This is a genomic window from Agrococcus casei LMG 22410 (genome assembly GCF_900163565.1).
GTDB lineage: Bacteria > Actinomycetota > Actinomycetes > Actinomycetales > Microbacteriaceae > Agrococcus > Agrococcus casei.
The window spans coordinates 226,461-389,534 of sequence record NZ_FUHU01000026.1 but is presented as its reverse complement, the minus strand read 5'-3'; the positions used below and the strand labels follow the sequence as shown (position 1 = coordinate 389,534).

The 163,074-nt window shown below is 66.3% G+C and carries 161 protein-coding genes, 5 tRNA genes and 1 other RNA gene (2 of these 167 running past the window's edge); 56 read left to right on the top strand and 111 right to left on the bottom strand.

Annotated features, from left to right (window positions below; genetic code table 11):
* Window positions 1-262, top strand: a 262-nt coding sequence (locus tag CZ674_RS06875; protein ID WP_143244668.1) for an integrase core domain-containing protein, incomplete at its 5' end; no start/stop codon positions are given.
* 1,619 nt (window positions 263-1,881) lie between these two features.
* Here the strand turns inward: CZ674_RS06875 and CZ674_RS06870 are convergent.
* A tRNA-Ile gene (locus CZ674_RS06870) sits at window positions 1,882-1,955 on the bottom strand.
* A 58-nt stretch (window positions 1,956-2,013) separates the two neighbouring features.
* Here CZ674_RS06870 and CZ674_RS06865 point away from each other — a divergent pair.
* Together CZ674_RS06865 and CZ674_RS06860 are read left to right on the top strand one after the other, a co-directional pair.
* Window positions 2,014-2,856 (top strand): DUF1684 domain-containing protein, encoded by an 843-nt coding sequence (locus CZ674_RS06865; RefSeq protein WP_159456920.1) that lies wholly within the window; start codon window positions 2,014-2,016, stop codon window positions 2,854-2,856.
* An 89-nt stretch (window positions 2,857-2,945) separates the two neighbouring features.
* Window positions 2,946-3,425 carry a DUF3145 family protein gene (locus tag CZ674_RS06860; RefSeq protein ID WP_234988470.1) on the top strand — a complete coding sequence of 160 codons (480 nt, stop codon included), beginning with the start codon at window positions 2,946-2,948 and terminating at the stop codon, window positions 3,423-3,425.
* 20 nt (window positions 3,426-3,445) lie between these two features.
* On the opposite strand, the gene CZ674_RS06855 is transcribed toward CZ674_RS06860, so the two are convergent.
* From CZ674_RS06855 to aceE, 6 genes are read right to left on the bottom strand one after another with little or no spacing between them, the layout of a single operon-like run.
* Window positions 3,446-4,684, bottom strand: a complete 1,239-nt coding sequence (locus CZ674_RS06855) for a beta-ketoacyl-[acyl-carrier-protein] synthase family protein (protein WP_086991769.1) — start codon at window positions 4,682-4,684, stop codon at window positions 3,446-3,448.
* Between the two features lie 54 nt (window positions 4,685-4,738).
* A complete protein-coding gene (locus tag CZ674_RS06850; RefSeq protein ID WP_086991768.1) occupies window positions 4,739-4,990 on the bottom strand; it encodes an acyl carrier protein in 252 nt (83 codons plus the stop codon).
* A 36-nt stretch (window positions 4,991-5,026) separates the two neighbouring features.
* The gene (locus tag CZ674_RS06845) at window positions 5,027-6,028 is read right to left on the bottom strand and encodes a beta-ketoacyl-ACP synthase III (protein ID WP_086991767.1); all 1,002 of its coding nucleotides are present in this window, start codon (window positions 6,026-6,028) and stop codon (window positions 5,027-5,029) included.
* Window positions 6,025-6,945, bottom strand: a complete 921-nt coding sequence (locus CZ674_RS06840) for an ACP S-malonyltransferase (protein ID WP_086991766.1) — start codon at window positions 6,943-6,945, stop codon at window positions 6,025-6,027. Before CZ674_RS06840 ends, CZ674_RS06845 begins: the two co-directional genes overlap by 4 nt.
* A gap of 60 nt (window positions 6,946-7,005) precedes the next feature.
* Window positions 7,006-8,172, bottom strand: a complete 1,167-nt coding sequence (locus tag CZ674_RS06835) for a PucR family transcriptional regulator (RefSeq protein ID WP_086991799.1) — start codon at window positions 8,170-8,172, stop codon at window positions 7,006-7,008.
* A gap of 4 nt (window positions 8,173-8,176) precedes the next feature.
* The gene (gene aceE, locus CZ674_RS06830) at window positions 8,177-10,897 is read right to left on the bottom strand and encodes a pyruvate dehydrogenase (acetyl-transferring), homodimeric type (protein WP_086991765.1); all 2,721 of its coding nucleotides are present in this window, start codon (window positions 10,895-10,897) and stop codon (window positions 8,177-8,179) included.
* 112 nt (window positions 10,898-11,009) lie between these two features.
* Between aceE and CZ674_RS06825 the strand changes: the two genes are divergently transcribed.
* Window positions 11,010-11,474 (top strand): peroxiredoxin, encoded by a 465-nt coding sequence (locus CZ674_RS06825; RefSeq protein WP_086991764.1) that lies wholly within the window; start codon window positions 11,010-11,012, stop codon window positions 11,472-11,474.
* Here CZ674_RS06825 and CZ674_RS06820 read toward each other — a convergent pair.
* The gene (locus tag CZ674_RS06820; protein WP_143244667.1) at window positions 11,471-12,394 is read right to left on the bottom strand and encodes a hypothetical protein; all 924 of its coding nucleotides are present in this window, start codon (window positions 12,392-12,394) and stop codon (window positions 11,471-11,473) included. The two genes, CZ674_RS06825 and CZ674_RS06820, sit on opposite strands and share 4 nt — an antisense overlap.
* A 104-nt stretch (window positions 12,395-12,498) precedes the next feature.
* On the opposite strand from CZ674_RS06820, the gene CZ674_RS06815 reads away from it, so the two are divergent.
* Window positions 12,499-12,591: transfer RNA gene (locus tag CZ674_RS06815), tRNA-Val, on the top strand.
* Window positions 12,592-12,673: 82 nt separating this feature from the next.
* A tRNA-Val gene (locus CZ674_RS06810) sits at window positions 12,674-12,750 on the top strand.
* Window positions 12,751-12,763: 13 nt separating this feature from the next.
* On the opposite strand, the gene CZ674_RS06805 is transcribed toward CZ674_RS06810, so the two are convergent.
* Complete coding sequence (locus CZ674_RS06805; protein ID WP_086991762.1) at window positions 12,764-13,168, bottom strand: hypothetical protein; 405 nt, start codon at window positions 13,166-13,168, stop codon at window positions 12,764-12,766.
* A 43-nt stretch (window positions 13,169-13,211) separates the two neighbouring features.
* Complete coding sequence (locus CZ674_RS06800; RefSeq protein ID WP_159456919.1) at window positions 13,212-13,808, bottom strand: TetR/AcrR family transcriptional regulator; 597 nt, start codon at window positions 13,806-13,808, stop codon at window positions 13,212-13,214.
* A gap of 107 nt (window positions 13,809-13,915) precedes the next feature.
* Between CZ674_RS06800 and CZ674_RS06795 the strand changes: the two genes are divergently transcribed.
* Both CZ674_RS06795 and CZ674_RS06790 read left to right on the top strand, forming a co-directional pair.
* The gene (locus tag CZ674_RS06795; RefSeq protein WP_086991760.1) at window positions 13,916-14,770 is read left to right on the top strand and encodes a hypothetical protein; all 855 of its coding nucleotides are present in this window, start codon (window positions 13,916-13,918) and stop codon (window positions 14,768-14,770) included.
* Window positions 14,767-15,588 carry a MerR family transcriptional regulator gene (locus tag CZ674_RS06790; protein ID WP_086991759.1) on the top strand — a complete coding sequence of 274 codons (822 nt, stop codon included), beginning with the start codon at window positions 14,767-14,769 and terminating at the stop codon, window positions 15,586-15,588. Before CZ674_RS06795 ends, CZ674_RS06790 begins: the two co-directional genes overlap by 4 nt.
* 38 nt (window positions 15,589-15,626) lie before the next feature.
* Here the strand turns inward: CZ674_RS06790 and CZ674_RS06785 are convergent, their stop codons facing one another.
* Window positions 15,627-16,025: a VOC family protein gene (locus CZ674_RS06785; protein ID WP_086991758.1), complete on the bottom strand. Its 399-nt coding sequence runs from the start codon at window positions 16,023-16,025 to the stop codon at window positions 15,627-15,629.
* Between the two features lie 97 nt (window positions 16,026-16,122).
* Between CZ674_RS06785 and CZ674_RS06780 the strand changes: the two genes are divergently transcribed.
* On the top strand, window positions 16,123-17,100 hold the full coding sequence (locus tag CZ674_RS06780; RefSeq protein ID WP_086991757.1) for a helix-turn-helix transcriptional regulator: 978 nt from the start codon (window positions 16,123-16,125) through the stop codon (window positions 17,098-17,100).
* A 38-nt stretch (window positions 17,101-17,138) separates the two neighbouring features.
* The gene (locus CZ674_RS06775) at window positions 17,139-17,663 is read left to right on the top strand and encodes a DnaJ family domain-containing protein (RefSeq protein WP_086991756.1); all 525 of its coding nucleotides are present in this window, start codon (window positions 17,139-17,141) and stop codon (window positions 17,661-17,663) included.
* A gap of 10 nt (window positions 17,664-17,673) precedes the next feature.
* On the opposite strand, the gene CZ674_RS06770 is transcribed toward CZ674_RS06775, so the two are convergent.
* Genes CZ674_RS06770 through CZ674_RS06750 form a run of 5 tightly spaced genes read right to left on the bottom strand, consistent with a single transcriptional unit; the run spans window position 17,674 to window position 20,836 of the window.
* Window positions 17,674-18,519, bottom strand: a complete 846-nt coding sequence (locus CZ674_RS06770) for a DNA-3-methyladenine glycosylase family protein (protein ID WP_086991755.1) — start codon at window positions 18,517-18,519, stop codon at window positions 17,674-17,676.
* Complete coding sequence (locus tag CZ674_RS06765) at window positions 18,519-19,118, bottom strand: DNA-3-methyladenine glycosylase I (protein ID WP_086991754.1); 600 nt, start codon at window positions 19,116-19,118, stop codon at window positions 18,519-18,521. The genes CZ674_RS06770 and CZ674_RS06765 overlap by 1 nt, the downstream gene beginning before the upstream one ends.
* Before the next feature lie 17 nt (window positions 19,119-19,135).
* On the bottom strand, window positions 19,136-19,762 hold the full coding sequence (locus CZ674_RS06760) for a methylated-DNA--[protein]-cysteine S-methyltransferase (RefSeq protein WP_086991753.1): 627 nt from the start codon (window positions 19,760-19,762) through the stop codon (window positions 19,136-19,138).
* A complete protein-coding gene (locus CZ674_RS06755) occupies window positions 19,759-20,277 on the bottom strand; it encodes an RNA polymerase sigma factor (RefSeq protein WP_086991752.1) in 519 nt (172 codons plus the stop codon). The genes CZ674_RS06760 and CZ674_RS06755 overlap by 4 nt, the downstream gene beginning before the upstream one ends.
* A gap of 55 nt (window positions 20,278-20,332) precedes the next feature.
* Window positions 20,333-20,836, bottom strand: a complete 504-nt coding sequence (locus tag CZ674_RS06750; RefSeq protein ID WP_086991751.1) for an ArsR/SmtB family transcription factor — start codon at window positions 20,834-20,836, stop codon at window positions 20,333-20,335.
* Window positions 20,837-20,890: 54 nt separating this feature from the next.
* Between CZ674_RS06750 and CZ674_RS06745 the strand changes: the two genes are divergently transcribed.
* Window positions 20,891-22,174: an MFS transporter gene (locus tag CZ674_RS06745; protein ID WP_086991750.1), complete on the top strand. Its 1,284-nt coding sequence runs from the start codon at window positions 20,891-20,893 to the stop codon at window positions 22,172-22,174.
* A complete protein-coding gene (locus CZ674_RS06740; protein ID WP_086991749.1) occupies window positions 22,171-22,872 on the top strand; it encodes an SDR family oxidoreductase in 702 nt (233 codons plus the stop codon). The genes CZ674_RS06745 and CZ674_RS06740 overlap by 4 nt, the downstream gene beginning before the upstream one ends.
* A 3-nt stretch (window positions 22,873-22,875) precedes the next feature.
* Here CZ674_RS06740 and CZ674_RS06735 read toward each other — a convergent pair whose 3' ends face one another.
* Genes CZ674_RS06735 through CZ674_RS06725 form a run of 3 tightly spaced genes read right to left on the bottom strand, consistent with a single transcriptional unit; the run spans window position 22,876 to window position 26,100 of the window.
* A complete protein-coding gene (locus tag CZ674_RS06735; RefSeq protein ID WP_086991748.1) occupies window positions 22,876-23,892 on the bottom strand; it encodes a zinc-binding dehydrogenase in 1,017 nt (338 codons plus the stop codon).
* 23 nt (window positions 23,893-23,915) lie between these two features.
* Entirely contained in the window at window positions 23,916-24,683 is a 768-nt protein-coding gene (locus tag CZ674_RS06730; RefSeq protein WP_086991747.1) for an SDR family oxidoreductase, read from the bottom strand.
* Between the two features lie 19 nt (window positions 24,684-24,702).
* Window positions 24,703-26,100, bottom strand: coding sequence for a GntP family permease (locus CZ674_RS06725; RefSeq protein ID WP_086991746.1), 1,398 nt, complete (start codon window positions 26,098-26,100; stop codon window positions 24,703-24,705).
* A gap of 177 nt (window positions 26,101-26,277) precedes the next feature.
* Between CZ674_RS06725 and CZ674_RS06720 the strand changes: the two genes are divergently transcribed.
* On the top strand, window positions 26,278-26,946 hold the full coding sequence (locus tag CZ674_RS06720) for a FadR/GntR family transcriptional regulator (RefSeq protein WP_234988469.1): 669 nt from the start codon (window positions 26,278-26,280) through the stop codon (window positions 26,944-26,946).
* Here CZ674_RS06720 and CZ674_RS06715 read toward each other — a convergent pair.
* Together CZ674_RS06715 and CZ674_RS06710 are read right to left on the bottom strand one after the other, a co-directional pair.
* Window positions 26,943-28,361 carry a gluconokinase gene (locus CZ674_RS06715; protein ID WP_086991744.1) on the bottom strand — a complete coding sequence of 473 codons (1,419 nt, stop codon included), beginning with the start codon at window positions 28,359-28,361 and terminating at the stop codon, window positions 26,943-26,945. The two genes, CZ674_RS06720 and CZ674_RS06715, sit on opposite strands and share 4 nt — an antisense overlap.
* 122 nt (window positions 28,362-28,483) lie before the next feature.
* Window positions 28,484-29,257, bottom strand: a complete 774-nt coding sequence (locus tag CZ674_RS06710; protein WP_086991743.1) for an ion transporter — start codon at window positions 29,255-29,257, stop codon at window positions 28,484-28,486.
* A gap of 84 nt (window positions 29,258-29,341) precedes the next feature.
* Between CZ674_RS06710 and CZ674_RS06705 the strand changes: the two genes are divergently transcribed.
* The 3 genes from CZ674_RS06705 to rnpB all read left to right on the top strand — a co-directional run bounded on the left by CZ674_RS06705 (window position 29,342) and on the right by rnpB (window position 31,306).
* Window positions 29,342-30,160, top strand: coding sequence for a Nif3-like dinuclear metal center hexameric protein (locus CZ674_RS06705; protein WP_086991742.1), 819 nt, complete (start codon window positions 29,342-29,344; stop codon window positions 30,158-30,160).
* Between the two features lie 49 nt (window positions 30,161-30,209).
* Complete coding sequence (locus CZ674_RS06700; protein ID WP_441352319.1) at window positions 30,210-30,947, top strand: zinc ribbon domain-containing protein; 738 nt, start codon at window positions 30,210-30,212, stop codon at window positions 30,945-30,947.
* Window positions 30,948-30,964: 17 nt separating this feature from the next.
* Window positions 30,965-31,306, top strand: an RNA gene (gene rnpB / locus CZ674_RS06695) — RNase P RNA component class A.
* A gap of 7 nt (window positions 31,307-31,313) precedes the next feature.
* Here rnpB and ppgK read toward each other — a convergent pair.
* Together ppgK and map are read right to left on the bottom strand one after the other, a co-directional pair.
* A complete protein-coding gene (gene ppgK, locus CZ674_RS06690; RefSeq protein WP_086991740.1) occupies window positions 31,314-32,114 on the bottom strand; it encodes a polyphosphate--glucose phosphotransferase in 801 nt (266 codons plus the stop codon).
* Window positions 32,107-33,018: a type I methionyl aminopeptidase gene (map, locus tag CZ674_RS06685; RefSeq protein ID WP_086991739.1), complete on the bottom strand. Its 912-nt coding sequence runs from the start codon at window positions 33,016-33,018 to the stop codon at window positions 32,107-32,109. The genes ppgK and map overlap by 8 nt, the downstream gene beginning before the upstream one ends.
* Before the next feature lie 32 nt (window positions 33,019-33,050).
* On the opposite strand from map, the gene CZ674_RS13990 reads away from it, so the two are divergent.
* Entirely contained in the window at window positions 33,051-33,227 is a 177-nt protein-coding gene (locus CZ674_RS13990) for an SPOR domain-containing protein (RefSeq protein WP_143244666.1), read from the top strand.
* Window positions 33,228-33,282: 55 nt separating this feature from the next.
* Here the strand turns inward: CZ674_RS13990 and qcrB are convergent, their stop codons facing one another.
* Genes qcrB through ctaE form a run of 4 tightly spaced genes read right to left on the bottom strand, consistent with a single transcriptional unit; the run spans window position 33,283 to window position 37,484 of the window.
* The gene (gene qcrB / locus CZ674_RS06680) at window positions 33,283-34,878 is read right to left on the bottom strand and encodes a cytochrome bc1 complex cytochrome b subunit (protein WP_086991738.1); all 1,596 of its coding nucleotides are present in this window, start codon (window positions 34,876-34,878) and stop codon (window positions 33,283-33,285) included.
* Window positions 34,875-35,990, bottom strand: coding sequence for a cytochrome bc1 complex Rieske iron-sulfur subunit (qcrA, locus tag CZ674_RS06675; RefSeq protein WP_086991737.1), 1,116 nt, complete (start codon window positions 35,988-35,990; stop codon window positions 34,875-34,877). The genes qcrB and qcrA overlap by 4 nt, the downstream gene beginning before the upstream one ends.
* A 56-nt stretch (window positions 35,991-36,046) precedes the next feature.
* A complete protein-coding gene (qcrC, locus tag CZ674_RS06670; protein ID WP_086991736.1) occupies window positions 36,047-36,847 on the bottom strand; it encodes a cytochrome bc1 complex diheme cytochrome c subunit in 801 nt (266 codons plus the stop codon).
* Window positions 36,848-36,863: 16 nt separating this feature from the next.
* Window positions 36,864-37,484: an aa3-type cytochrome oxidase subunit III gene (ctaE, locus tag CZ674_RS06665; RefSeq protein ID WP_086991735.1), complete on the bottom strand. Its 621-nt coding sequence runs from the start codon at window positions 37,482-37,484 to the stop codon at window positions 36,864-36,866.
* An 89-nt stretch (window positions 37,485-37,573) separates the two neighbouring features.
* Between ctaE and trpD the strand changes: the two genes are divergently transcribed.
* Together trpD and CZ674_RS06655 are read left to right on the top strand one after the other, a co-directional pair.
* On the top strand, window positions 37,574-38,632 hold the full coding sequence (trpD, locus tag CZ674_RS06660; RefSeq protein WP_086991734.1) for an anthranilate phosphoribosyltransferase: 1,059 nt from the start codon (window positions 37,574-37,576) through the stop codon (window positions 38,630-38,632).
* Window positions 38,605-39,561: a hypothetical protein gene (locus CZ674_RS06655; protein ID WP_086991733.1), complete on the top strand. Its 957-nt coding sequence runs from the start codon at window positions 38,605-38,607 to the stop codon at window positions 39,559-39,561. The genes trpD and CZ674_RS06655 overlap by 28 nt, the downstream gene beginning before the upstream one ends.
* Here the strand turns inward: CZ674_RS06655 and glpK are convergent.
* Both glpK and CZ674_RS06645 read right to left on the bottom strand, forming a co-directional pair.
* Complete coding sequence (gene glpK / locus CZ674_RS06650) at window positions 39,558-41,075, bottom strand: glycerol kinase GlpK (protein WP_086991732.1); 1,518 nt, start codon at window positions 41,073-41,075, stop codon at window positions 39,558-39,560. The two genes, CZ674_RS06655 and glpK, sit on opposite strands and share 4 nt — an antisense overlap.
* Before the next feature lie 19 nt (window positions 41,076-41,094).
* Window positions 41,095-41,790 carry an MIP/aquaporin family protein gene (locus CZ674_RS06645; protein ID WP_234988478.1) on the bottom strand — a complete coding sequence of 232 codons (696 nt, stop codon included), beginning with the start codon at window positions 41,788-41,790 and terminating at the stop codon, window positions 41,095-41,097.
* A gap of 211 nt (window positions 41,791-42,001) precedes the next feature.
* On the opposite strand from CZ674_RS06645, the gene dhaK reads away from it, so the two are divergent.
* From dhaK to dhaM, 3 genes are read left to right on the top strand one after another with little or no spacing between them, the layout of a single operon-like run.
* Window positions 42,002-43,006, top strand: coding sequence for a dihydroxyacetone kinase subunit DhaK (gene dhaK, locus CZ674_RS06640; protein ID WP_086991730.1), 1,005 nt, complete (start codon window positions 42,002-42,004; stop codon window positions 43,004-43,006).
* Window positions 43,006-43,626, top strand: a complete 621-nt coding sequence (dhaL, locus tag CZ674_RS06635) for a dihydroxyacetone kinase subunit DhaL (RefSeq protein ID WP_086991729.1) — start codon at window positions 43,006-43,008, stop codon at window positions 43,624-43,626. The genes dhaK and dhaL overlap by 1 nt, the downstream gene beginning before the upstream one ends.
* Window positions 43,623-44,330 (top strand): dihydroxyacetone kinase phosphoryl donor subunit DhaM, encoded by a 708-nt coding sequence (gene dhaM / locus CZ674_RS06630; protein WP_086991728.1) that lies wholly within the window; start codon window positions 43,623-43,625, stop codon window positions 44,328-44,330. The genes dhaL and dhaM overlap by 4 nt, the downstream gene beginning before the upstream one ends.
* A 3-nt stretch (window positions 44,331-44,333) precedes the next feature.
* Here the strand turns inward: dhaM and CZ674_RS06625 are convergent, their stop codons facing one another.
* Window positions 44,334-44,621 carry a GNAT family N-acetyltransferase gene (locus tag CZ674_RS06625; RefSeq protein WP_086991727.1) on the bottom strand — a complete coding sequence of 96 codons (288 nt, stop codon included), beginning with the start codon at window positions 44,619-44,621 and terminating at the stop codon, window positions 44,334-44,336.
* A 58-nt stretch (window positions 44,622-44,679) separates the two neighbouring features.
* Here CZ674_RS06625 and CZ674_RS06620 point away from each other — a divergent pair, with 58 nt between their 5' ends.
* The 5 genes from CZ674_RS06620 (at window position 44,680) to CZ674_RS06600 (ending at window position 48,513) form a co-directional block, all read left to right on the top strand.
* Window positions 44,680-45,594, top strand: a complete 915-nt coding sequence (locus CZ674_RS06620; protein WP_086991726.1) for a LysR substrate-binding domain-containing protein — start codon at window positions 44,680-44,682, stop codon at window positions 45,592-45,594.
* 92 nt (window positions 45,595-45,686) lie between these two features.
* Window positions 45,687-46,736 carry an LLM class flavin-dependent oxidoreductase gene (locus CZ674_RS06615; protein WP_086991725.1) on the top strand — a complete coding sequence of 350 codons (1,050 nt, stop codon included), beginning with the start codon at window positions 45,687-45,689 and terminating at the stop codon, window positions 46,734-46,736.
* A 21-nt stretch (window positions 46,737-46,757) separates the two neighbouring features.
* Window positions 46,758-47,834: a winged helix DNA-binding domain-containing protein gene (locus CZ674_RS06610; protein ID WP_086991724.1), complete on the top strand. Its 1,077-nt coding sequence runs from the start codon at window positions 46,758-46,760 to the stop codon at window positions 47,832-47,834.
* 6 nt (window positions 47,835-47,840) lie between these two features.
* The gene (locus tag CZ674_RS06605; protein WP_143244664.1) at window positions 47,841-48,029 is read left to right on the top strand and encodes a hypothetical protein; all 189 of its coding nucleotides are present in this window, start codon (window positions 47,841-47,843) and stop codon (window positions 48,027-48,029) included.
* A gap of 7 nt (window positions 48,030-48,036) precedes the next feature.
* Window positions 48,037-48,513 (top strand): SRPBCC domain-containing protein, encoded by a 477-nt coding sequence (locus CZ674_RS06600; protein WP_159456918.1) that lies wholly within the window; start codon window positions 48,037-48,039, stop codon window positions 48,511-48,513.
* Between the two features lie 46 nt (window positions 48,514-48,559).
* Here CZ674_RS06600 and CZ674_RS06595 read toward each other — a convergent pair whose 3' ends face one another.
* Window positions 48,560-49,084 (bottom strand): SRPBCC family protein, encoded by a 525-nt coding sequence (locus CZ674_RS06595; RefSeq protein WP_143244663.1) that lies wholly within the window; start codon window positions 49,082-49,084, stop codon window positions 48,560-48,562.
* Between the two features lie 152 nt (window positions 49,085-49,236).
* Here CZ674_RS06595 and CZ674_RS06590 point away from each other — a divergent pair, with 152 nt between their 5' ends.
* The gene (locus CZ674_RS06590) at window positions 49,237-50,094 is read left to right on the top strand and encodes a class I SAM-dependent methyltransferase (protein WP_086991720.1); all 858 of its coding nucleotides are present in this window, start codon (window positions 49,237-49,239) and stop codon (window positions 50,092-50,094) included.
* Window positions 50,095-50,251: 157 nt separating this feature from the next.
* Here the strand turns inward: CZ674_RS06590 and CZ674_RS06585 are convergent, their stop codons facing one another.
* From CZ674_RS06585 to CZ674_RS06570, 4 genes are read right to left on the bottom strand one after another with little or no spacing between them, the layout of a single operon-like run.
* On the bottom strand, window positions 50,252-52,606 hold the full coding sequence (locus CZ674_RS06585; RefSeq protein ID WP_086991719.1) for an ATP-binding cassette domain-containing protein: 2,355 nt from the start codon (window positions 52,604-52,606) through the stop codon (window positions 50,252-50,254).
* The gene (locus CZ674_RS06580) at window positions 52,606-52,809 is read right to left on the bottom strand and encodes an LPXTG cell wall anchor domain-containing protein (RefSeq protein WP_086991718.1); all 204 of its coding nucleotides are present in this window, start codon (window positions 52,807-52,809) and stop codon (window positions 52,606-52,608) included. The genes CZ674_RS06585 and CZ674_RS06580 overlap by 1 nt, the downstream gene beginning before the upstream one ends.
* Window positions 52,810-52,843: 34 nt before the next feature.
* Window positions 52,844-54,829, bottom strand: coding sequence for a S9 family peptidase (locus CZ674_RS06575; protein ID WP_086991717.1), 1,986 nt, complete (start codon window positions 54,827-54,829; stop codon window positions 52,844-52,846).
* Window positions 54,829-55,590, bottom strand: coding sequence for an SDR family oxidoreductase (locus CZ674_RS06570; protein ID WP_086991716.1), 762 nt, complete (start codon window positions 55,588-55,590; stop codon window positions 54,829-54,831). Before CZ674_RS06570 ends, CZ674_RS06575 begins: the two co-directional genes overlap by 1 nt.
* A gap of 89 nt (window positions 55,591-55,679) precedes the next feature.
* On the opposite strand from CZ674_RS06570, the gene CZ674_RS06565 reads away from it, so the two are divergent.
* Genes CZ674_RS06565 through CZ674_RS06555 form a run of 3 tightly spaced genes read left to right on the top strand, consistent with a single transcriptional unit; the run spans window position 55,680 to window position 58,290 of the window.
* A complete protein-coding gene (locus tag CZ674_RS06565; RefSeq protein WP_234988468.1) occupies window positions 55,680-56,138 on the top strand; it encodes an NfeD family protein in 459 nt (152 codons plus the stop codon).
* Window positions 56,139-56,174: 36 nt separating this feature from the next.
* On the top strand, window positions 56,175-57,509 hold the full coding sequence (locus CZ674_RS06560) for an SPFH domain-containing protein (RefSeq protein ID WP_086991715.1): 1,335 nt from the start codon (window positions 56,175-56,177) through the stop codon (window positions 57,507-57,509).
* A gap of 4 nt (window positions 57,510-57,513) precedes the next feature.
* On the top strand, window positions 57,514-58,290 hold the full coding sequence (locus CZ674_RS06555; RefSeq protein WP_086991714.1) for a glycerophosphodiester phosphodiesterase: 777 nt from the start codon (window positions 57,514-57,516) through the stop codon (window positions 58,288-58,290).
* Here CZ674_RS06555 and CZ674_RS06550 read toward each other — a convergent pair.
* The 9 genes from CZ674_RS06550 to CZ674_RS06510 are packed head-to-tail and all read right to left on the bottom strand — an operon-like array spanning window position 58,226 to window position 68,014.
* Window positions 58,226-58,972: a glycosyltransferase gene (locus tag CZ674_RS06550; RefSeq protein ID WP_086991713.1), complete on the bottom strand. Its 747-nt coding sequence runs from the start codon at window positions 58,970-58,972 to the stop codon at window positions 58,226-58,228. The genes CZ674_RS06555 and CZ674_RS06550 overlap by 65 nt on opposite strands.
* A complete protein-coding gene (gene lnt, locus CZ674_RS06545) occupies window positions 58,965-60,545 on the bottom strand; it encodes an apolipoprotein N-acyltransferase (protein ID WP_159456917.1) in 1,581 nt (526 codons plus the stop codon). The genes CZ674_RS06550 and lnt overlap by 8 nt, the downstream gene beginning before the upstream one ends.
* Window positions 60,542-62,944 carry a DEAD/DEAH box helicase gene (locus tag CZ674_RS06540; protein WP_086991711.1) on the bottom strand — a complete coding sequence of 801 codons (2,403 nt, stop codon included), beginning with the start codon at window positions 62,942-62,944 and terminating at the stop codon, window positions 60,542-60,544. The genes lnt and CZ674_RS06540 overlap by 4 nt, the downstream gene beginning before the upstream one ends.
* Window positions 62,941-63,750 carry a twin-arginine translocase subunit TatC gene (tatC, locus tag CZ674_RS06535; RefSeq protein ID WP_086991710.1) on the bottom strand — a complete coding sequence of 270 codons (810 nt, stop codon included), beginning with the start codon at window positions 63,748-63,750 and terminating at the stop codon, window positions 62,941-62,943. Before tatC ends, CZ674_RS06540 begins: the two co-directional genes overlap by 4 nt.
* 38 nt (window positions 63,751-63,788) lie before the next feature.
* Complete coding sequence (locus tag CZ674_RS06530; RefSeq protein WP_086991709.1) at window positions 63,789-64,034, bottom strand: twin-arginine translocase TatA/TatE family subunit; 246 nt, start codon at window positions 64,032-64,034, stop codon at window positions 63,789-63,791.
* 29 nt (window positions 64,035-64,063) lie between these two features.
* Window positions 64,064-64,984: a helix-turn-helix transcriptional regulator gene (locus tag CZ674_RS06525; RefSeq protein ID WP_086991708.1), complete on the bottom strand. Its 921-nt coding sequence runs from the start codon at window positions 64,982-64,984 to the stop codon at window positions 64,064-64,066.
* Window positions 64,977-65,984: a helix-turn-helix transcriptional regulator gene (locus CZ674_RS06520; protein WP_143244661.1), complete on the bottom strand. Its 1,008-nt coding sequence runs from the start codon at window positions 65,982-65,984 to the stop codon at window positions 64,977-64,979. Before CZ674_RS06520 ends, CZ674_RS06525 begins: the two co-directional genes overlap by 8 nt.
* A gap of 38 nt (window positions 65,985-66,022) precedes the next feature.
* Entirely contained in the window at window positions 66,023-67,018 is a 996-nt protein-coding gene (locus CZ674_RS06515; protein ID WP_086991706.1) for an FKBP-type peptidyl-prolyl cis-trans isomerase, read from the bottom strand.
* A 9-nt stretch (window positions 67,019-67,027) separates the two neighbouring features.
* Window positions 67,028-68,014 carry a tRNA (adenine-N1)-methyltransferase gene (locus CZ674_RS06510; protein ID WP_234988466.1) on the bottom strand — a complete coding sequence of 329 codons (987 nt, stop codon included), beginning with the start codon at window positions 68,012-68,014 and terminating at the stop codon, window positions 67,028-67,030.
* Between the two features lie 58 nt (window positions 68,015-68,072).
* On the opposite strand from CZ674_RS06510, the gene CZ674_RS06505 reads away from it, so the two are divergent.
* Window positions 68,073-69,026 (top strand): proteasome assembly chaperone family protein, encoded by a 954-nt coding sequence (locus tag CZ674_RS06505; protein WP_143244660.1) that lies wholly within the window; start codon window positions 68,073-68,075, stop codon window positions 69,024-69,026.
* A gap of 12 nt (window positions 69,027-69,038) precedes the next feature.
* Here the strand turns inward: CZ674_RS06505 and CZ674_RS06500 are convergent, their stop codons facing one another.
* The 4 genes from CZ674_RS06500 to CZ674_RS06485 all read right to left on the bottom strand — a co-directional run bounded on the left by CZ674_RS06500 (window position 69,039) and on the right by CZ674_RS06485 (window position 72,780).
* Window positions 69,039-70,253 carry a class I tRNA ligase family protein gene (locus CZ674_RS06500; RefSeq protein WP_086991703.1) on the bottom strand — a complete coding sequence of 405 codons (1,215 nt, stop codon included), beginning with the start codon at window positions 70,251-70,253 and terminating at the stop codon, window positions 69,039-69,041.
* A gap of 10 nt (window positions 70,254-70,263) precedes the next feature.
* Complete coding sequence (uppP, locus tag CZ674_RS06495; protein ID WP_086991702.1) at window positions 70,264-71,106, bottom strand: undecaprenyl-diphosphatase UppP; 843 nt, start codon at window positions 71,104-71,106, stop codon at window positions 70,264-70,266.
* A gap of 10 nt (window positions 71,107-71,116) precedes the next feature.
* Window positions 71,117-72,418: a M20/M25/M40 family metallo-hydrolase gene (locus tag CZ674_RS06490; RefSeq protein WP_086991797.1), complete on the bottom strand. Its 1,302-nt coding sequence runs from the start codon at window positions 72,416-72,418 to the stop codon at window positions 71,117-71,119.
* 276 nt (window positions 72,419-72,694) lie between these two features.
* A tRNA-Leu gene (locus CZ674_RS06485) sits at window positions 72,695-72,780 on the bottom strand.
* Window positions 72,781-72,974: 194 nt separating this feature from the next.
* Here CZ674_RS06485 and CZ674_RS06480 point away from each other — a divergent pair.
* Window positions 72,975-73,640: a hypothetical protein gene (locus CZ674_RS06480; protein ID WP_086991701.1), complete on the top strand. Its 666-nt coding sequence runs from the start codon at window positions 72,975-72,977 to the stop codon at window positions 73,638-73,640.
* A gap of 12 nt (window positions 73,641-73,652) precedes the next feature.
* Here the strand turns inward: CZ674_RS06480 and dinB are convergent, their stop codons facing one another.
* Window positions 73,653-74,915, bottom strand: a complete 1,263-nt coding sequence (gene dinB, locus CZ674_RS06475; protein WP_086991700.1) for a DNA polymerase IV — start codon at window positions 74,913-74,915, stop codon at window positions 73,653-73,655.
* Between the two features lie 38 nt (window positions 74,916-74,953).
* Here dinB and CZ674_RS06470 point away from each other — a divergent pair, with 38 nt between their 5' ends.
* Entirely contained in the window at window positions 74,954-75,739 is a 786-nt protein-coding gene (locus CZ674_RS06470; protein WP_086991796.1) for an SGNH/GDSL hydrolase family protein, read from the top strand.
* Here the strand turns inward: CZ674_RS06470 and CZ674_RS06465 are convergent.
* Both CZ674_RS06465 and CZ674_RS06460 read right to left on the bottom strand, forming a co-directional pair.
* Window positions 75,711-76,961 (bottom strand): D-alanyl-D-alanine carboxypeptidase family protein, encoded by a 1,251-nt coding sequence (locus CZ674_RS06465; RefSeq protein WP_086991699.1) that lies wholly within the window; start codon window positions 76,959-76,961, stop codon window positions 75,711-75,713. The genes CZ674_RS06470 and CZ674_RS06465 overlap by 29 nt on opposite strands.
* Window positions 76,954-77,781, bottom strand: coding sequence for a TrmH family RNA methyltransferase (locus CZ674_RS06460; RefSeq protein ID WP_086991698.1), 828 nt, complete (start codon window positions 77,779-77,781; stop codon window positions 76,954-76,956). The genes CZ674_RS06465 and CZ674_RS06460 overlap by 8 nt, the downstream gene beginning before the upstream one ends.
* A gap of 43 nt (window positions 77,782-77,824) precedes the next feature.
* Between CZ674_RS06460 and CZ674_RS06455 the strand changes: the two genes are divergently transcribed.
* On the top strand, window positions 77,825-78,643 hold the full coding sequence (locus CZ674_RS06455) for a Sir2 family NAD-dependent protein deacetylase (RefSeq protein WP_234988465.1): 819 nt from the start codon (window positions 77,825-77,827) through the stop codon (window positions 78,641-78,643).
* Here CZ674_RS06455 and CZ674_RS06450 read toward each other — a convergent pair.
* Together CZ674_RS06450 and CZ674_RS06445 are read right to left on the bottom strand one after the other, a co-directional pair.
* The gene (locus CZ674_RS06450) at window positions 78,612-79,697 is read right to left on the bottom strand and encodes a glycosyltransferase family 4 protein (protein ID WP_086991697.1); all 1,086 of its coding nucleotides are present in this window, start codon (window positions 79,695-79,697) and stop codon (window positions 78,612-78,614) included. The genes CZ674_RS06455 and CZ674_RS06450 overlap by 32 nt on opposite strands.
* Window positions 79,681-80,565 carry an alpha/beta fold hydrolase gene (locus tag CZ674_RS06445; protein WP_086991696.1) on the bottom strand — a complete coding sequence of 295 codons (885 nt, stop codon included), beginning with the start codon at window positions 80,563-80,565 and terminating at the stop codon, window positions 79,681-79,683. The genes CZ674_RS06450 and CZ674_RS06445 overlap by 17 nt, the downstream gene beginning before the upstream one ends.
* A 50-nt stretch (window positions 80,566-80,615) precedes the next feature.
* On the opposite strand from CZ674_RS06445, the gene CZ674_RS06440 reads away from it, so the two are divergent.
* Window positions 80,616-81,341: an exonuclease domain-containing protein gene (locus tag CZ674_RS06440; protein WP_086991695.1), complete on the top strand. Its 726-nt coding sequence runs from the start codon at window positions 80,616-80,618 to the stop codon at window positions 81,339-81,341.
* A 34-nt stretch (window positions 81,342-81,375) separates the two neighbouring features.
* Here CZ674_RS06440 and CZ674_RS06435 read toward each other — a convergent pair whose 3' ends face one another.
* From CZ674_RS06435 to glgA, 3 genes are all read right to left on the bottom strand, one after another.
* Complete coding sequence (locus tag CZ674_RS06435) at window positions 81,376-81,624, bottom strand: type B 50S ribosomal protein L31 (protein WP_086991694.1); 249 nt, start codon at window positions 81,622-81,624, stop codon at window positions 81,376-81,378.
* A 108-nt stretch (window positions 81,625-81,732) separates the two neighbouring features.
* Entirely contained in the window at window positions 81,733-82,518 is a 786-nt protein-coding gene (locus CZ674_RS06430; protein WP_086991693.1) for an ABC transporter ATP-binding protein, read from the bottom strand.
* A 10-nt stretch (window positions 82,519-82,528) separates the two neighbouring features.
* Complete coding sequence (gene glgA / locus CZ674_RS06425) at window positions 82,529-83,725, bottom strand: glycogen synthase (RefSeq protein WP_086991692.1); 1,197 nt, start codon at window positions 83,723-83,725, stop codon at window positions 82,529-82,531.
* 54 nt (window positions 83,726-83,779) lie between these two features.
* Here glgA and glgC point away from each other — a divergent pair, with 54 nt between their 5' ends.
* Both glgC and serB read left to right on the top strand, forming a co-directional pair.
* Window positions 83,780-85,009: a glucose-1-phosphate adenylyltransferase gene (glgC, locus tag CZ674_RS06420; protein WP_086991691.1), complete on the top strand. Its 1,230-nt coding sequence runs from the start codon at window positions 83,780-83,782 to the stop codon at window positions 85,007-85,009.
* Entirely contained in the window at window positions 85,006-85,644 is a 639-nt protein-coding gene (gene serB / locus CZ674_RS06415; protein ID WP_086991690.1) for a phosphoserine phosphatase SerB, read from the top strand. The genes glgC and serB overlap by 4 nt, the downstream gene beginning before the upstream one ends.
* Here serB and CZ674_RS06410 read toward each other — a convergent pair.
* Window positions 85,641-86,360 carry a beta-ketoacyl-ACP reductase gene (locus CZ674_RS06410; RefSeq protein WP_086991689.1) on the bottom strand — a complete coding sequence of 240 codons (720 nt, stop codon included), beginning with the start codon at window positions 86,358-86,360 and terminating at the stop codon, window positions 85,641-85,643. The genes serB and CZ674_RS06410 overlap by 4 nt on opposite strands.
* Window positions 86,361-86,399: 39 nt before the next feature.
* Here CZ674_RS06410 and CZ674_RS06405 point away from each other — a divergent pair, with 39 nt between their 5' ends.
* From CZ674_RS06405 to CZ674_RS06395, 3 genes are read left to right on the top strand one after another with little or no spacing between them, the layout of a single operon-like run.
* Window positions 86,400-86,669 carry a DUF3099 domain-containing protein gene (locus tag CZ674_RS06405; protein ID WP_159456916.1) on the top strand — a complete coding sequence of 90 codons (270 nt, stop codon included), beginning with the start codon at window positions 86,400-86,402 and terminating at the stop codon, window positions 86,667-86,669.
* A 2-nt stretch (window positions 86,670-86,671) separates the two neighbouring features.
* On the top strand, window positions 86,672-86,899 hold the full coding sequence (locus tag CZ674_RS06400) for a hypothetical protein (RefSeq protein ID WP_086991687.1): 228 nt from the start codon (window positions 86,672-86,674) through the stop codon (window positions 86,897-86,899).
* The gene (locus CZ674_RS06395; protein ID WP_086991686.1) at window positions 86,900-87,733 is read left to right on the top strand and encodes an SURF1 family cytochrome oxidase biogenesis protein; all 834 of its coding nucleotides are present in this window, start codon (window positions 86,900-86,902) and stop codon (window positions 87,731-87,733) included. It begins immediately after the preceding gene.
* On the opposite strand, the gene CZ674_RS06390 is transcribed toward CZ674_RS06395, so the two are convergent.
* The 7 genes from CZ674_RS06390 to sufB all read right to left on the bottom strand — a co-directional run bounded on the left by CZ674_RS06390 (window position 87,730) and on the right by sufB (window position 94,352).
* Window positions 87,730-88,395, bottom strand: coding sequence for a trimeric intracellular cation channel family protein (locus tag CZ674_RS06390; protein ID WP_086991685.1), 666 nt, complete (start codon window positions 88,393-88,395; stop codon window positions 87,730-87,732). The genes CZ674_RS06395 and CZ674_RS06390 overlap by 4 nt on opposite strands.
* A gap of 45 nt (window positions 88,396-88,440) precedes the next feature.
* A complete protein-coding gene (locus CZ674_RS06385; protein ID WP_407640217.1) occupies window positions 88,441-90,051 on the bottom strand; it encodes an ABC-F family ATP-binding cassette domain-containing protein in 1,611 nt (536 codons plus the stop codon).
* A gap of 236 nt (window positions 90,052-90,287) precedes the next feature.
* Window positions 90,288-90,620: a metal-sulfur cluster assembly factor gene (locus tag CZ674_RS06380; RefSeq protein ID WP_086991684.1), complete on the bottom strand. Its 333-nt coding sequence runs from the start codon at window positions 90,618-90,620 to the stop codon at window positions 90,288-90,290.
* A gap of 2 nt (window positions 90,621-90,622) precedes the next feature.
* Window positions 90,623-91,381 (bottom strand): Fe-S cluster assembly ATPase SufC, encoded by a 759-nt coding sequence (gene sufC, locus CZ674_RS06375; RefSeq protein ID WP_086991683.1) that lies wholly within the window; start codon window positions 91,379-91,381, stop codon window positions 90,623-90,625.
* Window positions 91,378-91,734: a non-heme iron oxygenase ferredoxin subunit gene (locus CZ674_RS06370; RefSeq protein WP_086991682.1), complete on the bottom strand. Its 357-nt coding sequence runs from the start codon at window positions 91,732-91,734 to the stop codon at window positions 91,378-91,380. The genes sufC and CZ674_RS06370 overlap by 4 nt, the downstream gene beginning before the upstream one ends.
* Window positions 91,731-92,933, bottom strand: coding sequence for a Fe-S cluster assembly protein SufD (sufD, locus tag CZ674_RS06365; RefSeq protein ID WP_086991681.1), 1,203 nt, complete (start codon window positions 92,931-92,933; stop codon window positions 91,731-91,733). Before sufD ends, CZ674_RS06370 begins: the two co-directional genes overlap by 4 nt.
* Complete coding sequence (gene sufB / locus CZ674_RS06360; protein WP_086991680.1) at window positions 92,934-94,352, bottom strand: Fe-S cluster assembly protein SufB; 1,419 nt, start codon at window positions 94,350-94,352, stop codon at window positions 92,934-92,936.
* A gap of 203 nt (window positions 94,353-94,555) precedes the next feature.
* Between sufB and CZ674_RS06355 the strand changes: the two genes are divergently transcribed.
* Window positions 94,556-95,419, top strand: a complete 864-nt coding sequence (locus CZ674_RS06355; RefSeq protein ID WP_159456915.1) for a COX15/CtaA family protein — start codon at window positions 94,556-94,558, stop codon at window positions 95,417-95,419.
* Complete coding sequence (locus tag CZ674_RS06350) at window positions 95,416-96,369, top strand: Ppx/GppA phosphatase family protein (RefSeq protein ID WP_086991678.1); 954 nt, start codon at window positions 95,416-95,418, stop codon at window positions 96,367-96,369. Before CZ674_RS06355 ends, CZ674_RS06350 begins: the two co-directional genes overlap by 4 nt.
* Window positions 96,370-96,391: 22 nt before the next feature.
* On the opposite strand, the gene CZ674_RS06345 is transcribed toward CZ674_RS06350, so the two are convergent.
* Window positions 96,392-97,306 (bottom strand): heme o synthase, encoded by a 915-nt coding sequence (locus CZ674_RS06345; RefSeq protein WP_086991677.1) that lies wholly within the window; start codon window positions 97,304-97,306, stop codon window positions 96,392-96,394.
* Window positions 97,307-97,454: 148 nt separating this feature from the next.
* Between CZ674_RS06345 and tkt the strand changes: the two genes are divergently transcribed.
* From tkt to pgl, 6 genes are read left to right on the top strand one after another with little or no spacing between them, the layout of a single operon-like run.
* A complete protein-coding gene (tkt, locus tag CZ674_RS06340; RefSeq protein ID WP_086991676.1) occupies window positions 97,455-99,557 on the top strand; it encodes a transketolase in 2,103 nt (700 codons plus the stop codon).
* Entirely contained in the window at window positions 99,558-100,679 is a 1,122-nt protein-coding gene (tal, locus tag CZ674_RS06335) for a transaldolase (protein WP_086991675.1), read from the top strand.
* Complete coding sequence (locus CZ674_RS06330; RefSeq protein ID WP_086991674.1) at window positions 100,676-102,280, top strand: glucose-6-phosphate isomerase; 1,605 nt, start codon at window positions 100,676-100,678, stop codon at window positions 102,278-102,280. Before tal ends, CZ674_RS06330 begins: the two co-directional genes overlap by 4 nt.
* Window positions 102,277-103,839, top strand: coding sequence for a glucose-6-phosphate dehydrogenase (gene zwf, locus CZ674_RS06325; RefSeq protein WP_234988464.1), 1,563 nt, complete (start codon window positions 102,277-102,279; stop codon window positions 103,837-103,839). The genes CZ674_RS06330 and zwf overlap by 4 nt, the downstream gene beginning before the upstream one ends.
* Window positions 103,836-104,786 (top strand): glucose-6-phosphate dehydrogenase assembly protein OpcA, encoded by a 951-nt coding sequence (locus tag CZ674_RS06320; protein WP_086991673.1) that lies wholly within the window; start codon window positions 103,836-103,838, stop codon window positions 104,784-104,786. Before zwf ends, CZ674_RS06320 begins: the two co-directional genes overlap by 4 nt.
* Window positions 104,783-105,496, top strand: a complete 714-nt coding sequence (pgl, locus tag CZ674_RS06315; protein ID WP_086991672.1) for a 6-phosphogluconolactonase — start codon at window positions 104,783-104,785, stop codon at window positions 105,494-105,496. Before CZ674_RS06320 ends, pgl begins: the two co-directional genes overlap by 4 nt.
* Window positions 105,497-105,515: 19 nt before the next feature.
* On the opposite strand, the gene CZ674_RS06310 is transcribed toward pgl, so the two are convergent.
* The 14 genes from CZ674_RS06310 to CZ674_RS06245 form a co-directional block, all read right to left on the bottom strand.
* Window positions 105,516-105,872, bottom strand: a complete 357-nt coding sequence (locus CZ674_RS06310; protein WP_086991671.1) for an RNA polymerase-binding protein RbpA — start codon at window positions 105,870-105,872, stop codon at window positions 105,516-105,518.
* Window positions 105,873-106,118, bottom strand: a complete 246-nt coding sequence (gene secG, locus CZ674_RS06305; RefSeq protein ID WP_086991670.1) for a preprotein translocase subunit SecG — start codon at window positions 106,116-106,118, stop codon at window positions 105,873-105,875. It lies immediately after the preceding gene.
* Window positions 106,119-106,170: 52 nt separating this feature from the next.
* The gene (tpiA, locus tag CZ674_RS06300) at window positions 106,171-106,953 is read right to left on the bottom strand and encodes a triose-phosphate isomerase (protein WP_086991669.1); all 783 of its coding nucleotides are present in this window, start codon (window positions 106,951-106,953) and stop codon (window positions 106,171-106,173) included.
* Window positions 106,947-108,158: a phosphoglycerate kinase gene (locus tag CZ674_RS06295; protein WP_086991668.1), complete on the bottom strand. Its 1,212-nt coding sequence runs from the start codon at window positions 108,156-108,158 to the stop codon at window positions 106,947-106,949. The genes tpiA and CZ674_RS06295 overlap by 7 nt, the downstream gene beginning before the upstream one ends.
* Before the next feature lie 2 nt (window positions 108,159-108,160).
* Entirely contained in the window at window positions 108,161-109,174 is a 1,014-nt protein-coding gene (gene gap, locus CZ674_RS06290) for a type I glyceraldehyde-3-phosphate dehydrogenase (protein ID WP_086991667.1), read from the bottom strand.
* Between the two features lie 87 nt (window positions 109,175-109,261).
* Entirely contained in the window at window positions 109,262-109,885 is a 624-nt protein-coding gene (locus CZ674_RS06285; RefSeq protein WP_086991666.1) for a superoxide dismutase, read from the bottom strand.
* A gap of 54 nt (window positions 109,886-109,939) precedes the next feature.
* A complete protein-coding gene (whiA, locus tag CZ674_RS06280) occupies window positions 109,940-110,917 on the bottom strand; it encodes a DNA-binding protein WhiA (RefSeq protein WP_086991665.1) in 978 nt (325 codons plus the stop codon).
* A 9-nt stretch (window positions 110,918-110,926) separates the two neighbouring features.
* On the bottom strand, window positions 110,927-111,790 hold the full coding sequence (rapZ, locus tag CZ674_RS06275; protein ID WP_086991664.1) for an RNase adapter RapZ: 864 nt from the start codon (window positions 111,788-111,790) through the stop codon (window positions 110,927-110,929).
* Window positions 111,787-113,715, bottom strand: a complete 1,929-nt coding sequence (uvrC, locus tag CZ674_RS06270) for an excinuclease ABC subunit UvrC (protein ID WP_086991663.1) — start codon at window positions 113,713-113,715, stop codon at window positions 111,787-111,789. The genes rapZ and uvrC overlap by 4 nt, the downstream gene beginning before the upstream one ends.
* Window positions 113,715-116,576, bottom strand: coding sequence for an excinuclease ABC subunit UvrA (gene uvrA, locus CZ674_RS06265; protein WP_234988463.1), 2,862 nt, complete (start codon window positions 116,574-116,576; stop codon window positions 113,715-113,717). Before uvrA ends, uvrC begins: the two co-directional genes overlap by 1 nt.
* Window positions 116,577-116,620: 44 nt before the next feature.
* Window positions 116,621-118,360 carry an acetyl/propionyl/methylcrotonyl-CoA carboxylase subunit alpha gene (locus tag CZ674_RS06260; RefSeq protein ID WP_086991662.1) on the bottom strand — a complete coding sequence of 580 codons (1,740 nt, stop codon included), beginning with the start codon at window positions 118,358-118,360 and terminating at the stop codon, window positions 116,621-116,623.
* Between the two features lie 14 nt (window positions 118,361-118,374).
* Window positions 118,375-119,943 (bottom strand): 5-oxoprolinase subunit B/C family protein, encoded by a 1,569-nt coding sequence (locus CZ674_RS06255; RefSeq protein WP_234988462.1) that lies wholly within the window; start codon window positions 119,941-119,943, stop codon window positions 118,375-118,377.
* On the bottom strand, window positions 119,940-120,701 hold the full coding sequence (locus CZ674_RS06250) for a LamB/YcsF family protein (RefSeq protein ID WP_086991661.1): 762 nt from the start codon (window positions 120,699-120,701) through the stop codon (window positions 119,940-119,942). Before CZ674_RS06250 ends, CZ674_RS06255 begins: the two co-directional genes overlap by 4 nt.
* A gap of 24 nt (window positions 120,702-120,725) precedes the next feature.
* Window positions 120,726-122,027, bottom strand: a complete 1,302-nt coding sequence (locus CZ674_RS06245; RefSeq protein WP_086991660.1) for an NRAMP family divalent metal transporter — start codon at window positions 122,025-122,027, stop codon at window positions 120,726-120,728.
* 134 nt (window positions 122,028-122,161) lie between these two features.
* On the opposite strand from CZ674_RS06245, the gene CZ674_RS06240 reads away from it, so the two are divergent.
* Entirely contained in the window at window positions 122,162-122,803 is a 642-nt protein-coding gene (locus tag CZ674_RS06240) for a GntR family transcriptional regulator (protein WP_086991659.1), read from the top strand.
* Window positions 122,804-122,845: 42 nt separating this feature from the next.
* On the opposite strand, the gene uvrB is transcribed toward CZ674_RS06240, so the two are convergent.
* The 3 genes from uvrB to coaE are packed head-to-tail and all read right to left on the bottom strand — an operon-like array spanning window position 122,846 to window position 127,012.
* Window positions 122,846-124,900, bottom strand: coding sequence for an excinuclease ABC subunit UvrB (gene uvrB / locus CZ674_RS06235; protein WP_086991658.1), 2,055 nt, complete (start codon window positions 124,898-124,900; stop codon window positions 122,846-122,848).
* Window positions 124,901-124,920: 20 nt separating this feature from the next.
* Complete coding sequence (locus tag CZ674_RS06230; RefSeq protein ID WP_086991657.1) at window positions 124,921-126,366, bottom strand: serine hydrolase domain-containing protein; 1,446 nt, start codon at window positions 126,364-126,366, stop codon at window positions 124,921-124,923.
* Between the two features lie 43 nt (window positions 126,367-126,409).
* On the bottom strand, window positions 126,410-127,012 hold the full coding sequence (coaE, locus tag CZ674_RS06225) for a dephospho-CoA kinase (RefSeq protein WP_086991656.1): 603 nt from the start codon (window positions 127,010-127,012) through the stop codon (window positions 126,410-126,412).
* A 27-nt stretch (window positions 127,013-127,039) separates the two neighbouring features.
* Between coaE and CZ674_RS06220 the strand changes: the two genes are divergently transcribed.
* Both CZ674_RS06220 and CZ674_RS06215 read left to right on the top strand, forming a co-directional pair.
* A complete protein-coding gene (locus CZ674_RS06220; RefSeq protein ID WP_086991655.1) occupies window positions 127,040-127,654 on the top strand; it encodes a DUF4126 domain-containing protein in 615 nt (204 codons plus the stop codon).
* Complete coding sequence (locus CZ674_RS06215; protein ID WP_143244659.1) at window positions 127,651-128,613, top strand: phosphotransferase enzyme family protein; 963 nt, start codon at window positions 127,651-127,653, stop codon at window positions 128,611-128,613. The genes CZ674_RS06220 and CZ674_RS06215 overlap by 4 nt, the downstream gene beginning before the upstream one ends.
* Here the strand turns inward: CZ674_RS06215 and CZ674_RS06210 are convergent.
* The 4 genes from CZ674_RS06210 to polA all read right to left on the bottom strand — a co-directional run bounded on the left by CZ674_RS06210 (window position 128,585) and on the right by polA (window position 135,470).
* The gene (locus CZ674_RS06210) at window positions 128,585-129,475 is read right to left on the bottom strand and encodes a serine hydrolase domain-containing protein (protein ID WP_086991653.1); all 891 of its coding nucleotides are present in this window, start codon (window positions 129,473-129,475) and stop codon (window positions 128,585-128,587) included. The genes CZ674_RS06215 and CZ674_RS06210 overlap by 29 nt on opposite strands.
* A 70-nt stretch (window positions 129,476-129,545) precedes the next feature.
* Window positions 129,546-130,994 carry a 30S ribosomal protein S1 gene (rpsA, locus tag CZ674_RS06205; RefSeq protein ID WP_086991652.1) on the bottom strand — a complete coding sequence of 483 codons (1,449 nt, stop codon included), beginning with the start codon at window positions 130,992-130,994 and terminating at the stop codon, window positions 129,546-129,548.
* A 121-nt stretch (window positions 130,995-131,115) separates the two neighbouring features.
* A complete protein-coding gene (locus CZ674_RS06200; RefSeq protein ID WP_086991651.1) occupies window positions 131,116-132,786 on the bottom strand; it encodes a DUF885 domain-containing protein in 1,671 nt (556 codons plus the stop codon).
* A 20-nt stretch (window positions 132,787-132,806) separates the two neighbouring features.
* A complete protein-coding gene (gene polA, locus CZ674_RS06195; protein WP_234988461.1) occupies window positions 132,807-135,470 on the bottom strand; it encodes a DNA polymerase I in 2,664 nt (887 codons plus the stop codon).
* Between the two features lie 32 nt (window positions 135,471-135,502).
* Between polA and CZ674_RS06190 the strand changes: the two genes are divergently transcribed.
* A complete protein-coding gene (locus CZ674_RS06190) occupies window positions 135,503-135,922 on the top strand; it encodes a PaaI family thioesterase (RefSeq protein ID WP_086991650.1) in 420 nt (139 codons plus the stop codon).
* Between the two features lie 3 nt (window positions 135,923-135,925).
* On the opposite strand, the gene CZ674_RS06185 is transcribed toward CZ674_RS06190, so the two are convergent.
* Window positions 135,926-136,552 carry an ANTAR domain-containing response regulator gene (locus tag CZ674_RS06185; protein WP_086991649.1) on the bottom strand — a complete coding sequence of 209 codons (627 nt, stop codon included), beginning with the start codon at window positions 136,550-136,552 and terminating at the stop codon, window positions 135,926-135,928.
* A 41-nt stretch (window positions 136,553-136,593) separates the two neighbouring features.
* Between CZ674_RS06185 and CZ674_RS06180 the strand changes: the two genes are divergently transcribed.
* The 3 genes from CZ674_RS06180 (at window position 136,594) to mtnN (ending at window position 137,837) form a co-directional block, all read left to right on the top strand.
* A tRNA-Leu gene (locus CZ674_RS06180) sits at window positions 136,594-136,676 on the top strand.
* Between the two features lies 1 nt (window position 136,677).
* Window positions 136,678-137,151: an S-ribosylhomocysteine lyase gene (locus CZ674_RS06175; RefSeq protein ID WP_086991648.1), complete on the top strand. Its 474-nt coding sequence runs from the start codon at window positions 136,678-136,680 to the stop codon at window positions 137,149-137,151.
* Window positions 137,148-137,837, top strand: a complete 690-nt coding sequence (gene mtnN, locus CZ674_RS06170) for a 5'-methylthioadenosine/S-adenosylhomocysteine nucleosidase (RefSeq protein ID WP_234988460.1) — start codon at window positions 137,148-137,150, stop codon at window positions 137,835-137,837. The genes CZ674_RS06175 and mtnN overlap by 4 nt, the downstream gene beginning before the upstream one ends.
* 10 nt (window positions 137,838-137,847) lie before the next feature.
* Here the strand turns inward: mtnN and pyk are convergent, their stop codons facing one another.
* A complete protein-coding gene (gene pyk / locus CZ674_RS06165) occupies window positions 137,848-139,368 on the bottom strand; it encodes a pyruvate kinase (RefSeq protein ID WP_268802387.1) in 1,521 nt (506 codons plus the stop codon).
* Window positions 139,369-139,401: 33 nt separating this feature from the next.
* Window positions 139,402-140,850, bottom strand: coding sequence for a glutamate synthase subunit beta (locus tag CZ674_RS06160; RefSeq protein ID WP_086991646.1), 1,449 nt, complete (start codon window positions 140,848-140,850; stop codon window positions 139,402-139,404).
* Window positions 140,843-145,390 carry a glutamate synthase large subunit gene (gene gltB / locus CZ674_RS06155; protein WP_086991645.1) on the bottom strand — a complete coding sequence of 1,516 codons (4,548 nt, stop codon included), beginning with the start codon at window positions 145,388-145,390 and terminating at the stop codon, window positions 140,843-140,845. Before gltB ends, CZ674_RS06160 begins: the two co-directional genes overlap by 8 nt.
* 62 nt (window positions 145,391-145,452) lie before the next feature.
* Window positions 145,453-146,442, bottom strand: coding sequence for a prolipoprotein diacylglyceryl transferase (gene lgt / locus CZ674_RS06150; protein WP_086991644.1), 990 nt, complete (start codon window positions 146,440-146,442; stop codon window positions 145,453-145,455).
* Window positions 146,443-146,451: 9 nt separating this feature from the next.
* Window positions 146,452-147,273, bottom strand: coding sequence for a tryptophan synthase subunit alpha (gene trpA, locus CZ674_RS06145; RefSeq protein WP_200810049.1), 822 nt, complete (start codon window positions 147,271-147,273; stop codon window positions 146,452-146,454).
* The gene (gene trpB / locus CZ674_RS06140) at window positions 147,263-148,483 is read right to left on the bottom strand and encodes a tryptophan synthase subunit beta (RefSeq protein ID WP_086991642.1); all 1,221 of its coding nucleotides are present in this window, start codon (window positions 148,481-148,483) and stop codon (window positions 147,263-147,265) included. The genes trpA and trpB overlap by 11 nt, the downstream gene beginning before the upstream one ends.
* On the bottom strand, window positions 148,480-149,274 hold the full coding sequence (gene trpC / locus CZ674_RS06135) for an indole-3-glycerol phosphate synthase TrpC (protein WP_327078617.1): 795 nt from the start codon (window positions 149,272-149,274) through the stop codon (window positions 148,480-148,482). Before trpC ends, trpB begins: the two co-directional genes overlap by 4 nt.
* Window positions 149,271-149,546 (bottom strand): DUF6704 family protein, encoded by a 276-nt coding sequence (locus CZ674_RS06130; protein WP_407640216.1) that lies wholly within the window; start codon window positions 149,544-149,546, stop codon window positions 149,271-149,273. The genes trpC and CZ674_RS06130 overlap by 4 nt, the downstream gene beginning before the upstream one ends.
* 35 nt (window positions 149,547-149,581) lie before the next feature.
* Window positions 149,582-150,154 carry a Trp biosynthesis-associated membrane protein gene (locus tag CZ674_RS06125; protein ID WP_086991640.1) on the bottom strand — a complete coding sequence of 191 codons (573 nt, stop codon included), beginning with the start codon at window positions 150,152-150,154 and terminating at the stop codon, window positions 149,582-149,584.
* Window positions 150,154-151,671, bottom strand: coding sequence for a chorismate-binding protein (locus CZ674_RS06120; protein ID WP_086991639.1), 1,518 nt, complete (start codon window positions 151,669-151,671; stop codon window positions 150,154-150,156). The genes CZ674_RS06125 and CZ674_RS06120 overlap by 1 nt, the downstream gene beginning before the upstream one ends.
* Window positions 151,668-152,012, bottom strand: coding sequence for a phosphoribosyl-AMP cyclohydrolase (gene hisI, locus CZ674_RS06115; protein WP_086991638.1), 345 nt, complete (start codon window positions 152,010-152,012; stop codon window positions 151,668-151,670). Before hisI ends, CZ674_RS06120 begins: the two co-directional genes overlap by 4 nt.
* On the bottom strand, window positions 152,009-152,776 hold the full coding sequence (gene hisF / locus CZ674_RS06110) for an imidazole glycerol phosphate synthase subunit HisF (RefSeq protein ID WP_086991637.1): 768 nt from the start codon (window positions 152,774-152,776) through the stop codon (window positions 152,009-152,011). The genes hisI and hisF overlap by 4 nt, the downstream gene beginning before the upstream one ends.
* Entirely contained in the window at window positions 152,773-153,612 is an 840-nt protein-coding gene (gene hisG, locus CZ674_RS06105) for an ATP phosphoribosyltransferase (protein ID WP_086991636.1), read from the bottom strand. Before hisG ends, hisF begins: the two co-directional genes overlap by 4 nt.
* A gap of 17 nt (window positions 153,613-153,629) precedes the next feature.
* Window positions 153,630-153,893, bottom strand: coding sequence for a phosphoribosyl-ATP diphosphatase (locus tag CZ674_RS06100; protein ID WP_086991635.1), 264 nt, complete (start codon window positions 153,891-153,893; stop codon window positions 153,630-153,632).
* A gap of 4 nt (window positions 153,894-153,897) precedes the next feature.
* Window positions 153,898-154,539 (bottom strand): ribulose-phosphate 3-epimerase, encoded by a 642-nt coding sequence (gene rpe / locus CZ674_RS06095; protein ID WP_086991634.1) that lies wholly within the window; start codon window positions 154,537-154,539, stop codon window positions 153,898-153,900.
* Between the two features lie 13 nt (window positions 154,540-154,552).
* A complete protein-coding gene (locus tag CZ674_RS06090) occupies window positions 154,553-155,881 on the bottom strand; it encodes an RsmB/NOP family class I SAM-dependent RNA methyltransferase (protein ID WP_086991633.1) in 1,329 nt (442 codons plus the stop codon).
* The gene (locus tag CZ674_RS06085; RefSeq protein WP_086991632.1) at window positions 155,878-156,822 is read right to left on the bottom strand and encodes a methionyl-tRNA formyltransferase; all 945 of its coding nucleotides are present in this window, start codon (window positions 156,820-156,822) and stop codon (window positions 155,878-155,880) included. Before CZ674_RS06085 ends, CZ674_RS06090 begins: the two co-directional genes overlap by 4 nt.
* On the bottom strand, window positions 156,819-158,711 hold the full coding sequence (locus CZ674_RS06080; RefSeq protein ID WP_086991631.1) for a primosomal protein N' family DNA-binding protein: 1,893 nt from the start codon (window positions 158,709-158,711) through the stop codon (window positions 156,819-156,821). The genes CZ674_RS06085 and CZ674_RS06080 overlap by 4 nt, the downstream gene beginning before the upstream one ends.
* Before the next feature lies 1 nt (window position 158,712).
* On the bottom strand, window positions 158,713-159,900 hold the full coding sequence (gene metK / locus CZ674_RS06075; RefSeq protein WP_143244658.1) for a methionine adenosyltransferase: 1,188 nt from the start codon (window positions 159,898-159,900) through the stop codon (window positions 158,713-158,715).
* A complete protein-coding gene (coaBC, locus tag CZ674_RS06070) occupies window positions 159,897-161,084 on the bottom strand; it encodes a bifunctional phosphopantothenoylcysteine decarboxylase/phosphopantothenate--cysteine ligase CoaBC (RefSeq protein ID WP_086991629.1) in 1,188 nt (395 codons plus the stop codon). The genes metK and coaBC overlap by 4 nt, the downstream gene beginning before the upstream one ends.
* A gap of 6 nt (window positions 161,085-161,090) precedes the next feature.
* On the bottom strand, window positions 161,091-161,342 hold the full coding sequence (rpoZ, locus tag CZ674_RS06065; RefSeq protein ID WP_086991628.1) for a DNA-directed RNA polymerase subunit omega: 252 nt from the start codon (window positions 161,340-161,342) through the stop codon (window positions 161,091-161,093).
* A gap of 53 nt (window positions 161,343-161,395) precedes the next feature.
* A complete protein-coding gene (gmk, locus tag CZ674_RS06060; protein WP_086991627.1) occupies window positions 161,396-162,271 on the bottom strand; it encodes a guanylate kinase in 876 nt (291 codons plus the stop codon).
* On the bottom strand, window positions 162,268-163,074 hold the 3' portion of the coding sequence (gene pyrF / locus CZ674_RS06055) for an orotidine-5'-phosphate decarboxylase (protein WP_086991626.1). The gene runs 6 nt beyond the window's last position; only the last 807 of its 813 coding nucleotides appear in the window; the start codon falls outside the window, past its right edge; the stop codon is at window positions 162,268-162,270. The genes gmk and pyrF overlap by 4 nt, the downstream gene beginning before the upstream one ends.
* Window positions 163,064-163,074, bottom strand: partial view of a carbamoyl-phosphate synthase large subunit gene (gene carB, locus CZ674_RS06050; protein ID WP_086991625.1) — the 3' end only. It continues 3,286 nt past the right edge of the window; only the last 11 of its 3,297 coding nucleotides appear in the window; its start codon lies beyond the right edge, outside the window — the gene reads right to left on this strand; it ends in the stop codon at window positions 163,064-163,066. Before carB ends, pyrF begins: the two co-directional genes overlap by 17 nt.

Here is a 163,074-nt window from a genome sequence, read left to right as displayed (position 1 = left end):
CGCGAAGGAGCTGGGCGTGCGCCTGTCGGTGGGGCGCACCGGATCGTGCCACGACAACGCAGTCGCCGAGTCGTGGTTCTCGATGCTCAAGAACGAGATGTACTACCGGCAGCGATTCGCCACGAGACGCCACGCACGCTTCCACGTGATGCAGTACATCGAGGTGTTCTACAACCGGCAGCGACTCCACTCAAGCCTCGGCTACCGCACCCCCGCCGAAGCGCGATCCGACCACGACATTCAGACCGCAACCGCGGCCTGATCCACAAAGAGACCGTCTACAAAACTTGACACAGCCCAGCGGCCCCTACTCGCAATTTTGGTAGCCAAAGAGCTCTCACATCGTCCGGTATGCACCGCTCACGGAAACAGACACCAGGGCCCAGGTGCTATTCACAATAGAAACACCTGTGTTTGTCCCCGCGCTGAATGAGTTCGGCAATCCTGAACTCGCACCATCCCCGAGTCCGTACACTTCAGTCCCGTAGTTCAGCGTGCCCGTCTGGCGCATGCGGACGTTCACTGTGTAGTCAGAACCCACCGAATAAATCGTGACGTTGCCAGAAACGTTAGATTGGACTTTGGCCTGAGAGCCCACGAATCGGGGCTGCTGTAGGTTGGGTATAGTCGTATTGAATGAGCTGTAGGTCGTCCCAGCAAATGCGGGAGTAGCTACAAATGCGAGAGCGCTTGCTAGCAGCCCCGCCAACAGAATTCGTTTCCTACTTCTGGATTTCATTTCTCCGGCTTTCGTCATTGATAGTGCCTTCACTGCTTGATCATAGAGCTTTCATAGCGGGTGTTCAAGGGTAATTGAGTTATTCGCAACCTTCAGCGCTTCGGCTCGTGTCCTTCTGAGCTGCACCGAAACAAGCCCTCTCGACGACGGGCTGCTGCCCGCTGAGAGCGCACAAGTGATCACCGTGGTCGACGGTGGCACCATCGACGTGCAAACGACCGATGGAGGAAGCGCGCGCGCCTAATCGGCCTCGATACGCCCGAGTAAGACCCCAGAACCAAGCGGCGGTAGGGCTACAAACGCGAGAGAGCCCTCCCCAAAATTGGGGAGGGCTCTGGCCTATTAGGCCCCCGCGTCAACCGCCATGAAGACCAGCTTGACTACGACATACATGCCGTATGTCTCACCCATCCCCAAAGCTCTGAGCGACCTTTTCGAGTTTTCTTATCACTCACTTGGCCCTCCGTTCACTTGTCGAGACGCGGCCGACAAGGGAGGGGCCAACTTGGTATGTGCCTCTGGTGCTCTCGATCGCTCAGTGAGCTTGCGAGTTTCGCAGGAGCGACATAGACTTCCGGTAGTTGTACCTACGGGAGATCATGCTTCCCAAGCCAGCCACTCGGCACAGGCGAAACTCCCCCCAATCGTTGGCGCGATTGGGGTTTGTTTTTGCCTGGGACTTCGGCGCCGCGCGTTCACCTCCGTCTCTATCTATTCCCCCACGAGCCTGACGCGTTTTCCCGGGTTATGGGTGCTTCACCAACGCACCTAATGAAACTGGGCTTACGACGCGGGCCAGGGGAGTCGCGTAGCGCCAACCGACTGCCAAGCGGCCTCTTCCGATCTCGCTTGGCGGAGATGATGAGGATGTCTGCCAGCTCCTCTTCGGTGAGCAGTACTCCGGGAGGCAGTGTCGTGATGTCGATGCGGTCGCGGATGGCAGTGAGCGATGTCTGGGTCATGCACCACATGTCTGCGGCGAATCTGCCTTCATGGACACTTTCTGCGCGCTTAGCAGATTCAGTGCGCTCCATGCAACTCGGATCTGTGGACAAGTCGAGTTGGGACAGTAGTTGGGACGTTTTTGGTTGTCGACCACTCTGGCGCATCGGCTACTTGTCAGTGTTTTCAAGGGTTCTCGGTGGGGCGTGCGGGACTTGAACCCGCGACCCAAGGATTATGAGTCCTCTGCTCTAACCAGCTGAGCTAACGCCCCGTGTCGCACTCGGCAACTTTGCAATCTTATCTGAAGGCCGTGGCATATGATGTCGATCATGCCCGAAGCGCCCACAGAAGAAGCAGTTCAGAAGTTCACAGCATTCCGCGCACGTCGTGACGACAGCGTGAGAGGGCCGCAGGGGCCGCTTGCGCTCGCCCTCACCCACTGGGTGCTCGAGTCGCAGCAGATCGACGGCGTGCCCGGCGTCTGGGCTCAGTCAGAGACGAATGGCGGCCTCACAGTCACCGCAGCAGCAGCCGACGGCATCATCGTCGACGGACGAGAAGTCGATGGCACCGTAGAGGTCGCGAGCCGAGCGTCGATGGCCCCTTCGAGCGTGCATTTCGCGGATGGTCGCACGGCTTTCGTGATCGACAGCAGCGTCGTCGGCAAGCCCGGCGAGACCGAGTACGCACTTCGCGTCTGGGACGCCGAGCGTGCAGAGCACCTCGGCTTCACCGAGATCGCCGCCTTCGACTTCGATGCTGAATGGCAGCTCACCGGCACCTACGAACAGGTCGACGGGGGAGTCGCATTCGAGCACGGCCGCTCGCAGGGCGATCGCACCGACAGCGCCGTGACACCCGGCGTCGTGCGCTTCGAGCACGAGGGCCAGCAGTTCGAGTTGCTGGCGCTTCCCGACGGCGACACTCTGCAGATCGTCTTCGCCGACGCCACGACAGGCAGCGAGACCTACGGTGTGGGGCGCTTCCTCTACGCACGACCCGCCGCCGACGGCTCGGTCGAGCTCGACTTCAACCGGGCAGTCGTGCCTCCCTGCTCGTTCTCAGACCAGTTCAACTGCCCGCTTCCGCCGGCATCCAATCGCTTCCCGTTTGCTGTGACAGCTGGCGAGAAGAAGCCGATGTTTGCTGAAAGCGCCTCTGACGGGGCATAATCAAGGTAGCTCTTTCGATCGATGGGGAAGTCGAATCGAGAGGAGCGACCATGGCACTCAATGCCACAAATGCACACCATGCTCATGGCATGGTGACTATCCATGCCGCCCAGCGAGCCCTGCAGCTGCACCTCGAGTGGGCAGTCGGTCGTGCCCTCGGCGCCGCATCCGGGTTCTCCTTCGAGTGGGAGGCACAGCCTGCACAGGCGGGTTCCTTCCGCGCGACCAGCGCCTGGGACGGCTCGGTCGGAACCGGTGCGATCCTTGCGAGTGCGCTGCGTGAGTGGGAGATCCCGTTCGAAGTCACTGAGTCGTCGAACGACGGCCTCAGCGTGCACTACATGGCGACACCCGAGCTCGGCCTGTTCACAGGCACGACAGACAGGGGCGGCAGCATCGTCGTCGACGAGCACCGCATCCACCTCGCGTTCGCCAAGCACGCCGGCGACGCAGACGGCCTGGCGTCAGAGTTCGGCCGACTGCTTGGAGTTCCGTGGGACACCGAGCTCGAGCCCCTGCGGCACGCACAGGACCTCTCTCGCACGATCTGGATGGACCGCGCGGTCTGAGCCACGTGACGCGCTGAGCGTCAGTTCATGTTGCGCAGCGCGACGACGGCGTTGTGTCCGCCGAAGCCGAACGAGTTCGAGATCGCAACCTGCGGACCGTTGTCGAGCGCGATCGGCTGAGCTGAGATGCGCAGCGGAATCGCGGGATCCTGGTCGACCACGTTGATCGTCGGAGGCGCGGTTCGGTTCATGACTGCAAGCGCGGTGAACATCGCCTCGAGGGCGCCTGTTCCGCCCAGCAGGTGACCGGTCTGCGACTTCGTGGCAGAGACGGGGATCTCGTGCACGCGATCGCCGAACACCTTGTGCAGCGCTGTGTACTCGGCGATGTCGCCGACCGGTGTGCTCGTGGCGTGCGCGTTGATGTGCGTCACGTCGTCGGCGGATGCGCCAGCCTGCGCCAGCGCGAGCTCGACAGCGCGGATGGCGCCGCGACCCTCGGGGTCGTTGGCGGTGATGTGGTACGAGTCTGCAGTGACGCCGGCTCCGGCGACCTCTGCATAGATCTTTGCGCCGCGCGCACGTGCGTGCGACTCGGTCTCGAGCACGAGGCTGGCCGCACCCTCGCCCATGACGAAGCCGTCGCGGTCGACCGAATAGGGTCGCGAAGCGGTCTCGGGGGAGTCATTGCGGCGCGAGAGCGCCTGCATCGAGTTGAACGACGCGATGGTGATGGGGTGGATGGCTGATTCAGCACCGCCGGCGATGACGACATCGGCCAGACCGGCACGGAGGTGCTCGAAGCCATTCGCGAGCGACTCGGTGCTCGATGCGCAGGCCGACGCCACGGTGTGTGCGAAGGCGCGTGCCTCGAAGTGCATCGAGATCGCTGCTGCTGCCGCGTTGGGCATCAGCATCGGCACGGTCATCGGCATGACACGGCGCTCGCCCTTCTCGCGCAGGGTGTCCCATGCGTCGAGCAGAGTCCAGACGCCGCCGATGCCGGTTGCGTAGTCGACGCCGAGGCGCTCGGGCGCGACGTCGGGGGAGCCTGCGTCGGCCCAGGCCTCGATGGCCGAGACGACAGCGAACTGGCTGGCGATGTCAAGACGCTTCGCCTTGGGGCGCTCGAGCACTTCGCTCGGGCGGACCTTGGCCTCGGCAGCGAACTTGACCGTGAGGTCGAGCTCGTCGATCCAGTCGTGCTCGAGGCGATGCGTGCCGGAGTCGCCGCGGAGGAGGCCCTCCCACGATTCGGGCGCTGTGCCGCCGAGCGGCGATGAGGCGCCGATGCCGGTGATGACGATTTTCTCAGCCATGTTGCTCCTGGTGATTGCGAGTGCACGGTCAGTCAGACCGTGCACTCGAGGTCGCTACTGAGTCTGTGCACCAACGATGTAGTCGACTGCGTTCTTGACGGTCTTGAGGTTCTTGACCTCGTCGTCGGGGATCTTGACGTCGAAGCGCTCTTCAGCGTTGACGACGATGGTCATCATCGAGATCGAGTCGATGTCGAGGTCGTCAGTGAACGACTTCTCGAGCTGCACCGACTCAGTCGCGATGCCGGTCTCATCGTTGACGAGTTCTGCGAGGCCTGCGAGGACCTCTTCCTGGGTGAGTGCCATGGAATCTCCTTTGGTGTTGGTAGACAGAATGAAAGCCTAGGGCAAGCGGATAACTTGTGCGCCATAGACAAGCCCTGCGCCGAATCCGATCTGCAGCGAGAGGCCGCCCGAGAGTTCGGGGTGGTCTTCGAGCAGCTGATGGGTCGCAAGGGGTATTGAGGCGGCCGACGTGTTGCCGGTCGTCTCGATGTCGCGGGCGATCACGACCGAGTCGGGCAGCTTGAGCTGCTTCGCGAACTCGTCGATGATGCGCATGTTCGCCTGGTGCGGCACGAATGCGGCCAGGTCTTGGGGGCCGATTCCGGCCTTCTCGAGTGCCTCTCGGGCAACCTTCGCCATCTCCCAGACGGCCCAGCGGAACACCGTGGGGCCCTCCTGGCGCAGCGTCGGCCACGGTGCTCCGTTGTCGCGCATGTCGTAGAGCGAGTTGGTCATGTGGATGACGTCCCACTTCGAGCCGTCTGAGCCCCAGACGCTCTCGCTGACGCCGACCTCGTCGGATGCGCCCATGACTGCGGCTCCAGCACCGTCTCCGAGGAGGAAGCTGATCGAGCGGTCGGTGGGGTCGATGACCTCAGAGAGCTTCTCGGCACCGATCACGAGAACGTACTCTGCGGCACCCGACCGGATCAGCGCATCCGCCTGTGCGATGCCGTAGGTGTAGCCGGCACAGGCCGCACTGATGTCGAAGGCCGGCACGAGGTGTGCTCCGAGGCGCTCGCCCACGAGCGAGGCCAGGGAGGGCGTCTGCACGGGGTTCGAGATGGTCGAGATGATGATTGCGCCGAGCTGAGAGCCGTCGATGCCGGCCTTCTCGAGCGCTTCGCGGCCAGCCGTCTCGGCGAGCATGTCGATCGTCAGCTCCTTGGAGGCGCGCTTGCGAGACGTGATGCCCGTGCGCTGGCGGATCCACTCGTCAGAGGAGTCGATCGGGCCGACGAGGTCGTCGTTCACGACGTCGACGTCGCCGCGAGCCGCTCCGAACGCGAGGATGCGGCTGCCTTCGCGGTGTGCGGTGTTCTTCAGTGCTGTGCTCATTCGGTGTCTCCCTGCAGAAGATCTGCAGCCGCCTGCAGATCGTCCGGTGTCTTGAGTGCGGCCACCGGTGTGCCGCGCATGCCGCGCTTCGCCAGGCCCGTGAGAGCGCCGGCGGGTGCGAGTTCGATCATGCCTGTGATGCCGTCTTCGACGAATGTCTCCATCGACTTGTCCCAGCGGACGGGCGATGCGACCTGGCCGACGACGAGGTCGACGAACTCGTGACCGGTCTCTACCTTGGCGCCGTGGTGGTTGCTGTAGATCGGAATCTGCGGGTTGTCGACATCGAGCTCGCCCGCCGCCTCGCGCAGGGCGTCGACTGCAGGCTCCATGAAGTGCGTGTGGAATGCGCCTGCCGTCTGCAGCGCGATGACGCGCGACTTTGCGGGGGCGTCCGCAGCGAAGCTCTCGAGGGCCTCGCGGTCGCCGGCGACGACGATCTGGCCTCCGCCGTTGTAGTTCGCGGCACTGAGTCCGAGCTCTTCAAGCTTTGCCTCGAGCTCTTCCGGATCGGCTCCGATGACCGCTGCCATGCCAGTGGGCGTGAGAGCAGCAGCCTCAGCCATCGCTCGGCCGCGGATGCCGACGAGCTTCATGGCGTCTTCACGCGACAGGATGCCCGCCACATACATGGCGGTGAGCTCGCCGACAGAGTGCCCGGCGGTGGCCTTGCCGAACTGCTGGGCCTGCTGCACGAGTGCGTCGTAGGCGACGATGCCAGCCGCGACGATGAGCGGTTGCGCCACGCGAGTGTCTTTGATCGTCTCGGCGTCGGAGTTCGTGCCGTGTTCGATCAGATCGATGCCGGCTGCTTCGCCGAGCTCGCCGAGGGTCTCGCGAACGCCGTCGAGTTCGAGCCACGGTGCGAGGAAGCCCGGCGTCTGAGAGCCCTGTCCAGGGGCGGCAATGAGAATCACGTGTTCATCCTTTCAGGGTCTCCATGCGCAAGCGGGGATTCGACCCGGTGTGATCTTCGATCACTTCTGCTTGTCGCGGCGCATGACGCCGAGTATGAGTGCGGTGTGCAGAATGAGGGCCTGCCGAGCGTCGGTCGCGTCGAACCCGATGATGTCTGCGATGCGCTTGAGCCTGTAGCGGACGGTGTTCGGATGCACGCCAAGGCCGCGCGCGGTGGACTCGAGTGAGCGGCCGTTGTCGAGATACGCCCACAGCGTGTTCGTGAGGTCGGTCGAGTGGTCGGCCAGCGGTCGGTAGATGCGGCTGACCAGCGTCGCCTTCGCGAGCGAGTCTCCTGCAAGTGCGCGCTCTGGGAGCAGGTCGTCGGCTCCGACAGGGCGGGGTGCGCTTCGCCACGCCTTGGACACGGCGAGACCCGCAAGGGCCGCTTTTGCGCTGCGCGACGCATCCTGGACTGACGAGACCGTTGGTCCGTACACGACCGCACCCTCGCCGAAGTGCTCGTCGAGCTTGTCGGTGAGCTCTGCGAAGTCGAGCGATGTGCCGTCGGTCTCTGCGCCGCCTGCACGCTCGCCTGCGACCACGATGAGGCGTGATGCATGCTGGCCGATCAGTACATCTGCTCCGGCTCGGCGAGCAGCCCGCCGGATCATGTCGACGTCGAGCTGGCGGGGAGCGGCTCCGACGATGACCATGCAGTCGCTGTCGGTCTGCCATCCGAGCGCGGCTGCGCGTGAGGGCAGTTCGCTGTCGTGCTCGCCCGTGAGGATCGAGTCGACGACGAGTGCCTCGAGCCTGGCGTCCCAGAGCCCGCGAGACTCGGCTGCGCGGGCGTACACGTCTGCAGCTGCGAACGCGACGTCACGGGAGTACCGCAGGATCGGCTCGGTCATGCTGGGGTCTTGCCCGGCAATGCGGTTGTCGAAGACATTCACGACGGCTCTGACGATCTGCAGGGTCTGCTGCAGGCTGATCGATCGCATCAGCTCGCGGGGAGCCGAGGCGAACACGTCGGCCGCGATCCACGGCTGCGCCGTCGGGTCTTCGTGCCACTCGATGAACGACGCGACGCCCTGCTGGGCAACGCTCTCGACTGCGGCCTTTCGCGTCGCCGGCATCTTGCGATACCAGGGCAGCGAGCTGTTCAGCTCTTTCAGCACCGCTGCGGAGAGTTCCGCAGCGGTGCGTCGGAGCCAGCTGAGCTGTTGTGCCTTCTTGTGCACGATCGCGCTATGCGTCTCCGCCGGCGGTGCCCGATCGCCCGGCGTTCGGGTCGTGGAGGCTGTACTTGTCGATTGCCTCCTGCACCTTGCCGAGGGGGATCTTGCCCTGCCGTGCCAGCGCCTCGAGTGCGCGGACGACCATGGAGTGCGAGTCGATGTTGAAGAATCGACGCGCTGCGGCACGGGTGTCGCTGAATCCGAAGTCGTCGGCGCCGAGCGTGTAGTAGTCGCCCGGGACCCACTGGCGGATCTGGGCGGGAACCGCGTGCGTGTAGTCGGTGCTCGCGATGAACGGACCCTCGGAGTCGCCCAGCTTCTGGGTGATGTACGCGACCTGCGCAGGCTCCTGCGGGTGCAGGAAGTTGTGCTGGTCGGCCTTCAGCGCCTCGCGACGGAGCTCATTCCACGAGGTGACTGACCAGACGTCAGCCGAGATGCCCCAGTCGGTGCCGAGCAGCTCCTGGGCCTCGAGAGCCCAGGGGAGGCCGACGCCCGAAGCGAGCAGCTGCACCTTCGTGTCGTGGTGGTCGCTGGACGAGACGCGGTGGATGCCCTTGAGGATTCCCTCTACGTCGACGTCGTCGGGCTCTGCGGGCTGGCGCATCGGCTCGTTGTAGACCGTCAGGTAGTAGTAGATGTTCTCGGGGTCTTCGCCGTACATGCGGCGCAGGCCGTCCTGCACGATGTGCGCGATCTCGTAGCCGTAGGCGGGGTCGTACGTGACGACAGCCGGGTTCGTGGATGCGAGCAGCGGCGAGTGGCCGTCGGCGTGCTGGAGGCCCTCACCCGTGAGGGTGGTGCGTCCGGCGGTTGCGCCGACGAGGAATCCGCGAGTCATCTGGTCGGCAGCGGCCCACATGTGGTCGCCCGTGCGCTGGAATCCGAACATCGAGTAGAACACGTAGATCGGGATCAGCGGCTCGCCGTGTGTCGAGTACGACGTTCCGGCGGCGATGAACGCCGACATGGCGCCGGCCTCGTTGATGCCGACGTGCACGATCTGGCCGTCTGGCGCCTCGCGGTACTTCAGCAGCAGGTCGCGGTCGACCGAGGTGTAGTTCTGCCCGTGCGGGTTGTAGATCTTCGCGCTCGGGAAGAACGCGTCCATGCCGAACGTGCGTGCCTCGTCGGGAACGATCGGAACGATGCGCTCGCCGAAGCCCTTCTCGCGCAGCAGATCCTTGAGCAGGCGCACGAAGGCCATCGTCGTGGCGACTTCCTGCTTGCCGGAGCCCTTCTTCGGCAGATCGAAGGTCTTGTCAGCAGGCAGCGTCAGCTCTGTTGCCTTGGTGCGGCGCTCGGGAAGGTATCCGCCGAGCTTCTGTCGACGGTCGTGCATGTACTTCAGCACCTCGTCGTTCTCGTCGGGGCGGAAGTACGGCGGCTTGTACGGGTCTTCTTCGAGCTGCGCGTTGGTGATCGGCAGGTCGAGGTAGTCGCGGAAGCTCTTGAGGTCGTCGAGCGTGAGCTTTTTCATCTGGTGGGTCGCATTGCGGCCCTCGAAGTTCTTGCCGAGGCCGTAGCCCTTGACTGTTTTCGCGAGGATCACGGTGGGCTGACCCTTGTGCTCGGTGGCTGCCTTGTAGGCGGCGTAGATCTTCTTGTAGTCGTGGCCGCCGCGCTTGAGGTTCCAGACCTCGTCGTCGCTGAGGTGCTTGACCATCTCGCTTGTGCGCTCGTGGCGTCCGAAGAAATGCTCGCGAACGAACAGGCCTGACTCGGCCTTGTACGTCTGGTAGTCGCCGTCAGGCGTCTCATTCATGAGGCGCACGAGCGAGCCGTCGTGGTCGTCAGCAAGCAGGTGATCCCACTCGCGACCCCACACGACCTTGATGACGTTCCAGCCGGCGCCTCGGAAGAACGACTCGAGCTCCTGGATGATCTTGCCGTTGCCTCGCACGGGGCCGTCGAGACGCTGCAGGTTGCAGTTGACGACGAACGTCAGGTTGTCGAGGTTCTCATTGGCGGCCAGCTGCAGAGCGCCGCGCGACTCGACTTCGTCCATCTCGCCGTCGCCGAGGAAGGCCCAGACATGTGAGTCGTTGGTGTCTTTGATGCCGCGGTTCGAGATGTACTTGTTCGTCATCGCCTGGTAGATGGCGTTCTGCGGGCCGAGGCCCATCGAGACCGTCGGGAACTGCCAGAACTCGGGCATGAGGCGCGGGTGCGGGTAGCTGGGGAGCCCATTCGGAGCCTTGGACTTCTCCTGGCGGAATGCGTCGAGGTTGTCTTCGGTCAGGCGGCCCTCGAGGAAGGCACGGCCGTACATGCCGGGGGAGGCGTGGCCCTGGTAGAAGATCTGGTCGCCCCCGTCGGGGTGATCCTGGCCCTTGAAGAAGTGGTTGTGGCCCACTTCATAGAGGGATGCGCTCGATGCGTACGAAGAGATGTGTCCGCCGACTGCGATGTCGGGGTGCTGTGCGCGGTGCACGGTCACGGCGGCGTTCCAGCGGATCCAGCGGCGGAACGTGCGCTCCAGCGCCTCGTCACCGGGGAACTCGGGCTCATCTTCGGGAGCAATCGTGTTGATGTAGTCCGTGGTCGGAACCATGGGCACGCCGAGCTGCAGCTTCTTCGACTCCTGCAGCAGCGAGAGCATGATCTCGCGACCTCGCTGGGTGCCGTGAGCGTCGACGAGAGCCGAGAGCGACTCCTGCCATTCCGCTGTCTCTTCTGGATCTGCATCCACGTTGTTGGATGAGTACGGGTTCTGATCGTGGACAGCCACCGGTCACACTCCTGCCTAGGCTCCTGAGGGCACCGTCGATCGGACGATACTCTGATGTCCATTCCACTCTACTGCGCCAGCAAGTCGCGCAAGTCCCGAAAGGAAATCGCTCATGACCATTGCAGTCGGCAGCCAGGCTCCCGAGTTCACGCTCACGTCGCACACGGGCGAATCCGTGTCGCTGAGCGACTACAGAGGCAAGAAGAACGTGACGCTGGTCTTCTACCCAGCTGCCTTCACGGGTCGCTGCACTGGCGAGCTGTGCGAATTGCGCGACAACTTCTCGATGTTCACGGATGACGACGTCGAGCTGCTTGCCGTCTCGTGCGACCACGCGGGCTCGCTCGGGGCATTCGCCGAGCAGGAGGGCTTCGACTTCACGCTGCTGAGCGACTTCTGGCCGCACGGCGCGGTGTCGCAGTCCTACGGGGTATTCCTCGACGACAAGGGCGTTGCCACGCGTGCCACGGTGCTGATCGACCAGGACGGCGTCGTTCGCGACGCATTCGAGACGTCACCCGGTGAGTCACGCGATCTGGCCCGGTATCGCGAAGCTCTGGAGCGCATCCGCTCTTAGTCGATGTCGACGTGCGTCGCGACGCACCGGAACGACAGCTCCGTCTCGCCGGCGCCCTCGACTGCGGCGGCTTCGACGTCGTGGCAGAAGTCGGTGTAGCCCATCTCCTCGGCGATCGCCGGGCGGTCTTCTGACTCGGCGTCGTTGAGGCCGTCTGCGCGGACTTCGACTGAGACGTGCACGAGTTCGCCGGAGTCTGCATGCACTGAGCTGTTGACCTCGAAGGCGGCCGAGCCGTCGGCAGTGGGCAGCTGCTCATTCATTCCCTCGAGCGCGGCCGCCACGTCGATCGCGGCCTGCAGCACCAGCGACTCCTGTGCAGTGATGTTGCTTGCCGAGGTGAGCTCTCCGACCACGATGCTCGAGTAGTTCACATCTGCGGTGACCGATGCCGGCAGGTCTGCCGCGAGCAGGGCCTTCGCGTCGTCGACCGTGTCTGCGCCGCCGAACAGGGAGGTGCTCATGCCGTCGTCGCCGCCGAATGCACTCACGCGCCCCCACCCGTCGGTGAACGCCACGCTCAGCGCGTCGTGCGCATCAGTGGCCTCGAAGTCGCCTGCGAAGGTGAAGCTGACGCCGAGATCGGGAATGTCGAACATCAGCGACGGAAGCGGCTGGCTGTGCGTGGCCGCAACGTCGAGCAGCTCGTCGAGCAGTGCAGCGGCTCCGTCTTCTGACGCGCGAGGGGTGATCTCGACTTGGGCGTCGCGCGGCGGGATGTTGCTCGCGCGCTCCCACCCGTCGACAGCGGCGTCGTGCTGCACGACGATCTCGGATGCATCGAGGGTGTCGACGAGTGCCTGCTCGTAGTCGTCGGGGAAGCTGTCTTCAGTCGGCACTCCGAAGAGGGCGCAGCCGGATGCGGTGAGCACAGTGACTGCGGCGGCTGCGGCTGCGAGGGTGCGAGAGAGGTGGCGCATGAGGTCAGTGTATGAGTGCGGACTGGAAGGGAGTTGGCTGTCGTCTGCACGCATCCTGAGTGCGTCTTGTTTGTGCTGATTGTGTGTACGATGGTGTTTCTGTCGGGCCTATAGCTCAGTTGGTTAGAGCGCCACGTTTACACCGTGGATGTCTGGGCGGTGCCGACTGAGGACGCATCGCGTCCGACTCGGCGCCGGTCGTGGAGCGACCGCCATTGGCTGGCGTGGAGCGATCGAGTCTCTCGTGCCGAATTTCGTGTGTACGATGGTGTTTCTGTCGGGCCTATAGCTCAGTTGGTTAGAGCGCCACGTTTACACCGTGGATGTCGGGAGTTCGAGTCTCTCTGGGCCCACCATTCGGTCGCTGTTTCAGAGTCCGGCGGAGATGAGGCCAATGCCTGCGCCGACGACTCCGATCGTGAGCAGGATGCCTCCGGCACCGATGGCGTATCGCCATGCGTTGCGCTTCTGGGGGTCCTTGCCGATGACCGACAGGAAGAAGCCTGCCGGCATCACGATCGCAGCCCACAGCACGCCCGAGCCGATCGTCGCCGACCACGCGGGCACCCCGGGCTGAGCGGTGAGAATCTGCACCACGAGGCCGAGGATCACGAGAACGCCCGCGTGTGCGTGACCTGCCCGGAACGATGCACGCTGCAGTTCGTTGGTGGCGACATCTCCTGCCCGGACTCGAAGGAGGAACGTGCCGCCATAGGCGATGGCAACAACGGTGAGCAGTACGATGCCGCAGATCAGAAGAGTGCTGGTGGGCATGATTCAGCCTTTCGCGGTGGATGGAAATGGGACTGCAGGTGTTTCATGACTTGCTCCCGAAGAGCATCGCTTCGGCTTGCTCGGCGATCGCCAGGATGTTTTCGTGGTCAGCATGATCGGTCACGCCGGCACGCGAGAGAGCGCCGCTGTTGTGCAGGGTGACTATGCCGTGCATGAGACTCCAGGCGGCGACCGTGGCCGATGATGCGGCGCGCATCGCTTCGGGCGACTCGAGCCCACGAACACCGGCTTGCAGAATCGCCCATGTGCGTCCGCTCGCTTCCTGGAACTCCTCCGTCTGTTCGATGAGGTCCGTATCGAACATCACGACAAAATGCGCAGGGCGTTCGACGCCGAAGCGAACGTAGGCGAGGCCCACCTGGAGCAATCCCTCCGTCTGCGCCGCACTCAGGCGATCGGCAAGTTCGATGTATCCCTCGATCGCCAGAGCCGTGAGCAGGCCATTCCGTGAGCCGAAGACGTGGCCGATTGCCGTATGCGTCACTCCCAGCTCAGCGGCGATGCCGCGGATCGTGACAGAACCCGCGCCCCCGGCGTCGATGCGTTCTTGCGCACTGTCCAAGGCGGCCCGACGCAGATCGCCGTGGTGGTACGCATCCTTTGTTCCCGCTGCAGCCATAGAGGCATCTTTCCACATGAAAGTTTCCGATGGCATGGCCGGGTGCTGTTCGAGTCAGTGCCGGCAGGACTTGACTGCGACGCTGCGTCATAGTTGAAACTGGAAGCATGACGTCCAGACGCACGCGGCTGAGAACAGCACATCGCGCGCACGCCGCCCTCACTGTCGTCGTTGTCGCCACGCTGCTGGTGCTCAACCTTGCTGGAGTGCTCACCGGTGTCATGGCTTTGCGCCTGTTCCTGATCATCGAGGTGCCGCTGCTGCTCGTCTTGCTTGCGATCACCGTGTTGCGGTTCCGGCGGCTCAGACGCTCAGCCGATGCGCCACGGGCAGGATTGCTCGACCGGCTCGAAGTCGAAGAGCCGCTGCTGCGTCCCGCTGTCGCTGAGCTCAGGGCATTCTGCAGTCTCATCCTGGCCGTGCTGCGCAAGCGACAGGTTCCACGAGGATCCCAATGGTTCGGCTACACCAGAGGCTCCATGGCATTCCCAACGGTGATGATCGTGCTGAGCGTGGTCGAACTGGTGATCGTGCACATTCTTGTGCCGTGGGTCTGGCTGCAGGTCGTGCTGCTGGTGCTCGCCATCTGGGGCGTGCTCTTCCTCCTGGGGCTCATCGCGACCTGCGTGGTGCACCCGCACTTCGTCGCCGACGAGACCCTGCATCTGCGGTGGGGGCATCGAACCGTGCTCTCGGCGCCGCTGACCCGCATCGCATCGGTGGCGCCCCATGCCAACCACAAGCACACGCAGCCGCAGATCGAGGGCGAGAGCCTGATTCTCAGCCAGTTCCAGAGCACGAACGTGATCATCACGTTTGCTGAACCCGTCGCTGCTGCAGCGCCAGTGTCAAAGAAAGCGCTGCCCGATGACTTTCATGCGACAGAAGTGCTGCTGCATGTCGACGACTTGGATTCGTTTCTGCAGGCAGTTCGGCCGCTTTCTGACGAGGTGACGAGATGAGCGACGAGAGCATCGCAGCGGATGCCGCAATCGACGGTGACGCGGTGCTGCGCAGCCACGACGTGGCCGAGTTCGCAGGCACGACTCCACGCGCCTTGCGTCACTACCACCAGATCGGGCTGCTGTCAGAGGTGCCCCGCGACTCGAACGGCTACCGGCGCTACAGCGCCCGCGACCTCGTGAGAGTCCTGCGGATCCGACAGCTTGCAGCAGGCGGAGTGCCCTTGCGCAAGATCGGGACACTGCTCGACCAGGGCACCCAGAGCCAAGACAGCCTCCTGGCCGAACTCGATCGCGAGCTCAGGGCAGAAGTCGAGCGCATCGAAGCACAGCGCAAGGTTATGGCCGAGCTGCGGAGGCGCTTCGCCCAGACTGCACGATTCAACGGCGGGGAAGGCCCGTCTGTGACCCAGCAGTTCGATCAGGACGTCTGGACCTTGGTCACCGCAAGCGGCGACATCGATGCCGACACCGCTGCCTCGATTCAGGACGTGCTGCAGAGTGAGGCAGTCGCTGAGCGGATAGCCGCTTGGCATCCGGAGTTTGAGCGGCTCGAAGCGCAGGCGCACGTCGATGAAGCGAGTGCGGAACGGCTCGTCGGGCAGATGGTGAGCTTCGTCGAAACGGTCACGGAGGCGACGGGAATCACGCCGTTCGATGAAGCGAAACCGATCGCGGGGCTGATCGAGGGGATGCAGGATGACGCGTTCAGTCCTGCGCAGCAGCAAGTCTGGAGTCGTTTCCTCGCCGCCATGGAGACTCGATGGGGCGCCGGATCTGACTCAGCCGAAGGCGGCAGCGAACCAGCTTTCGAGTGACGTTGCCGATCGCGTCCACAGCTCCGTCGGGCCCGCCGTCACGCTTCGTGCTGTGCCGCCCAGTGTGGGCTCTGGATCAGGCCCACGAGGTTGTCGAATGGATCGCTGACTGATGCCGACCACCAGCCGTCGCCACGCTGCGTGACCGGATCGAATGTCGTCGCGCCAAGATCGAGAAGGCGCTTGACCGACGAATGGATGTCGTCGACGTGCATGCTGACGAGTGCACCGCCCGGCGCATCCAGCGAGGGTCGGAATCGCGCATCCATCAGAGCGAATTCGTCGTCATCATCACCGAAGCACCACTCGGCATACTGCGCTGGTGCATCAACGGGTCTCACGAAGTACGGCGGCGAATCAAAGACCCTCGTGTACCAGTCGATGGCTGCCGTCATGTCGTCGGCGACGAGGTTGAGGTTTGCGAGTCCGCGGAACATGATTTCTCCTTTGGTTGAAGGTGTGTGTCTTCTACACTGATTGCTGAAGTGATCATCTACTGATCACTTCAGAGAACTCGACCGGAAAGAGTTGCGGATGCGCGCGGATCGGCTCATTCAGGCACTGCTGCTGCTGCAGGGGCGGCAGGTGATCACTGCCGCCGAGCTGGCAAGAGAGCTAGAAGTGTCGGTGCCGACTGCGCGCCGCGATCTCGAGGCGCTGTCGATGGCTGGTGTGCCGGTGTATTCGACTCGGGGGAGAGGAGGTGGATGGCGACTCGTCGGCGGTGCCCGCACTGATCTCACGGGCCTGACCGAGACCGAGCTCACTTCACTCCTGATCGGCCTTGCGCAGAATGCGTCGAGGGAGCCCGAGCGTGTTGCGGCCATGCGCAAGCTGATGCGAGCCGCGCCTGCACCGTTTCGTGAGTCTGCGCAGCGAGTTGCTGATGCCACGGTGCTCGAAGGCTCGTGGGGAGAAGTGCGGCACGACACAGAGACAGCTGCAGTCGCCCAGCTGCAGCGGGCTGTCGCAAGTCGTCAACGAGTGCGAATGCAATACGCTGGCTCCCGCGGCGCAGTGTCAGCCGAGGTGGTGCCGCTGGTGTTGGGAAGCCGTGGTTCGCACTGGTATCTGCTTGCAGCTCCAGTTGTCGACGAAGGCCCGATTGCTGATGTCAGTCGAATGCGCACCTACAGGGTCGACCGTATTGAGCAGCTCGACAGTGACTCCCGCAGCGGTGTGGCGCCAGACGACTTCGACGCTCAGAGCGCGTGGGCACGCATGACTGCCCGCGTTGAGGGGCTGAGAGGAGCCGTGCACGCAACCGTTGCGGTGGAGCCGTGGGCAGTTCGCGCCGTGCTTGATCGGTTCGGCGAGCAGGCGAAGATGCTCGAAGTGTCGCCTCAGGCTGGGGGTCGTGCGGTCATGGAGGTGAGCGCTCAGCACGCAGAGGCGCTGGCGGAGCAGCTCGCCGGATGGACCTCGGCTCTCGAAGTGATTGAGCCACAGGAAGTTCGTGCCGCATTGTCTGCGCTCGGCCAGAGGATCATGTCGCAATACGCCAATGAATGACACCTCAGCGGCGTGAATGCATCGCGTAGGCTGGGTTCATGAGCCACGACGCTCGCGACCAGCCCGGCGGACCGCCAGATATTCGCGGCCACAGCGAGCTCGAGCGCTCAGCGATCATCGAGACCTCGATTCAGCAGGCGATCCGCCGAGGCGAGTTCGATGACCTTCCTGGCTCCGGCAAACCGCTCGAGGGTCTCGATGGCAAGAGCGATCCCGACTGGTGGATTCGTCGCAAGATCGAGAACGAGAACCTGACCGGACTCGGACCTCCTGCGCTGTCGCTGCGCGTTGAGAACGCCGAGCTTGACGACCGGCTCGACGGCATGAGTCGCGCAGAAGACGTGCGCGAAGCACTCGAGGACTTCAACAGGCGCGTGGTCAGCGCTCGCCGCCAGTTGCAGGGCGGCCCGCCGGTGGTGACGCCGACCCGCGAGGTCGCGACGGAGATCGCCGCCTGGCGCACCCGTCGCGCGGAGCGACAGGCTGCGGCCAAGGTCGAGCCGCCTCAGCCTGAGACGCCAGCCGAGCGTCCGCGTCGCCGGTGGTTCGGGCTGCGGCGATGAAGCATCACCGTCACGCTCCCATCGACCACAGCCGCACCGTCGCATAGCTTCGATACGGCGACCACGTCTGCAGGTGCGGATGATCGACGGTGAGGTCATGCGCGGCGAGCGCACGACGGAGGACGGCGTCTGAAGTCGGCAGCGCATCCGTGTCGTCGAGCGTGCGGATGCCGAGTGTCGACAGCGTCCAGGGGCCGATGCCGCGAACGGCTGCGAGCGTGCCGAGCGACTCGGCCCGACCTTCGCCGCGCTTCAGCGTGAATCCGTCGGCATAGAGACGCGACACGTCGTGCACCGTGGCCGCACGTGCTCGAGTCATGCGCAATGCGTCGCGCAGAGCCTCGAATTCGGTCTCGGCGAGCCTCTCGGGCGTGGGGAAGGCACGCAGACCGTCGACCGGCTCGCCAAAGGCGTCAACCAGCCGACCGAGAAAGATGCGGCCGGCCGCAAGCGTGACCTGCTGGCCGAGGATGATCGACACCACCGCTTCGAAGTCGTCGACGTAGCGCGTGATGCGGATGCCTGGGCGCTGCGAGACCTGCGGGGCCAGCACCGCAGACCCCGCGAGGTGCGCATCGATCTGCTCGATGTCGGCGTCGAGATCGAACCAGCGACGAATCAGCGGCGCGGCGGCATCAGGGAGGGGAGGCCCATCGGCTGCGGTCGCACGGACTCCGTCTGCATTGAGCCGCACCGTGACCGGAAGAGCCCGACCCTCGACGCGCATGACCCGTGTGTGACGCGCCTCATCAGGCTCTGCACGGTCGAGCCCATCTATCGCGTGGGTCGACAGCGAGTGCAGCGCGGCGGCACGATCCCATGGGCCGCGAGCAGCGACGAACAGCGGAGCCGCCATCAGTCGGACCAGACTCCCGATGTGCCTCGTCGGTGGCTGCCGATCAGGTGCGTGTCGACGATGCCCACTGCCTCCATGAGCGCGAACATGGTCGTCGGCCCCACGAACGCGAAGCCTTCGGCTCTCAGCGCCTTTGCGAGCGCCTTCGACTCGGGCGACTGGGTGGGGATCTCGTCGAGCAACACCGGCCGCGGGGTGTCGCCGGGCTGAAACGACCAGACGAAGGCCGCCAGGCCGCCCTTGTCGCGCATCCGCACTGTCGCCTGAGCATTCTGCATCGTTGCCCGAATCTTCGCTCTGTTGCGCACGATGCCTGCATCGGCCATGAGGCGATCGAAGTCGTCTTCGTCGAAGGCCGCCACCTCGTCTGGTGCGAAGCCTGCGAACGCCTCGCGAAAGGCGGGCCGCTTGCGCAGGATCGTCGCCCACGAGAGCCCCGACTGGAAGGCCTCGAGACTGAGCCGCTCGAACATGCCCTGCTCATCGCGCACCGGCATGCCCCACTCGGTGTCGTAGTACTCGCGCATGAGCGGGTCAGCGCTTGCCCACGCGGGCCGTGCGAGGCCGTCGTCGCCAAGAATCAGAGCAGCGTCAGTCATGGGCCGAGGCTACAGTCTCAGGCTGCCTGGCGCTCGAGGTCGAGCAGCGTGCGCTTGGCATCGGGACCGCCGAGGTAGCCGCCGATCGTGCCGTCGGTACGCAGCACGCGGTGACAGGGAACCACGATGGGCAGCGGGTTGGTGGCACACGCTGTGCCGACCGCGCGGACTGCGCCCGGGTTGCCCACGAGCTCGGCAACCTGCTTGTACGTCTGCGTCGAGCCGTAGGCGATCTGCGGCAGATGACGCTGCACCAGCTGCCTGAAGCCGGCTGAGAGTCGGTCGTCGAGCGGCAGATCGAATGCGTGACGAGAGCCGTCGAAATACGCGTCGATCTGCTGCGCGGCGACTTCGAGCTCTGTAGACGACCGCAGGACTGCCGGCCCGACCTTCGCCGCGACGTCGCTCAGCACGCTGTCGAAGCCCTCGATCTCGAAGGCGACGCGCACGATGCCCTTCGAGGTCGCAGCCACGAGAAGGCGGCCGACGGGCGAGTCGACCAGTCGGTAGACGACGTCGAGGCTGCCGGATGCGCGAGCATCGGCGACCAACCTGTCTTGCAGTCTCGAGAGCTCGCCAGATGATGGGTCGGTCAGCTCGCGAAGGGCCCTCTCGATCTTGCTGTCTTGCTCGTTCATCTTCATGCTCCGTCGTGGTCTCTGAATGCAGGGTGCCGCCTGAGGGACTGCAGCCCATCTGCGGCCGACCGCCTGGCGGCAGCGGCTGTGCCGCCCAGCAGCTCGGCGATGTCGTCGTAGGGGAGTGACCCTAGGTAGCGGTAGGCGATGGCCTTGCGCTGCTTCTCTGGCAGGTCGCCGACTGCGCTCCAGAGCTCGTGTCGCTCGGCCGAGCGCGCATCCGACTGCGACCGACCCTGCGACCCTGCAGCGGCCGGCGTCTCTGGCAGGTGCTCGACCGGCACAGCCTGACGAGCTCTGCGCCGCGTCACGTCGATGGCCTTGCGGTGTGCGATGCGCACCAGCCACGCCTCGACGTTGGTGCTCTCAGGCAGCTTCGGCCATGCCGGCATCGCTGAGAGAAACGTCTCTGACCATGCGTCGTCGGCATCTGCGTGCGGGCCGAGCACAGCGCGGCAGACGCGCAGCACGGTCGCCCCGTGCGCCTGGACTGCCGCTTCGAATGGTGTGTGCGTGTTCATCACCCTGCAGACGCGTCAGCGACCGAGAATGTGAGATGCGGCACCGGAATCTGCGTCAGTGCTCTGGTGCGGGCGGGTTCTGGTCGGGGTGCAGCGCGCTGAAGAACGAGTACGGTGCGCCGTCGGGGTCGGGGCCGCGGTCTTTGAACTCATTGAGCAGCTCGTACATGCGATTCTTGAACTCCTCTTTGTGCTCGTCGTTGAGCCGGAGTCCCATCCAGGTGGTCTTGAGGTCTTCTGGCTCGACGGTCTCGAGCTGCTGCAGGAACACCTCGACGAGCACGCGCGAGCCGCGGGGGAGCGGCGTGCGCCACGACAGACCCGTCGCCCTGTACGGCACCTCGCGAGCGCCCTTGGCGCCGGAGCGCTCTTCTTCTGGGGCGAGGAACCCAGTGCGCACGAGGGTTCGCACGTGATGCAGCATCGTGCCAGGATTGACGTCGAGCAGCTCGGCCAGCTCTTTGTTGGTTCTGGCCTCGAAGCCGCACAGTCGAAGCACGCGGAGTCGCAGTGGCGAGCTCAGTGCGCGTGCCGCTGCCTGCTGACGGTCATCGTTCATACAGCCATACTACGTTGATTGACGAGAGTCAATCACTACGGGACACTCATCGATATGACAACGAGACATGAACCTGAGGAAACCCAGGCGCGCCGATCGCTGTGGCGCGACGGAAATTTCCTGACGTTCTGGGGCGGGCAGACTCTTGCTCAGGCGGGCACGCAGATCACTGAGCTCGCCATTCCGGTGCTCGCTGTCGTGCTGCTGAACGCCACGGAGCTGCAGGTGGGGTTTCTCAATGCAGCGGCTGTCGCGGCCTTCCTGGTGGTGGGTCTGCCAGCCGGCGCGTGGATTGATCGCATGCGCAAGCGCCGAGTCATGATCACGGCCGACCTGGTGCGCGCCGTCGCTCTTTCGCTGCTGCCGCTGCTGTGGTGGCTCGACGTGCTCGCGATGTGGCAACTCTATGCCGTTGCGCTGGTGCTCGGCATCGCAACCGTGTTCTTCGACGTCTCGTATCAGAGCGTGATCCCGTCGCTGGTGCCCGGCAGGCAGATCGCAGAGGCGAACGGCAAGCTCGAGGCCACGCGCGAGCTCGCCAACATCGGCGGCCCCGCAGTCGGCGGCTGGCTCGTCGGAATCCTCACGGCACCGCTTGCGATACTCGCCACGGTCGGCACCTACCTCGTCTCAGCGGTCGCCCTGCTGCTCACGCGCGACACCGAGGAGCCGCGGGCAGGCGACGACAAGGCGCCGATCATGAAGGAGATCGGCGAGGGGCTCAGCTGGGTCTTCGGCAACCCGCTGCTGCGCCGCATCGTCGGCACCACGGCAGTCTCGAACCTCTTCAACACACTATCGTTCACGATGCTGCCCATCTTCCTGCTGCGAACCCTCGGGTTCTCGGTCGAGACGATGGGCGTGCTGCTCTCGCTCGGAGCGATAGGCGGCCTCGTCGGGGCAGTGGCAACGCCGCACATCGTGAAGCTGCTGGGCGAAGCCCGCTCGATTCCCGTCAGCGCCATCGTGCTCGCACTGGTCGCGGTGCTGCTGCCGCTGGCCGCGTCGTTCCCAGACGTCGCGTTTCCGCTGCTCGTCGCGCAGCTCTTCATCGGCAACGTCGCCATCCTCGCGTACAACATCACACAGGTGACCTTCCGCCAGCGGGTGACACCCAAGCGGCTGCTGGGCCGGATGAACGCATCCGTGCGCTTCTGCGTCTGGGGTGTCATGCCGATCGCGGCGCTCGCATCGGGCCTGCTGGCATCTGCGATCGGCGTCGTCGGCACAATGTGGGTCGGTGCTGCAGGCCAGCTGCTCGCAGCGCTGTTCGTCGTCACCGGCCCGTTCTGGAAGATGAGCGAGCTGCCCGACGCCGATGCCAGGATGGGTGCATGAGCACTGACAGCCAGACCACACGACCCGTTGCACTCGTCACCGGCGCCACGCGCGGCATCGGCCAGGCGATCGCGAAGGAGCTCGGCAGCGACCACCGCGTGCTGGTCGGCGGGCGCGACGAGGCGCTTGCGACCGAGATCGCTGCCAGCCTGCCGTCGGCCGAGGCCTGGGTGTGCGATCTGACCGATGGCGACGATGTCGCCGCAGCAATCGAGCGTGTGGGCCGCGTCGATGTCGTGATCCACTCGGCAGGCGTCGAAGGAAACGGTGCGATCGAGACGCTCGAGCGCCAGCAGTGGCGCGATGTGTTCGAGCTGAACGTCGTGGCGGTCGCCGACCTCACGCGCATGCTGCTGCCGAAGCTGCGCGAGGCCCGAGGCATGGTGCTTGCCATCAATTCGGGCTCCGGCTTCCATGCCGGCGCAGAGTGGGGCCTCTACTCGGCTTCGAAGTTCGCGCTGACGGCATTCACGGATGCGCTCCGCAAAGAAGAGGCGGGGCGAGTCCGAGTCGTCTCGGTGCATCCGGGGCGGGTCGACACTGCGATGCAGCAGCGCATCCAGGCGGGCAATGATGCCGGCTACAACCCGAACGACCACCTGCGCGTCGCAGACGTCGCGTTGGCCGTCGCAGCCGCAGTGAGGATGCCGCGCGGTGCCAATCTGAACACCGTCACGGTCAACCCCGACGCCGCCTGAGCGCTATTCGGGCCAGACGGTCGCGATGACCTTGCCGGAGGCCTCTGAGTCTCTGGCGACTGCGAACAGCTCTGCCGTGTTGCCGGCGTCGAACTCGTGCGTGATGACCAGCTCGATCTCGGGCCGCTTCGCGAGCAGGCTGATTGCGGCATCGATCTCGTCCTTGAAACGGAATGTGCCGTAGACCCGCAGCTCCTTCGAGATGAACGGCGCGAGGTTGACGGGCCGCGGCTCGTTCGGCACCATGCCGATCTGCACGACCGTTGCGGCCTTGCGGGCAGCGTGGAATGCGGTCGAGATCGACGGAGCGACGCCCGAGCACTCGAGCACGACGTCGAATGCGCCCTCGGGAACCTCGTCGGTCGCCACGTTGATCGCGGCTTCGGCGCCCATGCCGAGCGCACGCTGCAGCGGCCCTTCGAGCACGTCGGTGGCAGTGACGGATGCGGCGCCAGCGTCGAGCGCGGCGGCGATCGCAAGCAGGCCGATGGGGCCCGAGCCGGTCACGAGCACGCGAGCGCCCTTGATGGCGTCGCCCGCCTTCGCCACGCCGTGCATGGCGACCGCGAGCGGCTCGGCGAGCACCGCGGTGCGCACCGTCAGCGACTCAGGCAGCACGCGGATCATCGACCTGTCGACGACCAGCTGCTCGGCAAGAGCACCCTGCGTGTGCGGCCAGGTCGAGGCGCTTCCGAGGTACGACCCGTTCGGCCACAGGTGCGGATCGTCTTCGATGCCCGGCTGGCTGTCGCCGAAGCGCGCAGGGTGCACCGTGACGCCGGTGCCGGGAGCCCACTCGCCCTTCGGGTCGAAGTCGATGCGACCCGAGAGCTCGTGCCCGGGCACCAGCGGCTCCTGCACGACGAACGCGCCGTTCGCGCCTTCGAAGTAGTAGTGCAGGTCTGAGCCGCACACGCCCACGTAGTCGACGCGGATGCGCACCTCGTCTTCACGAGGCTCGGGTGTCGGCACGTCGCGAACCTCGACGGTCTGCTTCGCGGTGATGAATGCTGCGCGCATGGTGATGCCCTCCTGGCTCAGTGTCAGACGACCGCGGTCATGCCGCCGTCGACGAAGATGTTCTGCCCGGAGACGAAGCTCGACGCGTCTGAGGCGAGGAACAGCAGTGCTCCGTTGAGCTCTTCGAACGAGCCCCAGCGCTGTGCCGGCGTGCGGTTCACGAGCCACGAGTTGAACGCTTCGTCTTCGACGAGCGCGGTGTTCATCTCGGTCGCGAAGTAGCCGGGCGAGAGGGCGTTCACCTGCACGTTGAAGCGGGCCACATCGGCGGCCATGCCCTTCGTGAGCTGCGCGATGCCGCCCTTGGTCGCCGAGTACGGTGCGATCGTCTGGCGAGCCAGCAGCGACTGCACCGACGCGATGTTGACGATCTTGCCCGACTGGCGCTCGACCATGTGCGGCAGCACCGCGCGCGACACGTAGAACGCGCTCGAGAGGTTGGCAGCGACGATCTGGTCCCAGTCGTCGACGTCGAACTCGTGAATCGGGGCACGACGCTGCATGCCCGCGTTGTTGATCAGGATGTCGGGTGCACCCGCATCTGCGATCAGCCGGTCGATTCCTGCGCGAGTCGCCTGCGCATCCGTCACGTCGAAGACCACCGACCGAGCCGGCTGGCCCGAACGCTGCTCGGCCTCTGCCCGAACAGCCTCGACGGCCTGTTCGTCGCGACCGTGGACGACGACAGACGCACCGGCATCCGCGAGCGCGAGAGCCAGAGACTTGCCCAGCCCTCGTGACGAACCGGTCACGAGAGCCAGGCGGCCCGAGATGTCGAAGAGGCTGTTCATGGGTGACTCACTTTCGCAATCAGAACAACGAGGCGAGGCTGTAGACGACCAGCACCAGAAGGAATGCCGTGACCGACTGGATCGTCTGCTGCACCGTCCAGACCTTGAGCGTGGTCTTGACGTCCATGCCCATGAGCCTGCCGACGAGCCAGAAGCCCGAGTCGTTGACGTGGCCTGCGAAGACCGAGCCGGCTGCTGTCGCCAGCGTGATGGCTGCAATCTGCATCGGGTTGAAGTCGCCCGCGAGCACGGCCGGGCCGACGAGGCCTGCGGCAGTGACGAGCGCGACGGTTGCCGAGCCCTGTGCGACGCGGATGACGGCTGCGATGATGAATGCCGCGAAGATGACGGGCATGCCCCAGCTGTCGAGCGTCTCCGAGAGCGCCTCGCCGATGCCGGAGGTGCGGAGCACGGCACCGAACATGCCGCCGGCACCGGTGATAATGACGACGCTGGCGATCGGGCCGAGCGAGGAGTCGACGAGCTTCTCGACCGCGGTGCCCTTCTGGCCGCGACGCCAGCCGAGCACGAGCATTGCGACCACGACGGTGATGAGCAGCGCGATCGGGGAGTTGCCGATGAGGATCAGCGCCTGAGCCCAGCCCTGCGACGCGTCGACGAAGCCTGCGGCGTCGAGCGTCGTGAGCCCGGTGTTCAGGAAGATGAGGGCCATCGGAAGCAGGAGCAGCAGGATGATGGTCGAGACGCGCGGCGGGTTCTTCGGCTGGTCCTCGTCGACGCCCCCGAAGAGGGTCGGAACGGGCAGCACGAACTTGCGGCCGACGAACTTGCCCCAGAGGTGACCGGTCAGCAGCCAGGTGGGGATCGCGATGACGAGGCCGACGAGCAGGACGATGCCGATGTTCGCCTCGTACTCACCGGCTGCCGTGACGGGGCCGGGGTGCGGGGGCAGGAACACGTGCATGACCGAGAACGCAGCTGCTGCGGGGATTCCGTAGGCCAGCACGTTCTTGCCACCTGTGACGCGGTGCGCGACAGCGAAGATGATGGGGAGCATCATGACCAGGCCCGCGTCGAAGAACATCGGGAAGCCCATGATGAGCGATGCGATGCCGAGCGCGAACGGGGCGCGCTTCTCGCCGAAGAGGCGCACGAGGGCGTCAGCGAGTGCCTTCGCGCCGCCGGAATGCTCGACGAGCTTTCCGAGCATCGCACCGAAGCCGACGAGCAGCGCCACCGAGCCGATCGTCCCGGCGAAGCCGTCGACGAGCACTTCTGAGATGAACTGCGTCGGGATGCCCGTGGCGACAGCTGTCAGCAGCGACACGATCACAAGGGCGACGAACGCGTGCACCTTGAAGACGATGATGAGCAGCAGGATCGCCGCGATGGCTCCCGCCGCGATTCCGAGCAGCGGTGCAGCGCCCAGCGTCTGCTCCCAGGTTTCGAGTTCCATAACCGACATCTCCATTGACATTCAGCCAGGCACAGGCTTGCAGCCGCACCGGGTCTTAGGATTCAAAGTGTTCCGCTCGCTGCGGAATCACAGCTAGAATACATAAAGATCGTATCTTTGCGTACTAATCATCGTATTTATGAGGAGGGCGTCGTGGCTCGGGCATCCCATGGTTCAGTGCTGGATGATCTGGGCGTTCGCATTGCAAGCGGCGAGGTCGCGGCAGGCAGCGTTCTGACGCTCGCGCAGCTCGAAGAGCACTACGAGGTCTCGCGCACGGTGATCCGCGAGGCGGTGCGCGTGCTCGAGGCGAAGCAGATGCTGGTGTCGCGCCGCAGAGTGGGCGTCACGGTGCAGCAGCCCGAGCTCTGGAGCAACCTCGACGCGCAGCTCATCCGCTGGCGACTCGACGGGCCGCAGGCAGATCAGCAGATCGTCGCCCTGACCGAGCTCCGACTCGCCATCGAGCCCACAGCCGCGCGTCTGATGGCGAGGCATGCAGACCCACTCGAGCGAGCGCAGCTGCTGCAGCTTGCCGAGCAGCTGCAGCGGCTCGGCGATGCCGGCCAGGGTGACAGCGACGAGTATCTCGACGCAGACATCGAATTTCACAACCTGATCCTGACCGCGAGCAGAAACCCCCTCTTCTCGTCGATCAAAGAGACGGTCGCCGAGATGCTCACGGGTCGTCACTCGCACGGCCAGACGCCCGCGAACCCGTTCGAGGACGCGCTGGCGAATCATGTCGCAGCGGCACGGATGATCGCAGACGGTGACGAGGACGCCGCAGAGGCCGCCACTCGCCGGTATGTCGAGGCAGTGCTCTCAGAAGTCGCGGTCGACTAGGCGCGAGTCTGCTCGTACGCCGCGAGGTAGCGTTCGAATTCGACCCGCAGCTCGGCCGTGCGCTCGGGGTTCGGATGCACGATGCGCGGCTCGGTGTCCTGCAGGGCAGGCTGGTCGGGGCTTTCGCCGTTGGCCATCAGCGCCATCTTCACGGCGCCGACTGCTGAGGCGTGCTGCAGCGACGAGACGCGCATGGGCTGGCCGAACATGTCGACGGTCATCTGCAGCCAGAACGGCGACGACGTGACGCCGCCCGAGAGCATGATGCGCTCGGGGATGCCGTTGATCTCCTGCAGCACGAGGAAGCAGTGGTAGAGCGACGAGACGATGCCCGTGAGCACGCCCTGGTACATGTCGATGCGCGTGTGCTCTGGGCGCAGCTCGAGCAGGCCACCCTGGCGCTGATCCTGCCAGCCGGGGGAGCGCTCGCCGAACAGGAACGGCATGAACAGCGGCAGGCTCTTGCGATCGGCTGACAGCTGCGGCTCGATCTCGCTGAAATCCGTCGAGTGCCCGAACAGCAGATCCCGCGCCCAGTCGACGCAGTTGCCGCATCCGCTCGTCGCCGCACCGCTCAGCCAGCCGACCGGAGACCGGTAGGTCCAGGTGCTGAGCGACGGTGAGAACGAGGGCTCGGGCACCGAGTACCTGAGTGCGCCGCTGGTGCCCATCGAGAAGGTCATGTCGCCGTCGCCTCGGGCGTCTTCGCCGACCTGGTTGAGTCCGCCGTCGGGGCCGGGGATCGTCACCGGGATGCCCGCTCGAACACCGAGGTGCGCTGCGGCATCAGGGGTGAGCGGGGCAGTGGTCAGGCCGTCCACGAGCTCGGGCAGTGCGACATCGTCGATGCCGAGGACCTTCAGCACCTCGGCATCCCACTCGGGAGCATCGGTCGAGAGCAGGCCCGAGCCCGACGCGAGCGCGTGGCTGGTCTGCACTCGGCCCGTGAGGCGCGCGAAGTTCAGGCTGCCCTGGTCGAGTGCGATGGTGCCCTTCAGGTCGACGCCCTGGTCTTTGAGGTGACGCAGCTTGAAGGACGGGTAGATGGCGTTCACCATGCAGCCCGTGCGGCGGTAGTACCAGTCTTTGAATTCGGCGTCGCGGCGGTAGAGCGCGGCTGCCCCCTGTGCACCTGTGTACGGCCATTCGTAGACGGGCGTCACCGCCGAGAGATCGGGGCGGCGGAGCGTGAGACCGTGCCAGGTGCTCGAGAGGGCGATCGCGTCGATGTCGTGGCCGGCCGCCGCCTCGCGGCCGAGCGCCATGAGCTGTGTGAACACCGAGTCGCCGTCGCGCACTGCGTTCGATCCCTGTGTCTCAAATCGCCTGGTGAGCACCTGGACGTCCTGGGTTGCCGTGTCGAAGAGCATGGTCTTCGCAGACGTGGTGCTTGCCTCCAGCGCCAGGATGATCATGCGCGTCCCTTCGTCGGGTGCACTCTTCGTGCCGAGAATCGATGCAGAGCGCCCCCTGTGAGGAGCCGTTCGATCAATAATATGATCTTTTGAGGCAGGGCGCCACCGTCATGGGGCTGCGGTCACGAAGACGTCGAGGCTTTCGGCTGCTCGGGATCCTCGAGCCTGCCGCGCAGCAGCGCGAGCTCGTCGAGGATGCGCTGCTCGACGACGGTCGGCTGGGGATCCTCGAACTGCTGCTCCTGCATCGCCTGCGTCGTCACGGCGATGAAGAGGTTGAGGATCACGAACGTCGACACGACGCCGTAGAACATCATGAAGGTCCAGGCCCACGGCAGCTCGGCCTGCAGCGGATCGACGATCGTGCTCCAGCCGTCGCCGACCAGCAGCTTGAACAGCGACACCGTAGACCTGCCGAGGTCTGCGAAGTCGGGGGAGTAGGGGCCGAACAGCATCGTGCAGGCCACGATGAAGACGTACATGATGATGGCCAGCAGCCCGCCGATGGAGGCGATGCCCGGAATCGCGGTGATGAGCGCGTTGACCACCTTGCGGAGGCTGGGCACCGACGAGAGCAGTCGCAGCACCCGCAGCACCCTGAGCACGCGCAGCACCTGCAGTGCGCCGCCGGTCGGCAGGTATGACGAGATCACGATGAGCAGGTCGAACCAGTTCCAGCCGCCCTTGAAGAACTGCCAGCCGTACGCGTAGAGGCGCAGCAGGATCTCGACCGTGAAGATGCCGAGCACGACGGTGTCGAGCGCGACCAGCAGAGGGTTGTGCGTGAGCGAAGGGTAGGTCTGCACGCCGATGGCGATGGCATTGACGATGATGACCGTGATGATGGTCGCCTGGAACACGCGATGCTCGACGAGTGCCTGCGCTCGCGTGCGCATAGACCTGCTGTTCTGAGAGTTCACAGAGTTATTCAAGTGCACGTCTCATGTGGGACGCCTGTGAGTCCCGCCTAGAATGTAGCCATGACGACCCTCTCTGATGTACGCGCTGTCGTTGAAGACCTGTGGCCGGCCGATCGGGCAGAGGGTTGGGACGCCGTCGGGCTTGTTGCGGGGGATCCCTCGCAGCGCATCGAGCGCATCCTGCTCGCTGTCGATCCGGTGCTTGAGACCGCCGCCGAGGCTCGTGAGCTCAATGCTGACATGCTGCTGGTGCACCACCCGCTGCTGCTGCGCGGTGTCACCTCCGTCGCCGCAGACCGGCCCAAGGGGCGCATCGTCACCGACCTCATCGGCTCGGGCATCGCTCTCCTGGCCGCGCACACCAACGCAGACATCGTCGAGCGCGGCACGAGCGCCGAGCTTGCGCGGGCCATCGGGCTGACAGAGACGCGGCCGATCGTCGCGAACGGCGCAGACGAGAGCATCGGCCTCGGCCGCATCGGCACGCTGCCCGAGCCGACGACGCTCGGGGCGCTGGCCGCCAAGCTCGCACAGTCGCTGCCCTCGACCGCAACGGGCGTGCGAGGAGCCGGCGACTACACCGAGACCGTGCAGCGCATCGCCGTCTGCGGCGGCGCCGGCGACTCCCTGCTCGAGCATGAAGCCGTGCTCGAAGCCGATGCGTATGTGACTGCCGACCTCAGGCATCACCCCGCGAGCGAGGCGCGTGATCGTCACTCGATGGGCGCAGGCCCCGCGCTCATCGACCTGTCGCACTGGGCGAGCGAATGGCTCTGGCTGAATGCCGCGCGCGAGCAGCTCGCAGAACGGCTTCCTGGAGTCGAGATCACGGTCAGTGATCTTCGCACCGACCCCTGGGACTTCGCGCTGCCGCAGTAGCGCCGCACTACAGTTGTCGAATACGTCAAGAAGGAGATCACCCGTGGCGATGAAAGCATCACCGAACGACCAGAGAAGGCTTCTCGAGCTGCAGCTGATCGACTCGTCGATCGCACGAGCGCAGCGCGCGATCGCCAACCCTCCGCAGGCAGCCGAGATCGATTCGCTCTCCGACAGGCTCGTCGAACTCGACCGGGCCGTGCTCGATAGGCTCGGCAGCGCAGACGACATCACAGCGGTCATCAAGCGGCTCGAAGACGACGCGGGCGTCGTGGAGCAGCGCCGTGCACGCGATCAGCAGCGCCTCGACGGGGGCGCCGACGCGAAGACGGCACAGGCGCTGCAGCAGGAGCTGGCAACGCTCGGGCGACGTCGTGACGAGCTCGACGAGCAGCAGCTCGAGTCGATGGAGCAGCTCGAGGCAGCCCAGCAGGAGCTGGCGGATGCGCGAGCAGCAGCCGACGAGGTCCGCTCGCGTCGCGATGCACTCGTGTCGCAGCGCGACGCAGAGGCCGAAGTGGCGCGCACCGAGCTCGACGGCATCGATGCCGAGCGCAAGGCCGTGGCAGCGACTCTCCCGGGCGACCTGCTGGCCCTCTACGAGAAGATCAGGAGCCGCTACGGCTTCGGCGTGTCTGAGCTGCGGGGCAACCTGTCGGTTGCCGCCGGGGTCGAGCTCACCGCAGCCGAACTCGCAGAGGTGGGACGCGCATCCGACGACGACGTCGTGCAGTGCCCCACGAGCAGTGCGATTCTCGTGCGTCCGGCTGGCGGCATAGCGCTGTAGACTCGAACTTCAGCGAAATGGTCGGCCAGGCGGTCGCGTTGGCTTCGGCCTGCGAGGAACGTCCGGGCTCCGAAGAGCAGCGTGGTGGGTAACGCCCACCCGGGGCAACCCGCGAGAAAGTGCAACAGAAAGCAAGTCCACCGGCCTGGCCGGCAAGGAGTGAAACGGTGGTGTAAGAGACCACCAGCGTCGCGTGTGAGCGCGGCGGCTAGGCAAACCTCACGCGGAGCAAGACCAAGTAGGAAGACACTGAGGCGGCTCGTCTCGTCTTCGGGTTGGTTGCTAGAGCCGTGCGGCAACGCACGGCCCAGATAGATGACCGTCCACGACAGAACCCGGCGTATCGGCCGGCCATCTCGCTGCCTCTCAGGAGACCGCGTCGTGCGCGAGTGCCGCAGCCCCGATGATGCCCGCGTTGTTCTTCAGCGTCGCGATGGCGATCGGTGTCTCGATGTCGATGTGCGGCACGAACTTCTCGGGGCTCTTCGACACCCCGCCCGAGATCACGAACAGGCTCGGGCTGAACAGCACCTCGAGGTGGCGGTAGTAGTCGGTGAGCTCGCGGCCCCAGTCGACCCAGGCCAGGTCACGCCGCTCGCGTGCTCGCGCCGAGAGCAGCTTCTCTGCTGAATCGCCCTGGTGCCAGAGCAGGTGGCCCAGCTCGGAGTTGGGCTGCAGCACGCCGTTGTAGATGAATGCCGAGCCGATTCCGGTGCCGAGGGTCGTGACGAGCACAAGGCCGCCTTGATCCTTTGCCGCGCCGAAGCGCTGCTCGGCGACGCCAGCAGCGTCGGCGTCGTTCACGAAGGTGATGCCGCGCCCGAGGCGCTGCTCGAACAGCCGCTCTGCCTCAAGGCCGATCCACTGATGCGAGACATTGGCTGCGCTCATCGTGCGGCCGTTGCGGACGACCGCGGGGAAGGTCACGCCGACAGGAACCTCAGGGCTTCCGAGCTTCTGGATGAGGGACCACACCGCGTCGATGATGTCGTCGGGCTCGCCTCCCTCAGGAGTCGGCACCTTGATGCGCTTGCTCAGCAGTGTTCCGGACACAGCATCGACGAGCGCGGCCTTCACACCGGTTCCGCCAATGTCGACGCCGATCGCCTGTGCGCTGCTGGCCTGTGCACCGCTGGGCTGAGTCTCGCTGGACTGGGCTTCAGTCATTCTGGTCTCCTGACGGGGCGTTCTGCGCCGCGATCTCGGCGCTTGAGAGTGTGAGGACGTCGACGCCGCGTTCGGTCACGACCATGGTGTGCTCGAACTGTGCCGTGATCGACTTGTCGCGCGTCGTCACCGTCCAGCCGTCGTCCCACATGTCCCATGCGTGGGTTCCGAGCGTCAGCATGGGCTCGATGGTGAAGACCATGCCGGGCTCGATGAGGTCGTCGAAGCGCTCGGTGTCGTAGTGGGGGATGATGAGTCCCGAGTGAAAGCTGCGGCCCACGCCGTGGCCGGTGAAGTCGCGCACGACGCCGTAGCCGAACCGGTCGGCGTACTTCTCGATCGCGCGACCGATGATGTTGACGCGGCGCCCGGGCATCACTGCCTTCATGCCGCGGCGCAGCGACTCCCGTGTGCGCTCGACGAGCTGCTCGACGTCGTCGCTGAGCTCGCCCACTGCAAACGTGCGGTTGAGGTCGCCGTGCATGCCGTCGACGAATGCCGTGACGTCGACGTTCACGATGTCGCCTTCGTCAAGCACGGTGTCGTCGGGGATGCCGTGGCAGATGACCTCGTTGACGCTTGTGCACGACGCCTTCTGGAAGCCGCGGTAGCCGAGGGTCGACGGGTACGCACCGTTGCTGACCAGGTAGTCGTATGCGACCCGGTTGAGTGCTTCGGTCGTCACGCCGGGTCTGACGGCCTCGGCGACTGCATCGAGCGAGTCTGCGGCAATGCGTCCAGCCGTGCGGATGCGCTCGATCTCCTCGGCCGTGTAGACGTTGCCGCCGGTGTGCTTCGCAGGCGCCTTGCGACCGACGTACTCGGGCTTGGTGATGGCGGATGCGGGGGCGGGGTCGGCGTGCACGATTCCGGGAATCAGATGTCCGTCAGAGTTCTTTGGCATAGTGTCGAGTCTAGTTTCACTAGGAGGCAAACATGGCTGAGTACTGGTACAACATGCGAACCGGAGAGGTTGAGGAGGGGCGTCAGTCGCTTCCCGCAGACCTGGCCGGCCCGTTCGGCACTGCAGAGGAGGCTGCCGGCGCACCAGAGGTGATGCGTCGTCGGGCTGCGGAGTGGGCCGAGGAGGATGCTGCAGAAGAGAACGACTGACGCATCTGAGACGCGAAAGAGGGGGATCGAAATCGATCCCCCTCTTTCAGCGTGCTCAGTGGTCGTGCTTCGACTGCTCGAGTTCGCTCTTCGTCACAGGAGTGATGCGGTCCTCGAAGAACCAGCGTGAGAGCGAGCCGCGAATCTTCGTTCCTGCCGTGATGCGACCCGCAGAGTTCGGGCGCTCCTTGGTCGGCTCGTAGGCGTCGAAGCTGGTGAGGCGCCAGCGCTCGTACTCGTCGACGGGCTGGTGCACTTCGATGAACTCGCCGCCGGGCTTGCGCACGATGCGACCGGACTCGAAGCCGTGGAGGACCATCTCGCGGTCCTTCTTCTGGAGTCCGATGGCGATGCGCTTCGTCAGCCAGAACCCGATGATCGGGCCGAGGATGAGCAGAGCCTGCAGCACGTGGATCACGTAGAACACGTTGAGGCTGAAGTGCGTTGCCATGAGGTCGGACGAGGCGGCCGCCCACATCACCGCGTAGAAGATGATGCCTGCCGCGCCGATCGCTGTGCGCGTCGGGTTGTTGCGGGGGCGGTCAGCCATGTGGTGCTCGCGCTTGTCGCCGGTGATCCAGGCCTCGATGAACGGCCAGAAGGCGACGAGCACAAGGAACACGCCCATCACAGCCATGGGTGCGAGGATCGCGATGGTCAGCGTGTAGCCGAACAGCTCGACCTCCCAGCCCGGGGGAACGAGGCGCAGCGCGCCGTCAGCGAAGCCGATGTACCAGTCAGGCTGGGTTCCGGCCGAGACGGGGGACGGGTCGTAGGGGCCGTAGTTCCAGATCGGGTTGATCGTGACGAGCGAAGCGATCAGCATGATCGCACCGAACACCAGGAAGAAGAATCCTCCGGCCTTGGCGGCGAACACCGGCATGATGGGCGAGCCGACGACGTTGCCCTTGGTGCGGCCGGGGCCAGCGAACTGCGTGTGCTTGTTGATGATCAGCAGCAGCATGTGGAGGCCCAGGGATGCGATCAGGATCGCGGGCAGCAGCATGATGTGCAGAATGTACAGTCGCGGAACGATCGCCGTGCCCGGGAACAGTCCTCCGAAGAAGAAGTACGAGATCCAGGTGCCGATGAGCGGTATGCCCTTGACCATGCCGTTGATGATCGCGAGGCCGTTGCCCGAGAGCAGGTCGTCGGGGAGCGAGTAGCCAGTGAAGCCCTCAGCCATTGCGAGGATGAAGAGCAGGAAGCCGATGACCCAGTTGATCTCGCGGGGCTTGCGGTATGCGCCCGTGAAGAACACGCGCAGCATGTGCAGACCGATCGAGGCCACGAAGAGCAGCGCAGACCAGTGGTGCACCTGACGCATGAGCAGGCCGCCGCGGATGTCGAACGAGATGTCGAGCGCCGAGTGGTAGGCCACCGACATTCCGATGCCCTTGAGCGGCACGTACGAGCCCTCGTAGGGGACGTGCGTCATCGACGGGTCGAAGAAGAACGTCAGGAATGTGCCCGAGATCAGGATGGCGACGAATGAGTAGAGCGCAACCTCACCGAGCATGAACGACCAGTGGTCGGGGAAGATCTTTCGCCCGAGGAACGAGACGGCACCGGAGATGCTTGTGCGCTCGTCGAGGTAGTTCGATGCCTTCGACGTGAGGGACTGCTTGCGTGCAGCCTGTGTGGCAGTCATGCGCGGTCCTCCGTGTTCTGGCCGAGCACCTGAACGTGCTCATCGTTGTTGACGTGGTTCTGGCGCTCCCAGAACGACGGGCCGATCGGCTCGGTGAAGTCGCTCTGTGCGACGAGGTAGCCCTCGTCGTCGACAGCGATCGGCAGCTGCGGCAGCGGGCGGGCTGCCGGGCCGAAGATGACTGCCGCGTGGTTCGTCACGTCGAACGTCGACTGGTGGCAGGGGCACAGGAGGTGGTGCGTGTGCTGCTCGTACAGGGCAACGGGGCAGCCGACGTGCGTGCAGATCTTGGAGTACGCGACGATGCCGTCGTACGACCAGCCGCGGCGGCCTTCGACCTCGTTGAGGTCTTCGGCCGGAAGCCTCATGAGCAGGACGACCGCGAGGGCCTTCTGGTCGAGGTAGTCGTGCGCGTGGTTGTCCATGCCGAAGGGGATGACGTGGAACGCGGATCCGATGGTGACGTCGTCTGCCTTGATCGGGGTTCCGGTCGGGTCGAGGGCCAGGCGTGTGCCTGCCTCCCACATCGTGTGGGCGATGGCCTCGACGGCGTCTTCCTTGGGCGCGATGTCGCGGAACATGAACACGGCAGGCAGCGGAAAGAGTGCGAGTGCTGCGATCAGCGAGTTGCGGATCAGCGAGCGACGCGAGAATCCGGACTCCTCGTCGCCGAGCTTGAAGATCTCGACTGCGCGAGCGCGAGTCGCCTCGGTGCCACGAGTCAGGTGGCGGTCTTCAGCGATCTCTTCACCGCTCATGAGCTGGCGTGCCCAGTGGACTGCGCCGAAGCCGATGCCCAGGAGTCCGAGCGACAGCCCGAGACCGAGGAAGAGGTTGTTCAGCCGGACTGAGCCGAGGTCGCTCTCGGTGATGGGGAAGGCGAAGTACGCGACGATCGCGAACACTGAACCGACCATCGAGAGGAGGAACCAGCCGAAGACCTGTCGCTCGGCCCGCTTCTCCTTCTGCGGGTCGAGATCGGTCTGGCGTGGCTTGTGCGGCGGGAACCCTGGGTTCTCAAAGCCGTCATCGGTCACGACTGCGGAGCCGGTGTCGATCTTGTCGAGTGCGTCTCCGTGCGGAGTTGCATCGGCATTCTCATGCGCCGTCATGCTCGTCCTTTCGGTGTCAAGGGAGGTGAATCAGAAAATGGGCTGTGTGAGGGTTGTCAGTTCGGACGGGATGTCAGCCACACCGTGAGTGCGACGATTGATCCGAGGCCGAGCGTCCAGATGAAGAGGCCTTCTGAGACCGGGCCGAGTGACCCGAGGTCCCAACCGCCGACGCTGGGGCTCTCGTCGAGGTAGTGGAGGTACGCGATGACGTCGCGCTTCTCTTCAGGGCTGATGTTGTTGTCGTTGAACACGGGCATGTTCTGCGGGCCGGTGAGCATGGCCTCGTAGATGTGGGCGCCGTCGATGTCGTGCAGGTTCGGAGCGAACTTGCCCTCTGTGAGCGCACCGCCTGCGCCGGCGACGTTGTGGCACATGGCGCAGTTGATGCGGAAGAGCTCAGCGCCGTTGGCGATGTCGACGCCGGTTGCGCTCGTGTCGAGCCACTCCTCATCGGGCTTGTCGGGGCCAGCGCCGAGTGTCTGGATGTACTCGCCCATGGCGTCGGACTGCTCCTGCGTGAACTGCGGGTTGCGCTGGTCAGCCTGGGGTCCCTGGAAGGCGAGGGGCATGCGTCCGGTCATCACCTGGAAGTTGACGGATGCTGCGCCGACTCCGATGAGCGTGGGGCCGTTCTTGGTGCCGACTGCTTCGACGCCGTGGCAGGTCGCGCAGTTCGCCATGTAGAGGCGCTGACCGTCTTCGGCAGTGAGCTGCGACGCTGCGGGGGCAGGAGCTGATGCGTCTGCTGCCTCGCTGACGACTGTGTATCCGCCTCCGACAGCTGCGAGCCCGAGGATCAGGAGCGCTGCGCTTGCGAGAGGGTGCCTGCGGCCTCTGTTCTTTCGCTTAGCCAATGTGGTGTTCCTCTCGTTACCGGAACCAGTAGATGACAAAGTACAGACCGACCCAGACCACGTCGACGAAGTGCCAGTAGTAGGACACGACGTGGGCCGTCGTCTTCTCCTTCGCCGTGAGTCGCTTGACGGCATATGCGCGTCCGATCACGAACAGGAAGGCGAAGAGGCCGAGGGCGACGTGGATGCCGTGGAAGCCGGTGGTGATGAAGAAGCCAGCGCCGTAGGGGCTGGTTGCCATGGAGACGCCCTCAGACAGGAGGATGGCGTACTCGAAGACCTGCACCGAGATGAAGAAGGCGCCCATGAAGTAGGTGAGGTACAGCCACTCGATCATGCCCCACTTGGCGACGTTGAGGAGGCCGCCCGTGCGTCGCTTGCGTCCGTGCTCGCCGATGGCCGTGCCGATCTGGCAGGTGACTGACGACAGAACCAGGACGATCGTGTTGACCGTCGCCAGAGGCACGTTGAGCATCTCTGAGGTGGTCGCGAAGTGGTCGCCGGTTGCGGAGCGAAGCGTGAAGTAGATCGCGAACAGGCCTGCGAAGAACATGACTTCGCTGCCAAGCCAAACGATCGTGCCGACCGCAACGGTGTTGGGCCGCTTCACGAGCTGCTGGGGACTCGGGGTAGACATAGTGGTGCTGGACACGAATCCATCTTAGCCATACTCGGCGCACTCCGATGTTGCCTGACCTGCGTGGCGGGAAGTCGTAGGCTGAGTGCATGCAGGACTTGAATTCATGGCCCACCGTGCTCGAAACGCTGATCGCCGGAGACGACCTCTCGATCGGCCAGGCCGCGTGGGCGATGGAGCAGATCATGACCGGAGATGCGCCCGATTCGCACATCGGAGCACTCCTCGCGGCGCTTCGGGCCAAGGGCGAGTCGGTAGAAGAGCTGGTCGGGTTCCGTGATGCAGTCCTCACGCATGCGCTCGAGCTGCCGGGCGGCAGCGAGATGCTCGACATCGTCGGGACCGGCGGCGACCGTCTCAAGACCGTGAACATCTCGACGATGGCGTCGATCGTCGTCGCCGCATCCGGAGTTCCCGTGCTGAAGCACGGCAATCGCGCTGTGTCGTCGCTCACCGGCACGGGCGACGTGCTGCAGGTGCTCGGCCTCGTGCCCGAGAGCAGCGATCCGGCGGTCGTGCGCGCGATCTTCGACGAAGTCGGCATCTCCTTCGCGCACGCCGCGAGGTTCCACCCGGGCTTCGGCAATGTCGCAGCGCTTCGCAAGTCGCTCGGCATCCCGACCGTGTTCAACGTGCTCGGCCCGCTCGTGCATCCCTCCAGGCCCGAGGCCAGTGCACTTGGCGTCGCAGACAAGGCGATGATCGAGAAGTTCGTCGGCGTCTACGCGACTCGTGGAGCCACCGCCCTCGTGTTCCGCGGCGAAGACGGCCTCGACGAGGTGTCGACCACCGGATTCACCCAGATCTTCGAAGTGTTTCGCGGCGACGTCATCGAGTACTCGCTCGATGCCCGTGAGCTCGGCATCCCTCGCGCCAGCGTCGAAGACCTCCGCGGAGGCGACCCCGAGCACAACGCGAAGGTGCTCGAGGCCACGATGGCCGGCGAAGAAGGGCCGGTGCGCGACATCGTGCTGCTGAACGCCGCTGTCGGCCGAGCAGCCTGGCAGCTGCACACGAGCCAGGGGCAGACGGGGCGGCCGCTGCTGGAGCGGATCCGCGAGCAGCTCGAGATCGTGACCGAGGCGCTGGCGAGCGGCGCGGCGCAGAAGAAGCTGGATGCATGGCGCTCCGCGGTGCAGTCCCGCTAGGCACGCCCGCAAAGGGCGCGGGCACACGGCTCACCCGCTCGGCGGTGGCGCCGTGGAAGATCGTCGAGCTCGCCTGGGGCGGCGCTCGTCATCGTTCGCTGCTGCTCTACGCGATCTTCATCTCAGGCGTGTTCGCGGGGTTCGCGCTGCCGTCGATGGTCACGCAGCCGCCCGACTTCCTGACGCTCCAGTCGCTGCGCTACCTGTCGTGCGTGCTCTTCGCAGCCGGGGTGCTCGCAGCTCCGACGAATGCGCACAACCGCGCTCTGGCGCTGTTCGCGCTGCTGGCGTTCACCCTCATGATCCAACCGCGCTCGCTCATCGCTGCCGGCGAGCTCGGCTTCCAGGTGACCTACGGGATGCAGGATGCGCTGCGCTTCGCAAGCGTCGGCGCGCTCATGGCCTACTGGCTGACGCTTCGCATGCGGCATCCGATCTCGTGCATCATCACGATGGGCCTGTACTCGATCGTCTGCGGACTGCACTTTCTGTTCGGCTCGACGCTCATCCGCTCTCTCGCAGTGCCCTCGGGGCTGGGCGAGTCCGATGTGAGCCATGACGAGGCGTACATCTGGTCGGTGACGCTGGTGCTGACGGTGCCGATGCTCTTCTTCTGCGCGTGGATCGACTCGTACGTTCGCAGTGCGGTTCCGCTGTACGGCATCGAGTACAAGAGTCGGATGCACGACCTCGACCCGAAGGCCGACACCCGGTACCTGCAGGGGTGGGTGGCGTTCTGGCTGTTCATCGACGTATGGGCCGTAGAACGAGCAAGCAGAGTGCTTCGCACACCAGCCGCACTGAAGGGCGACCGTGAATGGTATGCGCGCACTCTGCTTGCGATCTCCAGCACACGTCTTGTGATCGTGATGCTGGTGGCCGTCTCGCTGACGATTGTGCTCGTCAACCAGACGTACCGTCCGTTCTAGCTGTTGTCGACGTCGTCATCGACCCAGTCGAAGGTCTTCGTGACTGCCTTCTTCCAGTTGCGGTAGGTGCGGTCACGCTCCTCTTCGTCCATCTGGGGCTCCCAGCGCTTGTCTTCCTGCCAGTTCTTGCGCAGGTCGTCGAGGTCCTTCCAGTAGCCGACGGCGAGTCCGGCCGCGTATGCGGCACCGAGAGCCGTCGTCTCAGCGACGACGGGCTTGACGACGGGCACGCGCAGCAGGTCAGCCTGGAACTGCATGAGCGTGTCGTTGGCCGTCATGCCGCCGTCGACCTTGAGCTCGGTCAGGTCGACGCCGGAGTCGGCGTTGACGGCGTCGAGCACCTCGGTCGACTGGAAGGCGGTCGCCTCGAGGGCGGCCCGTGCGATGTGCCCCTTGTTGACATAGCGGGTCATGCCGACGAGCGCACCGCGGGCGTCGGGACGCCAGTACGGTGCGAAGAGGCCAGAGAACGCAGGCACGAAGTACGCGCCTCCGTTGTCTTCGACCGACTTCGCCAGGTCTTCGACCTGCGCTGCGTCTGAGAACAGGCCGAGGTTGTCGCGAAGCCACTGCACCAGCGAGCCGGTGACGGCGATCGAGCCCTCGAGCGCGTAGTTGGTCGGCTGGTCGCCGAGCTTGTACGCGACCGTGGTGAGCAGGCCGTTCTCGGAGGCGACAATCTCTTCACCGGTGTTGAAGATCATGAAGTTTCCGGTGCCGTAGGTGTTCTTCGCCTCGCCGCGGTCGAACGCGACCTGGCCGAAGGTGGCAGCCTGCTGGTCACCGAGGATGCCTGCGATAGGCGTCTCGCGAAGCAGCGACTCGCCAGCCGCGTGGCCGTAGATCTCAGACGAGGAGCGGATCTCGGGCAGCATCGACTTCGGAACGCCGAAGTCCTTCAGGATCTCGTCGTCCCATTCGAGCGACTCGAGGTCCATGAACAGGGTGCGCGAGGCGTTCGTGACGTCGGTCGCGTGCACGCCGCCGTTGACGCCGCCGGTCAGGTTCCAGAGCACCCACGTGTCGGTGGTTCCGAACAGCAGGTCTCCGGCTTCAGCCTTCTCGCGAGCTCCGTCGACGTTGTCGAGGATCCAGATGATCTTCGTGCCGGCGAAGTAGGTTGCGAGCGGAAGCCCGACCTTCTTCTTGTAGCGGTCGGTGTCGCCGTCTGCGAGGCGGTCGACGATCTTCTGCGTGCGGGTGTCCTGCCAGACGATGGCGTTGTAGACCGGCTCGCCCGTGTTCTTGTCCCAGACGACCGTGGTCTCACGCTGGTTGGTGATGCCGATCGCCTTGATGTTGTGGCGTGTGATGTTCGCCTTCGAGAGTGCCTGGCCGATCACCTCGCGGGTGTTGTTCCAGATCTCCTTGGGGTCGTGCTCGACCCAGCCGGCGTGGGGCATGATCTGCTCATGCTCCATCTGTCCGGTCGAGACGATCTTGCCTTCGTGATCGAACACGATGGCGCGCGATGACGTCGTTCCCTGGTCGATTGCGATGATGTAGTCGTTCATTGTTCTGTTACTCCTTCAGCTATGCAGCGGCGATGAGCAGGACAGGGGCGAGGACACCGGCGAGGGCGCCTCCGAGGAGGGGGCCGAACACCGGCACCCACGAGTATGACCAGTCGCTCGAGCCCTTGCCCTTGATGGGCAGGATCGCGTGTGCGATGCGGGGGCCGAGGTCACGGGCGGGGTTGATGGCGTATCCGGTGGGGCCACCGAGCGATGCACCGATCGAGATCACGATGAGGGCCACGGCGAGACCGGTGAAGGTCGACACCTCGTTGCCTGCGAGGCCGAACGAGAGAATTGCGAACACCAGGACGAAGGTCGCGATGACCTCAGTGACGAAGTTGAGACCGTAGTTGCGGATCTCGGGGCCGGTCGAGAAGATGCCGAGCTTCTTGCCCGGGTCTTCTTCTGCGTCGATGTGGTCCTTGTAGACCACCCACATGAGCGTGGCACCGATGAAGGCGCCGAGCATCTGTCCGACGAGCGAGACGGCGTATGCGCCCCAGGGGATCGTCGCGCCCTCCATCAGGCCGTTGACGATCAGACCGAGCGTGACTGCCGGGTTGATCTGCGCGCCCGAGTAGACCGAGACGAGCACACCGGTGAAGACTGCAAGACCCCAACCGAAGTTGATCAGAAGCCAGCCGCCTCCGTTGCCCTTCGTTCCTTTGAGGATCGCGTTGGCGACAACGCCGCCACCGAGCAGCAGGAGCATCGCTGTTCCCACCGTCTCGGAGATGAATACGAGACCAAGATTGTCCACGTTGACCTTCTTTCTTGAGTGAGAGGGTTGCTCCCACTGTGCTAGGTAGTCACTCAGCATAGGACGAATCGTTTTCAGCTGAGGAGATTTCTCGCAATGCGTGTCAAACGAGTCGCGTCTGCCTTAGATTGGAGTTCAGCAATCGAGCTCGGGAGGGGTTTCCATGAAGAAGCTGATCAATGACCCAGAGGATGTCGTCCGCGAGAGCGTGCAGGGCTTCGGCCACGCGCACGACGACATCTTGACAGTGTTTGAAGAGCCGCCGTTCGTGATCGCACGCAAGGATGCGCCGGTTGCCGGAAAAGTCGCTCTCGTCTCGGGCGGAGGCTCGGGTCACGAGCCGCTGCACGGCGGATTCGTCGGCCGCGGCATGCTCGACGCCGCGGTGCCGGGGCCCGTCTTCACATCGCCGACTCCCGACCCGATTCTCGCAGCGACCAAGGCCGTCGACTCGGGCGCCGGCGTCGTGCACATCGTGAAGAACTACACCGGCGACGTGCTGAACTTCGAGACCGCAGCCGACTTGGCGCTGGCCGAGGGCATCGAGGTTGAGACGGTGCTGGTCGACGATGACGTCGCAGTCAAGGACTCCCTGTACACAGCCGGTCGTCGCGGTGTCGCCGGCACGATGCTGGTCGAGAAGATCGCCGGAGCCGCAGCCGAGCGAGGAGACGACCTCGCTGCCGTCGCCGAGATCGGTCGACGCGTCAACGCGAACACCCGCTCCATGGGCCTGGCGCTGGCGCCCTGCACCGTGCCGCACGCCGGCGAGCCGAGCTTCACGCTTGATGAGACAGAGGTCGAGATCGGCATCGGCATCCACGGCGAGCCGGGTCGAGAGCGCATCGCAATCGAGAGCGCCGACGCCCTGACCGATCGACTGCTCGAGCCGATCCTCGAAGACCTGCCCATCGCATCCGGCGATGACGTGCTCGTGCTCGTCAACGGCATGGGCGGCACTCCGCAGTCCGAGCTCTACATCGTCTACCGTCGTGTCGCCGAGGTGCTCGCAGAGCGCGGCATCAGCGTCACGCGCAAGATCGTGGGCAACTACGTGACGAGCCTCGAGATGCAGGGCGCGTCGGTGACGCTGCTCAAGCTCGATGCTGAGATGACCGAGCTCTACGACGCACCTGTGCACACTGCTGCGCTTCGGTGGGGACTCTGATGGCGGGCGTGCTCGACACCGCGGCGACGGTCAGCTGGATCCGTGCGATCGGAGCCGTCATCGCCGAGCAGGAGCAGCACCTGACGACGCTTGACCGAACGATCGGCGACGGCGACCACGGGGCTAATATGCGACGCGGCTTCGCTGCGGTCACCGAGAAGCTCGACGGCGAGTTCGCCGACCCGGAAGAGGTGCTGAAGACGGTGGCGACAACGCTGATCTCGACCGTCGGCGGCGCGAGCGGACCGCTCTACGGCACGGCGTTCCTGAAGGGTTCGATGGCCGTGAAGGGCCGGGCCGAGCTTGACGGCGCTGGCGTCGCCGCGTTCATCCGGGGCGCGGCCGACGGCGTCAAGGCGCGCGGCAAGGCTGAGGCGGGCGACAAGACCATGGTCGACGCGTGGCTGCCGGCAGCCGAGGCTGCCGAGGCAGCGGCCGCGGACGGGGCGGATGCGCAGGCAGTGCTGAGCGCGGCGGCTGCGGCTGCGCGCAAGGGCGCGGAGGAGACCGAGCCGATCGTTGCCAGAAAGGGCAGGGCGAGCTACCTGGGGGAGCGGGCCATCGGGCATCGTGACCCGGGCGCCGAGTCGACGGCGTTCATCCTGGGGGCAGCCGAGTGAGTGTCGAGCTGATCATCGTCTCGCACTCGTCGAAGCTGGCTGAAGGAGTCGTCGAGCTCGCACAGCAGATGGCCGAGGACGTTCGCCTGCACGCCGTGGGCGGCACGGACGAGGGCGGCATCGGCACGAGCTTCGACCGCGTGCAGCAGGCGGTCGAAGCCAGCGGCGACGCCGTCGTGCTGTGCGACCTCGGCAGCGCGGTCATGACCGCCGAGTCGGTCATTGACTTTCTCGACGACGATGCTCGTGCGCGCATCCGTCTTGCTGATGCTCCGCTCGTCGAGGGTGCTGTCGCCGCGGCAGTCGCAGCGCAGTCCGGTGGGTCGCTCGACGAGGTGCTGGCAGCGGCCGAGTCTGCCGCAGGCAGCGCCGAAGAGTCTGCCGCAGGCGGCAGCGATGAGCCTGCGACGGTCGTGTCGGCGGAGGCCGATGCGGCGGCTGCGGATGCCGGAACCGTCACTGCGACCGTCGTGCTGGTCAACGAGAGCGGTCTGCACGCACGGCCCGCGAGTGCGCTGACGAAGCTTGCGGCGACCTTCGATGCTGAGGTGAAGGTTAACGGCGTGAACGCCAAGTCGCTGCTGAGCATCATGGCGCTGGGGCTCGCCAAGGGCGCCGAGGTGGTCTATGAGGCAGACGGAGCGGATGCGCGAGCGGCGATCGAGGCGCTCGTCGCACTCACCGAAGAGGGCTTCGGCGAGTAGTCGCTAGACCCTGACGACGTGGGGCTTCCACTTCTCGTCTTCGACCTTCTTGACGACGAACGAGCAGATGGGCTGGATCTTGAGCCCGTCGTCGACGGTCGCCTGCAGCGCGAAGTCGACGAGCTGTGAGCCGAGCCCTCGGCCGCCGAACTCGTCGGCGACGTGGGTGCTGGTGAACGATCGAACGCCATCGGCGTCGATGTAGGCGGCTGTGCCGGCAAGCTTGCCGTCGACCGTGATCTCGAACCGGTCGTGGGCGGGGGCGTGCTGAACCTCGATGTTCTCACTCATAGCCACAGGATAGTACGGACATCCTCGCAAGGCTATAACTGTGCGTTATAGTTTCGGCATGCAGCTCGATCCCAAGCGATTGCTCATCTTTCGCACAGTAGCCCGTGAAGGAAGCGTCTCCGGCGCGGCGCGCGCCCTCGGATGGACGCAGCCGGCCGTGAGTCAGCACCTTCGTGCCCTCGAGAACGAGATCGGCATGCCCGTCATGCTGCGCAGCGCATCCGGTGTGACGCTCAATGAAGCAGGGGGGCGGCTGCTCCGATACGCCGATTCGATCGCGGGAGCACTGCAGTCAGCCGAGAGCGACCTGGAGGAGCTTGCCTCGGGCGGCGGCACTGTGCGCGTCGCTGCGTTCCCTTCGGCGATGGCCGACCTTGTTCCGGCTGCGATCGCCGAAGTCGCCGAGGCTTCGCCGAGCATTCGCGTGCGCGTGACCGAGCTCGAACCGCCCGAGGCGATCGCTGCGACGCTCGCCAACGACGCCGACATCGCTGTCGTGTTCGAGTATGAGGATGCAGCCGACGACGTCGCCCTCGCGACAACCGTGCTCGGCTACGACACGAGCTTCGTGATCGTTCCCTCCGATCACGAGCATGCCGACCGCGGGCGGGCGCAGCTCGACGACTTCGCGGCCGACTCCTGGGTTGCGGGCTGTGTCAGGTGCAGTGCGCACCTGCAGGCGATGGCCAAGGCGAGCGGCTTCACTCCGAACGTCGTGCACGAGACCGACGACTTCCACGCCGCGCAGTCGCTGGTCGCCAGAACCGGCTCTGTGACGCTCTTGCCGGGCATGGCCATGCGCGCCTACCAGCGCCCCGACGTCGCCGCGATCGCCGTCGAGGGCGACCGCGGCCGTCGGCTGGTGCTTCGCTACCGGCAGGGTGCAGAGCTCGTGCCTGCTGTGAAGCAGGTGCTGAGTGCACTCGAGTCATCGATCGTCGCGACCCTGCCGGGCGACACTTCGGGCCTCTGAAGCGTCGGGAATAGACCCGCTTTCACAGCGTTGCCTTTGTTGTTAAAGTTTTAAGCAACAAGACCCGCAAGGGCTGACGCAGGGGAGTGGCCATGACCGCAGAGCACGCAGGGATCGAGCTCGGTCTCGACTCGTTCGGAGACCTCACGTCGAACGCCGACGGCTCGCGCCGCTCGTCGGCCGAGGTCATCCGCGACCATATCGAGCACGCGCGCATCGCAGATGCAGCAGGCGTCGACGCGATCAGCTTCGGTGAGCACCACCGCGACGACTTCGCGATCTCGGCTCCTGACATGGTGCTGGCCGGCGCATCCGGCGTGACGGAGCGCATCAAGCTCGGCACCGCTGTCACGGTGCTGTCGAGCGATGACCCGATTCGCGTCATCGAGCGCTTCAACACCCTCGATGCCATGTCGAACGGGCGTGCCGAGATCACGGTCGGGCGCGGCTCGTTCACCGAGTCGTTCCCGCTGTTCGGCTTCAAGCTCGCAGACTACGAGATGCTGTTCGAAGAGAAGTTCGACATGTTCGCGAAGCTGCTCGATCGGCCAGAGACTTTCTCGTGGCAGGGCACCCACCGCGCACCGGTGCAGGACGGTGTCATCATGCCGAAGAGCGAGCAGCGGCTCGGCGCCTGGGTCGGCGTCGGCGGCTCGCCGCAGAGCGTCGTGCGATCCGTGACGCACCGGGTTCCGATGATGCTGGCGATCATCGGCGGATCCGCTGAGCGATTCATGCCGTTCGTCGGCCTGTACCGCAAGGCGCAGGAGGAGATCGGTGTGCCCGCCATGCCGCTCGGCGTGCACTCGCCCGGACACATCGCCGAGACCGACGCCGAGGCTCGCGAGCAGGTGCGCGACTCGTGGATCGAGAACCGCAATCGCATCGGAGCAGAGCGCGGATGGGCGCAGGCGCGTCCTGAGGAGTTCGACGGCGAGGTCGAGCACGGGGCCCTGTATGTCGGCTCGCCCGAGACGGTGGCGACTAAGATCGCCGACACCGTGCTGAAGCTCGGCCTCGACCGATTCGACCTCAAATACAGCAACGGGCCCGTACAGGACGAACACCTGCGACGCTCGGTTGAGCTGTACGGCACCGAAGTGATTCCGCGGGTGCGAGAATTGGTCGCCAAATCGCGCTAGATTCTCGATACATTGGCGAGTATGGCTGATACCCCGCTTGCCCTGTCTCGAATCGTTGCTCACGGACTGACTCGGCCCGGCGGCACCGTGCGCGAGGTCGTGCAGGCGCAGCTTGCCATGCAGGGGCAGGATCTGCCCGGCGTCATCGCGTCGATCGCGCTGCGCACCGGGGGAGCGGTGCAGGATGTGCTCGACGCGTTCGACCGTGGCGAGATCGTGCGCGCGTACCCTATGCGCGGAACCGTGTTCGCGATGGCTGCAGAGGATGCTCTGTGGGTGGGGGAACTGTGCAACGCTGCGCAGGTGCGTGCTCAGATCAAGCGTCGTGCCGCACTCGGCCTCAGCGACGGGTCGTTTGACATCGGCCGCCTCATTCTCGAGCGGGTCGCGTTCGAGGGTGTTCCGCGGGCCGAGCTGTTCGCCGAGTGGCAGAACGCGGGCATCGAGACCTCCGGCGGCCGCGGCTATCACATGCTCAGCCACTTCGTGCAGATCGGGGTGGCCAGCTACGGAAGCTGGAACGGGTCCGACAACAACGTGCATCTGGCGGAAGAGTGGCTGCCTGAGGGCTCCGGGCTGGAAGGTCGATTCAACGGGGACCGTGTGGCTGCCGCCACCGAGCTGCTGGGGCGGTACTTTGCCTCGCATGGGCCTGCGAGCATCCGCGATGCCGCATGGTGGACCAAGCTGCCGCTCAAGCTCCTTCGGGAGGCCGCAGAGGGTCTGGGTGATTCAATCGAACGCGTCGAGACCGACGGCGAGACGCTGTACCAGCGGGCTGGCCTGGCCGACGAGATCGCGGAGGAGGGCAAGATTGCTCGAGAGCCGCGTTTGATTCCCGGATTCGATGAGCTCATGCTCGGGTATCCCGACCGCTCGTACATGGCGGGCGAGGAGCACCTCGACAAACTCGCTCCTGGCAACAACGGCGTGTTCAAGCCGACGGCGATCGCCGGCGGTGCCGTGCAGGGCACATGGAAGCGCGCAGGTCGTCCTGGCAAGCGATCATTTGTGCTTGCGCCGTGGCGGGCGGTCTCAGACACGCGGATGCGCGGATTCGAGCGGGCGTTCGCGGCGTTCCCGTTTGCGAGCGAATGAAGGAGCATGATGGCGACGTTTGAGATCAATCGGTCACTGCGAGGCGCGGAGGCGTTCAAGGCGACGGTCGAGGCTGCGAAGTACAAGCAGGAAGGCGACTACTTCGTCTTCTACGCGGATGCCTCAGGCACGAAGAAAGTGCTGACCGTGAAGGCCGAAGTCGTCGTCACGATCGACACGGCCACGGATCGGTAGACCCGCTGTGCCAGACGACTTGGTGCTCGAGCGCTGGTTCGATGCTGGAGCTGACGCTGTGTGGTCGCACCTGACAGACGTCACACGGCTGGACGAGTGGCTCGGGCATCCGCTCGAGAGTGCACCTGCGGTCGGGGGAGTCATGTCGATCGACCACGGTGGCGGGTACATCTGCACGTCGGTCATCGAGAATTGCGATACTGAGCAAAGGTCGCTGATCGTGAGTTGGAGCTTTCCTGACGAGCCGCAGACCCGTGTGAGCGTGCAGGTGGCGTCAATGGGCTCGTGTGCACAGAGCCGGTTGACGCTGCGACATGCAGGCCTGGGGGACTTGCGCGACGAGTACGCGCACGGCTGGGCAACGCATCTGGCGTACTTCGAGGCGTCGTTGGGAGGGCTGCCACTCGACTTGGCTGAGTTCTGGAGCGTGCACGCAGCGTTGGCGGCGTCAGTGACGGAAGTTCGCGCCGGCGATGCGGGATGAGCGGGCTGCTCGAGGGGAGAGGCCGGGTGCGCTTCTGGTGCTGTGTTCAGTGTTCCTGCCGGACGCTGATGCGTTCGAGCAGCTCCAGGCTGTCGTTCATCGACTGCAGCACAGAGTTGGAACCGTGGATCCAAGCTCCGCCGTCGCGCAGGGTTCGGCGCAGATCCTCCGGCAGTGCGCTGAAGTCGAATGTCTCGGTGACGACAGTGGTGTTGCCGTCCTCTGGCGTCAGGGTGTATCCCCAGCTGTAGCCCGCAGGAATGCCGACGTTGGCGGGCTCGTTGCCCTTGGCACGCGAAGTGTCGCCAGGAGCAGGTTGCCAGGATATGCGCCGGCCCGGCTCAAACTCGACGACATGGTTGATCATCAGGTAGTCGTCGCCGAGACGATGCATCTGCATGGTGAACGTGTCGCCCACCTTCGTGATGAGCTGGTCGACGAGGGTGCCTCGGAGCATATTGGAGCCATCGATGTCCACGTGACGCCGTGGAGTTGCCAAGATGCTGAAAATGATGCTCGCCGGTGCTGCAATGCGGCGTGTGGCTTTGATTGCGTTGCTCGCTTCTGTCACAGTCCGGTCCTTTCTGTCGCTCGCACCAGCAGTTCATCCTGTCAGACGATGAGGGGAGGGCTGGGGCTCGCGCGGTGGGCCGGCAGGAAACGTGACCTGACATAATGTGCATTATCGGCGTTTTGTCGATCTGCCAGAAGTAGTGTTGCACCATGGATGATCTTGAGCCGCGCCACGTCGACATCGACTGGTCTGACGCACGCGCTGCGAACCAGCTGAACTGGAACGATCGAGCGTCGCTGCACGAGGAAGCGTATGGCATCGAACGCTATGCGAATGACCGTGAGCTGATCTCTGGCGTCGTTCGCGAAGATGCTCCCGTGCTGTCGCAGCATCTGAATGCTGGGCTCTCTAGTCTCGACCTGCTGCACCTGCAGTGTCACATCGGAACAGACACGATTTCGCTGGCACGTCTCGGAGCGCGTGTCACCGGCCTCGACTTCTCGCCCGCTTCGCTAGAGGTGGCCAAGCGTCTCGCTATTGAAGCTGACATAACGGCTGACTGGGTTGAGGCTGACGTGCTGGACGCCCGCCAGGCCGTCTCGGGCGACTTTGATGTCGTCTACACGAGCATCGGCACGATCATCTGGCTCCCCGATCTTGATCGCTGGGCGCAGCAGATTGCTGCACTGCTTCGAACTAATGGAGTATTCTTCATTCGAGACGGGCATCCGATGATGTACGCGCTCGACGAAGAGGCGCCCGACCTGACGCTGCGCTGGGGCTACTTCCCCACCGGTCAGGCTCAGACGTGGGACGACGAGACTACATACGCGGGCGACGGAAAAGTCGAGCACACCAGAACCTACGAATGGCCGCATCCGATCTCGGAGATCATCACGGCGCTGCTTCGCGCGGGGCTCGTCATCGAGCGCCTCGATGAAGGGCAGACGCTCCCCTGGCGATTCTCGCCGCGCATGGTCGAGCTCGAGGACGGCGACTTCGCCTGGCCAGACTCCGAGCGCAGCATCGTGCCCTGCACGTTCACGATCGTGGCACGCAAGCCCTGACTGAACTCCAAAAGGAGATCAGAATTGCCGGAGCTGTTTGAAAGGGAGGTGAATCCCCCGAATATCGCCAATGGGAGCTGTAGGGGCTCTCATTGGAGGTCTCAGCTCCTTTTCGGGTCGCACGGTCAAAACTGAACTCCCTTTGGAGTTCAGCTCGCTACTGGCCCACGTACTTGGCGAGGTGCTGGCTCGTCAGTGTGCGCGCATCCGCCACGAGCTCAGCAGGCGACCCCGTGAAGATCACGCGTCCGCCGTCGTGCCCGGCGCCCGGGCCCATGTCGATGACCCAGTCGGCGTGTGCCATGACCGCCTGATGATGCTCGATCACGATGACCGTCTTACCGCTGTCGACCAGCCGGTCGAGCAGCTCGAGCAGCCCGCGGACGTCGGCGAGATGCAGCCCGGTCGTCGGCTCATCGAGCACGAACACGCCGCCCTTGTCACCCATGTGCGTCGCAAGCTTGAGCCGCTGCCGCTCTCCGCCTGACAGCGTCGTGAGGGGCTGGCCGATCGTCAGATACCCGAGCCCCACATCGCGCAGGTGCGTCAGGATGCGCGCGGCAGCCGGGATCTTCGAATCTGCGGACGAGTAGAACTCAAGGGCGTCGTCGACCGAGAGCGACAGCACCTCGTCGATGCTGCGGCCGCTGAACGTGAAGTCGAGCACCTCGGCGAGGAACCGGCGGCCGTCGCAGACCGTGCACGTCGTCGACACTCCCCTGGCGATGGCGTAGTCGCTGTAGATGACGCCGGCACCCTTGCAGTTTGGACAGGCGCCCTCGGAGTTCGGGCTGAACAGGGCGGGCTTCACGTCGTTGGCCTTGGCGAACGCCTTGCGGATGTGATCGAGCAGCCCCGTGTACGTCGACGGGTTCGAGCGCCGAGACCCCTTGATCGCGCCCTGGTCGACGAACACGACGTCGTCATGATGGGCAAGTGAGCTGTTGATCAGCGAGCTCTTGCCGCTGCCGGCGACTCCGGTCACGGCCGTGAGCACACCGAGGGGCACATCGACGTCGACCTGCTGCAGGTTGTTCGTGGCTGCTCCGCGAATCTCGATCGCCGACGACCACGGGCGCACCTCGCGCTTCAGCTGCACACGAGTGTCGAGGTGGCGGCCGGTTGCGGTGTCGCTCGCGCGCAGCGCCTCGACGGTGCCCTCGAAGGTGACGGTGCCGCCGGCGGATCCCGGCCCCGGCCCGATGTCGACCACGTGGTCGGCAATGGCGATCGTCTCGGGTTTGTGCTCGACGACGAGCACGGTGTTGCCCTTGTCGCGCAGCTCTTCGAGCAGCGCGTTCATCTTGTCGATGTCGTGCGGGTGCAGCCCGGTGGTCGGCTCGTCGAAGACGTAGGTCACGTCGGTCAGCGCCGAGCCCAAGTGACGCACCATCTTGGTTCGCTGCGCCTCGCCGCCGCTGAGGGTTCCGCTCGCACGGTCGAGGGCGAGATAGCCCAGGCCGATGCCCACGAACGAGTCGAGCAGCTCCTGCAGCGGGGCGAGCAGGCCCGCGGCTGACGGCTCGTCGAGCTCGCGCACCCATTCGGCCAGGTCTGACACCTGCATGGCGCACAGGTCGGCGATGCTCCTGCCGTCGATCTTCGATGACCTGGCCAGATCGCTCAGGCGCGTGCCATCGCACGCCGGGCACTGCTGGAACGCCACCGCACGGTCGACGAAGGCGCGGATGTGCTTCTGCATCGACTCGCGGTCCTTCTGCAGAAACGATTTCTGGATCTTCGGCACGAGACCCTCGTAGGTGATGTTCATGCCGTTGAACTTCACTTTGGTCGGCTCTTTGTGCAGCAGGTCGTGACGCTCCTGCTCGCTGTAGTCGCGAATCCGCTTGTCTGGGTCGAAGAATCCCGACTCGACGATCATCTTCTCGTTCCAGCCGCCCGGGTTGTATCCCGGAATCGAGAATGCGCCCTCTGCCAGAGACTTCTCGTCGTCGAACAGCTGCGTCAGATCGAGGTCGGAGACTTCGCCCATGCCTTCGCACTCGGGGCACATACCGCCGATGATCTCGAAGTCGCGGCGCTCCTTCGTGCCCTTTTTCTCGCCGGTGGCGATGGTCACAGCCCCTGCGCCGCTGACCGAGGCGACGTTGAACGAGAACGCCTGCGACCCTCCGACATGCGGATGCCCGAGTCGAGAGAACAGGATGCGCAGCATCGCGTTCGCGTCAGTGACGGTTCCGACGGTCGAGCGCGAGTTCGCGCCGAGCCGCTCCTGGTCGACGATGATCGCGGTCGTCAGGCCCTCGAGCCGGTCGACGTCTGGCCTGCCCAGCGCAGGCATGAAGCCCTGCAGGAACGCGCTGTAGGTCTCGTTGATCATCCGCTGCGACTCGGTCGCGATCGTGCCGAACACGAGCGAGCTCTTACCCGACCCCGACACACCGGTGAACACCGTGAGGCGCCGCTTCGGAAGGTCGAGAGAGACGTCTTTCAGGTTGTTCTCGCGAGCCCCGATGACGCGGATGCGGTCGTGCTGGTCAGCAGGATGCATCAGCGGTCGTCGGTGCCGCCGTCGGTGTCGGCCTCATCGTTGGGTGAGCCGTGGCTCATCGCCTCGCGGCTGCTCTCGGTGGAGTCGGCTCGCTTGCGCCTGCCCACGAAGAACAGCGCTGCGCCCGCCACTACGACGAGCACGGCAATCAGAATGAACACCCACGACGCGATGTCGGTCGCTGCCTCCGGAAGAATCGTCATGGCCAAAGCCTAGTGTCTGCCGGTGCCCTGTGCGCTACCTCTCGCCGGCAACAGGAAGCCTGCGATCCCACCAGTCCATCACGTGCGCGAACCGCTCGACGCGGTGCCTCGGCTGGCCGCCGCGTGTCAGCTCGTGGTTCTCGCCGGGGAACACCAGCAGCTCGGCGTCGACGCCGTTGCGCCGCAGGGCCGCGTAGTACCGCTGGGCCTGTTCGAGCGGGCATCGGAAGTCGAGCTCGGAGTGCACGACGAGGGTCGGCGTGCGCACCTGGTCGACAACCGCCATAGGCGACTGCGTCAGCGTGTGCTCGGCGTCGTAGCCCGTGTACTCCTCGCTGAAGAACGAGCCGATGTCGCTCGTGCCGATGAACGCTGCCGGGTCGAGGTAGCCGCGCTCGACGAGTGCCGCGGTGAAGCGGTGGTCGTGTGCGATCGTCCACGCGGTCAGGTATCCGCCGTACGAGCCGCCCATGACGCCCATGCGCTGGCCGTCGAGCTCGGGATGAGCCTGCAGCGCGCCTTCGAGGAAGTCGAGCACGTCGGTGAGGTCGACCGTGCCCATCGCCTCCTTGATGGCTGCTCCGTGCTCGCGGCCGTAGCCGCTGGAGCCGCGGGGGTTGCACTGCACGACCGCGTAGCCGGCTTCGACCGCGATCTGCGCCTCGTCGAACACGTGCACGCCGTACTGCGCGAACGGGCCGCCGTGGATGTTGAGCAGCACCGGGTGCGGCCCGGGGCCCTCAGGAACCCACACCCACCCGTGCACCGAGCCGCCGTCGCGGTTGGCGATGTCGTGCTCGGTGGGGCTGACGAGACCTGTGGCCTGCAGCGCGGCGCCGAAGTCGGTGAGGGGCGACCATGCGCCGTCTGCGACGAGGCCGAGCTCGCCGTATGACGTCGGCGTCTGTGCCGAGGCAACGATCGTGTCGCCTGCGACGGCCGCCGAGGTGATCTCCTGATCCGAGTCGGTCAGCGTCTCGACGCTGTCGCGGGTCACGCGAACGAGCTGCACGCGGCCGCGAGTGCGACGCAGGGCGAGCACGCCGCCGTCGATCGCGACGAGACGCGAGCCCGGGTCGCCGAAGTCGTGCGTGTCGGGGTCGGTCAGCAGTCGAGCGGTGCCGTCTTCAACGACGTACACGCTGGTGGACTGTGCGACGAAGTCACGGCCGCTCTCCCCGACCGTGCTGGCGAGCAGCCACACCGAGCCGTCAGTCTCGATCGCTCCGCCGATGCTGAGGTTCGCGTCGACTCCGACGAGGTCGCGAGGCTCAGCCCCTGGCGCGTCGGCGTCGATGACGACGAGTGAGGCGCGAAGGTCGTCGTCGCGCGACTCGTGGCGGTCGGTGATCGCGAGGATGCCTGCTGCTGACCAGTCGCAGAGCGCGTAGTCGACGGAACCGCGGGTGAGCTGCACCGCAGTGTCGAGGCTGACCTCGTCGGGCGTCGAGCCGTCAGGCCTGGGTGCCGACTCGGCTGCGGGCGCAGCGCTGAGCACAGCATCGAGGTCGAGCTGCTGCACGAACACATGGGTGTGCGCGTCGTCGACATACCCGAGTCCGTTGCCGAGGTAGCGTATCGTCGTGATGTGCCGCGGCGACTGCGCCTCGGGGCCGAGGCCCTTGACCGAGTCGCCCCTCCCCTGCTCGCTGATGCGAACCTGCAGCGCGAGGCGGGTGCCGTCGGCCGAGAGGCGGAACGACTGCACGCCGTGCTTCACGTGCGTGACCTGTGCGGCTTCGCCTCCTGCCAGTGGCAGTGCGAACACCTGCTGCTTGCCGTCGGCTTCGCGCAGGAAGAGCACCGAGGACTCGTCGCGCGACAGCGCCGGTGCCGAGTCGCCGAGGCCCCGGGTCAGCGGCGTGCGCGATCCGTCAGCGAGGTCGACCCGCCACAGGCGGCTGAGTGACTTGTTGGCGTCGAGAGACGGATGCGCGGCTGCGACGATCGCGACGCTCGCGTCCGCAGGCACCGCCGGTGCCGACAGCGCAACCAGGTGCTCGATGTCTTCGGCGCGCATCAGACTGCGAACCCGGAGACGTCGCCGACGAGTCGGGTGTTCTCAGCCGGCACCGGCTCGACGGCGGCGCGGGCGACCTCTGCGGCGAACTCGGAGACGTTGTAGAGCTTGCCGGCCGACTCGCGGCGGGACTCGATCGCGCCGGGACGAGCGCGTTCGAGCAGCGTCGCAGTGATCGTTCCCTCGATCATGTCGCCGGAGACGACGACGAACTCGATGCCGCGCTCTGCGAGCTGCGGGATCATCGCGCGGAGGGCGTCTTCGCCGGCCCGCTTCGTCTTGGCGACCTGCTCGTATTCGGGCATCGTCGGCGTCGTGTTGATGAAGTGCGCCTGGTGGCTCGTGACGTAGACGACCCGTGCTCCGTCGCGCAGCGCGGGCAGCGCAGCTGTCAGGAGCGACACCTGGGCGTCGCGGTTGAGTCGCATCGCGTAGTCCTCGCCGAGGCCGGCCTCCATGCCGCCCGAAGCGTTCATGACCAGGATGTCGAGCTCGCCGAGCTGCTCGCGAACCGTCGCGAACATCGCGTCGACGCTCGCCGCATCCGTCAGATCTCCCTGCACCGTGACGGCTTCGACGCCGTGCTCGCGTGCGGCAGCCGCCACTTTCTCTGCTCGCGGCGCCTTCTGCCGGTAGTTGATGACGACGTTCGCGCCTGCTTCAGCGAGGTATCCGACAGTGTCTGCGCCGATGCCGCGGCTGGAGCCGGTCACGAGTGCGTTCTTGCCTGCGAGTGTTCCGGGTTCGAGTACGTGGGTCACGTGAAGTCCTTTCGTGCTGCGACGAGCCTACTCTGCACGAGATTCGCTGCCGTTGCTTGTTAGACTGCAGTCAGGCCGAAGGAGATTGTGTGGACGTCTGGACATGGGCATGGGTTGTTTGGCTCGTCATCGCGCTTGTTTTCCTGATCATCGAGATGCTCACTCTTGAGTTCACGTTCCTGATGCTCGGTCTCGGCTCCGTCGGAGGGCTGCTCTCGTCGCTCACCGGACTTCCATGGTGGGCACAGGTCATCATCGCCGGAGCAGTGGCGTGTCTGCTGCTGTTCTTGGTGCGCCCGGTGCTGCTCAAGCGGCTCCACGACTCCAGTGATCCGGTGAAGCTCAACGTCGCAGGCCTCGTCGGCATGCAGGGCGAAGTCACCAAGCCGTTCAGCCGCGGCCGCGGCCGCGTGCGCCTCACCAACGGCGACGACTGGTCGGCGCGCCTCTCCCCCAACACTCAGCCCCGCGACCCCGATGTCGGCGAGCGCGTCGTCGTCACCGCCATCGAAGGCGCAACGGCTGTCATCATCCCCACGCAGCGTTAGAACCAGAACGTCAAGGCCCTCAGAAAGGACCAACCAATGAACGATCCAGGCTCATTCTTCGGAGTGGCGATCGGCGGCATCGTGCTGCTGCTCTTCGTCATCTTCATCCTCGTCGCGATCTTCAGGGCGATTCGCATCGTCAAGCAGGGATACACCGGCATCGTCGAGCGATTCGGCAAGTTCCACAAAGTGCTCGAGCCCGGCCTGAACTTCCTCGTGCCCTTCATCGACCGCGAGGCCTACTCGATCGACATGCGCGAGCAGGTGCGCTCGTTCCCGCCGCAGCCCGTGATCACCGAGGACAACCTCGTGGTCTCGATCGACACCGTCGTCTACTTCCAGGTCACCGAGCCCCGCTCGGCAACCTATGAGATCGCAAACTACCTCGCCGCCGTCGAGCAGCTCACCACCACGACGCTGCGAAACGTCGTCGGTGGCATGAACCTCGAGGCAGCGCTCACCAGCCGTGACACGATCAACAGCCGCCTGCGCGGCGAGCTCGACCAGGCCACCGGCAAGTGGGGCCTGCGAGTCAGCCGTGTCGAGCTGAAGGCGATCGACCCGCCCGTCTCGATCCAGGACTCCATGGAGAAGCAGATGCGCGCAGAGCGTGACCGTCGTGCTGCCATTCTGACCGCAGAGGGCTCGAAGCAGTCGCAGATCCTCGAGGCAGAGGGCCTCCGCCAGTCCGAGATCCTCCGCGCCGAGGGTGAAGCAAAGGCCCAGGTGCTTCGCGCCAAGGGTGACGCCGAGGCACAGATCCTGCTGGCCAAGGGTGAGTCGCAGGCCATCGAGCGCGTGTTCGAGGCCATCCACGCCGGTGACGCCGACAACAAGCTGCTGGCCTACCAGTACCTGCAGACGCTGCCGAAGCTGGCAGAGGGCGACGCCAACAAGCTCTGGATCATCCCGTCAGAGCTCACCGACGCCCTGCAGCAGATCGGAACCGGATTCTTCGAGGGCAAGGCAGAGGTGCCCTACAAGCGCACCCGTGTCGAGCGCAGCGATCGCGAAGAGAAGTCGATCCTCGACGAGAACTTCGAATCCGACTCCGTGAACGACGTCGAGGTGCCCTCCATCGCAGACACGCTGCGCTCGAGCGGCATCGACCCGAAGGACGCCGGAGCCGAGCAGACAATCAGCTCTGACACCTCACTCGCAGACGAGACGCCCGGCGCCGGCTACGAAGACGCCGTGCAGACGGTCCGCGAGGAGATGCCGGGCCGCGACCCGCAGGCTGCAAGCGAGCAGGTCACCGGCGACGCCATCCCGAGCGGCGAAGAGATCGACCCGCAGCTTCCCGACAGTGCCGCATACCCCGACACTGACCAGGGCGGCTTCAACCAGCAGAACCCCGACCAGAACAGGTAAGCCGATGCGCCAGGGATTCCTCCCGGCACAGCTTCCGCCACCTCGAGCGCTGGCCCATCGCGGGCTGGCGCTCGAGGCGCCTGAGAACTCGATGGTGGCCTTCGCCGCTGCTGTGGCCGAGGGTGCCGACTACCTCGAGACAGATGTGCACGCCTCGCGTGACGGCATCGCTGTCGTGTCGCACGACCCCACGCTCGAGCGCACAGCAGGACTCGACGTCGAGGTGCGCAGCTTCCTCTGGAGTGAGCTGCGGGATGTCGACCTGGGCGACGACCAGACGATCCCGCGCCTTGATGACGTGCTGCGGGCCTTCCCCGACACGCGCTTCAACATCGACTTGAAGTCTGACGACGTCGTCGAGCCTGCCGTGCACGCCGTTCGGTCAGCCGGCGCCGTCGACAGGGTCCTGCTGACGAGCTTCGACGAAGGACGCCGCCGACGTGCAGCCGCTCTGCTTCCTGGGGTGGCGACCAGCGCATCCCGCTCCACCGTGATCCGTGCGATCATCGCGTCGCTGCTCGGCTCGTCAGCGCTCATGCGCTTTGTGCTGCGCAATGTCGTCGCGCTGCAGGTGCCGCTGCGTCACGGACCGATCAAGGTGCTGACGCCCCGCATGATCCGACTCGTGCACAAGGCGGGCAGAGAGGTGCACGTCTGGACGATCAACGACGCCCGAGTCATGCACAAGCTGCTCGACTCAGGCGTTGACGGCATCGTCACCGATCGGATTGACCGCGCTCTCGAGGTTTTGCGCGAACGCCGCGCACACCCCAGCGCGTGACTTTGGCGCCGGCGCTCAGCACGTCGCCCATCCGCATCTTCGACTTGCCGATCGAGCGCTCGACGTAGTCGATCGGAAGCTCGGCGATGCGACCGCCCGCCTGCGCGACGCGCGTGACCATCTCGATCTGGAACGCGTACGCCTCAGAGCGGATGCGGTCGAGCGGCAGGCTGCGCAGGATCGACACCGAGTAGACGCGGGTGGCGCTTGTGAGGTCACGCACGCTGGTGCCCAGCAGCGATCGCGAGTAGAGATTGCCCACCCACGAGCTCGCCCTGCGGCGCCCGGCCATGTTGCGCACATCGGCTCCGGGAACCCAGCGCGAGCCGATCACCAGGTCGAGCGACTCCGACTGCGCGGCCTGCAGGAGGTCGTTGAGGGTGCCGAGGTCATACGAGCCGTCGGCGTCGACGGTCACGACGTGCTTGTACGTCTTCGCATCGATTGCGTGGCGGAAGGCGTGCAGGATCGCAGAGGCGAATCCGCGCTCCTGACGGTGCACGACAGAGACAGAAGCGTCGTCTGCGGCCAGCTTGTCGGCGAGCTGGCTCGTGCCGTCGCTCGAGGCATCATCGATGATCAGCACGTCTGCGTGCGGGATCTGCTGGCGCACACGCCCCACGGTGCGGGCGAGGTTGTCGACCTCGTTGAGCGTGGGCATCACCACGAGGATGTCAGACACTTCGGTTTCCCCTCTTCGGGTTCAGGATCATTGCGGTCAGCAGAGTCAGCAGACCCAGAATCGGAAGGGCCCAGTCGACGATGCTACCGAATCGGGCCGCCGGAGTGATGGTGCTCGAGGTGGGAAGGTCATGCGACATGACGCCAGGCTCATACTGCGGCAGCTGCTCGACGACCGTGCCGTCGGGCAGGATCATCGCGCTGGTGCCCACCGTCGAGATGTTGACGGTCGAGCGGCCGAGCTCCTGCGCGCGCATCTGGGCGATCGCGAGCTGCTGCACGTTCTCTGCGCTGCCCTCGCCGAAGTCGGCGTTGTTCGTGGGCGCCAGGATGATCTGCGCGCCGTGCTCGGTGACCATCTCGCGCATGAGCGCGTCGTCGATGATGTCGAAGCAGATCGCGACGCCTGCCGTGAAGCCCGGTGTGTCGAAGGCGTTGGGCATCGTCGGATCGGTCGAGTAGTCGCGCGGGATCAGCTCGAGGAATCCCATCGCGTCGAGGATCGGCTCGAAGAAGTCGCGTGCCGGCAGGTACTCGGCGAACGGCACCGGGTGTCGCTTGTGATAGACGTCGATGGGCCCGCCGTCGGGCTCCCAGAGGATCGCGGAGTTGTAGTACTCCTCGCTCGTGCCGGTCACGGCGCCCACGACGACAGGGGCATCGGCGTCGTCCGCGATGTCAGAGATGAGCGCGCTTGCGCGGGGATCCTGCTGGGGATTGAACTCCCCCGCATTCTCTGGCAGAACCACAAGGTCGTAGCTGCCTTCGAGCTGCTGAGCTGCTTCGTAGTGCTCCTCGATGATCTGCCCCTGCGTGTACGGAGCGAGCAGGCCGGCCTCGCTGGCGCCCTGGACAGCCCCGATCCGCAGGGAGTCGTCGAGCTGCACCGGATACGCGGGCACGGCGACCAGTGCGATTGCGGCGACTGCACCGACGGTGATGCGCCTGCGCGCCTCCATGCGCCGCTGCACGATGAGCTGCACGACGAGGGCGGCAAGCCACATCAGCAGGAACGACAGGCCGGACACGCCGGTCCAGCTGACCGCGTCGCCCACGATGGTGCCCGACTGCGTGAATGCGAGACGACCCCACGAGAATCCGCCCCACGGCACGGTCGCGCTCAGCGTCTCGCGCATGACCATGATCGCGGCGACCGCGAACGGCACCCCGAGCAGCTGCCAGCCGCGTGACAGGCGCTGCTCGAGCACGCGATAGGCGAAGGCGATGCCCATGGCGCCGAGGGCGCGCCAGATGGTCATGAAGAGTCCGAGGGCGATCAGCGGCACAGGGCCCAGGTAGACCGTGACCCAGCTGATGTGCACGAACCAGAAGGCAGCGCCGCTGACGGCGCCGACGAGCAGCGCTGCCTTGAGCGTGCGGCCGCGCAGCGCCCAGAGCTCGCCGATCGTGGCCACGAGCACGAGCGGCCACCAGCCCAGCGGCTGGAACGCGGTCGTCAGCAGCAGGCCGGACGCCGCTGCGACTGCCAGGGCTGCCGGCAGCGGAAGCGGCTTGTCGAAGCGGAATCGCCGCTTGCTCGTCACGCCTGAGCGTGTGGTGCTGCGCTCGATCACGACGCCGCCCCTCCGTCTGTCACGACGCCGCGGTAGAGCGAGTCGGATGCGGCTCTCGCCGTCTTCGCAAGGGTCGGCTTGGCCACACTCGAGAGCTGGTCGAGCACATCGATCGTCTGCTTCACCCAGCGCACGAAGTCGCCTGCCGCCAGGTCGAGGTCGTCGAGGACGGTCTCGAGCGGGTAGCCCCGAGACCACCGGTGCACGCCCTGCGCGATGCCGGTCTGGGGCTCGATCGAGCCCGGCAGGCCATGCGCTCGTTCGAGCTCGTCGAGATTCGCCCAGAGATCTTGCATGCTCGCGAGTGCGGCTGGGAAGCCGCCCTTCGGCAGGTGCCGGTCGGCGAGCATGCCGTCGTCCCGACGAGCTTCGAAGACGAGTGTCGACACGAGCGCTGCGAGTTCGGCTGCGTCGAGGCCCGTCCAGATGCCGTGCCGGAGGGATTCTGCGACCAGCAGGTCGCGCTCGCCGTAGATGCGGCTGAGACGCTCGCCGTGCTCTGTGACGCGCACGGTGCCGTCGGCGTCTTCGATGTAGTGCAGCCCGAGCAGGATCTCGCTGATGCGGTCGAAGCGCTCGGCGATCTGACCTGTGCGACGTCGGATCTGACGCTCGGACTTCTCGATCTGACGCCGGAGCTTCCAGTAGCGCTCGCCCCATCGGGCGTGCTTCTCGCGGTCGGGGCAGTGCGCGCACGGGTGCGACTTCAGCTTCTTCCGAAGGGACTTCAGGCGCTGCTGGATCCGCTCGTGGTCGCTGCGGCTGATGCCCTTGCGTGCGCCCTGCTTCTCGAGGTCGCTCGACTCGCGGCGCATGGATGCGTACTCGCGGAAGTCTCCGAGCTCGCAGGTGATCGACTCCTCGTAGCCGGCGAGCGACTGCCGCTGGTCCTGCACGCCGGCAGCGAGCGACACGACCGAGCGGTCGGCCTGGAACTGCGCGAAGCTGGTCTCGAGCACGTCGCGCGTGCCGTCGACGCCGAGCCGGTCGATGAGGTTGACGGCCATGTTGTACGTCGGCTTGAAGGCTGAGTTCAGCGGATACGAGCGCCGGGTGGCGAGAGAGGCGATCTCCTCGGGAGTCGTCTCGCCCGTCCAGGCTATGACCGCGTGCCCCTGGGTGTCGATGCCGCGTCTTCCGGCGCGGCCGGTCAGCTGGGTGTACTCCCCCGGCGTGATGCGCACGCGAGCCTGGCCGTTGAACTTCTCGAGCTGTTCAAGTACGACAGACCTGGCCGGCATGTTGATGCCCAGCGCAAGGGTCTCGGTCGCGAAGACGACTTTGATCAGGCGTCGCTGGAACAGCACCTCGACGACCTCTTTGAAGGCGGGGAGCATGCCGGCGTGGTGGGCGGCGACTCCGCGCTCGAGCCCTTCGCGCCACTCCCAGTAGCCGAGCACCGCGAGGTCTTCGTCAGGAAGGGCCTCGGTGCGCTCGTCGATGACGGCACGGATCTCAGCGCGATCCTCAGCAGTGGTGAGGCGGATGTCGAAGTCGAGCACCTGCTTGACCGCGGCGTCGCATCCGGCCCTTGAGAAGATGAACCAGATCGCAGGAAGGAGCTGCGCATCGTGCAGCAGCTTGACGGTGCGTGCCCGGTCGACCCGGCGATTCTGGCGCCTGGCGTGACCGCCTCGTCCGCGGTCGTCACGGCTTCTGCGGCTGCGGGAGTTGCGACCGCCGCGACGATGGCCGCTGTCGTATCCGCTCGATGAGCCGGCCACCGCATCCGTCAGCTCCCGGCTCGGCCGGTTCTGCCGCTCGGCCGCCGACGACTCGAACAGCTCGATGAGCCGGCCGCCGACGAGCACGTGCGAGTCGAGCGGAACGGGCCTGATCTCGGAGACGATCACACGCGTGTTGCCGCGCACCGCTTCGATCCAGTCGCCGAACTCCTCGGCGTTCGACACCGTCGCCGACAGCGACACGAGCCGCACGTGCTTGGGCAGGTGGATGATCACCTCTTCCCAGACGGGGCCGCGGAATCGGTCGCCGAGGAAGTGCACTTCGTCGAGCACGACGTATTCGAGGTCGCGCAGATCGCGGCCCTCGTAGAGCATGTTGCGCAGCACCTCGGTCGTCATGACCACGAGGCGTGCGTCGCCGTTGATCGAGACGTCGCCAGTCAGGAGGCCGACGTCGGCCGCGCCGTAGCGCTGCTGCAGCTCGCGGAACTTCTGGTTCGAGAGGGCCTTCATCGGCGTCGTGTAGAAGACCCTGCCGCTCGGAGCCTCCATCGTGCGATACATCGCGAACTCAGCCACGACGGTCTTGCCGGCGCCGGTCGGAGCCGCGACCAGCACTGAATGCTCGCGATCGAGCCATTCGCACGACTCCCGCTGGAACGGGTCGAGCGGAAAGCTCAGCGTCTTCTCGAAGGCATCGACCGCAACGGTCATGCGTCAGCCTGCTCGGCAGGGTCAGCCTGGCTCGCGGCCTGCGCCTCTTCTGCCCGTTCGGCTTCGTATGCCGCGTCTTCCTTTGCGCGCTTGCGGGCCCGACGCCGGTCATTCAGATACGCGATGCCTGCCGCCAGGAAGTAGAGGGCGAGGATCGGAACGCCGAGGATCACCATCGACATGATCTCGCCTGCCGGGGTCATCATGGCCGCGAACAGGGCGATCAGGATGACCGCCCAGCGCCAGGCCTTGATGATCGACTTGGCAGACAGGAAGTCGGCGAAGTTCAGCATGACGAGAACGACCGGCATGAGGAATGCCGCGCCGACGGCCAGGACGAGCTTCAGCGAGAACGAGAAGTACTCCTGTGCGCCGAGGAACTGCGTCGTCACGTCGGGCGCGAAGCCGACGAAGATCAGGATGATGCGCGGCAGGACGAACCAGCCGGTGGCGCAGCCCAGCAGGAACAGCGGGATGCTCGAGATGATGAAGCCCAGCAGATAGCGACGCTCGCGCTTCTTGAGGCCCGGGATGAAGAATGCGATGGTCTCGTAGAGCCAGATCGGGCTCGCGGCGACGATGCCGATGACGAAGCCGATCATCATCTTCAGGTTGAACGACTCCGTGACCTTCGTGATGTTGAGGTTGACGGTGTAGCCGCGCTCGCTCAGCTCGTCGAGCGGGCGTGCGAGGAGTTCGAGGATGTAGTCAGCAACGAAGAAGCCAGCGATCGCGAACACGCAGATGGCGAGCAACGCTATGGTCACTCGATTGCGCAGTTCTTTCAGGTGCGCTGCAAAGCCCATCCGGGCTTCGGGATTAGCGCGCGATCGACGCGCCACGTCTACTTCTGGTCAGCGCGGGACTGCGAGCTGGACGAGTCTGTGGAGTCGGTCGAGTCGCTCTCACTGTTCACGACGTCGGCTCCGCTGCCGTCTTTGTCGTCAGTCTTGACTTCTTTCTTGAGGATGCTGATCGACTGGCCGATGCCCTTGGCGAGCTGCGGCAGTCGGGTGGCACCGAAGACCAGAAGCACGATGAGGAGAATGATCCACCAGTGTGCTGCGAGGTTTCCTGCGAATCCGCCCATTGCGTCCGTTCCTTCCGGTTTCGGCCAGTCTAACGCATTGCGCTTGCGACCATGGAGGTGAGTCGCGCGACAGCGGACTCGGGCGCGATGACGCGCGCTCCCCCGCCCGTGGCCATGACGGCGCGGAGCACGGTCTCGAGGTTCCACACCGGAATGCTCAGTCGAGTCATGCCTGTTGTCGATACCTCAGCGTCGGGGACGAACGCCTGCAGCTGACGCGCGGAGACTGCGTCGGCTTCGACCTCGACCGACTCGATGGCCGCCTCCTGCTCGACTCTGATGAACCGCGCATCCGATGGAGCCCCGAAGATCTGGAGATCGGATGCCCGATCGAGTCTGAAAGTGCGCTCAGCCATGCGGTCGAGGTCGTAGGCCTGCACGAGGATGCGCTCGTCGTCTGCGATGACGATGCGGTCGGGGCGGATGTGCCGCTGCTCGGCTTCGGCAGAAGGCTTTCGGTAGCTGAACGAGAGGCACGCGCCCTCGCGGATGGCCGATCGCACGAGCCGCAGCTCGTCGCTGACCGGAAGCCCCTGCACCGCCATGGTCAGGTCGCCGCGGCCCATCGTGACGTCGCGGATCTTCGTGATCAGCTTTTCGATCCGCACGGCCTGGTCGGGCAGCGCACGGACCAGCATCTGCAGCCCTGTGATGATCACCGCCGCCTCGCGCGCCGTCAGCTTGACGGTGGCGTCCTGGAGCGCGGGGATGTCGCGCATCTCGATCAGGTCGTCGTCTTCGAAGGCGTCCCAGTTGAAGTCGAAGAACGTGGGGTCTCCGAGATCCTGCGGGAGGCCCGTCATGAAGATCCACTTCATGGTCTCGCGGATCCACTTCTCGCTGGACTCGAAGTGCGCTGCGGCTTCGGCGACGCTCACGATGCCTTCTGCCTTGCAGTAGTGCACGAGCGCGAACGCGGCTGTGACCCGTTCGTTGAGACTCTTATTCATCGCCGGCTCCTTCGTGCGTCACCGGCGCACCCGAGTGCATCGAGGCGATGCGCTGCAGGCGCTCGGCAACGGCGTCTCGCAGGCGCTCCGGCTCGAGGACGGTGACGTCGTTCGCGTAGCCCGTGAGCTCGTCTGCGAGCAGCTCGAGATCGGAGTAGTGCACGCTGAGCCGCGGGCCGTCTGCCGTGGTCGACTCACGACGGCGCAGCCGCATGTCGGCGTCGCTGCCGGGAACGACGGAGACGACGGCGGTCTGCTGCTGCCAGAGCTCGCGCAGATCGGCGAGTGCACTGTCGGCCGCTCCGACCGGCCGATCGAAGGCAGGCTCGTCGGCGTCGGGGTTCTCGATGACGATGTCGGAGAGGATGCGGCGCAGTAGGAACGTTCGCGGCGCCTCAGCCCACAGATCGCGCCCCGTGAACAGCCACCTGCCGTCGAAGTACACGACCGCCCACGCCTCGACGCGGCGCTCGCGTGCCTGCGACGAACCCGGTCGCTGGTAGTCGAATCGAACGACCTTCTGCGCGTCGCACGCATCTCGCAGCGCGCGCAGCGCCGGATCGATCGCGCGACCGGTCGCAGAGACGGGCGCCGACGTCATGCCCGAGAACTCGGGGTTGGCCCGCATCTTGATCTCGGCCATGCGCGAGTCGCTGTCTGTCGCCTCGCCCTGCCAGTACCGCAGCGCCGACGCGATCAGGAATCGCTCGTCGGAGTCGAACGACATCGCCTCGAGCGGCGCGATTGCCGAAGGGTCGATGCGGTAGCGCGTCTCCTTGTTGTCGATCTCGCCGTGCGGCAGAACAGTCTGGATCGTGAGCCCCGACTGTCGCAGCGCCTTCTTGTCGCGTTCGAACTTGCGATCGGTCGCGCTCTGCCGCTTAAGGTCGGGATCGTAGCCGTGGATGCGCGTGTAGAGCTCGTGCTTCGTCAGCCCCGTCTGCGTGTTGACGAGGGCGAGGAAGAGCGCCATATGGCGCTGCAGATGCTCGTTGGCCACGGTGCCCCCTTGAATCGGCTGCTGCCCTTGCTGGGAGCCTAGACCTTGCCGAGGATATCGACGACGAAGACGAGCGTGTCTTCAGGACCGATCATGGGCGGCATGTTCGGCGAGTTGCCGTAGCCCTGCTCCGGCGGCACCGAGATGATCACCTGGCTGCCGACGGGCTGGCCGACGAGGCCGTTGTAGAAGCCGTCGATGACCTGGCCCTGCTGCATCGGGAAGACGACCGGCTGGCTGCCTGCCGCATCCGGAGCCGCATTGGGCTTCGCCGTGTTCCAGCTCGAGTCGAAGACCTCGCGGGTGTCCCAGTTGACGCCCGTGTACTGCACGAGGATGCTGTCGCCGGCGGCGACCGTCTCGCCGTTGCCCTTGATGGTCTGCGCGACCGTCAGCTCTTCTGGCGGCGTGTTGTTCTTGAACGTGAGGCCCGGCTGGCCCAGCTCGGTCACCGTCACGCCGGGAAGCTCGGGATGCGCGGGCTGCGGGAGTCCCTCGGCGCGGCCTGCGAAGACGTCCATGACGTCGTAGGTGATGACGACGGCGTCAGTGGGAGCGAGCTGCGAGCCTGCGAACGAGCTGCCCTCGCCCAGTGCGTCGAGCACAGTCGTGACTGCGACGATGCGCGAGCCGGGAGCTGCGCAGAGTGCTGCCGACTCGAGTGCGCGACCGTCTTCTGCGCTGCCGACGCTCAGGCCGAACGGTGCGCCGCCCTGCTGCGACGAGAACACGACCTCGCCGGTCGTGCCGTCCTGCACCGTGACATGCGCGATCGCCGAGTCGCCGACGCCGGCGCGCTTGCCCTCGCCGGCTTCTGCGAAGACGACGGAGGGCTCGTCGGCCGGAAGCGGCCCGTCGAACTCAGCTGAGACGGCTTCGCCGAACTCTCCGGAGAGCTCGACCTGCGAAGCGCCCTGGCCGGGCAGGAAGGCCGGCATGCAGCCGTCGACGGATTCGGGGGCAGCCGTGCACGCCGTGAGCGCGGCGCCGCTCAGCGCGAGCATGGCCGCAGCGGCAATTGGGCGAAGTCGCAATGTTGCTCCTTAGAGATCGTTCGTGTCGAGTTTAGTGCCCTGCAGGTCCTGTGCCTGCTGCTGGGCATCGCGTGCCACTCGTCGGAGTCGCTTGTCGCTGGGATTGCGGTCGCCGACGGCGCCGGGAGTCCAGACCTCGATGTCTTCGTCATCGAACTCGGTCTTGCCCGCACGCCGCTTGAAGTCGGGAACTGTCACACCGTCGGCCACGCGCCGCGCGGTCATCAGGAAGCCCGTGTGCGCGACCATGCGGTGGTCGGGTCGCACTGCGAGACCGTCGACGTGCCAGCCGCGCACGAGCGTCTCGTTCGAGACCGGCGCCGTGAACGAGCCGTGCGAGCGGATGGCCTCGACCGTGCGCGAGAGCTGCGGAACGGTCGCGACGTAGCAGAGGATGAGCCCGCCGGGCTTGAGTGCACGGGCCGCCTCTTCGATGCATTCCCACGGGGCGAGCATGTCGAGCAGGATGCGGTCAGCGGCACCGGGCTCGACGGCCAGGGGCAGCTCCTCCTGGAGGTCGCCGAGCCTGATCTCCCAGTTCGGGGTCTCGCCGAAGTAGCCGCGCACGTTGGCCTCGGCGATGTCGCGGAACTCGGCACGGCGCTCGAACGAGACGAGCCTGCCGGTTCCGGCGAGTGCTCGCAGCAGGAACAGCGAGAGCGCACCCGAGCCGACACCTGCTTCGACGACCGTGAGACCCGGGTGGATGTCGCCGAAGGCGACGATCTGCGCCGAGTCCTTCGGGTAGATGATCGCGGCGCCCCTGGGCATCGACATGATGTAGTCGTTCAGCAGCGGCCGGATGACGAGATGGTCGCGGCCGCCGATCTGCACGACGCTGCCGTCGGGAAGGCCGACGAGGTCAGCGTGCCAGATGGCGCCGTGCTGCGTGCTGAACTGGCCGCCTTCGCCGAGCACGATCGTGTTGATGCGGCGCTTCGGGCCGGTGATCTGCACGGCATCGCCATAGCTGAGGAGAGGAGTAGGGGAAGTCACCGGCTTCATCCTAGAGCGTAGACTGGACCGACGCCTGATCGAACCGGAGAGGAAGCCAGTGACGGGACCGATGCGAGGGAAGATCCTGCTGGTCGCCTTCGAAGGATGGACCGACGCAGGAGACGCCGCCAGCGAGGCACTGCGCCTCGTGATCCGCGAAGCAGAGCTCGAGCCGATCGACTCCATCCCCACTGAGCAGTTTCACGACTACACCTTCGTGCGGCCCATCGTGCGCCGCAACGACGAGGGCAAGCGAACGCTGGCGTGGCCCGAGACGCTGTTCCTCGCGCCGACGAAGCCCTCCAAGCAGGCCTCGATCGCAGAGGACGCCGGGTTCGACATGGTCGACAGCGTCGACGGCAGCCTGTACGCGCTCCTCGGCATCGAGCCGAACCGCAACTGGACGCTCTTCACGCAGACGGTCATCGACCTCGTGCAGCGCTACGACATCGACTCGATCGTGTTCCTCGGCTCGATGCTGGCCGACGTGCCGCACACGCGCTCGACTCCCGTGCACGTCACGAGTGACGACGCCGCCCTTCGCGAGCTGCTCGACGTCGCCCGCAGCGAGTACGAGGGCCCGGCTGGCATCATGACGATGATCAGCATGGAGGCCGCAGAGGTCGACATCCCCTCCGTGAGCATCTGGGCGAGCGTGCCGCACTACGTGCACTCGGCGCCCGTGCCCAAGGCGACCGTCGCGCTGCTCGACAGGCTCGGCGAGATCATCGACTACGCTCCCCCGCTCGGAGACCTCCCCGAAGAGGTGCGCGAGTGGGAGTCGGGTGTCAGCGAGTTCGCCAGCCAGGATGAAGAGATGCGCGCCTACATCGACATGCTCGAAGAGCGCCGCGACACCGTCGACTCCCCCAAGGCCTCCGGCGAGGCGCTCGCGAAGGAGTTCGAGCGGTTCCTGCAGCAGCGCCGCGACAGCGACGCGCAGGCCGACCAGGCCGAGGGCGATGCATCGTCGGATGACGACACGCCTCCTGAGGACGCCCCGCCGGTCTAGCCGGCTCGGGGGTCAGCGCAGGTCGATGCCGAGCAGCGCGTCGATGGCGTCGACCGCGAGGCTGTCTGCGCGGAAGCTCGCAACTGCATGATCGACCGCTTGGATGGCGGCTGGCGTGTTGAGGTCGTCGCCGAGGGTCACCCGCAGCCAGTCCATCACGGTGTCGCCGTCGGTGTAGCCCTCGTTCGAGGGCGCCAGGCGTGCCCACTCGCGCCACCTGGCCAGGCGCTCCTGCGCGTCGACGAGCTCTGCATCCGTCCACTCCCAGTCTTCGTGCCAGGCATGGCCGAGCAGCGCGAGCCTGATTGCGGCCGGGTCGACGCCGTCGCTGAGCAGCTCTGACACCTTGACGAGGTTGCCGAGCGACTTCGACATCTTGGCGCCCTCGTAGGCGACGGCACCCGCGCAGAGTCGCGCGTCGCTGAACGGCTGGCCGAGCGCGTGCGCGTGCTGCGCCTGGAACTCCTGGTGCGGAAACTTGAGGTCGATGCCGCCGAGCGTCGCCGTGAACGGCAGGCCGAGCGTGTCGCGCGCGATGACTGTGCACTCGATGTGCCAGCCGGGTCGGCCTTCGCCGAGCACCGTCGACCATGACGGCTCGCCGTCGACCGGCCCGTGCCACAGCTTCGGGTCGAGGGGGTCGCGCTTGCCGGCTCGGTCGGGGTCTCCGCCGCGCTCTGCAGAGAGCGCCAGCATCGTCTCGCGGTCGGTCTGGCTGAGCGCGCCGAGTTCGTCGGATGCGCGGCTGTCGAAGTACACGTCGCCGTCGAGACGATAGGCGGCGCCGGTCTCGAGCAGCTTCGCCACTGCTTCGGCGGCGGGCTGGATGTGGTCGGTGACGGCCACCCACGAGTCGGGAGGCAGGATGCGCAGCGCCGACATGTCGTCGCGGAACAGCTCGTGCTGCGAGGCGGCGAGCTCGCGCCAGTCGACGCCGTCGCGCTTGGCCCGCTCGAGCAGCGGGTCGTCGACGTCGGTCGAGTTCATGGCGGTGACGACCTCGAGGCCGGCGTCGCGCCAGACGCGCTGCAGGGTGTCTGCCACGAGGTAGGTGAACGCGTGCCCGATGTGCGTCGCGTCGTATGGCGTGATGCCGCACGAGTACAGCGATGCGCGGTCGCCGCCTGCGGGCAGCTGCACCTTCTCGAGTCGGCTGTCGTCGAAGATTCGGGGGCGCTCTGCGTGCCCGGGCAGGGTGGGTACGGGGGCTGGGTTCCAGGTCTTCACTGGCTCCAGCCTAGCTGCCGGCGAGGGGCTCGATGACTCCGGCGCTGAGCGCGATGATGATGATCACGCCGAGCACCAGACGCCATACGACGAACGGTGTGAACGAGTGGCGTCTGACCCAAGCCATGAACTGGCGGATGGTCACGAGCGCGATCACGAATGCGACCAGCGTGGCGACCGCCGTCTGGCCCATCGAGAAGACTTCGGCGCCCGGGTTCTGGATCGCCTGCAGCAGCTCGTAGAAGCCTGCTCCGAACACAGCCGGAACCGCGATCAGGAAGGCGAACTCGCTGGATGCCGTTCGTGTGTAGCCGAGGCCGCGCGCCATGGTCGTCGTTGCGCCCGAGCGCGACACGCCCGGAACCAGCGCGAGCATCTGCGCGAGGCCGATCCAGATCGCATCGATGGGACGCAGGTTCTCCATCGTGCGCTCCTTGCGGCCCCAGCGGTCTGCGATCCACAGGAGGATGCCGAAGAAGATCAGCGTGAATGCGGTGAACCACAGGCTGCGCAGCGAACCGCGGATCAGATCCTGGAAGAGATAGCCGGCCGCGCCGATCGGAATGGTCGCGAGGATGACGAACCAGCCCATCCGCACATCCGCGTCGCCCTTCTCGACACTCGGACCCCACTGCTTGAACCACTTGCGGATGATGCGCACGATCATCGGCCAGAAGTAGATGAGCACGGCGAGCTCGGTGCCGATCTGCGTGATCGCAGTGAAGGTGGCGCCCGGGTCTCGGCCGTCCATGAACACGAGGCCGAAGAGGCGGATGTGCGCGCTCGACGAAACGGGCAGGAACTCGGTGAGACCCTGGACGATGCCGAGCAGGATCGCGTGAAGCCAGTCCAAGGTTCTTCTTTCAGTAGGTCAGCAGCAGGTCGGTCAGGACGTCGGTGCCGAAGTCGATCGCCTCCAGCGAGACTCGCTCGTCGACGCCATGGAACATGGCGGCGAAGTCGAGGTCTGCAGGAAGCTTCAGCGGAGCGAATCCGTAGCCCCGGATGCCCAGCTCAGCAAGTGATTTGTTGTCAGTGCCGCCAGAAAGCATATACGGCAGGACTGTCGCCTCGGGGTCGTGGCGTCCGAGGGCGCCAACCATTGCCTCGACGAGCTCGCCCTCGAAGGGGTGGTCGAGGCCCTTGTCGTCGAAGATCGTCTCGATCTCGATGTCGGGGCCGACGATCTCCTGGATGCGCGTCCGGGTTGCGTCCTCGTGGCCCGGCAGCGGGCGCACGTCGACACGGGCGCTGGCGACGCGCGGAATGACGTTGTGCTTGTAGCCGGCGTCGAGCATCGTCGGGTTCGCGGTGCTGCGGAGACTCGAGAGCAGGAACCTTGATGCGGTGCCTGCCGATGCCGCGAGCTCTTCTGCCTTCGAGTCGTCGTAGTCGACGCCCTGCAGGTCTGCGAGGCCCTGGAGGAGCGCGCGCGTGGTGTCGCTCAGGTGCATGTCGAACTCGCTCTCGCCCAGCGCGTGGACTGCACGCGAGAGCTTCGTGATCGCGTTGTCGCGCATCACCTGCGAGCCGTGGGCTGCCGTGCCGGAAGCCGTCAGCTTGATCCACTGCATGGCCTTCTCGGCAGTCTGCAGCAGGTAGGCGCGCTTGCCGGCGACCTCGACCGAGTAGCCTCCGACCTCGCTGATGGCTTCGGTTGCCCCCTCGAACACCTCGGGGTGGTTCTTGACCATCCAGCCTGCGCCGAAGACGCCGCCGGCCTCCTCGTCGGCGAAGAATGCCAGGATCAGGCCGCGGCGCGGACGCTTGCCCGCGCGCAGGATGTCGGCGACCGACTGCATGATCATGGCGTCCATGTTCTTCATGTCGACGGCGCCGCGACCCCAGAGCAGGCCGTCGCGGATCTCGCCGGCGAACGGGTCGACGCTCCACTCGCTCGCGTCTGCAGGAACGACATCGAGATGACCGTGCACGACGAGCTTCGGCAGCGAGGGGTCTGCTCCCTCGACCTCTGCGATGACGGATGTGCGGCCGGGAGCCGACTCGTAGATGCGCGGGGTCAGGCCCAGGTCAGACAGGAAGGCGACCACGTACTCGGCGGCTTCGGTCTCGCCGTTCGAGCGGCCCTCGCCGTAGTTCGACGTGTCGATGCGGATCAGGTCGCGAGCCAGAACGGCCGTCGGTGAGAGGTCAGGAATCTGCATGGTCACAGGCTACCGTCAGTGGCGCTTCACCCTGTTGATGCGTGGCAGTGCCAGCAAGACTCGAGCCGGGCATCCGTGCACGAGAAGCCGCAGAATCTGCGGCTTCTCGTGCACGGACCCGCAGATTGCGGCTTCTGGTGCACGGGCTGCTGAGGAAAGGCCGTGACGTCAGCAGCTCTTTCCACGAAAACACAAATCCGGAGTCCACTCTGGTCCCGCCCAATCCACGAAAAACCAAAGGCCGTGACGTCAGTCACGGCCTTTGGTTTTTCCCTGTGCGCGAAGGGGGACTTGAACCCCCACGCCCTAATACGGGCACTAGCACCTCAAGCTAGCGCGTCTGCCAATTCCGCCATCCGCGCAGGTAATGATTCGCAATGCGAACCGAGAGACAACACTAGCACGGGTTTGACGCCGCCGCCGACACTCCCCCGCGTGCCCCGCATCCGATTCGTGAGAAGACGGTGAGAGTCCGGCAACACTGGCTCGCAGAACGCGAAACACGGCCAGCATCGTCACAGACTTGTTCGAACGCAGGATGACAGGAGCAGCGGGAATGACGAAAGCCAAGGTTCGAGACGGACGCTCCGTGACAGGAGTGTTCCTCGTTGCCCTGCTGGCCATCGACGCGCTGCTCATCGCGGTGCACTTCGCGTTCGCGCTGCTGGGAGTCGGCGAGTACATCGACCTCAGTCTGGCTGCCAGCGGAGGCTTCGCCGAGCGGGTGCTGCAGGGCAAATGGCTCGTGCTCGCTGTCATGTTCCTCGCCATTGCGGCACTGTGGCGAAACTGGCGCCCGCTCCCCTACGCGTTCCTCTCGTTCTACTTCTGGGGCGCCGACATGACCGATCTTCCGGTGCACTTCGGGCGCTGGCTGCGCGATGTGATCGGAGGCCCGCTCGCCGAGCCGGAGCTGTTCGGGGTTCCGATGATCGAAGTGCTCAGCACCTCGATGCATCTGCTGATGTTCGCGCTGTTCTTCATTCCGGCAGTGGTCGCCTGGCGTCGCGCCACGCCCCGCGAGCTGCCGATGATGCGACAGATGGCCTTCGCGATCATCGCGCTCGGGGTCTTCGGCATCGCCTTCGACGTGTTCTCGGCGTCGGTGCTGTCAGACGGCCTCAAGCACAGCTTCGGCGACTTCGTGGAAGACGGCGGCGAGCTCGTCATCGGCAGCTTCATGCTGTGGATAGCCGCGAAGGAGCTGTTCCGCCGCGGCTGAGCGGCTGCTGCCTCAGGAGTCGCCGCGACCGAAGTCCTCGCGCTTGCGTCCGAGCCTGAGGGCGCTTGCGGGGCGAACGGCATCAGACCCGAACCGCTCCTGGAGCCGGTCGACCGCGCGTTCCGCTGCCGACCATCCGGGGTCCTCTGTGAAGTCCTCGTCGTCGAACAGCGTGTCGCCGCCGTCGCCGGGTTCTCCGAGCGAGCTCGCCTGCACGCCCAGCAGGCGCACGGGAGGCTGCGGCCCCATCGCATCGAGCAGAGCCCACGCGGTCTCGGTGATCTGACGGGTGACATCAGTGGCGCGCGGCAGCGTCTTCGAGCGCGAGAGCGTCGTGAAGTCGTCGTAGCGAACCCTGATGGTCACCGTTCTGCCCGCAAGCCCGGCTGCACGCAGACGCTTGCCGACTCCCCCGGCGAGTCGCGCCAGCTCGCTGCGCAGCCCGACGGGATCGGTCACGGAGTCTCGGAACGTGTGGTCGTGGCCGATCGACTTCTCGCGCTCGCGCTCAGCGACTCCAGAGCGCTCGTCGCGGCCCCACGCCAGCTCGTGCAGCCGTGCCCCGCCCGCACTGCCGATCCACTGCTGCAGGCGCTCCAGCGGCGTCTCAGCGATGTCCTGCACCGTGCGCAGCCCGTAGCGCGACAGCTTCTTCTCGGTTGCCGGCCCCACACCCCACATCGCCGAGATGGGCTGCGGGTGCAGAAACCGGGTGATCTCGCTCGGCGGAATCACGAGCAGTCCGTCGGGCTTCGCGCGCATGGAGGCGAGCTTTGCGATGAAGCGGTTCGAGGATGCACCGATCGAGGCGACGAGGCCGGTCTCGTCGTGCACGCGGCGGCGGATGCCTGTGGCGATGTCGAAGGGTCGCCCCAGCAGCTTGGCCGCGCCCGCCACGAAGACGAACGCCTCGTCGATGCCCAGCTGCTCGACTTCGGGCGAGACGTCGTGCAGGACCCCCATGACCTGCTTCGAGAGTCGACGGTAGAGATCGAAGTCGCCGTCGATGATGACCGCCTGGGGGCACAGCTGCTTGGCCCTCGCCATCGGCATGGCCGAGTGCACGCCGTAGCGCCTGGCCTCATAGGTCGCAGCAGTCACGACCGAGCGCGTCGTGTCGTGGCCGATCACGACCGGCAGCTCCCGCAGATGCGGCTTGTCGAGCAGCGAGGCGCTCGCGAAGAACGCATCGAGGTCGACGTGCAGCACCGTGGCGCCTCTGTCGTCGACATCAGGCGTCGAGACGAGGCGGTCGGTGCCGTCCTGCTTGCTCATGAGACCAGCTTTCCAGCATCGCTGACAGAATGGGACGCATGCAGCATCCCTGGACCAGATATGTGTCGATAGGCGATTCGTTCGCAGAGGGCGTTGGAGACGAGGAGCCCAGCCTTCCGAACGGGGTTCGAGGCTGGTCCGACCGAGTGGCCGAAGAGCTCTCGAAGTCGGTCGACGGGTTCGCCTACGCGAATCTCGCGATTCGCGGCCGGCTGCTCGAGCAGATCCGTGTCGAGCAGGCTGAGGCGGCGCTCGCGCTGAAGCCCGACCTCATCTCGGTCTCTGCTGGCGGCAACAACATGCTGCGACCGGGCGCCGGGCCGGACTCTGTCGCAGCAGACCTCGAGTCGCTCGTGCAGATGCTCGGGCGTGACGGAGCGACCGTCTTGTTCTTCAACGGCCCCGACATCGGCAAGACGCCCGTGCTGCGGCAGATCAGGGGTCGGGTCGGCATCTACAACTCGAACCTCGCGGGCATCGCCACGCGCAACGAGGCGGTGGTTGTCGACCTGTGGAATGCCAAGCACCTGCAGGAGCCGCACATGTGGGCGCCGGATCGGCTGCACTTCTCACCCGTCGGGCATCACGAGATCGCCATGCTGGTGCTCGACTCGCTCGGCGTCGACCACTCGCTCGCGCACCTCGAGCCCGAGCCGCTCCCCCACAAGTCGTGGCGCTCGGCACGTGCCGACGACATCACCTGGGCCAGGCAGCACCTGGGCCCATGGGTCGTGCGACGCCTCACCGGCAAGTCGTCCGGCGATCTGCTGTCGCCGAAGCGGCCGGATGCGGTGCCTATCCGAACAGACCAGCGACCCAGCTGATCGCCATCTGCGGGTGGAGCAGACGGTAGAGGAAGTCGGGCGGCGGGATGACGCCGTCGGTCTTGACCTCGACGCTCGTGGTCGTGCCGAAGCTCGAGACCGTGAGGTTGCCGGGCGACGCTGACAGGGTGCCCGGCTCGACCTCCTGCAGCAGCACAGCGGCGGGCACTTCGATGCCCTTCCAGGTGACGGCGGTGAGGTCTTCCGCCGTCGATGCGGTGATGACCCGGTCGCTCCAGTCGGCCTGGTACTCGCCGACGACGGTGCCCTCAGGCAGCACGACCTGCTCGCGGAACCCGCTGTAGGCCTGATCGAGCAGGCTCAGCGAGGCCGTCGATACCGAGGCGGTGCCGGTGACGCCGACGACGACCGAGACGACGGGAACCTGGGTTCCGGCCACCTCGCGCTCTGCGAACAGCATCAGGTTCGAGCCGCTGGCGAACAGCGAGCCGGTCTTGCCGCCGGTGACGCCGTCTTCGCCGAGCAGCGGGTTGGAGTTGGCGGCCCAGCTGCCGAAGACCTGGATGCGCTCGACCCCGAGCAGCTCTCGGAGCGTCTCGTTGTCGTATGCGATGCGCGCGAGCCTCGCCATGTCGCCCGCGGTGGCGACGGAGTCTGCGCTGATGCCGACCGGGTCGACGACCGTCATGCTCTCGAGGCCCTGCTCGCTGATCCAGCTCGCGGCCGCCTCGACGAATGCCTCCTGGCTGCCGAAGCCCCAGTTGGCGAGCGAGAGGGCGGCGTTGCCGCTCGAGATGACGAGCATGCGCTCCATGAGCTCGCGCTGGCTCAGCTCGGCGCCAGCCCGCACATCGGTGAGGGATCCCTGCTCGGCGACCATGTCCCAGTAGTACTGGAGGTCGGTCTCGCCCATCGTGATCGTGGCACCGTCGGAGCCGGGCTCCATCGGGTGCTCCTCGAGCAGCACGAGCGCGGTGACGATCTTCGCGATGCTCGCCATGGGCAGCGGCTGGTCGTCGCCGGTCGACTCGATGGCGTCGTCGTGTCCGATGATGGCGACTGCTCCGGCGTCGGTGCCTCGCGGCAGCGCGAGCGGCTCGCCCTCTTCGCTGACGCCCGTGATGTCGTCCTTCGGCTGGGCGGCGACGCTCGGAGGCGACGCGAGCATGCTCGCCACCGCGTACAGCACGAGCACGAACAGCACGAGCACCACGGTTCCGGCGATTGCGGGATGCACTCCCCTGCGGTCAGATTCAGCCATGATCGGGTTCAGCCTCCTGCATCGAATTCCTCACTGCCCATGTTGCCACCGCTGACGCCGCTGCGACGTTCAGCGAGTCGACTCCGTGCATCATCGGGATGACCACCGTCGCATCGCATGCCGACAGCGCCTTGCGGTCGAGTCCGTGGCCTTCGCTGCCGAGCACGAGCGCAACGGGGCCGTCGGCTGCGAAGTCGGTCAGGCTGACGGCGTCGTCGGCCAGTGCGAGGCCGGCGATCGTGAAGCCGGCGTCGTGCAGGGCCTCCCGCGCGTCATGCAGCGAGCCGATGCGCGTCCATGGCACTTGCAGCACGGTTCCCATGCTGACGCGCACGCTGCGACGGTAGAGCGGGTCGGCGCTGCGGTCGGTGATGAGCACGGCGTCTGCGCCGAGACCGGCCACCGACCTGAAGATCGCACCGACGTTGGTGTGGTCGACGACTCCGTCGATGATGATGACGAGCCTGCACCCGGCAATGATGTCGGCCGGGTCAGCCATGGGCGGCCGGTGCATCGCCGCGAGAGCGCCGCGGTGCAGGTGGAAGCCGGTGATCGTCTCGAGCATCTGCTCGTCGGCGACGTAGATCGGAATGTCGTGATCGGCGACGAGGGGCTCGATCTGCGGCAGCCATCGCTCGCTGACGAGCACGCTTCGAGGTTCGATCCCGTTCTCGAGGGCGCGGGCCAGGACGTTCTTCGATTCGGCAATGAACACGCCGCGCTCAGGCTCCTGTTTTCGCCGGAGTGCGACGTCGGTCAGGTTCGTGTAGTCGTCGAACTCGGCGTCCTCGATGGACTTGACCGCAACTGTGTATCCCATGATCCCCCGTCCTCTCGAGTCTAGTTGTCCGTAGGATGAGCACGTGATCGACACGTCGCCCGAGGGTCTCGTCGCAATGCTCCGCGGCAAGCGGTTCATCGTGCTCACCGGAGCCGGGGTCTCGACCGAGAGCGGCCTTCCCGACTACCGCGGCGAGGGCGCGCCGCAGCGCACTCCGATGACCATCGAGCGCTTTCTCGAGTCAGAGGATGCGCGCGAGCGCTACTGGACAGGAGCCCATCTCGGCTGGCGGCTCTTCAGCGAGGTCGTGCCCAACGAGGCGCATCTCGCTGTCGGCCGCATGCAGCGGGCCGGCCTCGTGACCTCCGTCGTGACGCAGAACGTCGACGAGCTCCATGAAGCGGGAGGCGCATCCGATGTCATCCACTTGCACGGCAGGCTGAGCACGGTGCGGTGCCTCCGCAGCGGACACGTCTTCGACCGCACCCTTGTCGCACGCTGGATCGACGAGCTGAACCCCTGGATCGAGCAGCCTGACGCGGTCGCGCTGAACCCCGACGGCGACGTGACGCCGGTCGGCGATGATCGGATGCGCGTGCCGGCGTGCCCAGACTGCGGCGGCATCCTGAAGCCCGATGTGGTGTTCTTCGGCGAGCTCGTGCCGAAGCCAGTCTTCGCCAGGGCGCAGACCGCTGTCGACCAGGCCGAGGCAGTGCTCGTCGCGGGCTCGTCGCTCGCGGTCAACTCGGCCGTTCGCGTGCTGAACGCGGCTCGCAGACGCGATCTTCCGGTCGCGATCGTCAACCGCGGACCGACCAGGTGGGATGCGCGGGCCGACGTTCGCGTCGAGGGCGCGGCTGGCGAGGTGCTCAGCGAGCTCGCCGACGCGCTGATCGCGTAGCGACCTCGCGCAGAAAGCCGTGCAGCTCGGCTGCGGAGCGCTCCCACGAGAATCGCTCTGCCTGTGCAGCAGCTGCCTTCGAGCGCTCTGCCCACACCTCCGGCCGCTCGAGCTCGCGCACCCGCGCGGCGAACTCCTCCGGAGCGTCGGGGTCGGCGTACAGCCCGGCCTCGCCCGCCACCTCGTGGAAGATACCGATGTCGCTCACGACGACGGGCACGCCGAGCGCCATCGACTCGAGCAGCGGAATGCCGAAGCCCTCGTCGCGCGACGCGGTGACGAGCGCCGTCGACTGCCGCAGCAGCTCGGCGTAGTCGTCATCCGAGATGCCGTTGTGGAACACGATGCGCGCAACCGGCGCTGCATCCTGCAGCCGCCGGCGATCGTCGTCGCTGATGCGTGCGGCGAGGTGCAGCTCGTAGTCGGGCAGCTCGCGCATGGCCCGCACCAGGGTCTCGACGTTCTTGTAGGGCATGAACGACCCCATGTAGACCAAGCGCCTGCCGGCGGGCTCCTGGACCGTCACAGGAGCTCCCAGCGGCGCAGAGGCATTCGGCACCACGTGGATCGGGCGCACGTCGAGCCGGTGCTCGGTCATGAGCCGGCGCGTGGCGTCGGAGATGGTGACGACCGCATCCGCTCCCCGCAGCAGCATCCGCTGCGGCCACATCGCCTTGTGGTAGATGCGCCAGAGCAGCCTGACGAACCCGGGCAGATCGCGCGGCGGCTCGGGATGGCGGTAGTAGATCAGATCGTGCACCGTCGTGACCACAGGCCAGGCGCGGCCGATCGTGCCGATGGTCTGCATGGGCGAGAACAGCACATCGGCTGGCACGCTACGCAGCCGCCAGCCCGTCAGCGGCTCGAGCACGCCGACTTCGCTCGGCCCCACGACATGCGGCAGCTGCGGCAGATGCTCGAGCTGCCGCTCGTCTCGCACGAGCATCGTGACGTCGACACGCTCTGCCAGAGCCTTCGCCAGCTCGATCGAGAAGCGCGAGATGCCGTCGCGCGCGCCGTCCTTCACATAGCGGCAGTCAAAGAGCACGCGCACGCAGCCACCTCCTGATCGCACCGGCAGCCGGAGCGGGCTGCTCGTAGTGCACGAGATGGCCGGTGCCGCGCAGCACCGTCAGCTGCGCATCCGAGAACATGCCGCGCAGCTCGTGCTGACGGCTGATGGGCGTGATGTCATCGCGGTCCGCAGCGATGAGCAGCGTCGGCACGTCGACGTCAGCCGCGTACTGCGACACATCGTGCGAGACGGATGCGCGAAAGGCCCCCAGTAGGCTCTTGCGGTCCGCAAAGCTCGAGAAGTGCTGGTCATGCTGATCGTGAATCCAGCGGCGCATGTCGCGCTCGCGGCTCTTCGCCATGAACACGCTCATGCCCCGCACGATCGGAGGTGCTGCGAGAAGCTGCACGCCGAGCGGCTCGGGCAGGGCTGCCGAGAGCCGGTAGTAGCCGATGGCTGCGAGCGAGGCGAAGCGCTTGGGGCCCTCGAGCGCCGGTGCGCCGATCGGGTTGATGAGCACGATCCCGGGCGCCTCGAGCCCGTCTGCCGCGGCGTGCGCGGTCACGATCGAGCCGAAGGAGTGCCCCACGACGGGTCGGCCAGGGGCCTCGGCGGTGACGAATGCCCGCAGCCAGTCGGCGTACGCCTCGATGCCGGCATCCTCACCAGGAGCGGCGGATGCGCCGAACCCCGGCAGGTCTGGAATCAGCACGCGATAGGCAGGCAGATGCGCCGCGATGGTCTCGAGTCCGTGGTGGTCGCCGCGAAACCCGTGCACGAAGACGAGGGCCGGAGCCTCAGGGCTGCCGTAGGCGAACCACCTTGTATCGACGCCGGCGTATGTGCCCTCGTGCTCGGCGATCGGGGTGCGGTCGAGGAGGTTCTGGAACGGTGAGACGGCAGGCACCCTGCAAGCCTACGGCCACATTGTCTTCGGTTGCGGTTACGTTGGTACGTATGAGAGAAACCTCTTCCGACAGTGTCGCCGAGCCCAACGAGGCCCCCTGGTCAGCCCGGCTTGCCGTGTTCGACCTCGAGACCACGGGTGTGAACCCGCGCACAGACCGCATCGTGACAGCGTTCGTGGGCGAGCTGAACCTCGCCGGCGAGCTGACGCACTCACGCGAGTGGCTGGTCAACCCCGGCATCGACATCCCCGAGCGTGCGTCAGAGGTGCACGGCATCTCGACCGATAAGGCTCGGGCAGAGGGCATGGACTCCAAAGAGGCGGTGCACCAGATCTCGAGCCTGCTGGGCAGGCTCTTCGGTGCGGGCGTGCCCGTCGCAGCGTTCAACGCGGCCTACGACTTCACCCTCCTGGCGCACGAGGTCGACCGGCACGGGCTCGCGCCGCTCGACCCGACGCTCGTCATCGACCCGCTGGTGATCGACAAGCAGGTCGACCGCTACCGCAAGGGCAAGCGAACGCTCGGCGTGGTGGCGTCGCACTACGGAGCGACGCTCGATGACTGGCACGCTGCCTCTGCAGACGCGATCGCGGCGGGCCACATCGCCCAGGCGATCGGTCGCGCGCACCAGGATGTGCGCGTGCCGGCGCACCAGCTGCACGAGCTGCAGAAGACGTGGGCGCGCGAGCAGGCCGAGAGCTTTGCCGACTACATGCGCAAGAGCCGCGACCCTGACTTCAAGGCAGAAAGCGGATGGCCCGTCCGCGACCGATAGGTGCGAACGGGCCAGCGCGACTGGCGGGGCTGAATCAGCCGCCGAAGCCCTTGTAGCGGTTCTTGAACTTCTCGACGCGACCGGCGGAGTCCATGATGCGCTGCTTGCCCGTGTAGAACGGGTGCGAAGCGGACGAGATCTCAACGTCGATGACGGGGTAGGTCGCACCGTCGAGCTCGATCGTCTTGTCGCTCTTGGCAGTCGAACGCGTCAGGAACGTCTCGCCGCTGGCGAGGTCGCGGAACACGATGTCGTTGTATGCGGGGTGGATGTCAGTCTTCATGGAAGTCCTCGTATGCGGATGTTGTGAGAAAAGTCTTGCGGTGGGCGCCAAGAGGCGTCATGCACCAACGATCCACCCTATCAGCTTCAGGGCGGTGCTGCCACCGTCTCAGTCTGCGGCGCGTGCCGTGTAGCGGTCGCCCGAGCTCGAGACCTCGAGCGATCGGCCGAACGCCTCGCTGAGCTTCTCGTTCGTGATCGTCTCGCCGATCGGACCGGCGTGCACGGCCTTTCCGTCGGCCAGGAGCATCGCGTGGGTGAAGCCCGGCGGGATCTCCTCGACATGGTGCGTGACCATGACGATGGCAGGGGCCAGCGGGCTCTTCGCGTACTCGGTCAGCGAGTAGAGCAGGTCTTCGCGGGCTCCGAGGTCGAGGCTGCCGGCCGGCTCGTCGAGCAGCATGAGCTCGGGGTCGGTCATGACTGCGCGGGCGACCTGCACGCGCTTCTGCTCGCCGTCGGAGAGGGTTCCGAACGTGCGAGCAGCCAGGGCTTCGAGATCCCAGGCCTCGATGACCTCGCGCGCACGGTCGTGGTCGACCTTGTCGTACTCCTCGCGCCAGCGGCCGGTCACGGCGTAGGCGGCGGTCAGGATGGCGTTGTCGACCGTCTCGTAGGGAGGAATGCGGCGCGCGAGGTTGGTCGCGCTGAAGCCGATTCTGGTTCGCAGGTCGAACACGTTGACGCGCCCGAGACGCTCGCCCAGCACATCCGCCTCGCCCTTCGTGGGGTGCAGCATGGCTGCCGCAAGCTGCAGGATCGTCGACTTGCCTGCGCCATTCGGGCCCAGGATCACCCAGCGCTCGGATTCGTCGACGCGCCACGTGAGACCGTCGATGATTGCTCGTCCGTTTCGGACAACAGAGACGTCATTGAATTCGAGCACATGCACCATGGGAATCAGCCTAGCCGCGACGCGAGTTGATGACGGACTGGTAGACGGCGCGTGTCTGGTCTGCGATGCGCTCCCAGGTGAACTCTGCCTCTGCTCGTGCTCGTCCGGCCTCGCCGTACGCTGCGGCCCGCTTGGGGTCGGTGACCACTTCTGTCAGGGTCCGAGCGAGGTCGTCGACGAACCGCTCGGGGTCGACAGGCGTGCCGGTGCCGTCGGTGACCTGGTCGATGGGCACGATTCGGCCGGTGACGCCGTCGGCGACGACCTCGGGGATTCCGCCGGTGCCGGAGCCGACGACCGCTGTGCCGCACGCCATGGCCTCGAGGTTGACGATCCCGAGGGGCTCGTACACGCTCGGGCATACGAACACGGTCGAGTGGCTCAGCAGCGTCTGCAGGTCGCGCCTGGGCAGCATGTCCTCGATCCAGACGACGCCGTCGCGGGATGCGCGGAGGCCGTCGACGAGCGATCGCACCTCGTTCATGATCTCGGGGGTGTCGGGGGCGCCCGCGCAGAGCACCAGCTGCACGTCGGCGGGCAGCAGCGCTGCTGCCCTGAGCAGATACGGCAGGCCCTTCTGGCGCGTGATGCGGCCGACGAAGATCACGGCAGGGCGCTCGGGGTCGAGGCCCAGCTCGCGGGCTCGCTCGGGGTCGTCCACGCGGTGCCACGAGTCAAGGTCGATGCCGTTGTGGATCGTCACCACGCGCTCGGGGTCAAGCTCTGGGTAGACGCGCAGGATGTCGGAGCGCATGCCGTTCGATACGGCGATGACGCGGTCTGCCTGCAGGTACGCGGTGCGCTCGATGTCGCTCGAGACGCGGTAGCCGCCGCCGAGCTGCTCGGCCTTCCACGGGCGAAGCGGCTCGAGCGAGTGCGCCGTGATGACGTGGCCGACGCCGTGCAGCTGCGATGCCCTGCGCCCCGCCTCGTTCGCGTACCAGGTGTGCGAGTGCACGAGGTCGGTTCCAGCGGCCCCCGCAGCCATCTGCAGGTCGATCGAGAGCGTCTGCAGCGTCGGGTCGGCCTCTGCGAGCTCAGCAGCGGGTCTGTACGCGGTGACCCCCTGCTCGTCGCGATCGCCGCCGAATGCATGCACTCGCACATCCGTCGACTCGCGCAGCGCCTTCACGAGCTCTGCCGCATGCACCCCCGCCCCTCCGTAGATCTCGGGCGGGTACTCCTTGGTCAGAATGTCAACGCGCATGCGATCAGCGTACTTCGGTAGCGCCGAGGGAGGTAAGCCCAATAGTGTTGGAGCATGGACAAGAAGGTCTTCGGGATCGTCCTCGCAGGCGGTGAGGGCAAGCGTCTGATGCCCCTCACAGCTGATCGAGCCAAGCCAGCCGTGCCGTTCGGAGGGTCGTATCGTCTGATCGACTTCGCCCTCTCGAACCTCATCAACTCCGACCTTCGGCAGATCGTGGTGCTGACGCAGTACAAGTCGCACTCGCTCGACCGCCACGTCTCGCAGGTGTGGCGCATGTCGAACATGCTCGGGGCCTACGTCGCTTCGGTGCCTGCTCAGCAGCGCCGGGGCAAGCACTGGTTCCACGGCTCGGCAGACGCGATCTTCCAGAGCCTCAACCTCATCACCGACGAGAAGCCCGACATCGTGGTCGTCGTCGGAGCTGACCACGTCTACCGCATGGACTTCCGCGACATGATCGAGGCCCACATCGCCTCGGGCGCCCGTGCCACTGTCGCCGGCATCCGCCAGCCGATCGAGCTGGCGCCCCAGTTCGGCGTCATCGAGGTGGGAGAAGGCGGACGCATCGACGCATTCCGCGAGAAGCCCACCGATCCCAAGCCGCTCGCCGACTCCCCCGACGAGGTGCTCGCCTCGATGGGCAACTACGTCTTCGACGCAGACGCGCTGGTCGAAGCGGTCACGAGAGACAGCGAGACCGACTCGAAGCACGACATGGGCGGCGACATCGTGCCCTGGTTCGTCGACCGCGGCGAGGCGCACGTCTACGACCTGAGCGACAACGATGTTCCGGGCGCGACCGATCGCGACAAGTACTACTGGCGCGACGTCGGAACCCTCGAGTCATACTTCGACGCCAACATGGACCTCATCTCTCCCCTGCCGATCTTCAACCTCTACAACCGCGACTGGCCGATCTTCGAGCAGCGCGTCAACATCCCGCCGGCGAAGTTCACGAGGGATGTGCACGGCAGGCAGTCGAGCGTCATCGACTCGATCGTCGACGCGGGGGCCGTGATCGCAGGCGCCTCGATCGTGCACTCGGTCGTCTCGAGCTGGGTGCGAGTCGCATCAGGGGCGAGCGTGCAGGACTCGATCCTGTTCGACCAGGTCGTCGTCGGCGAGGGCGCGATGGTGCGCCGTGCGATCATCGACAAAGAGGTGCGGATTCCGCCCGGTGTGCACATCGGGGTCAATCACGACGCAGACCGCGCTCGCGGCTTCTTCGTCTCGGAGTCCGGAATCGTCGTCGTCCCCAAGGGCATGGAGATCACTGCATGACAGCACAGTTCCTCATCGTGACCGATGTCGACTCGACACTGATCCGCGATGAGGTGATCGAGCTGATCGCTGATTCCCTCGGAGCCGAAGCGCGCGCGCACGTCGCCGACGTCACTGAGCGCGCCATGCGGGGCGAGCTCGACTTCTCGCAGTCGCTCGCCGAGCGTCTGCTGGTGCTCGAGGGCGTGCCCGTGAGCGTCTTCGACGATGTGCTCGCGTCGATCACGGTGACCGACGGCGTCGAGGAGTTCGTCAGCGAGGTGCACGAGCGCGGCGGCGTCATCGCAGCGGTCTCGGGCGGATTCCACGAGATCCTCGACCCGCTCGCCGCACGGCTCAGCATCGATCACACGCGTGCAAACAGGCTCGGAGTGACGGATGGGCAGCTCACGGGCAGGTCGGTCGGTCCGGTCATCGACGGGGCCGCCAAGCGCGACACCCTCGAGTCGCTTCGCATGAACCTCGGCATCGACGCACAGCGCACGATGGCCGTCGGCGACGGCGCGAACGACATGCTGATGGTCGAGGCTGCCGGCGTCGGCGTCGCGTTCTGCGCGAAGCCGGTGCTGCGAGAGGCAGCGGATGTGGTGATCGAGCAGCCCGACTTCAGGCTGCTGCTGCCGCACCTGCCCTAGTGGCCCATCCCGAGTCCGCCGTCGACGGGGATCACCGCGCCCGAGATGTAGGCGGCCTCGTCTGAGGCGACCCAGCGCACGACTCGCGCGACCTCTTCTGGCGATGCGAACCTGGCCGCGGGGATCTGCGACTTGTACTGCTTCTGCGTCTCCTCCGGCAGCTCGGCCGTCATGTCGGTCTCGATGAATCCGGGTGCGACGACGTTTGCGGTGATGCCACGGGCTCCGAGCTCGCGCGTGATCGACCGCGCCATGCCGACGAGTCCTGCCTTCGATGCGGCGTAGTTGACCTGACCCGCGCCTCCGATCTGGCCGACGACCGACGAGATCAGCACGATGCGGCCATACTTCGCGCGCAGCATGCCCTTGTTGGCGCGCTTCACGACTCGGAAGGCGCCCGTGAGGTTGGTGTCGACGACGTCTGAGAAGTCTTCGTCGCTCATGCGCATGAGCAGGGTGTCGCGGGTGATGCCCGCATTGGCGACGACGACCTCGACCGGGCCGAGCTTCTCTTCGATCTCGGTGAATGCAGCATCGACCGAAGCGGTGTCGGTCACGTCTGCGCGAACGGTCAGCGTCCCCTCGGGGCCTTCGGCGCTGCGAGCCGTCACGGCGACCCTGTGGCCGGCGGCGACGAACTCCGACGCGATCGAGCGGCCGATGCCGCGGTTTCCGCCGGTGACGAGTACGGTGCGTGTGGTGATCTCGGTGGTCATCCCTCGATGCTACCGAGATGCACGGGAGTAGACTTGCACATGGCCATGAACGACGAGACTCCATCCATCACCGACCTGCCGGAATCCGGCGAGGCCGACCTGAATAAGCGCATGAGGGTCTATCTGTTCATCATGGCGATTCGAGTCGCGGCGTTCCTTCTGGTGCTCGTTGTGCCAGGCTGGTGGAAGGTGCTGCCGGCGGTCGTCGCGGTGTTCAGCTCGTGGTTCGCAGTGATCATCGCCAATGCCGCTGGCATGTTCTCGGGACGCAGTTCGAAATCCGAGCGCCCCATGAAGGAGATCTCTTGACGATGCTGGGGTTCGGCTCCACGCCGACGTATCCGCAGTGCTCGAAGACCGCATGCCGTGAAGAGGCGAAGTGGGTCGTGAACTGGCGCAATCCGAAGATCCACGACGCCGATCGCATCAAGCAGTGGGCCGCGTGCGACGACCACCGAGACGAGCTGTACGACTTCGTGGCCGCTCGCGACTTTCCTGTCAGCATCACGCCGTTCGGCATCGAAGTGAGCGAGATCTGAGTGCTGCGCAACCTTGCTACCTCGCGTTGGCTGGGATACCTGGCTCTGCTGCTCGTCTACGTCACCATCTGCGGATTCCTGTGCTGGTGGCAGTGGAACAGGCGTGACGAGGCGCAGACCGCGATCGCACGCCTCGACGCCAACTGGTCGGCTCCTTCGTCGCCGGTCGACGAGGCGCTCCCCCAGCCCTATGGCTTCGACCCTGATCAGCAGTGGCAGCGGGTCGAGCTCGAGGGCGAGTATCTCGTCGACGATGCCCTCCTGATGCGCGGAAGGCTGCGCGACGGCAACGTCGGCTTCCAGCAGGTCGTGCCGTTCCTCACGGATAACGGCACGGTGTTCTACATCGACCGCGGATGGGTGCCGGTGGGAGCAGAAGGCGCCGAGCTGCCTGAGTCCGTGCCCGACATCCCGACCGGCCAGATCTCGCTGCTTGCGAGGCTGCGCCCCAACGAGGGCGACATCGGCAAGGGCGCTCCCGAGGGCCAGATCGCGAGCGTCGACCTCGAACGGCTCGCGAACCGGCACAGTCAGACTGTCTACACGGGCGCCTACGGGCTGCTCGAGAGCGAAGACGGCGTCGTGCCCGGCGACGTTGCACCACATGACCGTCCGCTGCTCGACGAAGGCCCCCACCTCTCGTACTCGCTGCAGTGGATCATGTTCGCGCTCGTCGGCATCGTCGGCTTCGGCTACGCCCTGCGCACCGACACACGCAACATGCAGGGGCTCCCCCAGGCGCCGAAGCGCAGGTCTGTCGATGACGACGAAGAAGACGCGCTGCTCGACGAGGTCGAGACCGAATTCGCCGAGCAGGCCGAGGCTTCTCGCTAGTCGCGTCTTCCGCCGTCGACCACGTTGAGCGTCTGCGTCTTCAGCGACGGCGCTCGCCAGCCGAGGACTTCGCTGATGAGCCGTGTCGTGAACACCCCGAGGACGACGAGCGCGCTGATCCACCACGCTGAGACGTCGAATGCCGCGAGGGTCGCGATGGCGGCTGCTCCGAGGAGGGCGGGCGTCAGGTAGAGCTTCGAGTCGCGCTGGAACACGACCGGGATGTCGTTGGCGATGAGGTCTCGGATGACGCCGCCGCCGACCCCGGTCAGCAGCCCCACGACAGCAGAGCCCACAGGGTTCACGCCCAGCAGATGCGCCTTCATGGTGCCGTTCACGACGAAGATGGCGAGCCCGAGGGCATCGAAGACGAGCATGGCGCGGCGCAGCCGATGCACGATCCGGTACAGCACGAACACCACAAGGGCCGTGCCGATCGTCACCAGCAGCATCCACCAGCTCTCCAGGGCCGCGACCGGCGTCGCGCCGATCAGCACATCGCGCGTCATGCCGCCGCCGAGGCCCGTGACCGAAGCCAGCGCCATCATGCCGATGACGTCCATGCGCTTCGCGGCAGCCAACAGCGCGCCGGACGCCGCAAACGCGATCAGGCCGACGACCTCAAAGGACAGCGCGACCTGCGTGAAGATCTCTGGTTGCACGCCGCTCCCCTGTCGTGTCGGCGCCGCACGGATGCGCGGCTGGGGCTAGTCGAGCCCTACAAGATCAAGATACTCGCGCGAGTAGTGGTCTTCGGTGCCCTCGGGCATGATGAGCACGCGCTCGGGGCTGAGCGCCTCGACGGCGCCCTCGTCGTGCGACACGAGCACGACAGCGCCCTCGTACTCAGCCAGCGCGCCGAGGATCTGCTCGCGCGAGGCCGGGTCGAGGTTGTTCGTCGGCTCATCGAGCAGCAGCACGTTGGCGCTCGAGACGACGAGCATCGCGAGCGACAGCCTGGTCTTCTCGCCTCCCGAGAGCACGCCGGCCGGCTTCGACGTGTCGTCGCCCGTGAACAGGAACGAGCCGAGCACCCTTCGCGCCTCAGAGGACGAGATCTCGTCAGACGACGACATCATGTTCTCGAGCACCGAGCGGTTGACGTCGAGCGTCTCGTGCTCCTGGGCGTAGTAGCCGATGCGAAGTCCGTACCCGCGGTCGATGCCGCCGGTGTCGGGTTCGGATGCTCCAGCGAGAATGCGCAGGAGCGTCGTCTTTCCGGCACCGTTGAGCCCCAGCACGACGACCTTCGATCCGCGGTCGATGGCGAGGTCGACAGCCGTGAAGATCTCGAGCGACCCGTACGACTTCGAGAGGTTGTGCGCCATGAGCGGCGTCTTGCCGCAGGGCGAGGGCTTCGGGAAGCGGATCTTCGCGACGCGGTCGCTGACAAGATCTGCCTCGACGCCGTCCATCATGCGCTCGGCACGGCGCAGCATATTCTTTGCCGCGACCGCCTTGGTCGCCTTCGCGCCCATCTTCGCAGCCTGCATCTGCAGCTGGCCTGCTGCGCGCTCGGCGTTCGTGCGCTCACGCTTGCGACGCTCGGCGTCGACCTCGCGCTGGCGCTGGTAGTTCTTCCACGACATGTTGTAGATGTCGATGATCTGCCGGTTCGCGTCGAGGTAGAAGACGCGGTTCACGGTGTCGCCGATGAGCTCGACGTCGTGCGAGATGATCAGGAGCCCGCCCGCATAGCCCTGCAGGAACTCGCGCAGCCAGACGACGCTGTCGGCGTCGAGGTGGTTGGTCGGCTCATCGAGCAGCATCGTCTCAGCGCCGGAGAACAGGATGCGCGCCAGTTCGATGCGACGGCGCTGGCCTCCTGAGAGGGTCGACAGCGGCTGCTCGAGGATCCGCTCGGGCAGCTTCAGGTTCGAGGCGATCGACTCGCCTTCTGCCTCGGCCGCATAGCCTCCGAGTGCGAGGAAGCGGTCTTCATGCCGCGTGTAGTCACGCATCGCCGCTTCGCCGTCTGCACCGCCGAGAGCCATGCGATCGGTTGCGTCGCGCATCCGTGCACGAAGTGTGCCGAGTCCGCGGGCATCGAGGATGCGCGCGCGAGCAGTCTGCTCGGGATCGCCGGATCGCGGGTCCTGGGGAAGATAGCCGACCTCGCCCTTGCGTGTGATCTCGCCGTGGGCGGTGTGGCCGTCGCGGTCGTCGGAGACACCGGCCAGGACCTTCGTCATCGTGGTCTTGCCGGCGCCGTTGCGCCCGACCAGACCGATCTTGTCGCCCTTGGCGATCCTGAACGAGACGTCGCTCATGAGGGTTCGAGCTCCGACGGACAGGTCGAAGCCTTGTACTTCAATCACGACATACCTCTCTCATTGCTGCCCGGATCGGGCAAGCTGCCTCTGCTTCAGGCACAGCCGCCTATCCTATCGCGTGCCCAAGCACGAAAGTTGCGAATAACGCACCGCTTTGATGGTCAAAGTGGTGCGTTATTCGCAACTTTCTGACGAAGTCAGATGGAGAAACCCAATTCGCTCGCTCAGGGCTCGCGACGGCTTTGGGTGAGTCGCTGTCGCGACCCATCGATCTGACTCCGTCAGATCGAGAACCCCAAAGCCCTCATCATCTCACGACCGTCTTCTGTGATCCGCTCGGGACCCCACGGCGGCATCCACACCCAGTTAATGCGGAACGCATCGACGACACCGTCGAGATTCTCGGCGATCTCAGCCTCGATCACGTCGGTCAGGGGGCAGCCGGCGCTGGTGAGCGTCATCGAGATCACAAGTGCGTTCTCGTCTTCGTCCCAGGCCAGGTCGTAGATCAGGCCGAGGTCGACGATGTTCACATCGAGCTCAGGGTCGACCACATCCTTCAGAGCCTCGATGCACTCGTCGAACTTGGCGTCGTCGAGTTCTTTCAGAGCCATGATCAGACTCCGGCCTTGAGGAAGCGGTCGTAGCCCTCGTCCTCGAGACGCACTGCGAGGTCCTTGCCGCCGCGCTCGGCGACGCGGCCGTCAACGAAGACGTGCACGAAGTCGGGCTCGATGTAGCGCAGGATGCGCGTGTAGTGCGTGATCAGCAGCACGCCGAGGTCGTTGGCCTCGTGCACGCGGTTGACACCCTCGGAGACGACGCGGAGCGCGTCGACGTCGAGGCCGGAGTCGGTCTCGTCGAGCACAGCGAAGCTGGGCTTGAGAAGCTCCATCTGGAGGATCTCGTTGCGCTTCTTCTCGCCGCCCGAGAAGCCCTCGTTGACGTTGCGCTCCTGGAATGCAGGGTCCATGCGCAGCGCGTCCATGGCCTCGCGCACGTCGCCGACCCACTGACGGATCTTCGGAGCTTCGCCCGACACTGCGGTCTTGGCAGTGCGGAGGAAGTTCGAGACGGTCACGCCGGGGATCTCGACCGGGTACTGCATCGCAAGGAAGAGTCCGGCCTTCGCGCGCTCGTCGACAGACATCTCGAGCACGTCTTCGCCGTCGAGGGTGATGGTTCCGCCCGTGACGTTGTAGCGGGGGTGACCCGCGATCGCGTAGGCCAGCGTCGACTTTCCGGAGCCGTTGGGGCCCATGATCGCGTGGATCTCGCCCGACTTGATCGTCAGGTCGACACCCTTCAGGATCTCCTTCTCGCCGGCGTCGGTGTCAATGGAGACCTTCAAGTCCTTGATCTCGAGAACACTCATGAGACTTCCTTTCTCGCGGCATCGCCGCTCACATCAATGGGGTTGTGCACGTCGATCATCACGTCGTCTCCGTCGACGCGCACAGGGAATACAGGAACCGGCTCGAACGCCGGCAGATTCTCGGGCTTGCCCGTGAACATGTTGAATCGCGACCCGTGTGCCCAGCACTCAAGCGAATCGCCTTCGATGAATCCCTCTGACAGAGAGATCTCACCGTGGGTGCAGGTGTCGCCGAGCGCATGGATCTCGCCTGCCGAGTCGCGCACGAGGGAGACGGGGACGCCGTCCACCTCGACACGAATCGGATCGGTCAGGCTGATCTCGCTCGTCGACGCCACACGGACTTCGCTCATGCCCCAGCCTTCGCCGCGGGTGCCAGCGATGCTCCTGCAGCCAGCTCCTCCTGGATCAGCGCTTCGATGCGGGTCTCGATCTCGTCGATGCCGATCTTCTGCACGATCTCCATGAGGAATCCGACGACGACGAGGCGACGGGCCTCGTCCTCGGGGATGCCGCGGCTGCGGAGGTAGAACAGCTGCTCGTCGTCGAAGCGTCCGGTCGCGGATGCGTGGCCGGCTCCTTCGATGTTGCCGTTCTTGATCTCGAGGTTCGGGATCGAGTCTGCGCGGGTTCCGTCAGTCAGCACGAGGTTCTGGTTCTTCTCGTAGCTGTCGGTGCCGTTCGCGCCCTCGCCGATCAGCACATCGCCGATCCAGACGTAGCGTGCGCCCTTGCCCTGCAGAGCACCCTTGTAGAGCACGTTTCCGGTCGTGTTCTCACCCTCGTGGAACATGAAGACCTGGCTCTCCATGTGCTGGCCGGAGTCAGCGAACGCGAGGCCGTACATCTCGGTCTCGCTGCCTGTTCCGTGGAGTCGGACCGACGGATTGACGCGAACCGCGCCTCCGCCGAACGACACGACCATGTGCTTCAGGTACGCGTCGCTGTCGACACGGGCCTGGTGCGCCGAGGCGTGCACGGTGTCGTCTTCCCAGTCCTGGACCGAGATGAAGTTCAGGCGTGCGCCGTCGCGGACGATGATCTCGACGTTCTGCGCGTACGCTGCCGAGCCGGTGTGGTGCAGCACGACCGTCGACTGCGACCCGGGAAGGGCCTCGACGATGATGTGCGCGTTCGCGTGGATGTCGGCGCCGAGTCCTTCGAGGCGAGCCACGAGGGGCTCGCCGATGGACTTGCCCTCGGGAATCTGGATGTGCAGGGCGTTCGAGCACTGCTTCCAGGCGATTGCGGCGGGAAGGTCTTCGGGAGTGAAGACCTCGCCGCGCACGGCTGCCTCGTGCCCGGTCGACTCGACCAGCACGCCGGCTGCATCGATTGCCTCGACGCCGTAGCGGATGCCGTCGTGTCCGATGTTCTCGGTCGCCTCGTCGACGAGCAGCGGTGCAAGGCGCTTCAGGTCGCTGTGCTTCCAGTTGACCTCGCGGCCGGTCGGCGTCTCGAAGTCGGCCGGCTCGAACGAGCTGGGACGCTCAGAGCGGGTCTGAATCGGAACGAACTTCTCTTCGCTTCGAACGTTCTCAGTAGTCGTCATCTAGCCGACCGATCCTTCCATGTTCATTTCGATGAGCTTGTTGAGCTCAAGCGCGTACTCCATGGGCAGCTCACGAGCGATCGGCTCGATGAAGCCGCGCACGATCATCGCCATTGCCTCGGTCTCGGAGAGTCCGCGGCTCATGAGGTAGAAGAGCTGCTGCTCTGAGACCTTCGAGACGGTCGCCTCGTGGCCGAGCACGACGTCGTCGACACGGATGTCGATTGCCGGGTAGGTGTCGGAGCGCGACTCGAGGTCGACCAGCAGAGCGTCGCAGATGACGGAGTTCGCCGAGTGGTGTGCGTTCGCCTCGATGCGGATCTCGCCGCGGTAGCCGGCTCGGCCGCCTCCTCGGGCGATCGACTTGGAGGTGATCGACGACGTCGTGTAGGGCGCCATGTGCACCATCTTCGCGCCGGCGTCCTGGTGCTGGCCGGGGCCTGCGAAGGCAACCGACAGCGTCTCGCCCTTGGCGCGCTCGCCGGTCAGGAAGATCGACGGGTACTTCATGGTGACCTTCGAGCCGATGTTGCCGTCGACCCACTCCATGGTCGCGCCCTCTTCTGCGATGGCGCGCTTCGTCACGAGGTTGTACACGTTGTTCGACCAGTTCTGAATCGTCGTGTAGCGAACGCGTGCGTTCTTCTTCGCGATGATCTCGACGACTGCCGAGTGCAGCGAGTCGGACTTGTAGATCGGAGCCGTGCAGCCCTCGATGTAGTGCACGTACGAGCCCTCGTCGGCGATGATGAGCGTGCGCTCGAACTGCCCCATGTTCTCGGTGTTGATGCGGAAGTACGCCTGCAGCGGGATCTCTACGTGCACGCCCGGCGGCACGTAGACGAAGGATCCGCCTGACCACACAGCGGTGTTCAGGGCGGAGAACTTGTTGTCTGCAGCCGGGATCACCGTGCCGAAGTACTCCTCGAAGAACTCGGGGTGCTCCTTGAGCGCGGTGTCGGTGTCCATGAAGATGACACCCTGCGCCTCGAGATCCTCCTGGATCTGGTGGTAGACGACCTCGGACTCGTACTGGGCTGCGACGCCCGCGACGAGACGCTGGCGCTCAGCCTCGGGGATGCCGAGACGGTCGTAGGTCTCGCGGATCTCAGCGGGAAGGTCTTCCCAGGTCTGAGCCTGGCGCTCGGTGGAGCGCACGAAGTACTTGATGTTGTCGAAGTCGATGCCTGACAGGTCAGCACCCCACTCCGGCATGGGCTTGCGGTAGAAGTGCTTCAGTGCCTTGAGGCGCGTCTGCAGCATCCAGTCGTCTTCGCTCTTGAGCTCGGAGATCTCTTTCACGACCTGCTCACTCAAGCCTCGCTTCGCGATGGCTCCGGCCTCGTCTTTGTCGTGCCAGCCGAATTCATACTGCCCGAGGCTTTCAAGCTCTGGGCGGTCAATCAGGACGTCGCTCATGGTTCCCCTCTCGTCTCGCGATCTGCCGTGGCGCGCGAGGGCGCTTCTGGGACGTGATTCGTCAGATACTGTGAATAACGAAACCGAAGCGCTTCGATCGCGCGCTCGACTGAGAGATCGCACTCCCTACAGCCTAGCGTCTGGAACGCCGCATGCCCATTGAAACGAGGTCCATCGTGTCGGAAGTTCGCCAATCGCGAACCTTGAGAGCAGTCAGCGTCGCAACGCTGGCCAGCCAGATTCTGATCGTGCTGACCGGAGGGCTCGTTCGACTCACCGAAAGCGGCCTCGGATGCACCGATTGGCCGCACTGCACGCCCGACTCGTTCTTCCCCGTTCCGGAGCACGGAATCCACGGCTTCATCGAGTACGCGAACAGGCTCCTGGGTGCGGTCGTGATCGGCATCTCGATCTGGATGCTCGTGCTGGCGATTCGCAAAGCCAAGTCGGCAGGCGGCCGCGAGATCCTCACGCTCGCTGCGCTCGTGTTCTTCCTCTCGGCAGCCCAGGGCATCATCGGAGCCGTCGTCGTCTGGCTCGAGCTGCGTCCCGACACCGTCGGCATTCACTTCATGCTGAGCGTCGTGCTCGTTGCGCTGTCCACCATGCTCGTGTGGCGCGTGTTCCGCGGTCCGCGCGGCCCCAAGGTCGCCACGGCGCCCCAGTTCGTGCTCACCCACGGTGCGACAGCGCTCTTCGCGATCGTCATCGTCATGGGAACCCTGACGACCGGCGCCGGCCCCCACGCGGGCGACGGAGGGGCCGTCCGCAACGGCCTCAACCCTGAACTTCTGCAGCACTTCCACGCGTGGCCGAGCTACGCGCTGCTGCTGGTGACGCTGGCACTGCTCGTCGTCGCAGTCCGGAAGGGGCCGCGCATCCATCTCTTCAGCGTCCTCGGGCTCCTGGCCGCTTCGCTGTTCCAGATGGTGATCGGCCTCATACAGGCCAACACCGGACTGCCCGTGCCGCTCGTGGCCGCGCACATGATGGGCAGCGTCTTCGCAGCTGCCGCCATGACCGCGACGGTGCTGTCACTGCGAGGCAAGGCCGAGGTCTCCGTATGAGGCTCGGCGTGCTCGACATCGGGTCGAACACCGTGCACCTGCTCATCGTCGACGCAAAGCCCGGCGGTCGGCCAAAGCCGGAGCGCTCGCACAAGAAGGTGCTGCGGCTCATGCGGTACATAGAAGACGACGCCATCACGAAGGAGGGCCAGGACGCCCTCATCGAAGCGATTGACGAGTGCATCGAGATCGCGAAGCCGGACGAGCTCGACGACTTCCTGGTGATGGCCACTAGCGCCATCCGCGAGGCCTCGAACGGCCGCAAGGTCGTGGAGCGCATCGAGCGCAAGGCCGGCGTCAAGCTCGACATCCTCTCGGGCGACGACGAGGCCAGGCTCACGTTCCTGGCGGTCCGCCGCTGGTTCGGCTGGAGCGCAGGTCACCTCATGCTGATCGACATCGGCGGCGGCTCGCTCGAGCTGGCGTCCGGAAGCGACGAGTTTCCTGACGTCGCACTGTCGCTGCCGTTCGGAGCAGGTCGCGCCACACGGCAGTTCTTCACGTCAGACCCGCCTTCCGAGTCAGAGATCAGGGCGCTGCGGATGGCGGCACGCGAGTCGATCGGCGAGGTTGTGGGCCGAATCCGCTCGGCAGGGCGGCCCGATCATGTCGTCGGCTCGTCGAAGACCATCCGCTCGCTCGCACGGCTTGCCGGCAACCTGCAGCCCGGCGTCGGCGATGCTGAGCGCACGGTGCTGCTGCGGGAGCAGCTCGACGACTGGGCTCCGCGCATCGCCAAGATGGATGCGAAGAGCCGAACGCAGCTGCCCGGCATCACCGAGGACCGCACCTTTCAGATCGTCGGCGGCGCGATTGTTCTCTCTGAGACCATGCGGGCATTCAAGGTCGACCAGCTCGACGTGTCGCCGTGGGCGTTGCGCGAGGGCCGGCTGCTGACCACGCTCGACCTGCTGGTCGACCGCCGTGGCGAGCCGCTGACCGGCGCTTAGGCCCTCAGCGCGTCGAAGCGTCTCAGATCGGGAGCAGCGGGTCGATGCCCACTGCCACGAAGATCAGCGTCAGGTACAGGTTCGAGGCGTGGAAGACGCGCATCGCCTTGATGTCGCTTGCGCCGCCCAGCGCCCGTCCGTAGAGCAGGTGCGATTCGACGACGAACCACAGCCCTGCTCCGATTGCGACGGCACAGTAGAGGAGCCCCATTCCGGCGACCGGGATCAGCAGCAGCGTGCATGCGACCGAGGCCCACGCGTAGAGGATGACCTGGATCCCGACGATGCGCTTGCCGCGAACGACAGCCAGCATCGGGACGCCGGCAGCTGAGTAGTCGGCCCGGTACTTCATCGAGAGCGGCCAGTAGTGGGCGGGCGTCCAGAGGAACACGAGGGTGAAGAGGATCCAGGCGGGCCAGTCGACTCCGCCGGTGACAGCACTCCAGCCGATGACGACGGGGAAGCATCCTGCGATGCCGCCCCAGACGATGTTCTGCTCGGTGCGACGCTTCAGCAGCATCGTGTAGACGATGGCGTAGAACGCGATCGCCATGACCGAGAACATCGCCGCGACCCAGTTCGCGAACACCCAGAGCACCGCTGTCGAGACCACGGTGAGGATCCAGGCGAACACGTGCGCCTCGGCGACAGACACGGCGCCCGTGACGAGCGGCCGGCCCTGCGTGCGCTTCATGACGCGGTCGATGTCGCGGTCGAGGATCATGTTGAACGTGTTGGCCGCCCCTGCGCTCAGGAATCCGCCGACGAGCGTCGCGATCACCGGCACGAGCGGCGGAAGGCCGCCGGCTGCGAGCACCATGGTCGGCAGAGCCGTCACCAGCAGCAGCTCGATGATGCGAGGCTTCATCAGCGCGAGGTAGGCAGAAGCCTTTCCGCGCAGAGCGCTGCGTTCAGGGGCAGAAGTGAGGGTTGACATCACCGCCTATTCTACCCCTCCCCGGCGCGAGCCGCTCGGGCTCGAAAGCGGGTGCGAATTCTGCGCCGTCACACCCGTGCAGCCCGGCTAGAGTGGAAGCACGCGCCGCTGCATGGCGAGCGCTGAACGAACACGGGAGGAGTGTCGAGTGTCGACATTGTCTTGGACGGATCTCGATCAGCGCGCGGTGGACACCGCTCGCGTGCTGGCGGCCGACGCGGTTGAGAAGATCGGCAGCGGTCACCCGGGAACAGCGATCAGCCTGGCCCCGGTCGCATATCTGCTGTTCCAGAAGATTATGCGCCGCGATCCGAGCAATCCCGAGTGGAGCGGTCGTGACCGCTTCATCCTCTCCCCCGGGCACACCTCGCTGACGCAGTACGTGCAGCTCTACCTCGAAGGAACCGAGCTCGAGCTCGAAGACCTGCAGCAGCTGCGCGCATGGGGCTCCAAGACCCCCGGTCACCCCGAGTACGGCCACACTGCCGGCATCGAGATGACGACCGGCCCGCTCGGCCAGGGGCTCGCTTCTGCAGTCGGCTTCGCCTACGCTCAACGCTTCGAGCAGGAGCTGTTCGACAAGGGCGCTGCCGAGGGCGGCCCCTTCGATCACTTCACATACGTCATCGCCTCCGACGGCGACATCCAGGAGGGCGTCACGAGCGAGGCCTCGTCGCTCGCCGGCACCCACGAGCTCGGCCGGCTCATCGTCATCTACGACTCGAACCAGATCTCGATCGAAGACGACACGGCGATCGCACTGAGCGAAGACACCGCCGCTCGCTACGAGTCCTACGGCTGGCACGTGCAGAAGGTGCAGTGGCGTTCGGAGGGCGGCTACACAGAAGACCTCGAGGCCCTCCACGAGGCGATCCTCGCAGCGCAGCAGGTCACCGACAAGCCCAGCTTCATCGAGCTCGACACCATCATCGGATGGCCGTCGCCGACGAAGCAGGACACCGGCGGCATCCACGGCTCCAAGCTCGGAGCCGAAGAGCTCGCGGGGCTCAAGACAGCACTCGGCTTCGACCCCGAGCAGCACTTCGCCGTCGATGACGAGGTCATCGAGCACACGCGGTCGCAGGCCGCAGAGCGCGGCGCAGAGGCTCGCAAGGCATGGCAGTCGCAGTTCGACGACTGGGCAGCGGCGAACCCAGAGTCCAAGCGGATCTTCGATCGCCTCGAGGCAGGCGAGCTTCCTGACGGAATCGCGGATGCGCTTCCCGCATTCGAGGCAGGCAAGGACGTCGCGACCCGCGCGGCATCGGGCAAGGTGCTGGCGGCTCTGGCGCCGCTGCTGCCAGAGCTCTGGGGCGGATCAGCCGACCTCGCCGGCTCGAACAACACGACGCTCGAGGAATTCGGCTCGTTCGCACCCGCGTCGAGGGCTACCGACTCATGGCCGAACGCCTCGTTCTCGGGACGCACGATGCACTTCGGCATCCGCGAGCACGCCATGGCGAGCATCCTGAACGGAATCTCGCTGCACGGCAAGACCCGTGCGTACGGCGGCACGTTCCTGATCTTCAGCGACTACCAGCGACCGGCACTTCGCCTCGCTGCCCTGATGGGCGCGCATCCGATTCACGTCTGGACGCACGACTCCATCGGACTCGGCGAAGACGGCCCAACGCACCAGCCCGTCGAGCAGCTCTCGACGCTGCGACTGATTCCGGGCTTCGAGGTGGTTCGTCCGGCTGACGCCAACGAGACCGCATGGGCATGGAAGACGATCCTCGAGCGCCGCGACGCCCCGGTCGGCATCTCGCTGACGCGCCAGGGAGTGCCGACCTTCGAGCGAGGCGTCGGAGCTGCGACGTCGACCGAGTTCGCCGATGCATCGGCCACGGCGAAGGGCGCATACGTGCTCGTCGACTCCGACGGCGCGCCCGACGTCATCCTGATCGCAACGGGCTCGGAGGTGCAGCTCGCAGTCGAGGCACGCGAGCAGCTGGCCGCTGAGGGCGTGCAGGCGCGTGTCGTCTCGGCTCCGTCACTCGAATGGTTCGACGAGCAGGACGACGCATACCGCGAGAGCGTGCTGCCGAAGGCAGTGCGAGCTCGAGTGTCTGTGGAGGCCGGTTCGACTGGGCTGTGGAAGGGCCTCGTCGGCGACGCCGGCCGCACCGTCGGCCTCGATCACTTCGGCGCAAGCGCTGATTACAAGACCCTGTACGAGCAGTTCGGAATCACGACCGACACGGTCGTGGCCGCGGCACGCGAGTCCATCGCTGCCAGTGAGGAGAAGTAGATGTCAGAGAACACCAAGGCACTCAGCACCGCAGGCGTCAGCATCTGGCTTGACGACCTGTCACGCGATCGGCTCGAGACCGGCAATCTCGCCGAGATCATCGAGACTCGCGACATCGTGGGCGTCACCACGAACCCGACGATCTTCGCCTCTGCACTCGCTGACGGCGACCGCTACGCGGCTGACGTGGAGAAGCTCAAGCAGGCCGGTGCAGACGTGGACGAGACCATCGAAGCGCTGACGACGGCAGACGTCGCTACAGCGTGCGACGTCTTCGCCGGCATCTACCGCTCGACGGGCGGCGTCGACGGACGCGTCTCGATCGAGGTCAGCCCGCTGCTCGCGAACGACGCGGCTGCGACGGTCACGGAGGCACAGCGTCTGCACGAGCGCGTCGCCCGTGAGAACGTGCTGATCAAGATCCCCGCGACCCAGGCGGGCCTGCAGGCGATTGCAGACGTCACGGCGCTCGGCATCAGCGTCAACGTGACGCTGATCTTCTCGCTCGCTCGCTACCGCGACGTGATCAACGCCTACCTGACGGGCCTGGAGCGCGCCAAGGAGGCCGGTCACGACCTCTCGAAGATCCACTCGGTCGCATCGTTCTTCGTCTCACGCGTCGACTCCGAAGTCGACGGTCGCCTGGCAAAGCTCGGCACGGAGGAGGCCAGTGCGCTCATCGGCAAGACCGCTGTTGCGAACGCGCGTCTCGCCTACCGCGTCTTCGAGGAGGAGTTCGCCAGCGAGCGCGCTCAGCAGCTGCTCGAAGCCGGAGCCAGTGCGCAGCGTCCGCTCTGGGCATCCACGGGCGTCAAGAACCCCGACTTCCCCGACACCATGTACGTCACAGAGCTCGTGGCAGCGAACGTCGTGAACACGATGCCCGAGAAGACGCTCGAAGCTGTCAGTGACCACGGCGAGGTCACCGGCGACACCGTCACCGGCACGTACGAAGACGCCGAGAAGGTGCTCGACGCGATTGCCGCTGAGGGCATCGACTACGTCGAGGTCACCGAGCTGCTCGAGCGCGAAGGCGTCGACAAGTTCGAGGTCTCGTGGACCGAGCTCGTCGAGACTGTGCAGAAGCAGCTCGACGCCGCCGGAGAGAAGGACTCCCAGTGATCAACATCGCAGCGACAGGCCATGCGGCCGAGGCGATCGAACGGATCGTTCCCCAGCTCGTGTCCGATGACGTGGCCGGCCGGATCATGGCGCAGGACGCGACCCTGTGGGGCGCCGAGGCCGAAGAGGAGTCGGGCAAGCGCCTCGGCTGGACTGAGGCCCCTGCTGTCACCTGGTCGATCATCGACGATGTCATCGCGCTTCGCGACCGACTCCGCGAACAGGGTGTGACCCGCATCGCGCTGGCCGGAATGGGCGGCTCTTCGCTGGCGCCCGAGGTGATCACGGCCACATACGGCGTCGAGCTCACGGTGCTCGACTCGACCGAGCCCGGTCAGGTGCTGCGCGCGCTGCGCGACGGCATCGAGCAGACGGCCCTCGTGGTCTCGTCGAAGTCCGGCTCGACCCTCGAGACCGACTCCCAGAAGCGTGCCTTCGAAGCTGCCTTCCGCGAGGCCGGCATCGACCCCGCCGACCGCATCGTCGTCGTCACCGATCCGGGCAGCCCGCTGGACGAGGCGGCCCGTGCCGCCGGGTACCGCGTGTTCAACGCAGACCCGAATGTCGGCGGACGCTACTCGGCGCTCACTGCATTCGGCATCGTGCCGAGCGGACTCGCGGGCGTCGACGTGCGCGATCTCGTCAACGAGGCCCTTGCCGCGTCGCAGGCACTCAGGGAGGACGACGCACGCAACCCGGGCCTCCGCCTCGCTGCTGCGCTGGCAGGCACCCGCCCGCTGCGCGACAAGATCGGCATTGTGCCCGACGGCACCCACATCGTCGGCTTCGGCGACTGGGCCGAGCAGCTGATAGCAGAGTCGACCGGCAAGGCGGGCAAGGGGCTGCTGCCGCTCGCACTCCAGCCTGACTCCCCCGAGCTCTCAGAGAGCCTGAGCGACCTGCAGGTCATCCGACTGGTCGGCTCGCCCCGTGACCTCGATGAGGTCGCAGACGGCGAGGTCGAGGTCGTCGGAACCCTCGGCTGGCAGTTCATGGTGTGGGAGTTCGCGGTCGCTGTCGCAGGGCGGATGCTCGGCATCAACCCGTTCGACCAGCCCGACGTCGAGTCGGCCAAGGCGGCGGCTCGCGGTCTGCTCGATGCCATCCAGGAGCCCTCCGCTCCCCTGTTCACTGATGGCGGCATCGAAGTGCGCGCGCTGGGCGGATTCGACGCCGGCGCTTCGATCGCCGACGCCGTCGACGGCCTGCTGTCGAACCTCGACGACCAGGGCTACGTGGCAGTGCACGCCTACCTCGACCGCATCGGAGACCCCGAGTTCGAGCAGCTCCGCGACATGCTCGCCACTCGCGTCGGTCGCCCCGTGACGTTCGGCTGGGGACCCCGCTTCCTGCACTCGACCGGTCAGTACCACAAGGGCGGCGTGCCGAACGGCGTCTTCTTGCAGCTGCTGTCGAAGCCTGAGGAAGACCTCGCGATTCCCGACCGTCCGTTCACATTCGGCCAGCTCATCGGTGCGCAGGCAGCAGGAGACGCGGCGGTGCTCGCCGAGCACAGCCGTCCGGTGCTCTCCTTGACGCTCACCGACCCCGCTGCCGGTCTCGCGACGCTTGTTGCGGCAATCGAGCAGCGACAGTCGTGACTCCTGCTGAGGCAGCCGAGCAGGCTGTGATCGCGCCCGGATCGAACCCGCTTCGCTCCGGGCGCGACTCGCGCCTGACGCGCATCCCCGGTCCGAACGGGCTGGTGCTGTTCGGCGTGACCGGAGACCTGGCTCGCAAGAAACTGCTCCCCGCCGTCTACGACCTGGCCAACCGCGGCCTGCTGCCTCCCGGCTTCGCGCTCACCGGCTTCGGCCGTCGTGACTGGAGCGACGACGAGTTCGCCGAGTTCGTGCGCGAAAGCGTCGAGCAGCACGCCCGCACGCCGTTCCGCGAGCCGGTCTGGGAGCACCTTCGCGTCGGCATCCGGTTCGTGCAGGGCGACTTCGACGACGACGCCGCGTTCGACCGACTCGCTGAGACGATCGACCAGCTCGACAGCGAGCGGGGAACGATGGGCAACCACGCGTTCTACCTCTCGATCCCGCCCAAGTCATTCCAGACCGTGACGTCGCAGCTGAAGCGCTCGGGGCTCGCGGTGCCCGGTGAGAACCAGTGGCGCCGAGTCGTGATCGAGAAGCCGTTCGGGCACGACCTCGATTCGGCTCGCGAGCTCAACGACACTGTCGAGAGCGTGTTCCCGGCCGACTCCGTGTTCAGAATCGATCACTACCTGGGCAAGGAGACGGTGCAGAACATCCTGGCGATGCGCTTCGCCAACAGCCTGTGGGAGCCGATCTGGAACGCCAACTACATCGATCACGTGCAGATCACGATGGCCGAGGACATCGGCGTGGGCGGCCGAGCCGGCTACTACGACGGCGTCGGCGCCGCACGCGACGTGATTCAGAACCACCTGCTGCAGCTGTTCGCCCTCACCGCGATGGAAGAGCCCGTCTCGTTCGACGCGGATGACCTTCGCAACGAGAAGGAGAAGGTGCTGCAGGCGACTCGTCTGCCAGACGACATCTCGACCGGCGTCGCACGCGGCCAGTACGACAGCGGCTGGCAGGGCGGCGAGAAGGTCACGGGCTTCGTCGACGAAGAGGGCATGAACCCCGAGTCGCACACCGAGACGTATGCCGCACTCAAGCTGTTCGTCAACACACGGCGCTGGGCCGGTGTGCCGTTCTACCTGCGAACCGGCAAGCGCCTCGGGCGCCGAGTCACCGAGATCGCGGTCGTGTTCAAGCGCGCCTCGCAGTACCTCTTCGACTCGAGTTCGACGTCGGCGATGGGCGAGAACGCGCTGGTCATCAGGGTGCAGCCCAACGAGGGCATCTCGATCCGCTTCGGCTCGAAGGTTCCCGGACCCGCAATGAACGTGCGCGACGTGACCATGGACTTCGGCTACGGACACGCCTTCACAGAAGAGAGCCCTGAGGCCTACGAGCGCCTCATCCTGGATGTGCTGCTCGGCGATCCTCCCCTGTTCCCGCGGCAGCGCGAGGTCGAGCTCTCGTGGAAGATCCTCGATCCAGTCGAGGAGCACTGGGCCAGCCTCGACGAGGCGCCCGAACAGTACGAGCCGGGATCGTGGGGGCCGAAGAGCGCCGACGAGCTGCTCGCCCGCGACGGTCGACACTGGAGAAGGCCATGAGACGTGAACTCACGAACACGACGACGAGCAAGGTCGCCAAGCTGCTCGATGAGATCCGCGACGAGGGCGGCGCAGTTGCGCTCGGCCGAGTGCTGACGCTGCTCATCCACACGCAGCTGGGCGTTGAAGAAGAGGCCATCGCGGCGGCCAACGAGGCCAGCCGCGAGCATCCGATGCGCGTCGTCGTCGTGAGCCGCAACAAAGACGACGTGCGGGCAGAGGAAGACGCGAGGCTCGATGCCGAGATCCGCGTCGGCGGCGACGCCGGCGCGAGCGAGGTCGTGGTGCTGCGCTGCTACGGCGAGATCGGATCTCAGCTCGAGGGCATCGTGCAGGGCCTGCTGCTGCCGGATGCGCCCATCGTCGCCTGGTGGCCGACCTTCATGCCGTCTGACCCCGGGCACGCTCAGCTCGGCCAGATCGCGCACAGGCGCATCACCGACGCCGCAGCTCAGCGTGAGGGCTGCGAGGCGATCACTCGCCTTGCCGACGCGTACAGACCCGGCGACACCGACCTCAGCTGGACGCGCCTGACCAACTGGCGCGCGCATCTGGCGGCAATGCTCGACCAGCCGCCGTTCCAGCCCGTGACCTCGGCAGTCGTCAGAGGCGACACAGCGAGCCCCAGCGTGCAGCTGATGGCCGCTTGGCTCAGAGCCCGCCTGCACGTCGATGTCGAGCTCAGCGAGCCGGCAGACGACCTGCCCGTTGGTTCGAGCGGCCTCTCGCAGATCGTGCTGCATCGTGAGGGCGGCGAGAACAGTATCACGCGCATCGAAGAGTCCACGGGCCTCATGCAGCAGACGGGGCAGCCCGATCACAGGGTTGCGCTGTCTCGTCGAGGGCTGCGCGACCAGCTGAACGAAGAGCTGCGCAGGCTCGATGCCGATGACATGTATCGCGAAGTGCTCGAGGAGTACGCGAGAACGCAGAAGGAGTTCGCATGACCGCGACCGAGATCCTCGCCGACCGCGACGCCGTGATCGAGCATGTCAGCGATCGTGCTGTCTCGCTGCTGGCCGAGCTCACAGCGGCCCGCGAGCGAGTCGACGTGTGCCTGACCGGAGGAACCGTGGGCATCGGCGTCCTCGCCGCGATCGCCTTGCACCCGCAGACGTCGAAGATCGACCTCGCGCGCATCCACTGGTGGTGGGGCGATGAGCGGTTCGTGGCTGCCGACAGCGACGACCGCAATGAGAAGCAGGCCCGTGAGGCACTGCTGGACGTGCTGGGCGTCGACGAGAGTCGCATCAACGCGCTCCCCGCATCCGATGAAGGACTCTCTCTCGAACAGGGCGCCACAGCCGCAGCGAACGAGCTTGAAGAGGCGACGCCCTTCGCGCTCACCTTTCTCGGGCTCGGCCCCGACGGACACGTCGCATCGCTCTTTCCCGGTCACCCGGCCGCATCGGCCGAGGGCCCCGGCGTCATGGCGGTCACGGACTCCCCCAAGCCGCCGCCCGAGCGACTGTCGATGACGCTCGAGACGATCAACGCGTCAGAGCGCATCTGGATCGCCGCAGCAGGAGCAGACAAGGCGGATGCAGTGGCCGCTGTCATGCAGCGGCCGGGAACCCAGCCGGTTCCGGGCGGAAGCGTGAGCGGAACGCAAGAGACGCTGCTGTTCGCGGACGAAGCAGCAGCGTCTCAGCTGTGAAGTTCAGCGTGTCGTCGGATCAGGCCTGACCGCGACGCGCACGCAGCTTCTGCAGAGCCTCTTCGAGCAGCTGCTCGGACTCTTCGGGCGTGCGGCGCTCTTTCACGTAAGCCAGGTGCGTCTTGTACGGCTCGGCCTTCGAGACCGAGGGCGGGTTGGCCTTGTCGCGACCTGCGGGCAGACCGGTGGTCGGCGAGTCGACCGTCTCGGGCAGCTCTTCGTCGGGCAGATCAGCCGCGAAGTATCGGACGATCTCGTTGCCGAGGGCATCCCAGTACGAGACCGTGCGACGCTCGGCGTGGTAGCCGCGGTCCTGTTCGCCCATGGGGCCCGCGCCGACGCGCGAGCCGCGGATTGCACTTCCTCCGGATGCCATTCAGCCCCCAAACTTCGTGATGAGACCGAGTCCCACGATGGATGCGACCCAGATGAGGGCCGTGTAGAGCGTGTACCTGTTGAGGTTGCGCTCTGCGACGCCTGACGAGCCGATCTGGCTTGTCATGCCGCCGCCGAACATGTCGGAAAGGCCACCGCCACGCCCTTTGTGCAAGAGGATGAGCAGTGTGAGTGCGATCGAGGTGATGCCGAGCACCACCTGCAGGATCACCTGGAGAATTTCCACAGATACACGCCTTTCAACGTTAAGACCAGCGTTCAGTCTATCAAACGGTCAGTCAGACCCCGACGTGCGACTTGAAACGCGCGATCGCGGCGAATTCGGCGGCATCGAGGCTTGCGCCGCCGACGAGTGCCCCATCGATGTTCGGCTCGCGCATGAACCCGGCGATGTTGCCGCTTTTCACGCTGCCACCGTAGAGGATGCGAGTTGCGTCTGCGGTCTCCTGGTCGCGTGCCTCGGCGATGACTTCGCGCAGCGCGGCACAGACCTGCTCTGCCTGCTCGGGCGTTGCGGCCTTTCCGGAGCCGATCGCCCAGACGGGCTCGTATGCCACGACGAACTCGCCTGTCGGCAGCTCGCTGAGCACATCGCGCAGCTGCTGCACGGGAACAGCGGCTGCTCCGTGCTGCTCGAGGTCGTCGGCAGTCTCGCCGACGCAGATGACGGGAACGACCCCGTGGCGCACTGCCGCAGCGGCCTTGCGGCCGACGATGGCGTCGGACTCTGCGTGGTACTGGCGTCGTTCGGAGTGTCCGACGATGGCGTATGACGAGCCGAGCTTGGCCAGGAACGCGCCCGAGACTTCGCCCGTGTACGCGCCCGAGTCGTGCTCGGAGACGTCTTGGGATCCGTAGCGCACCCGGAACTTCTCAGCGTCGACCAGGGTCTGCACGCTGCGAAGATCGGTGAACGGAGGGAACACGGCGACCTCGACGCTGTCGAAGTCGTGATCTGCATCCTGCAGCGTCCACGACAGCTTTTGCACGAAGGCGATCGCCTGCAGGTGATCCTGCTGCAGCTTCCAGTTGCCCGCGATGAGCGGAGTTCTGTCTACCATCCGAGTGCCTCCAGTCCGGGCAGGCGCTTGCCCTCGAGGAGCTCGAGGCTCGCGCCGCCGCCAGTTGAGATGTGAGAGAAGTCGTCGTCGGCGAAGCCGAGGGTGCGCACCGCGGCAGCCGAGTCGCCGCCACCGACGACGGTGAACGCGTCAGACTGCGCAAGGGCCTCGGCGACGCGCTTGGTGCCGCCGGCGAATGCGGGCATCTCGAACACGCCCATGGGGCCGTTCCAGAACACCGTCTTCGAGTCAGCGATGTGCTTCGCGAAGGTCTCTGCGCTCTCGGGCCCGATGTCGAGGCCCAGCGCGGATGCGCCCAGCGACGTGCCTTCGAGGCTGTCGGCGGGTGCGACCACGTGGTCTGTATCGGCTGAGAACGACGCGGCCATCACGATGTCGGTCGGCAGCACGAGCTGCACGCCCAGGCGCTCGGCCTCAGCGAGGTAGCCGCGCACCGTGTCGAGCTGGTCTTCTTCGAGCAGGCTGGAGCCGACCTCGTGGCCCTGGGCCTTGAGGAAGGTGAAGGCCATGCCGCCGCCGATCAGCAGTGCGCTGACGCGAGGCAGCAGATGCTCGATGACGCCGAGCTTGTCGCTGACCTTCGAGCCGCCGAGGATCACCGTGTAGGGCGACGCGGGCGATTCGGTGAGCTGCGACAGCACTTCGACTTCGTTCTGCACGATCGGGCCGGCTGCGCTGGGCAGCAGGTCGGCCACGTCGAAGACGCTCGCCTGCTTGCGGTGCACGACTCCGAATCCGTCAGAGAGGAACACGTCGGCGCCTTCGGCGAGCTGCTTGGCGAACTCGACTCGCTCGGAGTCCACCTTGCTGGTCTCTCGCGGGTCGAACCGGAGGTTCTCGAGCAGGATCACCTCGCCTGGCTGCTGCGCACTCCGCGCTTCCGCGGCTTCGGGACCGACAGTGTCGCCGGCGAGCCTCACGGGAGCCGAGACGAGCTCGCCGAGGCGGGCAGCGACCGGTGCGAGTGAGAACCGTGCCTCGGGCACGCCCTTCGGGCGGCCCAGGTGCGACATCGCCACCACTTTGGCGCCAGCCGAGACGAGACGCTCGAGGGTCGGCAGAGCCGCAGTGATGCGGCCCTCGTCGGTGATCCTCTCGCCGTCGAGCGGCACGTTGAAGTCGAAGCGAGCCAGCACGGTCTTGCCGTGCAGGTCGCCGAAGCTGTCGAGCGTGCGCAGCACCATGCTTACGCGAGCTTTCCTGCGACGAATGCGGAGAAGTCGACCAGGCGCATCGAGTAGCCCCACTCGTTGTCGTACCAGGCGGCGATCTTGACCTGGTTGCCCTGCACCTTGGTGAGGCCCGAGTCGAAGATCGACGACTGGTCGTCGCCGACGATGTCGGCCGAGACGAGGGGGGCCTCGGTGTACTCCATGATGCCCTTGAGCGGAGCCTCGCCGGCTGCCTTCTTGAAGGCCGCGTTGACCTCTTCGACCGTGAGGTCGCTGCGCGATGCAGTGATGGTGAGGTCGGTCAGCGAGCCAGTCGGAACGGGCACGCGCAGCGCGTAGCCGTCGAGCTTGCCGTCGAGTTCGGGGTAGACCTTGCCGATTGCAGAGGCTGCTCCGGTCGACGTGGGGATGATCGAGAGCGCAGCGGCGCGGGCACGGCGGAGGTCGCTGTGCGGTGCGTCCTGGAGGCGCTGGTCTGCCGTGTACGCGTGCACGGTGACCATGAGGCCGGACTCGATGCCGAAGTTCTCGTGGAAGACCTTGACGATGGGTGCGAGGCAGTTGGTCGTGCACGACGCGTTCGAGAGCACATGTTGCGTCTCGGGGTCGTACTCCTCGTTGTTGACGCCCATGACGAACATGGGAACGCCGCCCTTGCCGGGAGCTGAGAGGACGACCTTGCGCGCGCCGGCGTCGATGTGGGCCTGTGCCTTCTCAGCGTCGTTGAAGATGCCGGTCGACTCGATGACGATGTCGATGCCGAGCTCACCCCAGGGAAGGTCTGCGGGGTTCTTCTCTGAGAACACCTTGATCGACTTGCCGTCGATCGAGAGGGTGTTGTCGTCGTGTGTGATCTCTGCGTCGATTCGGCCCATGACCGAGTCGTACTCGAGCAGGTGAGCGAGCGTGGCAGTGTCGGTGAGGTCATTGACGGCGACGATCTCGAGATCTGCGCCTGACTTGAGAAGCGCACGCGTGTAGTTGCGTCCGATTCGACCGAATCCGTTGATGGCTACTTTTGCAGTCACAGCAGTTCCTTCCAGGAGTTTGTTTGTGTGAAGGCAAACGGGGCCTGCGCTTTCAGGCGATCAGGCCCCGTCTGCATTGACAGGTGACTAGCGGGTGATGAGTCCCGCGGTCTGTGTTCGAGCCGCTTCGAAGCGGGCTGTGGCGTCTTGCCAGTTGACGATGTTCCAGAACGCCTTGACGTACTCAGCCTTGACGTTGAGGTAGTCGAGGTAGAAGGCGTGCTCCCACATGTCGAGCATGAGGATGGGGTTCGTTCCGACCGGCACATTTGACTGCTGGTCGAACAGCTGGAAGACGTTCAGGCGCTCGCCGATGGAGTCCCAGGCCAGCACTGACCAGCCGGATCCCTGGATGCCTGTTGCGTTCTGCGTGAAGTGCGACTTGAACTTCTCGAAGCCGCCGAAGAACTCGTCTACGGCTGCGGCGAGTTCGCCCTCAGGAGCTCCGCCGCCGTCGGGCGACAGGTTGTTCCAGAACACGGTGTGGTTGGTGTGGCCGCCGAGGTTGAACGCGAGGTCCTTCTCGAGCTTGTTGACCGCACCGAAATCGTCTGCATCGCGAGCGGCTGCAAGCCCCTCGAGCGCCTTGTTGGCTCCGTCGACGTACGCCTTGTGGTGCTTGTCGTGGTGCAGCTCCATAATCTTGCCGGAGATGTGCGGCTCGAGGGCGGAGTAGTCGTATGGAAGGTCGGGAAGTGTGTAGATAGCCATGGTTTCCCTTCTCTTTCGAGGTTGTCTGACTTCGTTAGCCATCCTAGTCCCGGACTAGGCGTCTATGTCATCTGGAACAGCGGCATCGGTGTCTGGTATTCCCTGATCCTCTGCAGCCTTGTCGGCCATTGCGAGCAGACGACGGATTCTGCCGGCGACTGCGTCCTTGGTGAGGGGCGGATCTGCAACGCGTCCGAGCTCATCGAGACTGGCCTCGCGGTTGGACAGCCTGAGGCGGCCGGCGTACATCAGGTGCTCGGGAACATCGTCGCCGAGGATCTCGAGTGCGCGCTCGACGCGGGCGCATGCAGTGACGGCTGCCTGAGCAGAGCGGCGCAGGTTGGCGTCGTCGAAGTTGACGAGCCGGTTCGCGTTGGCGCGCACCTCGCGCCGCTGGCGCATCTGCGACCAGGCGTCGACCGTCTCGGTGGCGCCCATGACCGTCAGCATCTTGGCGATCTGCTCGCTGTCTCTGATGATGACGCGGTGCTGGCCGCGGACTTCGCGCGACTTGGCGCTGACGTCGAGGCGGTTCGCTGCGCCGACGAGAGCCATGCCGGCCTCGCTCGTCGGGCAGACCACCTCAAGCGATGAAGAGCGTCCGGGGTCTGTGAGGCTCCCCTGCACGAGGAAGGCTCCTCGCCAGACGCCGGCGAGGTCTTCGACGGACCCTGTCGTGAGTCGGTTCGGGAGGCCGCGGACGGGTCGGTGCCGGGCATCCAGCAGGCCTGTCTGCCGCGCGAGCACCTCTCCGCCGGTGACGACTCGGACGAGGTACGAGCGCTGGGACTTCGGCCCGGCTCCTGCGATCATCGCAATGTCGGCCTTGACGCCGTAGAGCTCGAGCAGCGTGCGCCCGAGCTTGCGGGCGGCGTCAGCGGTGTCGAGCTCGCACTCGACGGCGACGCGGCCGTGGATGACGTGCAGCCCGCCCGAGAAGCGGAGCATAGATGACGCCTCTGCGGCACGGGTCTGGGGTCGCGGTGAACGGATGCGCGCGAGTTCGTTCTTGACGTCTGTGGTCAACGGCATGAAGGACTCCTATTCTCGTCCCAGGTCGCGATGCGTGACTCTGATCGCGACTCCGGGGCTGTCTGCCAGCAGTGCCCCCAGGCGCTCGGCAGAAGCGACTGACCTGTGCTTGCCGCCCGTGCATCCGACGGCCAGCAGAGCGTGGGGCTTGTTCTCGCGCTGGTATCCCGCGAGCACTGGGTGCAGTGCTTGAGTGTAGTGGTCGAAGAACTCGTCTGCTCCCTCCCTCGACAGGACGTACTCGCTGACAGCCTGGTCTTTGCCAGTGTGGGTGCGGAGTTCTGGCACCCAGAACGGGTTGGGAAGGAATCGCATGTCTGCGACGAGATCTGCATCGACCGGCAGCCCGTACTTGAAGCCGAACGACATGATCGTCAGGCTGAGGCCCGCGCGCCCGGAGTCGGAGTAGTGATCGCGCACCCGCGTCGTGAGCTGGTGCACGTTGAACTCGCTCGTGTCGATGAGCTGGTCGGCCATGTTGCGGAGCCGGTTGAGCCGTGCGCGCTCGGTGCGGATGCCGTCGAGGATCGTGCCGTCGCCCTGCAGCGGGTGCGGGCGGCGCACGGCCTCGTATCGGCGGACGAGCGCATCGTCGCTCGCCTCGAGGAAGATCAGCTTGATCGTGTACTCGTCGCGGAGCACGCTGATGAGTCGCATCGCGTCGTCGAACAGCACGCCTCCGCGCACATCGACGACGATCGCGAGCTTCGGCAGCGTGTCTGCTGCGCCCACGAGCTGCACCAGCTGCCTGAGCATCGCGGGAGGAAGGTTGTCGACCACGTAGTAGCCGAGGTCTTCGAGGGCGTTGCCCACTGTGGTGCGCCCGGCCCCTGAGAGCCCGGTGATGATGAGAACTTCGCGTGATTCATTCACGTGGCTGCGTCCTGTTCGTCTGCGGTTCCACTGGCCTCCATGCTAGCCGGACTGAGTGACGCATGGACCGTGGCAGCGAGAGCCGGCCCGAAGCCCTTGACTTCTGCGATCTCGTCGGCCGACGCCGAGCGCACGCGCTTTGCCGAGCCGAAGTGCTTCAGCAGCGCCTTGACGCGGCCGGGCCCGAGTCCGTCGATGCGAGCCAGCTCGCTCTCGATGGCGCTCGATCGCTTCTGCCGCTGATAGGTGATCGCGAACCGGTGCGCTTCGTCGCGCAGCCGCTGGATGAGGAACAGCGCCTCGCTGTTGCGGGGCAGGATGACCGGAAAGTCGTCTCCGGGCAGCCACAGCTCTTCGAGCCGCTTCGCGATGCCGGCGATCGGGATGGGCGTGATCGAGGCCTCTGCCATTGCTCGGGCGGCTGCGTTCACCTGGGGCAGTCCGCCGTCGACGACGAGCAGCTGAGGAGGGTACGAGAATCTGCTGCTGTTCTCGCTCTGTTCGGGGTCGCCGTCGCGCAGGTACCGCAGCCGGCGAGTGAGCACCTGGTGCATCGAGGCGGTGTCGTCGGTTGTTCCCTGCACCGAGAACTTGCGGTACTGGTCTTTGCGCGGCAGACCGTCTTCGAAGACCACCATCGACGCCACCACGTCGGTTCCGCCCAGGTGCGAGATGTCGAAGCACTCGATGCGCAGGGGCGCCTGGTCGAGCCCGAGGGCGTCTTGGAGGTCGGTCAGGGCCTGCGTGCGGGTGACATAGTCGCTCGAGCGGCTAGTCCGTGCCAGCTGCATCGCGTGTGCAGCGTTGGCTGTGGCTGAGTCGGCGAGCTGCTTCTTCTCGCCTCGCTGCGCCTTTCGGATGCTGACTCGCCCGGTGAGCCCGGCCTTGCGGCGCAGCCCGCTCAGGAGGTGCTCGACCTCGCTCACGCTCTCTGGCAGCACAGGGATCAGCACCTCGCGGGCAGGTGCGCTCAGCACATCGGGGTCGGCATCGTTGTCGTACGCGATGCGCAGCAGCTGCAGCGCGAGCTCGGACTCGCTCAGGTCCAGCTCGGTGTCGACGACCCAGCTGCGCGTTCCGCGGATGCGGCCGCCCCTGACCGAGAACAGGTGCAGCGATGCCTGCAGCTCGTCGTGCATGAGCCCGAACACGTCGGCGTCGACGCGATCGGCGAGCACGACCGACGTCTTCGAGAGCACGGTCTCGAGCGCCGTCAGCTGGTCGCGCAGACGTGCGGCTCGCTCGAACTGCAGCTCGTCGCTGGCAGCCAGCATCTCGGCTCGGACCGCTTCGACGAAGTCGAGGTCGCCGCCGGCCATGAACGAGACCAGGCGCGAGGCGATCGCCCTGTGCTCGTCTTCTGACACCCGGCCCACGCACGGAGCGGCGCACTTGCCGATGTCGCCGAGCAGGCAGGGCCGGTTGTCTCGTCTGGCCTTGTTGAAGACGGATGCCGAGCACGAGCGCATCGGGAACGCCTTCAGGAGTGCGTCCAGCGTCTCGCGTATCGCCCAGACCTTGGTGTACGGGCCGAAGTACCGCGCCCCCTTCATCTTGCGATTGCGGGTGACGCTGACGCGGGGCACGTCTTCTGCCATGGTGACCGCAAGGTACGGATACGACTTGTCGTCGCGGAACTGCACGTTGAACGGCGGCTCGTACTCCTTGATCCAAGTGAATTCGAGCTGCAGCGCCTCGAACTCGGTCTTGACGATCGTCCAGTCGACGTCGACGGCGCTGAGCACCATGCGCCTCGTGCGCTCGTGCAGACTGTCGAGCGGCTGGAAGTAGTTCTGCAGCCGCTGACGCAGGCTCTTGGCCTTGCCGACGTAGAGGACGCGACCGCGTTCGTCCCGGAACCGGTACACGCCCGGATCCTTGGGGATGTCGCCCGTCGCCGGGCGCCAGGGAACGGTCTTGGACACTACTGCAGCATCTCCGCCAGGAACTGCCCTGTGAACGACTCGCCGACCTTTGCGACCTCTTCGGGTGTTCCGACTGCGATGACCTTGCCGCCGCCGCTGCCGCCCTCGGGCCCGAGGTCGATCAGGTAGTCGGCCGACTTCACCACGTCGAGGTTGTGCTCGATGGTGATGACCGTGTTGCCCTTCTCGACCAGCGAGTTGAGCACGGTGAGCAGCTTGGCGACGTCTTCGAAGTGCAGGCCCGTCGTCGGCTCGTCGAGCACGTAGACGCTGCGACCCTTCGACCGGCGCTGCAGCTCAGTGGCGAGCTTCACGCGCTGGGCCTCGCCGCCCGAGAGCGTCGTCGCGGCCTGTCCGAGCCGCACATAGCCGAGGCCGACGTCGTTCAGCGTTGCCATGTAGCGGTGGATGCTCTGGATCGGCTCGAAGAAGTCGGTGGCCTCCTCTATCGACATCGTGAGCACGTCGGAGATCGACTTGCCCTTGTAGAGCACCGACAGCGTGTCGCGGTTGTAGCGCGATCCGCCGCAGACCTCGCACGGCACGTAGACGTCGGGCAGGAAGTTCATCTCGATCTTGATGGTGCCGTCGCCCTGGCAGTTCTCGCAGCGGCCGCCCTTGACGTTGAACGAGAATCGGCCCGGCTGGTAGCCGCGCGTCTTGGCCTCGGGAGTCTCGGCGAACAGCGAGCGGATCTTGTCGAACACGCCGGTGTACGTCGCGGGGTTCGACCGAGGCGTGCGCCCGATGGGCGCCTGGTCGACGTGCACCACCTTGTCGAGCTGGTCGAGGCCGGTCACGCGCTTGTGCTTCGCCGGCACCTGCTTCGCGCCGTTGAGCGTGTTCGCCAGCACCTTGTAGAGGATCTCGTTGATGAGCGTCGACTTGCCTGAGCCGCTGACGCCCGTGACCGCGACGAACACTCCGAGTGGAATCTCGACGTCGATGTTCTGCAGGTTGTTGGCCTTGGCGCCCTGAATGGAGATCATCCGCTCGCGGTCAATCGCACGGCGCTGTGCGGGCACCTCGATGACGCGGCGCCCTGCGAGGTAGTCGCCCGTGACCGACTGCGTGTTCTCGAGCAGCTCGTCGTAGGAGCCAGAATGGACGATCTCACCGCCGTGCTCGCCTGCTCCCGGGCCGACGTCGACGACCCAGTCGGATGCTCGGATCGTGTCTTCGTCATGCTCGACGACCACGAGCGTGTTGCCGAGGTCTCGCAGGGACTCGAGGGTCGAGATGAGGCGCCTGTTGTCGCGCTGGTGGAGGCCGATCGACGGCTCGTCGAGCACGTAGAGCACGCCGGTGAGCCCCGACCCGATCTGGGTAGCGAGGCGGATGCGCTGCGCCTCTCCGCCGGAGAGGGTTCCGGCGGCGCGCGACATCGTCAGGTAAGCGAGGCCGACTTCGAGCAGGAACTCGAGGCGCGACCGGATCTCGCGCAGTACTGCCTGGGCGATGTGAGCCTCGCGGTCGGTGAGCGTGAGGCTCTGCATGAACTCGTTGGACTCGGCGAGGCTCATGTCGGTCACCGCGGAGATCGAATGGCCGTTGACGGTGACGGCGAGCACCTCTGGGCTGAGGCGAGCGCCCGAGCACGCGGGGCACGGGATCTCGCGAAGCATCTCGCCGTAGCGGTGACGAGCGTAGTCGGACTCGGCTTCGCTGTGCTTGCGCACGACGTAGGGCAGCACGCCCTCGTAGCTCGACGAGTAGCTGAGCTTGCGGCCCCAGCGGTTGCGCCACTGCACCACGACGTTGTCGTCGGCTCCGTGCAGGATGAGACGCTGCGTGTCTTCGTCGAAGTCCTTCCAGGGGGTGTCGAGGTCGAATCCGTACTCGTGGGCGACGCCGGAGAGCAGTCGGTCGAAGTACTTGTAGAGGCCCTTGGCCCCCTGCGTCCATGGCAGGATGACGCCGTCGCGAATCGAGAGCTCGTCGTCGCCGATCACGAGGTCGGGGTCTGCCTGCAGCTTCGTGCCGATGCCGTCGCAGGTGCGGCACGAGCCGAACGGGGCGTTGAACGAGAACGTGCGGGGCTCGATCTCGGTGAGCGTGACGGGGTGCCCGTTGGGGCACGCGAGCCGCTCGCTGAAGGTGCGCTCGTCGTCGGAGTCGACATAGTCGACCGTGACCAGCCCGTCGGAGAGGCCGAGTGCGGTCTCGACCGAGTCGGTGAGGCGCGTCAGGATGTCGGGTGCCGCGACGAGTCGGTCGACGACGATCGAGATGTCGTGCTTGACCTGCTTCTTGAGCTCGGGTGCGTCTTCGAGCCGCACGACTTCGCCATCGATGACCGCGCGGGAGAATCCCATGCCGATGTAGTTGCGGATGGTGTCGGCGAAGGTGCCCTTCTTCTGCTGCACGACAGGCGCGATCAGCTGATAGCGCGTGCCCTCTTCGAGCTCCATGAGCGTGTCAGCGATCTGCTGCACGGTCTGGCGCTGGATGCGCGCACCGCATTTCGCGCAGTGCGGGATGCCGATGCGCGCCCAGAGCAGTCGCATGTAGTCGTAGATCTCGGTGATCGTGCCGACGGTCGACCGCGGGTTGCGGTTGGTCGACTTCTGGTCGATCGAGACGGCGGGGCTCAGGCCCTCGATGAAGTCGACGTCAGGGCGGTCGACCTGCCCGAGGAACTGGCGCGCGTACGACGACAGCGACTCGATGTAGCGACGCTGCCCCTCAGCGAAGATGGTGTCGAACGCCAGCGAGGACTTGCCTGAGCCGGAGAGCCCGGTGAACACGACGAGCGAGTCTCTCGGGATGCCGACATCGATGTTCTTGAGGTTGTGGACTCGTGCACCCTGGACCTTGAGGAACTGGGCGTCGCGATGGGACTGCACTGACTTTGAAGACACCGCTCCAGTCTATGGTTCGCGTCTGACATGGCGAGACCAGGCCCTCAGTCCGCCTCCCCCACACGGGCGATCGGCTGCTCCGCCGGGACCGAGTCGCCCTCGCTCACGAGGTGCTGGATGACTCCTGCGCGATGGGCGGCGACGCGCGTCTCCATCTTCATCGCGTCGATGACCGCGATGTCGTCGCCCTCGTCGACCGATGCTCCGTCTGCCACGAGCCAGCTTGCGACCATTCCGGGCACGGGCGAGGCAACAGAACGATCATCTGCGGGCGTCTGCGGGACTCCCTCTGCGGGATCGGCCGCTGTGCGCGCATCCGCCGACGCCCCGCGCAGCAGATCACTCGGCAGGCCGAGCATCACACGCCGCCCGTCGAGCTCGATCGCCACGCGTCGCAGCTCGCCCCCGTTGCCGGCCGCGCTGCGGGGCTGGAGCTCGAGTCGCGGCATCAGCCGCTGTTCGATCCACTGCGTCGAGACTGCGAACGAATCGGTCTGGAAGTCGGGCTCGTCGAGCACAGCCTGCGCGAACTGCGCGACGGTCGCCACACCTTCGATGCTGAGCTCGCGCAGCGCCTGCCTCGACCGGGCGAGTGCGTCGTCACGCGTGGGTGCATGCACGATCAGCTTGGCCGTCAGCGAGTCGAAGGCGGCCTCGACCCGGTCGCCGGCCTGCACGCCTGCATCCCATCGGATGCCCGGCCCGCCGGGAGCATGCAGGGTCTCGATCGTGCCGGGCGAGGGCAGGAAGCCGCGGCCGGGATCCTCGGCATTCAGTCGAAACTCGAACGCGTGGCCGACAGCCGGGGGCGTCTCGTCGAAGGACATCCCGCGGCCCTCGGCAATGCGGAACTGCTCCTGCACGAGGTCGACGCCCGTGACCGCTTCAGTGATCGGATGCTCGACCTGCAGTCGCGTGTTGACCTCGAGGAACGAGATGGTTCCGTCGGGGGCGAGCAGGAACTCGACCGTGCCGGCGCTTCGATAGTCGACAGCAGAGCAGATGTCGCGGGCCGCATCGTGGATGCGCGCGCGCTGGGCTTCGGTGAGGCTCGGGGCCGGAGCCTCCTCGACGAGCTTTTGGCTTCGACGCTGCAGCGAGCAGTCGCGGTCGCCGACGACGATGACTCGGCCCCGGCCGTCGCCCAGCACCTGCGCTTCGACATGGCGGGGATGCTCGAGATAGCGCTCGATGAAGCACTCCCCTCGCCCGAACGCTGCGATCGACTCTCGGGTGGCCGAGTCGAAGGCCGACGCCACGTCTTCCAATGCGTGTGCGATCTTCAGGCCGCGGCCTCCTCCTCCGTGCGCTGCCTTGATGACCACGGGAAGACCGTGCTCGCGGGCGAATGCCACAGCCTCGTCGGCGTCGTTCAGCGGCTCGTCGGTTCCGGCGGCAAGGGGTGCTCCGACCTGCACGGCCAGCTGCCGAGAGGCGACCTTGTCGCCGAGACGGGTGATGCTGGCAGGCGTCGGGCCGATCCAGATGAGCCCGGCTTGCTCGACCGCGCTCGCGAACTGTGCGCTCTCGGAGAGGAATCCGTACCCCGGGTGCACGGCGTCGGCGCCTGAGCGCTTGGCCGCTGCCAGCAGCGCGTCCATGTCGAGGTAGGTCTGCGCCGCGGATGTTCCCGGCAGGGCGTGCGCCTCGTCCGCGAGGCGCACGTGCATGGCGTCGATGTCCTGGTCGGCGTACACGGCCACCGAGGTGTAGCCGGCTTCGGCGCACGCTCTGATCACTCGGACGGCGATCTCGCCGCGGTTGGCGATGAGTATCTTCTGCATGGCTGCTCCTGGAGTCAGTTTCGGTCGTGTGTGGCGTCGGTGCGCACGCGGAATCGGATGCGGCTGCCCGGCGGCAGCTGGCCGGCGAGGTCGAGATCGCTGTCGACGACGGCGCCGATGATCGGGTAGCCGCCGGTGAGCGGGTGATCCGGCAGGAAGAGCACAGGCTGCCCGTCTGGCGGCACCTGGATTGCGCCGGTGACCGCGCCTTCGCTCTCGAGCTCGCCGTCGCGGGCGCGCTCGAGCGGCGCTGCTCCCTGCAGTCGCACGCCGACCCGGTCTGAGCGCGGCGTGACCTCCCACTCCTGGCTGACCAGCCGCTCGAGAGCGGACTGCGTGAACCAGTCGTCGCGCGGACCGAGTGTGATGTCGAGCTCGACGGTGCTGCCAGACATCGGAAGCGGCACGCGAGGCGCGCGAGTCGGCTCCGCTGAACGGATGCCGTGGTGCGGGCCCCGCAGCGGCACGACAGAGCCTGCGGCAAGAGGGGCTGGCCCGAGATGGGCGAGCGTGTCGGTCGCTGCGCTGCCCAGCACCGGCTCGAGGGCGATGCCGCCGCGGATCCCCAGCAGCATGCGGAGCCCGTCGGCGGCGAAGCCGATGCGCAGCTCGTCGCCGTCTTCGACTGCGAACGGCTGACCGTGGGGCATGGATGCCGAGCGCTGGTCGGAGTCGAGCGTGACGTCGCAGAGGGCTCCGGTGACGGCGACGACGGCGTCTCCGCGGAAGCGCAGCGCCGCTCCCCCGCCTGCCAGCTCGAGCGCGGCTTCGCCCGGGGCGTTGCCGACAGCCCTGTTCGCCTCGGCGAGGGCTGCGCGGTCGGCGGTGCCAGAGGCAGACACGCCCTCGGCGGCCATGCCGGGGCGGCCTCGGTCCTGCACCAGCAGCTGGAGGCCAGGGCGAACGACTCCGATCGCGTGCGCGGTGTCGACGATCTGGGGCTTCGGCGCAGCGGCCTGCACGAGCTCGCGCTCGACGCGTTCGAATCGAACCGTCGTCCCGGGCTTCAGCAGCGCAGGCGGGTCGCGGTCGATGTCCCACATAGCCAGGTCGGTGCGGCCGATCAGCTGCCAGCCGCCTGGGCTCTCCTTCGGATACACGCCCGCGAACCGGCCCGCCAGAGCGACGGAGCCAGCGGGGATGCGCGTTCGCGGTGTCGTGCGGCGCGGCACGTCGAACAGCGGGTCATCACCCGCCATGTAGCCGAACCCGGGGGCGAATCCCGAGAAGGCCACGGTCCATGTCGCAGCCTGGTGCCGAGCGATCAGCTCGTCGGAGGTCAGGCCCAGCAGCCGCGCGGTCTCGCCGAGATCCTCACCGTCGTATCGCACGGGAACCGTGACCTCGCCTGTCGAACCCGTGCGCGCATCCGTCGGCTCGATCGCAAGCAGCATCGACTCGAGGCGCTCCGCCGAGACGACGCCAGGGCTGAACCTCACCATGATGGTTCTCGCGGCAGGCACGAACTCGGTGACGCCGGGCAGCTCGGCCGCGACGAGGGCAGGCAGCAGCCGCATCGACTCGTCGAGATCGGCCGCTTCGACCAGCAGCGCCGTGTCAGACGCCGTGAGCACCCGAATCATGGTGCGAAGGGGGCGATCGTCACTTCTGCGGCCTCCAGCGCGTCGTGTGTCGCCCTAGCCATTGCGATCGCACCTGCACTGTCGCCGTGCACGCAGATGGAGTCGGCGCGCACAGCGACATCGGTGCCGTCGATCGACTCGATGACTCCTTCGTGCGCGAGACGCACCATCCGCTCTGCCACGAGCTGGGGATCGTGCAGAACGGCTCCTTCGAGCCTGCGCGACAAGAGCAGCCCCTCTGGCGTGTAGGCGCGGTCTGCGAAAGCCTCGGCTGCCGTCGCGATGCCGGCCTGCTCGGCGATGTCGATCACAACGCCGCCCGCGATGCCCAGCAGCACGAGCGAGGGGTCGACGGCACGGACGGCAGCCACGACGTCGCGGGCCTTGCGCTCGTCGCGGGCGATGGTGTTGTAGAGGGCCCCGTGCGGCTTGACGTACACGACGCGCCCCCCGGCCGATGCAGCCAGCGCGTGCAGCGCGCCGAGCTGGTACTCGACATGCGCCTGCAGCGTCGACGAATCGATCTCGATCTCTTCGCGGCCGAACCTTGCGTAGTCGCGGTAGCCGGGGTGCGCGCCGATGGCGACGCCTCGGTCGACAGCCTGGCGAAGCGTCTCGGCGATGCCTTCGGGGCTGCCCGCATGGAACCCGCATGAGACGTTCGCGCTCGTGACGATCTCGAGCATCGCGGCGTCGTCGCTGACGAGCCGATCAGGCGTGTTCTCACCGAGGTCTGAGTTCAGGTCGATGACAGTCATGCTTGTCTCCTCTCTTCTCTGAGACTATGCGCCGATGCCGAGGAAGGCGAAGATCGGGCCGACCGAGACTGCGCCCATGTAGAAGCTGAGCAGGGTCGCGAGGGTGCCGATCACCAGCAGCCACTTCGGGTAGCGGTAGCCGCCCAGGACGTCCTTCGAGCGGAACCACCCGATGTACATGAAGATCGTGAGTCCGATCGGCAGGATGAGGCCGTTGAAGCCGCCGACGAAGACGAGGATCGCTGCCGGAGCGGTGTCGATGATGACGTAGACGATCAGCGAGACGGCGATGAATGCCACCGTCGCCAGCCGCAGTCCCCAGCCGTCAGTCAGGCGCTTCGAGAATGTCGACAGGAACGTGGCCGAGGTGTACGCGGCGCCGATGACAGAGCTGAGCGCAGCGGCCCAGAAAATAGCACCGAAGATGCGGATGCCGGCCTCGCCGAGCACTGCCCCGAACGCCTGACCGGCGGGGTTCGCGGTCTGGGAGGTGATGTCGAGCGTCACGCCCGATGCGACGACCCCGAGAATCGCGAGGAAGAGCACGTAGCGCATGATGCCCGTGATCAGAATGCCGTTGAACGACGCTCGGTGCACGTGCTTGACCGCCGAGGGACCCGACATGCCGGAGTCGAGGTAGCGGTGCGCGCCCGCGTAGGTGATGTAGCCGCCGACGGTTCCGCCGACGATGGTCGTGATCGTGGCGAAGCTGATCTGGTCGGGGAAGACCGTCTGTCGGAGTGCGTCTCCGATCGGCGGCTGCGCCGTGATCGCCACGAAGAGGGTCAGCAGGATCATGCCGATGCCGAGGACGAGCACCACGATGTCGACGACTCGGCCGGCCTTCTTGAACAGGAAGATGCCGATTGCCAGCAGGCCGGTGAGGACGCCGCCGAGCTTGGGGTCGATGCCCAGCAGGGTGTTGAGGCCGAGCCCGCCGCCGGCGATGTTGCCGATGTTGAAGGCGAGCCCGCCGATCACGATCAGCACGGCCAGCACGTGACCTGAGTACGGCACGGCGGAGTTCGCGAGTGCTCCTGCGCGCTTGCCCGAGACGGTGATCATGCGCCAGATGTTCATCTGCACCGCGAAGTCGATGAGAATCGAGATCAGGATCGCGAATGCGAACGACGCCCCGAGCTGTGCTGTGAACGTGGCGGTCTGCGTGATGAAGCCGGGGCCGATCGCCGATGTCGCCATCAGGAAGATGGCCCCCAGGATGACGGTGCGGCGGCTCTTGGCGAATGCCTTGGCCTTCTCGCCCGGAGTCTGATCGCCAGGAGTCAGGTCGCCAGTGGCGTGGCCTGTTGCCTGGTCTGATGCCATGGTGGGTTCCCGTCCTCGTTGATGGGTGCTGGCAGGAATGCCGAGTCCCGCCACTGCACCGACTGTTCAACAGTTGCGCAACGATTGTTCTACAGTTTGGGTTTCATGGCGCGGAGCCCAGATGGCATCTCCACATGGCCGATCACCGCGAGACCCTCGCCAGCGCACTGCGAGACCAGATCATCCAGGGTGTCTATGCTCCGGGACAGAAGCTGTCCGAGCAGACGCTCGCACGCGACCTCGACACATCGCGCAACACGCTTCGCGAGGCGTTTCGGGTGCTGTCCGAGCAGGGGCTCGTCGACCACGTGCCGAACCGAGGAGTCTCAGTCGCAGCTCCAGCCACGGCCGATGTCGTCGACATCTACCGCGCGCGTCGCACGATAGAGGGCGGAGTCCTGGCAGGGGCGTCTCCCCTGCATCCGGGAGTCGATCGGATGCGCGAGGCAGTCGAGCGCGCACGCTCGGCGGCAGACGAGTCGGACTGGGCTGTGGTCGGAACCGCGAACATGGCGTTTCATGCTGCGATCGTGCTGCTGGCCGACAGCGCACGGCTGCAGAAGGTACACGGGCAGCTGCTGGCAGAGCTGCGACTCGCGTTCCTTGCGCTCGGCGATGCTCATGGTCTGCACGCGCCGTTCCTGTCGCGCAATGCGCGCATCCTCGAGCTCATGGTCGGCGACGGACCGAAGGCGGCCGCCGACGAGCTTGAGCGCTACCTCATCGACTCTGAGCGAGCGGTGCTCGGGGCGTATGCGCGGCTGGGCCGCGACTAGCTGTTCTTCCCACGCTGCTCGCAGCCAGCGTGGGAAGAACAGCTAGTTCTCTGCCCCCCGGATCTGGCGCAGGTCGCGCTTGAGCTCTTGCAGCTCGTCTCGCAGCCGTGCTGCCAGTTCAAACTTCAGCTCGCCGGCCGCGGCCTTCATCTGCTCGGTCAGGTCTGCGACAAGGGCCTCGAGCTGCTCGGGGCCGTCGGAGCCGGATCGGTGGCTGCCGAGCCTCGGCGTCGGCGAGCCCGCCGTGCGGCCGGCCAGCAGCTCTGCGCTGTCTTGCTCTTCGCGGGCCAGCACCTCTGTGATGTCGGCGATGCGCTTTCTCAACGGTGTCGGGTCGATGCCGTGCTCTTCGTTGTAGGCGACCTGGATCGCGCGGCGTCGGTCGGTCTCGTCGATCGCGAGGCGCATGGAGTCGGTGATTCGGTCGGCGTACATGTGCACTTCGCCGGTCACATTTCGGGCCGCGCGGCCGATCGTCTGGATCAGCGACGTCGACGAGCGCAGGAAGCCCTCCTTGTCGGCGTCGAGGATGGCGACGAGCGAGACCTCAGGCAGGTCGAGGCCCTCGCGCAGCAGGTTGATGCCGATCAGCACGTCGAACAGCCCCTGTCGAAGCTGGGTCAGCAGCTCGACTCGACGAAGCGTGTCGACATCCGAGTGCAGATAGCGCACTTTGACGCCTGCCTCAGTGAAGTACTCGGTGAGCTCTTCTGCCATCTTCTTCGTCAGCGTCGTGACCAGCACGCGCTCGTTGCGCTCGGAGCGCACGCGGATCTCTTCGAGCAGATCGTCGATCTGACCCTTGATCGGCTTGATCTTGAGCTCGGGGTCGACAAGGCCGGTCGGGCGGATGATCTGCTCGACGACCGAGTCGGCCAGGCCCATCTCGTACTTGCCGGGCGTGGCCGAGAGGTACACCGTCTGCGCCACGCGGTCTTTGAACTCGCCGAACTTCAGCGGCCGGTTGTCGAGGGCGCTCGGCAGCCGGAACCCGTGGTCGACGAGTGTGCGCTTGCGGCTTGCGTCGCCCTCGTACATGGCGCCGATCTGCGGCACCGTGACGTGCGACTCGTCGATGACGACGAGGAAGTCGTCTGGGAAGTAGTCGATGAGGCAGTGGGGCGCCTCACCCTGGTCGCGTCCGTCGATGTGCCTGGAGTAGTTCTCGATGCCCGAGCAGAACCCGAGCTGCTCCATCATCTCGAGGTCGAAGGTGGTGCGCATCTGGAGTCGCTGGGCCTCGAGCAGCTTGTCTTGAGACTTGAGCTCTTGCAGCCGCTCGTCGAGCTCTTCGCGAATCTTCACGATCGCGCGCTTCATGCGGTCTTCGCCCGCGACGTAGTGCGAGCCCGGAAAGATCGAGATCGAATCGAGGTTGGCGACCGTGTCTCCCGTGAGCGGGTGCAGCGTCGAGAGGCGGTCGATCTCGTCGCCGAAGAGCTCGATGCGAATGGCCAGCTCTTCGTACATCGGGATGATCTCGATCGTGTCGCCGCGCACGCGGAAGGTGCCGCGCTCGAACGCGACGTCGTTGCGCTGATACTGCATCGAGACGAACTTGCGTAGCAGCTCTTGGCGGTCGATGCGCATGCCGACCTGCAGCGCGACCATGGCGTCGAGGTACTCCTCGGGCTGCCCGAGGCCGTAGATGCACGAGACCGTCGAGACGACCACGACGTCGCGGCGCGACAGCAGCGAGTTCGTGGCCGAGTGCCGGAGCCGCTCGACCTCGGCGTTGAGCGAGCTGTCTTTCTCGATGAAGGTGTCTGTCTGCGGCACGTAGGCCTCTGGCTGGTAGTAGTCGTAGTACGAGACGAAGTACTCGACCGCATTGTTGGGCAGCAGCTCGCGGAACTCGTTCGCCAGCTGCGCCGCCAGGGTCTTGTTGTGCGCGAGGATCAGCGTCGGCCGCTGCAGCTTCTCGACCAGCCATGCGGTCGTCGCGCTCTTGCCTGTTCCGGTGGCGCCGAGGAGCACCACGTCGGTCTCGCCGCGATTGATCGCCTCTGCGAGCTCGTCGATGGCTTTCGGCTGATCACCGCTTGGGGTGTAGTCGCTGATGACCTCGAAGGGGTGCACGGCACGAGTCGGTTCCATGCATCCAGCCTACGGCGCACCTATGACAGCGGAAACGACTCCAGCGACGAGGCGGGTCTGACGTCCCAGCCGCCTGAGATCGATCGCACGCGGCCCTTGGCGTCGAAGTCGTAGTGCAGCAGCTCGCCGACCGAGTCGAAGCCGGGGTCGAGCGGCAGGCGAAGGGTCTGCTCGTCGATCACTGTCAGTTCGATCGCAGCGGCGATGGGATCGGGCGACTGCGGCGAGATCGCGAGCAGGCGCTCGCCGACCTGCACCACGTCGACGATCGACCACTCGCTCGCAAAGCGGCCCATGAAGCGGCTCAGCTCGACGCGCTTCGAGCCTCGTGTCGGTGACGCGGATGCGGATCCGACTGCAGGCCCTGCCTCGGCGACCAGAGAGAGCGGCTTCGATGAAGTCTTCTGCGACTGGAGGATCAGCTTGGCGATGCCCCGTGCGAGTTCGTCGGCGGGGCCGTCGATCGAGTTCGTCAGCACCGTGATCACGATGCCGAGCCGAGGCTCGACGAGAGTGCGCGTCGACTGGCCGAGCCATGACCCGCCGTGCCCGACCCACAGGCTCCCCCCGATCTCGGTGCGCATCGTGCCGAGGCCGTAGGATGCCTCGGCGCCCGAGCGGTCGCGGTACGTCCAGTGGGCACGCTGCATGCGCGCCTTCGACCGGTCGCTCAGCAGCTCTTCGTTGCCGTACACGTGGGCGCGGCCGAAGCGGGCGAGCTCGGCGGCGGTCGATGTGAAGCCTGTCGCCGCGTGCAGCGCGCCGGCCGAAGGGCTCGGCATCGGCGTGCGCCGGTGGTCGGTCACGATGCCCGAGTGCCCGGTGACGGGCTTCGCGCTCTTGCGGTCGTCGATGTCGGGAACCGTGCGCGTGAGCCCCAGCGGCCGTGTGACCAGCTCGCGCATCGTCTCTTCGTACGTGCGCTCGGTCACGGCCTCGAGCACCAGGCCCAGCAGGCCGAACCCGAAGTTGCTGTACTTGAACACGGCGTTCGGCTCGACGACGTCGCCGCCTGCGCGCACTGTCTCGAGCAGACGCTCGCGGTCGGGGAAGTCGCCGTCTGCCGACCAGAACCCCTTGTCGTCTGAGTCGCGCGTGATGCCCGACCCGTGCGACAGCAGCTCTGCGATCGTGACGTCTGCGAACGGCGTGCCCTCGAGCTCGGTGACGAAGGCGGATGCAGGGTCGTCGAGTGCGAGCACGTCGGCCTCCGCAAGCCGCAGGAATGCCGTCGCCGTGAGCCACTTGGAGTGGGAGGCGATGCGGAACTGGTGGGCGGTGCCGAGGCGCTCCTCCGACTCGGTGTCGGCCATGCCGACCGCACGATTCACGATGAGGTCGTCGCCGATCATGACAGCGACCTGCGCGCCGGGAACCCGGGTGCGCCAGACGCGGTATTCGAGCCAGCCGACCGCGTAGTCGAGTGCTCCGCGAGCTGCCAGGAGTGCGTCTGTCATCTTTGCCATGTGAATGCCGTTGTCGCCTTCTTCGATGGTGTCGTCACGGTCGTCAGCCGTGGATCAGCTTCCATACAGTATCCACCTCTTCGACAGTGTCTTCAATGGAGGTGTCGGTGCGGATGACGTGGTCGGCGACTGCCAGGCGCTCCGCATCGCTCGCCTGGGACGCGATGCGCGCATCCGCCTCTTCTGCTGACATTCCCCGCAGGTCGATGAGCCGCTGCCGTCGGATGTCTGCAGGCGCGTGCGCGACCACGATCGCATCGTACGTGAGCGGCGTCGTGTGGAGGGTCTCGACGAGCAGCGGGATGTCGTAGACGACGACAGCAGCCGGGTCGTCGTCATGCGCCTTGGCGATGCGCTCGTTGACGCGTCGATGGATGGCCGGGTGCAGGATCGCCTCGAGGTCGCTGCGAGCCTCGGAGTCGCCGAAGACGACGGCGCCGAGGGCCGGGCGGTCAAGTGCGCCGGCTGCATCGAGCACACCGTCGCCGAAGCGCTCGGCCACTGCTGTCAGCGCCGCTTCGCCTGGCTCGACCACTTCGCGCGCGATGCGATCGGCGTCGAGCACCACGGCGCCGAGTTCGGCGAAACGAGATGCGACGGTGGTCTTGCCTGCCGCGATGCCACCTGTAAGTCCAATCAGAGTCACCAGGCCATTCAACCGTATTCTGGTGACATGCTCGAGATATTCACCGGCTCCGGCCTTGCTGCGGCAGCCGGCATGAACGCCTACATTCCGCTGCTCATGGTGGGGCTTGCCAACAGGTTCCTGCCGCAGTTCATCTCGGTGCCCGACGGCTGGGCGTGGCTCTCGAACCCGTGGGTGCTCGGCATCATCGGAGTGCTGCTCGTCGTCGAGCTCGTCGCCGACAAGATTCCCGCCGTCGACTCCGTGAACGATGTGCTGCAGACCGTGGTGCGCCCCGCATCCGGCGGTCTCGTGTTCGGCTCGTCGTCAGGCGCCAGCACGATGGCTGTCACCGACCCCGCCGAGTTCTTCACGACCCACCAGTGGGTTCCCATCGTGATCGGCATCGTCATCGCGCTGGGCGTGCACGGTCTGAAGACGACGGCTCGTCCCGTGGCGAATGCGGTGACGCTTGGCGCAGCTGCTCCGATCATGTCGACGGTCGAGGACTTCAGCTCGGTCGCCCTCAGCGCGTTCGCGCTCATCCTGCCGGTGCTCGCAATCCTCGGCGTCATCGCGGTGATCGTGCTCGGCGTGCTGCTCGTGCGCAGACGCCGCCGCGGGCGCTCAGACACACCCCTCACACCGGCAACGGAGAAATGATGCACGAACAGCTGCAACAGGCATTCGGACTCGCCGCGGTCGACTCCGAGTCGCTGACCCCCTGGGCCACCGTGCTTCGGGCGCGCGCCGCCGACGGCGCCGAAGCGGTGGTCAAGGTCACCGCGACGAAGCCCGAGCGCGCCGCGGCGATGGCCGCATGGACGACCGCACTGGCCGAGCTCGGCGTGCCGGTGGTCGCGCCGCTTGCCCTGGCAGCCGACAACCCGCAGCGGATCGGCGACGACTGGTGGGTGGTCTACCCGTTCATCGAGGGGCGTCCCTACGAGGGCGGTGCCGACGACGCACGTGCCGCCGGCGACCTTCTCGGACGCATCCATGCAGCGCCGGTGCCGGATGCGGTGCTGCGAGCGATGCGGCAGTACGAGTTCACCGATGCCGACTTCGACGATTCGCACGACGATCTCGTGACGCTGCAGGAAGAGCTGCCGAAGCACCTCAGCGACGACGCCGCCCCGCTGCTCGCAGGCGTCCAGCAGCTGCTGGACCGCTGGTGGAACACGGCGCTTCCCGCGCTGAAGGCTGCCGACAGCGACGAGCCGCTCCCCCGTGCAGCGCTTTCGAGCGACTACAGGTCGACGAACATCGTGTTCGCTGACGACGGCCGACTCGTGCTCGTCGACCCTGACAACGGCGGTGTCGAGCCGCGCCTGTTCGAGCTGGCCATGGCGCTGGTGCTCTTTCACCGCGAGGCCGCCACGGCTCCCGGCCGCATGTTCTCTGATGCCGAGTGGCGGGCGTTCTGCGAGGGCTACAGCGCACACGTGACGCTGACCGATCGTGAGCGCGAGCTCTGGCCGCACGCCGTCGACCACATGCTGTGGGAGGAGGGCACGTGGGCCATCGAAGACACCGATGCAGACGGATGGGCGAACCCGCGCGAGCGGGGCTACCTTGCGGATCTCGCGGTGGTCACGCCGGAGCGATACCCGCTTCCGTGAGTGACCTGGCCGCGATCTCGGCCAGCAGGTGGTCGCGCTCCTCTTCGTGAGCCGTGATGGTTGCGACGGCGTCCCGCTGCTGATCGATGACGACATACTGGCCGTAGAGCCCGTCGAGGCGCCACGTCTGCTCGGGGCCGTTCCAGGCGCCCATGCCGTACTCGGCGAACGCGCCGTCTCCGCCGGTGCTCAGCCAGCTCTCGTGCATGGCATCGACCCATGCTGATGAGACGAGCTGCCGGTCTTCCCAGCGGCCCCTGTCGCGCAGCAGCTGACCCACGCGCGCCAGCTCGGCCGTGGTCATCATGAGCCCGGTGCCGGCGAGGATGTGCCCCAGCGGGCACCGCTGCCACTGCGGGTTGAGGATGCCGAGGGGCAGGAACAGCCGGGGCATGAGATAGTCGCGCACATCGCCCACGCGTGAGGCGAGCATCCGCATCGCCGTGTAGTGGCTGGCGTTCGTGTACAGGAACTTCCCCGGTCTCGTGACCGGAAGCGCCAGCATGTCACGGGCGACGTCGCGCCCCTCAGGCTCGGCGAGGCCGAACCAGTCGAAGTCGATGCCGCTCGACAGGCGAAGCAGCTGCTCGAGGGTGACGTCTGCGGCGCCCTGACCGGCGGCGAACTCGGGCAGGCACTCGGCGACGCGGGTCGACGGGGTCAGGATGCCCTCGTCGACGGCGATGCCGGCAGCCAGCGTGGCCACGCCCTTCGACGCCGAGTAGATGTCGACGCGTTCGTCGCTGAGCCACCGGTGCTCGGCTCGATCGTCGCTGATCTGCACGACGACGCCGTACGCGGCGAGCCGCTCGTCATCGATCTGTCTGACGATGGTCGCGAGCGTGTCGGATGCGCGGGTCATTCGAGCAATCTAGCAAGAGACGCCGAAAGGGGCCCGGTCCGAAGACCGAGCCCCTCTCGAGCGTGGTGGACTACTCTCCGCCGGTGAGCTTCTCGCGCAGAGCTGCCAGTGCCTCATCGTCAGCGAGGGTTCCGGACGAGTCGGTCGTCGAGGTGAACGACGAGCCGCCTGCGTCCTGGCCGGCCTCTGCCTCTGCCTCGCGGGCAACGGCGACCTGAGCCTTGTGCGACTCCCAACGGGTGCGGGCGGCAGCGTAGTCGGCCTCCCAAGCCTCGCGCTGTGCGTCGAAGCCTTCCTTCCACTCGTTGGTCTCTGAGTCGAAGCCCTCGGGGAACTTGTAGTTGCCCGCGTCGTCGTACTCAGCCAGCATGCCGTACAGCGCGGGATCGAAGTCCTCTGCGTTGACGTCGACATCGTCGTTGGCCTGCTTGAGCGACAGCGAGATGCGGCGGCGCTCGAGGTCGATGTCGATGATCTTGACGAAGACCTCGTCGTTGACCGAGACGACCTGGTCGGCGGTCTCGACGTGGCGGCCCGAGAGCTCGGAGATGTGGACGAGGCCCTCGATGCCGTCAGCGACGCGAACGAACGCACCGAACGTGACGAGCTTGGTGACCTTTCCGGGAGCCAGCTGGCCGATCGCGTGCGTGCGAGCGAACACCTGCCACGGGTCTTCCTGCGTTGCCTTGAGCGACAGCGAGACACGCTCGCGGTCACGCTCGACCGTGAGGATCTCGACGGTGACCTCGTCGCCGACCGAGACGACCTCTGAGGCGTGCTCGATGTGCTTCCACGAGAGCTCTGAGACGTGCACGAGGCCGTCGACGCCGCCGAGGTCGACGAATGCGCCGAAGTTGACGATCGACGAGACGACGCCCTTGCGGATCTGGCCCTTCTGGAGGCCGTCGAGGAACTGCGTGCGGGTCTCGGACTGGGTCTGCTCGAGCAGAGCGCGACGCGACAGGACCACGTTGTTGCGGTTCTTGTCGAGCTCGAGGATCTTCGCCTCGATCTCCTGGCCCAGGTACGGGGTCAGGTCGCGGACGCGACGCAGCTCGATCAGTGAAGCGGGGAGGAAGCCGCGGAGACCGATGTCGACGATCAGGCCGCCCTTGACGACCTCGATGACGGTGCCGGTGACGACGCCGTCTTCTTCCTTGATCTTCTCGACGTCGCCCCATGCGCGCTCGTACTGTGCACGCTTCTTGGAGAGGATGAGTCGGCCTTCTTTGTCTTCCTTCTGGAGGACAAGGGCTTCGACAGTGTCGCCGACTTCGACGACCTCGTTGGGGTCGATGTCGTGCTTGATGCTGAGCTCACGCGAGGGAACGACGCCCTCGGTCTTGTAGCCAACGTCGAGGAGCACTTCGTCGCGATCGATCTTGACGACAGTGCCTTCGATAAGGTCGCCGTCGTTGAAGAACTTCAGGGTCTTCTCAACGGCGGCCATGAAGTCATCGGCCGAGCCGATGTCATTCACAGCGACCTGCTTGGGAGCCTTGGTCTCTGCAGTGGTCATATGGTTTGGAACCTTCAAATATGGATAAATCGGGCTGCGGCACTTCGCCCCAGACAACGGACATGATTGAACCACCCGCATAGGGGTGACCTCGTAATCGTACCCGTGTTCTGGCCGTACCTCAACTGCGAAGCACTGCTTCGCGCAGCGTGTCGAGGCCGACGCCTCCGATGTTGAGCACTCGCATGTGGAAGTCCTTGAGGCTGAAGGCCTCGCCCTCCTGCTTCGCGGCGTCGTCGCGGATCTGCTCGAAGATGCGCTGGCCGATCTTGTACGAGGGCGCCTGGCCGGGCCAGCCGAAGTAGCGGTTGGTCTCGAATCGCACGAACGGCTCGTTCATGTTGACGTTCTGCTTCATGAAGTCGAAGGCGTAGTCGAAGTCCCACTTGCCTGTGCCGTCAAGGCGCTTCTTGCCCAGGTGCACGCCGATGTCGAGCACGACGCGTGCTGCGCGCATCCGCTGTCCGTCGAGCATGCCGAGTCTGTCAGCCGGGTCGTCGAGGTACCCGAGCGACTCCATGAGCCGCTCCGCATACAGCGCCCAGCCCTCGGCGTGCCCTGAGGTGCCGGCGATGCGACGCCATGCGTTCAGCTGGTCCTTGTTGTAGACCGCCTGCGCGAGCTGCAGGTGATGACCGGGAACGCCCTCGTGGTAGACCGTCGTCAGCTCGCGCCACGTGTCGAACTCGGTGATGCCCTCGGGAACCGACCACCACATGCGTCCGGCGCGCGAGAAGTCGTCGGTCGGCGGCGTGTAGTAGATGGCGCCGGTCTGGCTCGGAGCGATCATGCATTCGAGGTCGCGGATGGGCGCGGCGATGTCGAAGTGCGTCTTGCCGAGCTCTTCGATCGCCTGGTCGCTTGTGCTCTGCATCCACTCGCGCAGCGCATCCGTGCCGTGCAGCTTGCGCGACTCGTCCTTGTCGAGGTGCGCGATGGCCTCCTGCACGCTGGCGCCCGGCAGGATCTCGCCGGCGATGCGCTCCTGCTCGGTCTTCATGCGCTCGAGCTCTTCGATGCCCCACTCGTACGTCTCGTCGAGGTCGACTGCCGCACCGAGGAACTGGCGCGAGAACATCGAGTAGAGGTCGCGCCCGACTGCGTCCTCCTCGCGGGCTGCCGGCAGCAGCTCAGACTGGAGGAAGCGCGAGAGGGCGAGCTGCGCCTCGGTCGCCGCCTCGGCGCCGGCCCGCAGGTCGGCGGCCAGCGACTCGGGCGCTGATGCGTCTGCGACGAGCTCGTGGAAGCGGCCCTTGCCGCCCTCGAACTGCTGCAGCTGCTCGAGCACGATCTCGACCTGGCGGCGTGCGGGGGTGTTCGACGCTGCGATTCCCTCGGCGAGTGTTTCCTGCCAGCCGGCGAGTGCGGCGGGCAGGTTGGCCAGACGGGCCGCGATGGCAGCCCAGTCGTCTTCGGTCTCGTTCGGCATGAGGTCGAAGATCTCGCGCGTGCTCTGCGCAGGTGACTCGAGGTTGTTCAGCTCGCGCTGGTGCCAGTTCGAGTCGACGATCTCCTGCTGCAGGCGAAGCTCGCGCAGCAGGTCGGTCTTGGTCACCCAGTCGATGTCATCGAGCGGCTCTTCGGCCTCGAGGGCCGCGATGCTCTTCGCGAGCATCGCCTTGCGGGGCTCGACGCCCGCGGGCGAGTAGTCGGTGTACTCGGACTTGTCGCCGTCGATGCCGAGGTAGACGCGCAGCTCAGGGCTGAGCGCAGTCTCGGCTTCGAGGGACTCCTCGGCGATGCGGTCGATTTCGGTCGGCGTACGCGCTTCGCTGCGCTCCTGCTCAGTCATGCGCACAGGCTATCGCAGGGTCAGTGTGCTGCCTCGTTCCAGTTCGCGCCGATGCCGATCTGCACGTCGAGCGGCACCGTCAGGTCGGCGGCGGAGCCCATGCCGTCGATGACGATCTGCTTGAGCTGGTCGAGCTCGCCGTCGGCAACCTCGAACACGAGCTCATCGTGCACCTGCAGCAGCATGTTCGACTGCAGCCGCGCATCCGTCATCGCCTTGTCGATCGTGAGCATCGCGCGCTTGATGATATCGGCGGCAGAGCCCTGGATCGGCGAGTTGAGCGCGGCGCGCTCGGCGTTCTCGCGGAGCACGCGGTTCGACGACTTGAGGTCCGGGAAGGGGCGCCTGCGACCGAAGATCGTGGTCGTGTAGCCGTCGTCTTTCGCCTGCTGCACGACGCCGCGGAGGTAGTCGCGCACGGCCCCGAATCGCTCGAAGTAGTCGAGCATCAGCTGCTTCGCCTCGGACTGCGGAATGCGCAGCTGCTTCGAGAGGCCGAAGGCGCTGAGGCCGTAGGCGAGTCCGTAGCTCATCGCCTTGACCTTGGTGCGCATGACCGGCGTGACCTCTTCAGGCTCGACCGAGAAGATGCGAGCGCCCACGAAGCGGTGCAGGTCTTCGCCCGAGTTGAACGCCTCGATGAGTCCCGGGTCTTCAGACAGGTGCGCCATGATGCGCATCTCGATCTGCGAGTAGTCGGCGGTCAGCAGCGTCTCGAAGCGCTCGTCGTGGTCGAAGCCCTCGCGGATGCGGTGCGACACCTCGGTGCGCACCGGGATGTTCTGCAGGTTCGGGTCGTTCGACGACATGCGGCCCGTGGCAGAGCCGGTCTGGTCATAGGTCGTGTGGATGCGCGAGTCGACGACAGCCTTCGTGAGCGACTCGATCATCTGGGCGAGCTTCGTCGCCTCGCGGTACTTCAGCAGGAGCCCCAGGAACGGATGCGGGTTCGACTCCTGCAGGTCGGCGAGCGACGCCGCGTCAGTCGAGTAGCCGGTCTTGGTCGCTCGTGTCTTGGGCATCTCGAGCTCTTCGAAGAGCACGGTCTGCAGCTGCTTAGGGCTGCCGAGGTTGACCTCGTGCCCGATCTCGGCGAATGCGGCCTCCTGGTGCTCTGCGGCCTGAGCTCGCAGCTCATCATGCAGCGACTGCAGCGACTCGAAGTCGACGTGGATGCCGGTGCGTTCCATGCGCGAGAGCACGCGAACGAGCGGCAGCTCGATGTCGGCGAGCACGCTGACGGTGCCCTTGTCGAGCCCTTCGCGCTGCGCCTCGACGACCTTCGCGGTCATCCACGCCTCTGCCGCCAGCGAATCGGGGTCGTCGTCGGGAAGCAGCTGGTTCGGGTCGGGCTCCGGCAGCGTCATGCCGAGGGTGAACTCCACCAGCGGCGCGAGACCGAACATCTTGGCGGGGGCGCCGGGACGCTGGAGCCAAGCGGCGATGCGGGTGTCCCAGGTGACGCCGCCCAGCGTCATCCCGTCGTGCTGCAGGAGGCGCTCGAGCGCCTTGTAGTCGTGCACCGCCTTGGGAGCGTCGCCCGCGAGCCATGCACGGAATCCGACGTAGTCGCCGGTCTGCGACTCGAACGGCACGAAGACCGTCTCTTCGCCGCGTGCGAGGCCGAATGCCGCGACCGACTCCCCCGCCGCCGAGACTGAGACCGTGACTTCTGCGTCGCTGCGCTCGAGCCAGTAGTCGAGCTCCTCGTCGATCAGCTTCGCGGGCTTCGGTGCCTCTTCTGCGGGCGCGGGCGCCTCGTCGAGGCCCTGGTCTTCAGCCAGCGCGAGCACGCGGTCGAGCAGCGTGCGGAAGTTCAGCTTCTGCGAGAACACCTCGCGCACAGCAGGAGGATCGATGGGCTGGCGCTCGAGGTCGGTCGGCTTCACGGGCAGCTCGACGTCGTTGACGAGGCGGTTGAGGCGGCGGTTGCGGATGGCCCGGTCGCGCTGGTCGCGCAGGTTTCCGCCCACGACGCCCTTGATGTCGTCCGCGTGCTCAAGCAGGTTGTCGACGGTGCCGTACTGCGAGATCCACTTCACAGCCGTCTTCTCGCCGACCTTGTCGATGCCGATGAGGTTGTCGCTGGTCTCGCCGACGAGCGCGGCGATCTCGGGGTACTGCTCGGGTGCGATGCCGTACTTCTCGTGCACGGTCTCGGGCGTGTAGCGCTTGAGCTCGCTGACGCCGCGCACCGATGGGTAGAGGAGGGTGACGCGATCGTTGACCAGCTGGATGGTGTCGCGATCGCCCGAGACGACCAGCACATCCATGTCTGCTTCTGCGCCCTCGCGTGCGAGGGTCGCGAGGATGTCGTCGGCCTCGTAATCCTCTTTCGTGATGGTCGTGATGTTCATCGCTGCCAGGGCCTCCTGCAGCAGCGGCACCTGGCCCTTGAACTCGACCGGCGTCTCGGCTCGCGTGCCCTTGTACTCGGGGTACTCGCGTGTGCGGAACGAGAAGCGCGAGATGTCGAAGGCGACAGCCAGATGCGTGGGCGCCTCGTCCTTGACGATCTTCAGCAGCATCGACAGGAAGCCGTGGATGGCGTTCGTGTGCTGGCCCTCGCGGTTGATGAAGTTGTCGAGCGGCAGAGCGTAGAAGGCCCTGAACGCGAGCGAGTGCCCGTCGATCACCATGAGGGTCTGGCGTGACTGCGTGCTGGTGGCTGGCGAATCCGTCATGCGCCCAAGCCTAGCCGTGCGAGACTTGAGCCATGACGGAGAAGGACGACCTCACGCAGCAGTTTCTCGACGGCCGCGGAGCCGGAGAACTCGCCGACACGATGCGCATCGAGTTCACGAAGCTGTCAGCCGATCACTCGAGTGCGCGGATGCCGGCCGAGGGCAACCGGCAGCCTGTCGGGATCGTGCACGGAGGCGCCTACTGCGTCGTCGGCGAGAGCCTCGGGTCGATCTCGGCGAACATCCACGCCGAGCCGCTTGGCAAGTACGCCGTCGGCGTCGACATCAACGCCACGCACACGCGCTCGATCAGCGAAGGCCACGTGAACGCCGAGTGCCGTGCGGTGCACCTCGGCAGGTCGATGACCGTGCACGAGATCGTCTGCACCGACGACGAGGGCCGCAGGCTCTCGACGATTCGGATCACGAACTTCCTGAAGGACAGGAAGTAGCGGCTACTTCTTGCCGTCGTCGAGCTGCTCGATGACAGCCTGCGAGACCTCGGCCATCGTCAGACGGCGGTCCATCGACGCCTTCTGGATCCAGCGGAAGGCCTCGGGCTCGCTGAGGGCCATGCGCTGATTCAGCAGGCCCTTGGCGCGGTCGACCAGCTTGCGCGTCTCGAAGCGGTCGCTCATGTCGGCGACCTCGGACTCGAGCGCGATGATCTGCTCGTGGCGGGCCAGAGCGATCTCGATGGCCGGCAGCAGGTCGTTGTGGTTGAACGGCTTGACGACGTAGGCCAGCGCACCTGCCTCTCCTGCGCGCTCGACGAGCTCCTTCTGGCTGAAGGCGGTGAGCATGACGACGGGGATGCGCGTCTCCTGCAGCTTCTCTGCTGCGGTGATGCCGTCCATCTTGGGCATCTTGACGTCCATCACGACGACATCGGGCTTGAGCTCGGTGGCGAGCGCAACAGCCTGCTCGCCGTCACCGGCTTCGCCGACGACCTCGAACCCGTTGTCGCGCAGGGTCTCGACGATGTCCATGCGGATCAGCGACTCGTCTTCTGCCACAACTACGCGGCGTGCCGTCGCGGGGGCGCTCTCGGCCGCGGGCTCTGTGAATTCTGCTTCGGTCATAGCGCTAGTCTAGAAGACGCACGGGGCCGATGGTGCCACGAGCCGGTGTGGCGGAACGGCAGACGCGGCGCACTCAAAATGCGCTTCCTTCACGGGAGTGTGGGTTCGAATCCCACCACCGGCACATGAACAAGAAGATGAATGTCGAAAGCTTCAACCTCGATCACCGTGCCGTCGCCGCTCCGTTCGTGCGAGTCGCAGATGAGAAGACCCTGCCCGGCGGGGCGGTGCTGACCAAGTACGACGTGCGGTTCGCGCAGCCGAACGTCGCCCATCTCGAGATGCCGACCGTGCACTCGCTCGAGCACAGCATGGCCGAGCACATGCGCGATGTCGTCGGCAACGTCATCGACATCTCGCCGATGGGATGCCAGACGGGCTTCTACGTCGCAGTCGTCAACCAGCACGAGCAGGGAGGCTACGACGGCTTCCTCGACACCCTCGCTGCCACGCTCGAGCGCGTCACGCAGGCGACCGAGGTTCCGGCCGCCAATGAGGTGCAGTGCGGCTGGGCCGCAAGCCACACCCTCGAGGGCGCTCAGCAGGCAGCCGCTGCGTTCCTCGCCAAGCGCGACGAATGGAAGCAGGTCGACGCGTGACCGAGGCAATCCGCGCCATCGCGGTTGCGGCCATGCCGGCCGAGGCTGGTGAGCTGCGCCGGCTTGCCGCGTCTGTCGCCAGGCTGCCGAAGCACGGCGTCGCTGACCGCGAGCTGCTGACCGTCGCCGACGAGACGGGCGCCGAGCATCAGGTGCTGCTCGTGACGAGCGGCATCGGCCTCGTGAACGCCGCATCGGCGCTTTCCGCTGCCCTCGCCTCGTACTCCCCCGACTTCGTCGTCTCCTTCGGGTCAGCAGGCGGATTCCCGGCACGCGTTCGCGTCGGAGACGTTGCGGCGAGCAGCGTGCTCACGTATTCCGTCGCCAATGCCACTGCGTTCGGCTATGCGCTGGGCCAGATTCCGGGCATGCCCGAGGCCTACGCAGGCGACCCTGCGCTGCTGGAGCGCGCAGCAGATGCTGTTGTGGCCGGCCCGATGATCTCGGGCGACACCTTCGTGGCGGGCGACCTCTTCGACGGTGTGGCAGAGCGCTGGCCCGACGCTGTCGCGACCGACATGGAGTCGACCGCGCTGGCCCAGGTCTCGTACGCGCACAATCTGCCGTTCGTGTCGCTGCGCGGCATCTCAGACCTCTGCGGCCCGGACGCCGGCGACGAGCACCGCCAGACAGTCGAAGCAGTGTCAGCCGCGGCTGCTGCCGCTGTGCTGACACTGCTTCGCTGAACTGGCTCGATCAGCCTTCTGAGGGCTTGATGATCGGGATCGCACCTGTGTGCTGAATCTCGATGCGGCGCTTGCCGTGGTACGCCGGAGCAGCCTCGTCGTGCACGTCGCCGACCGTGTGCACGCGGATGTCGTTGGTGGATCCCGGGATGCCGGGAGGCATGCCTGAGACGACGACGACCTTCTCGCCCTTTGCGACGAGGCGCTCGCCGATCAGGATGTCGTCGACCTGCGCCACCATGTCGTCGGTGTGGTCGACGCGGTCGACCAGGCGGGTGTTGACGCCCCAGTTCATCTGCATGCGGCACTCGATCTCGGGTGACGGCGTGAAGCCGAACATGGGGATCTTCGGACGCAGACGCGACATGCGGCGTGCTGAGTCGCCGGACTCGGTGAAGACGATGATCGCCTTCGCCTCGACGAACTCGGCGACATCGAGGGCTGCGAGCGTGATCGCGCCGCCCTGCGTGCGGGGCTGCGTGCCCAGCGGCGGGATGCGCTTGATGCCCTTGGCCTCGGTCGCATTGATGATGCGTGCCATCGTCTCGATCGTCACGATCGGGTACTTGCCGACGCTGGTCTCGCCCGAGAGCATGACGGCGTCTGCTCCGTCGAGGATCGCGTTGGCGCAGTCGCTGGCCTCGGCGCGCGTGGGGCGCGGGTTCTCGATCATCGACTCGAGCACCTGGGTCGCGACGATGACGGGCTTGGCCCAGCGGCGGGCGAGCTCGACGGCGCGCTTCTGCACGATCGGCACCTGCTCGAGCGGCATCTCGACGCCGAGGTCGCCGCGCGCGACCATGATCGCGTCGAAGGCGTCGATGATGCTCTTGAGGTTCTCGACCGCCTGCGGCTTCTCGATCTTGGCGACGACGGGCAGCCTGCCGCCCTCTTCGTCCATGATCTCGTGCACGCGCTTGAGGTCGTCGGCCGACCGCACGAATGACAGCGCGATGATGTCTGCCCCGAGGCGAAGCGCCCAGCGCAGATCGTCTTCGTCCTTCTCGCTCAGCGCCGGCACGTTGACGGCGACGCCGGGCAGGTTGATGCCCTTGTTGTCGCTGATGCGACCGCCGACGACGGTCTCGGCGCGAACGCGTGTGCCGTCGGTCTCCAGCACCTTGAGGGCAACGTTGCCGTCGTCGATCAGCAGCGGGTCGCCGGGCTTGACGTCGTCGGGCAGGCCCTTGAACGTCGTCGAGACGAGGTCGCGATCACCGGGCACGTCTTCTGTCGTGATGGTGATGATGTCGCCGTCGGCCAGGTCGATGGGACCTGCGGCGATCTTGCCGAGGCGGATTTTCGGCCCCTGGAGGTCGACGAGGATGCCGACCGGGGTGCGGAGCTCGTCACTGGCCTTGCGGATGTCGGCGAACACCGCCTCGTGCACCTCGTGCGAGCCGTGGCTCAGGTTGAGTCTTGCGACGTTGACGCCTGCCTGGATGGCAGACTTCGTCACTTCGTATCCCGAGATGGACGGTCCGAATGTGGCTACGATCTTGGCGCGTTTCATTGCACTCCTGCCTTGCATCGAATGTGGCGAAAGCCGTGTCAAGCCTACTCGTCAAACGATCAGAGGTCTTGCGTCTGCGTTCACGGGTGAAGGCAGAATCGTGGATCCCGTCAGATAGCGGTCGACCGATGCCGCGACGGCGCGCCCTTCGGCAATCGCCCAGACGATCAGGCTTGCGCCGCGGCCCGCATCGCCAGCCACGAAGACGCCGTCCGAGGCCGTTGCATAGGATGCGTCTCGAGAGAGGCTCCCCTGGCCGGTGTCCGTCCCCAGCGCAGCTGCGGCCTCGGGCTCGGCGCCTGTGAAGCCCATCGCGAGCAGCACCAGGTCTGCGGGGATCTCGCGCTCCGTGCCGGGCTTCGGGCGCCGTTCGCCGTCGACGATCTCGGTGTCCGCCACGCGAAGCGCCCGCACGCGGCCCTGCTCTCCGACGAACTCGACGGTCGACACGAGGTACTCGCGAGAGCCGCCTTCCTCATGGCTGCTCTGCACCTCGAAGATCGTCGGATGGACGGGCCACGGCTGGTGCGCGGGTCGCGCTTCGGGCGGGCGCACGCCTATCGCGAGGTTCGTGACGGATGCGGCGCCCTGACGATGTGCCGTGCCGATGCAGTCCGATCCGGTGTCACCGCCGCCGAGCACGATCACGTGTTTCTCCTCGGCGCTCAGGCGTTCGAGCACGTCATCGCCGGCGACCGCACGATTGTGCTGCACGAGGAAGTCCATGGCGAAGTGGACTCCGCCGAGGTCGCGTCCGGGAATGGCCAGATCCCGCGGGACAGGCGCTCCTGTGGCAATCACGACTGCGTCGAAGCGGTCGCGAAGGTCGCTCCAGCTCAGATCGACCCCGACCTCGACACCGGTTCGAAAGCGGGTGCCTTCTGCGCGGAGCTGTTCGACACGCGTGTCGATGCGGTGCTTCTCGAGCTTGAAATCGGGAATGCCGTATCGAAGAAGGCCCCCGATCCGATCGTCGCGCTCGTAGACCGCGACGGTGTGGCCCGCGCGAGTCAGCTGCTGGGCGGCAGCCAGTCCCGCGGGTCCCGAGCCGACGACGGCAACGGTCTGCCCGGTGAGCCGCGAGGGCGGGTGGGGCTCCAGCCAGTCGTTCTCGAAGATGTCATCGGCGATGGACTGCTCGATCGACTTGATCGTGACCGCAGGCTGGTTGATGCCGAGAACACACGAGGATTCACACGGTGCCGGGCACAGTCGGCCGGTGAACTCCGGAAAGTTGTTCGTCGAGAGCAGGCTCTCGGCCGCGAGCCGGGGCTGCTCCCTCCACGTGAGGTCGTTGAACTCCGGGATCAGGTTGCCCAGGGGGCAGCCGGTGTGGCAGAACGGCACGCCGCAGTCCATGCAGCGGCTCGCCTGCCGTCGGATCACGGCTGAGTCGCCTTTCTCGCCGATCTCCTTGGAATCCAGGATGCGCACCGCAACCGGGCGCTTCGGCGGGAGTTCTCGTTCGGTCGTCTTCAGGAATCCGCGTGGATCAGCCACCGGTCACCTCCAGGATCTTCTGCCACGTCTGCTCAGTGTCAGGGTCGTCGCCCGCTGCTGCCGCCCTCGCGCGAATGGCGCGAACCGCAGCCCAGTCACGGGGCACGATCTTCGTGAACTCGGCCCAGTCCTGAGCGGTCAGGATGTCAGCGGCGACCTGCGAGCCGGTCAGCTCGACATGCAGCTCGAGCAGGGCTCTGAGCTCGGACACGTCTTCGTCGCTGAGCGAGTGCAGCTGCAGCTCACCGCTCATCAGCGCCTCAGCGTTCATGAGGTTGCGCTCGAGGGTCCTGATGTAGGCGATGCCGCCAGACATCCCGGCGCCGATGTTGCGGCCCGTCGGTCCGATGATGACTGCTGTGCCTCCCGTCATGTACTCGAGGGCATGATCGCCCACTCCCTCTGCGATCGCCGTCGCACCGGAGTTGCGAACGAGGAAGCGCTCGCCCACGATCCCCCGGAGGCTCATCACTCCCGAAGTCGCGCCGTATCCGATCACGTTGCCCGCTATGACGTTCTCCTCTGCAACGAGCTTCGAGCTGGGGTGAGGACTCAGTGCGATCTGCGCTCCCGAGAGCCCCTTGCCGACGAAGTCGTTCGCATCGCCGTGCAGCCGGATCGAGAGTCCGCGCGGTGCGAAGGCTCCGAGCGACTGGCCCGCGGATCCGGTGAGCATGAGCTCGACCGTCTCCGGGTCGGCGCCGTGCTCTCCGAAGCGCTTCGTGATCTCGTTGCCGAGCATCGTGCCGACAGCGCGATCCGTGTTCTCGACTCCGACGTCGATGCGGATGCGCTCGCCTGACTCCAGAGCCGCAGTCACCTCGGAGAGGATGCGGCTGTCGAGCTGCTGGTCGAGCTCATGATCCTGCTGCGACACGTTGCGCAGGGCATCGTCTGCCTCGTGGTCGACATGCAGCACGGGGCTGAGATCGAGACCGTCGGCCTTCCAATGCCGCACGGCCTCGTCGACTTCAATCGCCTCTGCGTGACCGACCGCTTCGTCGAGGGTTCGGAATCCGAGCTCGGCGAGCAGCTCTCTGACTTCCTCTGCGATGTACTCGAAGAAGGTCTCGACGAACTCGGGCCTCCCATCGAAACGACTGCGAAGCGTCGGATTCTGTGTTGCGATGCCGACCGGGCACGTGTCGAGATGGCACGCGCGCATCATGATGCAGCCCGAGACCACGAGCGGTGCGGTTGCGAAGCCGAACTCCTCGGCCCCGAGCAGCGCGGCGATCATGACATCGCGTCCGGTCTTCAGCTGGCCGTCGACCTGCACGACCACGCGGCCCCGAAGACTGTTCGCACGCAGTGTCTGCTGGGCTTCGGCAAGTCCGATCTCCCACGGGGTGCCGGCGTGCTTCAACGAATTCAGCGGGGAAGCGCCCGTGCCGCCGTCGTGTCCGGAGACGAGCACCACATCCGCCTTCGCCTTCGCGACCCCCGCTGCGACTGCCCCGATCCCCGACTGTGAGACGAGCTTCACATGGACTCTCGCCTCACGGTTCGCTCGTTTCAGATCGAAGATGAGCTGCTTGAGGTCTTCGATGGAGTAGATGTCATGGTGCGGCGGGGGCGAGATCAGACCCACTCCAGCTGTCGAGTGCCGGGTGGATGCAACCCATGGGTACGCCTTGCCTGCAGGGAGCTGGCCGCCCTCCCCTGGCTTGGCACCCTGCGCCATCTTGATCTGAAGGTCGTCTGCGTGCGTCAGGTACATGCTCGTGACGCCGAATCTGCCGGAGGCGACCTGCTTGACGGAGCTGCGGCGTGCGGGATCCAGCAGCCGTTCGACGTCTTCGCCGCCCTCTCCCGTGTTCGACTTTCCGCCGATGCGGTTCATGGCCACTGCAAGCGTCTCGTGTGCCTCCTGCGAGATCGATCCGTACGACATCGCACCGGTCGAGAAGCGCTTCAGGATGGCGCTTGCAGGCTCGACTTCGTCGATGGCGACAGGAGCGCGGTCGCCCTCTCTGAACCGGAAGAGTCCGCGAATCGTCTTGAGCTCGGCTGCCTGTCCGTTGACGAGGGAGGTGTACTCGCGAAAGACATCGAACTGCTTCGACCGGGTCGCATGCTGCAGCTTGAACACGACTTCGGGGCTGAACAGGTGAGGCGGGCCTTCGCGGCGCCACTGGTACTCGCCTCCGACATCGAGGCGCTTGTGGGCGAGGGCGGCACGCTCGGAGAGGTATGCCTGGTCATGGCGCAGGCGGGTCTCTTCGGCGATCGTGTCGATGCCGATGCCGCTGAGTCTCGTCGGCGCGCCCGTGAAGTACCGATCGACGAGCTCACGCGAGAGGCCGACTGCCTCGAACGCCTGCGATGCCACGTAGGAGCCGACAGCCGAGATGCCCATCTTCGACATGATCTTGATCACGCCCTTGCCGAGGGCTCTGATGAGGTTGTGGACGGCCGCCTCGCGCGTCACCCCCGGGATGAGCTCCTGTGCGACCAGCTGCTCGGCAGACTCCATCGCGAGATAGGGATTGACCGCGCTCGCGCCGTAGCCGAGCAGCGTCGCGACATGGTGCACTTCGCGAACGTCTCCCGCTTCGACGACGAGGCCGACCTGCATGCGGCTGCCGTCTCGGATCAGGTGCTGGTGCACTGCACTCACGCTCAGGAGGCTGGGGATCGGTGCCATGCGCTCGTCAGAGTCCCTGTCCGACAGGATGACGTACTGCGCGCCGCGTGCGATGGCGGCATCGATGTCATCGCAGAGGCTGGTGAGTCGGCGCTCCATGGCATCAGGGCCTTCATCGACTGCATACAGCGTCGAAACGGTGACGGTGCGGCTTGACCCCGGGGTTCGGTCGATGTGCCGGATCTTCGAGAGCTCGACGTTGTCGATGACCGGCCAGTCGAGGATGATCTGGCTCGCGTGCAGCGGCGTTGCCGTGAGCAGGTTGCGAACCGGTCCGAGGCCGGTCTTGCTGGAGGTGACGACAGACTCGCGGATCGAGTCGAGCGGTGGATTCGTGACCTGCGCGAAGGCCTGTGTGAAGTAGTCGAAGAGCAGCCGCGGGCGGTCTGAGAGCACGGCGATCGGAGTGTCAGAGCCCATGGCGCCCAGCGGTTCCTGACCGGTGGCCGCCATCGGGCCGATGAGCTGCCGGACCTCTTCGTCTGTGTAGCCGAAGATGCGCTGTCGACGGAGCACGGATGCAGGTGTGTGCATCACGTGCTCGCGCTCCGGCAGCTCGGCGAGTCGGATGCGCGTGGACTCGAGCCAGTCGCCCCAGGGATGCTGCTTGGCCAGGCGCATCTTGGTCTCGTCGCTGGGGATGATGCGCCCAGCCTCGGTGTCGACCAGGAAGAGCTCGCCGGGCTTCAGGCGGCCCCGTCGGGCGATGCGCTCATTCGGAATCGACGGCAGCACACCGGTCTCGCTCGCGAGAACAACGAGTCCGTCGGTTGTGACCGTCCAGCGGCCGGGCCGAAGCCCGTTGCGGTCGAGTGTGGCGCCGACGAGCGTGCCGTCGGTGAAGGCGATGGCAGCGGGGCCGTCCCACGGCTCCATGAGGAGCTCGTGGTACTCGTAGAAGTCACGCAGGTCCTGCGGCATGTCCTCGGTCGACTCCCACGCCTCGGGCACCATCATCATGATGGCGTGCGGCAGGGATCGTCCCGAGAGCGTCAGCAGCTCGAGGACCTCGTCGAACGAGCCCGAGTCGCTCAGCTGCTCCGACACGATCGGCATGAGCGGCTGGAGTTCGCCCAGCAGCTCGCTCTCGAGCTGCGACTGACGAGCATGCATCCAGTTGCGGTTGCCGCGCACGGTGTTGATCTCGCCGTTGTGCGCGATCATGCGAAGCGGCTGAGCAAGCGGCCAGCTGGGGAACGTGTTGGTGGAATAGCGAGAGTGCAGAATTGCGAATCGACTCGTGAACCGCAAGTCGCTCAGGTCTGGGTAGAACGGCTCGAGCTGCAGGGTCGTGACCATGCCCTTGTAGGTGATCGTACGGCTCGAGATGGACGGCAGGTACTCGCCCAGCTCTCGCTCTATGCGCTTGCGCATCCGGAATGTCAGTCGATCAAGCTCGATTCCGACGGCGGTCACCGACGACGATGCCACGAACAGCTGCCAGATGGCGGGCATCGACTCGCGTGCGCGAGTGCCGAGGACGGAGGGGTCGGTCGGCACCTCCCGCCAGCCCAGGACTCGGAGGCGCTCCTGGCGGGCTATTCTCTCGATGTCGGCCATCGTCCGTGCGCGGGCGGGCTCGTCCGCCGGCAGGAAGACCAGGCCGGCCGCATACTCGCCCGGTGAGGGAAGCGAGAAGTCGCAGACGCCGCGCAGGAACTCGTCTGGCATCTGCGTGAGGATGCCTGCGCCGTCGCCCGTTCCTGCGTCGGATCCGACAGCACCCCGGTGCTCGAGGTGTCGGAGCGAGTCGAGCGCCTGCTGCACGACGTCGTGGCCGGGGGCCCTGCGAAGCGTCGCAACCATGGCGAGTCCGCAGGAGTCGCGGTCAAACGACGTGTCGAAGAGGCCGGCCCTTTTGGAGTCGACGAGACGGATGGGCTTTTCGGGCATTTCGTGCGTCCTCGTGCTGAGGGTTTGCGGCACGCAAATCTCGTGGGTTCGCGCCTCGCGTCTTAGCGGGTTCCGGCCGGTTGTTCGGCCGAGGTGCGTCGCGTCTCGGTCTGGGTGGTGACCAAGTCTTCGTTCGAATAGAAGTCCGAGCTTACACGCTCAGCTCCGGGCTCGCGGTCGGCTGCGAACGGCGACGGCTCGAGGCCCTTGTGCTGCCTCGACTGCACGATCCAGATGATGAGACCGATCGCAATGGCTGCGAACGCCATCCAGACGTTGGTGCGGATGCCGAAGAAGACTTCGGACGGGTCGACGCGGATGGTCTCCCAGACGCTGCGGCCGGCGCCGTACCAGATGAGGTACAAGGCGATGGACTTGCCCCACTGCAGGTGGCGGCGACGGTCGAGGTACAGGATGAGCGCTGCGCCGAGCAGGTTCCAGATGACTTCGTAGAGGAAGGTCGGGTGGAACAGCGTGTCAGCGGGCAGGCCGATCGGGAAGGCGGCGTTGGCCGCTTCGATCTGGAGGCCCCATGGCAGCGTCGTGGGCGCGCCGAAGAGCTCGTGGTTGAAGTAGTTGCCGATGCGGCCGACTGCCTGGGCGATCAGGAGCCCGGGAGCCAGTGCGTCTGCGAAGGCTGAGAAGCGGAGGCCGGTGATGCGGCAGCCGAGCCAGATGCCGATTGCGCCGCCAATGAGGGCGCCGAAGATCGCGATGCCGCCATTCCAGATGCGCAGCATCTCGAGCGGATCGATTCCCGGACCGAAGTAGTCGTCGGGATGCGTGATGACGTGGAATGCGCGCGCCCCGACGATGCCGAGCAGGACAGCCCAGAGACCCACGTCGATGACAAGCCAGCCGTCAGCGCCGCGCTGGCTCAGGCGGTAGCCCGTCAGCCAGCATGCGATGACGATGCCCGCGAGGATGAACAGCGCGTAGGCGTGGATCTGGAAGCTCGCCGGAAAGAACGAGAGGCCGATGTCGTGGAACCACGTCAGCGGGATCTCGAGGTAGCGCCAGTCTGGGTCGGGGCTTGGGATGCTCGTGAACACGTACCTACCTTACGAGAGAGTTCCGGGGTCTGAGTGCAGACCGGTCACCAGCTCGGCCGCTTTGGCAGCGACCGCTGGGACGCCGCCGTCGCGCAGCGCTGCGACGAGCGCTGATCCGACGATGGCGCCTTCGGCATAGTCGAGCACGTCGGCGACGTGCTCGGGGCGCGAGATGCCAAGGCCGACGCAGCGCGCGATGGGCTTGCCGACGCGGGCCGACGACTCGGCGATGCGCTCTGACAGCGTGCGCGCCGCGGTGTCCATGTCGCCGCGAACACCCGTCGTTCCCATGGTCGAGACCGTGTAGACGAATCCGCGTGAGGCTTCGACCGCACGGTCGATGCGTGCATCGGACGAGCTGGGAGCAGCGAGGAAGATGCGGTCGAGATCGTGCTTTTCGGCCGCTGCGATCCACTCGTCTGCGTTCTCGGGCGTGAGATCGGGGGTGATGAGACCTGCCCCGCCTGCCGCTGCGAAGTCGTGGGCCAATCGGTCGACGCCGTAGCGCAGCACCGGGTTCCAGTACGTCATCGACAGCACTGCGGCGTCGGTGCGGGCAGTGACCGCTTCGACCGTCTGGAACACCTCAGAGAGCGAGAATCCGCGGTCGAGCACCTGCTGTGTGGCCGCCTGGATGACGGGGCCGTCCATCGCGGGATCTGAATACGGGATGCCGAGCTCCAGCACCTGGAAGCCAGCGTCGGCGACTGCCACGGCCGCTTCGATGCTCGTCTCGAGGTCGGGATAGCCGACGGGAAGATATGCGACGAGGGCCTTGCCTCCGGCAGCCTCGATGGCTGCCGCTGTCTTGCCTCGGGTGTTAGCCGACATGCTGTTCCCCCTCATCGAGCAGACCGAACCACTTGGCTGCGGTTGCCGCATCCTTGTCGCCGCGGCCCGAGAGGCTCACGAGCAGCACGGCATCCGGGCCGAGCGCGCGGCCGAGGCGAAGCGCCCCCGCGATGGCGTGCGCGGACTCGATTGCGGGCATGATGCCCTCCTTGCGCGTGAGCGCGCTGAATGCGTCCATGGCCTCGGTGTCGCTGACGGGCTCGTACTCGGCGCGCCCGATGTCGTTGAGCCACGAGTGCTCGGGCCCGACTCCGGGATAGTCGAGACCAGCCGAGATCGAGTGCGACTCGATCGTCTGGCCGTTCTCGTCCTGGAGCAGGTAGGTGCGCATGCCGTGCAGGAGGCCAGGCGTGCCGCGGCCGACGCTGAGTGCGTGCTTCTCGGTCTCGGCGCCGTCTCCGGCTGCCTCGAGGCCGATGAGGCGAACGTCAGCGTCGTCGAGAAACGCATGGAAGATGCCCATCGCGTTCGAACCGCCGCCGACGCAGGCGAGCACCGCATCCGGGAGCCTTCCGGCGGCCGTCTGGATCTGCTCGCGCGCCTCTTCGCCGATCTGCCTGTGGAAGTCGCGCACCATCTCGGGGAACGGGTGCGGGCCAGCCACGGTGCCCATCAGGTAGTGGGTCGTGTCGGTGTGGGCGACCCAGTCGCGGAGGCCCTCGTTGATGGCGTCTTTGAGCGTGCGCGACCCCGTCTTGACCGAGACGACCTCTGCTCCGAGCATGCGCATCCGCGCGACGTTCAGCGCCTGACGCTCGGTGTCGACCTCGCCCATGTAGATGGTGCAGTCGAAGCCGAAGTACGCGGCCGCCGTTGCGGTCGCGACGCCGTGCTGGCCCGCGCCGGTCTCGGCGATGAGCCGAGTCTTGCCCAGCCGCTTCGCGACGAGCGCCTGGCCCAGCACGTTGTTGATCTTGTGGCTGCCGGTGTGGTTGAGGTCTTCGCGCTTCAGGAAGATGCGGGCGCCGCCAGCCAGCTCGCTGAGGCGCGTGGCCTCGGTGAGCAGCGAGGGGCGGCCGGTGTACTCGCGGCCGAGTCGGTGGAACTCGTTCCAGAACTCGTCGTCCCCGCGCAGGGCGTCGTAGGCGGCAGTCAGCTCTTCGATCGCCGAGATCAGCGGCTCGGGCATGAACACGCCGCCGTGGTCGCCGAACCAGGGTCCGTGGTGGTCTCTCAGCTTCTCGGTCATCGCACTGCTCCGAACTCGCGCACTCGTTTCTGGGGCTCGCCGTCACGCACGAGCGCTTCGCCGATCAGCACGGCGTCGGCGCCGTCGGCACGGTATCGCTCGACGTCGGCCAGCTGCGAGACGCCGGACTCGGCGACAGCGACGACGCCTGCGGGAATCTGCGACCGAAGCTGCGCGAAGCGCTCCGGGTGCATCTCGAAGGTCTTGAGGTCTCGGGTGTTGACGCCGAGGATGCGCGCATCGGCTGCCAGCGCGTGCTCGATCTCAGAGGGGTCGTGCACCTCGACGAGCGCCGAGAGGCCGAGGTCGAGCGCGAACGCGTGCAGCTCGCGGAGTCGCTCGGGCTGCAGCACCGCGACGATCAGCAGCACCATGTCTGCTCCGGCGTCGCGCGCCTCGAGCAGCTGGTACTCGTCGGAGATGAAGTCCTTGCGCAGCAGCGGCACGTCGACTCGTGCACGCACGGCGCGCAGGTCGTCGAGGCTGCCGCCGAATCGGCGTGACTCGGTCAGCACCGAGATGCACGAGGCGCCTCCGGCGGCGTACTCGGATGCGAGCGCGGCCGGGTCGGTGATCTCGGCGAGGGCGCCCTTCGAGGGGCTCGATCGCTTGATCTCGGCGATGACGTGCGTGTGCCCGGGGTCGTGTGCCAGAGCGGCCGCGACGTCGATCGGCTGCCGTGCTGCGCGAGCACGCTCTTCGAGCGCCTCGTAGGAGAGCTCAGCGCGTCGGGCTTCTGCGTCTGCTCGGGCGCCTTCAGTGAGCTCGAGCAGCAGATTCACGCCCTTCACTTGCCGTGCGCTGACGACTTGGCGCCGAATCCCATCTTGTTGAGCAGCCAGCCCACGAGTGCGCCGAGCACGACGACACCGGCGCATACCCAGACCAGCAGCACCATGTCGAGCCAGAAGAACACGCAGCCGGCCGTGATTGCGACCAGCATGATGAGCACCGTGGCCCAGGCCGCGACGCTGTTGCCGTGTCCGGGGTCGATGTGCTCTGCGGGGATCTCGGCGAGGAATTCCTCGCCTGCTGACTCCTGCTCAACCAGCTGTTCGCTCACGATGCTCCTTGGGTTCATACGGGACTGGGGCAAGTCTACTCGGTCTTGCGAGAATCGTCGTCGTCCAGCGTCGGGTCGTCGCCGTCGTCGAGCGCGTCCCAGGCGAGGGCCCCGCTGCGCATGTCATAGCGGTCGGCCTTCTTTGCCGCGGTCGGCCATCTGTGCACTGTCGCCGCTGCGAATGCGGCAGCAACGGCGGCGAGCACGGCACCGGCGATCGCGACCGCAGGCCAAAGCCAGTGCTGGTCGACGACGACGGCTTCGCTCCCCTGCAGTCCGGTTGCCACCGCAGCCGCATTCGCGATGACGGGGTTGTCGATCTGTATGCCCTGCAGCACCGCGCTCACCTGCACCAGCGCCAGGATCACGAGGAGGCCCGACACGATGTATACCAGCACGCGCCGCGCGAAGAACAGCGCAAGCGCGATGCCTCCCACACCGAGCGCGGTCGCAGGCAGCGCCGAAGCGAGGTCAGAGCCCGCGAGCTCGAGCGGCTCGGCGGAGTCGGCGAGGTTCAGCGTGATCCAGGTCTGCACAGCGGCCGACGACGAGAGCGCAAGCGAGACGATGACGATCGCAAGCGAGATCATCCTTGCTCGGCGCAGCATCAGCGCGCGCCGTTCGGGTCGCGAAGCGTCGCAGCGATGGCGAGCGCGTTCAGCGGGCTGCGCGCCTTGCTCTTGATCTCGGCGATCTCGGTCTCGGCGACGCTGTCTGCCACGAGGCCTGCACCGGACTGCACGGATGCGCGGCCGTCCGACATCGTCACCGTGCGGATCGCGATCGCCACGTCGGCATCGCCTGAGAAGTCGAAGTAGCCGACCACTCCCCCGTAGATGCCGCGCGCTGCCGGCTCGACGGCATCGATGATCCTGAGCGCCCACGGCTTCGGAGCACCGGAGAGGGTTCCTGCCGGGAACGTCGCCCGCAGCGCTTCGACTGCGGTCGCGTCGTCGCGCATCCGGCATGTCACGCTCGAGACGATGTGCATGATGTGTCGGAATCGCTCGATCACCATGAACTCCGTGACGCGCACGGACCCCGCCTCGGCGACCTTCGAGAGGTCGTTGCGGGCGAGGTCGACGAGCATGACGTGCTCGCTTCGCTCCTTGGGATCTGCCAGCAGCTCCTCGCCGAGCGCTCGGTCTTCGTCGGCGTCTGCCCCGCGCGGCCGCGAGCCTGCGATGGGGTGCATCGTCGCGGTGCCGTCGCTGACGGTGACGAGCGCCTCCGGTGACGCGCCCACGACGTGATAGGGCGTGCCGGCGTCGTCTTCGAGCGCGAGCAGGTACATGTACGGCGACGGGTTCAGAAGACGCAGCACCCGGTAGACGTCGATCGGATCGGCGTCGGTGTCGAGGTCGAAGCGAATCGAGGGAACCACCTGGAAGATGTCGCCGTCGGCGATGTGCGTGCGGCTGCGCTCGATGGTCTCGGAGTACTCGGCGTCGCTCGTGCGCTGCGCCGCGTCGGCAACGGCGTCGCGGTCGACATCGGCGATCGTCGAGGGAGACGGAGCCTGCAGGCGAACGATGATGTCTCGGATGCGCTGCATGGCGCCGCTCCAGAGCTCGTCAGCCGGGCGGCCCTCGTCTGTCAGCACGACCGAGATCACGTGGATGTCGCCGGTCGAGTGGTCGACCACGACGAGGTCGCGCACGAAGCCGAATGCGATGTCGGGCAGCGTGTGCTCGCGCGGCGGGGCGTCAGGCAGGTGCTCGACGAGCCGCACGGCGTCCCAGCCGACGTGGCCGACGAGTCCCGACGCCAGACGCGGAAGCCCGGGAATGCTCGGCGTGCGCCACAGCTCGGTCAGCAGCTCGAGGGCCGCGAGGCCGTCGGCGGGCTCGGCGCCGCCGAATGCGCGTTCGCGGCTCAGGCCTCGGTCGACCCAGTCCACGCTCGATCCCGTTGCGCTCAGGAGCCCGTAGACGTCGCCGCCGACGAACGAGTAGCGGTTCCAGACCCCCTGGTGCGCCGACTCGAGCAGAAATGCGCCCGGGCCAGCGGCAAGCTTGTGGAAGACGCCGACCGGTGTCTCGCCGTCGGCGAAGAACGTCTGCACGACCGGCACGACGCGGTGCGTCTCGATGAGTCGGTCGAACTGCTCGCGATCGGTGTTCACTCCTGCTCCTGACCGCTCTGCACCTGCAGCGGCGTGAAGAAGCACGTGCGAGAGCCCGTGTGGCACGCGGCTCCGGTCTGCTCGACCCTGATCAGCAGCGTGTCGGAGTCGCAGTCGAGGGAGACCTCGATCGGAACCTGCACGTTGCCGGAGGTGTCGCCCTTGCGCCAGTACTCCTGCCTCGAGCGCGACCAGTACGTGACGCGCCCTTCTGTCAGCGTTCGGCGCAGCGCCTCTTCGTCCATGTAGCCGAGCATCAGCACGGCGTTGTCAGTGACGTCCTGCACGATCGCGGGGATGAGCCCGTCTGCGTCGAGCTTGAGCGGCGGAATCAGAGTCATCGGCGCACCTCGACCCCTGCTGCGGCGAGCGCGGTCTTGACCTCGGCGATCGAGACCTGGCCCGAGTGGAAGATGCTGGCTGCGAGCATGGCGTCAGCGCCTCCTTCGGTGACAGCGGGGGCGAAGTCGGCGGCGGAGCCGGCCCCTCCGGATCCGATCACAGGAATCGAGACGCGATCCCGCACCGCGCGGGTCAGCGGGATGTCGAACCCCTCGCGCGTGCCGTCGGCGTCGATGGAGTTGAGCAGGATCTCGCCGGCGCCGAGGCTGGCACAGCGCTCCGCCCATTCGAGCGCGTCGATGCCGGTCCGCTCTCGGCCGCCGCGCACGGTGACCTCCCAGCCGCTGTCGGTCCCGGCCCCGCCCGCGACGTCGAGCGAGAGCACCAGCACCTGCGACCCGAATCGGTCTGCGATGTCGGAGATGAGCTCCGGACGCTTCACAGCGGCCGAGTTCACGGAGCACTTGTCGGCTCCGCGAGAGAGCAGCGTGCGCACGTCGTCGGCCGATCGGACTCCCCCGCCGACCGTGAGCGGGATGAACACCTGCTCGGCGCATCGCTCGACGACGTCGTAGAGCGTCTCGGCGTCGTCGACCGAGGCCGCGACGTCGAGGAACGTCAGCTCGTCCGCGCCTTCGCGCGCATACCGGGCGGCAAGCTCGACCGGGTCGCCGTTGTCGGCGAGGTTCTTGAAGTTGACGCCCTTGACGACTCGGCCGTGCTGCACGTCGAGGCACGGAATGACTCGCGTGGCGAGCATCAGATTCTCGCAGCGACGATGTTGGTGACGAGGATCGCGCGTGCCCCTGCCTCAGCGAGGGCGTCCATGATCTCGTTCGTGCGGCTCGATTCGACCATCACGCGAACGGCGACCCAGTCGGGGTCGTGCAGCGGCGAGACCGTCGGCGACTCCATGCCCGAGGCCACGCGCACCGTCTCGTCGAGGCTGTCGCGGTGCACGTCGTAGTCGAGCAGCACGTAGCGCCTCGCGACGAGCACGCCGTTGAGCCGGCGGCGCAGCTTCGCGAGTCCGGGCGCTTCGACGCCGGACCCGATGAGGATGGCCTCGCTCGACAGGATTGCATCGCCGAACGGCTCGAGACCCTGTGTGCGCAGGGTGGTGCCGGTCTCTACGACGTCGGCCACAGCATCCGCCACTCCGAGCTTGACGCTCGACTCGACCGCACCGTCGAGGTGCACAGAGGTCGCGTTGACGCCCGCGGCCGCGAGGGCCTCGTCGACGAGTCGGGTGTAGCTGGATGCGATGCGCATGCCTTCGAGGTCGGCGAGGCTCGAGAACCGGCCGACGGGGCCCGCGAATCGGAACGTCGAGCGGGCGAATCCGAGCTCTTTGAGCTCGATCGCAGGCGAGCCCGAGTCGAGGAACAGGTCGCGGCCCGTGATGCCGACATCGAGGGCGCCCGAGCCGACGTACGTCGCGATGTCGCGCGGGCGCAGGTAGAAGAACTCGACGTCGTTCTCGACGTCGGTGACGGTGAGCTCCTTCGAGTCACGGCGTCCGCGGTAGCCGGCTTCTGCAAGCATCGCGGCGGCAGTCTCGGAGAGGGCTCCCTTGTTGGGAACAGCGATCTTCAGCATGAGGTCTTTCTTGTTCGCTAGAGGTGCTTGTAGACGTCTTCGAGCCGGAGGCCCTTGGCGATCATCATGACCTGCAGGTGGTAGAGCAGCTGCGAGATCTCTTCGGCGCACTCGTCGTCTGTCTCGTGCTCTGCCGCCATCCAGACCTCTGCGGCCTCTTCGACGACCTTCTTGCCGATGGCATGGACGCCCGCGTCGACTCGTGCCACGGTCGATGAGCCGGGCGTGCGGCTCTCAACGGTCTGCTGGAGTTCTGCGAACAGCGATTCGAAGGTCTTCACGCCTCTAGGCTATCGCTCCCCGAAGCGCCGCAATGCGCTCGGCGGGGTCGCCTCCGTAGACGGCGCTGCCGGCCACGAAGGTGTCGGCCCCCGCAGCGTGCGCCTCGACGATGGTCGTGGCGTCGACACCGCCGTCGACCTGCAAGCGAAGCTGCGTGCCGGCGGCTTCGGCGGCCGCGCGAAGGCGGCCGAGCTTGGGCAGCGTCTCGGGCATGAACGACTGCCCGCCGAATCCGGGCTCGACCGTCATCACGAGCACCATGTCGAACTCGGCGATGACGTCGAGCAGCGCGTCGGTGTCGGTCGCGGGCTTGAGCGCGACGGCGGCCTGCACCCCCGCGTCGCGCAGCGTCTTCGCAAGCGCCACCGAGTCGCGGGCGGCCTCGTGGTGGAACGTGATCGACTCGACGCCCTCGAAGACGTACTCGGGCGCCCAGCGGTCGGGGTCTTCGATCATGAGGTGCACGTCGAGCGGTATCGGCGAGACCTCGGCGAGTCTGCGCACGATCGGAATGCCGAGGGTGAGGTTGGGCACGAAATGTCCGTCCATGACGTCGACGTGGGCGGCGTCGGCCGTCGAGATGCGACCGAGCTCTCGCTCGAGGTTGGCGAAGTCGGCAGAGAGGATCGAGGGGTGCACGCGCATGCCTCGATCGTACCTACTCCGTGCGACGCAGCAGCTGCACGAACATCGCATCCGTCTCGTGCCGGTGCGGCCAGAGCTGCACGGCCCCGTCGCGACCGCCGAGCTCGATGCCGGGGCTCAGCTGCGTGATGACAGACGGTGTGTCGAGCACCTCGACGCTGTGCTGCCGGATGGCCTTCTGCACGACGCCGCTGGTCTCGGCCAGGTGCGGCGAGCACGTGACGTAGGCGACGATGCCGCCGGGCTTGACGGCGGTGAGCGCCGCATCGAGCAGCTCGTGCTGCAGGTCTGCCAGCTGCGCCACGTCGCTCGGCCGCTTGCGCCAGCGCGACTCGGGGCGCCTGCGAAGGGCTCCGATGCCGGTGCAGGGCGCGTCGACGAGGATGCGGTCGAACGCGTCGGGCTCGTCGGCGAAGTCGCGTCCGTCCTGAACGGTGACCTCGGTCTCGAACTGTGCGATCGCGCGCTCGACGAGCTTCGCCCGGTGCGGCTGCACCTCATTGGCGATCAGCGTCGCGCCGGCCTGCCGTGCCGTGGCCGCCAGCAGCGCGGCCTTGCCGCCGGGGCCTGCGCACATGTCGAGCCACCGCTCCCCCTTGGCGACTGCCTGAGCGCGCACCAGGGCGAGCGCCGCCAGCTGGCTTCCCGAGTCTTGCACGCGAGCCTGCTGTGCTCGGACGAGCGGATGCGAGGCAGGGTCGCCGGAGTCGAGTGCGGCTCCGACAGGCGATGCGGTGTGGGTGCCGCCGAGCTTCGAACGTGTCGTGAGCCCGGGAAGCGCCGCAAGATGCACTGCCGGCGGGTCGTTGTCTGCGATCAGCAGCGATTCGAGCTCTGCTTCGGCTCCTTCGGCCGCAAGCGACCGTCGCAGCGACTGCAGGATCCAGAGCGGATGCGAGTGCTGCAGCGCCAGCGCATCGTCGCCTGAGCGCTCGGCGATGAGATCGTCGAGGATTGTCGTGAAGCCGAGCTTCGCGGTCTTTCTGAGCAGCGCGTTGACGAAGCCGCGCCTGCCGGACGCCTGGCCCTGCATGAGCTCGACCGTCTCGTGCACTGCCGCGTGGTCGGCGACGCGCATGCGGGCGATCTGGTGCATGCCGATGCGCAGCGCGGCCAGCGGCTCGGGGTCGATCTGGGTGATCGGGCGAGACGCGAGGGCCTCGATGACGGCGTCGTACTGCCCCTGCCAGCGAAGCGTGCCGTAGGTCAGCTCGGTCGCGAAGGCCGCGTCAGCCGTCGAGGGCCGTGCCTGCTGCAGCCGGGAGGGCAGCGCGAGGTTGGCGAACACGTCGTCTTCGTGCACGTCGAGCACGACCGACATCGCGACCGACCGAGCGGTCATGCGCCGACCCCTGACTGCCCGGAGACAGAGAACTGGGCGCTGCCGCCGCGGCCTCGCAGCCACGCGCCGGCATCCATTGCGGACTTGCCGGCAGGCTGCACGCGCAGCAGCTCGAGCACGCCGGAGCGGGTCTGCACGAGCACGCGCTTGCGAACCACCTGCGCGAGGCCGACTGCTGCGTCGGTCTCGAGCTCTGGCTCTGCAGCGGTCATCGACAGGATCTTCACGACACCGTCGGCAGTCTCGGCAAAGGCTCCGGGCTCGCTGGTGACGCCCTTGAATCGCGCGAGCACGGCGCTGCCGTCTTGCGAGAAGTCGAGGCGGCCGTCTTCGCGAGCCAGCTTCGGTGCGAAGGAGACGCCGCCGAGCTGCGGTGTCGCCTCAGCTGTTCCGCTGGCGATGCCGGCGACCGTGGTCGACACGAGCTCGACGCCCTCGTGCGACAGGCGTGCGAGTGCTTCGTCTGCGGTCTCGTCGTCACCGAGAACGCTCGAGCGGCTCGTGAACACGGGACCAGCGTCGAGCTGCTCGGCGAGCTGGAACACGCTCATGGCGACTCGCTGGTGGCCGTCGATGATCATCCGCTGCAGCGGGGCTGCTCCGCGGTACGACGGCAGCTGCGAGAAGTGCAGGTTGATCCAGCCGTGCTCGGGCGCATCGAGCAGGTCGCGTCGCAGCAGCGCCCCGTAGGCGACCACGACACCGAGTTCGGGCTGCAGCGCTCGGATGCGCTCGGTGACCTCGGCGTCAGGCCGATCGGACTCGATCAGCTCGATGCCGAGCTCTGACGCCAGCCGTGCCACGGGCGAGGGCTCGAGCACGCGCTTGCGCCCGACGGGTGCGGGCGTGCGCGTGAGCACAGCCACGATGTCGTGCTGTTCGGCGAGAGAGCGCAGCGTGGGCAGGGCGACTTCGGGAGTGCCTGCGAAGACGAGCCTCATGCGCCGCCCTCGAACGGTGTCAGATCATCCATGCGAACTCGAAGCCTTCCTGTGTTCTTTCGCGACTTTGCCGCTGCACGCAGCACCTGCGCGCGAAGCTCATCGGCGACGGCCGTGCCGCTGCCGTACGCGAAGCGCACGATGGTGCGCACTTCGCTCGTGCCGTCAGGGCCGACGATGTCGACCGTGCCCAGAGTATCCGTCTTCGGAACATCGGCGAGGGACTCGACTGCCCGTCGCACGATCGCCGGGTCGCCCGAGACGCTCGCCACCCGCACTGCCGGCGGAAAGCTGGTCTCTTGTCGGCCCTCGAGCTCGGACGCTGCGAACCCGGCTGCGGTCGCGGTCTGCACTGCGGTGGCGACGGCGCCGGATGCGCCCGTGATGACACAGCGCGCGTCGCTGGCGGCGAGGGCCATCGTGTTGCGACTCTGCCGCACGTAGTCTTCTGCAACGCCGAGCCGTTCGCCCGACAGGTGCGATTCGCCGTCGAGCAGCACGACGGCCCGATAGCCTCCGGCTGCGACTGGCGCAGCGCCGGTCGTCGCCACGACGAGGCGGGGCCGGTCGTCGATCTCGAGCAGCTCGTGGCTGCCGTCGGCCACGGTCACGCTGTGCCCTGGAAACGCCCTTCCGAGCTCGGCAGCGGTCTTCTGACTGCCGCTGCCGGCCTTCGCGATCACCCGCCCCTCGCAGGTGGGGCATTCGAAGGGCGGCTGCGTGCGGCCGCACCACTTGCATGAGAGCGTGCGCGAGCCCGCGTCGAGAGGACCCTGGCACTGGACGCATCGCGCGAGCGCGCGGCACTGCTGGCAGACCAGGCGCGTGTGCTCGCCGGGCTTCGCCACCTGCACCAGCACGGGCCCCTGCTCGAGGCCCTGCTGCACCGCGCGAAATGCAGCAGAGGGAATGCGCTGGGGCCCTGAGTCGCCGAAGTCGGCGACAGACACCTTGGGGCGCGGCGCCGAGCCTTCGACGACCGGCAGCGGCTCGACACGGCAGTAGCCGATCTCGACCAGACGCTGCACTGCCACCGATCTGGAGTGACCGGCGAAGAGCAGGTCGGCACCCGAGAGGCTGTGTCGGATGAGTGCGGCATCACGGGTGCTCACGTGCGGCGCAAGCGGCTCGGCGTGCAGCGGATCGCCGTCGTCGAACACGACGAGGAGCCCGAGGTCGGATGCCGGAGCGTAGACCGTGCTGCGTGGCCCGATGACGGCCATCGGCTGCGCGCTCAGCGTGCGCAGAAAGCTGCGGTAGCGCTCCTTTGCCGGCTGTCGTGCGTCGAGCTCGGCAATCTGATCGGGCTCGAGCACGGCGGCCAGGGCAGCGGCGAGCTGCCGCTGATCGCGAAAGTCGGGAACGACGATGATCGCCTGCTTGCCCGCCGCGACGCATGCGGCAGCGCGGGCTGCCAGCTGCGCGGCCCACGCGCCCACGGTGTCGCCCGAAGGGAGTGCCACGACTCCCCCAGGCAGATCGGCGACCTGACGGTCTCCTTCGCCAGCGGGCTGCGGCTCTGGCCAGGGGAGCCAGTCGCGGCCGGTCTCCTGCCGCGCCTGCCGCGGAGGAATCGCGAGCCGCAGCACGTCGCTGAGATTGCCGGCCGCACGGCGTGCGACGGCGCGCGCGAGTTCCAGCACCTCGGGCTGCAGCACCGGCGCCGGCGAGACGACACGCTCGATCTCCTGCAGGCGACCGTCGAACTCGGACGAGTCGGCCAGCCCCACCACATAGCCGACGGTCAGCCGACTGCCTCGTACCGGCACGCGCACTCGGCATCCGAGCGCGATGGTCTCGCGCTGGTCTTCGGCGATCGCGTAGTCGAGCACCTTGTCGAGCTGCGGCAGCCGTGTGTCCAGGATGACCTGGGCGACGGATGCCGTCATCTCAGAGACCGGCAGCGGCTCGGAGCTGCTCGACTCGATCGGTGCGCTCCCACGTGAACTCGGGCAGCTCGCGGCCGAAGTGGCCGTAGGTGCTCGTGAGCGAGTAGATCGGGCGGATCAGATCGAGCTCGCGGATGATGACACCCGGTCGCAGGTCGAAGACGCTCTTGATCGCGCTCTCGATGACGGATGTCTCGACGTGCTCGGTTCCAAAGGCCTCGACGTAGATGCCCACGGGCTCAGCACGGCCGATGGCGTACGCGACCTGCACTTCGAGGCGGTCGGCAAGCCCTGCCGCCACCGCGTTCTTGGCGACCCAGCGCATTGCATAGGCTGCCGATCGGTCGACCTTCGACGGGTCTTTGCCGCTGAACGCGCCGCCGCCGTGACGAGCCGCGCCTCCGTATGTGTCGACGATGATCTTGCGGCCGGTGAGTCCGGCGTCGCCGAGGGGGCCGCCGATCGTGAACGGCCCCGCGGGGTTGATGATCACCGTCATGTTCGACGAGTCGAGACCGAGCGTGCCGATCACGGGATCGATCACGACGCGGCGCACGTCGGCCTGCAGCTGCTCGAGTGTGACGGATGCGCGGTGCTGTGTCGAGATGACCACCGTCTCGACCATCACGGGGGTGTACCCGTCGTAGCCGATCGTCACCTGCGTCTTGCCGTCAGGCAGCAGGTAGTCGAGCTCTCCGCTGTGGCGGACCTCGGCGAGGCGCTGCGCCAGCAGATGTGCCGCATACGCCGTTGCGGGCATGTAGGTCGGCGTCTCGTTCGATGCGAACCCGAACATGATGCCCTGGTCGCCAGCACCGAGCTGCGAGTCGAGGTCGCCGTCGCCGTCGCGGGCCTCTTGCGCATGGTCGACGCCGGCCGCGATCTCGGGAGACTGGTTGCCGATCGACGATGTGATGCCGCAGGTGTCGGCGTCAAACGACGCCTCGCTCGACGTGTAGCCGACGCTGCGCACGAGGTCGCGAACGAGCGTGGGGATGTCGGCGTAGCCCTTGGTGCGGATCTCGCCGCCCACGTGCACCAGGCCCGTGGTCAGCATCGTCTCGACGGCGACGCGCGATGTCGGATCCTGTCGCAGCAGGTCGTCGAGGATCGCGTCTGAGATCTGGTCGGCGAGTTTGTCGGGGTGCCCCTCGGTGACGGATTCCGAGGTGAAGAGTCGAAGGCTCACACATGCTCCTTTGTTGTCGCCTCGATGATGGCACGTGCCACTGACACCTTGTCGCCGGATGCCGAAGCAGCCTCTGAGCCGCCCCGTGCGAGCACGATGACGCTGGTGTCGACGGCGCCGAATCCGGTGTCGGCACTGACGCTGTTCACGACCAGGAAGTCGCAGCCCTTGCGTTCGAGCTTGGCGCGGCCGACTTCGCGAAGCTCGTCGGGGTCGGTCTCGCTCTCGGCGGCGAAGCCGACGACGACACCCTCCGCTCGGGATGCGAGATCGACCAGGATGTCTGGGTTCTCGGCAAGGGCGAGCGTCGGGGAATCGCCCCATGCCTCTTTCTTGCGCTTGCGGTCGGATGCATCGACGACGCGATAGTCGCTGACGGCTGCCGCCATGATCACCAGGTCGGCGTCGACGTGCTCGAGCATCGCGGCGTGCAGCTCTTCGGCCGACTCGACCGCGACGTGGCGGACGCCGTCGGGAACCGGCACTTCGAGATTCGCGCCGACGAGCGTCACGTCGGCTCCGCGCTCTGCGGCCGCTCGGGCGAGCGCCGCGCCCATCGCACCGGATGAGCGGTTGCCGATGAATCGGACGGGGTCGATCGGCTCGCGGGTGCCGCCTGCCGAGACGACGACGCGTTGCCCCGCAAGTCGCGCATCCGCGCCCTCGACGACGGCGAGTGCCGCCTCGACGATCTCGTCTGGCTCGCTCATGCGACCGGGGCCGACGTCGTGGCCGGTCAGGGCCCCGCTGTCGGGGCCGACGATGTGCACCCCGCGGCTCTGCAGCACCGAGATGTTGTGCTGCGTGGCGCTGTTCTGCCACATCTCGGTGTGCATGGCGGGGGCGATGACGACGGGAGCGGTGCTGGCGAGCACCGTGGTGCCCAGCAGGTCGTCGGAGTGGCCGCCGGCGAGCTTCGCGATGGAGTTCGCGGTCGCCGGGGCGATGATGATGAGGTCTGCGCTCTGGCCGAGTGCGACATGGCGCACCTCGGCGACGTCGTCGAAGACCTCGGACGAGACCGGGTTGCGGCTCAGCGCTTCGAGCGTCGGCGTGCCGATGAAGCGGAGCGCTGATGCAGTCGGCACAGCGTGCACCTCATGGCCCGCTTTCACAAGCAGGCGGATGACGCAGGCGGCCTTGTATGCGGCGATGCCCCCTGTGACGCCGACGACGACGCGCACGGCGGACTACTCTCCGGAGGGCTTCAGCGAGAGCTTGTCTTCTGCGATCTCGTGCATTGCGACAGACAGGGGCTTGTCATCGAGCGATGCGTCGACCAGCGGGCCGATGTTGTCGAACATCGAGCCCTCGGAGAGGTCGGTGTAGTAGTCGTTGATCTGACGAGCGCGCTTGGCGGCGAAGATCACGAGCTGGTACTTGGAGTCGACCTTCGACAGCAGCTCGTCGATGGGCGGGTTGATGATGCCCTGTTCCTTCATAGCGGAATGCTCCTTAGTGTCTTTGGGCGTGCAGAGGCACGCAAAGATCCATTCTACTCGATGTCGTCAAGCATGAGGGCGACCACTTCGCGGGCGGCCTCTGCGACATCGGTGTTGACGACGACATGGTCGAATTCGTCCTGGCTCGCGAGCTCGATCCTTGCCGTCGCGAGCCTGCGCTCCTGCTCGGAGGCCGACTCGGTTCCGCGTCCGACGAGACGGTTGACGAGCTCGTGCCAGCTGGGCGGCGCGAGGAAGATGGTGAGGGCATTCGGCATCTGCTCGCGAACATTGCGCGCACCCTGCAGGTCGATCTCGAGCAGCACGCTGTGGCCGGCGGCGAGCTCGCGCTCGACCGCGCTCTTCGGCGTGCCGTAGCGGTAGGCGTTGTGCACCTGCGCCCACTCGAGGAATTCGCCCGCTTCGATCATCTGATCGAACTGCGCCTCCGTGACGAACTCGTAGTGGACGCCGTCGACCTCTCCCGGCCGAATGGTGCGCGTCGTGGTCGAGACAGAGTGGCGAACCTCGGGAAAGTGATCGCGGACATACTGCGCGACCGTGCCCTTGCCGACCGCTGTCGGCCCGGCCAGCACGACGAGACGTGGTTTCATTGCGCCCTCCTTGTTGCTCAACCAGGATCGTAGACGCCTGCGCTGGTTGATGCCGACGCCACGCAGCCTTCTGCGTGACGAGATGCCGAGCTCGTCGAGCGTCTGCGCCGTGCGCAGCGAACCCATGCCGCGCATGGATCCCAGCACCTCGGCGACGAGCAGCGAAGCCGCGTCGCCATCGGGGTCGAGCCAGGCAGACTCGCACAGCTCACGCGCCTTGCGCTCCCCCGCCGCGATCTGCCGCTTCAGCTCTGCCCGGGCTCGCCTGACGCGCACAGCCGCCTCCGAGGCGGTCGACTGCGACGGTGCCGTCACAGGCCCAGCTGACGTCGGTGATCGTCGATCGCGTCCGCCAGGCCGCCAGGGCCTGCCTGCAGCACGCTGCGCGAGACGGATGCAAGCACCGGCGCGTCTGTCGGGTACAGGTCGCCGAGGCGATCGAGGGTGCCGCCCTGCGCTCCGAATCCGGGTGCGAGGATCGGCGTGCGCGAGTCGAGCCGGAGTCCGAACGACTCCCGCTCGATCGTGGCGCCGATGACGAGCCCGAATGATCCCGTTGCGTCGTCTGCGTTGAGCGCCGCGACCTCGTCTGCGATGAGGCTGGCGACGGTGGCGCCGGTCTCGGTCACAGCACGCTGCACGACCGCGGCCTCCGGGTTGCTCGTCGCGCAGAGCAGGAACAGCCCCTTGCCCGCATCGCGAGCAAGCGTGATGACCTCCGAGAGCGATCCGAGGCCCTGGTAGGCGCTGACAGTCAGCGCATCTGCTTCCAGCGGTGAGCCGGGTGAGAGCCATGCCTCTCCGTAGGCCGCCACCGACGTGCCCACATCGCCTCGCTTGGCGTCGGCGATCACGATGAGGCCCGCCTCGCGAGCCGCTGCGAGCACCGATTCGAGCGCCGCGTAGCCCTTCGACCCGTGACGCTCGAAGAATGCGACCTGCGGCTTGATCGCAGCGACGCGTCCGGCCGCGGCCGCGACCGTGGCGAGCCCGAACTCGACGAGTGAAGACGGCGCATCCGTCAGCCCCCATGCCTTCAGGAGGTACGGGTGCGGGTCCACGCCCACGCAGAGGGGGCCGCGCTCGGCGACTCCCGCTGCGAGCAGGTCACCGAAGCG

What these genes read in the sequence shown, in the direction of transcription:
- CZ674_RS06865 (WP_159456920.1), top strand. Translation starts at nt 2,014, where the DNA reads ATGCCCGAAGCGCCCACAGAAGAAGCAGTTCAGAAGTTCACAGCATTC.
- CZ674_RS06860 (WP_234988470.1), top strand. Translation starts at nt 2,946, where the DNA reads ATGGTGACTATCCATGCCGCCCAGCGAGCCCTGCAGCTGCACCTCGAG.
- CZ674_RS06855 (WP_086991769.1), bottom strand. Translation starts at nt 4,684, where the DNA reads ATGGCTGAGAAAATCGTCATCACCGGCATCGGCGCCTCATCGCCGCTC.
- CZ674_RS06850 (WP_086991768.1), bottom strand. Translation starts at nt 4,990, where the DNA reads ATGGCACTCACCCAGGAAGAGGTCCTCGCAGGCCTCGCAGAACTCGTC.
- CZ674_RS06845 (WP_086991767.1), bottom strand. Translation starts at nt 6,028, where the DNA reads ATGAGCACAGCACTGAAGAACACCGCACACCGCGAAGGCAGCCGCATC.
- CZ674_RS06825 (WP_086991764.1), top strand. Translation starts at nt 11,010, where the DNA reads ATGACCATTGCAGTCGGCAGCCAGGCTCCCGAGTTCACGCTCACGTCG.
- CZ674_RS06820 (WP_143244667.1), bottom strand. Translation starts at nt 12,394, where the DNA reads ATGCGCCACCTCTCTCGCACCCTCGCAGCCGCAGCCGCCGCAGTCACT.
- CZ674_RS06805 (WP_086991762.1), bottom strand. Translation starts at nt 13,168, where the DNA reads ATGCCCACCAGCACTCTTCTGATCTGCGGCATCGTACTGCTCACCGTT.
- CZ674_RS06800 (WP_159456919.1), bottom strand. Translation starts at nt 13,808, where the DNA reads ATGGCTGCAGCGGGAACAAAGGATGCGTACCACCACGGCGATCTGCGT.
- CZ674_RS06795 (WP_086991760.1), top strand. Translation starts at nt 13,916, where the DNA reads ATGACGTCCAGACGCACGCGGCTGAGAACAGCACATCGCGCGCACGCC.
- CZ674_RS06790 (WP_086991759.1), top strand. Translation starts at nt 14,767, where the DNA reads ATGAGCGACGAGAGCATCGCAGCGGATGCCGCAATCGACGGTGACGCG.
- CZ674_RS06785 (WP_086991758.1), bottom strand. Translation starts at nt 16,025, where the DNA reads ATGTTCCGCGGACTCGCAAACCTCAACCTCGTCGCCGACGACATGACG.
- CZ674_RS06780 (WP_086991757.1), top strand. Translation starts at nt 16,123, where the DNA reads ATGCGCGCGGATCGGCTCATTCAGGCACTGCTGCTGCTGCAGGGGCGG.
- CZ674_RS06775 (WP_086991756.1), top strand. Translation starts at nt 17,139, where the DNA reads ATGAGCCACGACGCTCGCGACCAGCCCGGCGGACCGCCAGATATTCGC.
- CZ674_RS06770 (WP_086991755.1), bottom strand. Translation starts at nt 18,519, where the DNA reads ATGGCGGCTCCGCTGTTCGTCGCTGCTCGCGGCCCATGGGATCGTGCC.
- CZ674_RS06765 (WP_086991754.1), bottom strand. Translation starts at nt 19,118, where the DNA reads ATGACTGACGCTGCTCTGATTCTTGGCGACGACGGCCTCGCACGGCCC.
- CZ674_RS06760 (WP_086991753.1), bottom strand. Translation starts at nt 19,762, where the DNA reads ATGAAGATGAACGAGCAAGACAGCAAGATCGAGAGGGCCCTTCGCGAG.
- CZ674_RS06755 (WP_086991752.1), bottom strand. Translation starts at nt 20,277, where the DNA reads ATGAACACGCACACACCATTCGAAGCGGCAGTCCAGGCGCACGGGGCG.
- CZ674_RS06750 (WP_086991751.1), bottom strand. Translation starts at nt 20,836, where the DNA reads ATGAACGATGACCGTCAGCAGGCAGCGGCACGCGCACTGAGCTCGCCA.
- CZ674_RS06745 (WP_086991750.1), top strand. Translation starts at nt 20,891, where the DNA reads ATGACAACGAGACATGAACCTGAGGAAACCCAGGCGCGCCGATCGCTG.
- CZ674_RS06740 (WP_086991749.1), top strand. Translation starts at nt 22,171, where the DNA reads ATGAGCACTGACAGCCAGACCACACGACCCGTTGCACTCGTCACCGGC.
- CZ674_RS06735 (WP_086991748.1), bottom strand. Translation starts at nt 23,892, where the DNA reads ATGCGCGCAGCATTCATCACCGCGAAGCAGACCGTCGAGGTTCGCGAC.
- CZ674_RS06730 (WP_086991747.1), bottom strand. Translation starts at nt 24,683, where the DNA reads ATGAACAGCCTCTTCGACATCTCGGGCCGCCTGGCTCTCGTGACCGGT.
- CZ674_RS06725 (WP_086991746.1), bottom strand. Translation starts at nt 26,100, where the DNA reads ATGGAACTCGAAACCTGGGAGCAGACGCTGGGCGCTGCACCGCTGCTC.
- CZ674_RS06715 (WP_086991744.1), bottom strand. Translation starts at nt 28,361, where the DNA reads ATGATCATCCTGGCGCTGGAGGCAAGCACCACGTCTGCGAAGACCATG.
- CZ674_RS06710 (WP_086991743.1), bottom strand. Translation starts at nt 29,257, where the DNA reads ATGCGCACGCGAGCGCAGGCACTCGTCGAGCATCGCGTGTTCCAGGCG.
- CZ674_RS06705 (WP_086991742.1), top strand. Translation starts at nt 29,342, where the DNA reads ATGACGACCCTCTCTGATGTACGCGCTGTCGTTGAAGACCTGTGGCCG.
- CZ674_RS06700 (WP_441352319.1), top strand. Translation starts at nt 30,210, where the DNA reads ATGAAAGCATCACCGAACGACCAGAGAAGGCTTCTCGAGCTGCAGCTG.
- ppgK (WP_086991740.1), bottom strand. Translation starts at nt 32,114, where the DNA reads ATGACTGAAGCCCAGTCCAGCGAGACTCAGCCCAGCGGTGCACAGGCC.
- map (WP_086991739.1), bottom strand. Translation starts at nt 33,018, where the DNA reads ATGCCAAAGAACTCTGACGGACATCTGATTCCCGGAATCGTGCACGCC.
- CZ674_RS13990 (WP_143244666.1), top strand. Translation starts at nt 33,051, where the DNA reads ATGGCTGAGTACTGGTACAACATGCGAACCGGAGAGGTTGAGGAGGGG.
- qcrB (WP_086991738.1), bottom strand. Translation starts at nt 34,878, where the DNA reads ATGACTGCCACACAGGCTGCACGCAAGCAGTCCCTCACGTCGAAGGCA.
- qcrA (WP_086991737.1), bottom strand. Translation starts at nt 35,990, where the DNA reads ATGACGGCGCATGAGAATGCCGATGCAACTCCGCACGGAGACGCACTC.
- ctaE (WP_086991735.1), bottom strand. Translation starts at nt 37,484, where the DNA reads ATGTCTACCCCGAGTCCCCAGCAGCTCGTGAAGCGGCCCAACACCGTT.
- trpD (WP_086991734.1), top strand. Translation starts at nt 37,574, where the DNA reads ATGCAGGACTTGAATTCATGGCCCACCGTGCTCGAAACGCTGATCGCC.
- CZ674_RS06655 (WP_086991733.1), top strand. Translation starts at nt 38,605, where the DNA reads ATGGCGCTCCGCGGTGCAGTCCCGCTAGGCACGCCCGCAAAGGGCGCG.
- glpK (WP_086991732.1), bottom strand. Translation starts at nt 41,075, where the DNA reads ATGAACGACTACATCATCGCAATCGACCAGGGAACGACGTCATCGCGC.
- CZ674_RS06645 (WP_234988478.1), bottom strand. Translation starts at nt 41,790, where the DNA reads ATGCTCCTGCTGCTCGGTGGCGGCGTTGTCGCCAACGCGATCCTCAAA.
- dhaK (WP_086991730.1), top strand. Translation starts at nt 42,002, where the DNA reads ATGAAGAAGCTGATCAATGACCCAGAGGATGTCGTCCGCGAGAGCGTG.
- dhaL (WP_086991729.1), top strand. Translation starts at nt 43,006, where the DNA reads ATGGCGGGCGTGCTCGACACCGCGGCGACGGTCAGCTGGATCCGTGCG.
- CZ674_RS06625 (WP_086991727.1), bottom strand. Translation starts at nt 44,621, where the DNA reads ATGAGTGAGAACATCGAGGTTCAGCACGCCCCCGCCCACGACCGGTTC.
- CZ674_RS06620 (WP_086991726.1), top strand. Translation starts at nt 44,680, where the DNA reads ATGCAGCTCGATCCCAAGCGATTGCTCATCTTTCGCACAGTAGCCCGT.
- CZ674_RS06615 (WP_086991725.1), top strand. Translation starts at nt 45,687, where the DNA reads ATGACCGCAGAGCACGCAGGGATCGAGCTCGGTCTCGACTCGTTCGGA.
- CZ674_RS06610 (WP_086991724.1), top strand. Translation starts at nt 46,758, where the DNA reads ATGGCTGATACCCCGCTTGCCCTGTCTCGAATCGTTGCTCACGGACTG.
- CZ674_RS06605 (WP_143244664.1), top strand. Translation starts at nt 47,841, where the DNA reads ATGATGGCGACGTTTGAGATCAATCGGTCACTGCGAGGCGCGGAGGCG.
- CZ674_RS06590 (WP_086991720.1), top strand. Translation starts at nt 49,237, where the DNA reads ATGGATGATCTTGAGCCGCGCCACGTCGACATCGACTGGTCTGACGCA.
- CZ674_RS06585 (WP_086991719.1), bottom strand. Translation starts at nt 52,606, where the DNA reads ATGCATCCTGCTGACCAGCACGACCGCATCCGCGTCATCGGGGCTCGC.
- CZ674_RS06580 (WP_086991718.1), bottom strand. Translation starts at nt 52,809, where the DNA reads ATGACGATTCTTCCGGAGGCAGCGACCGACATCGCGTCGTGGGTGTTC.
- CZ674_RS06575 (WP_086991717.1), bottom strand. Translation starts at nt 54,829, where the DNA reads ATGCGCGCCGAAGACATCGAGCACCTGGTTGCGCTGTCGGCACCGGCG.
- CZ674_RS06560 (WP_086991715.1), top strand. Translation starts at nt 56,175, where the DNA reads ATGAACGATCCAGGCTCATTCTTCGGAGTGGCGATCGGCGGCATCGTG.
- CZ674_RS06555 (WP_086991714.1), top strand. Translation starts at nt 57,514, where the DNA reads ATGCGCCAGGGATTCCTCCCGGCACAGCTTCCGCCACCTCGAGCGCTG.
- CZ674_RS06540 (WP_086991711.1), bottom strand. Translation starts at nt 62,944, where the DNA reads ATGACCGTTGCGGTCGATGCCTTCGAGAAGACGCTGAGCTTTCCGCTC.
- tatC (WP_086991710.1), bottom strand. Translation starts at nt 63,750, where the DNA reads ATGGGCTTTGCAGCGCACCTGAAAGAACTGCGCAATCGAGTGACCATA.
- CZ674_RS06530 (WP_086991709.1), bottom strand. Translation starts at nt 64,034, where the DNA reads ATGGGCGGATTCGCAGGAAACCTCGCAGCACACTGGTGGATCATTCTC.
- CZ674_RS06525 (WP_086991708.1), bottom strand. Translation starts at nt 64,984, where the DNA reads ATGAATAAGAGTCTCAACGAACGGGTCACAGCCGCGTTCGCGCTCGTG.
- CZ674_RS06490 (WP_086991797.1), bottom strand. Translation starts at nt 72,418, where the DNA reads ATGCAGATTCCTGACCTCTCACCGACGGCCGTTCTGGCTCGCGACCTG.
- CZ674_RS06480 (WP_086991701.1), top strand. Translation starts at nt 72,975, where the DNA reads ATGACGAAAGCCAAGGTTCGAGACGGACGCTCCGTGACAGGAGTGTTC.
- dinB (WP_086991700.1), bottom strand. Translation starts at nt 74,915, where the DNA reads ATGAGCAAGCAGGACGGCACCGACCGCCTCGTCTCGACGCCTGATGTC.
- CZ674_RS06470 (WP_086991796.1), top strand. Translation starts at nt 74,954, where the DNA reads ATGCAGCATCCCTGGACCAGATATGTGTCGATAGGCGATTCGTTCGCA.
- CZ674_RS06465 (WP_086991699.1), bottom strand. Translation starts at nt 76,961, where the DNA reads ATGGCTGAATCTGACCGCAGGGGAGTGCATCCCGCAATCGCCGGAACC.
- CZ674_RS06460 (WP_086991698.1), bottom strand. Translation starts at nt 77,781, where the DNA reads ATGGGATACACAGTTGCGGTCAAGTCCATCGAGGACGCCGAGTTCGAC.
- CZ674_RS06440 (WP_086991695.1), top strand. Translation starts at nt 80,616, where the DNA reads ATGAGAGAAACCTCTTCCGACAGTGTCGCCGAGCCCAACGAGGCCCCC.
- CZ674_RS06435 (WP_086991694.1), bottom strand. Translation starts at nt 81,624, where the DNA reads ATGAAGACTGACATCCACCCCGCATACAACGACATCGTGTTCCGCGAC.
- CZ674_RS06430 (WP_086991693.1), bottom strand. Translation starts at nt 82,518, where the DNA reads ATGGTGCATGTGCTCGAATTCAATGACGTCTCTGTTGTCCGAAACGGA.
- glgA (WP_086991692.1), bottom strand. Translation starts at nt 83,725, where the DNA reads ATGCGCGTTGACATTCTGACCAAGGAGTACCCGCCCGAGATCTACGGA.
- glgC (WP_086991691.1), top strand. Translation starts at nt 83,780, where the DNA reads ATGGACAAGAAGGTCTTCGGGATCGTCCTCGCAGGCGGTGAGGGCAAG.
- serB (WP_086991690.1), top strand. Translation starts at nt 85,006, where the DNA reads ATGACAGCACAGTTCCTCATCGTGACCGATGTCGACTCGACACTGATC.
- CZ674_RS06410 (WP_086991689.1), bottom strand. Translation starts at nt 86,360, where the DNA reads ATGACCACCGAGATCACCACACGCACCGTACTCGTCACCGGCGGAAAC.
- CZ674_RS06405 (WP_159456916.1), top strand. Translation starts at nt 86,400, where the DNA reads ATGGCCATGAACGACGAGACTCCATCCATCACCGACCTGCCGGAATCC.
- CZ674_RS06400 (WP_086991687.1), top strand. Translation starts at nt 86,672, where the DNA reads ATGCTGGGGTTCGGCTCCACGCCGACGTATCCGCAGTGCTCGAAGACC.
- CZ674_RS06380 (WP_086991684.1), bottom strand. Translation starts at nt 90,620, where the DNA reads ATGGCTCTGAAAGAACTCGACGACGCCAAGTTCGACGAGTGCATCGAG.
- sufC (WP_086991683.1), bottom strand. Translation starts at nt 91,381, where the DNA reads ATGAGTGTTCTCGAGATCAAGGACTTGAAGGTCTCCATTGACACCGAC.
- CZ674_RS06370 (WP_086991682.1), bottom strand. Translation starts at nt 91,734, where the DNA reads ATGAGCGAAGTCCGTGTGGCGTCGACGAGCGAGATCAGCCTGACCGAT.
- sufD (WP_086991681.1), bottom strand. Translation starts at nt 92,933, where the DNA reads ATGACGACTACTGAGAACGTTCGAAGCGAAGAGAAGTTCGTTCCGATT.
- sufB (WP_086991680.1), bottom strand. Translation starts at nt 94,352, where the DNA reads ATGAGCGACGTCCTGATTGACCGCCCAGAGCTTGAAAGCCTCGGGCAG.
- CZ674_RS06350 (WP_086991678.1), top strand. Translation starts at nt 95,416, where the DNA reads ATGAGGCTCGGCGTGCTCGACATCGGGTCGAACACCGTGCACCTGCTC.
- CZ674_RS06345 (WP_086991677.1), bottom strand. Translation starts at nt 97,306, where the DNA reads ATGTCAACCCTCACTTCTGCCCCTGAACGCAGCGCTCTGCGCGGAAAG.
- tal (WP_086991675.1), top strand. Translation starts at nt 99,558, where the DNA reads ATGTCAGAGAACACCAAGGCACTCAGCACCGCAGGCGTCAGCATCTGG.
- CZ674_RS06320 (WP_086991673.1), top strand. Translation starts at nt 103,836, where the DNA reads ATGAGACGTGAACTCACGAACACGACGACGAGCAAGGTCGCCAAGCTG.
- pgl (WP_086991672.1), top strand. Translation starts at nt 104,783, where the DNA reads ATGACCGCGACCGAGATCCTCGCCGACCGCGACGCCGTGATCGAGCAT.
- CZ674_RS06310 (WP_086991671.1), bottom strand. Translation starts at nt 105,872, where the DNA reads ATGGCATCCGGAGGAAGTGCAATCCGCGGCTCGCGCGTCGGCGCGGGC.
- tpiA (WP_086991669.1), bottom strand. Translation starts at nt 106,953, where the DNA reads ATGGTAGACAGAACTCCGCTCATCGCGGGCAACTGGAAGCTGCAGCAG.
- CZ674_RS06295 (WP_086991668.1), bottom strand. Translation starts at nt 108,158, where the DNA reads ATGGTGCTGCGCACGCTCGACAGCTTCGGCGACCTGCACGGCAAGACC.
- CZ674_RS06285 (WP_086991666.1), bottom strand. Translation starts at nt 109,885, where the DNA reads ATGGCTATCTACACACTTCCCGACCTTCCATACGACTACTCCGCCCTC.
- whiA (WP_086991665.1), bottom strand. Translation starts at nt 110,917, where the DNA reads ATGCCGTTGACCACAGACGTCAAGAACGAACTCGCGCGCATCCGTTCA.
- CZ674_RS06260 (WP_086991662.1), bottom strand. Translation starts at nt 118,360, where the DNA reads ATGCAGAAGATACTCATCGCCAACCGCGGCGAGATCGCCGTCCGAGTG.
- CZ674_RS06255 (WP_234988462.1), bottom strand. Translation starts at nt 119,943, where the DNA reads ATGATTCGGGTGCTCACGGCGTCTGACACGGCGCTGCTGGTCGAAGCG.
- CZ674_RS06250 (WP_086991661.1), bottom strand. Translation starts at nt 120,701, where the DNA reads ATGACTGTCATCGACCTGAACTCAGACCTCGGTGAGAACACGCCTGAT.
- CZ674_RS06245 (WP_086991660.1), bottom strand. Translation starts at nt 122,027, where the DNA reads ATGGCATCAGACCAGGCAACAGGCCACGCCACTGGCGACCTGACTCCT.
- CZ674_RS06240 (WP_086991659.1), top strand. Translation starts at nt 122,162, where the DNA reads ATGGCCGATCACCGCGAGACCCTCGCCAGCGCACTGCGAGACCAGATC.
- uvrB (WP_086991658.1), bottom strand. Translation starts at nt 124,900, where the DNA reads ATGGAACCGACTCGTGCCGTGCACCCCTTCGAGGTCATCAGCGACTAC.
- CZ674_RS06230 (WP_086991657.1), bottom strand. Translation starts at nt 126,366, where the DNA reads ATGGCAAAGATGACAGACGCACTCCTGGCAGCTCGCGGAGCACTCGAC.
- CZ674_RS06220 (WP_086991655.1), top strand. Translation starts at nt 127,040, where the DNA reads ATGCTCGAGATATTCACCGGCTCCGGCCTTGCTGCGGCAGCCGGCATG.
- CZ674_RS06215 (WP_143244659.1), top strand. Translation starts at nt 127,651, where the DNA reads ATGATGCACGAACAGCTGCAACAGGCATTCGGACTCGCCGCGGTCGAC.
- CZ674_RS06210 (WP_086991653.1), bottom strand. Translation starts at nt 129,475, where the DNA reads ATGACCCGCGCATCCGACACGCTCGCGACCATCGTCAGACAGATCGAT.
- rpsA (WP_086991652.1), bottom strand. Translation starts at nt 130,994, where the DNA reads ATGACCACTGCAGAGACCAAGGCTCCCAAGCAGGTCGCTGTGAATGAC.
- CZ674_RS06200 (WP_086991651.1), bottom strand. Translation starts at nt 132,786, where the DNA reads ATGACTGAGCAGGAGCGCAGCGAAGCGCGTACGCCGACCGAAATCGAC.
- polA (WP_234988461.1), bottom strand. Translation starts at nt 135,470, where the DNA reads ATGACGGATTCGCCAGCCACCAGCACGCAGTCACGCCAGACCCTCATG.
- CZ674_RS06190 (WP_086991650.1), top strand. Translation starts at nt 135,503, where the DNA reads ATGACGGAGAAGGACGACCTCACGCAGCAGTTTCTCGACGGCCGCGGA.
- CZ674_RS06185 (WP_086991649.1), bottom strand. Translation starts at nt 136,552, where the DNA reads ATGACCGAAGCAGAATTCACAGAGCCCGCGGCCGAGAGCGCCCCCGCG.
- CZ674_RS06175 (WP_086991648.1), top strand. Translation starts at nt 136,678, where the DNA reads ATGAACAAGAAGATGAATGTCGAAAGCTTCAACCTCGATCACCGTGCC.
- pyk (WP_268802387.1), bottom strand. Translation starts at nt 139,368, where the DNA reads ATGCAAGGCAGGAGTGCAATGAAACGCGCCAAGATCGTAGCCACATTC.
- gltB (WP_086991645.1), bottom strand. Translation starts at nt 145,390, where the DNA reads ATGCCCGAAAAGCCCATCCGTCTCGTCGACTCCAAAAGGGCCGGCCTC.
- trpA (WP_200810049.1), bottom strand. Translation starts at nt 147,273, where the DNA reads ATGTCGGCTAACACCCGAGGCAAGACAGCGGCAGCCATCGAGGCTGCC.
- trpB (WP_086991642.1), bottom strand. Translation starts at nt 148,483, where the DNA reads ATGACCGAGAAGCTGAGAGACCACCACGGACCCTGGTTCGGCGACCAC.
- CZ674_RS06125 (WP_086991640.1), bottom strand. Translation starts at nt 150,154, where the DNA reads ATGCTGCGCCGAGCAAGGATGATCTCGCTTGCGATCGTCATCGTCTCG.
- hisI (WP_086991638.1), bottom strand. Translation starts at nt 152,012, where the DNA reads ATGACTCTGATTCCGCCGCTCAAGCTCGACGCAGACGGGCTCATCCCC.
- hisG (WP_086991636.1), bottom strand. Translation starts at nt 153,612, where the DNA reads ATGCTGAAGATCGCTGTTCCCAACAAGGGAGCCCTCTCCGAGACTGCC.
- rpe (WP_086991634.1), bottom strand. Translation starts at nt 154,539, where the DNA reads ATGCGCGTGCACCCCTCGATCCTCTCTGCCGACTTCGCCAACCTCGAG.
- CZ674_RS06090 (WP_086991633.1), bottom strand. Translation starts at nt 155,881, where the DNA reads ATGACCGCTCGGTCGGTCGCGATGTCGGTCGTGCTCGACGTGCACGAA.
- CZ674_RS06085 (WP_086991632.1), bottom strand. Translation starts at nt 156,822, where the DNA reads ATGAGGCTCGTCTTCGCAGGCACTCCCGAAGTCGCCCTGCCCACGCTG.
- CZ674_RS06080 (WP_086991631.1), bottom strand. Translation starts at nt 158,711, where the DNA reads ATGACGGCATCCGTCGCCCAGGTCATCCTGGACACACGGCTGCCGCAG.
- rpoZ (WP_086991628.1), bottom strand. Translation starts at nt 161,342, where the DNA reads ATGAAGGAACAGGGCATCATCAACCCGCCCATCGACGAGCTGCTGTCG.